This window comes from Sinomonas sp. ASV486, from assembly GCF_030908215.1.
Classification (GTDB): domain Bacteria; phylum Actinomycetota; class Actinomycetes; order Actinomycetales; family Micrococcaceae; genus Sinomonas; species Sinomonas puerhi.
In genome coordinates this window covers 232,928-397,258 of the sequence record NZ_JAVFJK010000003.1, presented here as the reverse complement: position 1 = coordinate 397,258, position 164,331 = coordinate 232,928, and the positions used below count along the sequence as shown (strand labels likewise).

143 protein-coding genes, 1 tRNA gene, 1 rRNA gene and 5 pseudogenes (1 of these 150 running past the window's edge) are annotated in these 164,331 nt (G+C 68.3%); 104 read left to right on the top strand and 46 right to left on the bottom strand.

The window, feature by feature from the left end; translation table 11 throughout:
- The first annotated feature begins 154 nt into the window (after window positions 1-154).
- Window positions 155-271: ribosomal RNA gene (gene rrf / locus RBS60_RS06575) — 5S ribosomal RNA — on the top strand.
- A gap of 121 nt (window positions 272-392) precedes the next feature.
- Here rrf and RBS60_RS06570 read toward each other — a convergent pair.
- On the bottom strand, window positions 393-1,757 hold the full coding sequence (locus RBS60_RS06570) for a hypothetical protein (protein ID WP_307956720.1): 1,365 nt from the start codon (window positions 1,755-1,757) through the stop codon (window positions 393-395).
- On the opposite strand from RBS60_RS06570, the gene RBS60_RS06565 reads away from it, so the two are divergent.
- From RBS60_RS06565 to RBS60_RS06520, 10 genes are all read left to right on the top strand, one after another.
- Window positions 1,710-2,618, top strand: a complete 909-nt coding sequence (locus tag RBS60_RS06565; protein ID WP_307956719.1) for a hypothetical protein — start codon at window positions 1,710-1,712, stop codon at window positions 2,616-2,618. The genes RBS60_RS06570 and RBS60_RS06565 overlap by 48 nt on opposite strands.
- Window position 2,619: 1 nt before the next feature.
- Complete coding sequence (locus RBS60_RS06560; protein WP_307956718.1) at window positions 2,620-3,600, top strand: HAD-IIA family hydrolase; 981 nt, start codon at window positions 2,620-2,622, stop codon at window positions 3,598-3,600.
- Window positions 3,601-3,662: 62 nt separating this feature from the next.
- Window positions 3,663-3,833, top strand: a complete 171-nt coding sequence (locus RBS60_RS06555; RefSeq protein WP_307956717.1) for a hypothetical protein — start codon at window positions 3,663-3,665, stop codon at window positions 3,831-3,833.
- A 1-nt stretch (window position 3,834) separates the two neighbouring features.
- Window positions 3,835-4,665, top strand: coding sequence for a TlyA family RNA methyltransferase (locus RBS60_RS06550; protein WP_307956716.1), 831 nt, complete (start codon window positions 3,835-3,837; stop codon window positions 4,663-4,665).
- Entirely contained in the window at window positions 4,662-5,693 is a 1,032-nt protein-coding gene (locus RBS60_RS06545; protein ID WP_307956715.1) for an NAD kinase, read from the top strand. Before RBS60_RS06550 ends, RBS60_RS06545 begins: the two co-directional genes overlap by 4 nt.
- Window positions 5,690-7,438, top strand: coding sequence for a DNA repair protein RecN (gene recN, locus RBS60_RS06540; protein WP_307956714.1), 1,749 nt, complete (start codon window positions 5,690-5,692; stop codon window positions 7,436-7,438). The genes RBS60_RS06545 and recN overlap by 4 nt, the downstream gene beginning before the upstream one ends.
- Window positions 7,439-7,485: 47 nt before the next feature.
- On the top strand, window positions 7,486-9,294 hold the full coding sequence (locus tag RBS60_RS06535) for a CTP synthase (RefSeq protein WP_307956713.1): 1,809 nt from the start codon (window positions 7,486-7,488) through the stop codon (window positions 9,292-9,294).
- 4 nt (window positions 9,295-9,298) lie between these two features.
- Window positions 9,299-9,979 (top strand): NUDIX domain-containing protein, encoded by a 681-nt coding sequence (locus tag RBS60_RS06530; RefSeq protein WP_374049238.1) that lies wholly within the window; start codon window positions 9,299-9,301, stop codon window positions 9,977-9,979.
- Between the two features lie 74 nt (window positions 9,980-10,053).
- Window positions 10,054-11,025 (top strand): site-specific tyrosine recombinase XerD, encoded by a 972-nt coding sequence (xerD, locus tag RBS60_RS06525; protein ID WP_374049237.1) that lies wholly within the window; start codon window positions 10,054-10,056, stop codon window positions 11,023-11,025.
- A 28-nt stretch (window positions 11,026-11,053) separates the two neighbouring features.
- On the top strand, window positions 11,054-11,548 hold the full coding sequence (locus RBS60_RS06520; protein WP_307956742.1) for an 8-oxo-dGTP diphosphatase: 495 nt from the start codon (window positions 11,054-11,056) through the stop codon (window positions 11,546-11,548).
- A gap of 24 nt (window positions 11,549-11,572) precedes the next feature.
- Here the strand turns inward: RBS60_RS06520 and RBS60_RS06515 are convergent, their stop codons facing one another.
- Genes RBS60_RS06515 through RBS60_RS06500 form a run of 4 tightly spaced genes read right to left on the bottom strand, consistent with a single transcriptional unit; the run spans window position 11,573 to window position 15,923 of the window.
- Window positions 11,573-12,736: a bifunctional 2-methylcitrate synthase/citrate synthase gene (locus tag RBS60_RS06515; RefSeq protein ID WP_307956711.1), complete on the bottom strand. Its 1,164-nt coding sequence runs from the start codon at window positions 12,734-12,736 to the stop codon at window positions 11,573-11,575.
- Between the two features lie 34 nt (window positions 12,737-12,770).
- A complete protein-coding gene (gene prpB, locus RBS60_RS06510) occupies window positions 12,771-13,688 on the bottom strand; it encodes a methylisocitrate lyase (RefSeq protein ID WP_307956710.1) in 918 nt (305 codons plus the stop codon).
- Between the two features lie 47 nt (window positions 13,689-13,735).
- Window positions 13,736-15,256, bottom strand: coding sequence for an MmgE/PrpD family protein (locus tag RBS60_RS06505; RefSeq protein WP_307956709.1), 1,521 nt, complete (start codon window positions 15,254-15,256; stop codon window positions 13,736-13,738).
- Complete coding sequence (locus RBS60_RS06500; RefSeq protein ID WP_307956708.1) at window positions 15,249-15,923, bottom strand: GntR family transcriptional regulator; 675 nt, start codon at window positions 15,921-15,923, stop codon at window positions 15,249-15,251. Before RBS60_RS06500 ends, RBS60_RS06505 begins: the two co-directional genes overlap by 8 nt.
- 318 nt (window positions 15,924-16,241) lie before the next feature.
- Here RBS60_RS06500 and RBS60_RS06495 point away from each other — a divergent pair, with 318 nt between their 5' ends.
- From RBS60_RS06495 to RBS60_RS06485, 3 genes are all read left to right on the top strand, one after another.
- Window positions 16,242-18,158, top strand: a complete 1,917-nt coding sequence (locus RBS60_RS06495) for a propionyl-CoA synthetase (protein ID WP_307956707.1) — start codon at window positions 16,242-16,244, stop codon at window positions 18,156-18,158.
- Between the two features lie 52 nt (window positions 18,159-18,210).
- Window positions 18,211-18,753, top strand: coding sequence for an acyl-CoA thioesterase (locus tag RBS60_RS06490; protein ID WP_307956706.1), 543 nt, complete (start codon window positions 18,211-18,213; stop codon window positions 18,751-18,753).
- 128 nt (window positions 18,754-18,881) lie between these two features.
- A complete protein-coding gene (locus tag RBS60_RS06485) occupies window positions 18,882-20,711 on the top strand; it encodes a gamma-glutamyltransferase (RefSeq protein WP_307956705.1) in 1,830 nt (609 codons plus the stop codon).
- A gap of 133 nt (window positions 20,712-20,844) precedes the next feature.
- Here the strand turns inward: RBS60_RS06485 and RBS60_RS06480 are convergent, their stop codons facing one another.
- Window positions 20,845-22,251 (bottom strand): DUF1731 domain-containing protein, encoded by a 1,407-nt coding sequence (locus tag RBS60_RS06480; RefSeq protein WP_307956704.1) that lies wholly within the window; start codon window positions 22,249-22,251, stop codon window positions 20,845-20,847.
- 197 nt (window positions 22,252-22,448) lie between these two features.
- On the bottom strand, window positions 22,449-22,985 hold the full coding sequence (locus RBS60_RS06475) for a MarR family transcriptional regulator (protein ID WP_307956703.1): 537 nt from the start codon (window positions 22,983-22,985) through the stop codon (window positions 22,449-22,451).
- A 112-nt stretch (window positions 22,986-23,097) separates the two neighbouring features.
- Here RBS60_RS06475 and RBS60_RS06470 point away from each other — a divergent pair, with 112 nt between their 5' ends.
- Window positions 23,098-23,673: an NAD(P)H-dependent oxidoreductase gene (locus RBS60_RS06470; protein WP_307956702.1), complete on the top strand. Its 576-nt coding sequence runs from the start codon at window positions 23,098-23,100 to the stop codon at window positions 23,671-23,673.
- 207 nt (window positions 23,674-23,880) lie between these two features.
- On the top strand, window positions 23,881-24,726 hold the full coding sequence (locus tag RBS60_RS06465) for an NAD(P)-dependent oxidoreductase (protein WP_307956701.1): 846 nt from the start codon (window positions 23,881-23,883) through the stop codon (window positions 24,724-24,726).
- Here the strand turns inward: RBS60_RS06465 and RBS60_RS06460 are convergent.
- The 6 genes from RBS60_RS06460 to RBS60_RS06435 all read right to left on the bottom strand — a co-directional run bounded on the left by RBS60_RS06460 (window position 24,723) and on the right by RBS60_RS06435 (window position 29,025).
- Window positions 24,723-25,382: an SGNH/GDSL hydrolase family protein gene (locus RBS60_RS06460; protein WP_307956700.1), complete on the bottom strand. Its 660-nt coding sequence runs from the start codon at window positions 25,380-25,382 to the stop codon at window positions 24,723-24,725. The genes RBS60_RS06465 and RBS60_RS06460 overlap by 4 nt on opposite strands.
- Before the next feature lie 304 nt (window positions 25,383-25,686).
- Complete coding sequence (locus RBS60_RS06455; protein WP_189695230.1) at window positions 25,687-25,890, bottom strand: cold-shock protein; 204 nt, start codon at window positions 25,888-25,890, stop codon at window positions 25,687-25,689.
- Between the two features lie 220 nt (window positions 25,891-26,110).
- Complete coding sequence (locus RBS60_RS06450) at window positions 26,111-26,311, bottom strand: hypothetical protein (protein WP_307956699.1); 201 nt, start codon at window positions 26,309-26,311, stop codon at window positions 26,111-26,113.
- Window positions 26,312-26,359: 48 nt separating this feature from the next.
- The gene (locus RBS60_RS06445; protein WP_307956698.1) at window positions 26,360-26,494 is read right to left on the bottom strand and encodes a hypothetical protein; all 135 of its coding nucleotides are present in this window, start codon (window positions 26,492-26,494) and stop codon (window positions 26,360-26,362) included.
- Window positions 26,495-26,632: 138 nt separating this feature from the next.
- Entirely contained in the window at window positions 26,633-27,358 is a 726-nt protein-coding gene (locus tag RBS60_RS06440) for a response regulator (RefSeq protein ID WP_307956697.1), read from the bottom strand.
- Window positions 27,355-29,025, bottom strand: a complete 1,671-nt coding sequence (locus RBS60_RS06435; protein WP_307956696.1) for a sensor histidine kinase — start codon at window positions 29,023-29,025, stop codon at window positions 27,355-27,357. Before RBS60_RS06435 ends, RBS60_RS06440 begins: the two co-directional genes overlap by 4 nt.
- A 226-nt stretch (window positions 29,026-29,251) precedes the next feature.
- Between RBS60_RS06435 and RBS60_RS06430 the strand changes: the two genes are divergently transcribed.
- From RBS60_RS06430 to scpB, 4 genes are all read left to right on the top strand, one after another.
- Window positions 29,252-30,661: a cation:dicarboxylate symporter family transporter gene (locus RBS60_RS06430; RefSeq protein WP_307956695.1), complete on the top strand. Its 1,410-nt coding sequence runs from the start codon at window positions 29,252-29,254 to the stop codon at window positions 30,659-30,661.
- A gap of 299 nt (window positions 30,662-30,960) precedes the next feature.
- Entirely contained in the window at window positions 30,961-31,872 is a 912-nt protein-coding gene (locus RBS60_RS06425) for an AAA family ATPase (protein WP_307956694.1), read from the top strand.
- Between the two features lie 70 nt (window positions 31,873-31,942).
- Window positions 31,943-32,872 carry a segregation/condensation protein A gene (locus RBS60_RS06420; protein WP_307956693.1) on the top strand — a complete coding sequence of 310 codons (930 nt, stop codon included), beginning with the start codon at window positions 31,943-31,945 and terminating at the stop codon, window positions 32,870-32,872.
- Window positions 32,862-33,416 carry an SMC-Scp complex subunit ScpB gene (scpB, locus tag RBS60_RS06415; protein ID WP_307956692.1) on the top strand — a complete coding sequence of 185 codons (555 nt, stop codon included), beginning with the start codon at window positions 32,862-32,864 and terminating at the stop codon, window positions 33,414-33,416. The genes RBS60_RS06420 and scpB overlap by 11 nt, the downstream gene beginning before the upstream one ends.
- A 189-nt stretch (window positions 33,417-33,605) precedes the next feature.
- Here the strand turns inward: scpB and RBS60_RS06410 are convergent, their stop codons facing one another.
- Window positions 33,606-35,417 carry a DUF222 domain-containing protein gene (locus RBS60_RS06410; RefSeq protein ID WP_307956691.1) on the bottom strand — a complete coding sequence of 604 codons (1,812 nt, stop codon included), beginning with the start codon at window positions 35,415-35,417 and terminating at the stop codon, window positions 33,606-33,608.
- A 187-nt stretch (window positions 35,418-35,604) separates the two neighbouring features.
- Here RBS60_RS06410 and RBS60_RS06405 point away from each other — a divergent pair, with 187 nt between their 5' ends.
- Genes RBS60_RS06405 through der form a run of 4 tightly spaced genes read left to right on the top strand, consistent with a single transcriptional unit; the run spans window position 35,605 to window position 40,118 of the window.
- The gene (locus RBS60_RS06405; RefSeq protein ID WP_307956690.1) at window positions 35,605-36,636 is read left to right on the top strand and encodes a pseudouridine synthase; all 1,032 of its coding nucleotides are present in this window, start codon (window positions 35,605-35,607) and stop codon (window positions 36,634-36,636) included.
- 27 nt (window positions 36,637-36,663) lie between these two features.
- Entirely contained in the window at window positions 36,664-37,764 is a 1,101-nt protein-coding gene (locus RBS60_RS06400; protein ID WP_307956689.1) for a prephenate dehydrogenase, read from the top strand.
- Complete coding sequence (gene cmk, locus RBS60_RS06395) at window positions 37,746-38,525, top strand: (d)CMP kinase (protein WP_307956688.1); 780 nt, start codon at window positions 37,746-37,748, stop codon at window positions 38,523-38,525. Before RBS60_RS06400 ends, cmk begins: the two co-directional genes overlap by 19 nt.
- A gap of 33 nt (window positions 38,526-38,558) precedes the next feature.
- Entirely contained in the window at window positions 38,559-40,118 is a 1,560-nt protein-coding gene (gene der, locus RBS60_RS06390) for a ribosome biogenesis GTPase Der (RefSeq protein ID WP_307956687.1), read from the top strand.
- An 84-nt stretch (window positions 40,119-40,202) separates the two neighbouring features.
- On the opposite strand, the gene RBS60_RS06385 is transcribed toward der, so the two are convergent.
- Window positions 40,203-41,339 (bottom strand): ABC transporter permease, encoded by a 1,137-nt coding sequence (locus RBS60_RS06385; RefSeq protein ID WP_307956686.1) that lies wholly within the window; start codon window positions 41,337-41,339, stop codon window positions 40,203-40,205.
- Between the two features lie 110 nt (window positions 41,340-41,449).
- On the opposite strand from RBS60_RS06385, the gene RBS60_RS06380 reads away from it, so the two are divergent.
- The 13 genes and pseudogenes from RBS60_RS06380 (at window position 41,450) to RBS60_RS06320 (ending at window position 60,805) form a co-directional block, all read left to right on the top strand.
- Complete coding sequence (locus tag RBS60_RS06380; protein ID WP_307956685.1) at window positions 41,450-42,046, top strand: TetR/AcrR family transcriptional regulator; 597 nt, start codon at window positions 41,450-41,452, stop codon at window positions 42,044-42,046.
- A gap of 124 nt (window positions 42,047-42,170) precedes the next feature.
- A tRNA-Pro gene (locus RBS60_RS06375) sits at window positions 42,171-42,247 on the top strand.
- 179 nt (window positions 42,248-42,426) lie between these two features.
- Window positions 42,427-42,660, top strand: a complete 234-nt coding sequence (locus tag RBS60_RS06370; protein ID WP_307956684.1) for a helix-turn-helix domain-containing protein — start codon at window positions 42,427-42,429, stop codon at window positions 42,658-42,660.
- A gap of 4 nt (window positions 42,661-42,664) precedes the next feature.
- The gene (locus tag RBS60_RS06365) at window positions 42,665-43,846 is read left to right on the top strand and encodes a site-specific integrase (RefSeq protein WP_307956683.1); all 1,182 of its coding nucleotides are present in this window, start codon (window positions 42,665-42,667) and stop codon (window positions 43,844-43,846) included.
- A 1,366-nt stretch (window positions 43,847-45,212) separates the two neighbouring features.
- The gene (locus tag RBS60_RS06360; protein ID WP_307956682.1) at window positions 45,213-45,746 is read left to right on the top strand and encodes an NYN domain-containing protein; all 534 of its coding nucleotides are present in this window, start codon (window positions 45,213-45,215) and stop codon (window positions 45,744-45,746) included.
- Complete coding sequence (locus tag RBS60_RS06355; protein ID WP_307956681.1) at window positions 45,743-47,863, top strand: N-6 DNA methylase; 2,121 nt, start codon at window positions 45,743-45,745, stop codon at window positions 47,861-47,863. The genes RBS60_RS06360 and RBS60_RS06355 overlap by 4 nt, the downstream gene beginning before the upstream one ends.
- Window positions 47,864-47,974: 111 nt before the next feature.
- Complete coding sequence (locus RBS60_RS06350) at window positions 47,975-49,543, top strand: class I SAM-dependent DNA methyltransferase (RefSeq protein WP_307956680.1); 1,569 nt, start codon at window positions 47,975-47,977, stop codon at window positions 49,541-49,543.
- Window positions 49,540-51,036: a class I SAM-dependent DNA methyltransferase gene (locus RBS60_RS06345; RefSeq protein WP_307956679.1), complete on the top strand. Its 1,497-nt coding sequence runs from the start codon at window positions 49,540-49,542 to the stop codon at window positions 51,034-51,036. The genes RBS60_RS06350 and RBS60_RS06345 overlap by 4 nt, the downstream gene beginning before the upstream one ends.
- Complete coding sequence (locus RBS60_RS06340; RefSeq protein WP_307956678.1) at window positions 51,033-52,202, top strand: restriction endonuclease subunit S; 1,170 nt, start codon at window positions 51,033-51,035, stop codon at window positions 52,200-52,202. The genes RBS60_RS06345 and RBS60_RS06340 overlap by 4 nt, the downstream gene beginning before the upstream one ends.
- Window positions 52,202-55,138, top strand: a complete 2,937-nt coding sequence (locus RBS60_RS06335; RefSeq protein ID WP_307956677.1) for an HsdR family type I site-specific deoxyribonuclease — start codon at window positions 52,202-52,204, stop codon at window positions 55,136-55,138. Before RBS60_RS06340 ends, RBS60_RS06335 begins: the two co-directional genes overlap by 1 nt.
- A gap of 645 nt (window positions 55,139-55,783) precedes the next feature.
- Window positions 55,784-58,822, top strand: coding sequence for a MobF family relaxase (gene mobF / locus RBS60_RS06330; protein WP_307956676.1), 3,039 nt, complete (start codon window positions 55,784-55,786; stop codon window positions 58,820-58,822).
- Window positions 58,823-59,101: 279 nt separating this feature from the next.
- Window positions 59,102-60,317 (top strand): annotated as a pseudogene (locus RBS60_RS06325) (IS3 family transposase).
- Between the two features lie 161 nt (window positions 60,318-60,478).
- On the top strand, window positions 60,479-60,805 hold the full coding sequence (locus RBS60_RS06320; protein ID WP_307956675.1) for a thioredoxin domain-containing protein: 327 nt from the start codon (window positions 60,479-60,481) through the stop codon (window positions 60,803-60,805).
- Between the two features lie 111 nt (window positions 60,806-60,916).
- Here RBS60_RS06320 and RBS60_RS19635 read toward each other — a convergent pair.
- From RBS60_RS19635 to RBS60_RS06310, 3 genes and pseudogenes are all read right to left on the bottom strand, one after another.
- A pseudogene (locus tag RBS60_RS19635) lies at window positions 60,917-60,988 on the bottom strand (BBE domain-containing protein); the annotation flags it as partial.
- Window positions 60,989-62,026 carry an FAD-binding oxidoreductase gene (locus tag RBS60_RS06315; RefSeq protein ID WP_374049236.1) on the bottom strand — a complete coding sequence of 346 codons (1,038 nt, stop codon included), beginning with the start codon at window positions 62,024-62,026 and terminating at the stop codon, window positions 60,989-60,991.
- Complete coding sequence (locus tag RBS60_RS06310; protein WP_307956673.1) at window positions 61,954-62,370, bottom strand: FAD-binding protein; 417 nt, start codon at window positions 62,368-62,370, stop codon at window positions 61,954-61,956. The genes RBS60_RS06315 and RBS60_RS06310 overlap by 73 nt, the downstream gene beginning before the upstream one ends.
- Before the next feature lie 144 nt (window positions 62,371-62,514).
- Between RBS60_RS06310 and RBS60_RS19630 the strand changes: the two are divergent.
- Both RBS60_RS19630 and RBS60_RS06305 read left to right on the top strand, forming a co-directional pair.
- Window positions 62,515-62,799 (top strand): annotated as a pseudogene (locus tag RBS60_RS19630) (aldo/keto reductase); the annotation flags it as partial.
- Window positions 62,800-62,812: 13 nt separating this feature from the next.
- Entirely contained in the window at window positions 62,813-63,262 is a 450-nt protein-coding gene (locus tag RBS60_RS06305; protein ID WP_307956672.1) for an aldo/keto reductase, read from the top strand.
- Here RBS60_RS06305 and RBS60_RS06300 read toward each other — a convergent pair.
- Window positions 63,243-64,241 carry an IS481 family transposase gene (locus RBS60_RS06300; RefSeq protein ID WP_307956671.1) on the bottom strand — a complete coding sequence of 333 codons (999 nt, stop codon included), beginning with the start codon at window positions 64,239-64,241 and terminating at the stop codon, window positions 63,243-63,245. The genes RBS60_RS06305 and RBS60_RS06300 overlap by 20 nt on opposite strands.
- Window positions 64,242-64,386: 145 nt before the next feature.
- Here RBS60_RS06300 and RBS60_RS19625 point away from each other — a divergent pair, with 145 nt between their 5' ends.
- Window positions 64,387-64,521 (top strand): aldo/keto reductase, encoded by a 135-nt coding sequence (locus tag RBS60_RS19625; RefSeq protein WP_374049235.1) that lies wholly within the window; start codon window positions 64,387-64,389, stop codon window positions 64,519-64,521.
- Window positions 64,522-65,413: 892 nt separating this feature from the next.
- Here the strand turns inward: RBS60_RS19625 and RBS60_RS06295 are convergent.
- The 7 genes from RBS60_RS06295 to RBS60_RS06265 form a co-directional block, all read right to left on the bottom strand.
- On the bottom strand, window positions 65,414-65,944 hold the full coding sequence (locus RBS60_RS06295) for a gluconokinase (RefSeq protein ID WP_307956670.1): 531 nt from the start codon (window positions 65,942-65,944) through the stop codon (window positions 65,414-65,416).
- 69 nt (window positions 65,945-66,013) lie between these two features.
- Window positions 66,014-67,270: a family 1 glycosylhydrolase gene (locus RBS60_RS06290; RefSeq protein ID WP_307956669.1), complete on the bottom strand. Its 1,257-nt coding sequence runs from the start codon at window positions 67,268-67,270 to the stop codon at window positions 66,014-66,016.
- Between the two features lie 173 nt (window positions 67,271-67,443).
- The gene (locus RBS60_RS06285) at window positions 67,444-69,072 is read right to left on the bottom strand and encodes an ABC transporter substrate-binding protein (protein WP_307956668.1); all 1,629 of its coding nucleotides are present in this window, start codon (window positions 69,070-69,072) and stop codon (window positions 67,444-67,446) included.
- Window positions 69,073-69,359: 287 nt separating this feature from the next.
- Entirely contained in the window at window positions 69,360-70,400 is a 1,041-nt protein-coding gene (locus RBS60_RS06280; RefSeq protein WP_307956667.1) for an ABC transporter permease, read from the bottom strand.
- A complete protein-coding gene (locus tag RBS60_RS06275; RefSeq protein ID WP_307956666.1) occupies window positions 70,397-71,434 on the bottom strand; it encodes an oligopeptide/dipeptide ABC transporter ATP-binding protein in 1,038 nt (345 codons plus the stop codon). The genes RBS60_RS06280 and RBS60_RS06275 overlap by 4 nt, the downstream gene beginning before the upstream one ends.
- A complete protein-coding gene (locus tag RBS60_RS06270; RefSeq protein WP_307956665.1) occupies window positions 71,431-72,216 on the bottom strand; it encodes an ABC transporter ATP-binding protein in 786 nt (261 codons plus the stop codon). The genes RBS60_RS06275 and RBS60_RS06270 overlap by 4 nt, the downstream gene beginning before the upstream one ends.
- 5 nt (window positions 72,217-72,221) lie before the next feature.
- Window positions 72,222-73,079, bottom strand: a complete 858-nt coding sequence (locus tag RBS60_RS06265; RefSeq protein WP_307956664.1) for an ABC transporter permease — start codon at window positions 73,077-73,079, stop codon at window positions 72,222-72,224.
- A gap of 177 nt (window positions 73,080-73,256) precedes the next feature.
- Between RBS60_RS06265 and RBS60_RS06260 the strand changes: the two genes are divergently transcribed.
- The 3 genes from RBS60_RS06260 (at window position 73,257) to RBS60_RS06250 (ending at window position 75,721) form a co-directional block, all read left to right on the top strand.
- Window positions 73,257-73,742 (top strand): MarR family transcriptional regulator, encoded by a 486-nt coding sequence (locus RBS60_RS06260; protein ID WP_307956663.1) that lies wholly within the window; start codon window positions 73,257-73,259, stop codon window positions 73,740-73,742.
- Window positions 73,743-74,207: 465 nt separating this feature from the next.
- A complete protein-coding gene (locus tag RBS60_RS06255) occupies window positions 74,208-74,888 on the top strand; it encodes a nuclear transport factor 2 family protein (protein ID WP_307956662.1) in 681 nt (226 codons plus the stop codon).
- Complete coding sequence (locus RBS60_RS06250) at window positions 74,885-75,721, top strand: cyclase family protein (protein ID WP_307956661.1); 837 nt, start codon at window positions 74,885-74,887, stop codon at window positions 75,719-75,721. Before RBS60_RS06255 ends, RBS60_RS06250 begins: the two co-directional genes overlap by 4 nt.
- Window positions 75,722-75,987: 266 nt before the next feature.
- Here RBS60_RS06250 and RBS60_RS06245 read toward each other — a convergent pair whose 3' ends face one another.
- On the bottom strand, window positions 75,988-76,779 hold the full coding sequence (locus tag RBS60_RS06245; protein WP_307956660.1) for an SDR family oxidoreductase: 792 nt from the start codon (window positions 76,777-76,779) through the stop codon (window positions 75,988-75,990).
- Window positions 76,780-77,168: 389 nt separating this feature from the next.
- On the opposite strand from RBS60_RS06245, the gene RBS60_RS06240 reads away from it, so the two are divergent.
- The 15 genes and pseudogenes from RBS60_RS06240 to RBS60_RS06170 form a co-directional block, all read left to right on the top strand.
- Entirely contained in the window at window positions 77,169-78,101 is a 933-nt protein-coding gene (locus tag RBS60_RS06240; protein WP_307956659.1) for an SDR family NAD(P)-dependent oxidoreductase, read from the top strand.
- Window positions 78,102-78,295: 194 nt separating this feature from the next.
- Entirely contained in the window at window positions 78,296-78,757 is a 462-nt protein-coding gene (locus RBS60_RS06235; RefSeq protein ID WP_307956658.1) for a MaoC family dehydratase, read from the top strand.
- A 29-nt stretch (window positions 78,758-78,786) separates the two neighbouring features.
- Entirely contained in the window at window positions 78,787-79,752 is a 966-nt protein-coding gene (locus RBS60_RS06230; protein ID WP_307956657.1) for a cyclase family protein, read from the top strand.
- A gap of 10 nt (window positions 79,753-79,762) precedes the next feature.
- Window positions 79,763-80,800, top strand: a complete 1,038-nt coding sequence (locus RBS60_RS06225; RefSeq protein ID WP_307956656.1) for an NAD(P)-dependent oxidoreductase — start codon at window positions 79,763-79,765, stop codon at window positions 80,798-80,800.
- Window positions 80,797-81,708: an NAD(P)-dependent oxidoreductase gene (locus RBS60_RS06220; RefSeq protein ID WP_307956655.1), complete on the top strand. Its 912-nt coding sequence runs from the start codon at window positions 80,797-80,799 to the stop codon at window positions 81,706-81,708. Before RBS60_RS06225 ends, RBS60_RS06220 begins: the two co-directional genes overlap by 4 nt.
- Before the next feature lie 57 nt (window positions 81,709-81,765).
- Complete coding sequence (locus RBS60_RS06215) at window positions 81,766-82,287, top strand: MarR family winged helix-turn-helix transcriptional regulator (protein ID WP_307956654.1); 522 nt, start codon at window positions 81,766-81,768, stop codon at window positions 82,285-82,287.
- 140 nt (window positions 82,288-82,427) lie between these two features.
- On the top strand, window positions 82,428-82,922 hold the full coding sequence (locus tag RBS60_RS06210; RefSeq protein ID WP_307956653.1) for a VOC family protein: 495 nt from the start codon (window positions 82,428-82,430) through the stop codon (window positions 82,920-82,922).
- On the top strand, window positions 82,906-83,709 hold the full coding sequence (locus tag RBS60_RS06205; RefSeq protein WP_307956652.1) for an SDR family oxidoreductase: 804 nt from the start codon (window positions 82,906-82,908) through the stop codon (window positions 83,707-83,709). The genes RBS60_RS06210 and RBS60_RS06205 overlap by 17 nt, the downstream gene beginning before the upstream one ends.
- A 30-nt stretch (window positions 83,710-83,739) precedes the next feature.
- Entirely contained in the window at window positions 83,740-84,786 is a 1,047-nt protein-coding gene (locus tag RBS60_RS06200) for an L-idonate 5-dehydrogenase (RefSeq protein ID WP_307956651.1), read from the top strand.
- A gap of 75 nt (window positions 84,787-84,861) precedes the next feature.
- On the top strand, window positions 84,862-86,388 hold the full coding sequence (locus tag RBS60_RS06195; RefSeq protein ID WP_307956650.1) for a long-chain fatty acid--CoA ligase: 1,527 nt from the start codon (window positions 84,862-84,864) through the stop codon (window positions 86,386-86,388).
- Between the two features lie 794 nt (window positions 86,389-87,182).
- The gene (locus tag RBS60_RS06190; RefSeq protein WP_307956649.1) at window positions 87,183-87,977 is read left to right on the top strand and encodes an IclR family transcriptional regulator; all 795 of its coding nucleotides are present in this window, start codon (window positions 87,183-87,185) and stop codon (window positions 87,975-87,977) included.
- A 48-nt stretch (window positions 87,978-88,025) separates the two neighbouring features.
- Window positions 88,026-89,426 carry a cation:dicarboxylate symporter family transporter gene (locus RBS60_RS06185; protein ID WP_307956648.1) on the top strand — a complete coding sequence of 467 codons (1,401 nt, stop codon included), beginning with the start codon at window positions 88,026-88,028 and terminating at the stop codon, window positions 89,424-89,426.
- Complete coding sequence (locus tag RBS60_RS06180) at window positions 89,423-90,799, top strand: FAD-dependent oxidoreductase (protein ID WP_307956647.1); 1,377 nt, start codon at window positions 89,423-89,425, stop codon at window positions 90,797-90,799. Before RBS60_RS06185 ends, RBS60_RS06180 begins: the two co-directional genes overlap by 4 nt.
- Complete coding sequence (locus RBS60_RS06175; RefSeq protein WP_307956646.1) at window positions 90,796-91,758, top strand: shikimate dehydrogenase; 963 nt, start codon at window positions 90,796-90,798, stop codon at window positions 91,756-91,758. The genes RBS60_RS06180 and RBS60_RS06175 overlap by 4 nt, the downstream gene beginning before the upstream one ends.
- Before the next feature lie 583 nt (window positions 91,759-92,341).
- A pseudogene (locus RBS60_RS06170) lies at window positions 92,342-93,736 on the top strand (wax ester/triacylglycerol synthase family O-acyltransferase); the annotation flags it as partial.
- A gap of 28 nt (window positions 93,737-93,764) precedes the next feature.
- Here RBS60_RS06170 and RBS60_RS06165 read toward each other — a convergent pair.
- A complete protein-coding gene (locus RBS60_RS06165) occupies window positions 93,765-94,370 on the bottom strand; it encodes a TetR/AcrR family transcriptional regulator (protein WP_307956645.1) in 606 nt (201 codons plus the stop codon).
- 75 nt (window positions 94,371-94,445) lie between these two features.
- Here RBS60_RS06165 and RBS60_RS06160 point away from each other — a divergent pair, with 75 nt between their 5' ends.
- On the top strand, window positions 94,446-95,321 hold the full coding sequence (locus RBS60_RS06160; protein WP_307956644.1) for an SDR family oxidoreductase: 876 nt from the start codon (window positions 94,446-94,448) through the stop codon (window positions 95,319-95,321).
- A gap of 63 nt (window positions 95,322-95,384) precedes the next feature.
- On the opposite strand, the gene RBS60_RS06155 is transcribed toward RBS60_RS06160, so the two are convergent.
- Window positions 95,385-96,383 (bottom strand): heparan-alpha-glucosaminide N-acetyltransferase domain-containing protein, encoded by a 999-nt coding sequence (locus tag RBS60_RS06155; RefSeq protein WP_307956643.1) that lies wholly within the window; start codon window positions 96,381-96,383, stop codon window positions 95,385-95,387.
- 86 nt (window positions 96,384-96,469) lie between these two features.
- Here RBS60_RS06155 and RBS60_RS06150 point away from each other — a divergent pair, with 86 nt between their 5' ends.
- Both RBS60_RS06150 and RBS60_RS06145 read left to right on the top strand, forming a co-directional pair.
- Window positions 96,470-97,519: an LLM class flavin-dependent oxidoreductase gene (locus RBS60_RS06150; protein ID WP_307956741.1), complete on the top strand. Its 1,050-nt coding sequence runs from the start codon at window positions 96,470-96,472 to the stop codon at window positions 97,517-97,519.
- Window positions 97,520-97,722: 203 nt separating this feature from the next.
- On the top strand, window positions 97,723-97,980 hold the full coding sequence (locus tag RBS60_RS06145) for a dienelactone hydrolase family protein (protein ID WP_307956642.1): 258 nt from the start codon (window positions 97,723-97,725) through the stop codon (window positions 97,978-97,980).
- Here RBS60_RS06145 and RBS60_RS06140 read toward each other — a convergent pair.
- From RBS60_RS06140 to RBS60_RS19620, 3 genes and pseudogenes are all read right to left on the bottom strand, one after another.
- Complete coding sequence (locus tag RBS60_RS06140; RefSeq protein WP_307956641.1) at window positions 97,943-99,037, bottom strand: hypothetical protein; 1,095 nt, start codon at window positions 99,035-99,037, stop codon at window positions 97,943-97,945. The genes RBS60_RS06145 and RBS60_RS06140 overlap by 38 nt on opposite strands.
- Window positions 99,038-99,104: 67 nt before the next feature.
- A complete protein-coding gene (locus RBS60_RS06135) occupies window positions 99,105-99,308 on the bottom strand; it encodes a hypothetical protein (protein ID WP_307956640.1) in 204 nt (67 codons plus the stop codon).
- Between the two features lie 7 nt (window positions 99,309-99,315).
- A pseudogene (locus RBS60_RS19620) lies at window positions 99,316-99,522 on the bottom strand (glycosyltransferase); the annotation flags it as partial.
- Between the two features lie 241 nt (window positions 99,523-99,763).
- On the opposite strand from RBS60_RS19620, the gene RBS60_RS06130 reads away from it, so the two are divergent.
- Window positions 99,764-101,281 carry an acetyl-CoA hydrolase/transferase family protein gene (locus RBS60_RS06130; protein WP_307956639.1) on the top strand — a complete coding sequence of 506 codons (1,518 nt, stop codon included), beginning with the start codon at window positions 99,764-99,766 and terminating at the stop codon, window positions 101,279-101,281.
- On the opposite strand, the gene RBS60_RS06125 is transcribed toward RBS60_RS06130, so the two are convergent.
- Window positions 101,282-102,190 (bottom strand): DNA-formamidopyrimidine glycosylase family protein, encoded by a 909-nt coding sequence (locus tag RBS60_RS06125; RefSeq protein ID WP_307956638.1) that lies wholly within the window; start codon window positions 102,188-102,190, stop codon window positions 101,282-101,284.
- A gap of 133 nt (window positions 102,191-102,323) precedes the next feature.
- Between RBS60_RS06125 and gcvH the strand changes: the two genes are divergently transcribed.
- From gcvH to RBS60_RS06100, 5 genes are all read left to right on the top strand, one after another.
- On the top strand, window positions 102,324-102,710 hold the full coding sequence (gene gcvH / locus RBS60_RS06120; protein ID WP_307956637.1) for a glycine cleavage system protein GcvH: 387 nt from the start codon (window positions 102,324-102,326) through the stop codon (window positions 102,708-102,710).
- 33 nt (window positions 102,711-102,743) lie between these two features.
- Window positions 102,744-103,229: an FHA domain-containing protein gene (locus RBS60_RS06115; RefSeq protein ID WP_307956636.1), complete on the top strand. Its 486-nt coding sequence runs from the start codon at window positions 102,744-102,746 to the stop codon at window positions 103,227-103,229.
- Window positions 103,230-103,242: 13 nt separating this feature from the next.
- Window positions 103,243-103,968 carry a MerR family transcriptional regulator gene (locus RBS60_RS06110; RefSeq protein WP_307956635.1) on the top strand — a complete coding sequence of 242 codons (726 nt, stop codon included), beginning with the start codon at window positions 103,243-103,245 and terminating at the stop codon, window positions 103,966-103,968.
- A complete protein-coding gene (locus RBS60_RS06105) occupies window positions 103,968-104,468 on the top strand; it encodes a bifunctional nuclease family protein (protein ID WP_307956634.1) in 501 nt (166 codons plus the stop codon). Before RBS60_RS06110 ends, RBS60_RS06105 begins: the two co-directional genes overlap by 1 nt.
- A gap of 236 nt (window positions 104,469-104,704) precedes the next feature.
- Window positions 104,705-105,298, top strand: a complete 594-nt coding sequence (locus tag RBS60_RS06100) for a MerR family transcriptional regulator (protein WP_307956633.1) — start codon at window positions 104,705-104,707, stop codon at window positions 105,296-105,298.
- Window positions 105,299-105,597: 299 nt separating this feature from the next.
- On the opposite strand, the gene RBS60_RS06095 is transcribed toward RBS60_RS06100, so the two are convergent.
- Window positions 105,598-106,422, bottom strand: a complete 825-nt coding sequence (locus RBS60_RS06095; RefSeq protein WP_307956632.1) for a ParA family protein — start codon at window positions 106,420-106,422, stop codon at window positions 105,598-105,600.
- A gap of 207 nt (window positions 106,423-106,629) precedes the next feature.
- Here RBS60_RS06095 and RBS60_RS06090 point away from each other — a divergent pair, with 207 nt between their 5' ends.
- Together RBS60_RS06090 and RBS60_RS06085 are read left to right on the top strand one after the other, a co-directional pair.
- Window positions 106,630-110,031 (top strand): pyruvate carboxylase, encoded by a 3,402-nt coding sequence (locus tag RBS60_RS06090; protein ID WP_307956631.1) that lies wholly within the window; start codon window positions 106,630-106,632, stop codon window positions 110,029-110,031.
- 136 nt (window positions 110,032-110,167) lie between these two features.
- The gene (locus tag RBS60_RS06085) at window positions 110,168-111,643 is read left to right on the top strand and encodes a hypothetical protein (RefSeq protein WP_307956630.1); all 1,476 of its coding nucleotides are present in this window, start codon (window positions 110,168-110,170) and stop codon (window positions 111,641-111,643) included.
- A gap of 79 nt (window positions 111,644-111,722) precedes the next feature.
- On the opposite strand, the gene RBS60_RS06080 is transcribed toward RBS60_RS06085, so the two are convergent.
- Window positions 111,723-113,543, bottom strand: coding sequence for a long-chain fatty acid--CoA ligase (locus tag RBS60_RS06080; protein ID WP_307956629.1), 1,821 nt, complete (start codon window positions 113,541-113,543; stop codon window positions 111,723-111,725).
- Window positions 113,544-113,704: 161 nt separating this feature from the next.
- Here RBS60_RS06080 and RBS60_RS06075 point away from each other — a divergent pair, with 161 nt between their 5' ends.
- Window positions 113,705-114,739 carry an ROK family glucokinase gene (locus RBS60_RS06075; protein WP_374049234.1) on the top strand — a complete coding sequence of 345 codons (1,035 nt, stop codon included), beginning with the start codon at window positions 113,705-113,707 and terminating at the stop codon, window positions 114,737-114,739.
- Window positions 114,740-114,766: 27 nt separating this feature from the next.
- Here the strand turns inward: RBS60_RS06075 and RBS60_RS06070 are convergent, their stop codons facing one another.
- From RBS60_RS06070 to RBS60_RS06060, 3 genes are all read right to left on the bottom strand, one after another.
- Window positions 114,767-115,381: a hypothetical protein gene (locus RBS60_RS06070; RefSeq protein WP_307956627.1), complete on the bottom strand. Its 615-nt coding sequence runs from the start codon at window positions 115,379-115,381 to the stop codon at window positions 114,767-114,769.
- The gene (locus RBS60_RS06065) at window positions 115,378-116,157 is read right to left on the bottom strand and encodes an alpha/beta fold hydrolase (protein WP_307956626.1); all 780 of its coding nucleotides are present in this window, start codon (window positions 116,155-116,157) and stop codon (window positions 115,378-115,380) included. The genes RBS60_RS06070 and RBS60_RS06065 overlap by 4 nt, the downstream gene beginning before the upstream one ends.
- A 62-nt stretch (window positions 116,158-116,219) precedes the next feature.
- Entirely contained in the window at window positions 116,220-117,011 is a 792-nt protein-coding gene (locus RBS60_RS06060) for an alpha/beta fold hydrolase (RefSeq protein ID WP_307956625.1), read from the bottom strand.
- Window positions 117,012-117,191: 180 nt separating this feature from the next.
- On the opposite strand from RBS60_RS06060, the gene RBS60_RS06055 reads away from it, so the two are divergent.
- Window positions 117,192-117,914: a lysophospholipid acyltransferase family protein gene (locus tag RBS60_RS06055; RefSeq protein WP_307956624.1), complete on the top strand. Its 723-nt coding sequence runs from the start codon at window positions 117,192-117,194 to the stop codon at window positions 117,912-117,914.
- 31 nt (window positions 117,915-117,945) lie between these two features.
- Window positions 117,946-119,343 carry a class II 3-deoxy-7-phosphoheptulonate synthase gene (locus RBS60_RS06050; RefSeq protein WP_307956623.1) on the top strand — a complete coding sequence of 466 codons (1,398 nt, stop codon included), beginning with the start codon at window positions 117,946-117,948 and terminating at the stop codon, window positions 119,341-119,343.
- Between the two features lie 39 nt (window positions 119,344-119,382).
- Here RBS60_RS06050 and pknB read toward each other — a convergent pair whose 3' ends face one another.
- Both pknB and RBS60_RS06040 read right to left on the bottom strand, forming a co-directional pair.
- A complete protein-coding gene (gene pknB / locus RBS60_RS06045; RefSeq protein WP_307956622.1) occupies window positions 119,383-121,401 on the bottom strand; it encodes a Stk1 family PASTA domain-containing Ser/Thr kinase in 2,019 nt (672 codons plus the stop codon).
- A 47-nt stretch (window positions 121,402-121,448) separates the two neighbouring features.
- Entirely contained in the window at window positions 121,449-122,633 is a 1,185-nt protein-coding gene (locus RBS60_RS06040) for a LysM peptidoglycan-binding domain-containing protein (RefSeq protein ID WP_307956621.1), read from the bottom strand.
- Window positions 122,634-122,831: 198 nt separating this feature from the next.
- Between RBS60_RS06040 and RBS60_RS06035 the strand changes: the two genes are divergently transcribed.
- On the top strand, window positions 122,832-123,185 hold the full coding sequence (locus tag RBS60_RS06035; RefSeq protein ID WP_307956740.1) for an Rv2175c family DNA-binding protein: 354 nt from the start codon (window positions 122,832-122,834) through the stop codon (window positions 123,183-123,185).
- A gap of 27 nt (window positions 123,186-123,212) precedes the next feature.
- Here RBS60_RS06035 and RBS60_RS06030 read toward each other — a convergent pair whose 3' ends face one another.
- Both RBS60_RS06030 and RBS60_RS06025 read right to left on the bottom strand, forming a co-directional pair.
- Window positions 123,213-124,319, bottom strand: a complete 1,107-nt coding sequence (locus tag RBS60_RS06030) for a polyprenyl synthetase family protein (protein ID WP_374049232.1) — start codon at window positions 124,317-124,319, stop codon at window positions 123,213-123,215.
- A 49-nt stretch (window positions 124,320-124,368) separates the two neighbouring features.
- The gene (locus RBS60_RS06025) at window positions 124,369-124,932 is read right to left on the bottom strand and encodes a hypothetical protein (protein WP_307956620.1); all 564 of its coding nucleotides are present in this window, start codon (window positions 124,930-124,932) and stop codon (window positions 124,369-124,371) included.
- Between the two features lie 86 nt (window positions 124,933-125,018).
- Here RBS60_RS06025 and dinB point away from each other — a divergent pair, with 86 nt between their 5' ends.
- The 27 genes from dinB to nrdR all read left to right on the top strand — a co-directional run bounded on the left by dinB (window position 125,019) and on the right by nrdR (window position 155,998).
- Window positions 125,019-126,284 carry a DNA polymerase IV gene (gene dinB, locus RBS60_RS06020; RefSeq protein WP_374049231.1) on the top strand — a complete coding sequence of 422 codons (1,266 nt, stop codon included), beginning with the start codon at window positions 125,019-125,021 and terminating at the stop codon, window positions 126,282-126,284.
- 207 nt (window positions 126,285-126,491) lie between these two features.
- Entirely contained in the window at window positions 126,492-126,851 is a 360-nt protein-coding gene (locus tag RBS60_RS06015; RefSeq protein WP_307956619.1) for a DUF3040 domain-containing protein, read from the top strand.
- 617 nt (window positions 126,852-127,468) lie between these two features.
- A complete protein-coding gene (gene mraZ, locus RBS60_RS06010; RefSeq protein ID WP_307956618.1) occupies window positions 127,469-127,900 on the top strand; it encodes a division/cell wall cluster transcriptional repressor MraZ in 432 nt (143 codons plus the stop codon).
- A gap of 171 nt (window positions 127,901-128,071) precedes the next feature.
- The gene (gene rsmH, locus RBS60_RS06005; protein ID WP_307956617.1) at window positions 128,072-129,070 is read left to right on the top strand and encodes a 16S rRNA (cytosine(1402)-N(4))-methyltransferase RsmH; all 999 of its coding nucleotides are present in this window, start codon (window positions 128,072-128,074) and stop codon (window positions 129,068-129,070) included.
- Window positions 129,067-129,699 (top strand): hypothetical protein, encoded by a 633-nt coding sequence (locus tag RBS60_RS06000; protein WP_307956616.1) that lies wholly within the window; start codon window positions 129,067-129,069, stop codon window positions 129,697-129,699. The genes rsmH and RBS60_RS06000 overlap by 4 nt, the downstream gene beginning before the upstream one ends.
- A 169-nt stretch (window positions 129,700-129,868) precedes the next feature.
- A complete protein-coding gene (locus tag RBS60_RS05995; protein WP_307956737.1) occupies window positions 129,869-131,632 on the top strand; it encodes a penicillin-binding protein 2 in 1,764 nt (587 codons plus the stop codon).
- Window positions 131,633-131,755: 123 nt separating this feature from the next.
- Window positions 131,756-133,432, top strand: coding sequence for a UDP-N-acetylmuramoyl-L-alanyl-D-glutamate--2,6-diaminopimelate ligase (locus RBS60_RS05990; RefSeq protein ID WP_307956736.1), 1,677 nt, complete (start codon window positions 131,756-131,758; stop codon window positions 133,430-133,432).
- Window positions 133,429-134,934 carry a UDP-N-acetylmuramoyl-tripeptide--D-alanyl-D-alanine ligase gene (gene murF, locus RBS60_RS05985; RefSeq protein WP_307956615.1) on the top strand — a complete coding sequence of 502 codons (1,506 nt, stop codon included), beginning with the start codon at window positions 133,429-133,431 and terminating at the stop codon, window positions 134,932-134,934. The genes RBS60_RS05990 and murF overlap by 4 nt, the downstream gene beginning before the upstream one ends.
- The gene (gene mraY / locus RBS60_RS05980) at window positions 134,931-136,040 is read left to right on the top strand and encodes a phospho-N-acetylmuramoyl-pentapeptide-transferase (RefSeq protein WP_307956614.1); all 1,110 of its coding nucleotides are present in this window, start codon (window positions 134,931-134,933) and stop codon (window positions 136,038-136,040) included. The genes murF and mraY overlap by 4 nt, the downstream gene beginning before the upstream one ends.
- On the top strand, window positions 136,040-137,596 hold the full coding sequence (gene murD / locus RBS60_RS05975; RefSeq protein WP_374049243.1) for a UDP-N-acetylmuramoyl-L-alanine--D-glutamate ligase: 1,557 nt from the start codon (window positions 136,040-136,042) through the stop codon (window positions 137,594-137,596). Before mraY ends, murD begins: the two co-directional genes overlap by 1 nt.
- A gap of 3 nt (window positions 137,597-137,599) precedes the next feature.
- Window positions 137,600-139,060: a putative lipid II flippase FtsW gene (gene ftsW, locus RBS60_RS05970; RefSeq protein WP_307956612.1), complete on the top strand. Its 1,461-nt coding sequence runs from the start codon at window positions 137,600-137,602 to the stop codon at window positions 139,058-139,060.
- Window positions 139,057-140,211, top strand: coding sequence for an undecaprenyldiphospho-muramoylpentapeptide beta-N-acetylglucosaminyltransferase (murG, locus tag RBS60_RS05965; protein WP_307956611.1), 1,155 nt, complete (start codon window positions 139,057-139,059; stop codon window positions 140,209-140,211). Before ftsW ends, murG begins: the two co-directional genes overlap by 4 nt.
- Window positions 140,208-141,674, top strand: a complete 1,467-nt coding sequence (gene murC / locus RBS60_RS05960) for a UDP-N-acetylmuramate--L-alanine ligase (protein WP_307956610.1) — start codon at window positions 140,208-140,210, stop codon at window positions 141,672-141,674. Before murG ends, murC begins: the two co-directional genes overlap by 4 nt.
- A gap of 274 nt (window positions 141,675-141,948) precedes the next feature.
- Window positions 141,949-142,887, top strand: coding sequence for a cell division protein FtsQ/DivIB (locus tag RBS60_RS05955; protein WP_307956609.1), 939 nt, complete (start codon window positions 141,949-141,951; stop codon window positions 142,885-142,887).
- A 192-nt stretch (window positions 142,888-143,079) separates the two neighbouring features.
- On the top strand, window positions 143,080-144,309 hold the full coding sequence (ftsZ, locus tag RBS60_RS05950; RefSeq protein ID WP_307956735.1) for a cell division protein FtsZ: 1,230 nt from the start codon (window positions 143,080-143,082) through the stop codon (window positions 144,307-144,309).
- On the top strand, window positions 144,306-145,031 hold the full coding sequence (locus RBS60_RS05945) for a polyphenol oxidase family protein (protein ID WP_307956608.1): 726 nt from the start codon (window positions 144,306-144,308) through the stop codon (window positions 145,029-145,031). Before ftsZ ends, RBS60_RS05945 begins: the two co-directional genes overlap by 4 nt.
- Window positions 145,024-145,743 carry a YggS family pyridoxal phosphate-dependent enzyme gene (locus RBS60_RS05940; RefSeq protein WP_307956607.1) on the top strand — a complete coding sequence of 240 codons (720 nt, stop codon included), beginning with the start codon at window positions 145,024-145,026 and terminating at the stop codon, window positions 145,741-145,743. Before RBS60_RS05945 ends, RBS60_RS05940 begins: the two co-directional genes overlap by 8 nt.
- Window positions 145,744-145,824: 81 nt before the next feature.
- A complete protein-coding gene (locus RBS60_RS05935; RefSeq protein ID WP_307956606.1) occupies window positions 145,825-146,340 on the top strand; it encodes a cell division protein SepF in 516 nt (171 codons plus the stop codon).
- A gap of 13 nt (window positions 146,341-146,353) precedes the next feature.
- Window positions 146,354-146,641, top strand: coding sequence for a YggT family protein (locus RBS60_RS05930; protein ID WP_307956605.1), 288 nt, complete (start codon window positions 146,354-146,356; stop codon window positions 146,639-146,641).
- 138 nt (window positions 146,642-146,779) lie between these two features.
- Window positions 146,780-147,445 (top strand): DivIVA domain-containing protein, encoded by a 666-nt coding sequence (locus RBS60_RS05925; protein WP_307956604.1) that lies wholly within the window; start codon window positions 146,780-146,782, stop codon window positions 147,443-147,445.
- 71 nt (window positions 147,446-147,516) lie between these two features.
- Complete coding sequence (gene lspA, locus RBS60_RS05920) at window positions 147,517-148,104, top strand: signal peptidase II (RefSeq protein ID WP_307956603.1); 588 nt, start codon at window positions 147,517-147,519, stop codon at window positions 148,102-148,104.
- Entirely contained in the window at window positions 148,097-149,029 is a 933-nt protein-coding gene (locus RBS60_RS05915) for an RluA family pseudouridine synthase (RefSeq protein ID WP_307956602.1), read from the top strand. The genes lspA and RBS60_RS05915 overlap by 8 nt, the downstream gene beginning before the upstream one ends.
- A gap of 62 nt (window positions 149,030-149,091) precedes the next feature.
- Entirely contained in the window at window positions 149,092-149,706 is a 615-nt protein-coding gene (locus tag RBS60_RS05910) for a hypothetical protein (RefSeq protein WP_307956601.1), read from the top strand.
- A 100-nt stretch (window positions 149,707-149,806) separates the two neighbouring features.
- Window positions 149,807-153,340 (top strand): DNA polymerase III subunit alpha, encoded by a 3,534-nt coding sequence (gene dnaE, locus RBS60_RS05905; protein WP_307956600.1) that lies wholly within the window; start codon window positions 149,807-149,809, stop codon window positions 153,338-153,340.
- Window positions 153,333-154,001 carry a hypothetical protein gene (locus RBS60_RS05900; RefSeq protein ID WP_307956599.1) on the top strand — a complete coding sequence of 223 codons (669 nt, stop codon included), beginning with the start codon at window positions 153,333-153,335 and terminating at the stop codon, window positions 153,999-154,001. The genes dnaE and RBS60_RS05900 overlap by 8 nt, the downstream gene beginning before the upstream one ends.
- Before the next feature lie 27 nt (window positions 154,002-154,028).
- Window positions 154,029-155,426: a histidinol dehydrogenase gene (gene hisD, locus RBS60_RS05895; RefSeq protein ID WP_307956598.1), complete on the top strand. Its 1,398-nt coding sequence runs from the start codon at window positions 154,029-154,031 to the stop codon at window positions 155,424-155,426.
- A 110-nt stretch (window positions 155,427-155,536) separates the two neighbouring features.
- Window positions 155,537-155,998 carry a transcriptional regulator NrdR gene (gene nrdR / locus RBS60_RS05890; protein WP_307956597.1) on the top strand — a complete coding sequence of 154 codons (462 nt, stop codon included), beginning with the start codon at window positions 155,537-155,539 and terminating at the stop codon, window positions 155,996-155,998.
- Between the two features lie 135 nt (window positions 155,999-156,133).
- Here the strand turns inward: nrdR and ppgK are convergent, their stop codons facing one another.
- Both ppgK and map read right to left on the bottom strand, forming a co-directional pair.
- Complete coding sequence (gene ppgK / locus RBS60_RS05885; RefSeq protein WP_307956596.1) at window positions 156,134-156,937, bottom strand: polyphosphate--glucose phosphotransferase; 804 nt, start codon at window positions 156,935-156,937, stop codon at window positions 156,134-156,136.
- Window positions 156,938-157,009: 72 nt separating this feature from the next.
- A complete protein-coding gene (gene map, locus RBS60_RS05880) occupies window positions 157,010-157,888 on the bottom strand; it encodes a type I methionyl aminopeptidase (RefSeq protein WP_307956595.1) in 879 nt (292 codons plus the stop codon).
- A 97-nt stretch (window positions 157,889-157,985) separates the two neighbouring features.
- On the opposite strand from map, the gene RBS60_RS05875 reads away from it, so the two are divergent.
- Complete coding sequence (locus RBS60_RS05875) at window positions 157,986-158,174, top strand: SPOR domain-containing protein (protein ID WP_307956734.1); 189 nt, start codon at window positions 157,986-157,988, stop codon at window positions 158,172-158,174.
- 13 nt (window positions 158,175-158,187) lie between these two features.
- On the opposite strand, the gene panB is transcribed toward RBS60_RS05875, so the two are convergent.
- Window positions 158,188-159,072, bottom strand: a complete 885-nt coding sequence (gene panB, locus RBS60_RS05870; RefSeq protein ID WP_307956594.1) for a 3-methyl-2-oxobutanoate hydroxymethyltransferase — start codon at window positions 159,070-159,072, stop codon at window positions 158,188-158,190.
- Between the two features lie 76 nt (window positions 159,073-159,148).
- Between panB and RBS60_RS05865 the strand changes: the two genes are divergently transcribed.
- From RBS60_RS05865 to RBS60_RS05855, 3 genes are read left to right on the top strand one after another with little or no spacing between them, the layout of a single operon-like run.
- Window positions 159,149-160,489, top strand: coding sequence for a glutamine synthetase family protein (locus RBS60_RS05865; RefSeq protein ID WP_307956593.1), 1,341 nt, complete (start codon window positions 159,149-159,151; stop codon window positions 160,487-160,489).
- Window positions 160,490-160,498: 9 nt separating this feature from the next.
- Complete coding sequence (locus tag RBS60_RS05860; protein ID WP_307956592.1) at window positions 160,499-163,561, top strand: bifunctional [glutamine synthetase] adenylyltransferase/[glutamine synthetase]-adenylyl-L-tyrosine phosphorylase; 3,063 nt, start codon at window positions 160,499-160,501, stop codon at window positions 163,559-163,561.
- A gap of 37 nt (window positions 163,562-163,598) precedes the next feature.
- Window positions 163,599-163,925 (top strand): cupin, encoded by a 327-nt coding sequence (locus tag RBS60_RS05855; RefSeq protein ID WP_307956591.1) that lies wholly within the window; start codon window positions 163,599-163,601, stop codon window positions 163,923-163,925.
- 140 nt (window positions 163,926-164,065) lie between these two features.
- Here the strand turns inward: RBS60_RS05855 and glnA are convergent, their stop codons facing one another.
- On the bottom strand, window positions 164,066-164,331 hold the 3' end of the coding sequence (glnA, locus tag RBS60_RS05850) for a type I glutamate--ammonia ligase (RefSeq protein WP_307956590.1). Its footprint extends 1,159 nt past the window's final position; the window shows 266 of its 1,425 coding nt (coding positions 1,160-1,425); the start codon falls outside the window, past its right edge; the stop codon is at window positions 164,066-164,068.

The window sequence follows — 164,331 nt, the reverse complement described above, 5'->3', positions numbered from 1 at the left end:
GAAACGGAACCATGCTACGCGTCCACCATACGGTCCCCAGACAACAAACCCCAGGGAAACCACAGCACAACACCCACAACCGAACAACGACTCACGGAACACCGTGACCACACACTTCCCCACCCCCACACCCGGGGGCGCGCGGAGCAAGGGTTACGGCGGCCACAGCGTGGGGGAAACGCCCGGACCCATCCCGAACCCGGAAGCTAAGACCCACAGCGCCGATGGTACTGCACCCGCCAGGGTGTGGGAGAGTAGGACACCGCCGGACAACCATTCAAGGCAGAACGGGCCCCACCACGTGGGGCCCGTTCCCGCTTAAGCACCGTGATCGTGCTGGTGGCGAGCGCCACTCCCCGGGCCATGACGATGTGGTCCACGTAGACTTGATGTCAAACAGGCCAGGAATCCCTGGCAGCCAAACGCATAGTGACGAGACGCGGCCAGTGCCGCTGATCAAAGGAATCCAGGAAAGAGGAGCCACCATGGCAGAGCAGAACGGACGCGGTCCCGGAGGACGGGGTTTCAACGGGCCCCGCGGAGGTTCGGGCGGCCGGGGGTCTGATCGCTTCAGTGGTCCGTTCCGGGGCACGAGTGGCTCCGGAGGTCGTCCTCGAGGATTTCGCGATCGCAACAACGACGATCAGCAGCAGGGCGGTCCTTCGGGTGAGCGTCGTTCGTACGGTGATCGTCCGCAGCGTGACGGTGAGCGTCGTCCGTTCCAGCGTGACGACCGTGGTGAGCGCCCGCAGCGTGATGACCGTGCCCCGCGCAGCTTCAACCGCGACGAGCGTGGTGAGCGACGCCCCTTCGGTGATCGTCCCCAGCGTGACGGTGAGCGTCGTCCGTTCCAGCGTGACGACCGTGGTGAGCGACGCCCGTTCGGTGATCGCCCGCAGCGTGATGACCGTGCCCCGCGCAGCTTCAACCGTGACGACCGCGGTGAGCGCCGTCCCTATGGCGATCGCCCCCAGCGCGACGGTGAGCGGCGCCCCTTCCAGCGTGACGACCGTGGTGAGCGACGTCCCTATGGCGATCGCCCCCAGCGCGACGGTGAGCGGCGCCCCTTCCAGCGTGACGACCGCGGTGAGCGACGTCCGTTCGGTGATCGTCCGCAGCGTGACGGTGAGCGACGCCCCTATGGCGATCGCCCCCAGCGCGACGGTGAGCGTCGTCCGTTCCAGCGTGACGACCGCGGTGAGCGACGCCCGTACGGCGATCGTCCGCAGCGTGATGACCGTGCCCCGCGCAGCTTCAACCGCGACGACCGCGGTGAGCGACGCCCGTACGGCGATCGTCCGCAGCGTGATGACCGTGCCCCGCGCAGCTTCAACCGCGACGACCGTGGTGAGCGACGCCCCTTCGGTGATCGTCCGCAGCGTGATGACCGTGCCCCGCGCAGCTTCAACCGCGACGACCGTGGTGAGCGACGCCCGTACGGCGATCGCCCCCAGCGTGATGACCGTGCCCCGCGCAGCTTCAACCGTGACGACCGTGGTGAGCGACGCCCGTACGGCGATCGCCCCCCGCGCGAGGAGCGCGCCCCGCAGCACAATGCGGCGGATCTGCGCGTCTCGAACCGCGTCGACCGCGAGCGGTCGCCTGAGATCGACCCTGATGTGACAGGCCGCGAGCTCGATCGCACGACGATGGGCCAGCTGCGCACGCTCGAGGGCAACAACAGCGAGTGGGTCTCGAAGCACCTCGTCATGGCCGGCCGCCTGATCGACAGCGACCCCGAGGCTGCGTTCCAGCATGCCCTCGCGGCGAGCCGCCGCGGTGGCCGCATCGGCGCTGTCCGCGAGGCCGTGGGAATGACGGCCTATGCAGCGGGTCACTATGACGACGCGCTCCGCGAGTTCCGTACGTTCCGCCGAATCACCGGCTCGAGCATCCACCTGGCTCACATGGCCGACTGCGAACGAGGTCTCGGGCGCCCCGAGAAGGCGCTCGAGCTCGTGCAGTCCGACGAGAAGGAGATGCTGGACAACGCGGGCAAGGCGGAGCTGGCCATTGTCGCCTCCGGTGCGCGGTCCGACATGGGCGATTTCGCTGCGGCGGTCAAGGAGCTCGAGATCCCGCAGCTCGACATCAACCGGGCCTTCTCCTTCAGCCCGCGCCTGTTCGAGGCCTACGCCGACGCGTTGTCGGCCGCGGGTCGTGCTCCCGAAGCTGCCAAGTGGTACCGCCAGATCGGAGTGGCCGAAGAGGCGCTGGGAGTGGGCGACTACGAGGAGCCCGAGATCGTGGACCTCGGCTACGACGAGGAAGAGGAGCGGCGCGAGCTCGAGGAACGCCGTGCCCGGGCGGCGGCGGCAGCGCCGACCGGCACCGAGCCGAATGAGGGTGAGGTCGCTGAGGACGAGGCCACTGAGGTCGAGTCGGGTGAGCTGCACGCCGGCGGCGAGTCCGCGACGTCGGACGGCGACGAGGACGAGTCCCACGACTCCGTCGACGATCACCACGCGCTCGGTCTCGCGGAGGACGAGCTCGGCATGAACGAGTCGACGGCGGGCCCGGACGAAGGGCACACGTCTGAGGAGCACGCAGACGGCCACGACCCCGAGTTCCCGACCGATGGCATCGGCGAGCACGGGCACGGGTCAGACCAGGCGTAACGTGGCCGACCTCATCGAGGCGTTCGACGCCGTCCTGTCTGATCTCGACGGCGTCGTCTACGCCGGTCCTCACGCCATCCCGGGTGCCGTCGAGGCGCTCCGCGGTTTTGCCCCGCGCGGCATCCGGCTCGGCTACGTGACGAACAACGCGTCGCGCACGCCCGCCGAAGTCGCGGCGCACCTGCGCGAACTCGGCGCACCGGCCGGGGATGACGACGTCGTGAGTTCGGCCCAGGCCGGCGCGGAGCTGCTTGCGAAGAAGGTCCCGGCCGGAACGCGAGTGCTCGTGACGGGGAGCGCCGCACTCGCCCGCGAGATTGAGCTGCGCGGCCTGACGCCGGTCCGCTCCGCCGACGAGTCGCCCGAGGCCGTGATCCAAGGGTTCAGCCCCGATCTTGGCTGGAGGGACCTCGCGGAGGCGGCATACGCCGTCGCCGCGGGCGCTCTCTGGATCGCAACGAACGCGGACATGTCGATCCCGCAGGCCCGGGGCATCGCCCCGGGCAACGGGACCCTCGTGGCGGCGGTCCAGGCTGCGACGGGCCGGACGCCGCTCGTTGCGGGCAAGCCGCAGGCACCGCTCTTCCTTGCAGCGGCCGAGCGCCTCGGTGCGAGCCGCCCGATCGTGGTCGGCGACCGGCTTGACACCGATATCCTCGGAGGCAATCGTGCGGGATTCGCGACCGCGGCCGTCCTGACGGGCGTAGATACCCGAGAGTCGATCCTTGCCGCGCGCACGGCCGAGCGGCCGACCTTCATCCTCAGTGCCCTCGACGATTTCTTCCGCCCGTACCCTGACGCGGAGGCGCACGACGGCGCGTGGCGGGTCGGGTCGTCGTCGGCGCGGGCCGTGGACGGCCGGGTCGAGATCACGGGCGATCCGGACGACCTCGATGCCTGGCGGGCGGCGTGTGCCGCGTGGTGGAACGCCCATCCCGAGACGGACAAGCAGGCGGTTCCCGAGCTCCACTGGACCGCCTGAGCGGGAACGGAACACCCAGGGCCTGCGGGAATCTGTCGTCGACTCTCGATAAGCTGGGGCCCATGAGCGAGGATCCGCGGGAGACGGCGATCGAGGCGGGGCAGCCCGAGGTCGAGGCTGCGCTTGCCAACCTCGCCTCCGCCGCGGACCAGCCGCTCGCCGCCCAGGCGGACGCCTTCGAGGCCTTCCACGCAGCACTCACGCACGTCCTCGACGCGGAGCCGGCGGAGTAGCGTGGCCCGGCTCGATCTCGAACTCGTGCGCCGCGGCCTCGCCCGCTCGCGCACGCACGCCGCTAAGTTGATAGCGGATGACGCCGTGCGCGTCGACGGCGAAGCCGTCTCGAAGGCCTCCCACCCGGTCCCTGAGAGCGCGGCCATCGAGGTCTCCGACACGGAGCACGACCGCTATGTGAGCCGTGCGGGCCATAAACTGGCCGGCGCCCTCGCGGCCTTCCCGGCTGTAGACCCGCGAGGCGCACGCTGCCTCGACGCGGGCGCCTCGACGGGCGGCTTCACGGACGTGCTCCTGCAGGCCGGAGCCGCAGAGGTCGTTGCGGTCGACGTCGGGCACGGTCAGCTCGTCGAGGCCATCCGCCGCGACCCCCGCGTCCACGTCCACGAAGGCGTCAATGTCCGCGATCTCTCCCCGGAAGACATCGGCGGACCAGCCTCTCTGACGGTGGCAGACCTCTCGTTCATCTCGCTCACGCTCGTCCTCGGCGCCCTGTACTCGTGCACCCTGCCCGGCGGAGACCTCCTCATCATGGTCAAGCCGCAGTTCGAGGTGGGCCGGGAGCGGCTCGCGAAGACCGGCGTCGTGGGCTCGGATGGCGAGCGACGCCGCGCGGTCACCGGCGTGGCCGAGGCAGCCGTCGGAGTCGGGCTCGCCCTGCGCGGCCTCGCCGTGAGCCCGCTGCCCGGCCAAGACGGGAACGTCGAGTACTTCCTGTGGCTCAGCCGACCGGCAGAGCCACAGGCATCGCAAGCTTCCGCGGCAGCCGATGCCCAGGCTTGGGTCTCCGGGCTCTGGCCGGCCGCCCCGCACGAGGAGATGCCCACGTGACACGTCGCATTCTGCTGCTTGCCCACATGGGGCGCGAGGACTCCATGGTCGCCGCCCGTGAGGCCGCCGCCCAGCTCTACGGCTCCGGGCTCTCGCCTGTCATGCCCGCCGGCCAGCAGGCCGAGCTTTCGGAGCGCTTCAATGGACTGGACCACCCCACCGAGGTCATCGGCCGGGACGTCGGGCTCGAGGACATCGAGCTCGTGATGGTCCTCGGCGGCGACGGGACGATCCTCCGCGCCGCCGAGCTGGTCCGGCACGTCGACGTTCCGCTCCTGGGGGTCAATCTCGGACACGTCGGCTTCCTCGCCGAGAGCGAGCGCGCCGACCTTGCCCAGACGGTCCAGTGGATCGCCTCGCGGAGCTATTCCGTCGAGGAACGCATGACGATCGACGTGAACGTGTGGTACCGCGGGGCCAAGGTCGCCCACACGTGGGCCCTCAACGAGGCTGCCATCGAGAAGGCGAGCCGCGAACGCATGATCGAGGTCGTCACCGAGGTCGACGGCAAGCCGCTCACGTCCTACGGCTGCGACGGGATTGTCCTCGCGACGCCCACCGGCAGCACAGCCTATGCCTTCTCGGCCGGCGGCCCGATCGTTTGGCCCGAGGTCGAGGCTCTCCTCATTACGCCCATCAGCGCCCATGCCCTGTTCGCCAAGCCGCTCGTCGTCTCGCCGCGTTCCACGCTCGCGGTGGAGATCCTGAGCCGGACCGACGCGCACGCTGTCCTGTGGTGCGACGGCCGTCGGTCTGTGGATCTGCCGCCCGGTTCCCGCGTCGAGGTCACCAAGTCCCCGGTGCCGGTGCGACTCGCCAGAACCAGCACGACGCCGTTCTCCGCGCGCCTCGTGCGCAAGTTCGAGTTGCCCATCCACGGCTGGCGCGGCCCGGTGCCCGGCTCGCCCGTCACCGCACCGGGGCCGATGGTCCCCGAGGTGCCGCCGATCGCATGGACACAGCGTGGCCCCGGCCAGGGCGTCGACGAGGCCGACGGCACTCACGAGTCCCCCGAGGAGCACGCATGATCGAGGAACTGCGGATCCGCGACCTGGGCGTCATCACGGACGCCGCACTCCCGCTGGGGCCGGGCCTGAGCGTCGTCACGGGCGAGACCGGCGCGGGCAAGACGATGGTCGTCACGGCGTTGGGGCTGCTGCTCGGCGGTCGCTCCGATGCAGGAGCGGTCCGGACCGGGGCGAAATCCGCCGTCGCTGAGGCGACCGTCCGCCTCGAACCGGGCCACGCCGCCGTCGTGCGCGCTCAGGAGGCGGGCGGAGACGCGGAGGAGCACGACGGCGCCGCCGAGCTTCTCCTGGCCCGCACCGTGGGCGCGGACGGGCGCAGCAGGGCCCACGTGGGCGGGCGCTCGGCGCCGGTGGGAGTGCTCGCCGAGGTCGGGGCGCACTTAGTGGTGATCCACGGCCAGTCCGAACAGCTGCGGCTCAAGAGCCCGGCCGCGCAGCGCAGGGCCCTCGATACTTTCGCCGGCGAGTCGTTCGCCGCGGTCCAGAAGGAGTACTCGGCGCTGTACGCCGCGTGGACGGGAGCGCGCCGGGAGCTCGAGGAGCTCACGTCTTCCTCACGGGAGCGGATCCGCGAGGCAGAGTCCCTCGAGGCCGCATTGGCTGAGATCGAGGACGTGTCTCCGCAGCAGGGGGAGGACGAGGCGCTCAAGGCCGAGTCCGTGCGCCTCGCCCACGCCGAGGCACTCCGGCTCGCCGCGCAGCAGGCCCACGAGGCACTCGTCTCGGAGGACTTCGGCGAGGCCTCGGACGCGACCACACTCGTGGACGGCGCCCGCCGCGCCCTCGAGCACGAGGCGGAGCACGACGACGCGCTGCGGGCCTGTGCGGAGCGGCTCGCCGACGTGGGATATGTCCTCAACGACATCGCCCAGGAGCTCGCGAGCTATGCGACGTCGCTCGACACGGAGGGCCCCGGGAGGCTTGCGGAGGTCGAGGAGCGCCGAGGCGCCCTTGGCCGCCTCACCCGCAAGTACGCCCCCACCCTCGATGAGGTCATCGCTTGGGCCGAGATCGGCCAGAAACGGCTCTTCGAACTCCAGGACGACGACGGCCGGATCGAGTCCCTCACCGACCAGATCGGCCGGGACGAGGCAAGGCTCCACGAGCTGGCCAGCCAGCTGGCCGAGCGGCGGCGGGCCGCCGCGGGCGACCTCGCGGAGCGCGTCAGCGGCGAGCTCACGGCTTTGGCCATGCCGGATGCGATGCTGCGGGTCGAGGTCGTCGAGACGGACGAGCTGGGCCCGGACGGCAAGGACACGGTGGCGATCCTCCTGCAGCCTCACGCAGGCGCGCCTGCCCGCCCGCTCGGCAAGGGCGCGTCCGGGGGCGAGCTCTCCCGCGTGATGCTCGCGATCGAAGTGGTCCTCGCAGCCGTGGACCCCGTGCCGACCTTCGTGTTCGACGAGGTCGACTCGGGCGTGGGCGGCCGCGCCGCGGTGGAGATCGGGCGTCGGCTCGCGATGCTCGCGTGCCACGTCCAGGTCCTGGTCGTGACCCACTTGCCCCAGGTTGCAGCGTTCGCGGACCGGCACATCACGGTCATCAAGACCTCCCGCGCCTCGGCACGGGGCGCGGACGGTGCAACGGGCGTGACCTCAAGCGACGTGCGCGTCCTGGACGAGGCCGAGCGCGTCATCGAGCTCGCGCGCATGCTGGCGGGCCAGGAGGATTCGGCGAGCGCCCAAGCGCACGCGCTCGAGCTCCTCGAGGATGCAAGGTCCTCCCGCGCGGCCGCCGCGAGCTGAGGATCACGTCGACACACCCGGCTTCGCGAGGGGTGGCACTCAGATCGGTGATATGCTCGAATTCCGTGGTGCAGCGAACTCATTCCCGTTTTTCAGACTCCGCCAAGACGACCAAGCAGATCTTCGTCACCGGTGGCGTGGCCTCCTCGCTCGGGAAAGGCCTGACGGCTTCCAGCCTCGGTCACCTGCTGCGCGGCCGCGGCCTCTCGGTCACGATGCAGAAGCTTGATCCTTACCTGAACGTCGATCCCGGAACGATGAACCCGTTCCAGCACGGCGAGGTCTTCGTCACCGAAGACGGCGCCGAGACTGACCTCGACATTGGCCACTACGAGCGATTCCTCGATGAATCCCTCGATGGCTCCGCCAATGTGACCACGGGCCAGGTCTACTCGACCGTGATCGCCAAGGAGCGCCGCGGCGAGTACCTCGGTGACACCGTCCAGGTCATCCCGCACATCACCGACGAGATCAAGCGCCGCATGCGCCTGCCGTCCGACGGCGAGAACGCGCCGGACGTCATCATCACGGAGATCGGCGGCACGGTCGGCGACATCGAGTCCCAGCCGTTCCTTGAGGCCGCACGCCAGGTGCGCCAGGACATCGGCCGCGGCAACGTCTTCTTCGTCCATGTCTCCCTCGTGCCCTACATCGGCCCGTCGCAGGAGCTCAAGACCAAGCCGACCCAGCACTCCGTCGCGGCGCTGCGCTCGATCGGCATCCAACCCGACGCGATCGTGGTCCGCTCCGACCGCGAGATCCCGGACGCGATGCGGGACAAGATCGGCCGCATGTGCGACGTCGACACCGACGCGGTGATCAACTGCCCGGACGCCCCGAGCATCTACGACATCCCCAAGGTGCTCCACGCCCAGGGGCTGGATTCGTACATCGTCCGCGCCCTGAACCTGCCGTTCAAGGACGTTGACTGGACGGCGTGGGATCGTCTCCTCGAGGTCGTGCACCACCCGAAGCACCAGGTCGAGATCGCGCTCGTCGGGAAGTACATCGACCTGCCCGACGCGTACCTCTCCGTGACCGAGGCGCTGCGCGCCGGAGGCTTCGCGAACGACGCCAAGGTCAACATCCGCTGGGTCGCCTCGGACGAGTGCCAGACCCCGGCCGGTGCGAGGAACGCTCTCGCTGGAGTTGACGCGATCCTCGTCCCGGGCGGCTTCGGCATCCGCGGCCTCGAGGGCAAGCTCGGTGCGCTGACCCTCGCCCGTGAGGGCAAGCTGCCGACCCTGGGCCTGTGCCTTGGCCTCCAGTGCATGGTGATCGAGTACGCGCGCAACGTCGTGGGCCTCGAGGGCGCCTCGTCGAGCGAGTTCGAGCCCGAATCGAAGTACCCGGTCATCGCCACCATGGCGGAGCAGCTGCACATCGTCGAGGGCAAGGGCGATCTGGGCGGCACCATGCGCCTCGGCCTCTACGACGCGGTCCTCGACGAGGGCTCGGTCGTGGCCGAGACCTACGGCAGCACGAAGGTCTCCGAGCGCCACCGCCACCGGTACGAGGTGAACAACGCCTATCGTGAGCAGATCGCGGCCAAGGGCCTCGTCTTCTCGGGTACGTCACCTGACGGCAAGCTCGTCGAGTTCGCCGAACTGCCCAAGGACGTCCATCCCTACTATGTCGCCACCCAGGCCCACCCCGAGCTCGGCTCGCGGCCCACGCGCCCCCACCCGCTGTTCGTGGGGCTCGTCAAGGCAGCCCTCGAGCACCGCGGTGCGTCTGCTGACACGCGGGACGCCGGGCCGGCGGCCGCGAAGCCTTCAGGAGCGAAGCGCGCGGCGTCCCCGGAGTCGGACGCGGCGGCTGAGAAGGTTCCAGCCTCCGCAGGCGAAGGCAAGTAGGTCCGTGGACACGCACGCGCCGCAGCCCGGCGTTGAGTCGGAGGCCCACAGCGGCCCGAGTGTCGAAGACGCGCCGAGCCCGCGGCGCGTGCTGTCCTCGGACACGGTCTACAAGGGCCGCATCTGGGACGTCCGCAGCGACGCCTTCGAACTCGCCGACGGTGCAGGCGTGCTGCACCGCGACTACATCGAGCACCCCGGCGCCGTCGCCATCCTGCCGATGGACGACGACGGGCGCATCCTCATGCTGCGTCAGTATCGCCACCCGGTGGGGATGGATCTGTGGGAGGTCCCCGCGGGTCTGCTCGACGTGGACGGCGAGTCGAACCTCGATGCCGCCGCGCGCGAGCTGGCCGAGGAGGCCGACCTCACGGCGAGCCAGTGGCACGTCCTCGCGGACTTCTTCACTTCACCGGGGTCCTCGAGCGAGGCCATCCGCATCTACTTGGCCCGCGGCCTGAGCGAGGTCGCGCCCGAGGAACGCCACGAGCGCACCGACGAGGAGGCCGAGATCCAGTTCGCGTGGGTTCATCTGGACGCGGCCGTCCGCGCCGTCCTGGCCGGGCGCCTGCACAACCCGAGCGCAGTGGTTGCCGTCCTCGCTGCGGACGCGGCGCGCCGCACGGGATTCGCGTCCCTGCGCGCAGGCGAGACCCCGTGGCCGGCGCACCCGGCCCAGCGCTGAGTGGGCCTGTCGTGCAGGTGACCGAACCCGCGCCGCCCGCCGCTCAGGACGCCCCCGGCAGAGAGTCGTCGGGGGTGCCAGGTCGTGTCCCGGTGCCTCCGGCAGCTCTGCCGCGGCTCATCGCGCGCGCGATCGAGGACTACCTGCGCCACCTTGCCGTGGAGCGGGGCCTCGCCCCCAATACCCTTGCCGCGTACCGCCGGGATCTGGCCCGCTACGGCGCGCACCTCGCCCGCGAAGGCGTCAGCACGCCCTCGGGCGTCGAACGGCACCACGTGGGCGCCTTCGCCCAGGCGCTCCGCGACGGTGCCGACGGCGGGAGCCCGTTGACCGCCCGCTCCGCCGCAAGGACGGTGGTCGCCGTCCGCGGGCTGCACCGCTTCTGGGCGCTCGAGGGCACGACGCCGGATGACCCGGCCGCCGACGTGCACCCGCCGCTCGCCGGGCAGCGCCTGCCCAAGGCCATCAGCATCCACGAGGTGACGCGCATCCTCGACGCCGCGGCCGCCGACACACCGTCTGGCCTGCGGGACCGCGCGCTTCTCGAGTTCCTCTACGCCACAGGTGCCCGCATCAGCGAGGCCGTCGGACTGGATGTCGACGACCTGCGCCTCGACACCCCGGACGGCGGCCCGGCAGTGGTGCGGCTGTTCGGCAAGGGCTCCAAGGAGCGCATCGTGCCGATCGGCTCCTACGCCGCCCGGGCGATCGACGCCTATCTTGTCCGCGGGCGACCCGCGCTCGTCGCCAAGGGCAAGGGCACCCCGGGCCTGTTCCTCAACGCCCGGGGCGGTCGGCTGAGCCGCCAGAGCGCCTGGACGATCCTCAAGGATGTTGCCGAGAAGGCACAGATCACCCGGGACGTCTCGCCGCACACCCTGCGGCATTCGTTCGCGACGCACCTGCTCGAGGGCGGCGCCGACGTCCGCGTGGTCCAGGAGCTCCTCGGCCACGCCTCCGTCACGACGACCCAGGTGTATACGCTCGTCACCGCGGAGACGCTGCGCGAGGTCTATGCCCTGGCGCATCCGAGGGCCCGAGGATGAGTTCCCCCCTGGCCGTCCGGGGAGTCGGCTGATGGGCGCGCCGGTGGCGCTCTGCTTCCTCCTGAGGGACGGGGAAGGCGGCCGTGAGGTCCTGCTGGGGCGCAAGAAGCGCGGGTTCGGACGCGGGAAGGTCGTGGGCCTAGGCGGCCACCTCGAGGCAGGGGAGACCCCCGCGGAGGCCGCCGCACGCGAGCTCGACGAGGAGGCGGGCGTCGCGCTCGACGCCGCTCGGCTGGCACCCGCGGGAACGGTCGACTTCCGCTTCCCCGCACGTCCCGAATGGGACATGGAGTGCACGATGTTCACCGCCACGGTGTGGACCGGCGAGGTCGCGGAGAGCGAGGAGATCGCGCCCGCGTGGTACCCGGTGGATGCGCTGCCGGTCACGGACATGTGGCAGGACGCCGACCACTGGCTCCCGATCGTCCTGACCGGGGCTGTTGTCGACTTCCGCGTCGAAATGGCGGAGGACAACGAGTCGGTCGCCCGATTCGTCGTCCTCCGCCACGCCGAGGCTGACTGAGCCCCTGCCGAAGGTGCCCGGAGGCTAGTCCAGATGCCGCTCGTCCGGGCCGTTGTAGGCCGAGAGTGGACGGATGAGCGCATTGTTCTCGACCTGCTCCATGACATGCGCGGTCCAGCCGACGATCCGGCTCGCCACGAAGAGCGGCGTGAACGTGGGGATGTCGAAGCCCATGAGGTGGTACGCCGGCCCGGTCGGGTAGTCGAGGTTGGGTTTGATGCCCTTCGCCTCGTCCATGGACTGCTCGAGCCCGTCGTACAGGCCCAGGATCTCAGGACGGCCGTAGAACGCGATGAGGTCGTCGAGGGCGGCCTTCATGGTCGGCACCCGCGAGTCGCCGTGCTTGTACACGCGGTGGCCGAAGCCCATGACCTTCTTCTTCGCCGCGAGGGCCTCGTCCATCCAGACTTTGGCCCGGACCTTGGCCTGCTCGTGGGTCTCGTCGGTGCGGATGCCGATGTCCTCGAAGGTCTCCATGACGGCCTCGTTGGCCCCGCCGTGGAGCGGGCCCTTGAGGGCGCCGATAGCCGCGGTGACCGCGGAGTGGAGGTCCGAGAGGGTCGAAGTGACCACGCGGGCGGTGAACGTCGAGGCGTTGAACGAGTGCTCGGCGTAAAGGATCATTGAGACCTCGAACGCGCGGACCACCTCGGGGGCGGCTTCCTCGCCGAACGTCATCCACAGGAAGTTCGCGGCGTAGCCGAGATCGTCCCGGGGCTCGACGAGGCTCTCGCCGCGGCGCCGGCGCTGGTCGTAGGCGACCACCGCGGGCATCGCAGCGAAGAGTTCGACGGACTTCGCCAGGTTCGCCCCGCGCGAGGAGTCGCCTGCCAGGGGGTGCCGCGCGCCCTGGACACTCGCCGCGGTGCGGCACACGTCCATGGGATGGCATGTGACGGGGAGCTCGTCCACGACCTGCTTCAGGAGCGGGTCGAGGTGTCGGCCGGCACGCTCCCGCGTCTCGAACTGGGACAGCTGCTCGGGCGTGGGAAGCTCGCCGTACCACAGGAGGTACGCGACCTCCTCGAAGCTGCAGCGGGCAGCGAGCTCCTGGACCGGGTAGCCGCGGTACAGGAGGGAATTCGTGTCAGGGTTGACCTTCGAGATCGCGGTGTAGTCCACCACCACGCCGGCAAGGCCCTTCCTGATCGCGCTGTCGCTCTGCATGGTGCTTGGCACCTGTGTCATTGCAGGACTCCTTTGTCAGTGGCCCTCGGAGCCGTCAGTATCGGCCCGGAACCTGGAAGTTGAACACGCTGGTGTCGAAGCCGTTGTATGCCTCGTAGTCAACCAGCTCGTAGAGGCGTGAGCGAGTCAACATGTTCTCGACTTGGGCCTCCTGCGTGCCGTCCGCCCTGATGCTATCCAGCGTACGTTCTGCAGCGCCCATGGCAATGCGGAGCAGGGTGACCGGATAGATGACCATGTTGATGCCCACCGAGGCGAGCTCCTGGGCCGTGAAGAGGCGGCTCTTGCCGAACTCGGTCATGTTGGCCAGGACCGGGACGGTTACGGCGTCCCGGATGGCTTTGAACTCCTCGATGCTGCCCATGGCCTCGGGGAAGATCGCGTCGGCGCCCGCCTCGACAAGCGCCTTGGCGCGCTCGACGGCGGCGTCGAGCCCCGCCGCGCCCTCGCCCGTCGCACGGATGTCGGTCCGCGCCATGATGAGGAAGTTCGGGTCCCGCCGGGCGTCTGCCGCGGCGCGGACGCGCTGGAGGGCTGTGTCCAGGTCCACGACCGACTTGCCGTCAAGGTGCCCGCACCGCTTCGGATTCACCTGGTCCTCGATGTGCATTCCGGCGAGGCCAGCGTTCTCGAGCTCCTGGATGGTGCGCGCCACGTTCATGGCCTCGCCGAAGCCCGTGTCGGCGTCGACGATCGCCGGCAGCTCGGTCATCCGGGCGATCTGGCCGGCCCGCGTGGCGACCTCGGTCAGGGTCGTCAGGCCGATGTCCGGCAGGCCCAGATCGTTCGCGAGCACGGCCCCCGAGATGTAGACCCCCGGGAACCCCTTCTCCTCGATGAGCCGCGCGGAGAGCGGGCTGAACGCGCCCGGGAACTGCTGGAGCGTGCCCGAGGCGAGGATCTCGCGCAGTTTGACGCGTTTCTGCTCGGGGGTGGTGGTGGAGTAGAGCATGGTCGTCAGTCCTCTCAGAACGATCTCAGAACAGTCTCAGGAGAGTCTCAGAAGAGACCGTGCGGCGCGGCGGCGAGGTCGATCACGCCGTCCTTCGCCACGATGTTGAGCTGGTCGAGCTCGCCGGCGCCCAGCTCGGGCAGACGCTGCACGGCGGCCAGGAAGCGGTCGATCTCCTCGGGTGCCACGGACTCGGCGGCGAGCGTCCGGAACTTCGCGATGTACTGCTCGCGGCCGAACGGGCGGGCACCGAGCGGGTGCGCGTCGGCGACCGCGATCTGGTCCTCGATGACGGTCCCGTCAGTGAGGGTGATGACGACCGAGCCGCCGAAGGCCTTCTCGGCGATGTCGAGGGAGTGGTACCGCCGCGTCCACTCGGGGTCCTCCTCGGTGGTCACCTTGTGCCACAGCTCGACGGTGTCCTGCCGGCCCGCGCGCTCGGGGGAGTAGGAGTCCACGTGGTGCCACGTGCCGTCCTGGAGGGCGACCGCGAAGATGTAGGGGATCGAGTGGTCGAGCGTCTCGCGCGAGGCCGTCGGATCGTACTTCTGCGGGTCGTTGGCCCCCGAGCCGATCACGTAGTGCGTGTGGTGGCTCGTCTTGATGAGGATGCTCGCCACGTTCTCGGGCTTCGTCACCTCGGGGTGCTCGCGGTGCAGCTTGCGCGCGAGGTCGATCCAGGCCTGTGCCTGGTACTCGGCCGAGTGCTCCTTCGTGTACGTGTCCAGGATCGCCCGCTTGGCCTCGCCTTCGGCGGGCAGCGGGACCTCGTACGCGGCGTCGGGGCCGTCGAGGAGCCAGGCGATGACGCCGTCTTCGCCCTCGTAGATCGGCACGGGGGAGGTCTGGCCGCGCATCGCGCGGTCCACGGCCTCGACGGCCATCTTGCCCGCGAACGCCGGGGCGTGGGCCTTCCAGGTGGAGATCTCGCCCTTGCGGGACTGGCGGGTCGCCGTCGTCGTGTGCAGGGCCTGGCCCACGGCCTGGAAGATCGTCTCGACGTCGAGGCCGAGCAGCGTGCCGATACCTGCGGCGGCCGAGGGGCCCAGGTGCGCGACGTGGTCGATCTTGTGCTTGTGCAGGCTGATGGCCTTGACGAGGTCGACCTGGATCTCGTAGCCGGTCGCGATGCCGCGGATGAGGTCGTGGCCGGTGGAGCCAGCATGCTGGCCCACGGCGAGGATCGGCGGGATGTTGTCGCCGGGGTGCGAGTACTCCGCCGCGAGGAACGTGTCGTGGTAGTCGAGTTCGCGGACCGCAACGCCGTTGGCCCAGGCGGCCCACTCGGGGGAGACCCGGTCGTCGACGCCGAAGACGAGGGAGCCCCTTCCGCCGGACGACGGCGCGTGGCTGAGTGCCTGGGCGCGCGCTGCGACGATCGGACCGCGGTTGAGCGACGCAATGGCCACCGACGCATTGTCGATGATGCGGTTGATGATCATCTCGGTCACCTCGGGCGTGACCTCCACCGGGTCGGCGGCGACCGTGGCGATCTTGTGCGCGAGCTGGTCCTCGCGGGGCAGGTTCTCTTCGCTCTTGTAGACGCGGACCTTGTGCATCTCAACCATGGGTGGCCTCTCCTGGCGGTGTTTTACCTGGCGGTGTGTTGGCGGACTTGATGTGGTTCAGGCTGTTGTTCAAGTGGATCGCCGTCGCGGCGGCCGCGAGGTGCGCATTGCCGTCCGCGATGGCCCCGGCAATCGCCGCGTGCTCGGATGCGGCCTGCCTCAGCCGCGCGGCGTCGTCCTTCGCCAGGCGACGGACGCGGGTGAGGTGTACCCGCAGCCCCTCGAGGGACTGCGTGAGGTAGGAGTTGCCGATCGCGGCGTCGATTTCGGCGTCGAGCTCGGCGGCGAGCGAGTAGTACTCGTGCCGGAGCGGGTCATCGTCGGTGAGGAGGGCCGGCGCCGCGAGGAACCGGTCCCGCAAGTCGGCGAACCGCTCGCGGTCGCCGCGCGCTGCCGCCAGTGCCGCGGCCTTGGATTCGAGGACCTCGCGGAGTTCGAAGAGCTCGTCGATGTGGGCGAGGGAGATGTCGCTCACGATGACGCCGCGGCCCCTCTGCGCAGAGGCAAGCCCCTCGGCTGTGAGGCGGGCGAGCGCTTCGCGCAGCGGAGTGCGGGAGACCCCCAGACGCTCGGACTGCTCGACCTCTCCGAGGACCGTCCCGGGGGTGAGGCGCCATTCGACGATGTCATCGCGCAGGGCCGAGTACGCGCGGTCGCTGGCCTTCATCGCACTCCCCTCTGAATGGAACTGGTCCGAATGGAACTGGTCCGAATGGAACTGGTCCGAATGGAACTGGTCCGAATGGAACTGGCCTGGATGGAACTGGCTGGCTCTTGCTACGAACGGGTCTGGCCGCTTAGGAGACCGATCAACGGGCTCTTCTGTATACATTGACACCGCCAACCTGAGAATGCAAGTAGAGATTCCTGAGAAATTCGGGCCGAGTGTCGCACGGCAGATGCCTCAAATGTATACATGTGCCCTTGTGGTGCGACGTCGACTGACTTAGTCTGGGCAGACCACGAGGAAGTGAGGAGTGCCACAGTGACACAGGGGACGGGCGTGACGCGGGAGACGGGATCGTACGCCGAGGTGTACCGGGAGAGCCTTGAGGAGAGGGAGGCCTTCTGGCTCGAAGCAGCGAAGGCGGTGGACTGGGTCGATGAGCCCACCGCGGCGCTGGATGCGACCGAGCCTCCGCTGTACCGGTGGTTCCCGGATGGCACGCTGAACACGAGCTACAACGCGCTGGACCGCCATGTCGAGGCCGGCCGGGGCGACGCAGCCGCCCTTATCTACGACTCCGCCGTCCTCGGCGTCCAGCAGACGTACACGTACTCCGAGCTCACCGACCTCGTGGCCCGCTGCGCCGGCGCACTGCACGCGCTGGGCGTCGGAAAGGGGGACCGCGTCGTCGTCTACATGCCGATGATCCCCGAGGCCGCCGTCGCGATGCTCGCGTGTGCCAGGCTCGGAGCCGTGCACTCGGTGGTTTTCGGCGGGTTCGCACCCCGCGAGCTCGCGGCCAGGATCAAGGACGCGCGCCCCGCTGTCATCGTGACTGCGAGTGGCGGGATCGAGCCGAACCGCAGGGTCGAGTACCTTCCGGCCGTGGCCGAGGCTCTTGAGATCGCCGAAATGCCCGAGGTCGGCGTCATGGTCAAGGTCCGCCCCGGGTTCGCCCACCAGCTCGCGGACCACAGCGATTGGCACGATTTCGACGCGCTCATCGCGGATGCCGAGCCTGCTGCGCCCGTGCCGGTGGCCGCGTCCGACCCCCTCTACATCCTGTACACGTCCGGAACCACGGGCACGCCCAAGGGAGTGCAGCGGGACAACGGCGGCCACACGGTGGCGCTCGCATGGACGCTGAAGAACCTCTACGGCGTGGGGCCGGGCGAGGTCATGTGGACGGCCTCGGATGTCGGGTGGGTCGTTGGGCACTCCTACATCGTCTACGGCCCGCTCCTGGCTGGCGCGACCACCCTCCTCTATGAGGGCAAGCCCGTGGGCACGCCGGACGCCGGGGCCTTCTGGCGGGTCGTGGCCGATCACGGGGTCAAGGTCCTCTTCACAGCTCCGACTGCACTGCGCGCGATCCGTCGAGCCGACCCTGAGGCCGCGCTGCTCGCCGACTACGACGTCTCCTCGCTCGCGCGCCTGTATGCCGCGGGCGAGCGGCTCGACCCTGAGACCTACCGGTGGGCCGGCGAGAAGCTCGGCGTCCCGGTGATCGACCACTGGTGGCAGACCGAGACGGGCTGGGCCATCTGCGGGAATCCCCGGGGGCTCGTGGACATGCCGCTCAAGGCGGGATCGCCGTCCGTGCCGATGCCGGGCTACGACCTTGAGATCCTCGACGGCGCAGGTGAGCCCGTGGGGCTCGGGGAAGAAGGGAACATCGTGCTCCGGCTCCCGATGCCCCCGGGAACCCTCACGACCCTGTGGCACAACGACGAGCGCTTCATCGGCTCCTACCTCGCTGCGTTCCCGGGCTACTACGCCACCGGCGACTCCGGCTACCGTGACGCGGACGGCTACGTGTTCGTGATGGGCCGTACCGACGACATCATCAATGTCGCGGGCCATCGGCTCTCGACGGGATCCATCGAGGCGGTCCTCGCGGGCCACCCAGCCGTGGCGGAATGCGCCGTGATCGGCCTCAAGGACTCACTCAAAGGCCAGCGGGCCGTCGGCTACGTGGTGCTCAAGGCGGGGGTCGAGATGCGCGAGGAGGACCTCGTGCCCGAGCTCGTGGCGCTCGTGCGCCAGCAGATCGGGCCGGTGGCAGACTTCAAGCAGGCCATCGTCGTGGACGCCCTGCCCAAGACCCGCTCCGGCAAGATCCTGCGCAAGACGATGCGCCAGATTGCCGACGGCGAGCAGTACACCGTCCCGTCCACGATTGAGGATCCAGGGGTGATCGAGCGACTGCTCCCGGTCCTGCAGGCAGGGGGCTAAGGCTCCGGAGGGTGATGTGACATTCAAAGTTACTCGTGAGTAACATGATGCTATGCACTTGCTCCTCCGGACTCTGGTCCATCTCTTCGCCTCCCGACTGCGCCGGCCGCTGAGCCTCTGGGACACCTCCTCGTTGCGCATGCGCGTGCTTCCCACCGACATCGACATCGCGATGCACATCAACAACGGCATGTACTTCTCGCTCATGGACTTGGGCCGCTTCGACCTCATGGTGCGGGCCGGGGTTTGGGACCGGATGCGCGCCAGGGGCTGGAGCCCCGTGGTGAACCTCGAGACCATCACCTTCCGGAAGTCCCTGACGCTCTGGCAGGCCTACACGATCGAGACGAAGATCATCGGCTTCGACGAGAAGGCCATCTTCTTCGAACAGCGCATGGTGGCCGACGGCGAGGTGTACGCGCGTGCCTACCTCGCCACCCGCCTCGTGTCGGCCGGCGGCCCCGTGTCGAACGAAGAGATCTTCGCGGAGACGGGCGAGCCGCCAGCGGAACTGGTCCTTCCCGGCTTCCTGCACCGCTGGCGCGAGGAGAACGCCCTGCCGAGCACCCGGCGCCCGGCGCTCCACGTCTGGTAGTCGGCTGCCCGGTTCCTGATAGCTGGTCCGTGATGGCTGGTCCGTGTGGGCTCATTCCTGACGACTGCTCGCGGCCGCTCCGAGGGCACCGCAGCCGGGCGACTTCCCGCGCGCGCTAGCGTGGGGTGATGGACATCGCTGCCCGGCCCGAGCTCGCTGGCACCTTCGGCATGGTCTCGGCGACCCACTGGATCGGCGCCCAGGCGGGCATGGCGATGCTCGAGCGCGGTGGCAATGCGTTCGACGCCGCCGCTGCCGCCGGCTTCGCGCTCCAGTCCGCTGAGCCCCAGCAGAATGGCCCCGGCGGGGACATGACCCTCATTTTCGCTGTGCCCGGGTCCGAGCCGCAGGTCCTCTGCGCCCAGGGCACCGCACCCGCCTGCGCGGACATCGAGGCGTTCCGGGCCCTGGGACTCCGTCACGTCCCGGGTACCGGCCTCCTGGCCGCAGCCGTCCCCGGTTCCACCGTGGGCTGGCTGACCCTTCTGGCCGATCACGGCACACTCCCTCTCGCCGAGATCCTTGTCCCCGCCTTGAGCGTGGTCGAACGCGGACTTCCGATCAGCGCCAGCCTCGCCGTGGTCCTGGCCAGGATGGCGCCGCACTTTCTGGCCCACTGGCCGGCCTCGGCCGCCGTCTATGCCCCTGACGGCGTGCCGCTCCCTGCCGGGAGCCTCCTGAGGAATCCCGCGCTCGCGCACACGTGGCGTCGGTTCATCGATGCCGAGTCCCGGGCCCGAGCGGGAGGCGCGAGCCGCGCGGCGTCGATCGGCGCCGTCGTGCGCGAATGGACGGAGGGGTTTGTCGCAGAGTCCATTGATGCGTTCTGCCGCATGCCGCAGCGCGACTCGAGCGGCCGCGCCCACGCCGGGCTGCTGACGGCCGCTGACCTTGCCCAGTGGCGACCGCACTATGAGCCGACGGTCTCGGCCGACTTCCGCGGGCAGACCGTCCACAAGTGCGGGTTCTGGAGCCAGGGCCCAGTGTTCCTGCAGCAGCTGGCCCTCCTGGACGAGATCCCGGGCTTCGGCGCAGGTCTCCTCGCCCCGGGAACCGAGGGCTATCTACACGCGGTCCTCGAGGCGACCAAACTCGCGCTCGCAGACCGAGATGCCTGGTACGGGGACGGCCCAGGCGTGCCGGCGCGGGAACTGCTCTCACGCGAGTACGCGGCGGAGCGTGCCCGGCTCATCGGGGAGACAGCGTCCCTCGACCTGCGCCCGGGCTCGCCCGGTGGCCGCGCACCCCGGCTGCCAGACCTCGTGGTGCGCGGGGACTTCGATGCGGCCGGGGTCAACGGGCTCGGTGAGCCCAACGCGGTCCGCGCCCTGCTGGAGGCCGCAGCGCTTCCTGATCGGCAGGGACGGGCGCGCACCGACACCGTGCACATCGACGTTGTGGACCAGTGGGGAAACATGGTCACGGCCACCCCGAGCGGCGGGTGGCTCTCCAGTTCGCCAGTCATCCCCGAACTGGGCTTCCCGCTCGGAACGCGGCTCCAGATGTCCTGGCTCGAGGAGGGGCTGCCCAACTCGCTCGCGCCCGGCCGCCGGCCGCGTACAACGCTCTCGCCCACCCTGGTCACGCGTGGCGGGGAGGCGGTCATGGCTTTCGGCTCGCCCGGCGGGGACCAGCAGGACCAGTGGCAGGCGCACTTCTTCCTCGATGTGGCGCTGCGTGGCGCGGGGCTCCAGGAGGCGATCGATGCACCGGCCTTCCATTCGGTGCATTCGCCCTCGAGCTTCTACCCGCACGAGCGTCAGCCGGGAGTCGCGCTGCTCGAAGGGCGGTTCGAGGGAGGGGTCATCGATGCCCTGCGGCGGCGCGGGCACCGCGTCGGGGTGGCGGGGGACTGGGCCATCGGCCGGCTGTGCGCCGTGTCGCGCGAGCCTTCGACCGGCATCCTCCGTGCTGGAGCCAACCCCCGCGGAATGACCGGTTACGCAGCGGGACGCTGAGCGGGCGGGTGTTCGGGTCGCGGGACGCTGGGCGGGCGGGCGTTTGGGCCGCGGAACACTGAGGTGCCGGCGCTGTGTTTTGGTGCATTGAGTTCGGGGTGCGCCACCCGGCAGATCTGTACCCGGGGTGCCGCTACGCGGCCATCTCGCGGAAGGCCGCGGCCAGCTGGGGATAGTGGAACTCGAAGCCGGCGGCCGTGAGGACTCCGGGCACGGCGCGCACGCTCTCCAGCGCGAGCTGCGGGTTGGTGCGGAGCACGGCCGCCGCCGCGCGCAGGAGAGGCGCCGGGGCCGGGATGCCCACGGGGACCCCGACGTATTCGCGGACGTGCGCCATGAGCTCCCGGTTCTGCACCGGGTGGGGAGAGGTGGCGTTCACGACGCCGTCCGGCAGCTCGAGCGGCCGCTCGCCCGCGGATAGCGGAAGTCCGAGCGCCGCGCGCACGACCCGCAGCCAGTCGGCGATGTGGATCCAGCTGAACCACTGGGCCCCGGTGCCGAGGGCGCCACCCGCGCCGAGCCGTGCGGGGACGGTGAGCCTGGCCAGGATCGCAGCGTCCCGCTCGAGCACGACGCCCGTCCGCAGGACAATCGAGTGCGCGGCTGCAGCGCCGTCGAATCCCGCTTCCCAGTCCCGCACGACTCCTGCGAGGCCGGGCGCGTCGGCCGGGGGAACGGCGGTCTCATCCATCGGCTCCGGAGAGTCTCCGTAGATTCCGACGGCGCTCTGCTGGACCCAGCGCTCCACAGGCTGGTTCCAGCTGCGGCTCGCCGTCACGAGCGCGCGCGTGGGCTCCACCCGCGTGGCGGCCAGCATCGCGATATTCTCCGGGGTTCCCGGGCGATCGAGACTCACGCCGGCCAGGTTGACGATGTTCAGCCGACCGCGGGCGCCGAGTTCGTCGCTCCATTCGCCCTGCCCCCGGCCGTCCCAGAGGATCTGCCGGAACGGTGACTTCTTGAACGAGCGGGTGAGCAGCGCGACGTCGTGGCCAGAACACACCAGCTCCGACGCGAGGGCGGTCCCGAGGGAGCCGGTGCCGCCGGCGATGACCGTGAGCGGGCCCGACGGCGCGCCGTCGGGCGTCGCGATCGGTGAGGCCGGAGCGGCGAGCCGGTAGAGGCGGGCGCACTGGGCGGCGAAGCCGCGCACGAGAGGCTCGCCGGCGGTGAGGCCGAACTGCTGGGCCAGCGGTCCGTCAAGGGTGACGCGCTGGGTGAAGACTGTCCCGCCGTCGCGCTCTTCAAGCGACCATGCGATGTCCTGCCCGCCGCCGGGCTGGGGCTGGCGAAGGACGATGCTATGGCCGGGATCGAGCTGCGCCACGGTGAAACCGGGGGCGGTGCGCCGGTGGAGGAGGCCAACGACCCGGTGGGAGGGAGCGTACCGGCCCATGGCGCCCTCGGCGAGGGAGCCGTCAAGCGACGCCTCTGCGACGGCTGGATTCCAATCGGGCCAGCGTCGCAGGTCAGCGAGAACGCCCCACAGGGCGTCAGCAGGAAGGTTGAACCACTGGGATGCAGTGCGATGCCAGGTCACCTGAGCCAGTCTAGTGATCCGCGGCGTCTCATCCGCGAGGCACTCATCCGCCGGCGGATGGCGCACGGTTGCTGCGCGGCGGTTACTGGTGGCCTGTGCCGGCAATGGGCTGCGGTTACTGGGATGCGGTGGCCGGCGCCGTTACTGGGCTGTCGTCGCCGGGCTGCCATCACTGGGCGGCGGTTGCCGGGCTGGGCTTACTGGTCTGCGGTGCTGCACTCCTCGGCGCAGGCGCTCGAGGCTCCCGCGGAGTCTGTCTCGGCGGCGATGGCAGCTGCGATGCGCTCGCACGCGGCGCCGAAGAGGGCCTGCTCCGCGGGGGACAGCTGGTCGAACACGGCGCGACGGACAAAGGCGACGTGCCCGGGAGCGGCCTCGGTGATGGCCTCGCGCCCCGCATCGGTCAGGTGGACGTCCTGGCCGCGCGCGTCGTCCGCCGAGCATGTCCTCGATACGAGGCCCTTCGCCTCCATGCGCCGGAGGATGTGGGAGAGCCGGCTGCGTTCCCAGCCGAGCTCTTGCGCGGCCGTGCCGGACCGCAGCACCCCGTCGGCGCACTCCGAGAGTGTCGCAAGGACCGAGTACTCTGGCCCGGACAGGTTGGAGTCCCGGGTCAGCTGCCGGTCGATGGCGGGCGGCAGACCCCAGAGGAGCCGCCGTAGGGCGAGCCACACATCCTTCTCGCGCTCGTCGAGCCAGCTCGGCTCTGTTGTTGCCTCAATGGGCGTGGTCACTGTCACTCCTCAGGGTCCCCAATGGTGCTTGACACATCAATTATGCCTGTGTTCTAGTGGAAACATCAAGTTTTGATTGATGCGTCAATATGTCATCACCAAGGAGTTGCACATGAGCAAGATCGCAGTCGTCACCGGCAGCACCCGTCCGGGCCGCAACAACCTCCAGGTCGCCGAGTGGGTCCTCGCCCGCGCCCAGGAGAGCAAGCCGGAGATCGAGTTCGAGCTTGTCGACATCGCCGCCTTCAACCTCCCGCTCCTGAACGAGGCCATGCCGGCCGCGTACCAGGCCTACAGCCAGGAGGCCACCAAGGAGTGGTCGGCCCGCATCGACGAGTTCGACGGCTTCATCTTCGTGGCGGCCGAGTACAACCACTCCGTGTCCCCGGCTCTGGCAAACGCCCTCTCCTACCTCAATGCGGAATGGGCCAACAAGGCCGCCGGCATCGTCTCCTACGGCTCCGCCTTCGGCGTGCGCGCCGTCGAGCACCTCCGCGGCATCCTCTCCGAGCTCCAGATCGCCCACGTCCAGAAGACCGGCATGTTCTCGCTCTTCGGCGACTTCGAGAACTTCTCGACCTTCAAGCCGACGGAGATGCAGGCCGCCTCGGTCGATCCGATGCTCGACCAGCTCGTGAGCTGGACCAAGGCCCTCGAGTCTGTGCGCGCGGCCGCTGCCGTCGCCTGATTTCCTCGTTGAACGACGGTCGCCCCTGAAACTCGGCGCACCGCCACGCACGACGGCGGCACTCGGGTGAGCTTTCAAGCTCACCCGAGTGCCGCCGTCGCGCGTCTGCGTGGCGTTACGGGGTAGCCAGCGCCGCCGATCGCTGGAAGCATGATCGCTGGAACCATGACGATGGACGGCTGCTGAGGCCGGCGAAGGGAGTCAGACGTGGAGATCGCACTCACGGGCGGAAGCGGCAAACTGGGGCGGGTGGTGCTCGCCCACCTGCGCGAGGCCGGCCACACGGTATGGAATCTCGACCTGGTGGGGGAGCGGGACCGTGGCTTCATCCGCACTGACCTCACCGACTACGGTCAGGTCGCTGACGCGCTGCAGGGCATCGACGACCGTCATGAGGGTGTTGACGCGGTGGTGCATCTCGGCGCGATCCCCGCGCCCGGGCTCCAGCCTGACGCGGCGACGTTCCGCAACAACATGCTCTCGACCTACAGCGTGTTCCAGGGCGCACGGCGTGCGGGCATCAAGCGCATCGTCTATGCGTCCAGCGAGACCGTGCTCGGCCTGCCCTTCGATGCCCCGCCGCCGTACATCCCCGTCGATGAGGAGTACCCGGCGCGTCCGGAAAGCACCTATTCGCTCGTCAAGCATCTCGAAGAGCAGATGGCCATCCAGCTGTGCCGTTGGGACCCCGAGCTGAGCATCAGTGGGTTCCGGTTCTCCAACGTCATGGTGCCTGAAGACTATGCGGCGTTCCCCTCCTTCGACGCCGATCCCTCCCTGCGGAAGTGGAACCTGTGGGGCTACATCGATGCGAGGGATGGCGCCCAGGCCGTGGCGCGCGCACTCGAGGCGGGCCGCCCAGGCTTCGAGGCCTACATCATCGCGGCCGCGGACACGGTGATGTCCCGCAGCTCCGCGTCGCTCGCCGCCGAGGTGTTCCCGGACGTTCGCCTCACACGGGACCTCTCAGAGCATGAGACCCTGCTGGGGATCGAAAAGGCCCGCCGGCTTCTCGGGTACGACCCGCAGCACTCGTGGCGGGACCACGCTTAGAGGCCGAGCGCGCGCGACATCTCCTCGCGCAGCTGTTCCTGGCCGGCGACGGTCGGGTGGTCCCCGTCGGGACCCTCGTACTCGCTGGCCGCGAGCCACTTGCCTGCAAGCGGGTCGACGAATTCCGCGCCGGTCTGGAAGGCCGCCGCTTCGAGCGCATCGCGGACCGCGAGGCGCTCGGGTTCGGGGTCGTCGGTGAATGCAGTCGGTCCGACCACGACGATCCGGGCCGACGGCGCCGTCTCGTGTGCCGCCTGGAGCGTAGTGACCGCTGCATCCGTGATGCTGGCGAGATCCTCGTCCATGTCGTTCTCCGAGCCGAAGAACACGACAATGCTCGTATCCGGCGTTACGGCCGCCGCTGCGTGCGAACCGAACGTGCCGCCCTCGGTACCGATGGAGAGGTAGCCGTCGCCGTTCTCGGACGCGTTGACCACGTTGAGCCGGCCCTGTTCGCCCTCGGACAGCAGGAGGGGCCACGCCCACCGGGCGGAAGTGCCGTAGCCGGTGCTGAGCGAATCGCCCACGACCACGACACGGTCAGCCTGTGACTGGCTGTGCGGGTCCTGATCGGCCGAGAGGAAGCCGCTGGCGAGGACCGCGGCGACTGCGAGGGCAGCGCCGCTGGCGAGTGCTCCGTTCTCCGGTCGTCTCACGTCTACCCCCCCGGCTCCTGTGTGTCGACTGTGCGTGCACTGGACGCGCCCGCTCGTGAACCCATGTTCCCAGAGGACAGCTGGCAATGTCTTGTCAAGAACCTATGCGCCGCCTGAGGATCCAGACAGTCGCTCGATGTGCGCAGTGTTGCCGGCTCTCAGGTCCTGGAGCTTGCACTGGACGCTTGTGCAACGCTCGAATGGAGGTCTTCCGACCCGTCCCAAGGCACGCCAAAGGGCCGGCAGGCCTAGACTGCCGGCCCTCCGGGCGATCAAGAGTCTCCGCGGCGGGAGCCTCTGGGAATCAGAGCGGGCGAACGTTCGCGGCCTGAAGACCCTTCGGACCCTGCTGGGTCTCGAACTCGACCTTCTGGCCCTCGAGGAGCTCGCGGTAGCCCTTGGACTCGATCGCGGAGAAGTGGACGAAGACGTCCGCAGAGTTGTCATCGGGAGCGATGAAGCCGAAGCCCTTTTCGCTGTTAAACCACTTGACGGTGCCAGTTGCCAATCTATGTCCTCCTTGGACAGTGCAGATCCCGACCGTCGGGAACTGCGCGCAGCGGTGTCCGTATACCGCATGGCGCGCACGCACCGAAAACCTCCGGCGGAGGCAGGCACCGTACAGGCACAACGTGAAACACAACGACTACATGCTTAACCGTACAGGAATCCGGCACGCTGGAGCGAGTGCGGCGCGGCATTTGTCCCGCCGCAGCGACATGCGCCGTTCAGTCCATACCGAGTTCGACGTCGGGGTTCTCTTCTTCGATATCCAACTCGATGAGACGTCGCGGATCGTGGAGCGGATCGAGCTCGTCCATCGTCTCCGGGTTGTCGCTCGATCCCTCGGGCGCCTGGCTGTCCCTGCCATCCAAAGGCTCGGTGAGGTCATCGTCCTCGGTGTTGCCGAAGTCCAGGCTGTGGGTCATATCGATCCTCTCTCGTGTCCCCCCGGGGGTGGTGAGGCTTCGCTGGGCTCAGCCCGCGTCGAAGCGCTCGGTATCGATCTCATCCGGGTCCCGGTCGTTGCCGGACCCGTCCGGAATGGATCCGACGTCGAGTTCGATGCGCACCTGAACGTTCTCGACGACGCCCTGGATGTTCTCGCTCATGGCGACTCCCTTCGGTTGGGAAGCCCCTGCGGAAGATACTCTGCAGAACAGCGATCGGACAGCGGCTTCCTGCTTCAAATCTAGGCTTGTTTGGCGCGCTGGGACAGGAGGCGGAAGGTCCCCTTCGTGTCGTGGTGCTCATCCGTTCCAGCGGTACTCGTTCTCGGGCCGGCCCGGCGCGCCGTAGCGCGCGGATCTTGCCACCTCGCCCGTATCTGCGAGGTGTTCGAGGTAGCGCCGGGCCGTCACCCGGGAGACTCCGACGGCTTCCGTGACTTCGGCCGCCGAGGCGGCACCACGGTGCGTGCGCAGGAACTCGCGCACCGATTCGAGGGTGCCCGCGGAGAGGCCCTTGGGCAGCGGCCGGGCAATGGGGGCGCGAAGGGCCGCGAGTGCGCCATCGACGGCCGCCTGCGAGGTCTGTCCGCCGGCCCCGGCGAGGGCCTCGTGGTAGACGCGGTAGTGCTCCAGGCGCTCGGCGAAGGCCGCGAACGTGAACGGCTTGATGAGGTACTGCACGACGCCGACGGAGATGGCGCGCCGCACCACTGGCAGCTCGCGCACCGCGGTGATCGCAATGATGTCCACCGCGTGGCCGGCAGCCCTCATACGGCGTCCCACATCGAGACCGTGCAGGTCGGGGAGGTTCATGTCGAGCAGCACGAGGTCCACCGGGGTTCCCGCGGCGGCGAGCTGGCCTGCGAGCCGGAGGGCGGACGCGCCGTCGTGCGCCGTCCCGATGTGGAGGAAACCGGGGACGCGCCCCACATAGGTGGCGTGCGCCTCAGCCGCGATCGGCTCGTCCTCGACCACGAGGACGCGAATCGGGGTGGCGTCCGGCCCTGCTCCGGTCCGCGGGCTCATGCTGCGGACTCCTTCCTGGGCAGGACCACGGTGAACACGGCGCCGGCCCGGCGGGAGACGGTGAGGCTCCCCCCGAGGCGCTCCACCGAGCGCTTGACGAGCGCGAGGCCCAGCCCCCGTCCATGGCCCGTCTGGGGCTTGGTCGAATACCCGAACCTGAGGATCTCGTCGGTCTCCTTCTCGCGGATGCCCGGCCCGGAGTCTGCGACCTCTATGACGATCGATCCCTCGTGCTCGACGATCTCAAGGGACACCCAGCGGGGGGTGCTGCCCGCTGCGGCAGCGTCGATTGCGTTGTCGACGAGATTGCCGACGATCGTGACGAGGTCTGCCGGTGCGAGGCCCGAGCCGGCCACCGACGCAGTGGCCTCCGCGTCGAGCCGGATCCCGCGCTCATTGGCCTGGGCTGCCTTGCCCATGATGAGTGCGGCGACGATGGGTTCGTCGACCGAGACGACAAGCTCGTCGGCGAGGGACTGGCTCAGGCGCAGGTCGTCGGTCGCGAAGGCGAGCGCCCGCTCCGTCTGCCCGAGCTCGAGGAGCGAGACGATCGTGTGCAGGCGGTTGGCGTGCTCGTGCGTTTGGCTGCGGAGTGCGTCCGAGAGCGTCCTCATGGTCTGGAGCTCGCTGCCGAGGGCCTCGATCTCCGTCTGGTCGCGCAGAGTCGCGACGGCTCCGAGTACCCTGCCGCGGCGCCCCTCCTGCGAGACCGCTGGTTCCTGGTTGACCACGAGGACCCTCTCGCCCGTCAGGTGGATCTCGTCTCGTGCCGTGCGCCCGCTCGCGAGCAGCTCGCGGAGGCTACCGGGGATGCCGAGGCTGCCCAGAGTGGGCAGCGGTGCAGGCAGACCGGTGCCGGAGCGCGGCGCGGGCCGCCGGGGGTCGTTGCGCGGGGGGTAGTTGCGCGAGCCGGCGTCGTCGTCCGGAATGCCCAGCAGCCGCGAGGCCTGGTCATTGCGGATCACCACCTGCCCCTTCCCATCCACGAGGATCACGCCCTCGCGGACCGAGTGCAGCACCGACTCGTAGTAGGCGAAGAGCTGGCCGAGCTGCTCTGGGCCATAGCCGCGAGTCACCCTCGAGAGGTAGCGTCCCACGGCGAGCGCGCCGAGGGAGCCGAGAGCGAGCACGACGGCGGCGATCGCCAGGAGGGCCGGCAGGCGGCCCGCCGTGGCCACCTCAATGGCGCTCACCTTGACGCCGGCGGCGACCATGCCCACGACCGTGGTGCCTTCCATGATCGGCACGATCGTGCGCACCGACGGGCCCAGAGTGCCCGCGGTCTCCTCCGTGAACGGGTGGCCGGCGAGCGCCTCGTCGATGCTTCCGATGTACTTCCCGCCTATCTCGGCAGGATTCTGATGGGTCCAGCGGGTGCCGTCCGGGGCCATGATCGTGATGAAGTCGAGGCCCGCATCCCGGGTCACTTGGACGGCGTACGGCTGGAGGGCGGTGGTCGGATCGACCGCCCGCGCGCGAGTCGCGGCATCGCGGACCAAGGGGCTGTCCGCGATCGCGGCCGCGACCGCCAGCGTCCGCTTGGCAGCCTGCTGCTGCGACTGGTCGCGGGCGTCGACGTACATGGCCGTCCCGACGAACGCCGTGAGGAGCACGACGGCGAGCACGAGGGTCCAGAGCATCCGTGCGGCGAGGCTCAGGGGGCGCATCGGATCTCTGACCTCCTCGTGGTTGACGCAGCGGTGTCGTTCGCCCTGCTTTGGATCGGACTGCACTGGATCGAACGGCGTTGGACCAATCTGGATCGAACGGCTGTGACCAATATGACCGCAACGGTGAGGTCTGTCACAGCATCGACCAGAGTGGACCGTGTTCTGGCCCACAGGGGTCAACCGTCAAGGTATCAAGTCACCGAACCTACCCTAGGAGCACCCCGTGGCACTGTCGCCAACGGCACCGGACGCGTCACCGGTCAAGAAGAAGCCGGCCGACCGCACGCATTGGCTCTACATCGCCGTCATCGTCGCCGTGGTCCTCGGCGTCGTCGTCGGCCTCGTCTTCCCCGGCAAGGACGGACTCGCCGCGAACCTCAAGCCGCTCGGCGACGGCTTCGTGGCCCTCATCAAGATGATGATCGCGCCGGTCATCTTCTGCACGATCGTGCTCGGCATCGGCTCGATCGCCAAGGCGACGACGGTGGGCAAGGTCGGCGGCCTGGCCCTGGTGTACTTCATGGTCATGAGCACGTTCGCCCTCGCGATCGGTCTCGTGGTGGGCAACGTGGTCCATCCCGGTGAAGGCCTGAACCTCAAGGACGCAACCTACAAGGCGACCGAGTCTGCTGACACGACGAACTTCCTCCTGGGCATCATCCCGAACACGCTGCTGTCCTCGCTCACGTCGGGCCAGATCCTCCAGACGCTGTTCGTGGCGCTCCTTGTCGGCTTCGCGCTCCAGCGCATGGGCAAGACCGGCGCGATGCTGCTCGAGTTCATCCGACAGGCGCAGGTGCTCGTGTTCCGCATCCTCATCATGGTCATGTGGCTCGCGCCGATCGGCGCCTTCGGTGCCATCGCCGCTGTGGTGGGCGCTACCGGCTGGAAGGCCGTCCTGAGCCTTCTGACGCTCATGATCGCGTTCTACATCACGTGCATCCTGTTCGTCGTCGTTGTTCTCGGCACGATCCTGAAGGTTGTTTCGGGCGTGAACATCTTCAAGCTCATGAAGTACCTGGGCCGCGAGTACCTCATCATCGTGTCGACGTCCTCGTCCGAGGCCGCCCTTCCTCGCCTCATCGCCAAGATGGAGCACCTCGGTGTGTCGAAGCCGGTGGTCGGCGTGACGGTCCCGACCGGCTACTCGTTCAACCTCGACGGCACCGCGATCTACCTGACGATGGCCTCCCTGTTCATCGCTTCCGCCATGGGCCAGCCTCTCGCCCTCGGCGAGCAGATCGGGCTCCTCGTGTTCATGATCATCGCCTCGAAGGGTGCGGCGGGCGTCTCCGGCGCCGGTCTCGCTACCCTCGCCGGCGGCCTGCAGGCCCACGCCCCGCAGCTTGTGGGCGGCGTGTCCTTCATCGTGGGCATCGACCGCTTCATGTCCGAGGCCCGCGCGCTGACGAACTTCACCGGCAACGCGGTGGCGACCGTGCTCATGGGCACGTGGACCAAGGAGATCGACCGCGACCGCGTGGGCGACGTCCTCGGCGGCCGCCGGCCGTTCGACGAGACCACGATGCTCGCGGGCCACGGCCACGGCGGCGCGTCCGAGGACGAGAGCCTCACGGGACCGAGTGCGGCGGCGACGCCCGGCCCTGCCGGCGAGGAGCTCAGCCGCGTCTGAGCAGCAGTCTGAAACCCGCATCCGGGTCTGAAACCCAGATCCGGGTCCGGAATCCAGATCCTTCTGGAGGTCATCTCCCGTAGGTCATTGTCCGCACAATGAGCCTCGGGAGGTGACCTTCAGGCGCGTCCGGGACGGCGAGAAGAGACCAACCTTGAAGTTCAACTTGAGGGTAAGGCGCGCCGGTGGGGCACTTGTCAAGGTCCGCATGGTCCGTGTCGCCCGTGTGTAGGCTGTGGTGTCAAGGAGGCTGCAGGCATGCCAAACGCCGCTAACGAATCGAAAGTGTGGATGGATACGTGAGCACAGAGCAAAGCGCAGCGACTCTGGACGGCATCTCCGACACCCTTGACGAGGGACAGGACGGCGTTGAGCTCGGCCCCACCGGCCGACCCCTGCGGGACTTCCCGGAGCCAGCGCCTCTGGAGTCCCATGGCCCGGCCCGCATCATCGCGATGGTCAATCAGAAGGGCGGCGTCGGGAAGACCACATCGGCCATCAATCTGGCGGCCGCGCTCGCCGAGTACGGCCGCAAGGTCCTGCTCGTCGATTTCGACCCGCAGGGTGCCGCCTCGGCGGGCTTCGGCATCAACCCCCATGAGCTAGATACGACCGTCTACAACGTCATGATGGACCGCCACGTCGACGTCCATGAGGCCATCCGCCACACGGACGAGCCGAATGTCGACCTCCTCCCGGCCAACATCGATCTGTCGGCGGCCGAGGTCCAGCTCGTGAATGAGGTGGCCCGCGAACAGGTCCTTGCGAGCTCGCTCCGAACCGTCGAGGACGACTACGACGTCATCCTCATCGACTGCCAGCCCTCCCTCGGCCTCCTCACGGTCAACGCGCTGACCGCGGCGCACGGCGTGATCATCCCCCTTATCTGCGAGTTCTTCGCGCTGCGTGCCGTCGCACTCCTGGTCGAGACCATCGAGAAGGTCCAGGATCGTCTCAACCCGCGCCTGACGGTGGATGGCGTCCTGGCCACGATGTACGACGCACGCACGCTTCACAGCCGAGAAGTCCTGGCCCGCCTCGTCGAGGCGTTTGGCGACAAGGTCTTCGAGACGGTCATCAAGCGCACCATCAAGTTCGCTGACGCGACCGTGGCCGCCGAGCCCATCACGCGCTACGCATCGAACCACCCGGGCGCCGAGGCATACCGCAGCCTGGCCCGCGAGCTCGTGGCCCGCGGTGGAGCTCCCTGACATTCAGCCGGCCCAGGCGGCTGAGACCGCTGCGGTTCAGCCGATCGTCGCGGGGTCGACTGCCGCAGCGTTGGCTACCGCGGGGCAAAACGCAGCCGGCTTCGAGGTCCATCTGGCAAACTTCACGGGTCCTTTCGACCTGCTGCTCGGGCTCATCGCGAAGCACCGGCTCGATATCACCGAACTCGCGCTGGCCACGGTCACGGACGACTTCATCGCGTACTCCCACGCGCTCCGGGCCAAAGGTGAAGACTGGGCCCTTGACGAGGCAAGCGAATTCCTCGTCATCGCCGCAACCCTGCTCGACCTCAAGGCCGCCCGCCTCCTGCCGCAGGGCGAGGTCGAAGACGAAGAGGACGTGGCCCGTCTCGAGGCCCGTGACCTCCTGTTCGCGCGACTCCTGCAGTACAAGGCCTTCAAGGAGATCGCGGGCATCTTCGCCGAGACCCTCGATGCGGAGTCGCGCCGCTTCCCGCGGTCGGTGACGCTGGAAGCGGGCTTTGCCGCACTCCTGCCCGAACTCGTCTGGCGGCACACCCCCGCGGAGTTCGCTGACCTCGCCGCCAAGGCGTTCGCCCCGAAGGAGGCCCCGCCCACCGAGGTGGGGATCGACCATCTCCACGCATCGCCCGTGAGCGTGCGCGAGCAGGCAGAGCTCCTCGGATTCAGGCTTCAGGCGTCCGGCCCGCTGAGTTTCCGCTCGCTGACGTCTGACGCCGAATCGCGGCTCGTGGTCGTGGCCCGCTTCCTCGCCCTGCTCGAGCTGTTCCGCGACCGCGCGGTCGCGTTCGAACAGGCTGGCCCCCTCGCCGAGCTCAGCGTGCGCTGGACGGCGGGGGAGGAATGGTCGTCGGAGCACCTGAGCGAGGAGTACGACGACGGTGGGGCGCCACCGCCGTCAGGGCTCGCGGAGTCGGTGCCTGGGGAAGATACCGCGGGAGAGAGTGCGGAAGAGGCCAAGGACATCATCGGCGACAGGGAGGAACAGCATGCAAGCTGACGGTGGCATCGGCGCGGCCCTCGAAGCAGTCCTCATGGTCGTCGACGAGCCCGTGAGCGCAGCCGAGCTGGCAGCGACGCTCGAAGTTCCCCAGCCCGAGGTTGAGCATGCCCTGGCTGCCCTCGCGGCTGAGTATGCCGCGCAGGGAAGGGGCTTCGAGCTGCGTGCGGTGGCAGGAGGGTGGCGCTTCTACTCTCGCCCCGAGTTCGCCGACATCGTCTCGAAGTACGTCCTCGAAGGTCAGACCGCGCGTCTCACCCAGGCTGCGCTCGAGACTCTGGCTGTCATTGCGTACCGCCAGCCCGTGGCCCGATCGCGCGTTGCCGCGATCCGCGGTGTCAACGTCGACTCGGTGGTCAAGACCCTCGTGACCCGTGGCCTCATTGAGGATGTGGGCAACGACCCGGAGTCGGGGGCCATTCTGTACCAGACGACGTCGTACTTCCTGGAACGCCTCGGAATCGGATCTGCAGAAGACTTGCCGCGGCTTTCGCCGCACCTTCCGGGCCTCGACGAGCTCGAGGCGATCGACGGCGCGTACTAGCCTTCGCGTCGCGCGGTGGTGTCTCGTGCTCGGGTCGCGCGGTCGTGCCTTGTGCACGCGTCGCGCGGTCGTGCCTCGTGCTCGTGGCGCGCAGCCAGACCGCCTCAATGGGTGCGGGCATTGGTCTCCTAGGCTCCAGCGCTGAGCACGGTCCTCGTCGGAAAGGCGTTTAGAAAGTCGGAAAGGCGTTTAGAAAGGCGGCGGGTCCTCACTGCGCGGGTAGGTGATGTATGTGCGGCCGGAGGGCGCCCTCCATTCGAGCGTCCCGGGCGGTCTCGCCGGCACGGGCTCCGATCCTGCGCCGAGCTCGGACGCTGATCCTGTCCTGAGTTCTACCGCCGGCGCTACGCCCGCGGCGGATGCGTCGTCGAGCGTGGTGACATCGGTGGCAGTGTCGGTGGCGAGGTGGCGCGCGGTCCAGTAGCCGAGGCTCTTGAGACGATGATGTTCCGGACAGAGGAGCGCAAGGTTCGCGACGTCCGTGTTGCCGCCATGCTGCCATTCCACGGTGTGGTCGGCTTCGGTGGCCGCTGCGGGTTTGTCGCACCCCGGGAACCGACAGGTGGCGTCGCGGAGGGCCAGGAACCGGCGCATAGATGCCGTCGGTGCGTAGCTGATCCGGCCGATCGACAGCGGCGCACCGTCCTTCGCCCCGACCACCATCCTCGACCAGGAGGTGGTCTGCGCCGCGAGCCTCTTTGTCGTTTCCGCGTCGATCGGGCCGTAGCCCAGGATTTCACCGGGTGCGTCGCTCGTTCCGTTCACGGTTGCTTCGGCGGCGGTGAGGACCAGTTGCATGCGCACGCCGCCCAGAGGAGCTTGCGGCCACCGAGTGTCCGCAGCACCCGGGCCTTCAACGCCCGCCCCACCAAGGCCGGGCCCCTCGGTGCCCCCAGCATCCGGCCCCGCAGCGCGTGCCCCGGGCGCTGGCCACTCACCGCGCCCAGCGCCGGGCTGGTCAGTGCCGAGCGGGCCGGTGGCAAGGTGACCCATCCCAACGGGACCCATCCCAAGGGAAGCGGAGCCAAGGACGAGGTCGCGGAAGGCGTCAGCGCGGAGCTGGTTGAAAGTGCGGTGCTCGTTCGGGCCGTGGAGGGAGCGCGCGATCGCACCCAACCGGGTGTCGATCAACGCACCGTCTTCCAAGGGCAGCAGGGCCGTGATGCAGCACATGCCGTCCCCGACTGGGCTGACATCAACCCGTCGCCCGGCGACGGCTTTGGACTTCCGCACGGCGAGGGGCTCCGTCGCGTAGTCCTCGGCGAGGCGGCGTAGTCGCCGGCCCAGTGCTCCCGGGGTGGGGGTGCGCTGCGGATCCGTCGGCGCGGCGATCTCGGCTGCGGCCGCCGCGAAGTCTGCAAGTCGCCCGGCAGGCACGGGTACTGCGGCATCGACCGCAATCGCTGCCCGCTGCCGGTTCAAGCGTCCCTGCCTCATTCCCTCGAGCACCGGCGCCATAGCCCGATCGGTGAGTGCCCGTGCTTCCTCGATCCGCGCCCTCGCGGTGCGCTGTGGGATGCGCAGCGCAGCGGCGACCTCCGAGGCGGCCAGCCCTGGAGCCTCGAGTCGCGTCATCAGGTCGGGATCGGCGCCTCCCTCGGCCTTCACGAGTTCAGCCATGATCCAGATGCGACCCGCATCGAGGCGGGCCTGTGCTGCCTCGGACCGTTCCAGCGCCCGCACGAGGAGAGCGGCATACTCCAACGCGTCACGACGATCGGCGGGGGCGGATTCCGGCTCCTGGCCCTTCGCCTCGGTGACCCTCCACGACTCGGCGATCTCCCACAGCTCTGCGTCGTCCTGCTCATCCTGCCGCTCTTCCAAGGCTTCAGCGTTCCGGTCCCACCACCCGGCGTCGAAGGCGTCCCCATCCAGGCCATCCGCATCGACGATGCCCCATTCGGACGAGTCCGTGGAGGCCGAGAAATGGGTCGCGAGCAGGGCGTACTCGTCCAAGTACTCGTCCCCCCGTGACCATTTTCCTTGCAACCACTCGCTCATGATCCCAGTATAGAACATATCTTCGAATTATGAAGTGAATCATCGAAGAGAAAGGTTTCAGATGCCCGCTGATTCGAGCCGCGTGCCGGGGCCTCGCGAGGATCGGCTATCCTAGAGGGTGGGCATTCGCCCCACCACTTCAAACACGCACCCGAAAGGGCTGCTTCATACTGCAGAGGCATTGGTTATGGCACAGGCGGGACGCCAGGGTTCACCACGCAACGGGGGCACCCCCAACAGGGGGAACAACAGCAACAACTCATACGGCGGAGGAGGTCGCGGAGGCGCCGCTCGCGGCGGCGCAAAGGGCGCCCCGAAGGCATCGCAGCACAAGCGCGGCGAACGACCCTTCGCCAAGGGGTCAGGCGCGGCGCCGTTTGCGAATGAGCGCTTCGGGCGCAATCTGGGGCCGGTCCGCAAGGACGCAGCCCCCCGCAAGTCCCCGGCGCCCCTGCCCAAGCACGAGCCCCGCACCCGCGCCGAGATGGCAGAGGACGGCATCCGCCTGCAGAAGGTCATGGCCAACGCGGGCGTAGCCTCGCGCCGGGTGTGCGAGGAGTTCATTGCCGAGGGCCGCGTTGAGGTCAACGGAGAGGTCGTCACCGAGCTCGGCACCAGGGTCAACCCGGAGACGGACGTGATCCACGTGGACGGTGTACGCGTCCAGACCAACGAGCACCTCGTCTACATGGCGTTCAACAAGCCCCGCGGCGTGGTTTCCACGATGGATGATCCCGAGGGCCGCCCGTGCGTCTCGGACTACCTGCGTCCGGGCACGCCCGAGCGCCTCTTCCATGTGGGGCGCCTCGACACCAACACCGAGGGGCTCCTGCTCCTGACGAACGACGGCGAGCTCGCGAACCGCCTCACGCACCCCTCCTACGAGATCCCGAAGACCTATGTGGTCCAGGTCCGCGGCCCCATGCCGCAGGGCATCGGCGCTCAGCTGCGCCACGGTGTCGAGCTCGAGGACGGGATTGCCCGGGTCGACTCGTTCCGCCTTGTGGACTCGACGCCGGGCTTCGTGCTCGTCGAGGTCGTGCTGCACTCCGGCAAGAACCGGATCGTGCGCCGCATGTTCGACGCCGTCGGGTTCCCCGTCCAGCGCCTCGTGCGCGCCAAGATCGGCCCGATCGGGCTCGGCGACCAGAAGCAGGGCACGGTCCGCAGGCTCGGCAAGCAGGAGATCGGCCACCTCATGGCCGCGGTCGGCCTCTAGGCCGGGAGAGGCCGGGAGAATATCCACATGTCCGCAACGCACCTGCACGGCCCGGTCGTCGTGATCGGCACGGGCCTCCTCGGCGCGAGCATCGGCCTGGGGCTCGAGCACCGCGGCGTGCCCGTCTTCCTTGAGGACACGTCGCCCACCAACCAAGCGGTCGCCGTCGACATCGGAGCGGGTAGGCCGGTGGCAGAGCTCGACGCCAACCCGGGCGTCCAACCTGAGCTCGTCGTCGTCGCCGCGCCGCCGGACGTGACGGTCGACGTCGTCGCGCGGGCCCTCGAGCGGTGGCCACGCGCCGTCGTGGTCGACATCGCGAGCGTCAAGGGCGCGATCCTGGCCGGACTGCGCGAGCGGGGCGCCGACCTCACCCGGTACGTGGGCACGCACCCGATGGCCGGGCGGGAGAAGTCCGGCCCCGTGGCTGCGCGCGGCGAGCTGTTCACCTCGATGCCGTGGGTGGTCTGCGCGCCGCCGGAGGCCGATCATGACGCCGTCCGTCTTGCCAAGTCGCTCGGCGCGGACCTCGGCGGCAACGTCATCGAGTTCGACGCCGCAGAGCACGACGAGGCCGTGGCGCTCGTGAGCCACCTCCCGCAGGTCATGTCATCCCTGCTCGCGTCCCGCCTGCAGGGAACCGACCTGCGTCTCCTGGCGCTTGCGGGCAACGGCCTGCGCGACACGACGCGGATCGCGGCGAGTGATCCGGGCCTCTGGGTGCAGATCCTCGGTGCGAACGCGCCTCAGGTCGTCGAGCACCTGTACGGTGTCCGCGACGACGTCGAGCGCCTCATCCGCACGCTCGAGGCACCGGCGGCGCCCGGCGCGCGGCTGGACATGGCCCAGCTCGTGAGCGAAGGCAATGCCGGCGTAGCCCGCATCCCGGGCAAGCACGGCGGCCCGCCGCAGGCCTTCGCATGGATGAGCATCCTCGTCGACGACAGGCCGGGCCAGATTGCCCGGCTCCTGACGGAGATCGGCGAGATCGGGGTGAACCTCGAAGACCTGCGCCTCGACCACTCGTCGGGGCGCAATGTGGGCATGGTGGAGATCTCCGTGCTCCCGAGCAAGCATGATGCACTGGTTGCGGAACTGGAGGAGCGCGGATGGCGGGTATTGCAGTGACGGAGCTGAATTCTCAGAGCACTGAGCACGGGACTGCCGTCCGCTACACCCCGGCGCCCGGTGCTGAGCCCCTGCGGCTCGGCCGACCGCTGGTCGTCGCTATCGACGGTCCGTCCGGCTCCGGTAAGTCGAGCGTGTCCAAGGAGGTCGCCCGGCAGCTCCGGCTTGCGTACCTCGACACCGGTGCGATGTACCGCGCCGTCGCGTGGGACTGCCTCGACCGGGAGGTCGACCTCGACGACGGCGAGCTGGTCGAGGCGGCCGCCCGCACCCTGGACCTCGAGCTGAGCACAAGCCCAGACGCGGAGCGCGTCGTCGTGCGCGGTGCGGACGTGACGGATGCGATCCGTGAGCCGCGCATCTCCGCGTCAGTCAGCGCCGTGGCGACCAACCTCGGGGTGCGCGACGAGCTGATCCGCCGCCAGCGCGCGATCATCGCAGCGCACGGCCGCCGCATGGTGGTCGAGGGCCGCGACATCACCACCGTCGTGGCGCGCGACGCCGAGGTGCGGCTCCTGCTCACCGCCTCGGAGGAGGCGCGACTGCGCCGCCGCGGCGCCCAGCTCGGAGGGACGCAGAGCGCCGAGGACCTGCTCGAGCAGGTGGTCGCGCGGGACGCGAAGGACTCGGCAGTCGCGAGCTTCACCCAGGCAGCGGACGGGGTCTACACGGTGGACTCGTCCGATCTTGACTTTGACCAGACAGTCGACGCCGTACTCGGCGTCGTGCACGCGGCCGTGAGCCGCCCGGCCGGTGCGTGAGCGCCGCCCATTGACACTCTCAAGGAGACTCCCATGACCGATTCCCTGGACACAGGCTCCCTCGAGGCAGCCGGGAGTGGCGGCGCCGAGGACTACACCCCCGAGGGCGAGGACCAGGTCGCCGAGCACCTCGCCGCGATGGACGACGCCGAGGCGGAGCACCGCGCCGCGACGCTGCGCGCCGGCCTCGACGACTACGACCTCGACGAGGAAGACGCCCGTCTCCTCGCCGGCGAGGACGAGGCCTGGGACGCCGACACTCCCACGCGGATGGATCCGGTCCTCGCGATCATCGGCCGGCCGAACGTGGGCAAGTCCACGCTCGTCAACCGCATCATCGGACGCCGTGAGGCCGTCGTCGAGGATGTCCCCGGCGTCACCCGGGACCGGGTCACGTACCCGGCCGAGTGGAACGGCCGCAAGTTCACGCTCGTGGACACCGGCGGCTGGGAGCGCGATGCCAAGGGCATCCACGCGATGGTCGCCGAGCAGGCCGAGATTGCGGTGAGCATGGCGGATGCCGTCCTTTTCGTCGTCGATGCGACCGTGGGCGCCACGGCGACGGACGAGGGCGTCATGCGGATGCTGCGCAAGTCGAAGAAGCCCGTGCTGCTCGTTGCCAACAAGGTCGACGACTTCGCCCAGGAGGCCGATGCCGCGGGGCTCTGGGGCCTCGGGTTCGGCCAGCCGTGGCCCGTCTCGGCCCTCCATGGCCGAGGTGTTGCGGACCTGCTCGACGCCGCCCTCGAGGTGCTCCCCGAGTTCTCGGCCATCGCGGGCGTCGAGCGCACCGGTGGCCCGCGCCGCGTCGCGCTCATCGGCCGGCCCAACGTGGGCAAGTCCTCGCTCCTGAACAAGCTCGCAGGGTCCGAGCGCGCCGTCGTGAATCAGCTCGCCGGTACCACGCGCGATCCCATTGACGAGTACATCGAGCTCGGTGGAAAGACATGGCGCTTCGTGGACACGGCCGGCATCCGCCGCCGCCAGCACATGGCCCACGGGACCGAGTACTACGCCTCCCTGCGCACGCAGGCCGCGCTCGAGAAGGCGGAGGTCGCCGTCGTGCTCCTCGGCGCGGACGAGGTGCTCTCCGAGCAGGATGTGCGCATCCTGACGCTCGCCATCGAGTCCGGCCGGGCGCTCGTCATCGCGTTCAACAAGTGGGACCTCATGGACGAGGAGCGGCGCCGCTGGCTCGAGCGCGACATCGAGAAGGACCTCGCGCACGTCGAGTGGGCGCCCCGCGTGAACATCTCGGCGAAGACCGGCTGGCACAAGGACCGCCTTGTGCCTGCGCTCGAGAAGGCGCTCGCCGGCTGGGACACGCGCATCCCGACCGGACGCCTCAACGCGTTCCTTGGCGAGCTCGTGGCCGCGCACCCGCACCCCCTGCGCGGCGGCAAGCAGCCCCGCATCCTGTTCGGTACCCAGGCGCAGAGCCGCCCGCCGAAGTTCGTGCTCTTCACCACGGGCTTCCTCGATCCCGGGTACCGCCGCTTCATCACCCGCCGTCTCCGTGAGACGTTCGGCTTCGAGGGCACGCCGATCGAGATCGGCATGCGTGTCCGCGAACGGCGCTCGAAGAAGAAGTAGGCGCGGCGTCAGGCCACGTCGAGACCGCGACGGCGGCGAGGCTCCCCTCACGGGGTGCGTCGCCGCCGTCGTGCGTGGGGGCGTCTACACGTCGGCGACGGCGGGCTCGTTCCGGAAGTGCCCGACGGCGATGAGCACCGCGCCGAGGACCGCCCACCCCGCCAGCACGAGCCACGGGAAGGCCGTGGCCGCGTCCGGGAAGTAGGAGAGGTCGCGCAGGAGCGTGCCCGAGGCGCCGGGCACGAGCCACTGGCCGAGGTCGCCCCACGGCGCCGGCAGGAACTCCTTGGGCTGGGTGAGCGACGAGAGCGGGTTGCCCACGAAGAGCGTGATGACCGCGCCGAGGGCGATGCCCGCCCGCCCGATGAGCGCGTTGAGGCCCACGATGATCGCGGCCGTGGCGACGACCCCGAGTCCGATGGCGCTGGCATTCGCCGAGAAGTCCCCCTGCAGGATGTGGAACCAGCCCTGCAGGATGCCCGCCAGGCCCAGCCCCGCGAGGACGCCGTAGGCGAGGATCGCTCCGAGCCGGCGCCACGTCCCCGAGACGAGAAGCGAGATGAGGACGCCGCCGATCATGCCGCCCATCGCGAGCGGGAGGCCTGCTACGGCCAGGCCTGTGCCGCGCGGATCATCGGGGGAGAGGGGCACGACGTCGGTCACGGTCACCGTGGGGATCGCCTGCGGCGGGGTCTGGGATGACTGCGGGGCCTTGGCGGACGACGGCGCCTGCCCGCCCGCCGCTGCCTGCTGGGCGGCCGCGGCTGCCTGCTTCAGCGCGGCCTGCAGCGCGGCGATGGCCTGGCTCTGGATCTGGGACTGCATCTGGGCGCCCATCTGTGTCAGCGCTTGCGATGCCACGGGGCTGCCGGCGCTCGCGACCAGGATCTCGGGCGCGCTGCCGAGCACGATCGCTCCGTAGACCTCGCGGTGGCGGATGAGGTCAACGGCTTCGTCACGGCTCGCGGCCGTCCTGACATTGAGCGCGCCCTCGGGCGCCTTCGAGGTGATCTGGGCGATCTGTTCGGCAGATCCGACCGCCGCGACGGGGAGGTTCTGGACCTTGGCGGTGACGCTCGGCCAGGCGAAGGCGAGCAGGACCACGCACACGGCCACGGCCGCGAGGACAGCGGTGCGGACGGCGTGGGTCCAGGGCGTGTGGGGCCCGGACACCGGCTTGGAGCGGTGTTCGGCGTCGGCTCGTGCGGTTGCCGTGGACATGAGTGCGGCCTCTCGGGGTTGGTGGAAAAAGAATGCTTGTTCTCCATTGTGCCTGCGAGGTGTTCGAAGTCAAGAATGATCATTCGTTTTTTATCCTGTACCGTGGAGGTATGCCGAAGGTCAGTGATGAACACCGCGCGGCGATGCGCGAGCGGATCCAGGGTGCCGCCTTGGCGTGCGTGGCCCACAAGGGCTTCTCGAACGTCTCGATGGCAGACATCATTGCCGAGGCAGGACTGTCCGCGGGGGCCGTGTACGTGTACTACCGCAGCAAGGAAGAGCTTGTCGTCGACGTCGGGCGCCGCGTCTTCCAAGAGCGCATGACGGCGCTTGAGCGGCTTCGCGATCAAGACCCGATGCCGGCGCCCGCTGAGGCGATCCCTGCGCTCATGCTGGGGCTCATCGAGACGGAGTTCTTCCCCGGTGTCGCCGTCCAGGTCTGGGGAGAAGCTGTGCGCAACGACTCGCTCAGTGAGATCGGGCGGGGGATCCTCGACGAAATCGGAGGCCACATCGAGGCGTACCTCGCGCTGTGGCTGTCCTCAGCGCGTGGCCTGGATCGTGCTGAGGCGGCAGCCGAGGGCAGGCGGCTCGCCCCAGCCGTCATGGGAATCATCCAGGGCTTTGCGATCCAGTCCGCGCTCCGCGGTCATGAGTTTGCCGGGTACTATATCGACTCCGCGCGGGCCCTTCTGGCAAGCCTTTAACCGATGTGCTGGCCGCCTTCGAGGAGGCTCGCCGGGGCCTTGTCGATTCGCGTGATCGGCGGCCTTCCTATATGCTGGAGCGGTTGCTTGGCGGGTCGCGAGAGCGGTAACGGCTGGCGATGTTCGGGCTGTAGCGCAGCTTGGTAGCGCACTTGACTGGGGGTCAAGGGGTCGCAGGTTCAAATCCTGTCAGCCCGACCACGAGGCCGCGGAAACCCAAGGGTTCCCGCGGCTTCTGCGTAGGTGAGATTTGAACCGGCCATCAAATACCCATCAAAAACCCCTCCCGCGAGGTGCCCTCGCAGCCCCCTCGTCCGGCCCGACGGCGTTCCTCCCGGACCCTCCCGGATGGCAAGGGGCGCCCGGCGCACCTGCCGGGCATGAGCACTCCAGCACCCCTCCCGACGCCCCAGACCGGCCTGCCGGCACTGCTCGATATCCGCGAGCTCTCGGCCTACCTCGGCGTCCCGGTCTCCACGGTCTACGACTGGCGCGCCCGCGGCCTCGGGCCGCGCGCGTACCGGTTCGGCAAGCACCTCAAGTTCGCCGTGGACGACGTGACCGCCTGGATCGAGGCGCAGCGCGACCCAGCGCCGCAGCCGGATCGGCGGTGACCCGGTGAGCCGCCCCCGCGTGACGATCGGCACCTACGGCGAGATCACCACCCGCCGCCGCCCGAGCGGCCTGGTCGAGGCCCGCACCCGCTACCGGGACTGGGACGGCGTCGCGCGGCTCGTGCAGGCCAGCGCCGCCAGCGCCGCGGCCGCGACCCGCGCGCTGAAGGCCAAATGCGCCGAACGCAACCTGCTCGCCCCGACGACCGGGACACTCGCGCCGGACAGCCCGTTCCCCGACCTGGTCGAGTACTGGCTCGAGGACATCGACCTCGAGGGGCGGCTCGCGACCGCGACCCGGCAGCTCTACGAGCGCGACATGCGCACCCTCGTGCTCCCCGCCTTCGCAGGGCTCACGCTCCGGGAGATCGGCGTCGCCCGATGCGACCAGTTCCTCAAGCAGCTCGCCAAGCAGTCCTACGCCAAGGCCAAGCACGCCCGCGTCGTACTGCGGCTCGCCCTCGCCCTGGCCGTGCGGCACGAGGTCCTGCCGCGGAACCCCGTCGACCACGTCGCCCGCCTGCACCGCCCCGTCAGGACCCCGGACGCGCTCACCCCGGCGGAGGTCAACGCGATCCGCGCCGCGATCGCCTACTGGGAGGCCGGCAGATCCCCCTCCGGGCCCAGGCCGGACGGCCAGCTGGGCGCGATCGTGGAGGTCATGCTCGGCACGTCCGCCCGCATCGGGGAGGTCCTGGCCATCCGGCGCCGGGACGTCGACATCACCGCGGCCCCGCCCTCGATCCGGATCGCCGGCACGATCGTCAGCCACCGTGGCGAGCCGACCGTGCGGCAGGACCACCCCAAGACGGCGAAGTCGCGCCGCACCGTGGCGATCCCGTCGTTCACCGCCGAGGCCGTGCGGCGCCGGCTGGTGCAGGTGAAGGACCCGTCCCTGGATGCCCTGCTGTTCTCAAGCCGGGAGGGAACGCCGCTGACGACAAACAACGTCCGGCGCCAGCTCCGCCATGTGATGGACCTCGCCGGGATCACCGGGGTCACCCCGCACATGTTCCGCCGGACCGTCGCGACCGCGATCAGCGCCGCGGCCGGGGTCGACCTCGCCGCCGAGCTGCTCGGCCACACGGACCCGAAGATCACCATCGCGCACTACATCCGCCGCAACGAGATGGTGAACCCGGCCACCGCCGAGATGCTCGAGCGTGCGTTCGCGAGGGACGCGTGATCTTCCCCGGCTGCCTGCTTGCGTGCGACGCTGGGTGGTGCGGAGTGCAATGGACGAAAGCGATGCCCAACGGGTGGGCAAAGATCGTATCGGGCGGCGTGAGGGGGCACTCGTGGGACGGGAGACGCTGTGCTGAGCGGTGCCATATCTCTCATCATGGTGGAGCAGGTGATGGCCTCTTCACCAATGGGGACGGTCAGCTCGTGCACGTCCTCGGGGCTCAAGGCCCAGCCGAGCGTGACGCCGACGATGGAGGCTCCGACCATCTTCCGCGCACCTGCGTGGGAAACTGGGAGCGGGCTTCGTCGTCATCTGATTGGCGTTGACGATGCCGCCACCGTGGCGGCACCGTGCGACGTCGGCTTATGCCCGTCGACGGCGAACCGGGACGCCCCGCCGTCGCAGGAAGCTTGGCGAGCTCGTCCTAGGGTCAGCACCAACGCCCGGACCATCACCGTCACCGCTGCGGGTATCCGTGCAGGGCGGGGGTGGCTGCCGCGTTTCTGTACGGCGTGGACGCGGGCGAGTGCCTCGGCGGCGAGATGTTCCAGGCGGGTTGGTGGTCTCCGCCTCGGATGCGCGCACCCGGGCCGGCATCCTGCCCAGCGCGCTCCCGACGCATCGATCCCCACCAGTTCCGCGATCGCACCGTCTCGGAGCGCAGCGGGTTGGCTGGGAGCCTCGGCGAGGCGCTGCAGTTCGCTGATACGTTCCAGGGCCCATGTACGAGTGTTTCGGGCCGTTGTCCTGACGCGGCCTGTTCCCGGTCCTCCCATTCGCCTTTGACGGTGGGGCCACGGTGGCCCCACCGTGTGACCTGGGGGTTATCCGCTGGGCCGATGATCCGTGAGGCCTCCGCACGACGAGGTCTGGTGCAGATGCACGCGACGTATGTACGTGCTGTGGCTGGCCGGCTGTCCCGGCAGGCTGAACCCATATCGGTGCTTCCGTTTGCAGCTCGTTGTCCTCATTGGTGAGTCACCTCCCAGCTTGGTGCACTGCCGCCGACATGCCCGCCCCTTGGCGCGTGACGCCTCGGCTCGCCGGCTAATTGCCGAGACCTCCCGAGCCGTCACGACCGGGCGCTCCCTTGGGCTTCGGGGCGTCGAGACCGGTGCCGACGGGTGTTTTCGCCGGGGGTCCTCGACTGCCTGGACATCGCACTCTTGGCGGGGGGGGGCTACATGATTCGACCTGGTCGATGCTGAGGCTCCCAGAACTACCATCCGTCCGCAGCAAATTCGATGTGTGCAAACCGATCGGAACAACCTCTACAGTTGTGAACTGACTTCCCGCTTTGACATCACGTGGATCGATGTGTATTGTCTTTCCTTGTAGGGGCTCCTTCACGGATCGGACAATCCTTATGGATCGGCAGTACAGCCCGTCGAGGGCTACCAAGGTCCGCGGGCTGCGCGGTCGGACCCTGTATGTGGTCGACCTCGAGAACATGGCCTGCACCTGCGAGCCAAGTGCCGGAGATGTAGCCAGGATCCGAACTCGAATCCATGCGGCCGTGGAGCCCGGGCACGGCGACCACACTGTAATCGCCGTCAGCCACCACAACGCGCCAGCCGCCTACTTCGGCTGGACAGGTTCCGCCCAGCGTCTTGCCCGCAGCGGGAAGGACGGGGCTGACACTGCACTGCTCGAGGTCATCGAGGACATCCTGTGGGTCGCCGCCCACTACGACCAGGTGGTGTTGGCCTCCGGAGATCATGCTTTCGCCTACGCCGTTGCGGCTTTGAAGGCCGCAGGGATTCGCGTCGTTGTGATATCGCCGGACAGGGGATTCTCTGAGCAAATGAGGCTGGCCGCAGGACGCGACCTCGTCCGACTCGGACCCTCCATCCCCTCCAACGTCATCGCCCTGTTCACAGAGACAAAGGACGCAGTATGAGCACGCCGGCAAGCAAGCCCACGATCTCGGCCAGCGACATCGCCGTGCTGGCTGGTGTCGGACGTTCCACCGTCAGCAACTGGCGCCAGCGCCATACTGACTTCCCCAAGCCGGCGGGCGGCAGTCCTTCCAGCCCCCGCTTTGACACTGCCGCGGTCCGCGCCTGGCTCAAGGCCAATGGCAAGGAGGTCGGAGACCTGTCAGCCGATCGGACACTGTGGAACGCGATGGACAGCCTGCGCGGACTCGGCGGCCCAGAGGAAAGCGGAGAGCTGGTCAGTGCGCTCCTGGTCTGGCGGTATGTGTCCGATCCCGATTCCGCAGGCTTCGACAACACTCTGCCGTCCGAGACCTGGTGGCCGTACCTTCGCGACGCCTCAGTAGCTCATGACCTCTTTCCCAGGATTGAGCATGGCATGCAGGCCTACGAGGACTCGCATCCGGAACGGCTCCCGCTCTTCGAGACCTTCGCCGGCAGTCAACTAGCGCGCAGACTCCTCATTGAGGCGGCGCGGCGGCCGGAACTCCTGCACCGGGTCATGGCGGCCCTCAGCAGCTTCGATGCAGCCAGTATCGGTACGATCTTCGTTGCCTTCCGCGATCGCCTTACCAACTCATCGCTACGGGGCTACGACGAATTCGCCACCAGTGCAGTCCTGGTGGATCTTGTGGCGGCCGTCGCCAGGAGCATTCCTGGTCCCGTTCATGACCCTGTGGCAGGCTCAGGGCGAATGTTACTGGCCGTTGGCGCCCAGGGTGAGGAGCGAACGGCCCTGACCGGACAGGACGTCAACTTAGCCGCCTGTGTCCAAGCCAACCAACGGGCTTTGGTAATAGGCCGCGATAACGTCACAATGCGCGTGGGCGATGTCTTCGAGACGGACTATTTCGAGCGTGGCTTGGCGCAAGTGGTCGTTATGGACCCTCCTTATGGGCTCTCCTATCACCAGCCCGAGCGCCTCTACCTCAATCCTCGCCTGCCATATGGTTCCCCCCCAAAGTCGCGCATCGACACCGCTTGGCTTCAGATCGCCCTGTGGTATCTCGGCGAAGGTGGACGCGCCATTGTCATTCAGCCCGCGGGCAGCGCCTTCGAAGCTGGAAGCGCCGGCAAGATCCGTGCCGCGTTGCTGCAGAACCGCACCGTCGAAGCCATAGTTGCCCTTCCCGGTGGCCTGGCCTCCCATACGCAGATCTCGCTGAACCTATGGGTGCTGGCCCGGCCGGGGGAAACCAGCGATCCGGAGAGCGTGCTGCTGATCGACCACAGCCAGATTAAAGACATCGATGTGGACATCGTCGCTGGGGCCCTGCAGGGCTGGCGCGACCATCGCAAGGTGCCTTCGAGTCTACCGTCCGGAGCAGTCAGCCTTTCAGAGCTCATCGGAGAAGGGGCGAACCTCACCCCGAAGCGCTGGGTCTCCTCATCCCACGGAGCGTCCGATATCGACGAAGTACGCACACACGTCGAGGCGCTGCTACGCACTACGAAGGAGATCAAGCCTCCTCAGAAGCTGCGCCCTGATTCCCTGATAAAGGGAGGCCAGGAACACCGACTGGTCGGTATCGCCGACCTCGTCAAGGCCGCCAGCGTCACCGTGCTCAAGACCACTGATCGTGTCCGGGAGAGTGACTATGGCGTAGAGGGCGCTCCCGTAGTTACTGGGGCGTGGATCTGTCGGAACGAGATGGAATCCCGCCGCATCAACCTCGGCCTCCTTGAACACACGCCAGTCATGACGCAGCCGGGGGACGTCCTTGTCCAGAACACTGGTGGCCTCGCAGCGAGGGTGGACAGCGAAGGCGGCCGCGTCCTGCTGAGCCCCAGCTATCAACTGCTGCGCGTCACGGGCGAAGTCGTCCGACCGGAATACCTAGCCGAATTCATCATGACCGCCGCCAATAAATCGCAGGCAGTCGGCGCCGCCATCCAGCGTGTCCGGCTTCAAGACCTGAAGATCCCACTTCTGCCTCTCGCGGAACAGGACAGGGTGCTGGAGAGTATCGCCGAAGTCCGTCGCCTCCAGGCCGCAGCCGGCGCGGTCCTAAGAGCTGCAGCCGAAACACGTGATGCGCTCGTGGAAGCCATTGCAGCGGGCACGATCACCCTTGCTTGAGGGGTTGCGCCCACTTGGAAGGCAGAACTGGAAGAATCGGTGTGAATCTATGTTGTGTTTACCTCGACGTGCTCTCGGCACGACGGAGAGGCGCCTAAGGCAGGGGGAAAGATGACTGAGGACGAGGCGCGGGCGTACGCCGGCAGCTTCCTGTTGGGGGTCCAGCCGCTGTCGCTGTCGGAGCTGGAGAACTATCTGGCCAAGGCGGCTGACCTGCTGCGCGGCAGCATCGACCAGGCCGACTTCAAGGCGTACATCTTCCCGTTGATTTTCTTCAAGCGGATCAGCGACGTGTACATGGAAGAGTTCGCCCAGGCCCTGGAGGAGTCCGGCGGCGACCACGAGTACGCATCGTTCGCCGAGAACCATCGCTTCACGATCCCCGAAGGCCACCTCTGGGAGAACATCCGCAACCGGGCTGAGAACATCGGTACGGCCTTGCAGACCGCGTTCCGAGAGATCGAGAAGGCGAACCCCGAAACCCTGTACGGGATCTTCGGCAACGCGAGTTGGACCAACAAGGACAAGCTGCCCGACCGCAAGCTCGCAAACCTGATAGAGCACTTCTCGACGAAGACGCTCTCGAACGCGGCGGTCGCCCCCGATGTCTTCGGCAACGCCTACGAGTACCTGATCAAACGGTTCGCCGACCAGTCGAACAAGAAGGCCGGTGAATACTACACACCCCGCTCGGTGGTCCGTCTGCTCATCAACATCCTCAACCCGGTCGAAGGCGAGAGCGTGTACGACCCCGCCTGTGGAACGGGCGGGATGCTGATCGAAGTCATTGAGCACGTAAAGGCCGACGGAGGCAGCCCAAAGACTCTATGGGGCAAGCTGTACGGGCAGGAGAAGGTCCTGGCCACCTCGGCGATCGCTCGGATGAACCTGCTGCTGCATGGCGTGGAGGACTTCAAGATCATCCGCGAGGACACCCTGCGCAGCCCGGCTTTCTACACCGGCAACCGGCTGGCCCAATTCGACTGCGTCGTCGCAAATCCGCCGTTCTCCCTGAAGAACTGGGGCGAGTCCGGTTGGGCCACCGATAAGTGGGGCCGCAGCGCACTCGGCGGTGTGCCGCCGAAGGGGTATGCCGATTGGGCATGGGTGCAGCACATGCTCACCTCAGCCCAACCCACGACCGGCCGGGTAGCTGTAGTCATGCCGCAGGGCGCCCTGTTCCGGCAAGGTGCGGAGGCGAGGATCCGGACCCACATCCTCAAATCCGACGTCGTCGATGCTGTGATCGGACTGGCGCCCAACCTGTTCTACGGCACAGGCCTGGCAGCATGTGTCCTGATCCTTCGTCTGCAGAAGCAGCCCAACGAAAAAGGCAAAGTGCTCTTCATCAACGGCGAGCACTTGTGCAAGCGTGGCCGCAACCAGAACACCCTCGAGCCGGAGCATGCCGAAGCGATCCTCGACGCGTACGAGCTGTTCAAAGATATCGACGGGCTTGCCCGAGTCGTCGATCTGAACGAGATTGCAGGCAACGACTACAACCTCAACATCCCGCTCTACGTCGCACCCGCCGATACGGGCGAGAAGGTCACTCTGGCCAGCGCCTTGGCGAACCTCGAAAGCTCTCACATCGAAGCTGCGAAGACGCGCTCTGCCTTGGAGGTCGAGTTGGGCAAGTGGGGACTGGATTCTTTTTCACTTGAAGGGGTGTCGGCATGAACTCGACCCGAATTACCCAGCGTGAGCTGGAGTCCTACTTATGGGGCGCTGCTGTTGTCCTGCGCGGTCTCATCGATGCTGGAGACTACAAGCAGTACATCTTTCCGCTCGTCTTCCTGAAGCGGATCTCCGACGTCTACGAGGAAGAACACTCCGCTGCCATGGCGATCTACGGCGACGAGGCGCTGGCCGACCTGCCTGAGAACCACAGGTTCGCCATACCGGACGGCGCCAGCTGGGATGACATCCGAGCCGTCACCAAGGACATCGGCGCCACGATCCTCAAAGCCATGCGAGCCATCGAGAAGGCGAATCCCGACACCCTTCCGGGCGTATTCGGGGAAGGCGACTGGGGGAACAAGAACCTGCTCCCTGACTCCACACTGTCCGAATTGATCGAGCACTTCTCGACCGAAACGCTGTCGATCGCAAACCTGCCCGAGGACGAGCTCGGCAACGGCTACGAGTACCTCATCAAGAAGTTCGCCGACGATTCCGGTCACACAGCACAGGAGTTCTATACGAACCGCACGCTTGTACACCTGATGACCCTCATGCTGCAGCCGCAACCCGGCGAGTCCGTGTACGACCCGACCTGCGGGACCGGCGGCATGCTCATCTCCACCGCCGCCGAGGTCAAACGGCAGGGCAAGGAGTGGCGGAACTTGCGCCTCTATGGCCAAGAACTCAACTACGGGACCTCCGCCATCGCACGGATGAACCTCTTCCTCCACGGCGTCACTGACGGACACATTGCCCATGGTGACACCCTCGCCCAGCCAGCCTTCCATGATACGGACGGGCATCTGCAGACCTTCGACGTCGTACTCGCGAACCCGCCCTACTCCATCAGGTCGTGGAACCGCGCCGCATTTGCCAAAGACCCCTATGGCCGGAACACATGGGGCGTCCCACCACAGGGCCGGGCGGACTACGCCTTCTTCCAGCACATCGCCAAGAGCCTCGATCCCAAGACTGGCCGAGCCGCGGTCCTCTTTCCCCACGGCATCCTCTTCCGGCGCGAGGAAGCCGAATTGCGCGAGGCCCTCGTGAAGTCGGACCTGATCGAGTGCGTCCTCGGCCTAGGCGCGGGACTCTTCTACAACTCGCCCATGGAGGCCGTCGTCATCACCCTCCGCACCAGCAAGCCCGCCGAACACAAAGGCAAGGTGCTCTTCATCAACGCCATCAACGACGTTGCCCGCGAACAGGCCCAATCGTTCCTGCGTGAGAACCACCAGATGAAGATCCTCAACGCCTACCGGGGATTCGCAGACGCTCACCAGTTCGCGGCCGTCGCGACCCTCGACCAGATCGCCCAGAAGGGATACAGCCTGGCTATCCCGCTCTATGTCGCTGGCGCCAAGGCCGCGGACGCCAGCGAGCAGATCGATTTCCTTGACGCTCTCGCCGACTGGCGCGCCGCGGCCGTCGCCGCAGACGCCACCACTGCCGCTGTTCTGAGCTTGCTTCGTGCGGAGGTGTCAGCGTGAGCCTGAACCTCGACAAATCGACTTGGAAACGAGTGGCTTTGGGTGACGTGGTCAACAATGTCAACCTCACCGTTCGCGCCCCGGAAACTGCGGGCATCGACCGGGTGATTGCCATGGAGCATATGGACCCCGGGGAGCTCAAGATCCAACGATGGGGCTCCCTCGATATGGGCACGACTTTCACCCGCCGCGTGAAGCCCGGCCAGACGCTTTTCGGCAAGCGCAGAGCGTACCAGCGCAAGGTGGCGTATGCCGAGTTCGACGCCATCTGTTCCGGCGACATCCTCACCTTTGAGACAGACAAGACCCAGATGCTGCCCGAATTCCTGCCGCTTCTCACACATTCGAACGAGTTCTTCGACCATGCTCTCGGAACCTCTGCGGGCTCATTGTCACCTCGCACGAACTGGCGAGACCTTTCTAAGTTCGAGTTCGACCTGCCGCCCCTCGACGACCAAAAACGCATTGCTGACCTCGTCTGGGCTGTGGAAGCCGCGTCTGGAGCGCAAACCTCGCTCCGCAATGCTGCGCTGAAAGCTCGGGACATCTGGCTGGATGATCGGATTCAGGCAATGGTCGCTGATAGGACGGTCTCGTTCTCCGTTGTCTGGTCTCGATCGCCGGAGAGTGGCTGGTCGTCGGCGCCGGTCGCCGAGGATACTGGGCGTTATGTCCTGTCGTTGGCGGCTCTCGGCCCTGAGGGATACCGACCCGGCAATCTGAAGAACATCCCGGATTCAGCACAATCACGAACTGCGACCCTTCGAACCGGTGACCTACTTGTTTCTCGAGCTAACACCATCGAAGCGGTCGGCCGGGTCGGGATCTACACGGAAGATCGCTCCGATGTCACGTTTCCAGATACGATGATGCGCCTGTGGCTGATCGACGATGTGTTGCCCAAGTTTGCTGTCGCAGTGATTGCAAGTGCGCATGGACGAGCGCATATGCGAAGGACCGCGGCCGGAAGCGCTACGAGCATGGTCAAGATCAATCGAAAGTCTTTGGGACGAATGGATTTCCCATCTGTTTCACTGGACGACCAGCGTGCGCTCCTTGCTCGACTCGAGCATCTGGATTCTCTGGTGAAGTCAATCGATGCAGAGATGAATGCCCTCGCATCGGTGCGTTCATCGCTCCTTGCCGAAATCTTCGGAGGCAATTGATGACCAATTTTAGTGAGGCTAACGCGGTGCGGGACTTCGTGCGGGACTTGGTGACGTCGCGTGACGTCCCGTTTGTAGCGGGCAGCAAGCTTCCGCGACACCTCGATGAGGTGCTGATGGAAGGACCGGTCAAGGAAGCGCTGATCCGTTTGAATCCGGAGATCGCAGCAGATCCGGACAAAGCCGAACAGGTCATCCATCACCTGCGCGCGATCGTCATCGCGGCTCGCACGAGTCCGCATCCGATCGTTGCCAACGAGGAGTTCATGGGTTGGTTGACCGGGCAGAAGTCGATGCCGTTCGGGCCGAACGGGGAACACACGACAGTCTGTCTGGTCGACTTTGACTACCTTGATGATGATTCGTCGAACCGCTGGGTGATTTCGACGGAAGTTGCGTTCAGACAGGGCCGAGTCGAGAAGCGGTTCGATCTGGTGTTATGGTGCAACGGGTTCCCGCTGGTTGTGGGGGAGGCAAAGTCGCCCACCCGGCCGGCGTACACGTGGATCGACGGGGCTGCGCAGATTCATGACGACTATGAGCAGAGCGTTCCACAGTTCTTCGTTCCGAACGTGTTCTCGTTCGCTACAGAGGGCAAGGACTTCCGGTACGGCACGGTCGGCATGCCAATCGAGCTGTGGGGACCTTGGCGCGAAGAGCCCACCGACGAGGACGCGCCGGCTAAGATCGGGCTCACCGCTGTCCAGGAGGCGGTCCAGGGCGTCCTCACGCCCCGCGCCGTGCTGGACTTCCTGCGGTTCTTCACGGTCTACGCAACGGACAAGAAGCACCGGAAGATCAAGATCATTGCCCGGTTCCAGCAGTTCAAGGCGACCAACCTGATCGTCGAGCGCGTGCTGCTCGGCGAAGTCAAGCAGGGCCTGATCTGGCACTTCCAGGGCTCAGGCAAGTCTCTGCTCATGGTCTTCACTGCCCTCAAGCTCCGAGCCATGGCCGAGTTGACCAACCCGACGATCCTGATCGTCGTGGACCGCATCGATCTCGATGCGCAGATCACCGGCACCTTCAACGCCTCCGATGTCCCCGGCCTGGTATCGACGGACTCGCGAGCCCAGCTTCAGGCGCTCCTGAGCCAGGGGGCGCGGAAGATCATCATCACAACGATCCACAAATTCGGTGAGGCCCCAGGGGTGCTGGACGCCCGTGGAAACATCATTGTGATGGTCGACGAAGCCCACCGCTCCCAGGAGGGTGACTACGGGCAGAAGATGCGCGAAGCGCTGCCCAACGCATTCCTCTTCGGCTTGACCGGCACACCGATCAACCGACGTGACCGCAATACCTTCATGTGGTTCGGGTCGCCTCAGGACGAGGGCGGCTACCTTTCGCGGTACTCCTTCGGCGAATCGATCCGTGACGGCGCAACCCTCCCTCTGCATTTCGAACCGCGCCTGTCCGAGATCCACATCGATCAGGACGGGATCGATGCCGCCTTCGAAGAGCTTGCTGCCGACCGTGGCCTCTCCGATGCCGACAAGATCACGCTTTCGAGGAAGGCGGCTTCGATCGAGGTCCTGATCAAGACGCCGTCGCGAATCGCGAAGATCGCCGCTGATATCGCCGAACACTTCCGCGCCAAGGTCGAGCCCGAGGGCTTCAAGGCACAGGTCGTCGCCTACGACAAGGCCTCATGTGTGGCGTACAAGGCCGAGCTCGACAAGCATCTGGGACCGGAGGCTTCGACGATCGTCATGTCGAAGACCAGAGGCGACTCGCCAGACTGGGTGAAGTGGACCCCAGGCGCGGAGGATCTGGAGCAGGTCCTCACGCGGTTCAACGACCCTGCGGATCCGCTGAAGATCATCATCGTCACCGCCAAGCTCCTCACCGGGTTCGATGCACCGATCCTCTACTGCCAGTACCTCGACAAGCCGCTCACGGAGCACACTCTCCTGCAGGCGATCACTCGCACCAACCGGGTCTACCCACCTAACAAGACGCATGGACTGGTGGTGGATTACCTCGGAATCTTCGACGACGTGGCGAAGTCGCTGGCGTTCGACGAAAAGTCCGTGCAGCGAGTTATCTCCAACATCGAGGAGCTCAAGAAGGAGCTTGAGCCCGCCATCAACGTGGCTCTGTCGTTCTTCCCCGGCGTCGACCGGACGGTGGGCGGGTACGAGGGCCTGGTCCAAGCCCAGTCGGCAATTGCCGACGACGCGACGAAGGACGCGTTCGGCCTAGCATACAGCGTTGTCTCTCAACTGTGGGAGGCACTCAGCCCGGACCCGATGCTTGCCTCGTATCGCGATGATTACCACTGGCTGACCGACGTCTACGAATCCGTCCGTCCCTCTGACATAACCGGACGCCTGGTCTGGCACGCGCTCGGCGCCAAGACGATCGATCTGATCAACGAGCACGTCCAAGTCGAGCTGCCGGAGGGCGCTGAGACGATCGTCCTCGATGCCCAGACCATCGAGGACCTTATGCTGGGCAAGCGCACGGACATCCCGCCGGAAGAGATCGAGAAACAGATCACGGCGCGCATCGCCCGGCACCTAAACAACCCGGTCTTCATCCAGCTCGGCCAGCGCCTCAACGCTCTACGCGAGAAGTACGCCGACATCCAGCAGTCGAGCCTCGACTTCCTCCGGGAGCTGCTGGAACTTGCGCGCGACACGGTCGTAGCCGAGAAGGCCGTTAATGAAATCCCTCGTGAGGAGCAGGGGAAAGCCGCTCTCACAGAGCTGTTCCAGGCGGTCAAGACCGAGGAAACCCCGATCATCGTCGAGAACATCGTCAACCGCATCGACGAAGTCGTCCGTGCGGTGCGTTTTGAGGGCTGGCAGGCCACCATCCAGGGCGACCAAGAAGTCCGCCAAGCCCTCCGCAAGACTCTCTACGTCCAGTTCAAGATTCGTGACAACGACGTCTTCGAGAAAGCGCTGAGCTACATCCGCGAGTATTACTAGTGGGCTTGCCCGCGCACTGAAGCGATTTCTCTGGCGCGGAGGGCCTCGACGGATATACGTCGTGTGGAAGTGTACGCGGATTGGGCGTATTTCCGGGATCCTCCACCGGCCTCTCCAGTATTATGCGCATGCTTATCTGCCCGAACTCCTGCACTGAAATTCGACCCACCCGATATCGAGGAAGCTAATCAGGATATGGCGAGATTTGGGAGCAAGCCAGGCGATCGGGGAACCCTGGATGTGAGCAAGACCGGGCAAGGACTGATTCAGGGATACATCATTCCCAAGGAGAGCCCTGCTCCTGGAACTATCGCAGCGGAACGTCTCGCAACTGGGGTGAAACTCATCGAAGTCGTCTCTTGAGTGAGGGTGTGCGTTGAGATCGCTGACGATAACTACGCACGTAGGACCCGCGCCGATGAAGATGCACGCAACGTGCTTCATCTGAAACACCCGCGGAGCGCCAGGATCTGCACAAGAGATCATCACGGACGTCGTCGTGAGCGCCCTGTGCTGACGTCTATTGCCTGCCGAACGGGCTTCCCCGTTCCTGACAAGGCTCTTCTGAATGGACGCATGCTACCGCTGGTAGGCGCTGCGCACCTGTCTCTCACAGAGGTGAGGGAGGCGGGCGTGAGGGGCGGCGTGACATTGTTCCGCGGGGACGGCGCGGACGCGCGCCGGTACGTCGAATCCGATCGCTCGCGCGCCGATGACTACTACCTCGGAGCCGGAAGCGTTGCCGAGTTCGTCCAGCTCGACCGCGACGGCGAGGCCACTGCGAACCGAGACCTCGCCCCGGGCGCGTACGCCGGATGGGTCGACTGGGAGCACCCGATCACCGGGGAACAGCTGGGTGTCCCACGGCGGGCGGGCGAGGGCCGTCTGGGATCGCCGCGCTTCGCAGAGATGGTGGTCAACGCACCGAAGTCCCTCTCCATCGCCGCGGCCCTGCATCCCGAGGTGTCAGCCGCGCTCGACGCCGCACAGCAGGATGCCGCCGCCGAGATCCGCCGCTGGCTCGCCAGGCATTCGGTGACACGGGTCGGGCCGCGCGGCGCGCAGGAGGTCGTGCCGGCCGAGGAACTGCACACTGTCGCCGTCACCCACCGCACGAGCCGCGCCGGGGACCCACATCGGCACATCCACCTCCAGATCGGCACGCGCGTGCGTGCGGCCGGCGCCTGGCGCGCGCTCGACACGGCGGCACTGTTCGCCCAGCAGGGCGCAATCCGCGCGCTCGGCACTGCCGTCATCGCCGCTCATCCCGCGCTTGCCGAGGTGCTCGACCGGCACGCGCTGACGCTGGATCCCGTCACCGGGGAGGTCGCCGAGCTGCACCCGTTCAATGCGGCGATGAGCAAGCGGGCCGTCCAGGTCGAGCGGAACCTTGACCGCCTGAGCGCCGAATGGGAGGCCGTGCACCCCGGTGAGACACCGGGACCGGTGGTCACCGCGCGGTTGCAGGCGAAGGCGTGGGCGTACGAGCGGCCCGCGAAGAAGCCGACCAGCCTCGCTGAGGAGGCCGCGTGGATCGCCGGGCTCCGGCATGCCGGATACGACCCCGCAACCCTGAAGCGACCGGCACCGCCTGCGGTGGTTGCGCTCGAGGACCTCTCGATCGAGGAGATCGCATCCCGCGCCCTCGACCGGTGTGCCGCCCGCGCCTCAGCGTGGACCACGCACACGGTCACCGAGCACGTCACCGTCCTGGTGACCGAGTACGGTGTGCGCGCAACCGGCGAGGAGCTGCGGGAGTTCGTCGGGCTCGCGTCCCGGCTCGCGTTGGAGGACTGCTTCTCGCTCCTGCCGCCCGGCGCACCCGCACCGGAGCACGTCGCGCACCTCACGAGCGTGCGCGTGATCGAGGCCCAGACGAGGCTTCGCGACCTCCTGACCGCCCGTGTCGCAGATGCCGGGCCCGAGCGCCCCGATCTCGGTGGCCTCGCCGAGGCCGATGGCCTCGATCCGGACCAGCGCGAGGCGGCCGCGGCCGTTGCGTCGCCGGATCCGCTCGTCGTCGTCGAGGGAGCCGCCGGTGCGGGGAAGACGACGATGCTCGCCGCCGCGATCGCCGCCTCCGAACGCGAAGGGCGCCGGGTGCGCGTCGTTGCCCCGACGAGGAAGGCCGCGCGCGTCGCGGCCGAGGAACTCGGCGTGCCCGCGGACTCGGTTGCGGCCCTCGTGCACGCGCACGGCTGGCGGTGGAACGGCGACGGCGTCTGGACCCGCCTCGCCCGCGGGGCGATCGACCCCGAGACCGGACGCAGCTACGACGGCCCGCCCACCGAAGCACGGATCGGCCGGGGCGAGCGGATCGTCGTCGACGAGGCCGGGATGCTCGACCAGGACACCGCGCTCGCCCTGTTTACCCTCGCCGCGGAGTCGGGAGCGAGCGTCGCGCTGGTCGGCGACCGCGCGCAGCTGCCCGCAGTCGGCCGCGGGGGAGTGCTCGACATGGCAGCCCAGATCCGCGGCCGCGTCTGGCAGATGACCAGCGTGCACCGCTTCACCGATCCCGCCTACACCGACCTCACGCTCGCGATGCGCGACGGCCGCGGTCCCGGCGAGGTGTTCGATCAGCTCACCGTACTCGGTCTCGTCCGGATCCACGCGAGCGAGGACGACGCCCAGACGCACATCGCCGGCACCGCCCGCGACGGCGACGCGATCACCGTCGTGACCCTCGAGGAAGCCACTGCCCTCAACGAGCGCATCCGCGCCCGCCGAATCAAACGCGGCGTCGTCGACGACGCCCGAACAGTCACGGGCAGCGACGGCCTGAGCATCGGCGCCGGAGACCTGATCCAGACCCGACGCAACGACACCGGCCTCGGCGTCGCCAACCGGCAGAACTGGACTGTGCAGCAGGTCGACGCCGACGGATCGCTGTGGGTGCGCGAGACCGGCACAGGCCGAAGGCACGAGACCAGCGTTCACCTCCCAGCCGACTACGTGGCGGAGTACGCGCACCTTGCCTATGCGGCGACCGCCTACGGCGTCCAGGGCACGACCGCAACGGCGTCGCACACGCTGCTCACCCACCAGACCAGCGCGGCGGCCGTATATGTCGGCATGACCCGCGGCCGCCAGGCGAACCGGCTGCACGTCATCGCCGAGAACCCCGACCATGCCCGGGAACAGTTCACCGCCGCGATGGAACGCGACCGCGCCGACCGGGGCCTCACCTTCGCCACCGACCGCGCAGGGGTAGCCATCCGCGGGCTCACCGACAGCGGCCCAGCAAAGCGGGTACGAGACGAAATCGCCGCGCTCAGCGCCCGCGCCGAGGCCGCCGAGCGCGCGGCCGCACAATGGGGCCACGTCGCCGGCCTCTTGGCCGCGTCGGGCACACACCGCCCGACGCCATCTCTCAGGGAGGACAGGCTGGCCGCGGTGGCCCGCGTATTCGGCATCGAGCACGTTCGCCGAGCAGCCGGGCGGTACGAAGGCGCCAACCCCGGCCGCGAAATCCGGCGTTGGACAAAGGCCGCCCAAGACGCGCGAACTGAGGCCGAATCACTGAGGTCGTTGATGCCTCGCGACGCCGTCGTCCGCATCGAGCGCACCCGTGCAGCTGAGGCGCAGAAGGCCGCAGCCCACACGGCCCAGCAGGCCGAAGCCGAGCGTCTCGCCGTGCGTGGGCGTACATCGGACCGTGAGGAGCGCATCCAGAGCCTCTGATCAAGACGATGATGAATCGGATGCCGCGAGGTAAGTGAGCCGGGGGCACGGCTCCGGAGCCGGAGCCGCCCCGCAGGGCATTCCCGGCCTCCCGTGGGCTCGACAGGTTGCGACCGGCACCTTGCCCGAACAGTGGCAATACAGACCCCAACCCCAGCTCTGTTTGGCGGCGGGTTCGCACCGCGTCCTCTGGATGGCCTGTCCCGGACGCGGCCTAAGCATCAGGTTTGAAAAATGAGGTTAGCCTCTCGCCGTGGACACCTGAGTTAGCGGGATCCGATGGTCCTGCGGGAAGGTGTTCTTCTGGGCAGGTCGACGAGGTCGTTCACGCCGGAGTGTCGGCGTGAGGCGGCGCGGCTGGTGATCGACACGGGCCGGCCGATCGCGCAGGTCGCCCGGGAGCGCGGCGTCGGGGAGGCGCTGCTGGGCCGGTGGGTGAAGGGCGAGCGGGCGCGGCAGGACCCGGCCACCCGCGGCGGTGGTGGACGAGAAGGCCGAGCTGGAGCGGCTGCGGCGGGAGAACGCCAGGCTGCGGATGGACAACGAGTTCCTGGGAAAAGCCGCGGCCTTCTTCGCCTCCAGGCATCCGAACGGGAATGCTTCGAACTGATGCGCGTGGAGAAGGCCAACTACCCGATCTGCCGGATGGCCGCGCTGCTGGGCGTCTCCCGCTCGGGGTTCAATGCCTGGACCAAGCGCACACAACGGGTCCCGACGCCGGCCGCGGCGCGGCGTCGGGCCCTGGACGCCGCTGTACGGCAGGCGCATACGGCCTCGGACGGGGTCTCCGGCGCTCCGCGCATCCGGGCCGCGCTGGCCCGGGACGGGATCTGTGCCGATGTGAAGCCCGTGGCGGCCTCGATGCGGCGCCAAGGCCTCGAGGGCGTCTCCCCGCGCCGGTTCCGCCCCGCCAAGGCCGCCGGCACGGCCCCGGTGCACCGGATCCCGGACCGCCTCGGGCGCAAGTGGGACACCGGGGCGCTGGACGCGGTCTGGACGGCGGGTATCACCTACCTGCCCACGGGGCAGGGCTGGCTCTACCTCTGCGCCGTGCGGGACGGGTGCTCCGGGCGCGTGATCGGCCTAGGCGATGGACACCGTGCAGAACACGGCCCTGACCGTGTGCGCGCTGCGCACGGCCCACACTCTGCGCGGGCGCGTCCCGGCCGGGGTCGTGTTCCACGCCGACCGCGGTACCCAGTTCACCTCGGAGCAGATGCACCGGGCATGCCAGGACCTCGGACTCGCCCAGTCCGTGGGCCGGACCGGGGTGTGCTGGGACAACGCGATGCAGGAGTCCTCCGGGCCTACGCTCAAGGCCGAGATCTACAGCCGCCGCAGATGGGCCACCCGCGCCGAGGCACTCACCGCCGTCGGGACATGGATCAAGGCCGTGTACAACCGGCGGCGCCTGCACTCGGCGCTGGGCTACCAGACCCCGGTCCAATCCGAAACAGGCCGCCGGGCCACCACTCGGACGGCAGACGCCGCCTGAGCAACCGTCCACGATTTGCGGAGAACCTCAAAAACCCCTCAATGGGGTCAAGTCCGCAAGGCCGCTGGGACATCTTCGATCTGATTCGGGTTCGCCAAAAGGGGTGTAGTGAGAAAGCACTGTGGAGGAGCGCTCAGTCATGGGAACGGAGGCAGTGACCGATGCATCCTTCGACGCCGAGGTACTGGTTCGAGCACGCCGGTGATCGTGGATTTCTGGGCCGATTGGTGCAGCCTTGCCGCCTGCTTTCTCCAGAGCTTGAGGAACTGGCGGAGGAGAACGCGGGAACGGTGGTGGTCGTCAACGAGAACCCCGAGACGTCGGCCGATTTCGGCATCACATCGATCCCCTCGGTCCTCTTGTTCGACGATGGAGAAAGTAAGGCCGCGGTGATCGGGGCCCACCGGCCGTCGGGCGAGGCCTGGACTGAATTGGCTTCTGCTGTCCGCAAGGCATCGAGAAGGCGTCAGCTGCGGCTGAACGCCTGATAACACTCACCGTGGCTCGGCCGACGCCGATGGCACGTCTGATGTGGGCAGGCTCAAGGCCCGAGTCATGGGCCCGTGGCGTGCCCGGTCCCCTCGGCATCGGACCGGCGGCTATCTCTGCCCAGCGGGGGAGGGCTTGATGTTCTGGTTGGAGCGGAAGAGATTGTCGGGGTCGTAGTGGGCCTAGATCCGGGCGAGGCGGTCGTAGCGGGCGCCGTAGGCTGCGCGGATACGGGCTTCTCCTTCGTCGTTGTGGAGGAAGTTCACGTAGACCCCTCCCGTGGCGTGTGGCTCCATCGCCGCGAAGTAGCCCCTGCACCATTCGATGTCCGGATGGTAGGGGCCGCCGGTCGGCCATGCGGCGTTGATGTTGATCGCGTGCGCCGCGTCTCGTCCGCTGGCTGCGGAACTGCCTTCGGGGCGCGAGGCGATGGCACCGCCCAGGTGGAACAGCAGCGTGTAGGAGGCAGGGGAGGCCTTGGCCCAGGAATGTTCGAGCAGGGCCTCGACGGCGGCGTCGGTGAGAGGGGGCAGGTAGTGGGATTTCCAGTAGTAGCCCCAATGATGGGGGACGCCGGCGTCGAACATGCCCTGGTGCTCGATGTAGGGCTTGTAGCGGACCAGATCGGCCGCGGGCGGGCCGAATTCGCGCAGCGGGCGCAGCAGGTCCTCGCCCACTCTGCGGTCTCCGACGAAGAACGGAATCACCAGCAGCACGTCAGTGCCGCGCAGGTGCTCTGGCACCCAGTCGACCGCTGGGGCCGTGCGGAGATTCAGGTAGACCGAAAGCTCATCAGGGGCTGCGGAGATGAATACGCGGTAGAAGGCGAGGGTCTCTCGCGCCTGCTCGGCACGGAAGAGGATGGGGCCTGCCAGGACATGGGTGCCCGGGGAGTGGGGGCGGAAGCAGAACTCGGTCACGATGCCGAAATTGCCGCCGCCTTGGACTGCCCAGAAGAGCTCCGGGTTCTCATCCTCCGATGCTTTGACCAGGCTGCCGTCGGCGAGCAGGAGCCTGGCCGAGAGCAGGCTGTCCGAGGTGAGCCCCCATCGGCGGCTGAGCCAGCCGAATCCGCCGCCGAGGGTCAGCCCTGCCACGCCGGTATGGGTGACGATCCCTCCGGGAACGGCCAGACCGTGCTTCTGGGTCACAGCGTCCACGTCACCCCACAGTGCCCCGGGCTCGACACGGACAGACCCTCCGCCCGGTTCGAGGGCCACCTGCCTGAGGCCGAGAAGTCGATGACGAGGCCGCCCTCGGCCAGCGCCGAGCCGGAGACGTTGTGGCCGCCGCCTCGGACGGCAAGCGGCAGGTTCCGGCGCTCGGCGTATTCCAGCGCAGCGGCCGCGTCCTCCTCGCCGAGACAGCGGGCGATGAGGGCCGGATGGCGTTCAATGGCGCCGTTCCAGATTTGGCGGGCCGCGGGGTACCCTGCATCCCCGGGCCGCAGCAATTCGCCCCTAAAGCCCGGTACCTCATTGTCCATGACGGCATGATCGGAGGAAGCGGCCAGTCCGGCAAGGGCTGGCGGCTTCGAGATCCAGACCGAAGACGGTTCCGTCATCTCCGCACCTCCCTGGCGCGGCGGGGCGTATCGTGAACACAGCGTGATCTTGGGCGTAGAGTGGATGGCGCCCTTCGGCAGACTCAGAGGTCGAGTCCGCGGGTTCGACGTTCCCGGCTCATTTCTACCGGCGAGCGGCACTCCATGAAGTACAGGCGACTTAGCAGGACCGGGCTGACCGTCTCCACCGTGGGCGTGGGCACGTGGCAGTTCGGCGGAGAGTGGGGGAAGTACTTCTCCCAGCCAGACGTGGACGCCGTCCTGGGGCCCGCTCGTGACCTGGGGATCCACCTCGTCGACACCGCCGAGTGCTACGGCGACCACTTGTCCGAGGAATTCGTCGGCAGGGCGATCGCCCGCAACCGTCAGGACTGGGTGGTGGACACCAAGTTCGGGCACCGCTTCCACGGCCTCGACGACCGCACTGAGGAGTGGTCTTCCGATGAGGTCGGTCGCCCAGCTGGAGCGTTCTCTTCGCGCTCTGGACACGGATTACATCGACGTGTACCAGTTCCACTCGGGCAGCGACGAGGTCTTCGGCCAGGACGCGGCCTGGGAAGCGTTGGGCGCGCAGATGCAGGCCGGCAAGGTCCGGCACCTCGGCATCTCCCTCGGCAGCAACGCCAACGTGCACCAGACCGACCGCGCCACGGCCGTGGAGGCAAGCGTGGTCCAACTCGTCTACAGCCGCCTCGACCCCGAGCCCGAACTGGAGGTCCTCGCCTCCTGCGAAAGGCACGATTTGGGCGTCCTTGCCCGCGAGGCCCTGCCGGAGGCCTGCTGTCCGGCAAGTATGCCCCCGGCACCCGATTCACAGATCCTGCCGATGCCCGGTCTCGGCGTCCTGAGGAACGGATGCAGCAGCGCCTCGCCTATGTGTACTTCCCCGTGAGGTTGTGAACGCGGGCTGAGGGGACTTGGCCGCCGATGCCGGTGTGGGGTCTGTGGTGATTGTAGTGGTGGATCCAGTGCTGATAGGTCGCCTCGCGCGCTTGTTCGCTGTCATAGGCGGCGGCGTATGCCCATTCGGCGGCCAGGGTGCGGTTGAAGCGTTCTACCTTGCCGTTGGTCTGCGGCCTGTAGGGCTTGGTCCGCTTGTGCTTGATACTGCCCAGGGCGTTCGCGAATGCGTGTGAGCGGTAGCAGGAACCGTTGTCTGTCATCACCGCGGTCACGGTGATGCCGAGGGTGGCGAAGAACGTGTTCGCACGGGCCCAGAAGGCCGCCGCGGTCTCTTTGCGCTCGTCGTCAAGGATCTCCGAGTACGCGACACGGGAGTGATCATCGATCGCGTGGTGCAGGTAGCGGTAGCCGCGTGATCCGGCGGCTCCGGCCCGGGCTGCCCGGTCACGGGCGGCATCGGACTTGCGGTCCTGCGTGGATCCGCGGCCATGGACGCGCCATCCGCCGCCGGCCGGGATCCTGCCCTGCTTCTTGATGTCGACGTGCACGAGCTGGCCCGGCGCGGAGACCTCGTAGCGCTCGGTTTTGGGCTTGGGCACGGGCAGACCGGTCGACTGGTCCACGGCTTCCAGAAGCGGCATCCGGTATCGGCTCAGGACGCGGCCGACCGTCGAGCGGGCAAGGCGCAGGTGGTAGGCGATCCGGTGCGGTCCCCAACGACGGGTGAAGCGCAAGGCGATGATCCGGCGTTCGGTGCGGCGAGGCAATCGCGATGGCGAGGTCTTCGGGCGGGAGCTTCGGTCGGTCAACCCCAGCCCGGCCCGATACCGGTCGGCCCAGCGCTTCGCAGTCGCCGGAGAACATTGGAACCGCTCCGCCGCTCGCCGCAGCGACCAGCCGTGTTCGACGACCAGGACAGAGAGACGACGACGCCCTTCCGGCGTCAAAGGCGCGTTAGCGTGGGTCACGAAGGCCTCCGTGGTGACGAATGTGAGTGTGGTAACCCACATCCTGCCGCGGAGGTCTTCGCCTACCTCAGATGTTCACAACGTGCCGGGGAAGTACACCTAGGTCGAGAGGATCCGTCAGGATGAGGTCCCCCCGGGCACGGACATGGCCTCGTGGTCGATGGCGTGGTGCCTCCGGCAGCAGGCGGTGACCTCAGTCATTCCAGGATGCAGGACCGTGGCGCAGCTCGAAGCGAATGCAGCCGCCGCCGACCTCGCCCCCGCTGGAGCCGTCCGCTGACGCGAACCGCCTCCGCCTGACCGGGCCCGCCCGGTTGCTCGGGCCCTCGGGAAGGGAGTCGCGATCGGATCCGGCCGTCGGCGAGTCCGTCGGAGTCGGCCTTCCAGCGCTGTAGGCCGTCCTCCCTACGGCCGATGCCCTCATGTGCCGCGCCTTCAGCCGGTCCACCTGCCCCAGCACGTGGCGACACGGCACAGAGTCCCGCTGACAGGTGCAACCGGTACAGGACAGGACGAGGCGTTGGTGAGCGCGGGGCCTGCTCGGCGTGCGGGAAGGATGTCGATCGTTTGCGAGACGGCCGAAACGGCCTTTGAGGCCCGCGGATTCGTCGGAACCAAACCTGTAACGGTCGCCGTGTACGCGCCTTTGTTTTGGTGTCTCCTGTTATGTGTACATTCGGGGCATGCGTGTGGGGTACGGGAGGGTCTCGACGATCTGAGCGCGGGCCGGCGGGGACCTGGCGAGCGTCTCGAGTTCCACCGCAGTGATCGGCGAGGGCCCAGCAGCGGTGACGCGAGGACTGGTGGCTTGGGCATGCGCTCTGCATTCAGCTGACTGGCAGGTGCACCCGACCCCAAACCCAGGAAGGACCCAAGTCGTGTTAATGGTCGACGGCAGCCATCACTCTGGCCCGCCGCGGCTGCAATGCGGTCAGTCCCTCACTGCCCGACCAGGGCGTCGAGGGCCAGTTCGCGCTAACCCTCCAGGCCCGCATTGAGGTCGTCCTGTTTAGCACCCAGAATCACTTCGCGGGTGTGGCTTGGCGTTGACCAGCGAAGGATGACCCTGTGCGTGCACCCGTCGTCGGTCGCCTTCCCGCTCAGACCATGCGCTTCGGTTGCTCGGGCTGGAAAGTCGCCGTTGTCCTTCGACGCGGCAGACTCTGGTTCGATCATGGAGCTTGAACCCCCGCCTGCCTGAGGGAGGACACAATTGCATCGACCAAGTGCTCTGGTGTCTTGGCGAGGTCGAGGCTCAGGCTGGCGCGCGCACGCTCGTCTGGGCTTAGGGGCTCCAGGGCGGCGAGCTGGCTCGGCAGCAGTGTCGAAGGCATGAAGTGTCCGACGCGCGAGGCCATTCGCGCCTGCAGGAGCTCGGGCGATCCGTCGAGGTGCACGAATACAACCCTCCCGTCGGCCTTGCTGAGGAAGTCGCGGTAGCTGCGCCTCAGAGCCGAGCAGGTCAGCACCGTGCTTTGGCCCTCGCGGGCCCTCTCGCTCATCCAGGACCGGATCAGCGAGAGCCACGGCCAGCGGTCTTCGTCATCTAGGGGCCGGCCGCTGGCCATCTTGGCGATGTTGGCCTGAGGGTGGAAGTCGTCGGCCTCAGCCAGAGGCCATCCGAGCCTCGGCGCTAGGGCTGCGGCGATTGTCGTCTTACCTGAGCCTGCGACGCCCATCACGACAACGTGGGTGCAAGTCATCTCTTTCTCCTTGGGAATAGCTCGGCCACGGAGGATTCGGGGCTCTTTCGGGTGAAAGGAATGGGCCGGCTACCGCATCTGGGGCCACGCGATTGGCTCACGGGTGAGTGCGCGGGACTGGGCGATTTTGCCGAGGTAGAAGCCGCTGGGCTTGGGCGTTCGCTCGAAGGTCTCGCGGTCGACTGCGCAGATGCCGAACTGGGGCTGGTAGCCGCCAGACCATTCGTAGTTGTCCAGAAGGCTCCAGTAGAGGTAGCCGCGGACGTCGATGCCTTCCTGGAGGCACTCGTGCACGGTGCGGAGCGCCTTGTCGATGTAGTAGGCGCGCTTCGGGTCGTCCCGGGTCGCGATCCCGTTCTCGGTCAGGAGGATCGGTTTGCCGCCCGAGATCCGTGCGGCCCGGTGGATCGTGCCCCGAAGTGCCTCAGGGTAGAGCTCCCAGCCGGTCATCGTCGTCCAATCCGTTTCGACGATGTCGTTCTTCTTGTCCGGCTGGAGTCCCGGTCCTCGGACGCCTTCCGGTCCGATGACGATCCGCGTGTAGGTCTGGATCCCGACGAATTCGTCGTCGGCGGAGGCCTCCATGAAGCGGTCGCTGACCCGGGTGTTGTTCTCCCAGGGAGAGCTGCCGGGCTCTGCGCCGTCGACGTACTGGATGTCCTGGAGGGCGAGTGTCACTCCCACGGGAGCGTCGGTGTGCCGCCGGATGGCTGCGGCACCCTTGCGGTGGGCGTCGAAGACGTTGTCGGCGACCGCCCACATGGATTGGACGTCGCCGACGATCCCCGGCGGATGGACCCCGACGACCCATCCGGCGTCGCCCGCTCCTTCGGGTTCGTTGATGGTGCAGGCCCACCCGATGAGGTCGCCAAGCGCTCTGGCGGTGCGGTCGCAGTATCGTTCGAACAGTTCGACGAAGCGGGGGGAAAGGAAGCCGCCTTCGGCGTCCAGCCAGCGCGGGAGGGTGAAGTGGTGGAATGTGACTACCGGTACGATCCCGGCTTCCCGGCAGGCCTCTACCATCCGCCGGTAGTGGGCGAGTTCGGCATTGGAGAAGAAGCCCTCCGCTGGTTCGATGCGGGCCCACTCGATGCTGAATCTGTATGCCTGGAGGCCGAAGTCCCGGACGATTGCGATGTCTTCGTGGTACCGGTGGTAGGAATCGCAGGCATCGCCGGAGGGCTCGCGCACCGGGGTCCCGGTCTTACGCTCGAAATCCCACCAGTCCGAGTTGGTGTTGTTGCCTTCGGTCTGGTGGGCGGACGTGGCGGCCCCGAAGAGGAAATGGTCCGGGAACTTCAGCATGTGGGAATCGCTCGAAGCCATGGTGTGTTCCTTCCTGATGGCCCCCAAATGGAGCCGAGGATGAAGAGAGCCTGCGTCGGTTCTCTTATGGCAGGGATTGGCTGTGACGCAGTCAGCGCAGCCGGAAAGAACGACGGCGACGGGACGATCCTCAGGGTCCGTCCAGCCGCCGCCGTCCTGCTAATTTGACTTGATCACGGTGCAGAGAGCCCTGCTGGCTGAGGCTGGATCGGGATCGTCCCGAGGGCCTTGTCGATGCCCTGGAGCCCCTTGGTCATCGCGAAGATGTTCGGAGTGCTGGCGAGCTGGACGACGACCATGTCCGAGATGTTCATGTTCGCGATCTTCTCGGTGGCGGCATTGGCTTCGGGCGAGCCGGGGACGGCTGCGCCGAGTGCGTTGACGGCGTCGGTGTAGTCCTTGTTCGTGTAGCCCCATGTGGTGTTCGGCGAACCCGGCTCGAGCAGGCCCGCATCGAAGTAGCCCGAGGGGAGTGCGGAGCTCGAGGACCACAGCTCAGCCTGATAGTTGCCCGAGGAATGCGTGCTCTGGAGGTCGTTGCCGCTGGCGAGCTTGTTCAGTTTGACGTTGATGCCGATCTGCTTGAGCTGGCTCTGCAGCAGGATCGCCAGCTGGTCGACCTGTGACCCGGGCTGGGTGGCGTTGTAGTTCAGGGTGAGGTCGAATCCGTTCGACAGGCCCGCCTGCGACATGAGCTGCTTGGCCTGTTCGACGTTGTACGAGGTCTTCTGTACGTTTGCGCCCGAGGGAAGCTCGGAGGCGAGCATGCCGTCAAGTGCCGGAGTCGACAGGCCGCTGTATGCGCCCTTCACCAGGGCGTCGCGGTCGATGGCCATGCTGATCGCCTGCCGCACGCGGACGTCGGCCAGGTGCGGGTCCTTCTGCTGGAGGACGAGCCAGTCGCGGCTGATCGGCGAGCACTGGTAGACGTCGACCTTGCCGGAGCTCTTCAGGTCGCTGAACTGGCTCCAGGTCAGGTCGCGTGCGTAGTTGATGCTGCCGGACTGGAGCAGCTGCGCCTGGTCGGAGGAGCTCGTGATCTGCTTGAGCACAACCCTGTCGTAGTTGCCCACCTGGCCCGGCCAGCCGGGGTTCTTGCTGACCGTGATCTGGTTGCCCTGGTCGAACGAGTCGACCTTCCAGGGCCCGTATCCGGCGGAGTTGGTCGCGAGCCAGGTCTTCGCCCACTGGTCGTCGCCCGTGGTGTGCTTCTTGGCCTCGGTCGAGTCGTAGATGGAGAACGTCGGGATCGTCCACATCGCCAGGTCGAGCGGGGTGGGCTGGTCGAGGTTCAGCTTGAACTGGGTCGGCGAGACGACCTCGATCGCGTTCGTCTTGGAGAAGTGGGCGCTGTTGAAAGAGAGGAACTTCACGATCGGGCTCAGGGCCACCCCGCGCTCGAAGCTCCACTTGACGTCGTCGGCGGTGAGGGCGTTGCCGTACTGGCTCTTGATGTTGCTCTTGAGCGTGACCGTGATGGACTTCCGGTCGGCCGAGCTCTGGTAGGAATCAACGAGCATTCCCGTGAGCTTGTCTGCCGAGGGCGCGGTGTCGCACGAGTTCGTCGAGTAGTTGAACAGCTCGGAGTCCAGGAGTGACTCGAGCGGGCGGGTGCCGCCGGAGAACGCGGTGGCGTCAAGGGAGCTCGGCAGGGTCTGGGTTGCCATCACGAACGTGTGGGACGTGCTGGCGGTGGACTTCCCGCCACCGCATGCCGAGGTCGCGACAACCAGGGCCAGTGCGCCGGCTACCGCGGCCACCATCTTGGCGGACCGCCGCCGGTCGGACCGGACAGTGCTCATTTCGTCTCCTTGTCGGGCGCCTGGCTCACCATAGAGCCGGCGCGTCTTCTGCAATCTGTGGAGTGGAGGAGGAACCCGGGGGAATCTTTGAATCAGGATTCCTTATACAAGGAATCCTGAGGCATGGATCACAGTTTGGCAAGGGTTTACCGAACCCAAAATGGCGACGATGCCGATTCGGCTCCCGGTGGATCGTGTGTGCAAGCGTCCCAGTGTCTGCTCAGACGCTCGTGGGGCGGATGCGCCGCACGCATCCGCCCCACAACCCGCACGCGTGGTTCCGGGCGCTATGCCTTCTTGGCCTTCGCCGGGGCGAGGGCGTCCATGCGCGGGTCAAGGAGGTTCACGAGGACGTCCAGGAGCATGTAGACGACGAGCGTGATGGCTCCAGCGATCAGCACGAAGCCCTCGACGGCGGGGTAGTCGTTGCGCTCCATGGATTGCACGGCCCACTGCGAGACGCCGTTCCAGTTGAACACCTTCTCGACGATCGCGGTCCCACCGAAGCCGGCTGCGAAGATGATCGCCCCATACGTCAGAATCGGTGTTCTGGAAGTCAGCATTGCGTTCCGGACGATCCGCCACTCCGAGAGGCCGCAGGCCCGCGCGAACTTCGTCTGCTCCGACTCGAACGCCTCCCGAAGGGCGGCCCGGCTGATCCGCGCGAACACCGCAGCGAGCACAAGCCCGAGGGTGAGAACCGGCAGGACCATGTGCTGTATCGCGTCGGTGATGGTGGCCGGGTCGCCCTCTATGAGGGCATCGACCAGGATCATGCCCGTGACCGTCGGCGGCGGCGTTGTGGCAATGCTCAGCTGCCCCTCCGGGCCCGGCGCGGCATTGAGCACGTAGGAGAGCAAATAGATGACGATCACCGCCATGACGAAGTCCGGGACGGACTGGAGCACGCCCACTACGCCTGAGGACACCCGGTCCTGCCAGCGCCGGTGGAAGTACGAGCTGACGATGCCGAGCGCCAGACCGATGACAAGCGCGACGACCAGGCTCAGGATGATCAGCTCCAGTGTTGAGGGGAGGAACTTGCCGATGTTGTCGCTGATTCGGTCCGGGCTGTAGAGCGACGTGCCGAGGTTCCCTTGGAAGAGCTGGCCCCAGTAGCTGAAGAAGCGGGCGAAGAGGGGCTGGTCGAGGCCGAGCTGGTGCCTGATCTGCTCGATCTGATCAGCAGTCGCGTACGGCCCTCCCACCGCCCTCGCAGGGTCGGCGGGGGCCAGGTTGACCAGGAAGAACGTCACGGAGATGAGCACCGCGAGCGAGATCACCATCAGCAGCAGACGGCGCCAGAGGAACGGGACGAACTGTTTCATCGGGCATTTCCTTGAGCGTGGACGGCAGGAGAGGGTTGGGGCTGGCCGGTCGACGATGATCCGAGCAGGTCCTGCCACCTGAAGCAGGCAGAGACGTGATCGGCTGTGACGTCCAGAAGCGGCGGGTGCTCGCTGCGGCACATGTCGATCGCCAGTGGGCAGACAGGGGCGAGCGGGCAGCCGATCTCGGGGGCGGGGGCGCCCGCAGCCCTGGGCATGAGCTTGAACCGTTCCCCGACGCTGCCGGGGACCGCCTTGAGCTCTGAGGAGACCAGCGCCTTTGTGTAGGGGTGCGCGGGTCGGGAGATCACGTCCACCATGGTCCCGACCTCGACCTGCTCGCCGCGGAACATCACGATTGCTCGGTCCGCCATGCGCCGCACCGAGCCGATGTCGTGGGTGATCAGCAGGTAGCTGAGGCCGAGGTCGCGCTGGAGGCCCTTGAGGAGGTCGGTGACCTGGGCGCGGATGGTTCGGTCCAGGGATGCGGTGGGCTCGTCGAGCACGATGAGGCTCGGCTCGCCTACGATCGCGCGAGCGATGCCCACGCGCTGCTGCTGGCCACCGCTGAGCTCGCCGGGGTAGCGTCCGGCGACGTCCTTTGGCAGGCCGACCAGGTCCAGCACCTCGGACACGCGCTTCTGCCTGCTGGCGCGGTCGCCGACCCTGTGCACGAGCAGGGGCTCCTCGACCGTCGCCGCGATCTTGCGACGCGGGTTGAGGGACTCGTACGGTTCCTGGAAGACGACCTGGAGCTTGGCGCGCATCCGGCGCCGATCCGACTCGTGGGCCTCTGCCATGGAGGCGCCTTCGAAGGCGACCTCCCCGGTGTCGGGGGCGAGCAGGCCCAGCATCAGCTTCCCGACCGTGGTCTTGCCGGAGCCGCTCTCGCCGATGAGGGCAACAGTCTCCCCGCGCGCGATGTCGACCGAGAAGTCCGAGACGGCCCGGACGGTGGTGCCGTCGGGGGCCTGGAACGTCTTGGTGACGTTCCTGAACGCGATGACTGGCTCGCGGGGGGAGGATTCGCTCATGATGTGGCTCCGGCTGTTTCGAGGAGAAGCTCGCGCGTGTAGGGGTGCTCGGGGGCGGTGAACAGCTTCTGCACGCCGCCCTGCTCCACGAGGCGCCCGTCTTTCATGACCAGGACCTGCTGGCAGTAGTTGGCCACAATCCCGAGGTCATGGGTCACTACGAGGACGGCCACGTTCTGGGTCTGGCGGAGCTCCGTGAGCACTTCGAGGATCTGGATCTGGACCGTCGGGTCGAGCGCCGTGGTGGGCTCGTCTGCAATGAGCAGACGGGGTTTGAGCACCGTCGCCATCGCGATCACCACGCGCTGTGCCATGCCGCCGCTGAGCTGGTGCGCATGGCCGCTGAGGACTCGCTGGGGATTCGGGATGCCCACCGAGTCGAGTGCGGCCAGTGCAAGCTCGCGGGTCTGGGCCCTGGAGTGCGATCTGCCATGCGTCGTGAGGATCAGGTGGAACTGCTTCTCGATCGACTGGATGGGGTGCAGGCACCCGAAGGGGTTCTGGCCGATGAATCCCAGCACGGGCCCGTGGACCTTCTTCATCTCGCGACTGCTCGCCGTGAGGACGTCCTTGCTGTCGAGCGTGACGCGGCCGGTGATGGTCGCCTTCACCGACCTTGGAAGGCCGGCGACCGCGTGCATGGCCGCCGACTTCCCCGAACCGCTCTCACCCACTAGTCCCACCATCTGGCCGTCTTCGATGGCGAAGCCCATATTGTGCACAACGCGCTTCGTTCCGCTGCGGGTCGTGTAGTCGACGTTGAGGTCTTCCACTGTGAGCATGGTTGTCACCTGGCCTTCGTGAGGTCTTCTGCGGCGCGTGCCGCTGCGTTGAGGCACACGATCACGAGCACGATGGCGAGGCTGGGGAAGAGCGCCACCCACCAGTCGCCTTGAGCGATCACCCCGGCGCCGTCGGAGATCATGGATCCCCAGGTCGGATCCGGCGGATGCGTCCCGACCCCGAGGAAGTTCAGGCCCGCGATCACGACGATCGCGGTGGCGACTCCGAGGGAGGCCTGGGCGAGGATCAGGCTCATCACATTCGGGAGCACGTGCACCCGCAGGATGCGGGCAGTGCTGCACCCCATGGCTGTCGCTGCCTCGACATAGCGTGTCCGCCGGACCACGAGGGCCCCGCTCCTAACGAGGCGGACGAAGCCGGGGGCGCTGACCAGGACGATCGCGACGATCACGCTGCTGATGTTGTTCCCTGCCAGCGCGACAAGGGCGACGGCGAGGATCAGCAGGGGAAGCGCCTGCAGGGCGTCAATCGCGCGCATGATCACGTTGGCCGCCCATCCCTTTGAGCTGGCGATGAGGCCGAGCGGGACGCCGATCACCAGTGCCAGCAGGGTGCCGCCAACGGCGAGCGGGAGGTCGATTCCGGCGGCGTCGATCGTTCGGGAGAAGACGTCGAACCCGCTGGCATCGGTACCGAACCAGTGGTCGGTGCTGGGGGCCAGCGACGTTTCGGCGGCGTTCGGCTGCGTCGGCGAAAAGGGAAGGGGGGCGAAGCGGCTCGCCAAGTAGAGCAGGATGATCGGCACCAGCCCGAGCGCAAGTCCGGCGTAGTCGAGGAGGACGCTGTGCCGGCGCCCCTTCTCGGCTTTCTCGTTGGAAGGGGCTTCGAGTGCAACAGTCATCGTGTCACCTCTTTCAGGTGTTGGGACGTCGATGGCCCGTGGGACATGGCGATGATTCCCGGCCTGAAAGGCCTCGCCATTTGACTCCACGATATGTAAGGTATCCTTATAGTGACCGATGAGGTGAGACTTCGCAAGCCCCATCGGATCCGGCCTGGCAACGAAGTTAGGAGTGGCATGGCTGCACGAGAAGCGGACGCAATGATGGGCCCGACTCTGTTGTACGCGGTGAAACAGGTCGAGCTCGCCGTGCGCGCCCAGATGGACGCGGTGCTCAAGCCGCACAACGTGACCACCATCCAATACACGGCTCTGACGGTGCTCCAGCACCGAAACGACTTAACGTCAGCGGCGCTTGCGCGGCGCTCGTTCGTCACGGCCCAGACGATGGGCGACATCGTCACTGCGCTCGAGCGCAGAGGGTACATTGTCAGGAATCCGGACCCAGCACACGCCAAGCGCCTGACCATCTCGCTCACCGACGAGGGGAAGCGACTCCTCGCCGACGTCCGCCAAGAAGTCGAAGCCATCGAGCGCCAGATGACGCTCGGCTTCGACTCCGAGGAACAGGAGGAGCTCCGGGTCGGGCTGCAACGCTGCTTCAGCAACCTGACGGCGCATGCGGGGGAGGACGCACTACGCGAGATGGCGCTCGGCGCATAACCCCGCATAACCCCGCTGCCCCGACGGCGCGAAAGACCCCCGGGTCCGGCCGTGGTCCCACGCTCCCGCCCGTGACGCCCGTGGACGCCAGGCGCCCGCCGAAGGAATGCGCTCACCCGGCACACACGGGAGGCAGGGTCCGCCGTGGAGTCCTGCAGCCCACTCGGCCAGGGCCGGGACCTCGGGGCGCCGGCCGTGCTCGAGCCCATGGGGCTGTCCCAGCCCAGATGGTCCTCGCATGCCTGTCTACGGGGTGTGCCCCGCTCCCAGGGCCACAAGGCCCGTCCGGATGGCGGTGAACCTCGCGGCGCTGGATCTCCAATTGAGCCACATCGAAATCGCAGCACCGGATGCGTTCGACATGGATACGCCGATCAGGAATCCCGCGCCAGTGTCGTCCCACTCGGTGCACACATAGGGCCGTATGCCCCACACCTCAGATCCGACCCCGAAAGGAACGAACCATTGAACACTGAAGAGCGCTTGGCCCGTCTCGAGCACGAGCTTTTCCGCGCGCATGCCGTGAACGACATCCAGAACCTGATGGGCCGCTACACGGTGAACCACGCCCCGGCGACGGTCGGCCAGGCCATCAACTTCTTCGCCCTCGACCTGCCCGACGTGTCCGCGGAGATCGGCGACCGCGGCGTCTACGTCGGCGAGGCTGGACTGCGGGAGCTGTTCGTCGACAGCTTCCCGATGGAGCCCGTGGGCAACCTCCTCATCCATTTCATCGCCACGCCCATGGTCCAGGTCGCCGCTGACGGCAAGACCGCTCGCGGCGTCTGGCGTTCGCCCGGAGTTGAGGCGGTGCGCCCCGCCGACGGAGGAGGGCCGGTGGCGCTCTGGTCGTTCGGCGCATACGCCGCCGACTTCGTCTATATCTCCGGAACGTGGAAGATCCACCACCTGCAGTGGTTCCGCACGATCAAGAGCACTTTCGCAGACGGATGGGTCAAGGACCTGTCCATGACCCATGGCGGGCCCATCAAGGAGAGCCCGAACGTCCGGCCCAGCACGTTCCACAACCCCTACACCCCCGAATCCGTCCAGGTGCCCGTGCCACCGTGCCCCCCTGCATACGAGACGTACGAGGGCTTCGGGTGGGCCACCACAGCCCAGACCGTCACGGCCGCGACGAGATGAACGCCGAGGCCGAAGCGCCCGAGGACGGCCCCGACGCGTCGGCTGCTTTCCCGTCCCAGATCATCCAGCTTGGGCATGTCCTCGGGCCCGGCACGGTCAATGGGCCGGTCTCACCGCCGTATGAATACCGGCTCAACCATCCGCATGCTGCCTTCGACCCAGGAACCCCCATCGTCGAAGGGACCATCTCATCCGCGTCTGACGCGATCGCGCTCGGGGACCACACGGGGACGCACGTCGACTCACTTGCCCACGTCGCCGAGGGCGGACTGCTGTGGGACGGCACAGACATCCGCAGCAGCGGCGGACAGGACGACAGGGCCGGAGTCTCGGCGAGCCAGCGGGTCGAGCTGCAGCCCATAGTCGCGAGGGGCGTCCTGCTGGACTTCCCGCGCTATTTCGGCGGACGCGTCGCCGCTGATACCCGGCTCACCCCAGAGCACCTCGCCGGGTGCGCCGCAGCCCAAGGGGTCCGCCTCCGGAACGGCGACGCGGTGCTCCTGCGCACGGGCTGGGACGAGCTCTACGGGGATCCGCAGCGGTTCCTCGCGGGCCCGCAGCCTGGTCCCGAGCTGGAGGCCGCGCGGTACCTCAGCGGCCTCCGTGCGAGCATCGTCGGATCGGACACTATGCCGTTCGAGGCGGCACCGGCGGTTCAGCCGCTGGCCGTGCACGCAGAGCTGATCGCCAGGAACGGGATCCAGATCATGGAAATGCTCGACCTTAGGGAGCTCGCCCGGCAGGGCATCCACACCTTCACATTCGTCCTCGCCCCGCTCCGCATCCAGGGAGGGACGGGATCACCGGTGAACCCGCTGGCACTTATTCCCTGACGGCTGCCGGGGGTCGGGCACCGGAGCGCGACAATCGGGGCCGCCCCTTGAGGGGGCGGCCCCGATTGGTCGTGCTCGAGATGGGCGTGTCGGGGCCACGTCCCGGCCCGTCCGCGAGCAGGATCAGTTTGCCAGCGGAGGGCGACCGGGGCGCCGCGGCAGCGGACCGCCTGGGACACGCACGTGGGGCCGCCCCCGAAAGGGGCGGCCACACGTTCTGCTCGGCGTGCCGCAGGCGGCTCCGCAAGGGGAGTGCCCGCGTGGTTTCAGCCGCCGGTGAGCGTCAGGCCTCCGTCGATCACCAGGAGCTCGCCATTCACGTAGCTCGCGGCAGGGGACCAGAGGAAGAGGATTCCCGCGGCCAGCTCCTCCGGGGTGCCCGGGCGGCGCATGGGATTCCGAGCGATGCGTTCCTGCATCCCCGGGCTGTTGAGGAATTTCTCATTGCGTGGCGTCGAGATGGGGCCGCCAGGGGCGATCGCGTTGAACCGGGAGACAGTGGCGAACTCGGTGGCGCACCACTTCGTGTAGCCGGCGATGCCGGCCTTCGCGGCCGCGTACCAGCCGACGCCCTGAGGGTCGTGGCCCGTGCCGCCCGCAATCGGGCCGGAGACGGCCGAGATGTTGACGACGCTGGCGCCCGGGCCCGGTTCGAGGGCTAGGAACTGCTCGGTGATCCAGTGGATGCTCGCGATGGCTTCCTGGATCGCACCGGCGAAGGGCAGCGTCTGGCCAAGGATCGTGGGGCCGGCGTTGTTTACGATGAGAGTCGGCTTGCCGAGCTGCTCGAGGGTCGCGGCGTAAGCCTCCTTGATCGCCTCCTCGCTGCCGATGTCGGCCTTGATCGGAGCAATCGACCCACCGAAATCGCCGGCTCGGTCCACGGTGCGCTTCGCGCCGTCAAGGTTGATGTCCCACGCTGCGACCTTCAGGCCCTGCTGCGCTGCGAGCACGCTGGTCGCCTGCCCGATACCGCTGCCGGCTCCAGTGACGATCGCAACGGTGCCCTCGGGACAGACCCAGCCCGGCCACTTCACGGGAGGCAGTTCTTCAGTCATCCGTCTCAACTTCCTTGTCGTATTGGGGGGCCCGGGCGTCTCCCGGGCCGGGTCCGGCGGGTCCGGCCAGGTGGTCCCGCCCAGAGGGGATGCCGACGGCGTACGTGGCGCCGTGAACGTCCAGAAGGAGGATCTCCCGGCCGTCCGGGCCTATCCAGCTGTCAGTCCACGCCAGTTCGCGAATCCCGCGCAGCGCTTTGGCCCACGCCGCCCAGAAGACCCTAGGGCCACCGCCCGAGCCGCCTCGGTGCGCTGCGCTGCGTCCGCTCATATGCCAATGACAGGGCAAATCGTTGAGAAAGTCAATGGTTGAATTAATCGTTGACAAGTTCAACGACTTGCGGTCTCATTGAGAACGAACCCACTCTTACGATGCAAGGGAGCAGGGCATGCGCTTGGTAGGCAAGGTAGCAATCGTCACCGGCAGCGGACAGGGTCTCGGCCTCGCCTATGCCCGTGAGCTCGCGCGGCAGGGCGCCGCCGTCGTGGTCAATGACGTCAACGCGGAGACGGCGGCTGCCGCTGTGGCGCAGATCGAGGCTGACGGCGGCAAGGCGACCGCCGTCGTCGTGCCCGTCGGGAGCACCGAGGCCGCGAAGGCGCTCGTGGACGGCGCGGTGAACGCGTTCGGCCGCCTCGACATCCTGGTCACGAACGCGGGGATCCTGCGCGACAAGAGCCTGCTGAAGATGACGGACGATGACTTCGACCTCGTCATCAACGTCCACCTCAAGGGCACGTTCACGTGCGTCCGTGAGGCGTTCGCGTACTTCAAGGAGAACGGCATCGCCGGGCGTATCGTCACGATCGGCTCCCCGACGGGCCAGCGCGGCAACTTCGGCCAGACCAACTACGCGGCCGCGAAGGCCGGGATCGTGGGCATGGTGCGGACGTGGGCCCTCGAGATGAAGAAGGCCGGCGTGACCGTGAACGCCGTCATCCCCGTCGCCGCGACCGCGATGACCAAGACCGTCCCGTACTTCGCCAAGGCCGTCGAGGCCGACGAGAACGGCGAGGCCATGCCCGCGTTCTTCCGCCACGACCTGGGCTTCGGCACGGCCGACGACGTCGCCGGCCTGGTCGCGTACCTCGCATCCGACGCCGCGGCCGGGATCACGGGCCAGGCCATCGGCGCCGGCGGCGACCGCCTCCAGGCCTGGACCCATCCCGAGCCCGCCACGACCGACTACCGCGAGGGCGGCTGGACCTACGAGGCCCTCCAGGAGAAGGGCGCCGAGCTCATCGGCGGCCACCTCCAGAGCGTCGGCGAGGAGTTCCTCCCGCTCCCGGCCGAGCTGCAGCCGGCCGCTGCGCAAGGCTAGGCCCGCGCGCCAGGCCACGCCGACCTCCGGCCCCCCTACCCTCACACTCACACCGGCGCGGCGCGTCCCCGACCGCTCGCCCAAAGACGGGCGCGTCCAAGGAGCACCCACAACCCGCGATCCTCATAGCGCTTACCAGATGCCGAGCCAAGGCCTCGGACGACATCATCACCTTCGATCCCTCAGGGGGAACCATGACCCAGCCCCGGCTCGTCGTCGACTTCGAGAAGCTCCTCACCCTGGCCGGCGCCGACCTCGGCACGACTGACTGGATGGAGATCACCCAGAACCGTGTCAACCTGTTCGCCGACGCGACCGACGACCACCAGTGGATCCACACTGACCCCGAGCGCGCCAAGGACGGCCCCTTCGGGGCCCCGATCGCCCACGGCTTCCTCACGCTCGCCCTCGTGATCCCGTTCTGGGGCGAGCTGTTCCACGTCGAGGGCGTCACCGCCAAGGTCAACTACGGCCTCGACAAGGTCCGCTTCACCTCGCCCGTCAAGGTCGGCTCGAAGGTCCGCATGGCCAGCACCATCGCCGAAGTGACCGAGGTCAAGGGCGGTGCCCAGATCAAGGTCAACGCGACCATCGAGATCGAGGGCCAGGAGCGCCCCGCCGTCGTCGCCGAGTTCCTCGCGCGCTTCTACAAGTAGACGCCACGCTGTCGAGAGGAAGCCCCACGTTGGAATCAACCAGAACCCCTGCCGGCACCTGGCCGGCAGCCGATCTCCAGACGCGTCCAGTCAGCCGGGAACGCTTCGATGACCTTTTCAGCACGCTGTCGAACTGGGGCACGTGGGACAAGGCCGGACGAGGCGCCTACAACCGCATCGGGCCGTCCCATGTGACGCGGGCAAGCGCTCTCGTCACCACTGGCCGGACCGTGACCACGGCGCTCCCGTGGAACACTGTGCCAGGCCCGGACAACCACAAGCCCGCACTCCACCACATGACGGACCTCGGCGACAAGGAGGCCCCCGAGCCTTCCACCAACAAGGACTTCATCGCCGTGGACTACCACGGCAAGGCGGTCAGCCATCTGGACGCCCTCAGCCACATCGCCTACCGGGGTCAGCTCTTCGACGGCAACACCGCGCACGACGTCGTGGACACGTCCGGGGCCCACTTCGGCACAGTCGCCGAGCTTGGGCCGTACGTTGGCCGGGGCGTGCTCCTCGACGTCCCTGCCGCCCGGGGCGTCGACTGGCTCGAGCCCGGCGAACCTGTCTACGCCGATGACCTGCTCAAAGCCGAGAGCGCCCTCGGGGTGCAGGTCTCCGAGGCCGACGCCGTGCTCCTGCGCACAGGCCACAAGAACCGGCGCAACAGGCTCGGGCCGTGGGACTCCTCCAACTCCAGTGCCGGCCTGCACGTGGAAGCCATGCCGCTGCTCGCCGAGCGGGCCATCAGCCTCCTGGGCTCTGACGGCGACAGCGACGTCCGCCCCTCTCCGCTCGAAGGCGTCCACTCACCGATCCACATCCTCTCGATCACCGCGATGGGCATTCCCCTTCTGGACAACCTCGACCTCGAGGCCCTCTCCCAGGCGTGCCGGGAGGAGGGCCGCTACGAGTTCCTCTTCGTCGTTGCCCCGCTGAACATCCCCACCGGCACCGGATCCCCGGTCAACCCCATCGCGATCTTCTAGGAGCGCACCTATGCAGCGACCTGTCGGCATCTCCCGCGACTTCCTCGACCCGGGAGGCAACAACGTCTGGGGCGACATCGGCCTCGCCGGCCTCGACGAGGCGGGCATCCCCTGGGAATATCTCCCCGAAGACCTCCCCGAGCTGACCCCGGAACAGGTCGACGGCCGCCCCGCGGTCATCTTCGCCAACCCGGCCGTCACGGCCCGCACCTTCGACGGCGTCGCCGAGCCCCCGCTCGTCCTTGCCCGCTTCGGCGTCGGCTACGACTCGGTCGACCTCGACGCCTGCACCGCGAACGGCGTCGCAGCGACCATCACACCCGACGGCGCCCGCAGGCCGGTCGCGACCGCCGCACTGACAATGATCCTGGCCAGTTTCCACAACCTCATCGCCAAGGACCGCATCATCCGCCGTGGCGACTGGGACAGGCGTACCGAATGGATGGGACGCGGACTCACCGGCAGGACAGTCGGCCTGATCGGACTCGGGAACACCTCGACCGACCTCGTTGAACTCCTTAGGCCCTTCCAGACCAAGGTGCTCGCCTACGACCCCTACTGCCCGGCACAGCGCGCGACCGACCTCGGCGTGGAACTCGTGGGGCTCGACGACCTCGCTGCCGGGGCCGACGTCGTGGTCGTGATGACGGTGCTCACCGACGAAACCCGCCACCTCGTCTCCACCTCCTTCCTGAACAGGATGAAGGCCACCGCCCACCTGGTGAACGTCTCCCGCGGACCGATCGTCGACGAGGCCGCCCTCACCGACGCCCTCCGGAACGGCACCATCACCGCAGCCGCACTCGACGTCTTCGAGAGCGAGCCCGTCGCGGCCCAGAACCCGCTGCTCGACATGGACAACGTCATCCTCACCCCCCACTCCGTCGCCTGGACCGACGAGATGTCCCTCGGCAACGGAAGCTCAGCCGTGCAGGCCGTCATAGACGCCCTCAACGGCACAGCACCCAAATATGTCGTCAACCGACCGGTCCTTGAACAGGAGGCCTTCCTGGGGCGCCTCCGCAGCCAGACCAAGGTGAAGCAATGACCAAGGCCTCTTCGGGAACCCCGGTCGGATTCATCGGCCTCGGGATCATGGGCAAACCGATGGCCAGGAACCTCATGGCCACCGGGATGAAGGCCGTCATCACCCACCGCGGCCCCGACCGCGTCGCCGACCTCACCGCGGAAGGCGCCCTCTGGGCGGCAACGCCCGCGGACATGGCGCGCCAGTGCCGCACCATCGTCGTCATGCTCGCCGACACCCGGCAGATCCTCGGCGCCCTCACCGGACCTGACGGGATCGTCCACGGAATCAGCGCCCCCACAACGCTCGTGGTCTGCTCGTCCGTATCGGCCCGTGACGTCCGCTCCATCGCCGACGCCGCAGCTGCGGAGACCGCAGGCCTCCTGCGCACCGTGGACGCGCCCGTCAGCGGCGGCGAAGAAGGGGCGCGTGAGGGAACACTCTCGATCATGGCCGGCGGCACGCACGACGACTACGAGCGTGTGGCCAGAGTCCTGAAGGCTTTCGGACACCCGCGCCTCCTCGGCCCCCTGGGCGCCGGGGCCGTGGCCAAGGCCTGCAACCAGATGATCGTGGCGGCCGAAGTGATGGCTATCGGTGAGGCCGCCGCAATTGCCCATCGCAGCGGGCTTGACGTCGCGGAGCTCTTGGACGTCCTCTCGGGCGGATACGCCGCTAGCCGCATTCTCCAGACCCGCGCCCGCAGGTTCGCCGAGGAGGACTACTCGCCGTCCGGCATGGCGAGGTTCATGGTCAAGGACCTGGCCTCCGCAGAGGACGCCGCAACCCTGGTCAGCATCGAGGCCGGCCAACTGCACTATCTGCGGTCGGCCTTCACGGAACTCGTGAGGGCAGGCCACGGCGACGAGGACATCTCGGTGACGAGGGCGTTCGTGGAGGAACGGAGCAGACATGCGCTGAGGTCCTAGAGTGATCACAGTCTCAACGGTCTGGCCCTACGGAGCCAGTGGAAGGAAGGCACAGCGATGAGCCGCCCACAAGCCGAGCCCAACAGATCGGCCAACCGATTCCTGAGCGTCGACCTCGCAGCCAACGTCGAATTCCTGGCAGCGCGGGCCCGTGCCATTGGATCGTCCAAGGCCAACACTGCTCTGGAGGAGTTCGGTCTCAGAGTCCGCCCCTACTCCGTGCTGTCGCTTGCCTGCAGCGGCGAACACCCGTCCCAGCGGGAGCTGGCTGACTTCCTTCGACTGGACCCGAGCCAGATTGTCGCGATCGTCGATGACCTCGAGAAGCGGAAGCTGGTCAGACGACGGGCCGACGTCCGGGACCGTCGATCGAAGATCGTCATCGCCACAGCGAAAGGGGAGGAGCTCTATGCAACCGCAACCGCGGCAGTCGCCAGGGCAACAGCGGTCTCCCTCTCAGCGCTGACCCCGGCAGAGGTGGAGACCCTCCGGCTCCTCCTCTGGAAGGTCGCCTTCACCGAGGACCAGCGTGCGGCATCGACCCATGAGTTCGGCACCGCGGGGGTGCTGAGCGCCTGACACCGGGCACAACCTGCCCCCGTCCGGGCTCCCCCGGTACACCACCTCGGGCCATTGCCCGGGGACCGCGCCCCCGGGCGTCTCCCATCCCAACATCACCCGTGCCTTCAGCGGCACCAACCCACCGATGGAGTTTGACGATGACATCCTCAGCGAACGGCAGCGTCTCCCTGCACCACGTAGCCCTGTACGTGAGCGACCTCGAGAAGACCCGGAAGTTCTACACAGACGTCCTCGGCATGGAGGAGATCGCGCGTCCGGCCGATTTCGTATTCCCCGGGGCCTACTTCCGGCTCGGCACCGCCGAGGTGCACGTGGTCGTCGAGACCGAGAACGGCCGCACCGCCGCCCTCGCCCCCGACTGGTCCCCGGAGGAGGTACGCACAGGCTACAGCGTGCATTTCGCTCTGAAGGTCGATTCCCTCGACGATGTCCGCGAGACCCTGCGCCGGAACGGCGTGGCCCCCGTGGGCGGTCCGCGCGTCCGCGCCGATGACGTCGAGCAGATCTACGTCGCAGACCCGGACGGCTACTTCATCGAGTTCATCTGCTGGCTGGACCACGAGACCGCCGAGCGGCGCCTCAAGGAACTCGCCGATTCGGGTGAAGGTGTCCCGGTTGCCCCCGGCCACTGAGACCCGTGATGCGACCGGTGCTGCCCTCTTCGACCTGACCGGACGCACTGCTCTCGTCACCGGCAGCAGCCGCGGCATCGGCTACGCCCTTGCCTCGGGTCTCGCGCGGGCCGGAGCCACGGTCATCCTCAACGGCCAGGACACGGACCGGCTCGAAGACGCACGCGCGAGGCTCGAGGAAGAGGTCGGCCCCGACCGGGTGGTCTCGTCGGCATTCGACGTGACAGACGAAATGCAGGTCTCGGGCGCGATCGACCACCTCGAGCGCAGCCTCGGACCGATCGACATCCTTGTCAACAACGCCGGAATCCAGCACCGTGTGGCCTTGTTCGACCTCGCCCGGAAGGACTGGGACAGGGTGCTGAGCACCAATCTGACCAGTGCCTTCCTGGTCGGCCGTGAGGCCGCACGGAACATGGCCTCGCGGGGCCGGGGAAAGATCATCAACGTGTGCTCGATCCAGTCGGAACTGGCCCGCCCCACGATCGGTGCGTACACCGCATCCAAGGGAGGCCTGCGGAACCTCACCCGTGCAATGACCGCCGAGTGGGCCTCGAGCGGTATCCAGGCCAACGGCATCGCACCCGGCTACATCAGCACGGAGATGACCAGGGCCCTCACCGAAGACGAGAAGTTCAACTCTTGGGTTCTGGGGCGCACGCCCGCGGCGCGGTGGGGATCACCCCAGGACCTCGTCGGCCCGACCGTGTGGCTCGCGTCGTCCGCCTCGGACTTCGTCAACGGCCAGACCATCTTCGTAGACGGTGGCATGTCCGTCGTCGTCTGACCGCCCGAACTCACCACCGGAAAGGGAGAAGTGAACCAGAAGCCCGCGGCCGCATACGCCCGCGCCGTCGTCGTCCACACCGCCGGAGACCTTCGCGTCGAGCAGCGTCCGCTGAGGGCCGCCGCGCCTGACGAAGCGGTAGTCCGCATCGCCTATGGGGGGATCAGCGGTTCGGATCTGCACTACTGGAGCCATGGCGCTGCGGGCGACTCGATCCTCAGGGCGCCGATGGTCCTTGGACACGAGGTTGTTGGAACCGTCTGGTCCGCAGCGGAGGACGGCAGCGGGCCATCGGCGGGGACACCCGTGGCCGTCCACCCGGCATCGCCCGGCGGAACCGGTGCGCGATACCCTGCCGACCGGCCAAACCTCTCGCCGGGCTGCACCTACCTGGGAAGCGCAGCGACCTGGCCGCATACCGACGGCGCATTCGCCGATTACGCGATTCTGCCCGCGCGTATGCTCCGCACGCTCCCGCCAGACCTGCCACTGAGGACCGCCGCCCTGATCGAACCCGCGAGCGTCGCATGGCACGCCGTCGCGCGGGCCGGGGACGTAAGAGGCGCGCGGGCGCTCGTCATCGGCAGCGGGCCGATCGGCGCACTGGTCATCGCAGCCCTGAAGAGAGCCGGGGCAAGCGAGATCACGGCCGTTGACCTGCACCAAAGACCCCTTGAGATAGCCCGTCGGGTTGGGGCGACGTCAACCATCGACGCCCGTGGCACCGACGCCGTAGCGGCGGTCGAAGCAGACGTGACTATCGAGTCCTCCGGAAGCACCAAAGGTCTCGCATCGGCGATCAGGGGGACCATGCGAGGAGGACGCGTCGTGCTCCTCGGGCTGATCCCCTCGGGCGACCAGCCCGTGCCCATCTCCCTCGCTATCACCCGAGAGCTGGAGCTTCTTGGCTCCTTCAGGTTCAACGACGAGATCGACGAGGTGATCGCCGCGCTTGCCGACGGCACGCTCGACGCCTCCGCGGTCATCACGCATGAGTACCCCGCCCGCGATGCCCTTGATGCCTTTGCGACGGCAAAGGACTCTGCGGCCTCAGGGAAGGTCCTCCTTCACTTCTGACCACCACGCCGCACCGGCATACTGCGCAGACGCAGAAGACCCGGCTGCTTCGGCCCAGACCATGGGAGGAAACCCTTGGACAACATCGGAGTGGGGTCCTGGCTGCGCCGCCGACTGCCCAAGAGCGGCAGCAAGACCGCGCTGCTCTCAGGCGAGCAGAGGACAAGCTATGCCGATCTCGCAGAGCGGACCGAACGGCTCGCCAACGCATTCCAGCGACGCGGCGTCGCTCGCGGCGACAGGGTGGCATATCTCGGCGAGAACCACCCTGCCTTCTTCGAGACCTTTTTTGCCTGCGGGCTTCTCGGCGCGATCTTCGTCCCACTGAATACCCGCCTGACGGCGCCCGAACTGCAGTTCCAGCTGCACGACTGCGGTGTCTCCCTCCTCGTCCACTCCGCGCAACTCGACACGCTCGCGGTCGCGGCCACGGACGGCACCGGCGTTCGGACCCGCCTGAGTGTCGATAAGGATCCGGACGCGAAAGTGGCGGGATCACACGAGGCCGCATTGGGCGCTGCGCCGGCCGACCCGATCCAGGAGAAGGTCGGCCTGGACGACGGGGCGATCATCCTCTATACCTCCGGCACCACCGGCAAACCCAAGGGAGCCCTGCTCACGCACGGTAACATCACCTGGAACTGCATCAACGTCCTCATCGACATGGAATTGAGCAGAGACGACGTGGCGCTCCTGATTTCCCCGCTCTTCCACGTCGCTTCCCTCGACATGGGGCTTCTGCCCATGCTCCTGAAGGGCGCAACCATAGTGATCGAAGAGAAGTTCGACCCTTCTCGCGCTCTTGCCCTCATCCAACGACACGGCGTCACCACGCTCAACGGCGTCCCGACGACCTTCCAGATGATCGCCGAGCACCCGGACTGGCCGAGCGCAGACCTGAGCTCCCTCCAGAAGCTCACCTGCGGAGGCTCGCCCGTCACGGGTCGGGTCCTCGAGGCCTACGAGTCCCGCGGGATCCACTTCACCAGCTGCTACGGCATGACCGAAACCGCCCCCGGAGTGACAATGCTCCCCGCAGAGCGGTCCCTCGAGAAGGCCGGATCTGCGGGGCTGACCCATTTCTTCACCCAGATGCGCATTGTCGACCCGCTCGGCCTCACCGCAGGGCCTGGCGACGTGGGCGAGATCCAGATCTCGGGCCCGAACGTCATGTGCGAATACTGGAACCGCTCGGACGCCACGCGGGACGCCTACGCTGACGGGGTCTGGTTCCGCTCGGGTGATATGGGATACGGGGACGATGAAGGCTTCCTCTTCGTCTCCGACCGGCTCAAGGACATGATCATCTCGGGTGGAGAGAACATCTACCCAGCAGAGGTCGAGTCGGCCATTGCCGAGCTCGAAGCAGTCGCAGCCGTCGCGGTCATCGGGGTACCGGACGCAAAATGGGGCGAAGTGCCTCGCGCCGTCATCACTGTTCGGAGCGGCGCCAGCCTGACCGAGGACCAGGTCCGGGCCCACCTTGACCGCCGCCTCGCCCGCTACAAGGTCCCCAAGACGGTGGTCTTCGTTAGCGAGATGCCGCGAACTGCCAGCGGCAAGATCCGCAAGGCTGACCTTCGCCGTCAGTACGCGAGCTGAGCCAGCGCTCTCCAATTCGAGAAAGCCGCTTCCACGGATGAGCCGATGACTACCCTGCGCGGCCCCCTCGGACGTAACGAGCTCTGCGGCAATGGCGGGCACCTCTTCCGAGGCCGCTCACGGAGCCCGCGTAGGGGCGGCCACAGAACTCAGTTCGGTTCATCCTGAGATCATCCACGCACCCGGATTGCCAGAATCCATAGCCCCCCGGCGTCGGCCTGCAATCAATCCTCGCAACACGGCACTTCGGAAGTCGGGGGCCGGCGCCGGACTTCAACTTGACCGCGCACCACCGCACATGCGCAGGCATCTATGGCGCACGCCCCGTTGCCATCGGACTGTGCAGAGGACTTAGGGAAACTTGAAGACGACTTGGATTTCTTTTGGGGAGGTCCTGGGAAACTGACAAGAGGTGCAGCCGAACCGGGAGGGGCCGGTGTCCAATGAAAGGCTCAATCGAGTTCGTTTCTGAGAATCTGGCGCGAGACACATTGTCGAGACAGGCAGGGGCCGCAGAACTCGTCGGATTTCCCCATGGACTCTCCCCCGAGCACGGGGCTCCTGAATGTCTCGTCAAAGGAACCGTTAGCGGGAGGCGCTGCGGGATTCTCCGGGCCAGGCGTTCATCCTCTGGCGGAGTGGCGGTGCTGAGGTCGCCCGAGCCGCTGAGCAGTATTGGCTGGCGCGCCGCCCACTTCGTTCTGACCCGGCCTGCGGGCTGATGTTGCCCGAGCGCGTCGGCGGCCCGCTTCGCGGGCCTTGATCTTTGCAGGTTTCCCGGTGATACTTGCCACATGCCACTGAATGAAACTCGTTCCACTGAACGGAACGCCGTGATTGCGAGGGCGGCGGGTGTCCTCTTCGCCTTCTCGGCGGCGAAGTCCGAGCTGACGCTGGGGGAGATCGCCAAGTGCGCGGGGCTGCCGCCGAGCACGGTGCGGCGCCTGCTGGTCCAGCTCATCGATGCCGGGTTGATCGACCAGGACGGCCTGAGCCGGACGTACTCCCTGAGCCTGCGCCTCGCGCAGCTGGGCGCGGTGGCGCTGGGCAGCCGGGACACCGTGCAGCTGGCGAACCCGGTGATGCGTGCGCTGACGTCGCGGGTGGGGGAGGCGGTGTTCCTGGGGCAGCTGTCGCCGCAGGGCGTGGTGTACCTGGCGGTCACGCAGCCGGACTCGGACGTGCGCATCTCGACCCGTGCAGGGGAGGTCCGTCCTGCCCACACCACCTCGATGGGCAAGGCGTTACTGGCCGCGCTCGATCCGCAGGAGCTGGAGGTCTGGCTGTCGACCCATGCCCTCGAGCCGGGCACACAGTTCGCGCATACCGACCCGGAGGCACTCAAGGCCGATCTGGAGGGGGTGCGCTCGCGCGGGTACGCGGTGAACAACCGGGAGTCGAGCGCGGAGTTCACCTCCGTCGCCGCACCGGTGCGGGACCACAGGGGCGCGACCGTGGCCGCGCTGGCGATCTCCGCGCCGGCGTACCGCATCCCCCAGGAGCGCGTCCCGGAGCTCGGCCGGGCCGTCCTGGAGGCTGCCGGCGAGCTCACCCGCCGGCTGGGCGGGACCGTCGTCGGCGTGGCATAGCACCCGGCACAGACAACCGAAGAACCCACAGAGAAGGAAACACCGATCATGGCAAGCTCAGCAGCGGTCGCCGGCAAGGGTGCCGGCCCCGTAGGGCGGACGAGGAAGTCCGTCGTCAAGCAGATGTGGTTCTGGGTGCTCGTCGCGGTCGCCGCCGCGGCCCTCCTCGGGGTCGCCGCGCCGAAGGTCGCGGTGTCGCTGCAGCCCCTGGGCACCATCTTCATCAACGCGATCAAGATGATCGTCGGCCCGATTGTGTTCTGCCTCGTCGTTACGGGCGTGGGAGGGCTGACGAACCTGAAGGAGGCCGGCAGGATCGGGCTGCGCTCCCTGCTCTACTTCGAGGCCGTCTCCACGCTGGCACTGTTCATCGGTCTGCTGGCGGTGAACCTCTTCCAGCCCGGGGCGGGGCTGAACATCGACCCGTCCAAGATCCAGGTCTCCCAGACCGTCGAAGGCTACATCGGCAAGGGACAGAACAACGACTGGTGGAGCGTGCTGGTCAACATCGTCCCGACGAGCATCGTGAGCCCCTTCACCGAGGGGAACATCCTGCAGATCCTGTTCATCGGGATCCTGGTGGCCATCGCCATCCATATGGCCGGTTCCCGGGCGCGCGTGCTCGTCACGGGACTGGAGAAGGCGAACCTGGTCCTGTTCAAGGTCCTGAAGATCGTCATGTATGCCGCCCCCGTGGGCGTCTTCGGCGCGCTGACCGCCCTGGTCGGCTCAGCGGGCCTCTCGACCCTGGCCGGCCTAGGCAAGCTCATCGGCATGTACTGGGTCACCTGCATCCTGTTCGTCACCGTCGTCCTGGGCCTGATCATGCTCTCCATCGGGCTGAACCTCTTCAAGCTCCTGCGCTACCTGAAGGAGGAGATCCTCATCGTCCTGGGCACCTCCTCCTCGGAGGCCGTGCTCCCACAGGTCCTGGGCAAGCTCGAGAACCTCGGCGCCCCGCGCGACGTCGTAGGCCTGACCGTCCCCACGGGCTACTCCTTCAATCAGGACGGCACCTCGATCTACTACGCCTTCTGCGCGGTGTTCATCGCCCAGGCCACGGGCGTGCAGCTGTCCATCTGGGCCCAGCTCGGCCTCGTCGCCGTCCTCATGCTGACGTCCAAGGGCGTCGCGGCCGTCACCGGAGCGGGGTTCATCGTCCTCGCAGCCACGCTCTCGACCCTCGGCACAGTGCCGGTCGCCGGGATCATGCTCATCTTCGGCATCAACCGCTTCCTCTCCGACGGCGCCGCCCTGACCAACCTCTTCGGCAACACCGTCGCCGGGCTGGTCGTCTCAAAATGGGAAGGCAACCTCGACCTCGCCCGCGCACGGAAGGTCCTCAACCGCGAGCCCGTCGAGCCCCTGGCCGCGGCCGCCGACGTGCCCGGCCACCGCGACGCCACGGCTCCTGCCGCTGCGGGCCTCGTCGCGGAAGGAGCGAAGTGACGCCCCAAGGCAAGTCCCTCCACCTCCCCGGCGCACACGTGCCCGTCCGGCGGAACGCCGACGTGGCCGTGATCGGCGGCGGCCCCTCAGGGGTCTGCGCCGCAGTCGCCGCCGCCCGGGCCGGCGCCAGCGTCCTCCTCCTGGAGGACGCCGGATTCCTCGGCGGCACGGCCACCGGGGGCATGGTCGCCTCCTGGAATGCCTTCTACTGGCGCGACATCCGCGTCACGGGAGGCACTGCCTACGAGATCACCCAGCGGCTGGAGGCCGCCGGCGGCGGCGCCGGCTTCGAGAACTACGTCGCCGCGGAACTGACCGACAACCCGGTCCCCTTCGAGACCTTCCCCTTCGACCCCGAGATCCTCAAGCTCGTCCTCGACGAGCTCGTCCGCGAGGCCGGGATCGAGGTCATCTACCACGCGCACGCCACCGACGTCATCGCCTCCGACGGCACCGTCGAAGGGATCGTCTACGAGGGCCCCGTCCGCCGCGCCGCAATCAGGGCCGAGCGCTTCGTCGACGCCACCGGCCACGGCACCATCGCCCTGAAGGCCGGTGCCGCCCAGCTGAACAGCGGGGCCCGCCTGCAGCCCATGACACTGATGATAAGGGTCAGCGGCATACGCCGCAGCGAGCTGGAGGCGACCCCCCGAGACACCCGCCGCAGCATCGTGCAGGCCGGCATCGAGCGGGGAGACCTCTTCTACCGCACCCTTGCCGTCTCCTACAGCCCCGCCAACGGCGACGCATTCCTGCTGATGAGCACGGTCGACGGCGCCGACGGCACCGACGAGTTCTCCCTCACCACCGCAGAGCAGGAAGGGCGCCGCCAGATCAGAAGCACCCTCGAATACCTCCGGGCGAACATGCCCGGCTTCTCTCTGGCCACGCTCGTCCAGATCGCCCCCTGGATCGGGGTCCGCGAGACCCGACGCGTCTGGGGCGACTACGTCCTCACCGGCCACGACGTCCGCACCGGCGCGGAGTTCGACGACGCCATCTCCTGGGGCGGGGGACCGGTCGACATCCACGAAGGCCACACCGTCCGCCTCGCCAACCCCGAGCGGCCCTTCGCCGTTCCCTATCGGTCCCTGCTCCCCCGGGGAGTGGAGAACGTCCTCATCGCCGGCCGGGCGCTCTCGGCCGACGCCGAAGCGATGGGCGGACTGCGCCACATGGGCGGCATCATGCCTACAGGCGATGCGGCCGGCGCCGCCGCTGCCCTCTCCGCCGCGCGCGACATCACCCCCAGGGACCTCCCTGCGGACGCGTTGCGGGACCACCTCCGGAACTTCGGCGCAATCGTCGACGACCCCCTCAACGCACACGCACGGGCGGCCGCTGCTGGGCCGACCGCAGGAGGACTGCGGTGAGCACCGTCAGCGAGAGCTACCTTGTGGGCTTGATCGGCGACGAGACTGCCCGCAGCCTCACACCCGCCCTGCACGAGGAAGAGGCCCGGCACCACAGCATCGACTACCTGTACCGGCCGGTCGACCTGGGCGCGGTCGGAAGGGCCCCCGAGGACGTCGGATACCTGCTCGCCGCGGCGCGGGACCTGGGCTTCAACGCATTCAACATCACCCATCCCTGCAAGCAGCTCGTGATCCCCCACCTCGACAGCCTCAGCCCTGAGGCGGCCACACTGGACGCCGTGAACACCGTCCTGGAGCTCATCGGACACAACACCGACCGCAGCGGCTCCATCGCCGGCCTCCACGCCGAAATCCCCGACACCACCGACGACCGGGTCGTCCAGCTCGGCGCCGGCGGGGCCGGTTCGGCCGTCGCAGCCGGAATCCTTGCCTCGGGCGCTCGTTCCCTCGGCATCTTCGACACCGACCCCTCCCAGGCAGCGGACCTCGCCGACTCCCTGAAGCGTCGCTTCCCCGAACGCGAGGTCAGGCAACTCACGGCGGACACGCTGCCCCCAGCGGTTGCCGCCTGCGACGGCATCGTGAACACCACACCCGTGGGGATGCACCTGCACCCCGGGATCCCCATCGACCCAGACATGATCCGCCCCTCCCACTGGGTCGCCGACATCATCTACGTCCCCCTCGAGACCGACCTCATCGCCGCCGCCCGCGCCAAAGGATGCCGGACCCTCGACGGCGGACACATGGCCGCCGGGCAGGCCGTCGACGCATTCCGGCTGATCACCGGTCTCGAACCCGACCGCAACCGGATGAGGGCCCACTCCTCGATCTGGCCCGACGCTCCCCCATTAGGGGACCTCTCCAGACTCATCCGACGAAGACGGGCCACGCGCCCGTTCACGCAGAAGCCGTCGCTCAAGGCTGAGCATCGAAAGGGCGGACACGGCCACTAACCCAGGAGCCAGAGCCCAGCTGAGCGCCCAGAGAGCCCTGGAAAAGGCCAGCCGTTCCGGACGGCCTGCCGACAGACGCCGCAACCCAGCGCGCCTCTCAGATGCGGTGTTTCCCCGCCGGTCGCCGTTCCAAGCGCCCAAGGTTGTGGTGTGAAGCCGAGCTCGAGGACTCATGAAGTCGCCATGCCCATCAAATACCCATCGAAAACACCCGTGACCGACCGGGAATGACCCGGTAGAATACGCATGGGGGAGTCGCCCGATTCCCCGTCTGACCAGGGAAGACGCGAGTTTTCCGCAGTCTTCCGGAGGGTTCAAAAATCCTCCAAGGGGTCGCAGGTTCAAATCCTGTCAGCCCGACCAGCAGGACCTGATCTGCACCCGCAGATCAGGTCCTTTTTTGTCGTTCCGGCAAGATCCGCGGCGCGACTCGATCGCAGGATGGTGACCGTGCTTCCGCTCGCAGTCGTTCCGCGCCGACGAGGAATGAGTCGTTCGCCCCTAACAGGGCGACCGGCGCAGGCGCTGAATGTACCCGGATGGAACAAAGCGCCGTCGGAAGAAGTAGCCATGCGCCTCCCCTGTGAATCACCCGACGGCCTGCCGGGCCGCGACTAGGGTGCCCAATCGACGGGACCGGCTCAGCGCGTTCGACTCGATCTTCCTGCTGCTGGAGAGCGATACCCAGTCGCTCCACGTTGGGTCCGTGCTCACGCTGGAGGGCCCGGCGCCTAGTCCGGCACAGTTCCGCGCGCTGGTCGCCGAACGTGTGGCATCGGTCCCGATCCTCCACCGGCGCGTGCTCAGGATGCCCTTCGAGCTCGGCAGGCCCATCTGGGCCGATGCTGAGGACTTCAGGCCAGCCGATCACGTCCACCACCTCCTGCTCGAGCCAGCCGGCGCCACGCGCCGGCTGCAGGAGGCCGTGGTGCGGATCATGGGACCGCGCCTCGATCCGGAGCGGCCTCTGTGGGAGGTGTGGCAGGTCACCGGGCTCGAGGATGGCCGCTGGGCGGTGGTCGCGAAGGCACACCACACCATGGTCGACGGGCAGACAGGAATGGACCTGGTGCAGGCCCTCCTGGCCACCACGCCGGAGGAGCCGGCCTCGCCGTCGCCTCCCTCCGATCCGCTGTCCGTACCTTCGCGGTACCGGCTCGCCGGCGATCTCCTCACATGGCTCGCCCGCACGCCGCTCCGGGCGGCCCGCATGGCAGGGCGCTCGCTGCGGGCTCCCCGCCGGACCCTCCAACGCATCAGGCAAGTGCGCCTCGGGCTGGCCCAGGTCATCCGTCCGGACCTGCCGGCGTCGGTCCTCTCGGGCCCATTGAGCGCGCAGCGGTCCTGGGGCTGGGCCGAGGCCGATCTCGACGCCGTCATCAGGACGGCGAAGGATGCCGGGTGCACGGTCAACGACGTCTTCCTCGCTGCGCTCGCCGGCGCCTACCGCCGCTTCCTGCTGGATCGCGGGGAGCTGCTCGACGCGATGGTCCTCCGGGCCATCGTGCCGGTCGGGCACCGGCCTGTGGACCAGCCCGGGCCGAGGAGGAATTTGGCCTCGGCTATGTTCGTCGAACTGCCCGCCGACCTCCCTGACGCGCAGTCCAGGCTCGCCGCCGTCGCCCTGCGCACCACCGAGCAGAAATCGCGCGCGGTGGCGGACGGGACGGCGGCTGTCGTCGCGGCGGCTGACCATATCCCGGCGCCGTTGCTTGCCGGGGCCGCCAGCGTCTACGGAAGGTCACGGCAGGGCAGAGTCAACGTTGCGGCCACCAATGTCCAAGGTCCCGCAGATCCCCAGTTCCTCGCAGGCCGACGAGTCCTCGACATCATTCCGTACATTCCGGTGGCGCTGGATGTCAGAGCGACGGCGGCCATGCTTTCCTACGCGGGCCGGCTCACGATCGGGGTCACCGCGGACGCTGAGGCCCTTCCGGATGCGGACCGACTCATCGCGGCGGTCGACGCCGAATTCGGACAACTGAGCGCCAGCCGCCAGCGGCGTGTCACGAGTGAGGGGTCCGAGGGTCCCGCGCTGGCCCTCGACGGCGGTGAACAAGAGCCGCCTCCAGATCATCCAGCCCGTCCCGGAACCGCTCCGGCAGGCTCCGAGTCGCTGGATCGCTGATCCACCGTGCGACTGCGGTGCGGAACGCGGCAATCGTCGTCTCGCCGATGAGGACGGCGATGTGCTCGGCAGTGCCGCGCTCCCGCAGAGCCCCGGCGACCGCCATCGCAAGCTCGGCATGCTTGCTGAGGTCGCGTTCCCGCAACTCGGGATTCTCGGCAATGAGGCGTGCCCGCAGGGCGGCGAGGCTTGGACTCCGCTGAATGAGGGCGCATCGCTCCTCGATCGCATCGGAGGCTGCGTCTATGGGGGTTGCGTCCGTCGCGCTGCCGGCAATCGAGGCCGCAAGCTCGTGCGCTACCCCGTCCATCGCGTAGAAGAACACCTCGCGCTTATCCCCGAAGAGCCGGAAGAACGACCGTTCGTGCATCCCGGCCCGAGTAGCGATCTGCGCCCCCGTGGTCTGTTCGAAGCCCTGTTCCCCATACAGCTCAAACGCCGCCGCGGCCAGCCTGCCCCGTGGATTCTCCGCCCAACGTCCCATGGTCCGAGTCTAGGTGATGACATTGACTGCTATCAAAGGTATGCTGATAGCAGTAAATGTCATCAGGAGGTCATCATGAAGGTTTTCGTCACTGGCGCATCCGGCTGGGTCGGGTCGGCTGTGGTTCCCGAACTCGTCGCAGCAGGGCATGAGGTCACTGGCTTCGCGCGGTCGGATGCATCTGCAGCGGCTGTGGAAGCGATGGGTGCGCGGGTGCTTCGCGGGGACCTCGACGATCTCGAGGCTCTCCAGGAGGGAGCCCTGCATTCCGATGGTGTGGTCCATCTCGCGTTCCGGCATGACTTCGCCGACTTCGACGCGGCGGTCGAGTCCGATGCGCGGGCCATTGGTGCGTTGGGGCGCGCCCTCGAAGGCAGCGGGAAGCCATTAGTCGTGACCAGTGGAACTCCTGCACTCGCCGGCCAGGTCGCGACCGAGCGGGATCGGAGCTCCGGTGGACTTGCCTCGGGCCGCGAGGCGAACAGCGACGCAGCCCTCGCCTTCGCCGCACGAGGTGTGCGCCCCGTCGTCGTGCGTCTTCCGCGGTCGGTCCACGGCCAAGGCGACCACGGATTCGTTTCGCGGCTCATCGCGATCGCCGGCGAGCGCGGCGTCGCCGGCTTTGTCGGAGACGGCTCGGCGAGGTGGCCCGCCGTCCACGTCAGGGACGCGGCCCGGCTCTACCGGCTTGCGCTCGAGCAGGCGCCCGCTGGATCGGTGCTGCATGCAGTGGGCGATGAAGGCGTGTTCACTGGCGACATTGCGAGCACCATCGGGGCGAAGCTTGGCCTGCGCGTCGAGCCGGCAGCGCCCGAGACCTTCGGGTTCCTCGGAGCCCTGATGGGGCTCGACCAGCCCGCGTCATCGGAGCAGACCAGAGCGCTGCTCCCGTGGAGCCCTGTCGAGGTGGGACTCCTCGCGGACCTTGAGGCTGGACACTACTTCGGCTGAAGTCTTTGCGCCAGTGATCCGAGGACTGGTGCCTCGTGATGCAGAATCCACCCGGGCAGCGGCCTAAAGGCTGATCCGGACCTTCCGCCTGTGAAGCCACCACGCGAGGCAGGTGAGGGCGCCGAGGATCACCGCAAGTTCGAAGATGGCCAGCCATGCCGGTGCATCTGTGTACCAGAACGGGATCCCGGGCAGTACCACGAGGGCAAGCAGGACAAGATGCGTGAGGTACAGAGCGAGTGCGTTCTCCCCCCACCAGGAGAGGGCGCCTGGGTGTCGGGGAGCTGTGCGGGAGCCGAGGTCGACGGCCAGAAGCGCCAGTGCGCTGACGGCCAGCGAGATGAGGACGTAGCTCAGCGACACGCGGATCTTGCTCACCGGCGCAATGACGAGGGACGCGGTCCCCACGGCCGCGAGCGCGGCGCAGCACAGCCCGTACGGCACGAGACCCTTACGCCATACGTCCGCAACCGCGGTCGAGAGGACCAAGAGGGCCCCCCACGAGATTGAACCGAAGAGGCCACCCTGCACCGATGCAAGCGCCGAGGGCAGCATGAACGCGTCGAGCAGGAGCTGGTAGGCCACGAGGAGCACGACGCCGACGGCGAACCTCGCCGCCGTGCCGAGCCGGATGAAGGCGAGACAGATCAGCCCGGCTACACCGAGGGCCTGGAGCACTCCCCATTCGGTGGGCTGCCCCGCGACCACAGCACCGGCCGTGAGGATCGCACCGATGCCGATCAGGCTGAGGTACCGCAGCACGAAATGGCGATACGCCGGCGTCGTGCTCGCCCGGCTCCGCCGGTCGAACGAGGGCCCGAAATTCACTCCTATCGCGAAGACGAAGCACGGCGCGACCAGATCGGCGACGGTCAGTCCGATATCCGGCGCGTGCTTGAGGAATGCGGGCACGAAGTGCACCTCGCTCGCGAAGTTGCCGGCAACCATGAGGACCACCAGGCCGCCGCGGAGCCGGTCGATCCGGACGTCCCGGGGCGGCGTCGTGCCTTCTGGGGACTCCGCGGGGCCCCCGGACGTGGTTCCCCGCGACATCGACCGCATGAAGCCGAGGTTACTCGGCGGCGACACGCCGGGGGAGTGACGACGCGCCCCGGAATAACATGCAGATGCATGCAGTTGACGCGGAGGTGAAAGCCTTTGGATTCCTCTCTTTCGGACACTACGCCCCGATGCGCGGCTCGCAGACCGGCACGGCGGCGGAGATGATCCGCCAGGCGATCGACCTCGGAGTGGGCGCCGACGAGCTCGGCGTCAACGGCGCCTACTTCCGCGTGCACCACTTCGCACCGCAGCAGGCTTCCCCCGTGCCGTTGCTCTCGGCCATCGCTGCCAAGACGCAACGCATCGAGGTCGGTACGGGCGTGATCGACATGCGCTATGAGAATCCCCTGTATCTTGCCGAGGAACTGGCCGCGCTCGACATCATCAGCGCCGGACGCATCGCGATCGGCGTGAGCCGCGGCTCGCCGGAGCCCGCCCTCCGCGGCTACGAATCCTTCGGCTACACCGGCTCGACCGACCCGCGTGGAGGGGATCTCGCCCGCGAGAAGTTCGCGCTGTTCCTCAAGGCGATCGACGGCGAAGGAATCGCCCCCGCGGACCCGCGCCAGGCCCCGGCCGGGACGCTGCTGCCGATCGAGCCCTCCTCGCCCGGCCTGCGTGACCGGATCTGGTGGGGGAGCGGTACCCGCGCCACGGCCGAGTGGACCGCGCAGCTCGGCCTGAACCTCATGAGCTCGACGCTCCTCACGGAAGCAACCGGCGTCCCCTTCCACGAGCTCCAGAGCGAGCAGATCGAGGCGTACCGCACCGCGTACAAGGCCGCGGGCCACACCCGCCCACCGCGGGTCTCGGTGAGCCGCAGCATCTTCCCGATCATGAACTCGAAGGACGCGATGTACTTCGGTGTGCGGGACGGCGGGGACCAGATCGGCATCATCGACGGGTTGCAGTCCACGTTCGGCAAGACCTACGCCGCCGAACCGGACGAGCTCGTCGAGCAGCTCAAGGGCGACTCAGCCGTCATGGCCGCGGACACCGTGATGCTCACTATCCCGAACCAGCTCGGCGCCGAGTACAACCTCCACATCCTGGAGGCCTTCGCGAAGCACGTCGCCCCCGAGCTGGGCTGGAAGCCGAACACCGACGGCCCCGTCCAAGGCGACCCGATCGACTGACAGGTGGCGCACGACGGCGCGGCCCCGGCTCGCGCCGTCGGCCTCCGTCCTCGCCACTCGCCTCGGCACCTACTAGCGTGGCCGCATGGCCGCCGACCTGCCCGAGAGGCTCGTCTACGCGGGCTTCTCCCTCGGCGCCGTGCCTGCCCAGAAGCTCGCTCAGACACGTCCGGGGGCGGCCGGCGCTGCGGTACTACTCGTGCGTGCCCCTCGAGGCGTTCGGCGGCGTCTGGCCCGAGGGCGTTCCCGTCCAGATCCATGCGATGGATACGGACCCGTGCTTCGTGGGCGAGGGCGACGTCGACGCTGCCCGCGAGGTCGCCGCGCACGCCGAGGACGCCGAGCTCTTCCTCTACCCGGGTGATCAGCACTACTTCGCGGACAGCGCGCTTCCGAGCTACCGTCCCGAAGCCGCTGCCCTGCTCAGGGCGCGGACCCTGGAATTTCTCGCGACGGTCTGACCGCGCTCCCGACCGTGACGAGCGCAGTGAGGGCGAGCATCTCGAGTCCGGTCCACACGAGCATGCCGCCCCAAAGCTCTGGAGAGAACGTGAGTGCGCCGTCCCTGAGGGCGACAGCCCCGAAATAGGGTCCCCAGAAGACTACCGGCGCGATGGCCAGCGCCGTCAGGAGCCGACCGGGCCGCTCTGGGCGGGGCCGCGCCGTGGCCCACACGACGCCCACGAGCAGCCCGCCGACGGCTGCGGCGCCTACGAGCCACCCGTCGCGGAACGCCATCATCGCCTGGAGCGCCACCGACGGCACAGCAGCAAGGACCGCGGCGAGCCATGCGCGGACACGCCACCGAACGGACAGGAGTAGGAGCGGAACGAAGAGCGTCGCGGTGGAGACGAGGAACGATCCGAACGCCACGATGATGCTCGACGACGGCGCGGAGGACGCCACGTGCTGTCCTCCGCTGGTCCCGCCGTACGTCTGCACGAGTCCATGCCGCGCATACACGGCGAACTCCTGCAGGATGAACGCCCCGACCATTCCACAGAGCATCGCACTCACGACGGCGGGCACCAGCCTCGCTCGCGAGCGTGCCTCCGGGCTGTGGGCAGCGGCAGCGAACGGTGCGCCGAGGATCAGGAAGCCGCCGGCCGCAAGCCCAAGGTGCGATGGGCTGAACAGCGCCTTGATGTCCTGTTCGATCCCGAAGACGGTGTGCCACGTGAAGTCGGCTGCCCCGGAGACAAGGAAGAGCACGACGCCCGCTGCGGCGGCGCCGTATCCGGCGGGGACGGCGCCGCGCCAGGGTGCGCCGGGGACGCGGCGCCGCCACACGAGCAGGCCGATCCACACGGCGCACGCGGCGAAGCCGGAGTATAGGACGGCGTGCCATGGCGTGAAGAACGTCTCGAGGTCATGCAGGTTGTTGTGGGCCCAGCCGTCGATGTACGTCCCGGTGAGGAGCCAGACGCCTGCGGCCAGCGTGATGACGTCCTCGGCCGCGCTCGTCGGCCGGTGCGCGGCAGGCCGCCCGGCCACGATCGGAACTGGAATGATGCCCATGCGTCTACGGTAGGTCCCAGCACCGTCGAGAGGAACGGGGCCAGCGTGGGTGGTTCCCGGCCTCGTCTCAGAGGTCCTCGAGGAGGCCGCAGGCGACCTCGTCGGCGGACGGCATCGCAGCGATGTCTTCGGCGACAGAGCGGGCCGCCGCTCGGACGGTCCCATCCTGGAGCAGCCTGCCCACGGTCTCGGCGATCCCGTCGGGGCTGGCCGCGAGGGCATCGGGCCCTCGCGCCGATGCCGGCCTCCGCAACTGCGGTGGCGTTGACAAACTGGTCCGCACCCTCAGGCAGCACGAGCTGAGGGATGCCGTGCTGTGCGGCGGCGAGCACGGTCCCTGCGCCGCTATGGTGCACGATCGCGTCCACGGTCGGCAGCAGAAGCGCCTGCGGGACGTACCTGTGCAGGGTCTTGAGCGAAGAGAGTTCCTCAGGAAACGCGACCGCGTCGGCACCGGAAGGCGACCGAGAAACGGAGGCCCCCACGGCGACATGGACGTCGGCGCCCGCCCGTGCGAGCGCCTCGGCAAGCGGCAGGAGCGTGTACAGGTGGCCGTATGCGGCCGCCGCGGCAAGAGCGATCCTCGGCCGGTCGGCCGACCTGCTGCCAGGAACCCGTCCCTGCCTGCTAACGCGTCCATCATGACAGAGGTCACAGCGCTATTGACGGCAGAGGAATACAGTGATCTGCGGCACGTGCAGAGCAGCCCGTGCGGAGAGGGATCAGGTGCACGAGCGAATCCGCCACGAGGGCATGCTGCAGAAGAGGATGAGCGCCGGCGAGGCCGCCGCTCTCATCCGGCCGGGGATGACGGTGGCCATGAGCGGCTTTACGGGGGCCGGGTATCCGAAGGCGGTGCCAGAGGCCCTCGCCGCGCAGATGGAGGCCGCCCACGCAGCGGGGGAGGACTTCAAGATCAAGGTCCTCACCGGGGCCTCGACCGCACCGGAACTCGACGGCGTCCTCGCCCGGGCCGACGGTATGGAGCTTCGCCTGCCCTACATGTCAGACCCGGCGCTGCGGAAGCGGATCAACGACGGCGAGCTCGACTACATGGATATCCACCTGAGCCATGTCGCCCAGCACACCTGGTTCGGCTTCTACGGGGACGTGGACGTTGCCGTCGTCGAGGTCGTGGGGATCCTCGAGGACGGCCGTCTCATTCCGTCCTCGTCCGTCGGCAACAACAAGACGTGGCTCGACATGGCGGGGAAGGTCATCCTCGAGGTGAACTCGCGCCAGCCCGCGGCCATGGAGGGCATGCACGATGTCTACTACGGCACCGCCCTCCCCCCGAACCGCAAGCCGGTGCCCATCCTGACTCCGAGCGACAGGATCGGCGAGCCCTACCTGCGTGTCGACCCCGAAAAGGTGGTCGCCGTCGTCGAGACGGACGCGCCCGACCGGCTCTCCGGATTCAGCGCCCCCGACGAGGCCTCGAAGGCCATTGCGGGCCATCTGCTCGAGTTCCTCGACCACGAGATCCGCCGCGGCCGGCTCAACGACCGGCTCCTGCCGCTCCAGTCCGGCGTCGGGAACATCGCCAATGCAGTCCTCGCGGGGCTCGCCGAGGGCGGGTACAAGGGCCTCACCGCCTACACGGAGGTCATCCAGGACGGAATGCTGCACCTGATCAAGGACGGCACGATCGGGTTTGCCTCCGCGACGTCGTTCTCGCTCAGTGAGGCGGGGGTCGAGGAGTTCACCGAGAACGTCGACTACTACCGCGAGCGCATCCTCCTGCGCACCCAGGAGATCTCGAACCACCCCGAGGTGGTCCGCCGGCTCGGATGCATCGCGCTGAACGGGATGATCGAGGCCGACATCTACGGCAACGTCAATTCGACCCACGTGGCCGGGACGAGCGTCATGAACGGGATCGGCGGCTCCGGCGACTTCGCCCGCAATGGGTTCCTGAGCGTCTTCATGTCCCCGTCCGTGGCCAAGGGCGGCAGAATCTCGGCCATCGTTCCGATGGCGAGCCATGTGGACCACACGGAGCACGACACGATGGTGCTCGTCACCGAGCAGGGCATCGCGGACCTGCGCGGCCTCGCGCCGAAGCAGCGGGCCCGCACCATCATCGCGAACTGCGCCCACCCCTCGTACCGGTCGGCTCTGACGGACTACTTCGACCGGGCACTGCGCGACAGCTACGGCAAGCACACCCCGCACCTGCTGGGGGAGGCACTCTCGTGGCATGAGCGCTTCGTGCAGACTGGCGACATGCGACCGGCGTCGTGACTACTTGAGGAACTTGGACGTGCGGCGGTCCGCGAGGGGCTTGCCGCCCGTCTGGCACGTCGGGCAGTACTGCAGTGCGCTGTCCGCGAACGAGACTTCGAGGATCGTGTCCCCGCACACCGGGCAGGGCTCGCCGGCTCGCCGGTGCACACGCATCGTGGCCCGCTTCTCGTCCTTGAGCTCGTCCGCGGGCAGGCCCATCGCGTGGCCCACGGCGTCCGCGAGCACGGTTCGCATCGCCTCGTAGAGCCTCTCAGCTGCGGTGCTGTCAAGCGTCGACGCGATCGCGAAGGGCGAGATCTTCGCGGCGTGGAGGATTTCGTCGCTGTAGGCGTTGCCGATCCCGGCGATGAGCTTCTGGTCCCTGAGGAGCCCCTTGATCTGCTTCTTGTGTGCCAGCACCTTCCGGAACGCCTCGAGCGTGAACGAGTCCTCAAGAGGCTCGGGGCCGAGGTCGGCGATGCCCGGAACGTCCTCGAGCCGCCTCACAATGTGCACCGCGAGCCGCTTCCACGTGCCGGCCTCCGTGAGCTCGATGCCGCTCTCCTCGCCGTTGCGCACCAACCCGAACCGGGCCGCGATGTAGCCCCGCCCGCGCGGCACCTTCGGCTCGGGCAGATGGTCGAGCACGCGCACCCACCCGCCCAGTGAGAGATGCACGACGACGGCGAGCGGGCCGCCGTCGTCGGCCTCGCCTCGCGCCGTGCCCTCCGCCGGGGCAGTCAGGAGGACGATGTACTTGCCGCGGCGGCCCACGCCCTCGACCTGCCGACCGACGAGTGCGGTGTAGGGCGGGTCGGCCGTCTTGAGCGCGTTGATCGCACCGATCTGGACGGACACGATGCGGGCCCCCGCCAGCCGCGCATCGAGATATGCGGCCAAGGCTGTCACCTCGGGGAGTTCCGGCATTGGACCCCTCCTGACTGGATCGACGTCTCCCGGCACCATGGTGTCAGGAAATGACCCGCTGCGCGGGCAAATCCCCGGGGAGCCTATGCCTATACTTTCAGCGACACCGCACCTTCAGAAAGGCGAGCCCCCCATGAGCAACGTTCCTTCGGAGCTGTCCTACACCGCCGAGCATGAGTGGATCTCGATGGAGCCTGGCGATGGAGTGGTGCGCATCGGCATCACCGATTTCGCCCAGGACGCCCTCGGCGACGTGGTCTACGTCCAGATGCCCGAGGTCGGCACCGAGGTGACCTCGAACGCCGTGGTGGGGGAGGTCGAGTCCACCAAGAGCGTGAGCGACATCTACGCTCCGGTGTCCGGCAAGGTGGTGGCCCGCAATGAGTCCCTCGACACGGATCCGGCGCTCGTCAATTCCGATCCGTACGGCGAAGGGTGGCTCATTGAGGTGCAGCTCTCCGACGGATCTGAGACGGACAGCCTGCTCAGTGCCGCCCAGTACGAGCAGCAGGTAGGGTAGAAGCCTGAGTCCGGGACTTATCGGGAGGAACTGATGGTGAGCGACGAGCGCCAGGACAGCAGCGCCGGGGAGGTCACCCAGCGCCAGGAATCGGCGTCGGAGACCACATCGATCCAGATGCCGCCGATGCAGGCTGGGTCGACGATGGCGCCTGCACTGAGCTCTGACGAGGCCGGGGCCGTGGCGGCGCTGCCCAGCGGGTCCGCGCTTCTCGTTGCCCATTCCGGACCCAACGCGGGTGCGCGGTTCCTCCTCGACTCCGAGGTGACAACCGCGGGCCGGCATCCGGACGCGGACATCTTCCTCGACGACGTGACGGTATCGCGGCGCCATGCCGAGTTCCGCCGGTCGGGCCGCGGGTACGAGGTAGTGGACAAGGGCAGCCTCAACGGGACCTACGTCAACCACGACCGTGTAGACCGGGCAGCCCTCCGCAACGGCTCGGAAGTGCAGATCGGCAAGTTCAGGCTCACGTTCTACATGAGCCCTGCACAGAGCCCGGTGCGGCCCGCCGCCTGAAGGGGGCGGATGCATGGCAGCAGCCCAGCCTGAGCGCAGGGGGGCCCCGGCCCTCAACATCGGCGATGTCCTGGCCACTCTGGCGGAGGATTTCCCGTCGATGACGGCGTCCAAGATCCGCTTCCTCGAGGAGAAGGGCCTCATCGCCCCGAACCGCACGCCCTCCGGGTACCGCCAGTACAGCCAGGGCGATGTTGAGCGGCTGCGGTTCGTGCTCGCCCTCCAGCGCGACCAGTACCTTCCGCTCAAAGTCATCAAGGACTACCTCGACGCGATCGATCGCGGGGAACGGCCCGAGAGCCTCCCGGGCGGGTTGAGCATCGCGCCGCGTGCCGTCTCGGACGGGCTCGGCGCCCTGCCGGGCGGCATGCGGCCGCGGGCGCTGAGCGAGGCCCAGCTGCGGGCCGAGTCCGGAGCCAGTGCCGCCCTCTTCGAGGCGATGCTCAGCTTCGGACTGATCAGCGCCGAGAACGGACGATTCGACGAGCACGCCCTCACCGTTGCCCGTTCCTGCGTGGCGCTGGCAGACCACGGCCTTGAACCCCGCCACCTGCGCCCGTTCCAGACCGCGGCGGAACGTGAAGTCGGCCTCATCGAGCAGGCAGTCGCCCCGAGTGCCTCGCGGCGGGACTCCGTGTCCCGTGCGCGCGCCGCCGAGGAGGCCCGTGAGCTCAGCGACCTTTTCCTGACCCTGCACCGTGCTCTGGTCCACGGGCTGATCTCGAGGATGGATGGCTGATGATCGAGGTAGAAGTCGTGGGCGTGCGGATCGAACTGCCTTCCAACCAGCCCCTCGTCCTCCTCAAGGAGGCGCACGGCGAGCGGCACCTGCCGATCTGGATCGGCACCGCAGAGGCGAGCGCGATCGCCCTCGCCCAGCAGCACGTGGTCCCGCCGAGGCCGCTCACCCATGACCTCCTGGTCAGCGTGGTCCACAGCCTTGGCCGCCAGATCGTGAGCGCCACGATTGTGTCCGTCGAGGACAGTGTGTTCTACGCGCAGCTCGGTTTCGATGACGGGACCACGGTCGAGTCTCGGGCCTCCGACGCGCTTGCGGTGGCACTCAGGGTCAACTGCCGGATCTGGTGCGCAGACGCGGTCCTGGAGGAGGCCGGCGTGCAGCTTGCCGAGGGGAGCGACAGCACCGAAGAGGGCGGCGAGCCCGCGGATGAGGAGAGCGAGATGCGGCGGTTCCGCGAGTTCCTCGCCGATGTCGAGCCGGAGGACTTCGACGAATAGGCGCTCGGGCGCGGGCTTCACGCCGCGATGGGAATCCGACACGCCCCCGCCGAGCGGCGGAGGTCTTTGATTTCGTCTCGCCACGGTTCTAACGTCGGTAGAGACAAGCTCCCATTGCTTCCCCGAGACGTACAGGCGACACTGGAGAGTGCACCCCCGCTGTAATTACACCAAGGTGCGCCTCGAGGTCCCTCTCGGGGTGCGATGCCCCCAGGGGAGCGGTGAAGGAGGGTTTTGTGAATCCCACGCGAGAGCACGGTGAGCTCAGGCACACGTCCGGTACAGGCGCCGAGGTGCCCGCCGGCACCCAAGGTCTTCTCTTCGACGACGACCTCCCAGAACTTGACGAGGAGGCGGGCTACCGCGGTCCGACGGCCTGCAAGGCTGCCGGGATCACGTACCGACAGCTCGACTACTGGGCTCGTACGGGACTCGTCGAGCCCACCGTCCGTGGGGCCGCAGGCAGCGGTTCCCAGCGCCTGTACGGCTTCCGTGACATCCTCGTGCTCAAGGTCGTCAAGCGTCTCCTCGACACGGGTGTCTCCCTCCAGCAGATCCGCAGCGCCGTGGGTCACCTCCGCGAGCGCGGTGTGGAGGACCTCGCCCAGATCACGCTCATGAGCGATGGCGCCTCGGTGTACGAATGCACGTCCGCCGACGAGGTCATCGATCTCGTGCAGGGCGGCCAGGGTGTATTCGGCATCGCGGTTGGCCGCGTGTGGCGTGAGGTCGAGGGGAGCCTAGCGGAGCTGCCGAGTGAGCACGCCGCGGACCAGACGTTTCCCGGTGATGAACTGAGCAAGCGTCGCGCGGCACGCAAGACGGGCTGACGCGCCGGACGCTGAAGCCCCGATCCACCCGTCGTCCTCCAGGACGCACGACGTCGAGGGGGGGGGGGCCCCCCCCCGGGGCCCCCCCCCCCCCGAGGGGGGCCGCCGCCCCGGCTCCCCCCCCACCCCAAGAGTCCTCGCGTACCCCCCCACCGGCCGCCCACCCCTCGACGTCGTGCGCGGCACGCTGACGGAAAGGTGCTCGATGGCGGAGAAGGGCTCGATGACGCAGCAGCGCGCGTTGGCCGAGGACAGGCGAACTTGGGGCGAGCCGGGCCGGGAGGCGAGGAAGCGTGCGACTAGCGGGCGACGCGCGGGCGGAAGTCGCGGCTCTGCTTGAGGACCGCCCCGAGGAGCTGGTCGTAGAGGGCGGACGTGCCGCGCGCGGCCTCCCCAGGCCAATGGTGGACGGCGTGCGCCGCCCCCTGGATCTGCTGCCAGTTTGCCACCTCGGGGATGTTCGGCTCGATGAGGAGCGCGCCGAACATCTGCTTCATCTCCTCCAGCCGGTAGCCATGCTCGGTCGAGGAGGGACGCACCCGGTTCGCGACGACCCCAGCCGGGGCAAGCTTGGGGGCGTACTCCTGCTTGAAGAGCTGGATGGCCCGGAGGGTGCGCTCGGTGCCGGCCACAGAGAAGAGGCCCGGCTCGGCCACGAGGAGGACACGGTCGCTCGCGGCCCACGCCATGCGCGTGAGTCCATTGAGGGACGGCGGGCAGTCGATCAGCACGAGTCCGTACCCCTCGAGCCCGTCGAGCACAATGCTGAGGCGGCGAAGGTCACGGCGGCCAAGGTCGGGACGGTCGTAGATGCCGCTCAGGGACCCGCCGTAGGCGACGTCCAGGACACGGTTCTGCTGCCCATTGAGGGCGGCGGCGCGGCGCACCCATCCGCTCGGCACCACGTTGTCCTCGAGGAACACGCGCTTGGGCGCCTTGAGCATGCGGCCGACTTCGAGCCGGCCTTCGGGGACGACGCCCAGCGCGGTGGAAGCATCAGCGTGTGGATCGAGATCGACCACAAGGGTGGGGATGCCGGCTGCGAGGGCTGCTGAGGCGAGCCCCGTGGTCACAGACGTCTTCCCGACTCCGCCCTTGAGGCTGCTGATGCTGACTACTTGCACGTGAAATCCACTATCTATCCGCTGGCCGACGTCTCCCATCCTAATCTGCCGCAGTACCGAAGCCCCGACACGCCGCGGACCCCTCCGGGTCCCACGAGGCGAGACGTTACGTCCGTGATTCAGGACACTGGCCGTTGCCTTGGTAGTTTTGGCCCATAGACACTAGGCACCACCTAGTCAGTCCTGCGTTGCGACAACAGGAGTCCCATGTTCTCCAAGATTCTGGTAGCGAACCGCGGTGAGATTGCCATCCGCGCGTTCCGTGCGGGCTACGAGCTCGGTGCCAAGACGGTCGCGGTGTTCCCGCATGAAGACCGCAATTCGATCCACCGCCAGAAGGCGGACGAGGCCTACCTCATCGGTGAGGAGGGCCATCCGGTCCGTGCCTACCTCGACGTGGACGAGATTGTCCGCGTCGCCAAGGAAGCCGGCGCGGATGCGATCTACCCCGGCTACGGCTTCCTCTCGGAGAACCCCGAGCTGGCCAAGGCCGCCGCCACTGCGGGCATCACTTTCGTCGGTCCGCCTGCTGACGTCCTCGAGCTCGCCGGGCACAAGGTTCATGCGCTCGCAGCCGCCCGCAAGGCCGGCATCCCGGTCCTGAACTCCTCGGCGCCGAGCTCCGATACTGAGGAGCTCATCGCCGCGGCGGACACGATCGGCTTCCCGATCTTCGTCAAGGCTGTGGCCGGCGGTGGCGGGCGCGGCATGCGCCGCGTCGACACCCGCGAGGCCCTTCCCGAGGCCCTCAGCGCCGCGATGCGCGAGGCCGACGCCGCCTTCGGCGACCCGACCATGTTCCTCGAGCAGGCCGTGCTGCGCCCGCGCCACATCGAGGTTCAGGTGCTCGCCGACGCCGAGGGCAACGTGGTCCACCTGTTCGAGCGCGACTGCTCGCTCCAGCGCCGCCACCAGAAGGTCGTCGAGATCGCTCCGGCCCCGCAGCTGGACGAGTCCATCCGCCAGGCCCTCTACTCGGACGCGATCAAGTTTGCCAAGGCCCTCGGCTACGTCAACGCCGGCACCGTCGAGTTCCTCGTCGACACCGTGGGCGAACGCGCCGGCCAGCACGTGTTCATCGAGATGAACCCGCGCATCCAGGTTGAGCACACGGTCACCGAAGAGGTCACCGACGTCGACCTCGTCCAGGCACAGCTGCGCATCGCCGCTGGAGAGACCCTTGAGGACCTCGGGCTCACGCAGGACAAGATCCACCTCAAGGGTGCCGCGCTCCAGTGCCGGATCACCACCGAGGACCCGGCCAACGGCTTCCGTCCCGATGTCGGCAAGATCACCGGCTACCGGTCGGCGGGCGGCGCAGGCGTGCGGCTCGACGGCGGCACGATCTACCAGGGCGCCGAGATCAGCCCGCACTTCGACTCGATGCTCGTCAAGCTCACATGCCGCGGCCGCGACTACGCGACGGCCGTCAAGCGTGCCCGCCGCGCCCTCGCGGAGTTCCGCATCCGCGGTGTCTCCACGAACATCCCGTTCCTCCAGGCCGTGCTCGACGACGAGGACTTCGTGGCCGGCAACGTCGCGACATCGTTCATCGACGAGCGGCCCGAGCTGCTCAAGGCACGCTCGTCCGCAGACCGGGGGACCAAGCTGCTCACGTGGCTCGCGGAGGTGACGGTCAACAAGCCGAACGGCGAGCTCAAGGTCCACGCCGACCCGCGCGCCAAGCTGCCGAAGGCCGATCTGGACGACGCACCCGCCGGCTCACGCCAGCGCCTGCTCGAACTCGGTCCGGAGGGCTTCGCGAAGGCCCTGCGCGAGCAGAACGCCGTCGCCGTGACGGACACGACGTTCCGCGACGCGCACCAGTCGCTCCTCGCAACCCGCGTGCGCACCCGCGACCTCGTTGCCGCCGGGCCGGCCGTCTCGGTCCTGACCCCTGAGCTCCTCTCGGTCGAGGCATGGGGTGGTGCGACCTACGACGTCGCGCTGCGCTTCCTCGGCGAGGACCCGTGGCAGCGCCTCGCCGCGCTCCGCAAGGCGATCCCGAACATCTGCCTCCAGATGCTCCTGCGCGGCCGCAACACGGTGGGCTACACCCCGTACCCGGAGGAAGTCACGGTCGCCTTCGTCAAGGAGGCTGCCGCCACCGGCATCGACATCTTCCGGATCTTCGACGCGCTCAACGACGTGAACCAGATGGCTCCCGCCATCAAGGCCGTCCGCGAGACCGGGACGGCCGTGGCCGAGGTGGCCCTCTGCTACACGGGCGACCTGCTCGACCCGGCCGAGGAGCTCTACACGCTCGACTACTACCTCGACCTCGCGCAGAAGATCGTCGACGCCGGTGCCCACATCCTCGCGATCAAGGACATGGCCGGGCTCCTCCGCCCGGCCGCGGCTGCGAAGCTCGTGACGGCCCTGCGCGAGCGGTTCGACCTCCCGGTCCACCTGCACACGCACGACACGGCGGGCGGCCAGCTCGCGACGCTGCTTGCCGCCGTCGACGCAGGGGTCGACGCCGTCGACGTCGCCTCTGCGGCCCTCGCCGGCACGACGAGCCAGCCCTCGGCCTCGGCGCTCGTCGCCGACCTCGCCCACACGCCGAGGGACACGGGCATCTCGCTGAAGAACGTGAGCGCCCTCGAGCCCTACTGGGAGGCCGTGCGACGCGTCTACGCGCCGTTCGAGTCCGGGCTCCCGGGCCCCACGGGACGTGTCTACCTGCACGAGATTCCGGGCGGCCAGCTCTCCAATCTGCGCCAGCAGGCCATGGCTCTGGGCCTCGCCGAGCGATTCGAGGCGATCGAGGACATGTACGCGGCCGCCGACCGCATCCTCGGGCGTCTCGTCAAGGTCACGCCCTCCTCCAAGGTGGTCGGAGACCTCGCCCTGCACCTCGTGGGCCTCGGCGCCGATCCGGCCGAGTTCCAGGAGAACCCGCAGAAGTTCGACATCCCCGAGTCGGTCATCGGCTTCCTCAGCGGCGAGCTGGGCGACCCGCCCGGGGGCTGGCCCGAGCCGTTCCGCACCAAGGCGCTCCAGGGCCGCACGGTCAAGGTTCGTGAGGAGACCCTCTCGTCCGAGGACTCCGCGGCGCTCGAGGGCGATTCGGCGACTCGCAGAGCGACCCTCAACCGGCTGCTGTTCCCCGGTCCGACCAAGGACTACCTCGCCAGCCGCGAGAGCTACGGCAACCTCGCAGTGCTCGACACGCGCGACTACCTCTACGGCCTCCAGCGCGGCCAGGAGCATGTCATCGAGCTCGAGAAGGGCGTGCGCCTCATCGCGCAGCTCGAGGCCATCTCCGAGCCGGACGAGAAGGGCCTGCGTACGGTCATCGCGACGCTCAACGGCCAGTCGCGGCCCGTCGCCGTGCGGGACCGCTCCGTCCAGAGCAACGTCAAGCAGGCGGAGAAGGCCGATGCGACGAACCCCGGCCACGTGGCCGCCCCGTTCGCCGGCGCGGTCACCGTCACGGCGAGGGAAGGCGACCTCATCCAGGCCGGCGACTCGGTCGCGACCATCGAAGCCATGAAGATGGAGGCTGCGATCACCTCGCCCATCTCGGGCAAGGTGGGACGCGTCGTCGTGAGCGGTGTCTCCCAGGTACAGGGTGGCGATCTCCTGCTCGTCGTCGGCGCCGAGTAGCCGTTCGATCCTGTCAGATCGGCCCGGCAGCAAGCCCCGAAATTCGGGCCTGCTGCCGGGCCGACGGCTAGACTGAGCGCGATCGAGGGAGGCGGCGTGCCGCTGCGCCTCGTACCGACGACGCGAACGGGAGCCGATGACCGAGGAGACCAAGCCCACGCCGGGACCGCGCCGCAGCGCGGCGCAGGCCGCACCGGACGGTACCGACGAGGCGGCTGCAGCGTCAACGCCGGCGAGCGCAGAGGATGTGGACGCGCACGCAGACGGGGCGCCCACGGTGGAGGGCGACGGGAACGACGCCGCGGCGCAGCCCGCCGTCGACCGCGTTGAATCCTCGCCCATCGACGTCGTCACGGTGACCGATGCGCAGGACCGCACGAGCGCAGACTCGCTTTCGGCGCTCACCTCCTTGAGCGTTCCCGTCGACCTCAACGCGGTGCCGCCGGCACCGTCGCAGCCCCCGGCGGGATGGCTCGCGAGCCATCCTCTTGCGGCACCGGCGGGAGATGCACCGGAGGCCGCCAGTAGCGTGCCGGAGCCGACGGAAGTGCCGCTCGAAGTGTTCGCGCCGACCACCGAGATCGAGCCCGGGTATCAGCCGCGCGGCTCTGAGCCTGTGTCCGAGGCCGTTGCCGACGACGAGCCGGCGCCAGCCCTGAGCGAGCGTCGGGCTCGCGCCGAAGGTCCCGAGCCTGCCACGTCGCTGACCTCGGACAGGCTCGTCGAGAAGACCGCGGCCCCGCCCGTGAGCGGGTGGCGGCGATGGCTCTACTTCACGACGTTCGGCTACGTGAACCTGGGCGACTCCGACGCCGTCAGGACCCAGCGGGCCCTCGAGCACCGCATCGCCGTCCGCCTTGGCGACCGCACGCGGTACGTGCCCGTGCTGTCCCGCAAGGGCGGCGTCGGCAAGACGACCGTGACCACCCTGCTGGGCATGGCGCTCGCCGACCTGCGCGAGGACCGCGTCATCGCGATGGACGCCAACCCGGACCGCGGCACTCTCTCCGACCGCAACCCCGGGCGTGCCTCGCAGACGGCGCGTCAGCTCGTCAAGGATCGCTTCGACGTGAACTCCTTCGCGCAGCTCTCCACCTACACCGCCCGAGAGGGCTCGCGGCTCGATGTGCTCGCCTCGGATGCGGATCCGATGGTCGCGCACGCGTTCAACGACGCCGACTACCGCGCGGTCACAGACATCCTCGGCAGGTACTACTCGATCGTCCTGACTGATTCAGGCACCGGCATGGTGCACTCGGTCATGCAGGGCACGCTGGAGAAGGCCGACGCCGTCGTGCTGGTCTCCGGGGGAAGCGTCGACGAGGCGCGGCTCGCCTCTGAGACGCTCTCGTGGCTTGAGGCGCACGGGCGCGACGACCTGGTGCGCAAGGCGATCGTTGCGATCAACCTGGCGGCGGGTGACGGGACAAGGGTCGACGTCGACGAGATCGAGGACCACTTCCGCTCCCGGGTCCGGCACGTCGTGAGGATTCCGCACGACCGGCACTTGGCCGAGGGATCACAGATCGAGTTCGCGAAGCTGCGCGGCGCCACGCGCGCGGCCGCCGTCGAGCTCGCTGCGCTCGTCGTGGACGAGCTGACCGAGGACTGATCGCTCGCAAGACTCCGGGGTGACGCGAAAGGCCCGCGGTCCCTTCCCGGACCGCGGGCCTCTGCTGTTGGTGCCGGCGTCAGACCTTGCTCGGCTTGGGCGTGGAGTAGATCCCCTCGACGTAGTCCCCGAAGTCACTCATGATTTGGGCCCGCTTGACCTTGAGGGACGGCGTGAGGTGCCCCGAGGCCTCGGTGAAGTCCATGGGGACCACGCGGAACGCCTTGATGGCCTCAGCCTTGGAGACCGCAGTGTTGGCGTGGTCGATGAGCGTCTGCACATGCGCGAGGACCGTCGGGTTCGTCGCTGCCTCCTCCATGCTCGTGCCCTTCGGCAAGCCATGGCGATCAAGCCAGCCGGGGAGGGCCTCCTCGTCAAGGGTGACAAGCGCCGCGATGAACGGGCGGTTCTCGCCCACGACGACGACCTGCGAGACGAGCGCGTCGGCCCGGATCTGGTCCTCGAGCGGCGCGGGCGCAACGTTCTTGCCGCCAGCCGTGACGATGATGTCCTTCTTGCGTCCGGTGATGCGCAGATAGCCGTCGGCGTCGAGCTCGCCGATGTCTCCTGTGTGGAACCAGCCGTCCGTGAACGTCTGGGCCTGGAGCTCGGGCAGGTTGTAGTAGCCGCGCATGACGCACACGCCCTTGGCCAGGATCTCGCCGTCATCGGCGATTCGCACCGCGTTCCCCGGCAGGGGGGCGCCCACGGTGCCGATCTTGATAAGCGAGGGGGTGTTGACCGAGATGGGCGCTGTCGTCTCTGTGAGCCCGTAGCCCTCAAGGACGAGCAGCCCGATGCCGTGGAAGAAGTGCCCGAGCCGCTCGCCGAGCGGACCGCCGCCCGAGACGGCGTACTTGACGTGGCCGCCCATGGCGGCGCGAAGCTTCCTGTACACGAGGAGGTCGAACAGCGCGTGCTGGAGGCGGAGGCCGAGCGGCGGATGGCCGCCGTCTTCATGCGCCTTCGACCAGGCGATCGCAAGGTCCGCGGCGCGGCGGAAGATCTTGCCCTTGCCGCCGTCCTCGGCCTTGGTCAGGGCGGAATTGTAGACCTTCTCGAACACGCGGGGCACGACGAGGATGAACGTGGGCTCGAAGCTCTGCAGATCGGCCAAGAGGTTCTTGACGTCCGGCGTATGCGCCATCTGGACACCGGCCGCCACCGCGAGCACTTCGATGAAGCGGGCGAAGACGTGGGCCAGGGGGAGGAAGAGGATCGTCTTCGCACCCGGCTCGACGACCTCGCCGAGCGCCGTCGCCGCATTCTCCGAGAGCGCGACGAAGTTCCCGTGCGTCAGCTCGCATCCCTTGGGCCGTCCAAGCGTGCCGGAGGTGTAGATGATCGTCGCCGTCGAGTCGAGGGTCGCGGCCGATCGGCGCGCCTCGAGCTCCTTGTCCGAGACGCTCTTTCCCGCGGCGCGCAGGGCGTCGAGGCCGGCGGCGGACATCTGCCACACGTGCTTCATCCCGCTGAGGCCCTCGGACTCCACGGCCTGGCGGACAGCATCCTCGTGGTGCGGCGTCTCGCCGAAGGCTGCCATTGCGCCCGAGTTGCCCAGGTTCCAGGCGATCTGGCTCGGCGATGAGGTCTCGTAGATCGGCACGGAGACCGCCCCCGCGAACCAGATGGCGAAGTCGATGAGCGTCCACTCGTAGCACGTGCGTGCCATGATGCCGACGCGGTCTCCTAGACCGACTCCTTCGGCGATGAGTCCCTTGGCGATCCGTTCGACATCGGCGCGGAACTCCTTGGCGGTGATGTCCTGCCACGCGCCGGCGGCATCCCGCTTGGCGAACAGCACGGGGTTCGACGGCTTCTCGGCCTGCTCGATGACGAAGTCCGTGGTGTTGTGCGACACGGGGGTGGGGACAAGGGGCGGGACGATCTTTTCGCGCACGATTTCTCCTTCGGTATCTCCCGGTGCGCGGGAGATGGCTTAACCATATCCAAGCCCCACATTCCGGGTGTGCCTTGGATCACGCATAATCCTACTGGCGAGTAACAATAGCCCGAGCGGCAGCGTTGCGCCACACGGCTCCGCGGCGTCGCCCCATTAGAATGGCCAGCGTGCGCAGACCCCGCTTGGCCCCGACGTTCAGACAGCAGGACCCGAGGCTGAGGCGCAGGGGCCTCGCGATAGGCATCGACATCGGCGGAACGAAGGTCGCTGCGGGCGTCGTCGATGCCGAAGGACGGGTGCTGCGACGTGCCCGCCGCGCGACGCCGGGCACACGTCCCCGCGAGGTCGAACGCGTGATCGCCGAGCTCGTCGAGGAGCTCAGCGCGCACCACCGGATCACCTCCGTGGGCATCGGCGCGGCCGGCTGGATGGACCTCGACGGCGGGACGGTGCTCTTCAGCCCGCACCTCGCCTGGCGCAACGAGCCGCTCCGGGAGAACCTCGAGAAGCTCCTCCGCCGCCGGATCTACCTCTCGAACGACGCCGACGCCGCCGCATGGGCGGAGTGGCGCTTCGGCGCGGGGAAACACGAGAGCCGGCTCGTGTGCATCACGCTCGGCACGGGGATCGGCGGGGCCATGGTGATGTCCGGCCGTCTCGAGCGGGGACGCTACGGCGTGGCCGGCGAGTTCGGCCACCAGATCATCATGCCCGGCGGTCACCGGTGCGAATGCGGGAACCGCGGCTGCTGGGAGCAGTACGCATCCGGCAACGCCCTCGGGCGCGAGGCGCGGGAGCTCGCCCGCGCGAACTCGCCGGTCGCGCAGGAGCTGCTGCGCGCCGTCGACCGCGATCCGGAGCGCATCACGGGAGCGATCGTCACCGAGCTGGCCCGGGAGGGCGACGCCGCCTCACAGGAGCTCCTCGAAGACGTAGGCGAGTGGCTCGGCCTGGGGCTTGCGAACCTCGCGGCCGCGCTGGATCCGGGCACCTTCGTGATCGGCGGCGGACTGTGCGATGCCGGGGAACTGCTCTTGGCTCCGGCGAGACGGGCGTTCGCGAGAAACCTGACGGGCCGCGGCTTCCGCCCCCCGGCGCGGATCGTGCGGGCGGATCTTGGCCCCGAAGCCGGCCTTATCGGCGCCGCCGACCTCTCACGCGTTCACCTGCGCTCGCGCGGTTGGGCGCACTGACGCGTCGGATCCGTTCGGTGTGCTCGGCTAGATCCGGGCGCCGTCGTCGCCGTCGTCGTCCTTGTTCCGGGGGAGGCGCATGATCAGCGTTCCGACCCCAGCGATGAAGGCTGCCACGAGGAGCACGATCACGAAGCCCGGCACGCCGCGCCACACGAGCGCGCAGACGAGTAGGGCCACGGGGCCGCCCAGCGCCCCAGACCACGCAAGCACCGAGACCGGGTCCGCGCCCGCGAGCACGGGCTCCGGCTCGTCGGGGACGAAGTCGCCGGGCAGGCCGTCGTGCTCATCGCCGGCCGGTCCTCGGCCCGACACTCCGCTCCCCGAGGATTCGGACCGGCCCCCGGAGATTCCGAGCGGGTCGAAGCGCGAGAAGCCGGCGCCGTCGTCCCCGAGAGCGCCGGGATCACCATCCGTGGGTTCGACGTTGCTGGGCGCGTCGGGGTGGATGAGCCCACTGCGGGGCCTGTGCCCGCGCGGCGGGGCGCCCGCGGCGGCGCGCTCGGCCGCGGATGGTTCGCGCGGTGCAGGCCCCCCGCCTTCGTCGCCGGACGGCCCACCGCCGAGGCGCGCGACAAGGTCGCGCCACGCGTCGTCGTCGGGTGCGGCGTCGTGGCCGTCAGGATCCGGATGACCGCTCATGCGGCGGACTCCGCTCCGTCGGTGGGCCGGGTGCCTTCGACAGGTGCGTCCGCGTGCGTCGCAGTGCCGATGGTCTCGCGGATGAAGGCGGCCGACCGCGTGAAGATCGTCTCCGCGTCGTTGTCGAGCGTCGCGACATGGTAGCTGTCAGTGAGCCGGACCAGGCGGATGTCCGTTCCGCCGTACCGGCCCAGAATGGCCCCGAGGCTCCGCTCGCTCGTGACCACGTGGTCCACCGTCGAGCGGAAGACCTGGAGGGGCGCGACGGCCCGGGGGAGGGCCTCCACGGTATCGCGGAAGAGGAGCTTCATCTGGTGCGCGGCCGCGACCGGGACGATGTCATACCCGCCCTCGTCCTGACCGGGTCTCTTGATGTCGTTGTGGATGCCCGGCACGGTCTTGACGACGTAGCGCATCACGGCCGAGACATGGGAGCGGGGATCGTCCACGACGAGTGCGGGGTTGACCACCGTGACCGCGGCGACGAGCCGGTGTGCGGCAAGCCGCAGGGCCAGGGCACCGCCCATCGACAGGCCTGCCGCGACCACCGTGTCGCAGTCGCGTGCGAGCTCGAGGTAGGCGGCCTCGTACGCTTCGTACCAGACGCGCCACGGGATACGGGCGAGATCCTCGACCGACGTGCCATGGCCGGGCAGAAGGGGGGTCGAGACGCGGAATCCGGCCGCGCGGAGCGCAGTGGCCCACGGCACGATTCCTGCGAGCTCGCCCGTGAAGCCGTGGCTCAGCGCGACCCCGACTGTCGGAGGGGTGTCCATGGCATGAATTATGCACCGAGAGCTGGCCTCCGCCCTCACGCCACGAGGTTCGGGCGCGTCTGTCAGGCCCCGATCCCCGTATGCAGCGCGGCGTGCTCGGCCCAGCGGTCGAACGTGTCGGCCGTGCGGTCGATGATCAGCCGGGCTTCGGGTCCGCGTGTGGCGACGTGGGGGCTGCCGTGGAGGGGAACCACCTGGACCTCCGGGCTCGAGACCCGGCCCACGATCCGGGCGAGCGACGACGGCGGGACGACCGGGTCGACGTCGGACTTGAACGCGATCAGGGGCACGGTGACGCGCGGCAGGACGCGGTCGGTGGCATGGAAGAGGCGTTTGAGCTCGTGGACAGCGGCGATGGGGGTCCGCGAGTAGTCGCCCTCGTCGCCGACGGGCTGGGGTGCGTCGGCCTCGTCGATCGGACCTGTGGTGCGCATCAGCAGGCGGTAGACGCCGATGAAGCGCGCGCGCTGGTCATAGAAGCCGAGACCAGGATTGACGACGGCGATCCCCGCCACCGGGGGCACAGGGCCGTGCCCTTCGGCTGCTGAACGGCGCGCCGCGGTGTGGAGCGCGATCGTCCCGCCCATCGAGAGGCCCGCGAGGAAGAGGATGTCGGTGCGGGCTGCGACGGCCGCACAGGCTGCCGAGAAGCTGTCGGTCCACTCGTGCCACCGGCGCTTCTCGAGGTCCCGCCAGCTGGTTCCGTGTCCGGGAAGAAGGGGGGCCTCGACGTCGAACCCGCGTTCGGCGAGGCCGTCCGCCCACGGCTTGACGGACGAGGGGGAGCCCGAGAATCCGTGGCAGAGCGCCACGCCGAGCCGAAGAGGACGGACCCCGCCTTCCATATGCTCCATGGGTCCATCGTGACAGCACGCAGGACACTTCGCATCGCGTCCGGTACGACATCCTGCGTGGCGTGGGTGAAAGCGTGCGCTCGTGCAGTCCGCGTGACACTACAGTGAGTCGTGGAAGCGCGAGCGAGTCGAGGAAGCGCGCCCGTACAGCAGCGCCTCATACAGCAGAAGGGCCACGCCTTGGTCTACTGGATCCTCAAGCAGATCTTCATCGGTCCGCTCGTCAAGCTGCTCTTCAGGCCGTGGACGAAGGGCACCGCCAACGTGCCCTCGACGGGTGCCGCGATCCTCGCCTCGAACCACCTCTCCTTCTCCGATTCGATCTTCCTGCCGCTCATGGTGCGGCGCCCCGTGGTCTTCCTCGCAAAACAGGAGTACTTCACGGGGCACGGACTCAAAGGCTGGTTGACGGCGGCCTTCTTCCGCTACACGAACCAGTTGCCCATGGACCGCTCCGGCGGGGAGGCCTCGGCGGCGTCCCTTGAGACCGGCGCCCACGTCCTGCGCAGCGGCGGGCTCCTGGGCATCTATCCCGAGGGCACACGAAGCCCCGATGGCCGCCTGCACCGCGGGAAGGTCGGCGTTGCCCGGCTGGCCCTCGAGACGCGCGTGCCGGTCCTGCCGGTCGCTATGATCGGCACGGAGAAGGTCCAGCCGATCGGCCAGCGACTGCCGTCGATCCGGCGCGTGGGGGTCATCATCGGCCAGCCGATGGACTTCTCGGAGTTCTATGACCGCGCCGAGGACCGGAACGTCCAGCGCGAGGTGACCGACCGGATCATGCGCCAGATCCAGCAGCTCTCGGCCCAGGAGTACGTCAACATGTATGCCGCGGACGTCAAGGCCCGGCTCGCCGAGGAGGCCGCCCAGCGCCGCACGGAGCGCCCACCGGCCGACTCATGAGCGCGAGGACCCGGCGGTGACTTAGCCTTGGGTGGTGACTGATCTTTCCGTAGCGCCCGCCGGTCGATTCACGAGCACCGCCCAGAGCGGCGCCGCCGACTACCCGGGTCTGGACAACTGGCGTTCCCTGCCCATCTCGCAGCAGCCCACGTGGTCCGATGCGGATGTCTTCAAGGCCTCGGTCAGCGAACTGTCGATCCTCCCGCCGCTCGTGTTCGCCGGCGAGGTGGACGTGCTCCGCGAGCGCCTCGCCGCGGCGGCCCAGGGCCGCGCGTTCCTCCTCCAGGGCGGCGACTGCGCCGAGACCTTCGAGGCCGCCACGGCGGACCGCATCAGCGCCCGCGTGAAGACGATCCTCCAGATGGCCGTGGTGCTGACCTACGGCGCGCAACTGCCCGTCATCAAGATGGGCCGCATGGCCGGGCAGTTCGCCAAGCCGCGGTCGTCGGACACCGAGACCCGTGACGGCGTGACGCTTCCCGCCTACCGCGGTGACATCGTCAACGGCTACGAGTTCACGCCCGAGACCCGCGCGCATGACGCAGCCCGCATGCTCCGCGCCTACCACACCTCGGCGTCGACCCTGAACCTCATCCGCGCCTTCACGCAGGGCGGCTTCGCTGACCTCCGGCTCGTGCACACGTGGAACAAGGGCTTCACGGAGAACCCGGCCCACGCGCGCTACGAGTCGCTGGCCCGTGAGATCGACCGCGCCATCAAGTTCATGGACTCGTGCGGAGTCGACTTCGACGCCCTGAAGCGCGTCGAGTTCTTCGCGAGCCACGAGGCCCTCCTGCTCGACTATGAGCGTGCGCTCACCCGCATCGACTCGCGGACGGGCCTCCCGTACGATACGTCGGCCCACTTCCTGTGGATCGGTGAGCGCACCCGTGAGCTCGACCACGCGCACGTCGACTACCTCTCCCGCGTGCGCAACCCGATCGGCGTCAAGCTCGGCCCCAAGACGACCGGCGACGACGCGCTGCGGCTCATCGACAAGCTCGACCCCGAGCGCGAGCCGGGCCGCCTGACCTTCATCACCCGCATGGGTGCCGGGAACATCCGGGAGAAGCTGCCGCCGGTCGTCGAGAAGGTCACGGCCTCGGGCGCGCAGGTCCTGTGGGTCACGGACCCCATGCACGGAAACACGGTCACGAGCCGCAACGGCTACAAGACGCGCCGCTTCGACGATGTCGTGGACGAGGTCCGCGGCTTCTTCGAGGTGCACGAAGGCCTCGGCACCGTCCCGGGCGGCCTGCACATGGAGATGACGGGCGACGATGTCGCCGAGTGCCTGGGCGGTTCCGACCCGATCGACGAGGCGGCCTTCGAGGACCGCTACGAGTCCGTGTGCGATCCCCGGTTGAACCACATGCAGTCGCTCGAGATGGCATTCCTGGTGGCCGGGGCTTTGTCCAAGCACCACTGACGTCGACAGGGCACGGTGCCGGCGCGGCACCGGTAGGGCTCAGGCGACCGTGATCGTGATCGTCGAGCCCTCCGGCTGGGCGCCCGTCTTGTCCTGTCCCGCGACGAGGCCGAAGATCGGACGTCCGTAGGTGTAGCTGCTCTTGACGGTGAACCCGGCGGCCTGCAGCAGCTGGGTCGCCTCCTTCTCGCTCTTGCCGAAGACATCGGGTACCTGAACGAGCTTCGGGCCCTTCGAGATGGTGAGGGTGACCTTGCCCCCCTTGGTGAGGGTGGTGCCGTCGACCGGATCCTGCGCGGCGACAGAGCCCTTCGGCACGGTCCTGTCATTGACCTCGTCCGTCGAGACCACCGGGTCGAGTCCCGCGGCGCGCAGGGCCGCGAGGGCATCGGACTGCGCCATCCCGACGACCTTGGGCACGGGAATCGGCTGCGGCCCCTTGGAGACGGTCAGCGACACCGTCGAGCCGTGTCGCAGAGGGGTTCCGGACGCGGGGTCCTGGGCGACGACGGTTCCGGACGGCACGGTGTCGCTGTAGACCTGCGTGATGGTCCCGACTGTGTCCTTCGCGGCGGTGATGGCCGCCTTGGCGTGATCGGCCGTCGCCCCCACGAGGTTCTCGAGTGGGAAGAGCTCGGGGCCCTTGGACACGAGGACGTTCACTCCCTGAAACCTGCGGATCTGGGTCCCTGGTGCTGGCATGCTGCCCACGATGAGCCCCGACGTGACGGCGTCGTCGAATACGTCCCGGGTCGAAAACGTGAGCCCCGCCTGCTCGAAGAGCGGGCGCGCCTGCTCAACGGTCAGGTCCTTGACGGGTGGCACGGTCGCGGCCGCTCCCGGTCCCACACCGAAGAACCACCCGGCCAGCGCCGCGAGGACGGCGAGGAGCAGGACGACGATCGCCCACACGGCACCGCGCCGCCGACGGTTGCCGGGCACGAGCGTGCGGGTAGGCGTCGCTGCGGCGGCGGCTGACTGCTTGGCCTCCTCGCGCTCAAGCCGACGCAGCTCGCGGCCCGTCGGGGCGTGCTCCGGCTGCGGCATGACGCTCGTGTGCTGCGTCGGGTACGCCGAGCCGATCACTTCCGTGCGGCCCGCGGGCAGCGCCTCGGTCTGGGTGCCGACGCCGGTCGGGGGCTGAGGGATGTATTGCGTCCGCGCGGAATCCGGTGCGGAATCCGGCGTGTTGGCGGCGTGCAGGTCGAGCTGGGCGTCTGTCAGGTGCGTCCGGATGTGCCTGATCTCGTCGAGGAGGGCCTCGGAGCTGACGGGCCGGTCCTCGGGATCGCGTGCCGACGTCCATTGCACGAGCTCATCGAGCTCCGGAGAGAGCCCTGGGACCAGCGCGGAGGGCGGCGGGACGTCCTGCGTGACATGCTGCATGGCGACCTGCACGGGTATATCGCCGCGGTAGGGCTGGTGGCCCGTGAGCAGCTCGTAGAGCATGATTCCGACGGAGTACAGATCGCTGCGGGCGTCGCTGCCGGCGCGCTGCACCAGCTCGGGGGCGATGTACCCGACGGTGCCCAGGGTGAGGCCGGTGTTGGTGGACGTCGTCACGGCGCGCGCGAGGCCGAAGTCCGCGACCTTGATCTGCCCCTTGTCCCCGAGGAGGACATTCTCGGGCTTGATGTCCCGGTGGATGAGCCCGGCCGCGTGGGCCGCTGTGAGGCCGTCCACGACCGCGTCGATGAGCGCGAGGGCCTGGCGCGGTGGAAGTGCTCCGCGCTCGTTGAGCAGGTCCCGCAGGTTCCTGCCGGGCACATACTCCATGACGATGAAGAAGATTTCGTCGTCGTGTCCGCGGTCGAGCACGGAGACGACGTGCGGGTGCGAGAGCCGCGCGGCGGCCTTGGCCTCGCGCTCGAGCCGGTCCGCGAACGTCGGATCCTGGCTCAGATGGGGATGCAGGACCTTGAGGGCAACCTCTCGGTCGAGGTTCGTGTCCGTGGCAAGGTAGACAGTGGCCATGCCACCCATGGCAAGGCGCGATACCACGTGGTACCGCCCGCCCACGAGCGAGCCGACGAGCGCATCGCTCAGCTTTCCATTCACCCCACGATCCTAAGCGCTACGCCTTGAGTGCAGCCTGAGGCCGAGTCTCAGGAGAACGTGGCCTTGTGGGCCTTCACGGCGGCGACGTACTGCTTCGTGTCGTCGTACAGCCCATGCTTGGCGACCGAGTACTGGCCCTGGTAGTACCCGGCGATTGCGGTGTCCTCGTCCTTGCTCGTGCGGACGAGAGCACGGATGATCGCCACCCCGGCCGTGGCGTTGTCATAGGGGTCGAGCAGGTTGAGCGTCCGCCCCACGAGGTCGGAGGCCCACTGGCCCGAGGACGGAACGAGTTGCATGGCGCCGATCGCGTTCGCGGGCGAGACCGCGCGCTGGCTGAAGCCCGACTCCTGGTACGCGAAGGCCAGAGCGAGTGCCGGGTCGACTCCCATCCGGCGGGCGGTGTCCGAGATGATCTGCTTCATCTCGGCGCGGCTCGGCACGGGGGCGGCGTTCAGGAGCCTCTTGTTCTCGTTGGCGGACGCGACTGTTGCCGTCGGGTACTTGTACCCCATGAAGCTGTCGGCGACGAGCGGCTTGACGGGCTCCGACGAGGCAGGCGTCACGCTCGAGGCAGGTTCGGCGCTGCCGACGGGCACCGGTACCTTGAGGGTGCGGCCCGCGTAGATGACGCTGGTGAGGCTCAGAGAGTTCGCGGCGAGCAGATCGCCCAGGGGGACGCTGAGGCGCGCGCTGATGCCGTAGAGCGTGTCCCCGGGCCGGATCGTGTAGGTCGTGCTCTGGGACGGCTGAGTGGCGGCAGGGGCGGACGACGACGGGGGGCTGGCTGGCGCTGACGGCGCACCGAGGAGTCGGATCACCTGCCCGGGGCGGATGATCGTCGACGGGGTCAGGCCGTTGAGGGCAAGGACGTCGGCGACCCCCAGGCCGTACTTGGCCGCGATCGCCGTCACGGTGTCTCCGGCGCGCACGGTGTGAGTTGCGGGCGGATCGGCCTGCAGCGATTCTGCCCGGGCGGGCCCTCCTTGCTGTGGAACCGCGAGGCGTGTGGGGACCAGTGCGGCGATCTCGGCCGCGGGCACCACGGCGGCCTGGCCCGTACGATCGGGGGCCGTCGAGATGGCGCCCTGACGCTGCACAGCGGGGGCCGTGGCAGATGCGGGTGCCGCAAGTGCCAGCGAGGAAAGGGCGACCACGGGAAGGACCGCTGTTGCCGCAACGAGGGGCAGGGGCTTGGCAGCAGTGGACCTGTTCGTGCCGGGCGTGCTCATCGGTCGACCTCCTTGAGCCGGGGGTGGTGTCACTGGTGTGAGGTGAGATACCGGAGATTCATGATGTGATTTGAGTGATTAATTTCGACTGATGTTACTAGAGTGACGATTGTGAATCTCTCACGATTAGCCAGCACGCACAAGACAGCGGCAACCCCGGACTAGGTGGACAGGCCTGTGCCGTGGCAGGCTGGTGACGTGAGTGATATTGAAAATCTGGTGTCTGAATGGCTTCCCCTGCCGGACGTTGCGGAGCGACTCGGCTGCACGGTCACGAAGGTGCACGCCCTGCTGGATGAACGCGCCCTTGTTGCAGCGCGAGTCGGCGAGAAGAATGTCCGATCCGTCCCCGCACTATTTCTCGACGGGAATGCCATCGTGGACAGCCTCAAAGGAACCGTTGCTGTCCTAGTAGATGCGGGCTTCAGCGATGAAGAGCTGATTGGGTGGCTCTTCACACCGGATGAATCCCTGCGCGGCAGGCCCATCGACGCACTGCGCGAGGGCCGCAAGACCGAGATCCGCCGCCGGGCCCAGATCCTCGCCTGGTAGGAGTCCTGGCCTGACCGGCACTTGGCATCAGGCGGCGCGTCGCACCGCCGCGAGGCCGAGGGCCTCGAGCGCGGCGCGCACGTCGACGTCGAGGTGGAGCCGGGCCAGAGCCGCGAAGGCTCTGCCCGAGAGCTCGTCGATGAGTCCCTCGACCGCGTTGAGCGCGCCCGTGGTGCTGATGATGTCCCGCAGCCGGTCGACGTCGTCGATCCCGAGGTCCTCACGCCCGAGCCCGCTTTCGAGCGTTGCCCCGGCGGCGCCGTCGGCCGCGTCGAGAGCGAGCGCGACGAGGACGGTCCGCTTGCCCTCGCGGAGGTCGTCACCGGCCGGCTTCCCGGTGGTCTGGGGGTCACCGAAGACGCCGAGCACGTCGTCGCGCAGCTGGAAGGCCTCCCCAAGCGGGAGGGAGAACGCCGAGTAGGCGGCCAGCAGGGCTTCGTCGGCCCCAGCGAGCGCCCCGCCGATGGCCAGAGGATGCTCCATGGAGTACTTCGCACTCTTGTACCGGATCACGTTCCTGGCGCGGACCACGGCGTCCTCGCGGGGACGGGTCCGGCCAGCCACTTCCTCGAGGATGTCGAGGTACTGGCCAGCCATGACCTCGGCCCGCATGGTGTTGAAGATCCGGCGAGCCGTCGTGGCCGGCCCCGCGGTGGGGCCGACAGCGGTGAACGCCTCCTCGCTGAACGAGAGGCACAGGTCGCCGGTCAGAATGGCGGCGGCGTGGCCGAAGCGCTCGGCGTCGAGGCCCCAGCCCGATGCTTCATGCAGGGCGGCGAACCGCTCGTGCACGCTCGGCGCACCCCTGCGGGTGTCCGAGCGGTCGATGATGTCATCGTGGATGAGTGCGGCGGACTGGAACAGCTCGAGCGCAACTCCCGCGCGGACCGGCTCCTCGGCGAGCACCGCACCGCCGGCCGCGCGCCAGCCCCAGTAGCCCAGGAGGGCCCGCAGCCGCTTGCCCCCGGAGGCGAGACCCGAGATCGCGTCCATGAGCGGCGCGACGTCGGCCGAGACGAGGTCCATCGCAGCCCGCTGGCCCTCGAGGAAGCCCTCAAGCTGCCCAGCGAGCGACTCCCGGTACGTCTCCTGCTCGGCCTCGAATCCGGAGGGATCCGGCTGCACTCGGTTCACGCTGCTCCTTGGCGGGGACGACTGCTTCAGTGACGGCTGAAGGGGACGGCTACTTCAGCGCGGATGGCGCCACGGAGATACTGACCGTCGCCACGGCTTGGCCGTTCGCGGTCACGACCGTGATGGTTGCCGTCTCCGAGCCGTTGGAGCGGATGAAGTCGCGCAGGAGGGTACCCGCGGAAGCCATCGCCGACGCCGCGCCGGTCGAGCTCGCGGCGGGGACCGCCGTGAAGCCCTGGTCCGTGAGGACCTTGGTGTAGTAGTCGAGCATCTCGGCTGCGGACGACTTGCTGCTCGATGCGACGAGGGACGCCACGGCGGGAGTCGTCGACGCGTCGAAGCTCGTCGCGAGGGCGGCGGCGCCGGGCATGAGCGGCAGGGTCTTCGACGGGAAGCCCGAGGCGATCGCGCTCACGGTCCCGCTAGCCGAAGCCGATGCCGACGCGGTGGCCAGCGAGGTCGAGGATGCGGAGGCCGAGGCGGAGCTCGAAGGCGGGGTGGTGCTCTGCCCCGACCCTGCGGTTGGGCCGCTGCAGGCAGCCATGGCGAGCGCCGCCGAAGCCAGCGCTGTGGCACCTGCAAGCCGTCGAATCCTGTGGGTCGTGAGTGCCATCGAGATTCCGTGTACCTTCCGTGGGCCCATTGAGGTCCCGCCCAGTCTAGTGGGACCCGCTGACCCCGCCCGCCTACGATGGACTCGTGGAGACGCCGGATGTGCCTCGGCCGGATGAGCCGCGGAGAGAGCCGCTCGACGCCCAGAGGCGCCGGGGGATCCTGCACGTTGACATGGACGCGTTCTTCGTCGCAGTCGAGCAGCGCGAACGCCCCGAACTCCGCGGCCGCCGCGTGATCGTGGGCTTCCCCGCGGAACGCTCTGTGGTCCTCTCCGCGAGCTATGAAGCCCGTGCCTTTGGCATCCGCAGCGCGATGCCCATGCTCATCGCGCTGCGGCGCTGCCCGGACGCAATCGTCGTCGAGCCCCGTCACCACCTCTACTACGAGGTGTCCAAGGAGCTCATGAAGGTCTTCGGGGATTTCACGGACCTCGTCGAGCCGCTCAGCGTCGACGAGGCGTTCCTCGACGTATCCGGCGCCGTCCGGCGGCTGGGCGCCGCTCCGGAGGAGATTGCCGCGCAGATCAAGGCACGCATCCGGGCGGACCTCGGGATTACTGCGTCCGTGGGGGTGGCCGGCACGAAGTTCGTTGCGAAGATCGCCTCGGCGAGGTCCAAGCCGGATGGGCTGCTGGTGGTTCGACCCGAAGACACAGTCGCATTCCTCCATGCGCTTCCCGTGGGTGCGCTCTGGGGGATCGGAGGCAAGACGCAGGAGGTACTCGCGCGCCTCGGCATCCATACGATCGCCGATCTGGCCCACACGCCGGACTCGACGCTCAAGCGTTCACTCGGCGCTCCCGGTCTGCACGCCAAGGGCCTGAGCTGGGGCCTCGACGAACGAGCGGTGACTCCCGTGCGTGAGGAGAAGAGCATCGGTGCCGAGGAGACGTTCGCCGCCGACGTCACGGACGATGCCGCGCTCCATGCCGAGCTCCTTCGGCTCGCCCATCGCGTTGCCGGACGGCTCAGGGCGCAGGGGGTCGCGGCGGCGACCGTGGTCCTCAAGCTGCGCTATTCCGACTTCTCGACGCTGTCCCGCTCGCATACCCTCACCGTGCCGACGGACAGCGCGCAGCATCTGTACTCGGCTGCCCGCCAACTGCTCGCTGCGCTGGGCGGCCGGCCTATGCCAGTGCGCCTCATCGGCCTTAGGGGCGAGCGGCTCGAGCGTGCCGCGGGCGCTCCACGGCAGCTGAGCCTGGACCGCATCGAGGACAACTGGCGCACTGCCGAGGAAACCCTCGACCGCGTGTCGGAGAAGTTCGGGGCTGGAATGATCCGCCCGGCCCGCCTCCTCGCCGAGCGGAGGGCCGCTGGTCACCGGGACGGGAGGCCTCCGCGGGGCTGAGACATCCGAACGCGTGAGTCTCCCTGTTGGAACCTACCCGGACGTCATATCCTTAAGGAACCTCGAATATTGGGAGCAGCGAGTCGGCTGGGGATTCAATCTGAGGCGGGTCGCAGCGGCTCGTCCGGCGAATGGAACCCGGAGCCGGTTCGATGCGTTGATGCAGGTGATGGGCCGTCCATCGTCCGCATGCGTGAAGGAGTCGCCATGCCTCTCTCGGAGCACGAACAGAAGATGCTGGAGCAGCTCGAGAAGCAGCTCCACGAAGAGGATCCGAAGTTCGCTGATTCCATGGGTGCCGATGCCCTGCGGACCTTCTCGACCAAGCACATTGTGCTGGGCGTCTTGGGCGTGATCGTAGGCATCCTCGTCCTCCTCGTCGGAGTGAGCATCCAGAACATCTTCGTGGGCGTTCTGGGCTTCCTGCTCATGGGAGCGAGTGTCTACTACGGAACACTTCGGCGTCCGGGGCGGCGCCTGCGCTCGGGCGGCTCGAAGCGCAGCAGCAGCGGTTTCCTCCACAGACTTGAAGCGCAATGGGAGGAACGCCGGCGCGAGGAGGGCTGACCCCGGCCTCCGGGCCCCTGTTGAGGCTCGTCGTGTCGTCTGAACGCCTCACCGCAATCGCCTGGACCGGCTTGACGTTCGCGCGGCCGATGGCTTGAGCACATGAATCGCGACCCCACCTGACGGCCTGACTGCGCCCCGGAACTTCGGTTCCGGGGCGCAGTTGTCTGTCCGGGCGCAGTCGTCTGTCGGTGTCCATCCGGCCTACGGCGGCGGACACCCCACTTTTTTCCCAGGCCAGTGCTTTCGCTCAGGGCCCCTGCTTCGTCCCCGGCACCCCACCTTCCTGACCGGGGATCGACTCTTGTTGCAGTCCTCCACTTTGCTCCCCGAACGGCGTCCGAACCCGTCCGAAGCGCCCGCCAGCGGGCTCGCGAAGGCTCCAGGGCGCCGTCATGCGCCCTGGAACCTGGCGGCTTGGAAACGCACTCCACCACCCTCCACCGGTTCGGAAAGGCCCGGAAATCCGCGGAATGGTGGGGGAGTTTCTTGTACAGATGGTGCGACATGCGTGTCGGTACTCGTTGACGGGGGAGGGGAGTGGAGTAAAGTGGGGGTTGTTGGAGGGAAGTGGCGGCTAGGGACGTTCAGCCTCGGACGGACGGGTGGTGGTACCGATGTTGCTCGGTACGTATTCGCCGCGTCTGGACGAGAAGGGGCGGCTCATCCTCCCGGCGAAGTACCGCGACGAGCTGGCCGAAGGGCTGGTTCTGACACGGGGCCAGGAGCGCTGCATCTACGTCTTCAGCCAGAAGGAATTTGAGAGAGTCCACGAGCAGATGCGGGAAGCCCCTATCTCCTCGCGTCAGGCACGGGACTACCTCAGGGTCTTCCTGTCTGGGGCCTCCGACGAGGTGCCTGACAAGCAGGGGCGCGTGACGATCCCCCAGAACCTGCGCAAGTATGCGGGTCTGGACCGGGACCTGGCCGTTATCGGCGTAGGGACCCGGGCAGAGATCTGGGACGCCCAGGCATGGGAGGACTACCTGTCCGAGAAGGAATCCTCCTTCTCGGAGACCGACGACGACGCACTGCCCGGGATCCTCTGATCCCCTTGGCTGGCCGAGATCTCCAGCCGCCTCGCAAGCCTCCCTGGCTCACCTTCCCCGGAGCCAGGCGGCCCACCGGCGCGGAGGGGGATCTGGGCACAGCCCACCGAACGGAACACGAGCAACGCGAGCCCGACACGACCGGGCGAACCAGACGAGGAGGAGAGGACGATGGCGGAAGACGAGCAGATCAAGCCGACGGCGGAACGCCACGTTCCGGTGCTCCTCGACCGCTGCGTGAACCTCCTCTCGGTCGGAGTCGAGGCGGCGGTGGCCGCGGGCCGGGCGCCTGTCGTCGTCGACGCAACCCTCGGCATGGGTGGCCACAGCGAAGCCATTCTCACGCGCTTCCCGACCGTGACCCTCGTGGGCATCGACCGGGACGAGCAGGCTCTGGCCCTCGCCGGAGCTCGGCTCGCACCGTTTGGCGCACGCGCAAAGCTCGTTCACGCGGTCTACGACGAAATCCCGGAGGTGCTCGAGGGGCTCGGCCTCGACGGAGCCGACGGCGTGCTCATGGATCTCGGGGTCTCCTCGCTGCAGCTCGACGAGCGCCAGCGCGGCTTCGCCTACTCGTATGACGCCCCGCTCGACATGCGCATGGACACGAGTCGTGGCATGACGGCAGCCGACGTGGTCAACACCTACAGTGTCGAGGACCTCACGCGGATCATCCGCTCGTGGGGCGAGGAGAAGTTCGCCGGCCGGATCGCGCGGAACATCGTCGCCGAGCGCGAGAAGGAGCCGTTCACCACGACGGGGCGCCTCGTTGAGGCGATCCGCGCCGTCGTGCCGGCAGCAGCGGCAAGGACTGGGGGACACCCGGCCAAGCGTACGTTCCAGGCGCTCCGGATCGAGGTCAACGAGGAGCTCGACGTCCTCGCACGGGCCGTGCCCGCCGCCATCGACGTCCTGCATCTGGGCGGCCGCATCGTGGTCATGAGCTACCACTCGCTCGAGGACCGGATCGTGAAGACCGCTCTTCAGTCCAGGAGCCGCTCGAGCGCGCCTCCCGGATTCCCGGTGGAGCTCGAGGAACACCGCCCCGAACTGAAGACGATCACCAAGGGAACAGAGACGCCGACGGAAGCCGAGATCGCGGAGAATCCCCGCGCAGCCTCGGCGCGCCTGCGGGCGGCACAACGGATCAGGACGAGGAGTGGAAGATGAGCGCAGCAGCACAGGGGACGGCGGCCGTGGCCGGCACGTCTGCCCTCAGGGCGGCCCCGGGGCGCCCGTCATCGGCGCCCGCCCCGCGCCGGGCACCTCTGTCCTTGGTCCGCTCGCTTCCGCTGCGCCGTCGCGCGCCGTTCGCGGTCTTCTGCCTGGGAGTGCTCGGAGCAGCACTCCTCGCTGTGCTCGTGCTCAACGTCTCCGTGTCCACAGGCCAGTACCAGCTGGTCCAGCTCCGCAGCGAGCAGCTCACCCTTGAGAAGCAGAACCAGGATCTGACACAGCGCGTGCAGAACTACGAGGCTCCCCAGAATCTGGCTGCCCGCGCGGCACAATATGGAATGGTCGCTTCGACGTCCAACGGACAGATTGACCTGAAGACACTCGCGGTGACCGGCGAGGCCAAGGCGGCGCAGAAGGGCACCCCCCAGGGCGCCACGATCGCGCCGCCCGCGGTTCCGGGACAGATTGCTGCCGTGCCGGCAGCGACGACCAAGGATCCGCTCGAGGCGAAGGCGGCCAGCGCGGCGGCTTCCGCTGCTGCCGCGAAGACGGCTGACAAGCCAGCGGTCGATCTGCATGGCGGGTCCATTCCGGCACCCGCGCAGAAGGCTCCGGGCCAGTAGGCACGGCGGCCCACGGTCTTCGTGCGCGGCGGGCCGAGTGTGAGGCCAGAGCACCGAGATCCGAAGGGCAGGGAAAAGCGTGGCAAGAACGAGTTCGGATGCACGGCGCACCGGCCCGCGTAGGGGAGAGCGGCCCGACGACCGCGCCTCCCGGCACGCACGCACTGGTGTGCGACGGCTCAGGCTCGGCCTCGTGGCCATGCTCGCGCTCCTGATCCTCATCGGCGGCCGCCTCGTTCTGGTCCAGGGCCTGGACGTGGGTGGCATGGCCGAGGCCGCGGTGACCAAGAGGCTGCAGAAGACAGTGCTGCCGGCCGCGCGCGGCCAGATCGTCGACTCGCAGGGCGCCGTGCTCGCCTCGAGCGTCGTCCGGTACAACATCACGGTCGACCAGAGGATCGCCTCGGCCAAGGACTTCACCGACCTCGACCGGAGCGTCGACGCGGGGGACGGTAGCAAGAAGGTCGTCAAGATCCCCCGAACCCAGGCGCTGCAGGAGCTCTCCAATGCCCTCGGCAAGTCCGTCGCCGACGTGACCACGTCGATCACGGGCGACAAGCCGTTCAACTACGTGGCCCGCAACGTGACGCCCGACACCGAGGCGACCGTCATGGGCATCGGTTTCCCGGGCATCCTCTCCGAGGGGGTGACCCAGCGCGTCTACCCCAACGGTGCCGTGGGTGGCAGCTTCGTCGGCTTCCTCGGCTCGGACGGCACTGCCCTCTCAGGGCTCGAGCAGACCCAGGACGACGTCCTCAAGGGCCAGGACGGTTCACGGGAGTACGAGATCGGCGCCGACGGGCTCCGCATCCCTGTCGCGACGGACAAGCTCACCCCGGCGCAGGACGGCAAGACGGTCCGGCTCACCATCAACTCGGACCTGCAGTACTTCACCCAGCAGGCCATCCAGACGCAGGCCGACAGGTACAAGGCGGAATGGGGCGTCGCGATCGTCATGGACGCCAAGACGGGGAATATCCTGGCCATGGCCGACTCCAATTCGGTAGATCCGAACGATCCGGGCAAGTCCGCCGCGAAGGACCGCGGCGTCCGCGCTGTGACCGCGGCCTACGAGCCCGGGTCGGTGGAGAAGACGATCACGATGGCGTCGCTCATCCAGGAGGGCAAGGCCAACCCGCTCTCCGAGTACACCATTCCCCCGACGTATACGATCGATGGCCAGACGTTCGCCGACGCGTTCACGCACGGCACCGAGCACCGTACGCTCGCGGGCATCCTGGGGTACTCGATGAACACGGGAACCGTCATGGCTGGCAAGGAGCTCTCACCGCAGCAGCGCTACGACTGGTTCACAAAGTTCGGCATCGGGCAGCCTGTCGACATCGGCTTGCCTGGCGAGGCGTTGGGTATCCTCCATACGCCGCAGGAGTGGGATACACGCCAGCAGTACACTGTCCTGTTCGGCCAGGGCGTGACCCAGTCCACGCTTCAGACGGCCCGCGCGTATGGCGTCATCGCCAACGGTGGCGTCATGGAACAGCCCCGGCTCATCGACGCCTATGTCGGCCCGAACGGCCAGACCGAGAAGTTCCAGACGGCGGCGCCCCAGCAGGTCGTGAGCCAAAACACGGCGCAGCAGGTTCGGGACATGCTCGAGAGCAACGTCACCGCCGGCGAGGTCAAGCCCGCAGCCATCGACGGCTACCGAGTCGGCGCCAAGACCGGCACCTCGGAGGCGCCGCGCGAGGATGGGGTCCCCGGATTCGACGGCGTCACCTCGTCCCTCATCGGCATGGCGCCGATGGAGGACCCGCGGTACGTAGTTGCCGTCGTCATCCAGAGGCCCCAAGGGGACATCTTCGGAATCGGCAACGCCGACGTATTCCGCTCCGTGATGTCCCAAACGCTCCACAAGTACGGTGTCCAGCCGTCCACGGGCACGCCCGTGAAGCTGCCGCAGTACGCCCAGTGACCGGGCCGTGACACGCGGGCGGTGACCCGGCCCGGGGCCATCAAGGCCCGGAGAGGTCTGAGCGGCCTCCGATATAGAGTTGGAATCTCCCGAACAATGAAGGTGAACGTGAGCGATCAGCCCATGCCCTCGGGCAGGAGCGTGCCCCCCGGGGACGCGCAGCATGACAGTCAACAGGCCATCAGGCCAACCCACGTTGAGCCTGTTCCGCTCACGCAGATCGCGACGCTCGTCGGCGTGCCCACCACCGGACTCGAGAGCGCGGATCAGGTGACCGGTGCGAGCCTCGATTCGCGTGCCGTGCAGCCTGGCGACCTCTACTTCGCGCTTCCCGGAGCGTCCCGCCACGGCGCCGACTTCGCGCGGCCGGCGGTCGACGCCGGCGCCGTCGCCGTGCTGACTGACGAGGAGGGCGCGCGCCAGATCGCCCTCGCCGAGTCCCTCGAGGGCGTGCCGGTGCTCGTGATCGACAGGCCGCGTTCGGCGGTAGGCCCGGTGTCCGCGCGGATCTACGGCACGCCGCGCGCCGGTGCAGGGGATGCCGGCATGCTGCTCCTCGGCGTCACCGGAACGAACGGCAAGACCACCACGTCCTACTTCATGAACTCCCTCCTGCGCGCCCTAGGGCACCGCACGGGCCTCATCGGAACCATCGAGATCTCCGCGGGCGGCGAGGCGATCCCGAGCCGGCTCACCACGCCTGAGTCCACCGACCTCCACGCCCTGCTTGCCCTCATGCGCGAGCGGAGCGTCACGGCGGCCTCGATGGAGGTTTCCTCGCACGCGATCGAGTTCGGCCGCATCGACGGGGTCCGCTATGACGCGGTGGGCTTCACCAACCTCACCCAGGACCACCTCGACCTCCACGGGACGATGGACGAGTACTACGCGGCGAAGGCCGAGCTGTTCACGCCCGGGCGGGCAGGGCGCGCCGTCGTGACGGTCGACGACGAGTGGGGCCGCCGCCTCGCGGCCGAGGCGCCGATTCCGGCCACCACTCTCAGCACCGGCGCGGTCGAGGACGCGGACTGGACGGTCGCCGCGATGACGCCTTCCGGAGTGGGCACCGCCTTCGAGCTCCACCACCGCGGGGGTGACGTGCTCCGGATGCGCACGGGCCTGCCTGGAGCGTTCAATGTGGCGAACGCTGCCCTCGCAGCGCTCCTCGTGATCGCCGCGGGAGTGTCCCCGGCGGAGGTCCAAGGGGCACTCGACGCGGCCGACCCGTTCACGCTCGAGGTTCCGGGGCGCATGCAGCTCGTCGGGACCGCGCCGACCGCAATCGTCGACTTCGCCCACAACCCGGATGCGCTCGAGCGCGCCCTCGCTGCGGTGCGACCCGCGGACAAGGCGGGGCGCGTCGTCGTCGTCTTCGGGGCGACCGGCCAGCGCGACCAGGGGAAGCGGCCAGTCATGGGAGCGGTGGCCGTGCGCGGCGCGGACGTCATCGTCGTGACCGATGACGATCCGCACGACGAGGACGCCGCCGCCATCCGGGCCGAGGTCACTGCCGGGGCCCGTGCTGAGGACGCCGAGCACGGCTTGGGCCGGCGGATCGATGAGGTCCACCCGCGCGCGGAGGCCATCCGCCACGCAGTGGCCCTCGCCGAGCCCTCAGATGTGATCCTTGTCGCGGGCCGTGGGCACGAGGTCTTCCAAGAGGTCAAGGGCGTCAACATCGCCCTCGACGACCGGACCGAACTGCGTCAGGCCCTCGTGGACCACGGCTATCCCGTGGTTCCCGCCGCGCCGGGATTCCCGTCTGAGGGCCCGGGCGCACTAGAGTCCGAAGCGCAATGATTGACTTCACAGCGGCGCAGATCGCCGAGATCACGGGCGGGCGGCTGGTCGCGGACCCCGCCATCGTCCCCCAGAACGTCGTGACCGACTCCCGCGAGGTCGGGCCCGGCTCGCTGTACGTTGCCAAGCCGGGCGAGCACGCCGATGGCCACGCCTTCATCGGCGCAGCGTTCGCCGGCGGGGCCGTCCTGACGCTCTGCGAGCGGGAGGTGACGGATGACGACGGCGCGGCCTACCCGTGCGTCGTCGTACCGGACGCCGTTCTCGCTATGGGCGCGCTCGCGAAGGCGGCCGTGGACCGGATCCGCTCGGCGCGTGCGGAACGCGGCGAGGAGTTCACGGTCGTGGGCATCACCGGCTCCGCGGGGAAGACCACCACGAAAGACCTCCTCGCTGGCATCTTCCGCTCGAGCTCAGCCGGATCGGCCTCGGCGACATCGACCGTGGCCCCCCAGGGCTCGTACAACGGCGAGGTCGGTGTCCCGCTCACGGTCTTCCGCGCGGATGCGTCCACGCGATACCTCGTCATCGAGATGGGCGCCACAGGGATCGGCCACATCACCTACCTTGCGGAGATGGTGAAGCCGGACATCGGCGTCGTGCTGTTCGTCGGAACGGCCCATGCCGGCGAGTTCGGCGGCGTCGAGAACATCGCCACGGCCAAGGGCGAACTCGTCGAGGCCCTCTCGCCCGCGGGGACCGCCGTCATCAATTTGGACGATCCCCGCGTCAGAGCCATGGAGCCCCGCACGCGCGCGAAGCTCGTCTTCTTCACGTCACACCCAGAGGCGGCGGGGGAGGCCAGCCAGCGCGGCACAGTGGTGGCTGCGCACGGCGCGACGGTCGACGCCGGTGGGTCACCGGTGTTCGACCTCGCCATCGGCTCGGAGCCGCCCGTCCACGTGGCGAGCCGCCTCATCGGCGCCCACCACACCGCCAACCTCCTCGCCGCCGCCGCCGCCGCGCACGCCGCCGGGATCCCGGTGCCGCAGATCGCCGAGTCCCTCTCGGCGCAGGGCCCCGGCAGCCGCTGGCGCATGCAGCGCACGGAACGCCCGGACGGCGTCACGGTCATCAACGATGCCTACAACGCCAACCCCGAGTCGATGCGCGCCGCCCTCCAGGCCCTCGCCGACCTCGGCCGCGGCCGGCGCACGTGGGCTGTCCTGGGCGCGATGCTCGAGCTCGGCAGCGAGTCGATCCCGGCCCACACCGCGGTCGGAACCCTCGTGGTGCGCCTGAACATCGACCGCCTCGTCGTGGTCGGGCGGGAGGCGCGCGCGCTGTACGTCTCTGCGGTCAACGAAGGCTCCTGGGGCAACGAGACCACCTTCGTCGAGGACGCAGACGCTGCATACGCACTGCTCGAGTCGGAGCTCCTCCCAGGGGACCTGGTCCTCGTCAAATCCTCGAATGGCGTCGGGCTGGGACTCCTCGGCGATCGGATAGCATTGGCGGCAGCTGACGGGTCAACGCCACACTCAGGAACGGAGCTGACGTGATCGCACTGCTGATCGGCGGTGGTCTGGCGCTTGTCTTCGGGCTGGTCGGGACCCCGCTCTTTATCCGTCTGCTGGTCCGCAGAGGCTACGGGCAGTTCATCCGCGACGACGGCCCCACGAGCCACCACACCAAGCGTGGAACCCCCACCATGGGCGGTGCAGTGTTCGTGCTCGCCTCGGTGGTTGCGTACTACCTCACGCACCTCGTCCTGTGGCTCCTGAACCCGGCATCGACTGGACCCACGATCACCGCAGCCCTCCTGCTGTTCCTGATGGTCGGCATGGGAATCGTGGGCTTCCTCGACGACTTCATCAAGATCTCGAAGCAGCGCAGCCTCGGCCTGAGTGCCCGGGCCAAGCTCATCGGGCAGGGTCTCGTGGGCGTCGTGTTCGCGGTGCTCGCGCTCCAGTTCCCCGATGGCCGCGGTCTGACCCCTGCCTCGACCCACATCTCGTTCCTGAGGGACATCCCGTGGCTGAACCTCGCTTTCGGCGGCACCGTCCTGGGAGCGATCCTGTTCGTGATCTGGTCCAACCTGATCGTCACGGCCGCGAGCAACGGAGTGAACCTCACCGACGGGCTCGACGGACTTGCTGCCGGTGCGTCGATCATGGTCTTCGGCGCCTACACGCTCATGGGGATCTGGCAGAGCAATCAGGCCTGCGGGTCCGCCAGAGTCATCGGATCCGTCTGCTACGGCTCGCGTGACCCGCTGGATCTGGCCCTTCTGGCAGCCATCATGAGCTCGGCCCTCGTCGGGTTCCTGTGGTGGAACACCTCGCCGGCCAAGATCTTCATGGGTGACACGGGCTCCCTCGCGATCGGCGCGGCGATCGCGGGCTTCGCGATCCTGTCCCGCACGGAGCTGCTGCTGGTCATCATCGGCGGGCTGTTCATGGTCATCACGCTGTCGGTGATCCTGCAGGTCGGGTACTTCAAGGCAACCAGGGGCAAGCGGCTGTTCAAGATGGCGCCGCTCCAGCACCACTTCGAGCTCAAGGGCTGGGCAGAGGTGACCGTGGTGGTCCGCTTCTGGATCGTCTCCGGCCTCTGCGTCGCAGGCGGGCTCGCCGTCTTCTATGCAGAGTGGGTGGCAGGGCTGTGATCGGGAAATCTTCCTCAGCATCGGCGGAGACCGCAGCCCGGCTGGCGTCGCTCACATCGTGGGACGCCGACTGGTCTGGCCTGCGGGTCGTCGTCGCGGGCATCGGCGTCTCTGGCTTCGCGGCGGCGGACACGCTCATCGAACTCGGTGCCAGCGTCGTGGTCGTCGACGCGTCGGTGACTGAGCGGACCCAAGCGCAGGCGGAAACCCTCCGGATTGTCGGTGCCCAGGACGTCCTGCTCGGCCCGGACGCCGTCGAGCATGTTCCTGCGGTCGACGGCGCCCAGCCGGACCTCGTCGTGACCTCTCCCGGGTGGAGGCCTGACCAGGCCATGCTCGCGGAGGCGACGCGCCGGGCCATCCCGGTGTGGGGCGACGTCGAACTCGCGTGGCGCCTGCGGAGCCGCCGAGGGAAGAAGGCCGCGGACTGGCTCACGATCACCGGGACGAACGGCAAGACGACGACGGTCGGCATGGCAGAGTCGATGCTGCGGGCAGCCGGCCTCACGGCCGTCGCAGTAGGCAACGTGGGCAAGCCCATCCTCGACGCGCTCCGCGAACCCGTCGAGTACGACGTGTTCGCCGTCGAGCTCTCGAGCTTCCAGCTCCACTGGGCGAACTCCCTCTCGCCGGTTGCGTCCGTCGTCCTGAACGTGGCCGAGGACCACGTCGACTGGCACGGCTCCTATGAGGGCTACCTCGCGGACAAGGCCAAGGTCTACGCGAACACCCAGAAGGCGTGCATCTACAACGCCGAGCAGATCGAGACCGAGCGGATGGTCGAGGACGCAGACGTCATCGAGGGCTGCCGCGCCGTCGCGTTCACCACCGGAACCCCCGCCGTGAGCATGCTCGGGGTCGTGGACGGGCTGCTCATCGATCGTGCCTTCATCGAGGAACGCCGCGAGCACGCTGCCGAACTCGGCGCGCTGACGGACCTTGGTCCCTCTGCGCCGCGGCATATGGTGGCCAACGCGCTTGCCGCGGCTGCGCTTGTCCGTGCCTACGGAGTGGAGCCCGCCGCAGTCAAGGCGGGACTGCAGGCCTACCACCCGGGCGACCACCGCATCCAGCCGGTCGCCGCGGCAGGGGGAGTGGTCTGGGTCAACGACTCCAAGGCGACCAATCCGCATGCCGCATCGGCCTCGCTCTCCGCCTTCGGTCATGTCGTATGGATCGCCGGTGGCCTCTCCAAGGGCGTCGCGTACGACGAGCTCGTCTCCCGGCACGCGGGAAGGCTGCGCGCCGTCGTCCTGATCGGTCTGGACAGCTCAGAGCTCGCCGGAGCGCTCGCGCGACACGCGCCGAATGTCCCGGTCTTCCCCGTGGATGCGGGTCAGACTGGTGACGACCAGCCCGCAGGCGGATCCCTGACTGGACGCGAGATCATGGCGCGGGCCGTGGAACTCGCCGCCGCCCACGCGGAGCCGGGCGACACGGTGCTCATGGCGCCCGCAGCGGCCTCGATGGACCAGTTCGTCTCGTACGCCGAGCGTGGGGCGGCCTTCACCGAGGCTGCGCGGGCTGCGGCAGCCCGGGAGACGACCGAGGAGTAGGACATGGCCAGCACGGCGCAGCGGACCCCCCCAGCGCCCCTGCGAGCGGCAGCTGGCCTCTGGCGGCGGATCGTGCGCATCGATTCAGCGAGCAGCGGCACGAGCTACTACCTCATCCTCGGTGCCACTCTGGCGCTCACGGCCATCGGCATCATGATGGTGCTCTCGGCCTCAAGCGTCGAGAGCATCGCCGCCGGGGACAGCCCGTACACCGCAGCACTCAAGCAGGGGCTCTTCGGAGCCCTTGGCCTCGTGGGCATGCTCGTCCTCTCCCGGATCAACGTGCGCTGGCTCAAGCGCCTCGCGTGGCCCGGGATCGGCGTCACGATGGTTCTCCTCGCCCTCGTCCAACTCGTGGGGCGCCGCGTGCTCGGCAACCGCAACTGGATCGACATCGGCGGCTTCAGCCTCCAGCCGTCCGAGTTCGCCAAGCTCCTGCTGGCCCTGTGGATGGCCACGATCCTGAACAAGAAGGCCAAGCTCATGGACAACTGGGTCCATGCGCTCATCCCCGTTGTCCCCGTGGGGCTCGGCGTGGCTGGCCTCGTCATCCTGGGGCACGACCTGGGGACGACCCTCATCATCCTGCTCATCGTGGTCGGTGCCCTCTTCTACGCCGGAGTGCCGACCAGGCTGTTCGTGACGTCCGGCCTGCTCCTCGCCCTCGGCGCGATCGGCTTCGCGATCACGAGTCCCAACCGCATGTGCCGCCTCTACGCGTGGGTCGGGCAGACCCCCGACATCTGCACCGCCGATGGCGGTGACTTCACCTACCAGGTGCAGAACGGCCTGTTCGGACTCGCCTCCGGCGGCTGGTTCGGGGTGGGCCTCGGCCAGAGCCGCCAGAAGTACAGTTGGCTCCCGGAAGCCCAGAACGACTTCATCTTCGCTGTGCTCGGCGAGGAGCTCGGGCTCATCGGGACCCTGCTGGTGCTCGGGCTCTTCGCGGTGCTGGCGGTCGCCGTGTTCCGCGTCGTGTCCAGGCAGGGAGAGCTCTTCCCCCGAATCCTCGGCGGCACCATCATGGCCTGGATCCTCGGCCAGGCAGCGCTCAACATGGCCATGGTCACGGGCATCGCCCCGGTCATCGGGGTTCCGCTGCCGTTCATTTCCTCGGGTGGCTCGGCCCTCGTGAGCTGCCTGTGCGCCATCGGCGTAGTCTTGTCCTTGGCCCGCGAGGACATGCGTCCTACACGGCGCATGCGGGAGAAAGTCCGCAAGGCGAGGGCGCCCCGGAAGGGTGCCGTAGCCCCGGACCGCAGACCCAAAGCGAGTGCGGCCGCGCCGGTCGCCGGCCGGGCCGCGCGCCCGAGCAAGGCTGGCAGTACGAGCCGGGCCGCCACCCCCAGCAGTGCCTCCAGCCCCAGCAGTGCTTCCAGCTCGCGCAATGCTGCGGGTCGGAGCAGCACAGCCCAGAGCAGAGGCACCAACCACGCACAACGGAAGGCCACGACCAACCCATGACCCTCGAGGATCCCGCAGGGACCCCGGCCGAGTCCTCCGGACCCTCCGTCGTGCTCGCGGGCGGCGGTACGGCCGGGCATATCAGCCCGCTGCTCGCTATTGCCCGTGCGGTCGTCGACGCATCACCTGACGCGCGCATCCTCGCCGTCGGCACGGCCAGCGGAATGGAGACCCGGATCGTTCCCGAGGCCGGATTCGAGCTCGCCGTGATCGACCGTGTGCCTCTCCCGCGCAGGCCCACCATGGACCTGCTGCGCCTTCCAGGGCGCTTCGTGAAGGCGGTCCGGCAGTCTGAGGCCATCCTCGATTCGGCACAGGCCGATGTCCTTGTGGGAGTCGGCGGCTACGTGTGTACCCCGATGTACCTCGCGGCACGCAGGCGCGGCGTGCCGATCGTGATCCACGAGGCGAACACGCGTGCAGGCATCGCCAATCGTGTCGGTGCCGCCTTCACCCAACGGGTCGGCAAGGCGTTCCCCGCGACCAGACTGCGGCACTCCCGTGTGGTCGGCATGCCCATGCGCCGCGAGATCTCGGGACTGGACCGCGCCGCGGCGCGGCACGATGCCCGTGTGCGCCTCGGGCTCGATCCGGACGCGACGACGCTCGTAGTCACCGGCGGCTCGCTGGGCGCGGCAAGCCTCAACCGGACGATCGCCTCCTCGCTCGACGCGATGGCCCACGCCGGCATCCAGACGCTCCACATCACTGGGCGGGGCAAGACGGTCAACGGGCCGGACGGCCTGCAGTTGCGCGCCCCCGGATACCGTCAGGTCGAGTACATCGACGGCATGGAGGAGGCCTACGCCGCCGCAGACCTCATCCTCTGCCGTTCGGGCGCGGGCACCGTGTGCGAGGTCGCAGCGGTGGGACTCCCCGCGGTCTTCGTCCCCCTGCCCATCGGCAACGGCGAGCAGGCCCTCAACGCCCGCGGGCTGGTCGACTCCGGTGCCGCGGTCATGGTCCGCGACGCGGACTTCACTCCGGAATGGCTCGAGGCCACCGTCCTGCCGCTGCTCGGCAGCCCGGAGAGGCTCGCCGAGATGTCCCGCAGGGCCTCCGAACAGGGGATCCGGGACGCGGACACGCAGATGGCGGCGATGGCCCTTGCCGCAGCCGAGGGCAGGATTCAGGAAGGAACACGCGCATGAGCCCCAATGAGACGCTTCCGGAGGGGCTCGAGGAGCTCGGCAGGGTCCATTTCGTGGGCATCGGCGGGGTGGGCATGTCCGCCGTCGCGCGCGTCATGGTGGCCCGCGGCGTTCCCGTGAGCGGCTCGGACGCGAAGGACCTGCCCGTCATGGCCGATCTGGCGACGCTGGGCGCACGGATCGCCGTCGGGTACGCGGCCGAGAACCTCGGCGACGCGGAGACCGTGGTGCGCGGCTCTGCCATCCGTGCCGACAACCCCGAGCTCGTCGAGGCGACGTCGCGCGGTCTGCGGGTTCTCCACCGCTCAGAGGCCCTCGCCGCGACCATGGCCGGAGACCACGTCATCGCCGTGGCCGGAACGCATGGCAAGACCACCACTACCTCCATGGTGACCTGGATGCTCCGCGGGGCCGGCCTCGACCCGAGCTTCGCCATCGGCGCCAACGTGCCGGCACTCGGTGTCAACGCCGCCGCGGGGGAGAGCGGCATCTTCGTCGCCGAAGCCGACGAGTCCGATGCCTCGTTCCTCAACTACCGGCCGGTGACCGCGATCATCACCAACGTCGAAGCCGATCACCTCGACCACTACGGGACCGCCGAGGCTGTCCACGAGGCGTTCGACCAGTTCGCCGCGCTCGTGCCCCGGCACGGGCTCGTCCTCGCGTGCGCCGACGATCCCGGCGCCCGCGCCGTGGCCGAAGGCCTCCGTAGCCATGAGGGCGCTCCGCGTGTGCTCCTGTACGGCACTGCGGGCGACGCCGACGTGCGCCTCCGCTTCGATCCCGCCGGCTCCGAGGTGCTGTGGGACGGCCGCACCTCGGTGCTTCCCCTGCGTGTCCCCGGGCTCCACAATGCGCTCAACGCCGCCGGGGCCTTCGCCGCGGCGGTCGACGCCGGTGCGGACCCCGAACGTGCCGCCGCGTCCCTCGCCGACTTCTCCGGTGCGGCCAGGCGCTTCGAGCTCAAGGGAGAGGTGGGCGGCGTCCGCGTCTTCGACGACTACGCCCACCACCCCACCGAGGTGCGAGCCGCTCTCGCCGCAGCCCGCGCCGTCGCCGGTGGCCACGGTGTCCACGTGCTCTTCCAGCCCCACCTGTTCTCCCGCACCCGCGAGTTCGCGGCAGCCTTCGCCGATGCCCTGTCAGGAGCTGACACGGTCCGTGTCATGGACATCTATCCCGCGCGCGAGGACCCCATCCCCGGCGTGACGAGCGAGCTAGTGACCGCGCACCTTCCGGCGGGTTCCTACGCGGCCAGCGCCGAGACCGCCGTCGCAGAGCTCGCGGCCGCGGCGCAGCCCGGCGACATCGTGCTCACGGTCGGCGCCGGCGATGTCACGTTCCAGGGCCCCGAGATCCTGAAGGCCCTTGCCGCGAAGGCCGGTCATTCTGTTTCCTCCGATGCTGTTGACCAGTCCGATGCCGCTGTCGCCGCCAGCCGTGAGGCTCCGCATGACTCCTAGCGGACGCGTGCCCAGAGTCCCGAGGGTGCCTCGCCAGCCGCGCCCCGGCGGTGCGGCTCCCCAGGGTACCCAAGCACGGCGCACGCAGGAGCAGGGCTCGGGGTCGGAGCACCTGACCGAGCCGGCCGAGCGTGCCGCGGACCGGTTCGGCGTGCCTTCCGACCGATCGCGCACGGCTTCTGATCAGACTGGCCCTCCAGCGGCCGCACGAACGGCGGGCGACGCCGCCCGGTCGCCGTTGGGCGGTCGGGTGACGGTCGGCAACGGAGCCAAGGTGACGCTGCTCAGCACCGCGCGGGACGGCGTCGACGGGCGAGGAGCGCCGACGGACGCGAGTGCCGCGGGAACGCCCGACGCGTCCACACACGAGCCAGAGAGGTCGCGGAAACGCGAAGGCCCCCGCTTCCGATTCGGCCGCGGCACAGGGAAAGCCACGGTGGAGCGGGGCACCGGCGGCCAGACAGCCGAGGGCCCGGGATCGGCCGAGGTGCTCGCCTTCCCCGAGCCCCCGGCGAAGCGCCATCGTCGGCACGTGCTGATCGGAGGTATCGCCGCCGTGGCCGTCGTGGCGGGGCTGTTCGCGATGCTTCTCTTCACGCCGCTCATCGCGGTGCGCAAGATCACCGTCCAGGGCACCCATCTGCTTCCGGTGCAGCGGATCGATTCCGCCCTCGCCCCCCTCCGGGGCAGGCCGCTGGCCACGGTGGGAAGTGATGACGTCGCGAGGCTCCTGGGCCAGTTCGTCGAGGTCAAGAGTGTCAAATCCCGGGCTGTGCCGCCCGATACGCTCGTGGTCCAGATCGCGGAACGCGTGCCCGTGGCTCTCGTGAAACAGGACAAGAAGCTCTTGATCGTGGACGGCGACGGCGTGGTCCTCGGTGAGGCCGCCGACCTCTCGCAGTACGCGGTGCCGGTGATCGACGGCTCAGCCATGCCCATGGGCCAGTCGGTGTTCCGGGCCGTGACGGCTGTGCTCGCGGCCCTCCCGGCCGATGTTCTGGGCAAGCTCGCGACAGCCTCGGCCCAGTCGGCGGACTCTGTTGAGCTCAAGCTGTCGGATGGTCGCACGGTACTGTGGGGGAATGCCGATGACCGCGAGCTCAAGGCCAGAGTCCTCTCGGCCCTCATGAAGGCGGCCGAGTCCCCCGTGAAGGGGCAGGCTCCTCCGCAGGTCTTCGATGTCAGCACCCCGCGTCACCCGGTGACGCACTGAGGGGTGAGACCCAGAGAGAGCGAGCGGGGCAATGGCGCGACACGCCTCGACGGTCGTTGCGCGCCCCGAAGGCGCCCCATACCGTCTTCCTAAGAGCTACTTGACATAACTATAACCCTCAAGTTGAAGGTTAAGGTTGTGGACTCCAAGCTTTTGCAGAACCAGCAGGCTTTCGAACAAGGGACACTCAACGTGGCAGCACCGCAGAACTACTTGGCCGTCATCAAGGTCGTCGGCATTGGCGGCGGTGGCGTGAACGCAGTCAACCGCATGATCGAAGTCGGTCTGCGAGGTGTGGAGTTCATCGCCATCAATACCGACGCCCAGGCGCTGCTGATGAGTGACGCGGACGTCAAGCTCGACGTCGGCCGCGAGCTCACCCGTGGCCTCGGCGCCGGCGCCAACCCCGACGTCGGCCGCCAGGCCGCAGAGGACCACTCTGACGAGATCGAAGAGGTCCTCCGCGGGGCCGACATGGTCTTCGTGACTGCTGGCGAGGGCGGCGGCACGGGCACCGGGGGCGCACCCGTCGTTGCCCGCATCGCCCGCAGCCTCGGCGCCCTGACGATCGGCGTCGTCACCCGCCCGTTCACCTTCGAGGGCCGCCGCCGTGCTTCGAGCGCCGAGAACGGCATCGAGGCGCTGCGCGACGAGGTCGACACGCTCATCGTGATCCCGAACGACCGCCTGCTCTCCATCAGTGACCGCAACGTCTCCGTCCTGGATGCCTTCCGGTCGGCGGACCAGGTGCTGCTTTCCGGTGTCCAGGGCATCACCGACCTCATCACCACCCCGGGCCTGATCAACCTCGACTTCGCGGACGTCAAGTCCGTCATGCAGGGCGCCGGCTCGGCCCTCATGGGCATCGGCTCCGCCCGGGGCGAGGACCGTGCCGTCAAGGCCGCAGAACTCGCGATCGCCTCGCCGCTCCTCGAGGCCTCGATCGATGGTGCCCACGGCGTCCTGCTCTCCATCCAGGGCGGCAGCGACCTCGGCCTCTTCGAGATCAACGAGGCCGCACGACTCGTCCAGGAGGTCGCGCACCCCGAGGCCAACATCATCTTCGGTGCCGTGATCGACGACGCGCTCGGCGACGAGGCGCGCGTGACCGTCATCGCGGCGGGGTTCGACGACGTCAAGGCTACGTCGCCCTCGCTCGAGGACGTCAAGGCCGCGCAGGTGCCGGCACCCCCGGCCCCCGCCGCCGCACCCCACGCAGCGGCGGCAGGCAACGGCGGATCGCCCCTGGCGCCGCGTCCTGCTCAGCCGGTCGCGTCGCACGCCGGGCTGAGCCAGTGGAGCCAGGGCCACACGGGCCTGCCTGCGGACGGTGGGTTCGACGTCGAGCTCCCCGCCGTCGTCGAGCCGGACCTGTCGGGCAACCGCAACGACGACCTCGACGTGCCCGACTTCCTCAAGTGAGCGACGGCTCCGTCGAGGGTCCGCAGGCCGAGAATCTCTTCTGGTGGCGCCGGGATGTCCGTCCCGGCGTCACCGTCGCGTTCACGCAGTCCGCCGCGGGCAACCTCGCGTTCCACGTCGGGACTGATGACGACGCCGTGAAGCGCCACCGGGAGTCCCTCGCCGCTGCGGCGGGGGTGCCGTCATTCCAGTACATGAGCCAGGTGCACGGCCGTGACACGGCGTGGGCCGGCGTCGATCAGTGTCCGACCGCGGATGCGCTCCTGTCCCGTGGTGAGCCGGTCGCGGTGATGGTCGCAGACTGTGTCCCGATCGTGATCGTCGGAGAGTTCGAGGACGGCAGCCCTGCGCTGGCCACAGTGCACGCGGGCCGACCGGGGTTGGCCGCAGGAGTCGTGCCAGAGGCGGTCGGCCAGCTCAGAGATGCTGGTGCCCGAGGTCTTGAGGCGTGGCTGGGCCCCAGCATCTGCGGCAGCTGCTACGAGGTGCCCGAGCAGATGCGCGACGAGGTCAACCGCATCGTCCCGGGAACGGCGGCCACGACGAGCTGGGGGACCCCTTCGCTCGACCTTCCGGCGGGCGTCAGGTCCCAGCTAGACGCCGCAGGCGTCGCTGTGCACCGAGACGCCGAGGCCTGCACCTACGAGCATCGCGAGTTCTTCTCCCATCGGCGCGAGCCCGGCGTCGGCCGCATTGCGGGTGTGGCGTGGAGCCATGGCTGAGCACATCGGAAACGGGGGACGTCGGGCCGAGCTCGCGGCGAATCTGACGCGGGTCCGGGAACGCATCCGGGCCGCGTGCGAGGCCGCCGGCCGTGCTGACGAGCCTGAGCTCATCGTGGTGACCAAGTTCCATCCTGCGTCCGATGTGAGGCTGCTCGCCGAGCTTGGGGTCACCGATGTCGGTGAGAACCGCGATCAGGAAGCCTCGGCAAAGGCTGCGGAACTCGCGGACCTGCCGCTCACGTGGCACTTCATCGGACAGCTGCAGACCAACAAGGCCAAGAGCGTGGTCCGCTACGCGGACGTCATCCACTCCATCGACCGATCGTCGCTCGTCGGCGCCCTCGGCAAGGCGGCAGCCGCGGCAGGGCTTCAGGATCTTGCGTGCCTGGTCCAGGTCAACCTCGACCCCGAGGCCGCTCCCGGACGAGGGGGAGCGCTCCCCGCCGAGGTGCCCGCTCTCTCGCAGCTCATCGACGACACGCCCGGATTGAAGATCGCGGGGGTCATGGCCGTGGCACCGCTCGGCGCCGACCCGGCGGCGGCGTTCAGGCGTCTCATGGCGGTCTCGGCGGGTATGAGGGCGCGGTTCTCGGCCGCCACGATGGTTTCGGCCGGGATGAGCCAGGACCTCGAGGCGGCCGTGGCCGCCGGTGCGACACACCTGCGGATTGGCACCGATGTCCTCGGTGCGCGTCCAGCGGTGGGGTAGCTTCAAAGTGCCGGGACCTTCTGGGCCGAGTGATCCGGCGTTGCGTTTGCACACCGACCGGCCCGAGGAAAGGAGTCGAGCATGGCTGGCGCTCTGCGCAAGACGATGATCTACCTCGGTCTGGCGGACGGCGACGAGCAGTTCGAGACCGAGACACACCACGCACGGACAGAAGAGGAACAGCCGGTGCACACAGAGCGCGAAGAACGCCGCACGGTGCTGGCCACCCGCGAGGCGGCCCCTGCCGAGGTTGAGGAGTATCGTGCTCCCGTGACACCTATCAAGCGGGCCGCCGCCGTGCGCGACGACGGCGGACTTCGCCAGATCACCACCGTGCATCCGCGCTCGTACAATGATGCAAAGGTTATCGGCGAGAACTTCCGGGATGGAATCCCTGTGATCATGAACGTCACGGATATGGGCGAGGCAGACGCGAAGCGCCTCGTGGACTTCTCCGCGGGGCTCGTGTTCGGCCTCCACGGGAGCATCGAACGCGTCACGAACAAGGTGTTCCTGCTGTCGCCGTCGAACATCGAAGTCCTCGGTGAGGACAAGAAGGCCACCGAGACCCAGGCAACCTTCTTCAACCAGAGCTGATCCGCGGAGACCCATGGGCATCCTGTTCGCCGTCCTGTACCTGCTCCTTGAGCTGTTCTTCCTCGCGCTCGTCGCCCGTCTGGTGTTCGACTGGGTGCAGTCGTTCGCGAGGTCGTGGCGTCCGAGGGGCGCGGCCCTCGTGGCCGCAAGTGCCGTGTACTCGGTGACCGATCCGCCCATGAAACTGTCCCGGCGATGGTTCAAGCCACTGCGGCTTGGTGCGATGAGCCTTGACCTGGCCTTCATCGTTCTCATCATCGTCGTGGTGATCGCTATGGCGGTCGTTACGAATCTCGCGTAGGTTCGTGGCAGAGTAGTCCGCTGAACACCCGTCCGCCACCTCAGGCAAGTGGGCGAGTGGAGCAGCAGGTAACAATTCAGATACGGTAGTAACGGTGGCGGACGCTGCCCGATCTATTGAGACCCAAGAGGTGAGCAGATGGCTCTGACGCCAGAAGACGTTGTCAACAAGCGGTTCCAGCCGACGAAGTTCCGCGAGGGCTACGACCAGGACGAAGTAGACGACTTCCTCGACGAGATCGTCATCGAGCTCCGCCGCCTTAATCAGGAGAACGACGAGCTCCGCAAGAAGGTCGCCGAGCTCTCCAGCAAGGAGGGCGCGCCCCAGGCTGCCGAGAAGCCGGCAGCCCCGGAGGTCCGCGAGGAGGCCAAACCGGCCCCCGCCAAGGTCGCCGAGGTTCCCGCGCCGACCCAGGCGGCGCCCATCGCGCCGTCCGCTGCCCCCGGTCCTCAGGCCGCGGGCGGCCGTTCAACGGCCGCCGAGTCCGCCGCCGGCCTCCTCGCCATGGCGCAGCAGATGCACGACAAGCACGTCCAGGACGGCATGGACCAGCGGGACAAGATCATCGCTGAGGCCCAGATCGAGGCAAGCGGCCTCGTCAACGACGCCCAGGAGAAGTCCCGCAAGACGCTCGGCGCCCTCGAGCAGCAGCGCTCGGTGCTCGAGCGCAAGGTTGAGCAGCTCCGCGGGTTCGAGCGTGACTACCGTTCGCGCCTCAAGAACTACATCGAGGGGCAGCTCCGCGACCTCGAGGCCCGGGGCTCCGTCGCCACGGCCGATATCTCCGACAACGCCGAGGTCTGATCACCCTCAGTCCGCAGGACCGGCGGCTGCCTCAGGCGGCCGCCGGTCCTGCGTTGCCACCGGAAAGAAGTATGGACACTACGCCTGACGCCCCCGAGGCCAGTCCCGGGCGGCGACGACGCGCCGTCGTGCTCCTGGCCCTCATCGCGGTTGTCGCCTACATCGGCGACCAGCTGACCAAGCTGTGGGTCACGAGCACCATGGTCGAGGGAGAGCGGATCCCCGTTCTCCCGCCGCTGCTGCAGTGGTACTACATCCGTAACTCGGGCGCTGCGTTCTCCATCGGCGAGGGTGTGACCTGGGTCTTCACGATCGTCATGACCGTCGTGTCCGTGGGCATCGTCATCTACTCCCGGAAGGTTCGCTCGCTGTGGTGGGGCGTCGCGCTCGGGCTCGTGCTCGGCGGAGCCCTCGGGAACCTGACGGACCGGCTGCTCCGTGAACCTTCCTTCGGCATGGGCCACGTCGTGGACTTCATCTCCCTGCCGAATTTCGCGATCTTCAATGTCGCCGACTCCGCCGTCGTGTGCGGCGTCGTGCTCGTGTGCCTTCTCACCTTGATGGGACTCTCGCCGGATGGCACGCGCCAAAGGCGCGAGAGCACGCCGCCCGACGGCGCGCCGCAGGATGGGGCATCCACCGAAGGCGAGCATGACTGAATCCGAGCACCTGCTCGTCCCGGAAGCGTTGACCGGGGCCCGGGCGGATGCCGTGCTCGCGGAGCTCCTCGGGCTCTCACGCTCCGCAGCGGCGGCACTGTTGTCCGGCGGGCACGTGCAGCTCGGCGGCAAGGCCGTGGCCAAGTCGGCCAAGCTGGGCGCCGGGGATGAGCTCGTCGTCGAGCGGCCGGAGACGCGTGACCCTCTGGAAGTAGTGGTGGAGACAGTGGACGGACTCGAGATCCTCATCGACGACGAGGACTTCGTTGTCGTCGACAAGCCGGTAGGCGTCGCCGCCCACCCGTCACCCGGCTGGGTCGGCCCCACGGTGGTCGGGGGTCTCGCAGCAGCCGGCTACCGCATCTCCACGTCCGGGGCCCCCGAACGGGCGGGGATCGTGCACCGGTTGGACGTGGGTACTTCCGGGGCAATGGTCGTGGCCAAGACCGAGCACGCCTACACGCTGCTCAAGCAGGCGTTCAAGGAGCGCACGGTCGAGAAGGTCTACCACGCGGTGGTCCAGGGGATCCCCGACCCGCTCGAGGGGACGATCGACGCCCCGATCGGCCGTCACCCGGGCTACGACTGGCGCTTCGCCGTGGTCGAGGACGGCCGCCCCTCCGTGACGCACTACGAGGTCCTCGAAGCCTTCGGGCGGGCAAGCCTGGTCGAGGTCCACCTTGAGACCGGCCGGACCCATCAGATCCGCGTCCACTTCTCAGCCTTGCACCATCCGTGCGCCGGGGACCTCACCTACGGCGCGGATCCGCGCCTCGCTGCGGATCTGGGCCTCACGCGCCAGTGGCTCCACGCCTACCGGCTCGCCTTTGCGCACCCGCGCACGGGGGAGCGCGTTGAGGCTGTGAGTCCTTACCCGGCGGACCTCGAGTACGCCCTCGATGCTCTGCGCGAGGGGCGCGTGTAGGTCTGCTCGGCGCGTTGACCGCTCCGGGCGCCGGGCCCTACGCTGACGGCGGAGGGAGCATGATGGGACGCGCCTCAGACGTGGCCAGCCCGCTGGGTCAGGAGGACCCATCGGTGCGCCGAGCGGCCAAGACAGCCATAGGCGCCGCAGGGGTCTGGCTGATCGGCATCGCTCCGATTCCCCGCGTCTACACCGAGCCCGACGCCGCCAAACGGCTCGAACTGCTGAAGGCGGGCCGGGTCCAGTGGGTGCTCGGCGAACATCTGGCGGCGGCGGGCACGGCCGCAGTCCCAGCCGCCTTCGCGCGCTTGGCGCTCGCGCTCCCGGCCGGACGCGCCAAGAAGCTCGTCGCGGTCGCAGCGAGCGCCCTCCTCGCGGGAGCGCCGCTCTTCGTCTCGGAGATCGCCACGCGGACCTCCGACATTGAGTGGTTCGCGGCCCGCAGGGGCGCCCTGTGGCCCTTCAGAACGTATGCGTGGCTCCACGTCGTGGCCCTCGGCTCGCTCGCGGGAGCCCTCTGGTCGATGCGGGGCCACCGGAGGGAGGCGGCCGCCGTCGGACTCCTCGCGACCGGGACGGGAGCCGTGCTCGCACGCACCGGCGACGTGGTGCCCGCCGTGTTCTATCTCGGCGAGCAGATCGCCGCGGCGAGCCTGCTCAGGCGCAAGGCGGGTTGAGCGCACGGCGGGTTGAGCACAAGGCGGGCTGAAGGCGCGACGGCGCGGGCCGCCGTCGTGTCTCCCCGCACCCTCGTGGGGCGGCGCCTAAACTGGTGCGGTGACTTCCAGCGGTTCCTTCGTCCACCTCCACAACCACACCGAGTACTCGATGCTCGACGGCGCGGCGAGGCTCGGGGACCTGTTCAGCCACGCCGAGGAGCTGGGCATGAACGCCCTAGCGACCACCGACCACGGGTTCGTGTTCGGGGCGTTCGACTTCTGGAACAAGGCCAACAACGCCGGCATCAAGCCGATCGTCGGGGTCGAGGCCTATCTGACGCCGGGCACCGCACGCCAGGACAAGACCCGCGTGCGGTGGGGCGAGGGCGGTCGCGACGACGTCTCCGGTGCCGGTGCTTACACGCACATGACGATGTGGGCCGAGACCACCGAGGGCATGCACAACCTCTTCCGCATGTCCTCACTCGCCTCGCTCGAGGGGTACCTCTACAAGCCCCGCATGGACCGGGATCTCCTGCAGACCTACGGCAAGGGTCTCATCGCGACGACCGGCTGCCCCTCAGGCGAGGTCCAGACGAAGCTGCGCCTGGGCCTGTACAGGGAGGCCCGCGAGGCCGCCGCGGAGTTCCGGGACATTTTCGGCGAGGGCAACTTCTTCTGCGAGCTCATGGATCACGGCCTGGACATCGAGCGGAACGTGCAGGCGGACCTCATCAAGCTCGCGAAGGACGTCGGCCTCCCGCTTGTCGCGACCAATGACCTCCACTACACGCATGCCGAGGACGCCTCGAGCCACGCGGCGCTTCTGTGCGTCCAGTCCGGCTCGGCCCTCGCGGATCCGAAGCGCTTCAAATTCGACGCGGACGAGTTCTACCTCAAGTCTCCGGCCGAGATGCGCGCGATCTTCGGCGACCACCCCGACGCCTGCGACAACACCCTGCTCATCGCGGAGCGTTGCGACGTGGGGTTCAACACCAAGGCCAGCTATATGCCCCGCTTCCCCTGCCCCGAGGGGGAGAACGAGGAGTCGTGGTTCGTCAAGGAGGTCGAGCGCGGACTGCACTACCGGTTCCCCGCGGGCATTCCGGACGAGGTCCGCAAGCAGGCCGAATACGAGATCGGCATCATCACCCAGATGGGCTTCCCCGGGTACTTCCTCGTGGTCGCGGACTTCATCAACTGGGCCAAGGACAACGGCATCCGCGTGGGGCCGGGCCGTGGCTCGGGCGCTGGGTCGATGGCCGCCTACGCGATGCGCATCACCGACCTCAACCCGCTCGCCCATGGGCTCATCTTCGAGCGCTTCCTCAATCCGGACCGCGTCTCGATGCCGGACTTCGACGTCGACTTCGATGATCGCCGCCGCTCCGAGGTCATCAAGTATGTGACCGAGAAGTACGGCGACGACCGCGTGGCCATGATCGTCACCTACGGCACCATCAAGGCCAAGCAGGCGCTCAAGGACTCCTCGCGCGTGCTCGGCTATCCGTTCTCCGTGGGGGAGCGGCTCACGAAGGCCATGCCGCCGGACGTCATGGGCAAGGGCATGCCGCTTGCCGACATCCACAATCCCGAGGCGAAGCGGTACGGCGAGGCCGAGGAGATGCGGGAGCTTCTGCGCACGGACGCCGACTCGCAGCGCGTCTTCGAGACGGCCACCGGGCTCGAGGGCCTCAAGCGCCAGTGGGGCGTGCACGCGGCCGGCGTCATCATGTCCTCGCACCCGCTCATCGACATCGTGCCGATCATGCGCCGAGAGCAGGACGGCCAGGTCATCACGCAGTTCGACTACCCGACCTGCGAGGGCCTCGGCCTGATCAAGATGGACTTCCTCGGCCTGAGGAACCTGACGATCATCACGGATGCCCTCGACAACATCAAGGCCAACCAGGGCATCGACCTGGACCTCGAGCGGCTCGAGCTCGACGACGCCGCCTCGTATGAGCTGCTGGCCCGTGGCGACACCCTGGGCGTCTTCCAGCTCGACGGCGGCCCTATGCGCTCACTCCTGAAGCTCATGCGCCCCGACAACTTCGAGGACATCTCCGCCGTCCTGGCGCTCTACCGCCCGGGTCCGATGGGCGCGAACGCCCACACCAACTATGCGCTGCGCAAGACCAAGCAGCAGGAGATCACCCCGATCCACCCCGAGCTCGAGGAGCCCCTGCGGGACATCCTCAACACGACCTACGGCCTGATCGTGTACCAGGAGCAGGTCATGGCCATCGCACAGAAGGTCGCGGGCTACTCGCTCGGCCAGGCAGACATCCTGCGCCGCGCGATGGGCAAGAAGAAGAAGTCGGAGCTGGACAAGCAGTTCGAGGGCTTCTCGGGCGGCATGCGCGACCGCGGCTATTCCGACGCCGCGGTCAAGGCCCTGTGGGACATCCTCCTGCCGTTCTCCGACTACGCGTTCAACAAGGCCCACTCGGCGGCCTACGGTGTGGTCTCGTACTGGACGGCGTACCTCAAGGCGCACTTCCCGGCCGAGTACATGGCGGCACTGCTCACGTCGGTGGGCGACGACAAGGACAAGTCGGCGATGTACCTCAACGAGTGCCGGCACATGGGCATCACGGTCCTCCCGCCGGACGTCAACGAGTCCTCCCTCAACTTCACCCCGGTCGGGAAGGACATCCGCTTCGGCATGGGTGCCATCCGCAACGTGGGGGCGAACGTGGTGCACGCGATGGTTGGTGCACGCGAGGAGAAGGGCGCCTTCGCGGGGTTCTCCGACTTCCTCACGAAGGTCCCGGCCGTCGTCTGCAACAAGCGCACCATCGAGTCGCTGGTCAAGGCCGGCGCCTTCGATTCCCTCGGCCACGCGCGCCGGTCCCTCGCGATGATCCATGAGGAGGCCGTCGACGCCGTCATCACCCTCAAACGCAACGAGGCCAACAACCAGTTCGACCTCTTCAGCGCTTTCGGGGACGCGGCGGGCGACCCCGGCGCCGGTCTCGCGGTGGAGGTCCCGGACCTCCCCGAGTGGGAGAAGAAGGACAAACTCGCCTTCGAGCGGGACATGCTGGGCCTCTACGTCTCGGACCACCCGCTTCAAGGGCTCGAGGGCGTGCTCTCGCAGCACGCGGAGGCCGGGATCAACACGCTCATCGCGGATGAGGGTCCGGGCGACGGCGCGATCGTCACCATCGCGGGTATGATCACGTCGCTTTCCCGGCGCATCGCCAAGTCCAGCGGCAACGCCTACGCGCGGGCGGAGATCGAAGACCTCGGAGCGTCGATCGAGGTCATGTTCTTCGGCCAGGTGTACGGCCCGATCTCCGCGATCCTCGCCGAGGACCTCATCGTGGTGGTCAAGGGGCGGCTCCAGCGGCGGGATGACGGCGCGGTGACCCTCAATGCGATGGAACTGACCGTCCCCGACCTCTCGGACGCGACCGGCGGCCCCGTGGTCATCAGCATGCCCACCCACAAGGCCACCGAGCGTGTGGTCACCCAGCTCGGGGATGTCCTGAAGACCCACCCCGGCCACAACGAGGTACAGCTGAGGCTCCAGGGGACGCGCAGCATCGAGGTCATGCGGCTCGGCGTGCACCTGCGCGTCAACCCCAACCCGGCGCTGTTCGGTGACCTCAAGGTCCTCCTCGGCCCAGCGTGCCTCGATGCCTGAGGCGACCCCAGTGCCGGATGCGGCCGGTCCCGATGCAGCTGGGCCCGATGCAGGTGGGCCGGATGCGACTCCGGTTCCTGATGCGACTCCGCAGCCCGAGGGCGCCTCTGAGTCCGCTGCCGCGCGGGTTCTCGTGCCCGATACCCTGTCCGGGCCCGTGCCCGGCCTCGTGCCCGGCGCCGCACCCGACCCCCGGCAGGGCGGCTCCAGAGATGAACGCCGTTCTCTCCTGAGGTGGACGGTGTTCCCGGTCCTCGCTGGGCTCGTCCTCGGGACCGTCTGGGCAGTCGCCGCACCCGGTGGCCTCCTCTACGGCTTGGGAACCGAGTACGCCACGTGGGATGAGCGGGATCTCGTGTTCGCGGGGCTCGGCCTGATCGCGGGACTCGCGATCGCCGTCGTGCTCGCCGTGACGCGCCGCCGCACCGGCCTGCCGAATCGCGGCCTTGCCGCCCTCGCGGGGAGCGTCCTCGGATCCCTTGCGGCGTGGGGCACGGGACTCGGGCTCGGGCGAGTCCTCGGGGCACGTGGGGTGAGCGCGTCCGTGGCCGAGTCGGCGTTCGGCCTGCAGGCCGTGAGTTCGCTCGCCGTGTGGCCGTGCGTCGTGGCCCTCATGGTGCTGGCCCTCACGACCCTCTGGTGGGCGCCGCCCCGCGAGTGACGGCGCTGGCGCCGGTAGACTGGACCGGTGACTTCCGCCGCTACCACCGCTTCCTCGCCTGCCTTCCGCACGATCGACCTGCGGGGCCACGCCCTCGGCCTCGCCGAACTGCGCGCGGCGGTTCCACGCCTCACGGCGGGCGATGGGGCGAGCGTGGAGGAGGCCGTCCGGGGCATCATCTCGCAGGTCCGGGGGAGCGGCTTCTCCGCTCTCACCGCGCTGGCCGCGAAGTTCGACGGCGTCCGGCAGCGCCACCCACGCGTCCCCGCCGAGGCCATCTCCGGTGCTCTTGCGGGGCTCGATCCCGAGGTCCGCGCCGCCCTCGAGGAATCCATTGCGAGGGCGCGGATCTTCGCCGCGGCCCAGGTCCCGGCTGACGTCACCGTCCACCCCGCTCAGGGCGCCTCGGTCACCCAGCGGTGGGTGCCGGTCGGCCGTGTGGGCCTGTACGTCCCCGGCGGGCTCGCGGTATACCCCTCGAGCGTCGTCATGAACGTCGTCCCCGCACAGGCCGCGGGTGTCGCCTCCATCGCGCTGGCCTCGCCGCCGCAGAAGGACAACGACGGGCTCCCGCACCCCACGATCCTCGCCGCCGCCGCCCTGCTGGGCATCGACGAGGTCTACGCGATCGGCGGCGCCCAGGCGATCGTGACCTTCGCCTACGGGATTCCGGCAGCACACGACGACGCGGGCGAGCTTCCCGCGATTGCCCCGGTGGACGTCGTGACCGGACCGGGGAACATCTTCGTCGCGACGGCCAAGAGGCTCGTCAAGGGGGTCGTCGGCATCGACGCCGAGGCCGGCCCGACCGAGATCGCGATCCTCGCCGATGCCGGCGCCCGGCCCGAGTTCGTCGCGGCGGACCTCATCAGCCAGGCCGAGCACGATCCCCGCGCGGGCAGCGTTCTCGTGACCGATTCGCCGGAGCTGGCGGACCGTGTCCGCGAACAGCTTGCCATTCTCGCTGCCCGGACGAAGCACCGGGAGCGCGTGGTCGAGGCGCTGTCCGGGGAGCAGTCCGGCGTCGTGCTCGTGGACACCCTGGACGCCGGCATTGCGGTGTGCGATGCCTACGCCGCCGAGCACCTTGAGATCATGACGGCAGACGCGCCGGCCATCGCCGCACGCATCCGCAACGCAGGCGCGATCTTCGTCGGCGACTACAGCCCGGTGAGCCTCGGCGACTACTGTGCCGGCTCCAACCATGTGCTGCCGACCTCGGGAACCGCCGCGTTCTCTTCGGGCCTGAACGTCACGACGTTCCTGCGCGCGATCCAGATCATCGACTATTCGGAGCCGGCCCTCTCCGGCGTCGCGCGGCACATCCGCAGCCTCTCCGACGCCGAGGACCTTCCGGCGCACGGCGACGCCGTCGAGGTCCGGTTCGCCGACGCTCTCCGGCTCTCTGGCCCTCCGGCTCTCTGAGGATCTCTGGACCGCAGACAACGACTGACCCCTACACATAGTGGGGGGCTGCACTACATCTTGTGGTCTGCCCTTGTGGTCCGGGCCACCGTGTCAGTACCATTGAGGCCGTGTACTGCCCGTTCTGCCGCAATCCCGATTCCCGCGTCGTCGACAGCCGCCTCCAAGATGACGGCTCGGCGATCCGGCGCCGTCGGCAGTGCCCCGAGTGCGGCCGGCGTTTCACGACGATGGAGACCACGAGCCTCACGGTGCTCAAGCGTTCGGGCGCAGGCGAGCCGTTCAGCCGCTCCAAGGTGATCACTGGTGTCCGGAAGGCCTGCAAGGGCCGCCCCGTGACCGACGACGACCTTGCGCTGCTCGCCCAGGAGGTCGAGGAGGCCATCCGGGCCGCCGGCTCCGCCGAGATCCGGGCCCAAGAGATCGGCCTCGCGATCCTCGGCCCCCTCAAGAAACTGGACCAGGTCGCCTACCTGCGGTTCGCGAGCGTCTACCAGGACTTCGAGTCGCTTTCCGACTTCGAGGACGCGATCGGTGTCCTTCGGGCCGAGCAGGCGGCGGCCTCGGCCTAACGCGTCCAGAGACAGATTCCGGGGAATGGCCGCGCTAGGCCCCGGGCCCGCTCACGCAGGCCTTGGGGCATGAGCACGCCGCCGGGGGGCCCGGACAGCGTGGCCGGGCCCCGCGGCGTCGTGCGTCACAAGCGGCTACTCCGCGAGCTTGTAGTGGATGGCCACCTGAAGCGCGGCCCCCACGATCCCGGCCTCGTTCTTGAGCTTCGCCGGCACGATCGGTGTGCGCAGCTTGAGCAGCGGCAGATACTCGTCTGACCGCTTGGAGATTCCGCCGCCTACGATGAAGAGCTCGGGGGAGAAGAGGAACTCGACGTGCGAGAAGTAGCGCTGCAGCAGCACGGCGTACTCCTCCCAGCTGAGCCCATCGCGTTCCCGCGCGACGGCCGAGGCCTTCGTCTCGGCGTCGTGCCCGTCGATCTCGATGTGCCCCAGTTCGGCGTTCGGCACGAGCTTGCCGTCGAACACGAAGGCCGAGCCGATGCCCGTGCCGAGCGTGATGACGAGGACGGTCCCGTCCACGCCCTCGCCGGCGCCGTAGCGCACTTCCGCGAGGCCTGCGGCGTCTGCGTCGTTGATCACCTCGACAGGGCGGCCGAGGCGCTCGGTGAAGTGCTTGTCCACCTCGTAGTCGATCCAGGACTTGTCCACGTTCGCCGCGGAGCGCGCCACGCCGTGCAGGATGATCGCGGGGAACGTCACGCCGACTGGGGTATCGGCGTCGGGCGCGCCCTCACGGCCGCTGAGTTCCTCGACGATCTCGGCCACGACGTCCGCCACGGCCTCGGGGGTCGATGGCTGCGGCGTGTCGATGCGGTACCGCTCGCCGACGAGCTTGCCCTTCTTCAGGTCGACGATGCCTCCCTTGATCCCGGTGCCGCCGATGTCGATGCCGATGACGGTCTGCGGGGACTTGCTCTTCTTCTCGCTCTTGGCCATGCGTTGCCCTCTCGCGGGGTAAGGGTGGGTGAGGCGGTTCTGGGGTGAGGCAGGTGAAGCTGGGCGGTTCGTCTACGGAACCGTGAGGACCTCGGCGCCGGTGTCGGTGACGACGAGGGTGTGCTCGAACTGGGCGGTGCGCTTGCGGTCGCGGGTGACGACCGTCCATTCGTCCTCCCACATGTCCCACTCGATGCCGCCGAGTGTGAGCATCGGCTCGATCGTGAAGACCATGCCCGGCTCCATCACGGTGCTGTAGGCGGGCGCGGCATCGTAGTGCGGAATGATCAGGCCGGTGTGGAAGGCCTCGCCCACGCCATGCCCGGTGAAGTCCCGCACCACGCCGTACCCGAAGCGCTTGGCGTAGGCGGCGATGGCGCGGCCGATCACGTTGATCTCGCGCCCCGGGGCAACTGCCTTGATGCCCCGGCGCAAGGACTCCTGCGTCCGCTCCACGAGCAGCCTCGACTCCTCGTCGACATCCCCCACGAGGAACGTGTAGTTGGTGTCGCCGTGCACGCCGTCCTTGTACGCGGTGATGTCGATGTTGATGATGTCTCCGTCGGCGAGCACGGTCGAGTCCGGGATGCCGTGGCAGATGACCTCGTTGACCGAGGTGCACAGTGACTTCGGGAAGTCGCGGTAGCCGAGCGTCGACGGGTATGCACCGTGCGCTATGAGGAACTCGTGGCCCACCCGGTCCAGCTCGTCAGTCGTCACCCCGGCACGGATGTGCCGGCCGACCTCGAGAATGGCCTGCGCGGCGATCTTGCTGGCGGCGCGCACCTTCTCGACCTTCTCCGCCGTGAGGACGTTGGACCCGGTGTACTTCGCGGGTGCCTTCTTCCACGCGTACTCGGGCCGTGGGATCGAAACGGGGACGGGCAGGACAGGGCTCACCGTGCCACGCACAAGCGTGCCGACGGGTGCCGTGGAGGGGGCTGAAGGCATAGGGTGATTCTACTGGTCGAGTGGTTTGATCCGGGTTCAGAATCAAGCCGGACCCGATGGAAATTGCTGGATGACATCGCTTGAGGAGGGCGCGGAGATGGCCGAGTACTGGTACAACGTCCGTACGCACGAGGTCGAGGAGGACGCACAGAGCGACTGGACCCAGCTGATCGGACCCTACGCGACGCGCGAGGAGGCCGAGAAGGCCCTCGAGAAGGTCAAGGAGCGCAACCGCGCGTGGGATCCCGCAGATGTCGATGGCGATGGCTGGAGCGACAAGGACTGACCCATAGGCCCGCTCAGAACGAGTGTTCGGGTCCGGGGAACTGCCCCGTGCGCACCTCGTCATGGTACTGGCGTGCGGCGTCGAGGAGTGCCGTCCGCAGGTCCGCGTACTGCTTGACGAACTTCGCGACCTTGACGCCCGGACCGCCCCGCAGGCCGGCCATGTCCTGCCACACGAGTACCTGGCCGGTCGTCGCGTTGCCGGCGCCGATGCCGATCGTCGGGACCGTCAGCGCGGCGTCGACCGCGGCCGCCGTTGCGGCGGGCACCATCTCCATGAGCACGCAGAACGCCCCGGCCGACTCGAGGGCCTTCGCGTCCTCGATGAGGCGAGCTGCGTCGTCGCCGCGGCCCTGCACGCGGTACCCGCCGAGCGCGTGCTCGCTCTGGGGAGTGAAGCCGATATGGGCCATGACGGGAATGCCCGCCTGGACCATGGCGCGGACCGTGTCCGCGTAGTAGGCCCCGCCTTCGAGCTTCACGGCGTGGGCGAGCCCCTCCTTGAGGAAACGGACGCCCGTCGCGATGGCCTGGGCAGGGGAGGCCTCGTAACTGCCGAAAGGGAAGTCGGCGACGATGAGGGCGTGCGGGGCCGAGGTTGCGACGGCGCGGACGAGCGGGATGAGTTCGTCGACTGTGACCGGCAGCGACGTCTCGTGGCCGTAGACGTTGTTCGCAGCGGAATCGCCGATGAGGAGCACCTCGATGCCGGCCTCGTCGAAGATCCGGGCCGTGTATTGGTCATAGGCGGTGAGCATGGCGAAGTGTTCGCCACGTTCCTTGGCCTGGGCCAGATGGTGGACCCGGATGCGTGCGGTACGCGGCGTCGAGGCCGAGCCGGTTCCGTAGGGCGCAACCGCCTCGTCAGGGCGCTGCTCATCAGAACTCGTGGGGGCCATACGCACGAGAGTAGTCGATGCTTCAGTAGAGTGGGGGAAGCGTGCAGGGCCCAGACGGTAAGGATGCGAAGACCCCATGAATCGTCAGCAGGAGTTCGTCCTCCGGACTATCGAGGAACGCGACGTGCGCTTTGTCCGTCTCTGGTTCACGGACGTGGTCGGGGCGCTCAAATCGGTGGCGCTCGCCCCGGCCGAGGTGGAGGGGGCCTTCGAGGAGGGTCTGGGCTTCGACGGGTCTTCGATCGAGGGCCTCGCGCGCGTGTCCGAATCGGACATGCTGCTGCAGCCGGACCCCTCGACCTTCCAGATCCTTCCGTGGCGCGGTGAGACCGAGCCGACGTCCCGCATGTTCTGCGACATCCTCACACCGGACGGCGAACCCTCGCTTGCCGATCCGCGCAACGTCCTGCGGCGCACGCTCGCGAAGGCCGCCGAGATGGGCTTCACGTGCTATACCCACCCTGAGATCGAGTTCTACCTGCTCGAGTCGGACCAGCTCGGCCCCGACGGTTCGCCGGTTCCCGCGGACCAGGGCGGCTACTTCGACCACGTCCCCGGCGGCGTCGCGCAGGACTTCCGCCGCACGGTCGTGAACATGCTCGAATCCGTCGGCATCTCGGTCGAGTTCTCCCACCATGAGGGCGGCCCCGGCCAGAACGAGATCGACCTGCGGTACGCCGACGCGCTCCAGACGGCGGACAACATCATGACGTTCCGCACCGTCGTGAAGGAGGTCGCGATCCAGCAGAACGGCTACGCGACGTTCATGCCCAAGCCGTTCTCGGCTCATCCGGGCTCCGGGATGCACACGCACTTCTCCCTCTTCGAAGGCGACAGCAATGCGTTCCACGAGCCTGGGGCGGAGTACCAGCTGTCCAAGACGGCACGCCACTTCATGGCGGGGCTCCTGCGGCATGCCACCGAGTTCACCGCCGTCACCAACCAGTTCGTGAACTCCTACAAGCGCCTGTGGGGTGGGGGAGAGGCTCCGAGCTACCTCAGCTGGGGCCACAACAATCGCTCGGCCCTGGTCCGCGTGCCCCTCTACAAGCCGGGCAAGGGGACGAGTGCCCGGGTCGAATACCGCGGCATCGACTCGGCAACCAACCCGTACCTCTCCTACGCGGTGCTCCTCGGGGCGGGTCTGAAGGGCATCGAGGAGGAATACGAGCTTCCCGCCGCCGCCGAGGACGACATCTCGGCCCTGACCTCAGCGGAGCGCCGTGCGCTGGGGCACGCGCCCCTGCCCGCGAGCCTCCACGACGCGGTCAACGCCATGGAGGAATCGGAGCTCATGGCCGAGATCCTGGGCGAGCAGGTCTTCGAGTACTTCCTGAGGAACAAGCGGCAGGAATGGAACGAGTACCGGCTCGAGGTCACCCCCTACGAGCTGCACCGCAACCTCGGGATCCTCTAGGAGCACAGGGTGGCCCCGAGTCTGACGCGCCGGCTCATCTCGATTGGATCGGCTGATCCGGAGAGGGCGGAGCGGTTCCTCGCGGCCCGCGAGCTCGAAGGCCTTGACGGTGAGGCGCTCCTCGAGGGCCTCGCGACAGCCCCCGACCCGGACGGCGCCCTCCTGGGTCTCGTGAGGCTTATTGAACGCCGGCCGGACATCCGCCAGCTCGTCGAGGCTGGGATCGGCCGGAGCGAGCCGCTCTTCAGGCTGCTCGGCGCCTCCGAGGCCCTCGGCGAGTTCCTCATCCGCCACCCCGAGCACACCGACGTGTTCAAGACGCACCTCTCCGCGGAACCGGTCGGGGCGGACCCGGCGCTCCTGCGGGAGTCCCTGCTGCGCTCCGTGGGCGCAGACCCCGGGTCGTCGCGTCCCGTCGCATCGTCGACGGGTCCCCAGGCGTACGCGGCGCTGCGCATCGCCTACCGGCGCCATCTCTGCGAGCTCGCCCTGCGTGACCTCGGCGCCGCATCTCCCACGGACTTCCTGCCGGCCGCTGCCGCGGAACTCTCCGATCTGGCGGGCGCCGCACTCGAGGCGGCCCTGGCGGTTTCGCGAGCAGAGGCGGAGGCGAGCTTCGGGCGCGAGGAGGTGGCCGCCGTCGCCCTCGCCGTGATCGGCATGGGCAAGTGCGGTGCGCGCGAACTCAACTACATCTCGGACGTAGACGTCGTATACGTCATCGAGGCTGAAGGTTCGCCGGACGGTGCAGGGTCCATTGGCTCGGCGTCTGTCGACGCGACGCGTGCGGCCACGATCGGGACCGCGCTCGCGAGCGGCCTGGCCCGCGCGGTGTGGTCCCCCGGGCGGGAGCCCGCGCTGTGGCAGGTCGACGCGAATCTCAGGCCCGAGGGCCGTGACGGGCCCCTGGTGCGGACCCTCGATTCACATCTGGCCTACTATGCGCGCTGGGCCGAGAGCTGGGAATTCCAGGCGCTCCTCAAGGCCCGCTGCATTGCCGGCGACCGCGACCTCGGCTCGAGGTACGAGGCCGCCGTGAGCCCGCTCGTGTGGGCGTCCGCGGGCCGGGACGGCTTCGTCGAATCGGTGCAGGCGATGCGTCGCAGGGTCACGGACAACATTCCCGCGGCCGAGGCCGACCGGCAGATCAAGCTAGGCGCGGGGGGCCTGCGCGACGTCGAGTTCACGGTCCAGCTGCTCCAGCTCGTGCACGGCCGCGCCGACGAGTCGCTGAGGGTCCGCGACACGACGTCGGCCATCGCTGCGCTCGCGGCAGGCGGTTACATCGGGCGCGCGGCCGCGGTGGAGTTCGACTCCTCGTACCGGTATCTCCGGCTCCTCGAGCACCGCGTGCAGCTGACCAAGCTCCGCAGGACCCACCTCATGCCCACTTCCGATGACGCGCTGCGGGCGCTCGCGCGCTCGGTGCAGGGCGTCCTCGAGACGGGACGCCCGTCCCCCGAACAGCTCCTCGACGCGTGGCACAGGACCAAGCGCCGTGTGCGCGAGCTCCACGAGCGCATCTTCTACCGACCGCTGCTCAACACCGTGGCGAACTTGAGCCCCGACGAGGCGAGGCTCACCCCGGAGGCGGCCCAGGCTCGGCTCGCTGCTCTGGGCTATAGGGACCCCGTGGGCGCCATGCGGCACATCGAGGCCCTCACGGCGGGCGTAAGCCGGCGTGCAGCGCTCCAGCGGCAGCTCCTGCCCGTGCTGCTCGGTTGGATCGCCGAGGGCGCGGACCCCGACGGCGGCCTGCTCGCCTTCCGGCGTGTGAGCGAGGCCTTGGGCACGACCCATTGGTATCTGGGACTCCTGCGGGACTCCGCCGCTGCGGCGGAGCGCCTCTCCCACGTGCTCGCCGATTCCCGACTCATCGCAGATCTCCTCGAGGTTTCGCCGGAGTCGGTCAAATGGCTCGGCAGCGATGCGGACCTCGAGCCGTTGACCCTCGAGTCCCAGTGGCAGGAGATCAAGTCCAAGCTCTCCCGTCACACGGAGCGTGAGGCGGCCATGCGCCTTGTCCGGCTTATCAGGCGGCGCGAGATCCTGCGGATCGCCCTGGCCGACAGTTCAGGGGTGATCGACCCGGACGCGGTCGGCCGCGCGCTCTCTGACGCGGACCAGGCCGCGGTCCTCGGGGCGCTCAGGATCGCCGAGGCCGCGGCGGAGGAGGCCGACGGCGCGCTGCTCACCCACGTTCTCGTCGTCGCCATGGGGCGTCAGGGAGGCCGCGAGATCGGCTATGGGTCGGACGCCGACGTCATCTACGTGCATCGGCCACTGCCAGGTGCCGAGCCCGAGGCGGCGCAGCGCCAGGCGCTGTCCATCGTGGGCACCCTGTCCGCTCTCCTGACCCAGCCGCTCAAGCCTCCGGTCCTGGCCGAGCGCGTCCTCGCCCTTGACGCCGATCTGCGGCCCGAAGGGAAGAATGGAGCGCTGGTCCGCTCGATCGACTCCTTCGCCGAGTACTACCGGCGCTGGGCGCTCGTGTGGGAGGCCCAGGCACTCCTGCGGGCCCGGCCCATGGCGGGCGACGACGGCCTGGCCCACGACTTCATGGCTCTCGTCGATACCGTGCGGTACCCCGAGGACCTCTCGGCCGCCGATATCCGGGAGATCCGGCGGATCAAGGCCCGGGTCGAGTCCGAGCGGCTGCCGCGGGGCGCGGACCCGTCCCGCCACGTGAAGCTCGGACGCGGTGGGCTGAGCGACGTCGAATGGCTCGTGCAGCTGCTCCAGCTCCAGCACGGAGCTAGGCATCCCGAGCTGCGGAGCACCGGCACGATGGAAGCGCTCTCGGCCGCCTCGACGCTGGGCCTCATCCCGGCGGACGAGGCGGAACTCCTCGCCGAGGCGTGGCGGCTCGCGAGCCGCATCCGGAGCGCGAACGTAGCCTGGAGCGGGCGGGCGTCGGATCTCCTGCCGTCCTCGCGCCGGGATCTCGAGGCCGTGGCGCGGTGGTGCGGTTATCCCCAGGACCAGGCGAGTGCACTCGAGCAGCACTATCTCAATGTCACCCGCCGGGCTCGGCAGGTGTTCGAGCGACGCTTCTACGCGGCAGAGCCGTGATCCCCACGGCGCACCGGACGGATGAAGGGAATGACTGATGGATGAGACGATCGACCTCGGCCGCGCGGCAGCGGACGAGCTGGAGAAGGCGCGCCAGAGCCCACATGGCCGCAGCGCCCGGGCACTCCTGCACGACGGGCACTTGAGGCACACACTCCTGGCGATTCTCGACGGCCAAGTGCTCGGCGACCACGCCAAGCCGGTCGCCGCGACCCTCCAGGTGCTCTCGGGCACGTTCGTGGTGCGCGGGGGAGACGCCGAGCTGCGCCTCAGCGCCGGCCAGCTCGCTGTGCTCCCGGGTCCACGCCACGACGTGACCGCGGAGGGCGACTCGGCCGGAATCCTCACGACCCTCGCTGGATAGCCCGGGCGCCGCACACGTCTGCGTTTGCAGTGGCACTGTGAAGCCAGGGATGACGACGGCGCCCCTCGCCTTCCGCCGGCTGGCAGCAGGAGGCGAGGGGCGCCGTCGTGCGCGGACAGGCCGCGCCGGGAGTGCGAGGATCAGACCCCGAAGTAGAGCTCGAACTCGTAGGGGTTCGGGCGCAGCGAGAGCGGCATGATCTCCTTCTCCCGCTTGTAGGCAACCCACGTCTCGATGAGGTCCTGGGTGAAGACGCCACCTGCCTGGAGGAACTCGTTGTCGGCTTCGAGGGCCTCGAGGGCCTCCTCGAGGGAACCCGGAGCCTTCGGGATGTCGCGGGCCTCCTCGACCGGAAGCTCGTAGAGGTCCTTGTCGATCGGAGCCGGCGGCTCGATGCGGTTGCGGA

Bases quoted from the DNA above. Each gene is read 5' to 3' on its own strand.
- RBS60_RS06160 (WP_307956644.1), top strand. From the start codon at position 94,446: ATGAAGGTTTTCGTCACTGGCGCATCCGGCTGGGTCGGGTCGGCTGTG.
- RBS60_RS06225 (WP_307956656.1), top strand. From the start codon at position 79,763: ATGCAGCGACCTGTCGGCATCTCCCGCGACTTCCTCGACCCGGGAGGC.
- RBS60_RS06165 (WP_307956645.1), bottom strand. From the start codon at position 94,370: ATGGGACGTTGGGCGGAGAATCCACGGGGCAGGCTGGCCGCGGCGGCG.
- RBS60_RS06070 (WP_307956627.1), bottom strand. From the start codon at position 115,381: ATGAGCGGTCATCCGGATCCTGACGGCCACGACGCCGCACCCGACGAC.
- RBS60_RS06500 (WP_307956708.1), bottom strand. From the start codon at position 15,923: ATGAAGGCCAGCGACCGCGCGTACTCGGCCCTGCGCGATGACATCGTC.
- RBS60_RS06335 (WP_307956677.1), top strand. From the start codon at position 52,202: ATGACCAATTTTAGTGAGGCTAACGCGGTGCGGGACTTCGTGCGGGAC.
- RBS60_RS06380 (WP_307956685.1), top strand. From the start codon at position 41,450: ATGCCGAAGGTCAGTGATGAACACCGCGCGGCGATGCGCGAGCGGATC.
- lspA (WP_307956603.1), top strand. From the start codon at position 147,517: ATGGACACTACGCCTGACGCCCCCGAGGCCAGTCCCGGGCGGCGACGA.
- gcvH (WP_307956637.1), top strand. From the start codon at position 102,324: ATGAGCAACGTTCCTTCGGAGCTGTCCTACACCGCCGAGCATGAGTGG.
- RBS60_RS06295 (WP_307956670.1), bottom strand. From the start codon at position 65,944: ATGACTTGCACCCACGTTGTCGTGATGGGCGTCGCAGGCTCAGGTAAG.
- RBS60_RS06305 (WP_307956672.1), top strand. From the start codon at position 62,813: ATGAGGTCGGTCGCCCAGCTGGAGCGTTCTCTTCGCGCTCTGGACACG.
- der (WP_307956687.1), top strand. From the start codon at position 38,559: ATGACCGATTCCCTGGACACAGGCTCCCTCGAGGCAGCCGGGAGTGGC.
- RBS60_RS06215 (WP_307956654.1), top strand. From the start codon at position 81,766: ATGAGCCGCCCACAAGCCGAGCCCAACAGATCGGCCAACCGATTCCTG.
- mraZ (WP_307956618.1), top strand. From the start codon at position 127,469: ATGTTGCTCGGTACGTATTCGCCGCGTCTGGACGAGAAGGGGCGGCTC.
- RBS60_RS05990 (WP_307956736.1), top strand. From the start codon at position 131,756: ATGCCCTCGGGCAGGAGCGTGCCCCCCGGGGACGCGCAGCATGACAGT.
- RBS60_RS06190 (WP_307956649.1), top strand. From the start codon at position 87,183: ATGCCACTGAATGAAACTCGTTCCACTGAACGGAACGCCGTGATTGCG.
- RBS60_RS06320 (WP_307956675.1), top strand. From the start codon at position 60,479: ATGCATCCTTCGACGCCGAGGTACTGGTTCGAGCACGCCGGTGATCGT.
- RBS60_RS06565 (WP_307956719.1), top strand. From the start codon at position 1,710: ATGGCCGGCCGCCTGATCGACAGCGACCCCGAGGCTGCGTTCCAGCAT.
- RBS60_RS06450 (WP_307956699.1), bottom strand. From the start codon at position 26,311: ATGACCCACAGCCTGGACTTCGGCAACACCGAGGACGATGACCTCACC.
- RBS60_RS06140 (WP_307956641.1), bottom strand. From the start codon at position 99,037: ATGGGCATCATTCCAGTTCCGATCGTGGCCGGGCGGCCTGCCGCGCAC.
- rsmH (WP_307956617.1), top strand. From the start codon at position 128,072: ATGGCGGAAGACGAGCAGATCAAGCCGACGGCGGAACGCCACGTTCCG.
- scpB (WP_307956692.1), top strand. From the start codon at position 32,862: ATGCAAGCTGACGGTGGCATCGGCGCGGCCCTCGAAGCAGTCCTCATG.
- RBS60_RS06290 (WP_307956669.1), bottom strand. From the start codon at position 67,270: ATGGCTTCGAGCGATTCCCACATGCTGAAGTTCCCGGACCATTTCCTC.
- cmk (WP_307956688.1), top strand. From the start codon at position 37,746: ATGGCGGGTATTGCAGTGACGGAGCTGAATTCTCAGAGCACTGAGCAC.
- RBS60_RS06040 (WP_307956621.1), bottom strand. From the start codon at position 122,633: ATGAGCACGCCCGGCACGAACAGGTCCACTGCTGCCAAGCCCCTGCCC.
- RBS60_RS05875 (WP_307956734.1), top strand. From the start codon at position 157,986: ATGGCCGAGTACTGGTACAACGTCCGTACGCACGAGGTCGAGGAGGAC.
- RBS60_RS06240 (WP_307956659.1), top strand. From the start codon at position 77,169: ATGCGCTTGGTAGGCAAGGTAGCAATCGTCACCGGCAGCGGACAGGGT.
- map (WP_307956595.1), bottom strand. From the start codon at position 157,888: ATGCCTTCAGCCCCCTCCACGGCACCCGTCGGCACGCTTGTGCGTGGC.
- RBS60_RS06245 (WP_307956660.1), bottom strand. From the start codon at position 76,779: ATGACTGAAGAACTGCCTCCCGTGAAGTGGCCGGGCTGGGTCTGTCCC.
- prpB (WP_307956710.1), bottom strand. From the start codon at position 13,688: ATGCTCTACTCCACCACCACCCCCGAGCAGAAACGCGTCAAACTGCGC.
- murF (WP_307956615.1), top strand. From the start codon at position 133,429: ATGATTGACTTCACAGCGGCGCAGATCGCCGAGATCACGGGCGGGCGG.
- RBS60_RS05915 (WP_307956602.1), top strand. From the start codon at position 148,097: ATGACTGAATCCGAGCACCTGCTCGTCCCGGAAGCGTTGACCGGGGCC.
- RBS60_RS06445 (WP_307956698.1), bottom strand. From the start codon at position 26,494: ATGAGCGAGAACATCCAGGGCGTCGTCGAGAACGTTCAGGTGCGCATC.
- RBS60_RS05925 (WP_307956604.1), top strand. From the start codon at position 146,780: ATGGCTCTGACGCCAGAAGACGTTGTCAACAAGCGGTTCCAGCCGACG.
- RBS60_RS06000 (WP_307956616.1), top strand. From the start codon at position 129,067: ATGAGCGCAGCAGCACAGGGGACGGCGGCCGTGGCCGGCACGTCTGCC.
- RBS60_RS06185 (WP_307956648.1), top strand. From the start codon at position 88,026: ATGGCAAGCTCAGCAGCGGTCGCCGGCAAGGGTGCCGGCCCCGTAGGG.
- RBS60_RS06250 (WP_307956661.1), top strand. From the start codon at position 74,885: ATGAACGCCGAGGCCGAAGCGCCCGAGGACGGCCCCGACGCGTCGGCT.
- RBS60_RS06555 (WP_307956717.1), top strand. From the start codon at position 3,663: ATGAGCGAGGATCCGCGGGAGACGGCGATCGAGGCGGGGCAGCCCGAG.
- RBS60_RS06360 (WP_307956682.1), top strand. From the start codon at position 45,213: ATGGATCGGCAGTACAGCCCGTCGAGGGCTACCAAGGTCCGCGGGCTG.
- RBS60_RS06355 (WP_307956681.1), top strand. From the start codon at position 45,743: ATGAGCACGCCGGCAAGCAAGCCCACGATCTCGGCCAGCGACATCGCC.
- ppgK (WP_307956596.1), bottom strand. From the start codon at position 156,937: ATGGCCAAGAGCGAGAAGAAGAGCAAGTCCCCGCAGACCGTCATCGGC.
- RBS60_RS05855 (WP_307956591.1), top strand. From the start codon at position 163,599: ATGGATGAGACGATCGACCTCGGCCGCGCGGCAGCGGACGAGCTGGAG.
- RBS60_RS06210 (WP_307956653.1), top strand. From the start codon at position 82,428: ATGACATCCTCAGCGAACGGCAGCGTCTCCCTGCACCACGTAGCCCTG.
- RBS60_RS06410 (WP_307956691.1), bottom strand. From the start codon at position 35,417: ATGAGCGAGTGGTTGCAAGGAAAATGGTCACGGGGGGACGAGTACTTG.
- RBS60_RS06260 (WP_307956663.1), top strand. From the start codon at position 73,257: ATGGCTGCACGAGAAGCGGACGCAATGATGGGCCCGACTCTGTTGTAC.
- RBS60_RS06265 (WP_307956664.1), bottom strand. From the start codon at position 73,079: ATGACTGTTGCACTCGAAGCCCCTTCCAACGAGAAAGCCGAGAAGGGG.
- RBS60_RS06235 (WP_307956658.1), top strand. From the start codon at position 78,296: ATGACCCAGCCCCGGCTCGTCGTCGACTTCGAGAAGCTCCTCACCCTG.
- RBS60_RS06370 (WP_307956684.1), top strand. From the start codon at position 42,427: ATGAGCACTCCAGCACCCCTCCCGACGCCCCAGACCGGCCTGCCGGCA.
- RBS60_RS06440 (WP_307956697.1), bottom strand. From the start codon at position 27,358: ATGAGCCCGCGGACCGGAGCAGGGCCGGACGCCACCCCGATTCGCGTC.
- RBS60_RS06485 (WP_307956705.1), top strand. From the start codon at position 18,882: ATGGACATCGCTGCCCGGCCCGAGCTCGCTGGCACCTTCGGCATGGTC.
- RBS60_RS06085 (WP_307956630.1), top strand. From the start codon at position 110,168: ATGACCGAGGAGACCAAGCCCACGCCGGGACCGCGCCGCAGCGCGGCG.
- RBS60_RS06060 (WP_307956625.1), bottom strand. From the start codon at position 117,011: ATGGAGCATATGGAAGGCGGGGTCCGTCCTCTTCGGCTCGGCGTGGCG.
- RBS60_RS06075 (WP_374049234.1), top strand. From the start codon at position 113,705: ATGGCCAGCGTGCGCAGACCCCGCTTGGCCCCGACGTTCAGACAGCAG.
- RBS60_RS05900 (WP_307956599.1), top strand. From the start codon at position 153,333: ATGCCTGAGGCGACCCCAGTGCCGGATGCGGCCGGTCCCGATGCAGCT.
- RBS60_RS06505 (WP_307956709.1), bottom strand. From the start codon at position 15,256: ATGGTTGAGATGCACAAGGTCCGCGTCTACAAGAGCGAAGAGAACCTG.
- RBS60_RS06515 (WP_307956711.1), bottom strand. From the start codon at position 12,736: ATGACACAGGTGCCAAGCACCATGCAGAGCGACAGCGCGATCAGGAAG.
- RBS60_RS06345 (WP_307956679.1), top strand. From the start codon at position 49,540: ATGAACTCGACCCGAATTACCCAGCGTGAGCTGGAGTCCTACTTATGG.
- RBS60_RS06350 (WP_307956680.1), top strand. From the start codon at position 47,975: ATGACTGAGGACGAGGCGCGGGCGTACGCCGGCAGCTTCCTGTTGGGG.
- RBS60_RS06490 (WP_307956706.1), top strand. From the start codon at position 18,211: ATGCACTTGCTCCTCCGGACTCTGGTCCATCTCTTCGCCTCCCGACTG.
- RBS60_RS06090 (WP_307956631.1), top strand. From the start codon at position 106,630: ATGTTCTCCAAGATTCTGGTAGCGAACCGCGGTGAGATTGCCATCCGC.
- RBS60_RS06400 (WP_307956689.1), top strand. From the start codon at position 36,664: ATGTCCGCAACGCACCTGCACGGCCCGGTCGTCGTGATCGGCACGGGC.
- RBS60_RS06270 (WP_307956665.1), bottom strand. From the start codon at position 72,216: ATGCTCACAGTGGAAGACCTCAACGTCGACTACACGACCCGCAGCGGA.
- RBS60_RS05930 (WP_307956605.1), top strand. From the start codon at position 146,354: ATGGGCATCCTGTTCGCCGTCCTGTACCTGCTCCTTGAGCTGTTCTTC.
- RBS60_RS06385 (WP_307956686.1), bottom strand. From the start codon at position 41,339: ATGTCCACGGCAACCGCACGAGCCGACGCCGAACACCGCTCCAAGCCG.
- RBS60_RS06285 (WP_307956668.1), bottom strand. From the start codon at position 69,072: ATGAGCACTGTCCGGTCCGACCGGCGGCGGTCCGCCAAGATGGTGGCC.
- RBS60_RS05940 (WP_307956607.1), top strand. From the start codon at position 145,024: ATGGCTGAGCACATCGGAAACGGGGGACGTCGGGCCGAGCTCGCGGCG.
- RBS60_RS06065 (WP_307956626.1), bottom strand. From the start codon at position 116,157: ATGGACACCCCTCCGACAGTCGGGGTCGCGCTGAGCCACGGCTTCACG.
- RBS60_RS06470 (WP_307956702.1), top strand. From the start codon at position 23,098: ATGAGCAAGATCGCAGTCGTCACCGGCAGCACCCGTCCGGGCCGCAAC.
- RBS60_RS05910 (WP_307956601.1), top strand. From the start codon at position 149,092: ATGGGACGCGCCTCAGACGTGGCCAGCCCGCTGGGTCAGGAGGACCCA.
- RBS60_RS06310 (WP_307956673.1), bottom strand. From the start codon at position 62,370: ATGACGGAACCGTCTTCGGTCTGGATCTCGAAGCCGCCAGCCCTTGCC.
- RBS60_RS06435 (WP_307956696.1), bottom strand. From the start codon at position 29,025: ATGCGCCCCCTGAGCCTCGCCGCACGGATGCTCTGGACCCTCGTGCTC.
- RBS60_RS06570 (WP_307956720.1), bottom strand. From the start codon at position 1,757: ATGCTGGAACGCAGCCTCGGGGTCGCTGTCGATCAGGCGGCCGGCCAT.
- RBS60_RS06110 (WP_307956635.1), top strand. From the start codon at position 103,243: ATGGCAGCAGCCCAGCCTGAGCGCAGGGGGGCCCCGGCCCTCAACATC.
- RBS60_RS05865 (WP_307956593.1), top strand. From the start codon at position 159,149: ATGAATCGTCAGCAGGAGTTCGTCCTCCGGACTATCGAGGAACGCGAC.
- RBS60_RS06275 (WP_307956666.1), bottom strand. From the start codon at position 71,434: ATGAGCGAATCCTCCCCCCGCGAGCCAGTCATCGCGTTCAGGAACGTC.
- RBS60_RS19625 (WP_374049235.1), top strand. From the start codon at position 64,387: ATGGCCTCGTGGTCGATGGCGTGGTGCCTCCGGCAGCAGGCGGTGACC.
- RBS60_RS06220 (WP_307956655.1), top strand. From the start codon at position 80,797: ATGACCAAGGCCTCTTCGGGAACCCCGGTCGGATTCATCGGCCTCGGG.
- RBS60_RS05935 (WP_307956606.1), top strand. From the start codon at position 145,825: ATGGCTGGCGCTCTGCGCAAGACGATGATCTACCTCGGTCTGGCGGAC.
- ftsW (WP_307956612.1), top strand. From the start codon at position 137,600: ATGGCCAGCACGGCGCAGCGGACCCCCCCAGCGCCCCTGCGAGCGGCA.
- RBS60_RS06280 (WP_307956667.1), bottom strand. From the start codon at position 70,400: ATGAAACAGTTCGTCCCGTTCCTCTGGCGCCGTCTGCTGCTGATGGTG.
- panB (WP_307956594.1), bottom strand. From the start codon at position 159,072: ATGGCCCCCACGAGTTCTGATGAGCAGCGCCCTGACGAGGCGGTTGCG.
- RBS60_RS06115 (WP_307956636.1), top strand. From the start codon at position 102,744: ATGGTGAGCGACGAGCGCCAGGACAGCAGCGCCGGGGAGGTCACCCAG.
- recN (WP_307956714.1), top strand. From the start codon at position 5,690: ATGATCGAGGAACTGCGGATCCGCGACCTGGGCGTCATCACGGACGCC.
- RBS60_RS06405 (WP_307956690.1), top strand. From the start codon at position 35,605: ATGGCACAGGCGGGACGCCAGGGTTCACCACGCAACGGGGGCACCCCC.
- RBS60_RS06015 (WP_307956619.1), top strand. From the start codon at position 126,492: ATGCCTCTCTCGGAGCACGAACAGAAGATGCTGGAGCAGCTCGAGAAG.
- RBS60_RS06155 (WP_307956643.1), bottom strand. From the start codon at position 96,383: ATGCGGTCGATGTCGCGGGGAACCACGTCCGGGGGCCCCGCGGAGTCC.
- RBS60_RS06025 (WP_307956620.1), bottom strand. From the start codon at position 124,932: ATGGCACTCACGACCCACAGGATTCGACGGCTTGCAGGTGCCACAGCG.
- murC (WP_307956610.1), top strand. From the start codon at position 140,208: ATGAGCCCCAATGAGACGCTTCCGGAGGGGCTCGAGGAGCTCGGCAGG.
- murG (WP_307956611.1), top strand. From the start codon at position 139,057: ATGACCCTCGAGGATCCCGCAGGGACCCCGGCCGAGTCCTCCGGACCC.
- RBS60_RS06125 (WP_307956638.1), bottom strand. From the start codon at position 102,190: ATGCCGGAACTCCCCGAGGTGACAGCCTTGGCCGCATATCTCGATGCG.
- RBS60_RS06105 (WP_307956634.1), top strand. From the start codon at position 103,968: ATGATCGAGGTAGAAGTCGTGGGCGTGCGGATCGAACTGCCTTCCAAC.